This window comes from Bacillus cereus group sp. RP29 (assembly GCF_040459765.1).
Lineage (GTDB): Bacteria > Bacillota > Bacilli > Bacillales > Bacillaceae_G > Bacillus_A > Bacillus_A paranthracis.
The window spans coordinates 4,800,001-5,015,000 of sequence record NZ_JARVHN010000001.1; the positions used below are offsets into that span (position 1 = coordinate 4,800,001).

A 215,000-nucleotide genomic window follows, 5' to 3' on the forward strand; every position below is an offset into this window, starting at 1 on the left:
TGGCTTTTTAGCTGTTATCGCTAGTACAGTCGTTTATTTTTGGATTGGTATGTTATCTACTAAAACTGTACAAATTATTTGTCCAAGCTGCGATAAACCTACAAAAATGCTCGGTCGTGTCGACGCATGTATGCATTGCAACCAACCTTTAACAATGGATCGAAATCTAGAAGGAAAAGAATTTGATGAAAAATATAATAAGAAGAGCTATAAATCATAGGCACATATGAGTACAGTAAGGAAAATGTATCCTTACTGAGCTAAACAGTAAAAGGTGATTTCTTGGTTAAGAAATCACCTTTTGTATTTATTCTTAATTAAATTAGATCTCCACTGAACATTTTAACTCCTTCTGAACCTAACGTAATTCCCATATATAATAAAGAAAGAGGTTGACGTAAAGCCGTCAGCCTCTTTCTTTATTATATATTACGCCTTATGACACTCTGGACAAACGCCATAAATTTCTAAGCGATGACTATTAATAACGAAGCCTGTTGTTTTTGCAGCTTCCTCTTCAAGTTGTTCCAAACCTCCATAAGGAAAATCAACAATTTTACCACATTTTTCACAAATCACATGATAATGTTGACTTGTAACATAATCAAATCTACTTGAAGCGTCTCCATAAGTTAATTCCTTTACAAGCCCAACCTCTTTAAATACACGTAAGTTATTATAGACAGTTGCAACACTCATATTTGGAAACTTACCTTCTAATGCTTTATAAATATCATCCGCTGTTGGGTGCGTCATTGATTCCACAAGGTACTCTAAAATAGCATGACGCTGTGGAGTAATGCGTACACCCGTATTTTTCAGCATTTCTAGCGCTTCTTTTAATTCTTCTTTGACCACCGTCATGCACCCCGATTCTATACGGATTATTATTTTATAATTCTTATAAAGAGTGTACTCCTTTTCTTATAAATCGTCAATATTTCTACTATAAGTATGTGGTTTATTTTTGTATATAGCCCTATTCTTATGTATCTTTCCCTATTTTTTATGCATTTACAATAGAAAAAAAGTGCGACATAATCGCACTTGGAATACTATCATCTGAGGAGGTATGCCCTACACTTCACTTTATGTAAGACAATAAAATATGTATAGACACTCGCCTTACTTCTATATATTTTATCTCCACAATGGATTTACTTTATATAAGAAAGAACATCTTCAATATGTCCCTTCACTTTCACTTTACGCCACTCTTTTACAAGCTCACCGGCTTTATTAATCAGGAATGTAGAGCGCTCAATTCCCATGTACTCTTTCCCAAAGTTCTTTTTCAATTTCCAAACATCGTATAATTCTGCTACTTTATGATCCTCATCTACTAAAAGTGTAAATGGAAGTTCATGCTTCTCAATAAATTTCAAATGTCTATTTGCCGAATCCGGACTCACTCCAAGAATAACCGTGTCCTTCTCTTGAAATAATCCATAAGAATCACGGAAATCACACGCTTCAGTTGTACACCCTGGAGTCATATCTTTCGGATAAAAATATAGAACTACATTTTTCCCACGAAAATCAGCTAAGCGAACTTGTTCCCCGTTACTTCCCTCTAATGTAAATTCTGGAGCCATTTCTCCTACTATAACCATTGTTATCACTCCTATTCTTTTCTTTTACTATAACAAATGCTTCCTTATTTTTCATTGTCTATTACAGACCTCATCACGAAAGCAAACGGTAATGTATATCCAATTAGCGCTTCTCCAATTGCAATCCACCGCCCAATTCCAATTGGAGATATATCACCATATCCAACAGACAATAAAGTAACTGCGCTAAAATATAAACAAATTTCAACGAGTTGAAAAGAGTGAGCGTTTAAGCTTTCTCCATCCTCTTTCAAAACTGCAAAACCCATTTCTTCTAATACAACATAACTTAATCCAAACGCAATTAGTACAGTTGTATAAATCAAAAATAATGTGGCTAGATTATACAGCGAAAAAAAACGCGTTGAATCTGAATAGGAACTCCATAACAATTGGACACTTCTCAAAATAGCAATTGCTACAATTAATAGAATAAATCCCCATAACATGTCCTCCACCTCATTTTATATGTATGAGACAGCCATTGGATTTATCCCTTAGAAACAAACAAGCTTTTATAATTAATTCCCTGCACCACGGTACCTTTTTACCCCTTGATTCCAAAGAGTAATTGCAATCGTAAAACAGATAACACCAACGAGCGGTGTTGCAAATGCATAGCTATTCCACTCTGTTTTTCTTAAAAAGTACGCTGCTGGATACACTCCGACAAACGCAAATGGTAAGACAAACGTTAAAATGAAGCGAATCACACGGTTATAAATATTAACAGGATAGCGGCCATAATTCCCTATGTTATACATTAGCGGCATAATCGAACTTTTCGCGTCCGACCAAAAACCAAGACTTGCAAGGGTAACAAATATTCCTCCGTATACAAGTGCGCCCCCTCCTACCATCAACAAGAATAAGAAGATATCGTACCAGTAAAAAGATAATTGCAACTCCACTGCTGCGTAGCCCATTACAATCATTCCCGTAATTGCTCCAATTAAAGATTCAAGCTCCATTCTTTCTAAAATAATTTGAAATAAACTATGAATCGGTCTCGTTAATATGCGATCCATTTCTCCTTTAATAATGTAACGATCATTAAAGTCCCATATGTTAAAGAAAGCTGAGAAAATGGCAAACGGCACTAAAAAGAAACCATAAATAAAGATGACTTCTTCTCTACTCCAACCTTTTAATGCTTGCGTATGTCCAAACACAACAAGAATAAAGATTAAATTAACAGCCTGTAGTGATAAATCAGAAAGTAATCCAACGATAAAATCGCCCCGATACTCCAATTTTGTTTTTATATATTGACTTGCATATTGCAAAAATAGTTTTATATATATCATCTCATCATCCCCCTTGTACAATTAGACGTTTTCTCGCCGTTCTCCACATGAGTACAATCGGAATAATAAGTACAATGGCCCAAATTACTTGGAATAATAATGCCTCATACAATTTACTTCCTTGTATACCTTCTGAGAAAATCATACTCGGAATATAACTAATAGCCTGAAACGGTAAAAACATCATTGCCTTTTGGGCCCATAACGGATAAAAACTAATTGGTAATAATAGACCTGAAAACAAATCAATAACAACACGTTTTGCATACATAATTCCACTATTATTAAATAAGAAGAATGTGAGCATTCCCGTCATTAAATTAATTTGTGTATTAATAATAAAACTAAATATTAAAGATAAGAAGAAATATAACCACGTTTGAAAGTTCGTTGTAATTTGCAATGAAAATAATAAGGTAACGATGACCATACCCGGAATGGAAAAGAAGGCAAAGCGAAATATTCCTTCACCAAGACCTTGCATCACTTTCATCCCTAAATAGTTATATGGACGTATCAGTTCTACCGCTACACGTCCTTCTTGAATCTCCATCGCAATTTCCCTGTCTATATTATTAAAATAAAAAGCACGTGCCATCCACGCAATTGCGATATACGTAGTCATTTGCGAAATAGATAAACTTTCAATATTCTCTTTTCCGCTATAAATTGCTTGCCATAAAAAATAATACGCACCGATATTAATCGTATAAATTAAAATCCCGCTATAATAATTTGTGCGATACGCAAGCATCATTAAAAAGCGAATTCGAATCATTTCAATGTACTTACCCATGTTTAATACCTTCTTCATAAATGTTACGAATAATTTCCTCTGTAGACACTTCGTTAATTTTTAAATCTTTAATTTGAAAGGCTTGTACCACTTTAGAAATAAGCATTGAAATAATAACTTCTTCATTCGGTATTTTGGCAATCCACGCGTTTTCCTCTTTCGCTTTCGACCAAACGACATGACTATCTGGCATAACCATTGATAAAGCCTGATAGGAAACTGGTGCGACAAACTGAAAATGTATTTCCTTCTCTGCTCCCCACTGCGTACGAAGATTATGTAAAGAACCGTCATACATAATATTTCCTTCATCCAGCATGATAACGCGCTCACATAATGCTTCAATATCAGTAATATCATGGGTTGTTAATAAAATTGTTGTTTTATAACGTTCATTCATTTCTTTTAAAAATTCACGTATTTTCAATTTCACAAGTACATCTAGCCCAATTGTTGGTTCATCTAAAAATAATAACGGTGGATTATGAATTAATGCCGCCGCTAATTCACAGCGCATTCTTTGACCTAAAGATAACTTTCGAACTGGCTTGTCTAACAAAGGACCAATATCTAACGTTTCGATTACGTGCTCCATATGTTCCTTATACTGAGCGTCTGAGACACCGTACACTTTTTTTAATAAACGAAACGATTCTTGCACGGCAATATCCCACCAAAGCTGCGAGCGTTGACCGAAAACAACACCAATTGTTCTTACAAATTCTTCCCTCTGCTTATGTGGGTTCATCCCATTTACTAAAATGTCTCCTGATGTCGGAGTCAAAATTCCCGTAAGCATTTTAATTGTCGTTGATTTACCGGCACCGTTCTCACCGATATATCCAACCATTTCACCTTGTTTCACAGTAAAAGATACATCATTTACTGCTGGTACTATTTTATAATTACGATTTAATAAATCGCGAAATGCACCCTTTAAACCTGGACGACTTGAATAGGCTGTAAATTCTTTACGTAACCCTTGTACCTCAATTACCGATTTCATAACCGGACCCCCTTCCTAAATGTCACAACGAATAGTTTACCCAACTGCCTTCTCTATCACAAACAATACGTCTTTTCGAAAAACATGTTAGAATAATACATAGATTTTTGTAAGGAGATGAATGGTAGTGAAATTCACAAAATCAGAAGCATTACATAAAGAAGCTTTAGAACATATCGTTGGCGGTGTTAATAGTCCTTCTCGTTCTTTTAAAGCAGTTGGTGGCGGCGCTCCTGTTGCTATGGAACGTGGAAAAGGTGCTTATTTCTGGGATGTAGACGGAAATAAATATATCGATTATTTAGCAGCATACGGTCCTATTATTACTGGACATGCTCACCCGCACATTACAAAAGCAATTACAACAGCTGCTGAAAATGGTGTACTTTACGGAACTCCAACAGCGCTAGAAGTAAAATTTGCAAAAATGTTAAAAGAAGCAATGCCTGCATTAGATAAAGTTCGCTTCGTAAACTCTGGTACTGAAGCTGTAATGACAACAATTCGTGTCGCTCGCGCTTACACAGGCCGCACAAAAATTATGAAATTCGCTGGTTGTTACCACGGTCATTCTGATTTAGTACTTGTAGCAGCTGGATCTGGCCCTTCTACACTAGGAACTCCTGACTCAGCGGGTGTACCACAAAGTATCGCTCAAGAAGTTATTACCGTTCCATTTAATAATGTAGAAACTTTAAAAGAAGCATTAGATAAATGGGGACATGAAGTAGCAGCTATTCTTGTAGAACCAATCGTTGGAAACTTCGGTATTGTAGAGCCAAAACCTGGCTTCCTTGAGAAAGTGAATGAACTTGTTCACGAAGCTGGTGCACTAGTAATTTATGATGAAGTTATTACTGCTTTCCGCTTCATGTACGGTGGTGCTCAAGACTTACTTGGCGTAACACCAGACTTAACAGCGCTTGGTAAAGTTATTGGCGGCGGACTTCCAATCGGTGCTTACGGTGGTAAGAAAGAAATTATGGAACAAGTTGCCCCTCTTGGACCTGCATATCAAGCTGGTACAATGGCAGGAAATCCTGCTTCTATGGCATCTGGTATTGCTTGTCTAGAAGTTCTTCAACAAGAAGGGCTTTATGAAAAATTAGATGAACTTGGTGCAATGCTTGAAAAAGGAATTTTAGAGCAGGCTGAAAAACATAATATCGATATTACATTAAACCGCCTAAAAGGCGCTTTAACTGTATACTTCACAACAAATACAATTGAAGATTACGATGCAGCACAAGATACAGACGGAGAAATGTTCGGTAAATTCTTCAAGCTTATGCTGCAAGAAGGAATTAACTTAGCACCTTCTAAATACGAGGCATGGTTCTTAACGACAGAACATACAAAAGAAGATATTGAATATACAATTGAAGCTGTAGGTAGAGCATTTGCTGCTTTAGCAAACAATAAATAATCCCGCCATTAAAAGGAAAAAAGAAAGCACACCTTTCTTTTTTCCTTTTTTCTATTTCATAAATCCCTCATTAATAGTATAATTATTCATAATTATCTGTTTAATTTTATTTTATATCCTTACTATCTTTGTATACAAGGCTGCTCACGCCTCAAATAGTAAGATTATTCAAACTTTCATAAGAGGGGGGATTGACGGATGCTCAATAAAACAAACACATGGACACCGTCTTTATTTCGAGATTACAAAAATGCGGAACACGATGCGTGTGGAATCGTTTCCGTTATGGAGAAACGAAAAATTCCTACAAAAGAAAATATTGACCTTTGCATACAATCGCTCGTCAAAATGAATCATAGAGCTGGTTTCATTAATGGCGAAGGCGATGGAATCGGTATTCACATTGATGTACCAAAATCACTTTGGAATGAAAAATTAAAAAGTAGCGGATATAATCCAACGATCGTGGATCATCCCCACTTTATCGTTGGACATTTTTTTCTAAACAAAAACGAAAATATAGTTAATTTAAAAAATCATATTCGTACACAACTAAATAACGAAAACTTTGCAATTCTTTTCGAAAGTGATGATGTAATCAACTCCGATGCACTCGGTCCACTTGGTAAACAAGAAGAACCTTTATTTTGGCAAGTTGCTCTTATCGCAGAAAATGAAGTTACAAATATTGAGCAAACATTATTTACAGTAACGATAAAAATAGAAGAAAATGAAGCGATTCATGTTGCTTCCTTAAGTCGTGATCACGTTGTATATAAAGTTCTCGGTGCTGGGGATACACTTGTTGCCTATTACAATGATTTACAACACCCACTTATTGCTTCAACTATGACACTAGGACATAATCGCTATTCTACTAATACATTATCTAACTTCTTTCGTGTACAACCATTTAGTATCCTCGGACATAATGGTGAAATTAACACAATTGCAAAATTACGCGATCAAGCTGAAATGATTCACGTTCCACTTACTGCTGGGGGCAGTGACTCCCAAGATTTAAACCGCACCTTAGAAACTCTACTTGTTCAATACAACTACAGTTTATTTGAAGCAATGGATATACTATTCCCGCCAATTATTAATGAAATTAAACTTTATGAACCACATCTACAAGATTTATATACGTATATACGTGAAGCATGGGGCCATTTTGCACAAGGTCCAGCTGGCATTATTTCACGTTATAAAGATGAAGCTGTTTTCAGCGTGGATTCCCTCGGGCTACGACCAGTATGGAAAGTAGAGACAGAAAGCTCTTATATTTTCTCTTCTGAACCTGGAGTTGTATCCCCAACTGAATATGTAGCAGAACCAAAACCACTCGCTCCAGGGGAAAAAGTCGGACTAAAGTGGAATGAACAAGATGAGCTTGTTCTTTATGAATATGACAAATACCAAGCTCAAGTATATGACCGTTTTAAAAAACGAGTGGATACTAAAGATTATCATTTAAACTTATCTACCCCTGAAACGAAAGAAATCCAAGGATTATGTGATTCTATGCAAGTTGATACAAAACAATACGTTGCTTTCGGATGGGATCGTGAACATATTCAGCTTCTTGAACAGATGGCAACAAAAGGTGTTGAACCAATTCGCTCACTTGGGCATGACTCACCACTCGCTGCACTTGATACTGATAGACGAAATATCGCTGACTTCATTAAGGAAAGTGTAGCTGTTGTTACAAATCCAGCAATCGATCGCGATCGAGAAGTTGAACACTTCTCCACCCGAACGATACTTGGCAAACGTCCAAGTTTATTGGCTGATGCTAAACAGCCATTTGTAGTTGAGATGCTTTCCCCAATCATTTTAGAAGGAAGTGTAGCACAATCTATTGTAGAAGAATTACACACAATTACGTACGAGCAACTTATACAACTATTCAATACTCATAGCTCTATCGCTACAATCTCTGCTACATTCAGTCAGGCAGAAACTTTACAATGTGCCTTAAGTCGAATTAGTTCTGAAGCGATAACAGCCGTGAACGATGGAGCTTCCCTATTATTAATAGACGATGCTGACGCTCACCTAAATGGACGATTATGGATTGATCCGCATTTAGTTACCGCGAAAGTACATCAAGTATTAAGCGAAAATAAATTACGCCGAAACTGCTCTCTCGTTATACGTTCTGGTGCCCTTCGCTCCTTACACGATATCGTCACACTGTATGGATTAGGAGCAGATAGTATCAATCCATATTTACTATTTGCAACCGTAAATGATGGGACAAAAACACCAATTACGAATTTATATCATGCACTTAATAAAGGACTGGAAAAAGTCATTTCAACAATTGGAATTCATGAATTGCGTGGTTACGGTCGCCTCTATTCTTCTATCGGGTTACATGAAGAAATCGCAAATATATTGCAAATTACAAATTTCTTAGGTTCAAATGATTTAGCTTTTTCTCTTGAATCACTTGCTGAAGATGCACAAATGCGAGCGAACGATTATAACAATCCTAAAGTTAGAATGCGAAAATCTTTTCATATATTCCCGCGAATTTGGAAAGCAATCGGCGATGTTGCAAAGGGAAACTCTTATGATGATTACCGTGAAAAATTAAGTGAATTAGAAGAAAATAACCCAATCGCAATTAGACATCTTGTTCAAACGAAAGAAACAAAACATGTCGTTCCGGCTGAAGAAGTGTCCATCAGTATTCAAAATCATGATTTACCATTTATTATTAGTTCCATGTCATTCGGTTCTCAAAATGAAATTGCCTTTCGTGCATATGCAGAAGCAGCCGATCAGCTAAATATGATTAGTTTGAACGGTGAAGGCGGCGAAATTAAAGATATGATTGGAAAATATCCACATACACGTGGACAACAAATCGCGTCCGGACGATTTGGCGTAAACGCCGAACTACTCAATTCATCAAACTTAATTGAAATAAAAATTGGGCAAGGTGCCAAGCCTGGTGAAGGTGGACATTTGCCAGGTTCAAAAGTAACAGCCAAAATCGCTGAAGCGCGTAATGCTACAATTGGCTCTGATTTAATTTCACCTTCTAACAATCATGATATTTATTCCATTGAAGATTTAGCTCAAATGATTACAGAAATTAAAACGGCTAATCAACTTGCAAAAGTAGCTGTAAAAGTTCCTGTCGTCCCTAACATTGGAACAATTGCTGTCGGTATCGCTAAAGCTGGTGCTGATTTTATTAACATTAGCGGATTTGATGGTGGTACAGGTGCCGCACGTATTCACGCATTGCAACATGTAGGGCTTCCTGTAGAAATTGGTGTGAAAGCCGCTCACAATGCTTTATTAGAAGCAAATATGAGACATAAAGTAGAAATTTGGGCTGATGGTGGTATTCGAAGTGTGAATGATGCCTTGAAAATTATGCTCCTTGGAGCAAACCGCATTGGATTTGGTACATTATCCATGATTGCAATTGGCTGTACAACTTGCCGCGGATGTCATCTAGATACTTGCCACGTTGGAATCGCAACACAGATTGAATCTGAAGCTCAAGCGAAAGAACACGGATTACGCCGCTTCGTCCCGCGTGAATTAGAAAGCGCCGTGGCTGGATTATTACATTTATTCACTACTTTTGGCGAAGAACTAAAACGATTAACAGGAAATCTCGGCTATACAAATTTACAAGAAATTGTCGGGCGTTCCGATTTATTAGAACAAGTTCGAGGCAAAAATTTATTAAACTTATGTAATTTACTACAAACGATAGAACATCCATCTGGTACAAAAACAGAACACGTACTAGAAAAACAATTTGAAACAATTCATTCTCCTCATTCAAAAGAATTAGTAGGCGTTGGCGTAGAGCAACGCGTTATGGGTGGTCTAGAATCTTGTTATCGCGTTCGTAGTAAATTATATGAAGACACGAAGCTTGAACCACTTACATTAAAGTATACGAATGGCTCGATTCCTGGAAATGGATTAGGTGCTTACAATAGTGAGAACTTATTTATACACGTAAACGGCGGCGCACAAGATGGTATTGGTAAAACCTCCTTTGGTGGTGGTATTTATATAACAAAAGCAAAAGGAAAAGACGGTCTATATTATAACGGTTCTGTCGGAAAAGGTTTTGGATACGGTGCACAAAAAGGGGCGCTATACGTTCAAGGTAACGCTGATGCTCGCGCTGGCATTCGCCTCTCTGGAGCAGACATGATAATTGGCGGACGCATGATAAAGCCACTCCGCGAAAAAGAACAAGGGAATATAGGAGCATACTCTAATATTAAAGGTTTCGCTTTTGAATATATGACAAATGGGCGCGCGCTTGTTTTAGGAGATCCTGGTCCATGGATTTGTGCTGGTATGACTGGCGGTGTTGTTTATTTACGCCATGATTCAAGCTTAGGTTTAACAGAACAGGCCTTAAAAAGAAGAATCGCAAAAGGAGCAAATGTTACATTACAACCACTTAGTAAAAATGGTGTGCAAGATGTGACCGAGTTATTACTAGATTATATCCGTGTATTAAATGAACATGAGCAATACGAGGAAGTTGCTTTATTGACACCGTTATTCGATGATATGCAGCAACAGTTTTTTGAAATCATCCCGAAAAAAGAGCAGGCTGATCCATCTATCTCAACAGAGTGATATGCCTAATTTTCATCTTCAAGAAAAAAATTGACGAAGTACACTTCTCATAGTAATCTATAGTAACAATTTGAAACCTGCTGAAATTCAGCAGGTTTTTTTACTAAAAATTGATGTTTAAAAAGAATTAGGAAAAAGTATAAAATGAATCTTAATTTCTTATTAACGTCACTAAAATATCACTTGCTAACATATTGTAATGAATGTATAGTATCATGTTGTACATTCATTATGACAAGAGAAAGGATCTTATTAAGGGTATGAAACTTGGTGCTCGCATTTTAAAAACGGGTATTGCCATCACATTAGCTTTATTTGCTTGTATTTTACTTAACTTACCGAGTCCAGTATTTGCGGGAATCTCAGCTATCTTCGCTGTTCAACCGTCTGTATACCGTTCGTATTTAACTGCACTTGAACAAATTCAAGCAAACGTCATTGGTGCGGTATTCGCTATCGCATTCGCTACTGCTTTTGGACATAATCCTTTTATTATTGGATTAACATGTATATTAGTAATTGCTCTTACATTGCAATTACGATTAGAAAACACAATATCAATTGCTTTAGTAACAGTTATCGCTATTATGGAGTATCAAGGTGAAGATTTCTTTAGTTTTGCCTTACTTCGATTTGCGACGATTATGGTTGGAATTATTGCGGCTTCACTTGTAAATTTAGTGTTTATGCCGCCAAAATACGAAACAAAGTTATATCATCGCATCGTTGATAATACAGAAGAAATTGTAAAATGGATTCGAATGAATAGCAGGCAAGCTTCTGATTTTACAACATTAAAAACTGATATTGATCGTATGAAAGAAAAAATGATCAAATTAAACCATTACTATTTGCTGTATAAAGAAGAAAGAAGCTATACGAAAAAAGTAAAGTTCGCAAAAATTCGTAAGCTTGTTTTATTCAGACAAATGTTAGCGACGACAAGTCGTGCTTTAAGTACGTTAAAATCATTACATCGTACTGAAAACGAACTGCGCTATATGCCAGAAGAATTCCAGGAATCTATTCAGAACGAACTTGATTCATTAACACATTATCATGAACAAGTTTTATTAAAATTTATTGGTAAAGCAAAAAAACAACAATCTGTTGAAATGCTTGATGAAGTTGAAACAGGTAAACAGGAATTAATTGATATCTTTATGGAATATCAAAACAAGGATGATGAAGAGGCATATAAAACATGGCTACATCTCTTCCCTCTTATTTCTGCTATTATTAACTATAGTGAAGAAGTAGAGCATTTAGATTTACTTGTGGATAGCTTCTACACATACCATAAACCAGAAGCAGAACTCAAAATCGATGATAAAAAAGAAGACGAATAAAAAACAGCTCCTTTTACCCTAAAGGAGCTGTTTCTGTTATATGTTGAAGTTGATATAAATTGTGGTAATATCCTCTTTTTTTCATTAATTCTTCATGAGATCCTGTTTCTTTAATTTCACCATCTTCAATGTAAATAATCGTATCCACATGCGTAATCGTCGCCAATCGATGTGCAATTATGATCGTCGTTCGATCAGCAGCTAACGTTTGAAGCGCCTCTTGAATATATCGTTCATTTTCTAGATCCAAAGCGGAAGTCGCTTCATCTAATATAAGTAACGATGGATTCTTTAAAAACACGCGTGCAATCGCTACACGTTGCCTTTGCCCACCAGATAACTTCACACCGCGTTCCCCGACGACAGTATCATAACCATCAGGTAACTCAATAATAAAATCATGAATTTGCGCAGCTTTGGCAGCTGCAATTACTTCTTCCTCTGTAGCTTTCGGATTCCCATATAAAATATTTGCCCCGATTGTATCGCTAAATAACAAATTATCTTGCAGTACAATTCCAATATGACTACGTAAATTTCTCATATCATACTTTCTAACATCTATCCCATCTACATAAACTGTGCCTGAAGAGACATCATAGAAACGCGGGATTAAACTAGCAAGAGATGACTTCCCTCCCCCACTCGCTCCTACAAGTGCTACCTTCTCTCCTGGCAATATGGTTAACGAAAGGTTATGTAATACCTCTTTTTCATCCGAGTTGTAACGAAAAGATACATTATCAAATATCACTTCACCATTTAATTTTTTCGTTTGTACCGCACCTTGTACATTCACAATATCGTATTTTTCGTCTAACAGTTCAAACACCCGATCCATCGATGCGAAAGACTGTGTTAATGTCGTAGAGGAATTGACAAGGCGGCGAAGTGGACTATACAAACTATCCATATATCCAACAAAGGCAACCATAGTTCCTAAGGTTAACTGCCCCTGAATCACTTCATACGCCGCAAAACCGATCACGAGTAACGGCCCTAAATCTGTTAACGTATTTACTGCCGAAAATGTTCTCGCCGTCCAACTCGTATGTGTTAACGCTTTCGTCAAAAATTCATTATTTCTTTTTTCAAATTGCTTCCCTTCATACTCTTCTAATGCAAAGCTACGTGTCACTTGCATCCCTTGAATACGTTCATGTAAATACCCTTGCATCGTTGCTAACGCTTGTGAACGCTCTTTCGTCAATTTTCGAAGACGCCCGAAAAAATATTTCACTGCCACTACATAAATAGGTAAAATTAATAGCGCAACAAATGTCAATTTTATATTCATAGAAAACATAACAATGATAGCGATAGCAATTGTTGCCGTGTCTAACCAAACATTCATCAAACCAGTAATTACAAAATCCTTCGTTTGTTCTACATCATGAATGACACGCGAAATAATCTCCCCTGTTTTTGTATTCGAATAATAACGTAAACTCAACTTTTGTAAATGACCAAAAATATGTTTTCGCAAATCATATAGTATTGTATTTGCGATACGCTGCGCAAAATATTGACGATAATATTCAATCGGTGGTCTTAACACTGCAAAAATAAAAAAGGCAATCCCAATCGCTGTTACTAGTTGGGACGTCTTATCTTGAAGTGACCCTCCGCCCTGAATGACATCATCAATAATATACTTTAATAACCACGGCATAATGAGCGGGATGCCGAATTTAACTAGACCAATCATAATCGTAATAGCAATAAGCCATCGATATGGTTTAACAAATTGCAAATATCTTTTTATACCTTGCACATAATCCCCCCTCTAATAGGACAAACCTGCGGGGAAATCCCCTGCAGGTTTGTTTTAATTTCTGTACATTAAATATCTCTCATACCACATATCTACAAAGTCTGGTGCGAATGGCCCTTTTCTTTGATGAATCCATTGTGTTAGTTGTGCTACATTTCGTTTTAAAATCGTATCAATTACAGGTGGATATTGCATAATTTGACTATGTTTTTCATATTCATCTTCATCTAAAAGTGTATATGTCATATCTGGATACACTTTAATATCTAAATCATAATCAATATACTTTAACGCTTCAGAATCATATGCAAAAGGTGAGCTTAAATTACAATAATAATATACGCCCTCTTCCCTTAACATTCCAATCACATTAAACCAGTAGTTTGCATGAAAATAACAAATTGCTGGTTCACGAGTAATCCATGTTCGGCCATCTGATTCTGTCACTACTGTACGATCATTTGCGCCGATCACAAGACTTTGTGTCCCTTTTAAAATCGTTGTCTCTTCCCACATTCTATGAATGGAGCCATTATGTTTATAACTATGTATTTGTACTTTTTCTCCTTCTTTGGGAAATCCCATATATGCTCCCTTCCTTCAACTGCAAATGCCCTTTGAACTGCATTCACTTTTTTTCTATTATAACTTTTTTGTCGAAATTTTAAAACTAAAGCGATAAGACTCTATATTTTACACTGAATACGATATCCTTAATCCTATTAAGAAACAAGGATCTTCGCTTAACATTTTATAAAGGAAGAAATGAGAATAAAAAAAGTCCTTCCTCATTTCCATGTACAGAAGGACCTTTCACCTAAAGGCAACAATATATCTTATCCTAAATTTGAAATCATTTTTTCAGTTTCAAAAGATTGAATCACACTATTTGTTTGCTCTTCAAATTTCTCATGTAATAGCTTGAGCGCTAATTCTGTTCTATATATTTCTTGGCGGATAAAATGTAATTCCTTTTTATCGCACGTATCCTTTTCGCTCATTTCAATTTGCTGATACTTCTCTAGGTGAGCTTGTAACTTCAATAACTCATCCATCGTTTCCAATTGCTCTCCTACCAACTTATCAAAATCGTTCATTACTTACCCCCTTTTGGACTTATTTATCATTTATTATTCCTCATTACATATTTCTAATCTTTAACTTCCTTCTCCTTTGACTACATTTGTTGACTTATTAGAAGTTATGTCGTTCGTTTTATTTTCATTCCCATGACCAAAGCACAAAGAAAACACTTCTCTCGAATTAGAGAAGTGTTTTTCTTTCATTACTGATTTGAACTAGAAGATTGTGATTGTTTTGCAGCTGATTGTGCATTTTGTTTTTTCACAGCATGCACGTCTGTTTCAGTTGCAAATTCAGTACCATAACTAGCGTTTGCACTTTGTGCACCAGAAGCTTGTGCTTTCTTCGCTTCTGATTGTGCGTTTGCTTGTTTTACTGCTTGCACATCTGTTTCAGTTGAAAACTCTGTACCATAACTAGCATTTGTACTTTGAATGCTAGCACCAGAAGTTGCCTTGTTATAACCTTGTTGTTTTTTACTCATCTTTCTCACCTCCACAATCAATAATGTAACCAATTCAACTAGAAGCTATCCGTAATTTTCTTTTGAAAAAATTCCGCATATATCTCTTGTTACTCATTCAAACTATAGAAAATGGAGGTGGGAATATGTATGTAGGACGCGATATGACTGAACTAACGATGGTTTCAAAAAGTGAGTGGAAAGAAGATGAATTGGCTTATTTTCATCATTCATTACAACAGATTTTGCCGTATTTAAATGCAGAAGGTCAAAGTATCTACAAAGAAATTGTAATAGAAATTGAATCAAGAGGCGGCTTACAAGAAGGTGATGCTAGTTGGACTCATGGGACAAAAATTTCTTACGATTAAAAAAGTGTTCCCAATCTGGGAACACTTTTTTTGTTTATCCCGCTTTAATGGGCAGTAAGACCCCCACCTCAAAATGCAGCGAAAGCAAAGAAGTGAGGTGGGGGTCGGGCTGCCCATAAAAGTCCGATTGGTGAGGGCTGATAATCAGTGGGGGATGAAGAAAACCCCCACTGATTAAAGTTTCATTTTATTGCATTGTAATTTTCTCAACACAATTCTCATAAATCGTACGATGTGATTTAGAGAAAGGTAACTGCTCAAATGCTTCTTTCGATACAAATTTCAATGTATCTGTTTCAACGATATCACCAGTTACTTTTCCGTAAAATACGAATATATCCCATGTGCGATGTGTAAATGTATGTTGTACATTCATTGCGTATTCATCAATAGAAATCGAGAGCTCAAATTTTTCTTTCATATAATCTGTAAGCTGTTCTTTCTGACTTCGAATCCCTTCGCCAAGTTCAATATTCGGAAACTCCCACATGTTAGCTAATAAACCGGTACTTGGACGTTTATTAATGACGTAACGACCATCTTCAGTTTGAAGTACTCCTGCAACGATCGGTACCATCGTAGGGGCTTTCGCTTTACTTTTTACTGGTAATTCCTTTTGAACACCTTCAGCATATCCCCTGCAATGCTCACGTACAGGACAAAGTAAGCATGCTGGATTTTTAGGAATACAAATCAGTGCTCCTAATTCCATCAAACCTTGATTAAAATAAGATGGATTTTCAGCCGAAATAATTTCACGCACAATCTCTTCAAACACTTTTCTCGTTTTTGGTTTTGCAATGTCATCCCATACTGATAAAATGCGAGATAATACACGCATAACATTTCCGTCAACTGCCGGCTCTGGTATACCATATGCGATACTTAAAATAGCACCTTTTGTATAGGGACCGACTCCCTTTAATTTCTCAATCTTCTTTACATCACTTGGCACAATCCCGCCATATACTTCTTTTACTTCTTTTACGGCTGCATGTAAATTTCGCGCTCTAGAATAATAGCCTAAACCTTCCCATGCTTTTAACACTTCTTCATCATCAGCATTTGCCAAAGCTTCTAGAGTAGGAAACTTCCCCATGAAATTTGCGTAATATGGTTTTACAGCTTCTACCCTAGTTTGCTGCAACATAATTTCCGAAACCCAAACACGGTATGGATCTTTATTTTTACGCCATGGTAAGTCGCGTTGCTCTTTTTCAAACCAACCAATTAAATCATTTTGAAACTGCTCTATGTTAAAATTATTTAATATTTCAAGTGTCAAACTTGGTCCCCCTCATTTTTTTGCATATAAGTACTATTATAAAGATTTTAGGAAAAAATTTAAGTAAGATGACATAGGAAATAGAAGGCAAAGGACTTGAGGTATCGAATAAAAAGAGTTACATTAATAAAAAACGGAGGTGGATTTCTATGGACACAGCCACTCACCTTGTTATGGGCGTTACTCTAGGCAGTTTGGCCACGTTAGATCCAGCCATAGCACAAAGTGATATTGGGCCACAAGCAGTTATGCTTGCTACAATTGCCGGCTCCAATATTCCTGACATCGATACAGTTTTAAAATTGCGTAATAACGCTAAATATATAAGAAATCATCGTGGGATTACTCATTCCATTCCTGCAGTGATTCTTTGGTCTTTCCTTATAAGTGGCATCTCTTTCGCCTTCTTTTCAGACGCTCCATATTTGCATCTACTACTTTGGTCCTTTATTGCCGTCTTTCTTCATGTCTTTGTAGATATTTTTAATGCCTACGGTACACAAGCATTACGGCCCTTCACAAAAAAATGGGTAGCGCTCGGCATCATTAATACATTTGATACCGTCATTTTCTTTATCCATATACTCGCAATTGCTTGTATGCTCGTAGGTTCCCATAAAGGATATACTGCCTTAGCAGCGTATATATTAATGATTGTTTACTACATCGGACGGATTATGATGCATAGAAATATAAGAAGTGTTGTACAAAAACGTTTCAAAAATGTTGAGAAGATAATCATTTCTCCTTCTTATCGATTTTATCATTATCATTTAGCAGTCGTTACAACCGATTATTACTACGTTGCTAGATGGCATCGAGGTAACATTATGATCTATGATAAGTTCGATCGGGTACCGTTCCCAGATAATGCTATTATGCGCGCAGCTAAACAAGATGAAAACATCTCAGCATTTTTATCTTTCTCCCCTGTATATCGCTGGGACATTTTCGATTATGATCATTATTATGAAGTTCGATTCATTGATTTGCGATATCGTAGTAAAGACTATTATCCATTCGTTGCGATCGTTCAACTCGATCATAATTTAAATATTATTAGTTCCTATACAGGATGGATTTTTAGTGAAGAAAAACTTCGAAAAAAACTGGAGTTACTTCCACATTAAAAAAAGCGACTTCAGTCGCTTTTTTTAATGTTTCAAATGATCTTCTTGATTGATTAGATGGCTATATTTCGGATTATTTGTACGCATTTCATGAAGGCGTCCTCCATGATTATTAATCCATGATCGCACAACTTGTTCAGTCATTTCTTCTCCTTGATAACGACCTGATTTCGCATAAGTCGTTTGAAAATCTTCCCACAGTAATTCAACCCAAGCACGCGCTTGTGCATAAGAAAGCTTGTCATTTTTGTCTAATAGTTCTTTCGTTAATGCTTCATAAATATCATTCATGTTCTAATCTCCTTTACCTAATTATCCCTTCATTTCTAAAGGATAGTTTCTTCTATTTTGCACATTCTATAATTGATACTTCTTCAAGAGGTATCAACTGATGATGAGGAGGGCGTTCGCAATGGGTAAACAAGCCGAATTTTGGTCTGAGTCAAAAAACAACAGCAAAATCGACGGTCAACCGAAAGCGAAATCACGCTTCGCTTCGAAGCGACCTAACGGCACAATTAACACGCACCCACAAGAACGTATGCGTGCTGCAAATCAGCAGGAAGAGTAGTAACAAAGTAACTTAACTTCCTACACGAGGTGATAAAGATGAGCTACCGTGATCGCTTAGATAGTCGTTCTGAATTATTTAACCATACGTGGACTCGTCCGAAACATGCAAAAGCGCAAGTTAACGGACAGACGCAACAAACCCAGTCTCTCATTATCTTGGCGAATGAATGTAAAAAACGCCAATTTTAGAATCTCCTATCTCCTGTAACGCCTACCAAAGATGAAAACCAGAGAGATATTCGCTCTCTGGTTTTTATTTTTCTTGTAATAAAGAAATCGGTATTCCTATCTCTTCATTATCATTTTGCTTATGTCCCCAAGCAAATACCCCATTGAAATACGTAATTTCAAATAATATACCAGGTTCTTCTACTAATTCATACGTTTCACCAATATGGAATTTGTTTATGTCAGTCATATAAGCGCGAGCCATTGCTATCTTTCGCATTAATACATCGAACTCATTTACAATTCCAAGTTGCTCAGCTTTTATTGCTTGCTCTTTCAAAACCCCAATTTCTTCCCTTAGCTCATATGGTGTCATTTCACTGTAGCGTTTTGGCATATTCATTTTATTCCCTCATCCCTCTTCACGTTTCATTTGCAAAAATATCTCTATCTCATCAATAGAGAATCCTTTACGATATAACGCTTGTTTCATCTTATTTTCAAACGTCCATCCATCATACTTCTTATATTTCTCATAGTATTTGTTCCCATGATAGTGTAACGCTTCTTGTTGCTTTTCGTCATCTTTTTCGTCTTTCAATTCTTCTAAACAAATTTGAATCACATCTCTAGAATATCCTTTACGAACCAGCATTTCGTCTAACTTTAGCTTCATTTGTAAAAAGGAATGCTTTTGATAAGATTTCTTCTTCTTTTCTATAAGAATTAAAGCATTCTCAATTTGCTTTTCCTTCGGATATTCTTGTAAACTATGCGTAATAATTAAATCCTGAACACCTTTATTTAACAACTCTCTTTTAATAACCGTTGGACCTTTTCGATTCACATTACTTTGCGTTCTCGTATATAAAATAGCATACTCTTTATCATTAATATATCGGTCATGTAATAATTTCGAAACGACCTCAGAGATGATGGCTTGTCCAACTTCTTTTTTTCGTAAAAAATCTTCTATTTCTAGTTTCGTTCTCATTTGATAGGATAAATAGGAGATTGCTTGTAAATATGCTTTTTGTACCTCTTCATTGTACAAAATATTTCCTAACGCTATTTCATCAATTTCTAAGCCCTTTTGTAATCCGTGCTTTATTAAGATTACTTCGTTCACACTAAATCCGTATTCTTCACCTTGACCTTTATCGATATAAATATTAAACCGTTCTTTCGATCGTTTTTGCACTTCTATTTTTGTAATGACAGCCATACTCTCACCTCTCTATTATTTTAACATAGTCGAGGAACGTTTTTGCTTTTCAAGAATATATATAATGAGGAGGAAATAATTGTGAAAATCGCAATTTCTGGTGGTACCGGCTTTATAGGTAAATACCTTTCTACCTTTTTTATTCAAAAAGGATATACTGTTTATATTCTCTCACGAAAAAAAACTGCTGAAACTTCCGATCCTAACCTTCAGTATGTACAATGGACACCAGATTTACAAACCTTCCCCCTCTCTTCTATTGATGTAGTTATTAATCTAGCTGGAGAGTCTATTAATAGTAGATGGACAAAGAAACAAAAGAAAGTCATTTTAAACAGTAGAATTCAAACAACAAAAGGACTCATTAAACAATTGCAAGCACTCCCTACAAAACCACACACATTTATTAACGCAAGTGCAATTGGATACTATGGAACATCTGAAACCGAGTCTTTTACAGAACAGCATGTGACTCCTGGAAATGACTTTTTAGCAAATACAGTATATTCATGGGAACAAGAAGCATCTAAAGCACGTGCTCTCGGAATACGGACAATCTACGCAAGATTCGGAGTCGTATTAGGTCCAGACGGAGGAGCCCTTCCAAAAATGCTACTTCCCTATCAATTCTATATCGGAGGTACAGTTGGATCTGGAAATCAATGGTTATCATGGATTCATATAGACGATGTCGCTTCCATGATTGATTTCATCATACACAAAGAAGAAATTGATGGACCTCTTAACATTACAGCTCCTGATCCTATAAGAATGAAGGAATTTGGAGAAATCATTGCAACTATAATAAAAAAACCTCATTGGTTACCTGTCCCTTCATTTATGCTTCATGCTTTATTAGGCGAGATGAGCATACTTGTACTAGAAGGGCAACATGTATTACCTAGTAAAGCAATTGAGTATGGGTATCAATACACATTTCCGTCAATAGACCATGCATTACAAAATATACTTTCGCATACAATGTAGTACTTCTAAAACACAGTTTTACAGAGGGCCCTTTCAAAACTTTTATTTTCTAGCATCCGGAGCATTATTACACAAATAATCTTTCAGTTACTTTCCCTTACATTCCATTAACATTATAAAGTAACAGAAATGAGGTACCTATGAAAATATTGCTCAAACAAGCCATTGTCTATCCTATTACATCCCAAAAATTTCAAGGGGATGTACTCGTTATAGGAGAAAAAATTGCTGAGGTCAAGCCTTCCATTCAACCTACTCAAGATATGACAGTTATAGACGCACGTGCTCTTCATCTCTTACCTGGATTTATTGATGTCCATACCCATCTTGGTCTCTATGATGAAGGTACTGGTTGGGCTGGCAATGATGCAAATGAAACGTCTGAAGTTTCAACACCCCATATCCGTTCTTTAGACGGAATCCACCCTTTGGATATTGCATTTAAAGATGCGGTACAAAATGGAATTACAACTGTTCACGTTATGCCAGGAAGTCAAAACATTATCGGTGGTACGACTTGTGTAATAAAAACAGCCGGAACTTGTATTGATCATATGATCATTCAAGAACCTGCTGGCTTAAAGATTGCCTTTGGCGAAAATCCTAAAAAAGTCCATAGTAATGGAACAAAAGAGTCCATTACGCGTATGGGAATTATGGGATTACTTCGGGAATCATTTTATGAAGCACAGCACTACGGGCATGAAGCAGATTTTCGAATGCTTCCTATTTTAAAAGCATTACGCCGTGAAATACCCGTACGTATCCACGCTCACCGAGCAGATGATATTAGTTCCGCTCTACGCTTTGCAACAGAGTTCAATCTTGATTTACGTATTGAACATTGTACAGAAGGACACTTTATTGTTGAAGAACTTTCAAAACACAATTTGAAGGTTTCAGTTGGCCCCACGCTTACACGCCGTTCTAAAATCGAACTAAAAAATAAAACATGGGATACTTACCATATATTATCAAAAAATGGAGTGGAAGTTTCCATCACAACAGATCACCCCTATACACCCATTCAATATTTAAATGTTTGTGCTGCTGTCGCAGTAAGGGAAGGATTAGACGAAAAAACTGCACTAGAAGGAATCACTATATTTCCAGCGCGAAATTTACGTTTAGAGGATAGAATTGGAAGCATTGAGGCTGGAAAAGACGCTGATCTTGTGCTCTGGACCCATCATCCTTTCCATTATTTAGCCAAGCCTGTACTAACTATGATTGATGGAAAAATAATTTACAAAAAAAATAAAAAAAACTAGTTTATTTTTTTGACTAGATAAAGTATTATACGATTATAAACTGAATGAAACCATAATCAATTTGTGTCGTGATTATCATTTTCAAATTGATGAATGGGGAAGGCAAATGGTGCGCCACCAGCGTTAGAAACTGGTTCTAGTGGGTTCGATTCCCACCCCGAAATTTTTTAAAGATTGATATAAAAATTTCGAGGGTGGGGTGTTTTTTCGTCATGCTACCCTCGTGTGAGGAGGAGTTAGTATGTTGAAAAAACGCGACTTACACGACAGCCACGTTCTATACGAGTTAATGGTGGATCCAGCTGTCTTCCCTTTTGTGCGTCAAAAGGCTTATTCTTATGAGGAATATTTATTTTTAACGAAACAAACGATTGAAGCTGAAGAGCGTGGGGAATTAATTTCACGCACAATTTTAGATGAATGGGGTAACCCTATCGGAACAATTACTTTATTTGATGTGCAAGAAAAAGCCGGATTCCTTGGAACATGGCTTGGCAAACCTTATCACGGAAAAGGCTACAATAAATTGGCAAAAGATTCATTTTTTAGCGAACTTTTCTACGAGTTAGATATTGAAACGATCTTTATGCGTATTCGCAAAATAAATATTCGTTCTATTAAAGCTGCAGAAAAATTACAATATGTAAACCTAGCAAACGAAACAAGAAAAGCCGTTTATGATGAAATTAACGCAAATGAAGAAGTATATAACTTATATGAAATTCCAAAAGATCAATATACACTTGCTACAATGCGAGATACAACGTTCCAAGATTCTCATCACTTAAAAGAAGCATAATCTAAATTTTCAGAAATAATAATTAACCATTAACATTTTGATATATACGTATATCACCCCATGTCTTTGGAAACGATAAATAGTGACTTTAGGACACGAGGTGATTTGTAATGGATAAAAAGAAACGTGATAAAGCAAAAAACGCATTATCTAGTACACAAGAAGTTCTCTACCAACGAGAATTTCGTAAAGCAGATCGCGCAGCGGGTTATCGCTCGAAAAGTATTTAAAGTGAGAATGAATAATTAGAAGTTCTCCCCCCCTAATTATTCATTCTCATTACATATTTTTTCTACGTGATAGAGTAGGAAAAAGGTTCCTTATAAATAAGGAACCTTTTTTATGTGGATAACGTTATCCACATAATTTATAGAATTGTGAATAAATTAGGCAAACCTTTCACCAGTTTATATATCGTAACGCACATCAAATGTTAGAATTGTGGATATTTTTCTAAAAATTGTGGATAATGTGGATATAGTTGTTAATATTCCGACTTTACTGTTTAATGAAAGCGCACTCTTTATGTGGATAAGTCTTTATCTTCGAAAATAATAAAGAACCCTCTTTAAACATACAAAAGAGGGTTTCATATTAAGTAAATGATTGTGCAAGAGCAGGTGATTTAATAGGTATATGATTCGGTTCTACATGGTTTTCTGCCAAAATTGTATCCACAATATGATCAGCTGGCTCTGGACGATAAATGCTTTTCATCGCTTCTTTCATTTGAAGAAGCCTCATATCATCTTGTAATAACGCCTCTGTTTTTGCAAAAACCTCACTATCATCACGAATGACAACTGCAGCCCCTTTTCTTTCAAAGTACATCGCATTTTCATTTTCTTGTCCTGGAACAGGCTTATATAAAATGACAGGTACTTGCAATGCTGCCGCTTCACTTAACGTAATACCGCCTGGCTTTGTAATCATACAAGAAGTAACACGGAATAGTTCATCAATATTTTCTACATAACCAAATACTTTTAATGCATCAGGATTTTTTTCCTGTAACCCTAACAAATCCTGTTTTAACGCTTCATTTTTCCCACAAACAACAACTACTTGTAAATCAGGTACTGACATAAATGATTGGCATAGTTCTTTTACACTTCCTAATACTCCATGAGCACCTGCTACAATTAGTAAAATCTTTTTATTCTTACATAACTGATATTTATTATATATAATATCTGAATTGATCTTTAACTCAAAACTACTACGAATCGGAATTCCAGTTTCAACAATTTGCTCCGCAGGCACACCAATATCAACCATAACTTCTTTTACGTGATCAGTTGCTACAAAATAACGATCTACTTCCCGATGAATCCATATTTTGTGCACACAGAAATCCGTTAATACGTTATACACAGGAATTGAAATACCTGTTTGCTTTTTTAATTCTGGTACAGCTATAATCGGAAACGTATTAATAACAATATCCGGTTTCTCCGCTTGTAAAAGTAATTTCAAACGTTTTCTTCCAAAATTAGCATACCAAGATGCTATTTTTTTATCATAAATTTTTTCCACGCCATAATAAAACAAGCGGTACAATTCTTTTCCTATTGTATAACTTTTTAAATATAAATATTTTGTAATATCGGTTATAACCGGATGTGATTCTCCGAACAAATCGCATACAATTACATCTTTAATTCCTTTTTGGCGAAATGTTTGTTCTAATGTTTTCGCTACTTGCACATGACCGTTTCCGTAATGTGCAGTTAATATTAAAACCTTGGGGTTTTTTATCAAACAAATCCACTCCTAGCTTATTGTTTCTCCATATTGCATATACGACAATAGGAAAAACATTTTCCTTAAAAATTACATAAACAGACTCTAATATTTCTCTTTCAGCTATGTACCTGTCGTGGATATGCAAAGCATATAAGATTGACCCCTTAATCCTATCTGTGCTCATATCTTTACATTATACTTTCCTATAAGAGCTTTCGCAATAACTTACAAATGTTCTCTATTCCATGATACTCACTCTTTTACTTCTTAATTCTTTTTACTATTTTGATTTCCCTTTACAATTATGTAAATTTCTCCACTTATTCCTTACAAAAATATGGATATTCTATTTTCAGTATACTCTTTTCTCCATATATACTCTAGGTTTTATTGTAAAGAAAGCAAAAAGCCTAACCCAACATTTGGATTAGACTGCTTGTAAAATATGTCTTGCTTCTTCTACATTTTTTTCAGTAGGCGGTTCTACATTTGCGAGTGGATACTTATGCCCAAGTGCCTCCCATTTATATACACCAAGCTTATGGTATGGTAGCACTTCAACTTTCTGAACATTAGACAGACTTTGAATAAAACTAGATAGTTTTTGTAGATCCTCCTCATTATCAGTAATGCCAGGAACTAATACGTGTCGTACCCAAATCGGTTTATTCTTATCCGATAAATAACGAGCAAATTGTAAAATATGTTCATTTGGTTTTCCTGTTAATTTACGATGTTTCTTTGAATCAATATGTTTCAAATCCAATAAAACTAAATCTGTGTACTCCATTAAAATATCTAGCTTATTTTGGAATTCTGGTTCTTCAGAATAACAACCACCCGAAGAGTCAATTGTTGTATGAATTCCAATTTCCTTACACTTCTTAAATAATTCAATTAAGAAATCTAGTTGTAATAATGGTTCCCCACCACTAACTGTTATACCGCCTCCGGAAGCTTCAATAAAAGGAAGGTAACATGTCACATCCTGCATTACTTCTTCGACTGTTATTTCTTTTCCTTTACCGATCTCCCACGTATCAGCATTATGACAATATTGACAACGTAATAAACACCCTTGTGTAAATATGACATAACGAATTCCTGGGCCATCAACAGTACCACAAGACTCTACAGAATGAATTCTTCCTTTTACCATGTTACTTCCTCCTTTATTGAAACAGCCTCCCTCTGCTATTTATAAAATGCAGAGGGACACTTTTTTCATTTACATGCTTTCATGCATTGTACGGTTAATTACATCGATTTGTTGTTCACGAGTTAATTTAATAAAGTTTACAGCGTAACCAGATACGCGAATTGTTAATTGTGGATATTTCTCAGGATGTTCCATTGCATCCATTAATGTTTCACGGTTAAATACGTTAATATTTAAGTGATGTCCTTCTTTTACTGCATAACCATCAAGCATTGATACTAAGTTACGTACTTGTACTTCATCCTCTTTACCAAGTGCTTTTGGAATAATAGAGAATGTATTAGAAATGCCATCTTGTGCATCTTCATATGGTAATTTAGCTACAGATAATAATGAAGCTAACGCACCTTTTGTATCACGTCCATGCATCGGGTTCGCACCTGGTGCAAATGGTTCTCCAGTACGGCGACCATCTGGAGTGTTACCAGTTTTCTTACCGTATACAACGTTAGATGTGATTGTTAAGATTGACATTGTATGAACAGAATTTCTATATGTTTTATGTTTACGAAGTTTATTCATAAATGTTTTCACAAGATTTACAGCAATTTCATCTACACGGTCATCATTGTTACCGTATTTAGGGAAATCTCCTTCAATTTCAAAGTCAACTGCAATTCCGTTTTCATCGCGAATTGGTTTTACTTTTGCGTATTTAATTGCACTTAAAGAGTCTGCTACTACAGATAGACCCGCGATACCTGTTGCCATTGTACGAAGAACATTTGTATCGTGAAGTGCCATTTCAATACGTTCATAGCTATATTTATCGTGCATGTAGTGAATAACATTTAATGTGTTTAAATATAGACCCGCTAACCATTCCATTGTCATATCAAACTTATGCATAACTTCTTCATAATCTAATACTTCAGAAGTAATCGGTGCGTACTCAGGACCAACTTGTGCTTTAGATTTTTCATCTTTACCACCGTTAATCGCATATAGCAATGCTTTTGCTAAGTTTGCACGTGCACCGAAGAATTGCATTTGTTTACCGATTCTCATTGCAGATACACAACAAGCAATCCCGTAGTCATCGCCGTAGTCAGCACGCATAATGTCATCATTTTCATATTGAATTGCTGATGTTTTAATAGACATTTTCGCACAGTAGTTTTTAAAGTTCTGTGGTAATTGTTTAGACCAAAGAACCGTTAAGTTTGGTTCTGGAGCTGGTCCTAAATTATCTAGTGTATGCAAGAAACGGAATGAGTTCTTTGTTACTAATGGACGGCCATCTAATGCCATACCGCCGATAGACTCAGTTACCCAAGTTGGGTCACCAGAGAATAATTCATTATAATCAGGTGTTCTTGCAAATTTCACAAGACGTAATTTCATAATGAAGTGATCCACAATTTCTTGTACGTCTTCTTCTGTTAAAGTACCATTTGCTAAATCTCTTTCAATATAAATATCTAAGAATGTAGAAGTACGTCCAAGACTCATTGCAGCTCCGTTTTGCTCTTTAATTGCTGCAAGATATGCGAAGTATAACCATTGGAATGCTTCTTGAGCAGTTGTTGCTGGCTTAGAAATATCAAAGCCATGAGAAGCAGCCATTTGTTTTAACTCTTGAAGTGCACGTATTTGTTCAGATAACTCTTCGCGTAAACGCATTGTATCTTCACTCATTACACCGCCAGTTAAATTTAAATCTGCTTTCTTCGCTTCAATTAAATGATCTACTCCATATAATGCTACGCGGCGGTAGTCACCGATAATACGTCCACGTCCGTATGCATCTGGAAGACCCGTAATAACACCTGATTTACGAGCAGCTCTCATTTCTGGTGTATAAGCATCAAATACACCTTGGTTATGAGTTTTTCTCCAATCTCTAAAAATACGACTAAGCTCTTTATCCATTTCGTATCCATAAGATTCACAAGCTTGTTCCGCCATACGAATACCACCATACGGTTGTAAAGAACGTTTAAATGGTTTATCAGTTTGGAAACCGACTACTTTTTCAGTCTCTTTATTTAAATATCCTGGTTCATGTGATGTAATAGAAGAAACAATTTTTGTATCCATATCAAGAACGCCACCGTTTTCACGTTCTTTCGTTGTTAAATCCATTACTTGATCCCAAAGTTGTTTCGTTGCTTCAGTTGCTCCCGCTAAGAAAGATTCATCTCCCTCGTAAACGTTTACATTATTTAAAATGAAATCGCGAACATCAATCTCTGCTTTCCATTTTTCACCTTTAAAGTTTTCCCATGCATTTTTAACATTTTCTAATACTTGAGTCATCCTAATCTCCTCCATTTTTGATTAGTACAGGACTAAGATTTTTTATATAACAGCTTACACACTTAGAATACTACTTTTTTACGAAAGTGAACGAAATAGTTGTGACATGTTTGTGAAATGTTGAGCAAACTACTATATACATAGTGTTAACTTCATTTTAAAGTCTTTACAATTAACCCTTTCCTTAATTGTATTTTTTTGGTATTCTTATATACGAGTCCTATTTTGTAATATAAAAACAATACCCATTGTAGAGCTGTAATACTCTTATCTCCTAATCTGTTATAGTTTTTATAACAGAACAAAAAAGTGTACATATGTTGTACACTTTTTTGTTACCTATAAAATATCTCTTTTTCTATTTCCATCATGGAATCCACCACGACTGCCTGTTAATGCAATTAATTGCTCTAACCCTTCTATATGATCACCAATAATTCGAAGTACAGCTGGTGGATGACCTATTTTAGCAAAATGTTCACTGGGTCGAATACGGTTCATCTTATCGACTTCAACACGACTTACACATGCAACTTCAAATCCTGAAAGAATAGCTTTCACTTGAGCTACACACGGTGCCAGTAAAGATCTATATCCAATTTCTTTCAAACACTTACGACTAAATGCATTCGGTACAGCAATAAGAGAGCCTACACCTAGATCTTTTCTATCACAAGCTAAATTTAATGCATATTTAAATGCAGTTACAAGATGAAGCGGTACTCTTAAATCTAAATAATGATTTAGATCATTTAATGCAACATCTGTTCCATCTGCAATAGCTTTCGCAAAAGGATATAACTCACTCGCTGGAATAACAAAATCGCCGTCTATAAATAATACAATTTCTCCTTTTGCGAAATACGTTCCAAGTGAGCGCCCCACATCATTTCCGAGTGCTTCTTTATATACGATTGTCGTTGCTCCCTTTTCTTTTGCAATCGTTGCTGTTTGATCAGACGAACCATTTACAACAACGATAATTTCAAAAGGTTCAATTTTGCGAAGTTCTTCTATAACGTTTCCAATTGTTTTCTCTTCATCTTGTACAGGAATAATGACCGATAATTGCTTTCCCTTATACAAATTCGATGTAACGCCCCATCCTTGATAAAAATCTTCAAAATCTAAAGTATGATAGACACTATCTCTTTTCCTATTTCCATCATAATACCCTCCGCGCTCATCGCTACCTACTATTCGCTCCGCTACAGCTTCTATATGGTCACCTATCATCCGTTTTTCAGAATGAGAAAGACCCGTGCCATACGCAGCATGCTCGGTCGGCCGAAATTTATTTGGTGTAATAACGTCAATTGCACAATGTCGACTAATTCTCCATTTGCTTTGAACAAGACGTAAATGAGCGACAATAGGATTAACAAAACATTCATACCCAATGCTTTGAACAACTTCTTTCGTCAACGCATGAGGTACAGATAATAAAGAGTCAATTTTTAACTCCTCACTCTCTAACATTGCATTTAATATTTGGCGCCACACTGTCACTGAGTGCGGTTTTTGTTTCTTTAAAAATAACGCATCCAAATTATTTAAAACGATGTCGGCCTGATCATGTAAAATTGGATTTAGGAATAATTGTAACTTTGAAGTTTGAATAACAAAATCTCCATCTATAAATAGTAATACATCACCTATCGCGTGTTTTGCGCCAACTGCACGGCCCACATCATTCCCCAGTAGCTCTGTATACTTGATTACTTTACACCCTAAACGATCAGCAACCTCTTCTGTACCATCGTTACAACCGTTTGCTACTACAATAATCTCTACTGGATTTAATCCTTTTGCCGATTGAATAACGTCTGAAATCGTATCCACTTCATTACATACAGGTATAATAATCGATAGTGACTTAGCCATTGTTTTCTTCACGAAACCATTTAATAGTTTCTTTCAACCCTTGTTCCCACGTTACTTTCGCTTGAAATTGAACAAGTTCTCTTAATTTCGTTACATCTGGTCTTCTATTTGGAATTTCTTCAAAGCCATGTGGATATACCTCTTCGAAAGGAACTTGAACAATTTTTGAAGAAGAATTCGTTAATTTTTTTATTACTGCTGCTACTTCTTTTATACTCTTTTCATTCTCAGAACCTATATTAATAATCTCACCATTTACCTTCTCATCCATTGCTCGAATCGTTGCCTCTACCGCATCGCTTACATACGTAAAACAACGTGTCTGCTTTCCATCTCCATATACGAGAATGTCTTCTCCTCGCAGTGCTGCACGGATAAATCTTGGGATTACCCCTGCATACGGACCATCTTTCGCTCTTGGACCATAAATATTAAAATAACGAACAATCGTTACAGGTAAACCTTCTAAAGCGTATCCTAAACATAATGTTTCTTCTAACGTTTTACAAATTGCATAACTCCAACGTATTTTAGAGGTTGCACCGTATAATCGATCTCCTTCTTCAGAAAAGGGCGGCTTTGCCTTACCATATACTTCTGAAGTAGACGCAAAAACTACTTTCTTCTTTCCTTTTAGCGCTGCTTGTAAAATGTTTCTCGTTCCATCAAAATTCGTTTCAATAAGCTCTATGCTCTTTTCCATTGTCGTTTTCACACCTAAAATTGCTGCTAAATGAAACACTACATCATGTTGATTTACTAATTCATAAATAGAATTTTTATCTAAAACACTTATTGGAATAACCCGAATTTCTTTCATTAACTCATCATGATATTTATTTTTCCCTTTATAGAAGTTATCAACGATAGTGACATCATAACCTCTTTTCACCAGCTCTTCAGCTAAATGCGATCCAATAAATCCTGCTCCACCTGTGATTAAACATTTCTTACTCATACACTCACCTTCTTTATAATTCCACGTGTATCTATGACTTGCTTTATCCCTTTAAAAACCTTCCAATCGATATTAGAGTGGTCTGTTAAAATTAAAATACAATCCGCTTGTTTAACGACTTGTTCATCCAAAGAAACAGATTGATACACCTTATCTCCAAATTTTGCAGAAGAAATATATGGATCGTGATACGCTATCTCATATCCTGCTTTTATTAACAATTCAATAATTGGCAACGCTGGCGATTCTCTTAAGTCATTTACATCTTTTTTATATGCAATCCCTACAATTAAAACCGTTGCAGGTGATTGCACCACACCTTTTACTTTCCGGACCACTTTCTCTGGCATTTCCTCATTAATTACATGTGCCGCCTCAATTAATTGACTAATTGCTCCATTCTTTTTTATTCTCCACTGGAAATATAAAGGATCTACCGGAATACAGTGTCCCCCTATCCCTGGTCCTGGCCAATATGGAGTAAACCCAAATGGTTTTGTAGATGCCGCTTCAAGTGCCTCATAAAAATCAATTCCTAAACTTTCACATAGTGTATTTAACTCATTTACTAATGAAATATTGACTAAGCGCTGAATATTTTCAAATAGCTTACACATTTCTGCTACTTTTGGGGAGCTAACTGGAACAACTACATCAAATATAGTGCTATACAAAGCCTGTACTTTTTGTTTACACATTTCTGTTTGTCCACTAATGACTTTTGGAATCGTTTGAACTGAATAGTGACTATTAGCTGGGTCAATTCTCTCAGGAGAATACCCAATATAGAAATCTTCTCCTACCTTTTTTCCTGTTTGAGAAATAATCGGAATAATAACTTCCTCGAGCGTACCTGGATATGTGGAACTTTCGAAAATGAAGGTTTGTCCTTTTTGAAGGTTTTGTTGTATATAATGCGAAGCTGAAATGAGGGCACTTAAGTCCGGTTCTCTTTGTTCATTAATTGGAGTTGGGACAGTGACAATAACATAATCACTATTTTGAAAATCAGCAATACCTTGATCCGGTGTATTGACTATTAATTTTTTTCTAGTCAATAAACTCTGTAACAATTTAGAAGAAACATCTGGAATATAACTTTCTCCCTGTATAATTGATTCTATTTTTCTAGTATCTTTATCTAATCCAAGCACTGTATGTCCTCTCTCTGCAAAATGAACTGCCAAAGGAAGACCAACATATCCTAATCCGATAATGGCAACTGTACTACTAACATTCATCTGTATTCTCTTCTTCCTTTCTCAATTGTTGAATGATATTTCTATTCCGCTCTCCATCTGTAAAACTCCCGCGCTCGTCTGTGGATTGCAATAAATATGCAATCGCCTCAAGTTGATCACCGAAAATACGATCAAATGCTGGAATACGCCCATTTACAAATCCATGTTGCTCTGGGCGTACTCGATTTGTTTTTATGACATCTACAAAGTCTACCGCTGTAATAGAAAATCCCTCCAAAATAGCTTTCATTTGAGCGAGTGGTGGAATGATAAGAGAATCATATCCGATTTTCTCTATTACCTTTTTATGCATAGCATGTGGTACTGCCGTTAATGAGTTATTCCATAAATCTGGTCGTTTCGCTACCAAATTCACAAAATATTTTCCCATGCTAATTGGGTCTGCCGGATGAAACATATCTAATAAACACTGTAAATCATTCAATGCCACATCATTTCCATCTTCGATAGCATGTAAAAATGGAATTAGTTTTTCCCCTGGAATAACAAAATCACCATCGACAAATAAACAAATATCGGCCGTAGCATGCATAGCTCCTATCGCTCGGGCTACATTATGTCCAAGCGCTTCCTCAAATTCAATAACAATGACATTCTCTAGCTTTGCTTGTTTAACTGTCTCAACGTCCGCTCCATTCGCAACAACTATAATTTCATCTATACCTGATTTTTTCACTTCTTGTATAACAGATCTTATAGTCATCTTTTCTTCTGATACTGGGATAATTGCACTATATTTCGCTTTTTTCTTTTGTAATAAAACTGGTTTATACTTTCCTATAAATTCTCTATCCCTCTTTCCTTCCGAAAAGCCGCCACGCTTACCATATATTTCGATTACGTATTGCAAAGCACGTAAATGATCCCCCATAATACGGCTAGTCGCTTTCGGATAAGGAGAACCGGGTGATGTACCAGTATGAACAGGACGCACTTTATTTGTATGAATGACATCGACTGAAGCCATATCGACAATATCTACTCCTCTAGACATCGCCATCGCTTGAAATAGTGCTGGATCCGCTAAATTCCACCAACCAAACTTCTGAATAACTTCCCTACTCATTGCATGCGGAATTGCGATTAAAGATCCAACAACAAGCTCTTTTTTATTCAAATAACGATTCAACATAAATTTTCCAACTGTCGTATAATGCGGTCTCATCTTTAAATAAACGGACCATGTTAAATTATTCACAACAATTTGGTGGCCTTGCTGAATACCTTTTATAAAACGTTGCAGCTCTCTATGATCAATGACGATATCACCATCTAAAAACAAAACAATGTCGCCTTTCGCTTCTCTTGCACCAATTGCCCGTCCAACATCATTACCAAGAGAATATTTATAATAAATGACATGGCAATGATGTTGTAAGGCTATTTCTTTTGTTCCATCTGTCGACCCATTATCTACTACGATAATTTCATATGGTTTCAATTTCTCCACTTCTACTAAGACTTGTGATAAAGTACTCGCTTCATTATGCGCCGGAATAATAACTGATACCCTCATACTTGTACCACGCTTACCCTTCCAAGCGAACATAAGAAATGATAGGAATACGTACAACTACATCTTCCGGTGGTCCATAAGAAGGAGAAGTACGAACACTTACTGCCCCGTCTGTCACAGATAACAAAATACCCGCAACAATTTCGACCGCTGTCACAACTTGCACTAGCTCACCAACATGGTTACGTAATTCTTCAGTAAATAACATATATAAGTCTCCTTTCTTACGCTTCTTTAATTGATATAATACTTGTAAATGGTAATAAAACTTCTGTTCCTATTCCTTCTTGCAGTGTTAAGAAATCATCACCAACTGCTACAATTACACCTGTTAACTGTCCAACTGTCACCGTAATTTCTACATTTTTACCTAAATACTGCTCTGCAATTTCTTTAAAAGGTGATGTATTACATTCTTTTAAAATGTTACAAATAATAGATTGAAATCTACTTGATTCAATAAATTCTTCCGTAGCTTGCTTGGAGTTTCTTTGAATAAACCTCGCGAAGTTTTGCGAAAACAAAAGTCGTTCCACAGCAGGCAATAACTTATTATCTAAAAAATAATCTAATTGTCTATTAAACAATCTCGATAACTTTTTCCAATACTTACCGAATAAACACATACACTTCTCCTCCTATTATTTTTAAATTATAAAAATATATCCATACATCTTAATGTATACAAAGCAGACTCTTTTTGTGATAGGTAAGACATACATTTTTCAACGAAACAATATGTTCTAACAATAAAAAAGATAGATGGCATTCCATCTATCTTTTTTACCTCTTAATTTTTAATTGTAACTATCGCAGAGACACTGTAATAAACCGCTCGTGGTATTTCTGCCCGTTCACTTATAGAAGAAGCTGTAACAAGTGAACCACCGCTTGCCGAGAAATACTTAACAGCTTCTAACGGAATACCATCTTCTTTCACATCAATATGCGTTCCATCTCGCCATTCTATTTTCTGCATTGTTGCTGAAAAGTCCCCAGTCACTTTACCAAATTCCTTACCATCCGATCCTAGAAAGATCCATTCCCACTTTTTTAAACTTAGTACTTGTTTCAACTCTCCTAATTTCTCTCCATCTACATTAGAAAAAATATAAAAGTTGCGTACTCCCATCTTCTTTTGAACACGCAATAATCTTTCTCCCGATTGATTATATAAATAAAATTGTTACTTATGTAGTCCCTTAAAAAGAAAAGAGAGTACAGCTTGCCATACACTTTGAATAACAAAATCATACTCTTCTTTTAAAAATCCTACTGTATTTCCATCTAATCCAAAGTATGTAATTACTTGAAATACTCCTACCTCTTTGCGAACGACAAATTTTTGTTGCTCCAATAATTCAGAGGTCTCTATATTATAATGTTCCTGTTTGAGCATTTTTGATCTTCGTTTTTCTATAAAGCTATATATTAATAATCCAAATGCCGGTAGTACAACACCTATTAATTTCAGATTTTCTTTCTCCGAAGTGAATAGCATCCCTTTTTTATATTCCATCACTAATCCAATTGCGACGATAATCCATACAATAACAGATAAAAAAAAGATGCGCTTTGCATTACGTTCATGATGCTTATGTATACTCATACCCCTCCCCCTTTTCCATTTATTTCATTATCTCATTGCACATACACTTCCTCAATAAAAAAAACTACCCAAAAGGATAGTCTCTTACACTTCAATATTTCGTAACATCGTATAAATGTCATTATTCACTTTACCAAAAGATTTAATGTTGTTTTGAATGTTAGATAATAAAACAACATACACACTACCATTTTTACTAAATCCATTTAAACAGTTCCAGCCTGGCATTACACCGTGATTCGAATAACTTCCCGGGTCTACGTACCATCCAAACCCGTAATCTTTTTTTCCACCTGTAAACATTTGATCGTAGCTTTCTTTTGAAATCAACTTTCCAGAGAAGAGCGCTTCATTAAATAAATATAAATCATGGGCACTTGTATATATATCACCACAACCATAAAGTTGTGACATACTTGGAATATTAGGTGTTGTCATATTGTTATTTACTATTTTATAACCTGTCGATGGAAATCTCGTTTGTTCTAGCTCTCTACCAAAACCAGAATGTTTCATACCAGCAGTAGCAAAAACATGTTGTTTAATATACTCTTCTAACGGTTGTCCGCTTACCTTCTCAGCAATATAGGCAAGTATCGAATAGTTAGAATCGGAATACTTCCATTTCTCTCCTGGACTTCCAATACGCTTTTGCTTTCCTATTCGTTTTATCAATTCTTCATGAGAGATATCCTCTGTTCCCTGCTCGTACTCTGGAATTCCTGATGTATGTGTTAGTAAATGTTTTAACTGAATGCCCTTACCTTGAGGGAAATCTGGAATATACTTCGCAATCGTATCCTCTACATTTAACTTATTTTGATCTTTTAATTGCATAATAGCAGTCGCTACAAAAGCCTTTGAAATAGAACCAATATAAAAAGTTGTCTCTGAATTATTCGGTACTTGTTTCTCTTTATTCGCCATACCGTATCCTTTATTCAAAAGAACCTTTCCGTTCTTCACAATAACCGCTGTCCCGCTAAATCCTGTTTTTTGCAAATATTGATCTAATTGAGCGTTTTCATTAATTTCTTGAGGTGGTCCCTCAGCAGGCTGTTCTGCAGCTTGTGCTTGCTTCACTTGTTCTTCCTGCTCTATTTGTTTTTTTGCTTCTTGCTTCTTTTTTTCTTCTTTCTTTTTTAGCTCTTCTTGTTTCTTCATTTCTGCTGCTGCTTTTAAAGTTTCTTCTTTCTTATTATGCGCAACAATTTTTGTATACATGAAATATACAAGTGAAAATAGTAAGACGAGAATGATTGTTCTTTTTATGTATACAATCGGCCGACGTGATTTCCCATTCGCATTATTTTTTTCGTGATCCATGATTACTTTTTTCCCCTTATTCACCAATAATTTAATCTCTCTACTAAAGATTTATTTTAGTAGATTATGGATAATCCATTCTATGTCATCCCTACTTTATCACGCACTGCACATATTACCAACCTATATGTATAAAAAAGAAAAAGAAAATTTACAAAAGTAAGATTCCCGTTAAATTTTTAACATAAAAAAAGAGGATATCCTCTAAAAACTGATGTTATCAATCTTTTTGGATATCCTCTTATCTAATTATTTATACGTGTTTTTTCATATCATCGGCAACAGATTCAACATTTGTACCTACGATAACTTGGACACTCGTGTTACTTAATTTCATAACACCTTTTGCACCAGCACGTTTTAATGCTGCTTCGTTTACTTGACCAGCATCTTTCACTTGTAAGCGTAGACGTGTCGCACAGTTATCAATAACTGTTAAGTTTTCTTTTCCGCCTAAAGCTAATACGTAAGTTTCACCAATTGAACCTGCAACTGGAGCTTCTTCGCCTTCAGCTACTTCCTCTTCATCTTCACGACCAGGAGTTTTTAGGTCGAACTTCTTAATTAAGAAGTAGAATACTACAAAGTAAATTGCTGCGTAAATTAAACCGATTCCAGCTAATAATACTGGTTTTGTTGCAATACCGAAGTTTAAAGCATAATCAATTGCACCGGCACTAAATGAGAAACCATCGTGAATACCAAGTGATGTTGTAATGAATAAAGAAAGACCTGTTAATACAGCATGAATACCATATAATACTGGTGATAAGAACATGAATGAGAATTCAATTGGTTCTGTAATACCAGTTAAGAATGAAGTTAATGCTAGACCACCTAACATACCTGTAACCATTTTACGTTTTTCTGGTTTAGCAGCCGCAATCATTGCGAAACATGCTGCTGGTAAACCGAACATCATAACTGGGAAGAAACCTGTCATGAACATACCTGCTGTTTTATCACCCGCAAGGAAACGAGCAATATCACCATTCACAACATTACCTGCTGCATTTGTAAAGTCCCCAAATACGAACCAGAAATATGTGTTCATTACGTGGTGTAAACCGATTGGGATTAATAGACGGTTTAATAAACCAAACAATCCTGAACCAATTGCACCTAAATTAACAATTCCGTGAGCTAATGCATCAATGCCATTTTGAATTGTTGGCCAAATTTGTGCAAATAAAATTCCTAGTATTAGCATTACTACCGATGTAACAATCGGAACGAAACGTTTTCCAGCAAAGAACCCTAACCATTCTGGAAGTTTAATTTTATGGAATTTATTATAAAGAAGTCCTGCTATAACACCAACAATAATGCCACCTAAAACTTTCATATCCACTTTAGTCGATAATTCGGCCGCCTTAGATACTTGTGTCATTGTATCTGCAAGCTTAGATGGATCAACATTAGCGCTATTACCTATTAAATCTTGGACTTTGCCTAATTTATCTTGTAATTCAGCAGTAGAATACCCTTTGCTCAGTGCATCAATACTGTTTTTCATAACTAGATAACCAATTGCACCTGCAAGACCTGCTGCACCACTACCATCAACTGAAAGACCGATTGCAATACCAATTGCAAAAATAAGTGCTAAATTATCAAAAACTGCTGCGCCAGCCTGTGCCATAACAGGAATATCAAATACATCTGGTTGCCCTAAACGAAGCAATAATCCTGCTGCTGGTAGTACTGCGATTGGAAGCATTAACGCTTTACCAATACGTTGTAGAAACTGCAACATTTTAATTCCCCCTAATTCAATTTATGAAATCGTTATCATTATAAGTACGCCTTAGAAAACGCTTTCTATTTACATAACCATAATAACATATAGTTGTATAGATGTGTAGTTTTTATTTTTGAATTTTTTATGGATAAATCTCCTATTTCCAAACTGTTATATAAAAGGAAAATTCTCCTTTTTCACTACAGAATACGCGAAACGAAAGACCCACTATAGAACATGCAACTTTCGTTTTATCATTCCACTTTTTCATGTTATTATTTATTTCCGAGCATATCGGGAAAAGTAAACTTAGTTAATTCGAAATAGGAGCGTTGGTACTATGCAGTGCATTGAAACAAACAACTTACAACAGTTGTTAGAACAAGTAAAACCATATACGAAAAAAGGAAAGCTTGCTACTTATATCCCCGAACTAGGAAATGCCAATCCAGATGATTTAGGGATTGCCATTTTTCATAAAGAAACAGAATACATCCATGCTGGCAACTCACAAACACTATTCACTCTTCAAAGTATTTCAAAAGTAATTACACTTGCACTTGCCCTTTTAGATCGTGGTGAAGAATATGTATTTTCTAAAGTTGGAATGGAACCAACCGGTGATCCATTTAATTCTATTATTAAATTAGAAACGACAAGTCCTTCTAAACCACTTAATCCAATGATTAATGCAGGGGCACTAGCCATTACAAGCATGTTAGCAGGAAAAGATAATGAAGAAAAAATGGATCGCATTCTTCATTTCGTACGTGAAATAACAGATAATCCTACTATTAATTATTCTTCTAAAGTTGCCAATTCAGAATTAGAGACAGCTTACTTAAATCGTTCACTTTGTTACTATATGAAACAAAACGGAATTATTGATTGTGATATCGAAGAACTGATGGATTTATACACTCGTCAATGTGCAGTTGAGGTAAACTGTATCGATTTAGCACGTATCGGTTTAATTTTTGCGATGGATGGATATGATCCATATAAGGAAAAACAAATTATCCCTAAGCATATTACAAAGATTTGTAAAACATTTATGGTTACATGCGGTATGTATAACGAGTCTGGTGAATTTGCGATTCGCGTTGGTATCCCCGCAAAAAGTGGTGTAGCTGGTGGCATTTTCGGCTGTGTAAAAGGCGAAATGGGAATTGGTATTTTCGGACCAGCTTTAGATGCAAACGGAAATAGTATCGCTGGTTTTAAAATTCTTGAACTTCTTTCTGCTCAAGAAGGTTGGAGCATTTTTTAATTGAGAGCTATCCTGCTATACTAGCAGGATTTTTTCATTTCATAAAATCCTCAACTTTATCAGCTATCCGTCCCCTTACAAAAACCGTACTGAAAGTTTCTCTATATCATGCATATTTGCTCCTCCCTCCTGAATAATATAGTACAACCTAGCGCTATATGTGGAGGTGTGAAAGATGAAACTAATATTTCAAATGGGAAAACAGCCTGTTCTTGAAAAAACAATTCTTCTTTTTATATTGAGTATTGTAGAAAGCTTGAAGTTAAAAGTTGTTTCACTCGATGAAGCTCACCGATACATATTCAATTTAGAAGTACTTGAACTATTAATGGATCGGAACATCGATGATCAAGTACTTGAACTTATTCATTTCGGAATGGGACTTGAAGACATTCATCATGTGCTTCCTGAAGAACTTGAACATACAATCGAAGAATTAAAGTGGCTTTGTATCCAAGTATTAAGTGAGTACAGTATGCACGAAGAATCGGAACAATTAATTGAAGATATACGTTAAAAAAAAGCACCTATGTAGGTGCTTTTAATGTTTTTTCAAACTATTTTTATACGCTTCAATATTTACTGGTAGCTCTTCCTCTTCCAAAGTATGTTCATTTACATCTTTATGAATGAACGCACCTTTAGGTGGTTGGTGATCATGCCCTTTTTTCTTATGATCAAATGCTTTCCCGCGTCCCATACAAATCCCCCTTTCTTAAAAGAAATCCGTATTAGTATGGAGAAAAGTACGTCGATATATGCAATCCCTTGCTGTATTTCCAAGGAAATACTCGAACCTTGTTTTCTACTCTCCTTACAACAACTGATCTATCCCGATAAGAATTAATAACACGCCCGCAATAACCGTAGCCCATTTCCCTAAGTATTCTGCTAAATATCGTTTTCCTACATACGCAAAACCACTTATGCAAATAAAACTAAACACCCCAGAAATAGTTGCTGTAAGCCAAAGGTTCAAGTTTGTTACTCCAGCATCAAATCCACCTGCAATATTATTAATAGACAACGCAATCCCTAAAACAATTGCTTCTGAAAAACTAATTGTTTTAGAACCATCAAAATCTGCTTTTTCTGGATCACGTAAAATCCCCATAAGTACATTACCATCTTTAGAGCCTACGGTATTTCTTTGCCCCAAGAAAGGCTGGCACAAAATAAACACACCGATTATCCCTAAAACGATTGCTCCAATCAAGTTTGCTGTAAACTCTGAAATAAATAACGCAATCCAGTTCCCAAAAAATCCAGCTAATAAAGTAAATAAAAAACCAAAAAATGCGATGATAAAATTGTTGAACCACGAAATTCTAATTTTACGAATGCCATATGCAATCCCAACACCTGCATTATCTAAATTAGAAGCAATCCCAATTAAAAAAATTGAAAATAGACCTGCCGTACTCATAAATAGCCACCCCTTTTTCTCACTTTTCAATGCATCTTATGAAAATGTTGAGCAACTGTGCCTGTCTGTTTCATATACATGTAATAAATACTCAACATTTTTTCAACAATAAAAAGGAGTGCCTTCGCTATGCCTAAAGAAAATCCAAATGAGCGGCTTAGTAGATTAATAAAAAAACTTTTAAAAGAACGTGCCTTATCTATGCGTCAACTCGGAATGCTTACAAATATTGATCCCGCAACAATCTCAAGAATTATGAATGGTAAACAACCGCCAAAACAAAAACACCTACAAAAATTCGCAGAATGTCTGCAAGTTCCACCCCAATTGTTATTTGATGAAATGTATCCGGATTCTCCTCACATTAATAAAGAAAAGACGGATATGTACACATCTCTTGATACAATTCAGCAAACGCTGCAATCCTCTAACTTATTCGATTTCGACTACACAACAACCCGCGTAAAACAAGAACTTGAAAACTATGAACGATATGCGCAAACAACAGAGGGTGAAAAACGTATTCATGAAAGTTTTGCAAGCAAGTTAGAACAAATTGATAGTGCTGGTCCTTTCATTGAACAATTAACGGATATGTATCAACAATTTTGCAATGAAACGATTCCAAAAGAAGAGCGTGCAGTCCTTGGCGGCGCATTACTGTATTTCATTTTATCGACAGATATTATTCCCGACTATCTCTTTCCAATTGGTTATTTAGATGATGCAATTGCTGTTGAATTAGCGAAAGAGAAATTAATTGAGCTAAAACGAAAGACATAGAAAAATAAAGAACTATTTCAGTTGTTTCTATCCAACTCTGAAATAGTTCACTAAAAAATCGTACAAGTATACATACCTGTACGATTTCAACATACTAATCTATTTTTTTCGTATGACACCATTCGTATATAAATGCTGTTATTACTTTTGTAAATTCAATTAACTGTTCTATTTCTACTTTCTCATTTATTGAATGAGCTTCCTCTAATGTACCTGGTCCGTAAATAACGGCCGGAATATGAAATTCACTAAACCAACCACCATCCGTTACCGTTGCAGACATATCTAAAATTGCATTTTTAGAAAGAATTGATTCGTGTACTGAGCTAAGCGTTTTTACAGCTGCATGTTCACTATCTATTTCTAAAGAAGGAAAAATTTCGCCACGATCCACAATCATTGATTCTCCGCCCCACTTAAATTGTGGTGGATTTTCAGTTAGCCATGGATCGGCAGCTGCCACTTTCCCAATATACTCTTCAATTTCTTTTATTATTTGTTCATGTGTTTCATTCGGATAAAAGTGTACTGTTATCCATAACCGGCACTCATCCGCAATAAATGCTGCATGTCTTCCGCCTTCAATAACAGCTGGATTAATTGTTGTTGTTCCAAATGGATAGCCTTCATATGTTTTCATGACTGCCCAGTGACGCTCTAATTCTTGTAAACTTTGCACAATTTTCATCATTTTTTCAATCGCGCTCGCTCCGAATAAACGACCCCCTGCATGGACCATTTGCCTACGTGTTGCATCATGAAACGTTTGCGGGCTTTTCACAGTAATCCACCCAGTAATTACGCCGCCCTGTCCTTGCATATGTAAATCACTCGTATCTACTACGACTGCAAAATCAGCATCATACCCTCTTTTGCAGCATTGAAGTGTACCCGCTTCTCCCACTTCTTCCCCAATTACGGATTGAAAGATTAGATCTCCAGGTAATTCAATACCAGCTTCTTGTAATAGCTGAATAGCAAATAGTGCCCCAGCCAGTCCCCCTTTCATATCTGCTGCACCACGTCCAACTAACCAACCATCTTTTATAAATGGCTCAAACGGATTCGTTTCCCACGCCTCACCTGCTGATATTTCCGCTACATCCATATGCCCATTAATAATAAGACTTTTATATGTGTCACTTTCTATCCCTTTTTTCACCCCAACAACGTTCGGATCATTCGGATATACATCCCATTTATCAACACTAAAATTTCGTTTTCTTAAAAACTGTGCAACAAATTCTTGCGCCTCATTTGTGTTTCTCGCCGGCGGTGCTGGTGTTTCAAAACGAATTAAGGTTTTTGTAAGCTCTAGTAACTCATCTTTTCGTAAATCAATCTGTTCTAATAGCTGTGAAACTTCTTCATTCATCGCTAATCCCCCTTTGCATACATAGTATGTTTCCAGCTTTATTTTCACAAAAAAAGAGACTGTTTACAATTTTACAGTCTCTAAATTACTCAATATTATAAACTTTCTACTTCTGTTTTATCTATCTTTTCAATATGTTCTACTTTATGTGCCTTATTTCTTGTCGCACGGTAAAACAGTAAGCAAACAATCATAAATGGAATTCCACAATATAACGCCATTCTTTGTTCTGGAATAAAGGCCATACCAACAATTACTGTTACATTTAATACTAATGCAAGCAGTGGTACGAATGGATACAGTGGTGTTTTAAATTTCAAGTCTTTCACATCTCCGCCCTGCTTTATATATGACCTTCTAGCTAATAAGTTAGATAAAGCAATAGATGCCCAAACTAATATCGCTCCGAACCCGGCAATAGAAAGTAGCCATAAATAAACTGTATCTTCCGCATAAATACCTGATAGTAATGAAAGGCAACCTACAATTGTACTTACAATCAATGCATAAATAGGAACACCATTTTTAGATAACTTACCAAAAATCGGACTAATCATTCCTTGATTAGACATAGACCATAGCATACGAGAAGTTGCATATAATCCTGAATTTGCAACGGATAGAACCGCTGTAATAATAACGAAATTGATAATATCGGCTGCATAAGGAATACCAATTTTATCAAATACAACTACAAATGGACTTTCTATTACTCCCGCCTGTTGCCAAGGGAATAATCCTGCAAGAATAAAAATAGATAATACAAAGAACACGAGTATACGCCAAACTGTATTATTAATTGCCTTCGGAATTGTTTTCTCTGGATTTTCACTCTCACCTGCTGCAATACCGACTAGTTCTGTTCCTTGGAAGGAAAAGTTAACAGCAATCATCGTAATTAAAATAGCGGATAATCCATTTGGAAACAATCCACCATAATCAGTAAAACTAGAGAACATTGGTGCTGGTTCATTTCCTTTCATATCTAGAAAACCAAACATCGCTGCCCCGCCCAAAATAATAAATGCAATGATTGTAATGACTTTAATACTTGCAAACCAAAATTCAACTTCTGCAAAACTTCTTGAAGATAACGCGTTAATAGCAAAAAGTAGTACCGCAAACACTACGCACCAAACCCAAGACGGTACATCAGGAAACCAGCGTTTCATTAAAATACTAACTGCAATTAGTTCAATACCTATTGTAGCCGACCAGTTTAGCCACGACATCCATCCGACTACATAACCCGCTGCAGGGGAAATATGCTTTGTAGCATACGTTTGATAAGATCCTGCGTCAGGCATCGCAACAGCTAATTCTCCGAGACAGAGCATCGTTAAATACATAACAAATCCTCCAACAAGATAAGCTACAATCGCTCCTCCAGGTCCAGCTTCATGAATTGTATACCCCGATCCTAAAAAAAGTCCGGTACCAATAACTCCTCCAAGTGCAATCATAAATATGTGTCTGCTTTTCAATTCCCTTTTTAATCCTTGGTTTTGATCCATCATACAAATCCCCCCTTTTCCCTTTGGAAACCCATTTCATGTAAGCGTTTTTATTTTTTTATACGAAAAATAATTATTGAAAAGAGCAAAATACATAGTATTAATCACTACCTGTTATTAAAAGATCATCCCTCACTGTTATTAATAACTTTTGATCAGCGATAGCTTGTCCTTCTACTACTTCTAATGACTCGATATACCCACTGATTCCTACCTTAATTTCTACTTTCTGTTTATCTATTGTTTCAATTAACGCTAATTTCTCCCATTCGTATACGTAAGAACTTTCCATAACAAATAACTTCTCAACTTTCCCGTAACAAGGACTATAACCGTCTTCACTTTATACACTCCTCCTTCTTATTAATTGGTACTGAAACGTTGCATATCCCTCCTTTAGAGATTTCAACTATTCTTTATGCAAAATGCGTACCAATCTTAAATTCCTATTTAAAATGAGGGTTCCTCACAAAAAAATCTTCATAACCGCAAATTTTTTCTACCGTGTAAAAAGTTTTAAAAGGAAAATCGCAAAAAAAATTTTGCGGTTTTATAAGAATTTTAATAAAATTATAAAAAGTCAGTCTTCATAGGGTGAAATGAGGAGAAGATAATCTATGCGTACAGAAGAAATTAATTTGAAACAGATCATTGAAATGAATATGCTATATGAAACTTTGCTCAATGAACTCGATATCGGGATTCATATTATTAATGAGGAAGGTAAAACGATTATCTATAACCGTAAAATGATGGAAATTGAATCAATGGAGCGCTCAGATGTGCTATATAAAAGTCCTTTAGAAGTATTCGCATTTGAGGAAAATAAAAATAGTACTCTTATAGAAGCATTAAAATTAGGAAAAACAAACAAAAATATAAAACAAACTTATTTTAACAATAAAGGGCAAGAAATTACGACGATTAACAATACTTTCCCTATAATAGAAAATGGAAAAATTAAAGGCGCTATTGAAATTTCAAAAGAGATTAGCAATTCTAAACAAACAATGAAAACAAACCTTTCCCGAAAACAAAATAATAAGTTTACCTTTGATCACATAATTGGTGATTCTGAAGCCATTCAATCAATCATTGCGGAAGGAAAAAGGGTAATTCGTACATCCTCCTCTATACTTCTCGTAGGAGAGACAGGCACTGGGAAAGAACTATTTGCACAAAGTATCCATAATGAAAGCCAGCGTTCAGGCAAACCATTTATTTCACAAAACTGTGCCGCTATACCTGATACGTTAATGGAAAGTTTATTATTTGGTACGAACCGAGGTGCATTTACAGGAGCTATCGATAAAGCCGGTTTATTTGAAGAAGCGAACGGAGGAACTTTGTTATTAGATGAGATCAATTCGTTAAGTCCAGCACTTCAAGCGAAGTTACTGCGGGCTATACAAGAAAAAACAATACGAAGAGTCGGAGGCACACAAGAAAAAGAAATTGATGTTCGCATTATAGCAACTATTAATGAAGACCCTCTTGAAGCTATTACACACAATCGATTACGGGAAGACTTATATTACCGATTAAGCGTCGTTACTTTATGCCTCCCGCCGTTACGCGAACGAAAAGAAGATATTCCCGCTCTTGTTCAGCACTTTATCGAAAAGTACAACATTCAATTTGAACTTAGCGTAACAGATATAGATGTACATGTAAGAGAATTCTTGTATGCATATGATTGGCCCGGAAATGTACGAGAATTGGAACATATCATTGAAGGTTCAATGAACTTGGTTGAAGATGAAAATATTATTACAGCGTTTCATCTTCCCACTCGCTTTCGCGAACGAATAAAAAAAGAATTCAATACGCAACCTTTCCTAACTAATAACGATACTGATACACCTAAAACATTAAAACACACAATAGAAGCAATGGAAAAGAACTATATCAATCAAATTCTAAAAGAATATCACGGTAATATCTCACAAGCTGCAAAGTTTTTAGGATTAAGTAGACAAAACTTACAATATCGAATTAAAAAACTGCATTTACACATATAAAATAAGACTTTAATCAGTGGCGGTTTTGTCCATCTTCGACTGATGACTAGCCCTCACCAATTAGTCTTTTATTGCCTATTAAAACGGGATCAATCTGTTTCCAAGTACAAATAAAAAATTGGTAAAATATGATATAATTAACATATAACATACTTGAAAGGAATGATATATATGAGTAGTAATACAAAGTTAAAGTTATTACAATACTTAGCCTTTTTCCCTACCATTGTATGTATGATGTTACTAGTTGATATAAATGCCTATCCTTATGCAAAGCTACTAGCAACACTTAGCGGCTCTTTTGCAGCTATTATGCTTGCTGCTTTTTGGAATTTGAAGATACGTATGAAGAAAGAAAGATCTTCTTAACGCTAAAGCATAAAAAAAATCGAGCCTACACAGCTCGATTTTTTTACTGATTATTAAAACTCAACATTCTCCAAATACAAACCACTTGCCTCAGCAAGGCAATTAATCTGATTACGTTGTTTCGCCTCTAAAATGTGTGGAATCGCCTCTGCATCTAATTGTCCTAATCCAACTTCAATTAATGCTCCAACAATTTTTCGTACCATGTTATGAAGGAATCCGTTACCACTTACTCTAATTTGTACAAATCCTGCCTCTTCCATCACATCAAGTGTATATACTTCTCGCACCATAGACTTTTTCTTTGATTTTGCATTTGAAAAAGCAGTAAAGTCATGTGAACCAACTAAATGTTTCGCAGCTTCTTTCATGCTTTTCACATTTAATTTTTTATTCACATGCATGCTGTATTTACGCATAAATGGGTTCGTATGCTCTTCATTCCAAATTTTATACAGATATGTTTTTGCTTTAGAATTGTAACGAGCATGGAATCGATCATGTACTTCTTCCACATTTGTAATGCTAATATCATTTGGCAAATATTGATTTAAATATTTTTTTACTTTATGTTCCACTAACTTCTCATCACTTTGAAAGTTAGCAACTTGATTCAAAGCATGTACACCAGCGTCTGTTCTACTACAACCGATAATTTCAATTTCTTTTCCGACCATTTCGGAAATGACACTTTCGATTTTTCCTTGAATCGTATTATCGTTATTACCGAGACGTTGCCATCCTTTAAAACGTGCACCATCGTACTGAATCGTTAATTTATAATTGTTCATTTTATTCTCCTTCATAGAAAATATTCCCTCATATCGTGAGGGAATATAAATACACTTTACTTTCTAACAAGCTTCACTACATTTTCTACATGGGCTGTATGCGGGAACATATCAACTGGTTGTACATATTCCACTTCATAGCTCTTCATTAACGCTTGTACATCACGTGCTAATGAAGAAGGGTTACAAGATACGTAAACAACTTGTTTCGGCTTCACTTTTAAAATTGTTTCCAGTAATTTATCATCGCAACCTGTACGAGGTGGATCGACAACAATTACATCTGGACGCCATCCTTCTTTTACCCATTTCGGTAGCCATTGTTCAGCTTTACCTGCTTCATATTTCGTATTTGTAAATCCGTGGCGCTTCGCATTTTTTCTTGCGTCTGCAATTGCTTCTGGAATTACATCCATACCACGTACTTCCGCTGCATCATTTGCAAGCCAAAGTCCGATTGTACCAACACCACAATACGCATCTACAATTTTCTCATTGCCAGTTAAAGCAGCGGCTTTTTTCGCTTCATTGTATAAAACAACCGTTTGTTCTGGATTCAACTGGAAGAATGCACGTGCTGATAATTCAAATGATAAATCACCAAGTGTTTCTTGAATTACTTCTTTTCCAGCTAATTTAAATGTTTTATCACCGAAAATAACAGATGTTTTACGCCAGTTTACATTTTGCATAATTGATTTAACAGCTGGCATCTGTTTTTGTACTTCTGCAATAAATTGTTCTTTATTTGGCAACTCTTCTTTTGTTGTAATAAGTGTAACTTGTACTTCCCCTGTTTGAACTGCAGTACGTGTCACAATTGTACGTACTAAACCTTTTTGTTTTTTCTCATTGTAAATAGAAACATTTAATTTTTCTAAAATACGTCTTACAACTTTTGTCGCTTCATTCGTTGCTTTATGTTGAATCATACAATGAGCAATATCAATTAGCTGATGTGAATTTTGTTTATACAGTCCTGTAATAACCTTTTCGTCTTTACGCCCCACTTGTAGTTGACTCTTATTACGATAATGCCATGGATTTTCCATGCCAAGCGTCGGACGAATTTTCTCTTCCAAACCGTTGTTCATATACTTCTGGAATGCTTGTACAACGATATCACGCTTTTGATTTAATTGTTCTTTATAGTCTAAATGTTGCAATTGGCAACCGCCACACTCTTCATATACCGGACATGGTGCTTTCACACGATGTGGTGAAGCTTTACGAACTTTTTTCACTTTCGCTTCAGCGAAGCCACGCTGAATTTTCGTTGTTTCTGCAACAACTTCTTCTCCTGGTAATGCCCCTGGAATGAAAACAACTTGTCTCTTAAAATAACCAACGCCTTCTCCATTAATCCCAAGACGTTTAATTGTCACAGGGAACGTTTGACCAACTTCCAACTTACTCTCATGTTGCTTTTGTATCATTATTACACCTCTACTCTATACTTTTCCATAAATATAACGCTGCATAACTGCAGTATGGTTCACACTCTTGTTTCACTTTTTCTAAAAATGCATCATCAGGCTTATCATCTAATTGAAATACACCTTGTACTGCACGCTGAATCCCAATATCCGCTTTCGGAAACATGTTTTTCCGTCCAAGCCCAAACATTAAAAAATTTTGCACTGTCCATGTACCAATCCCCCTAATTGGTAACAATTGTGCTGAAATCTCTTCTTCCGCCTTGGTTTCTATACTCGCTAAATTTAATGTACCGCTGGCAATACTTCGACCTAATCCTACTATATATTCAGCCTTTCGCTGACTAAACTTCTGCTCTCTCAATTCCTCTATTGAAATATTTGCTACTATTTCTGGAGTGGGGAAAAAGAATACACCGTTCTTTTCTGTTCCATATCGTTTCACAAACTGTTCTGTTAACACAGTAGCAAATTTCAAATTTATTTGTTGATGAATGATACAGCGAAGAAGACAAGCAAAATAATCAAATTCTAAAATAATTGGAGTATAAGCATATGTTTCAAATAGTGGACGTAATGATGTGTTTAAAAAATGATTTTGTATATCTTGAAACGGTTCATTCCAATGAAAAATGGCCCTCATTCGTTTCATAACTTTCTCTGGATCTCCTGTCTGACTAGAAATCCAAAACTGTGGATTTTGAACAGTACCAATCCCTTGCAGGCGAACAACAATCTGTTCCTCGTCTATACAAAGCGGGACATAAATAACTTTCTCATCTAATTGAATGACGTTAAGAGGATCAAAAGATAAACGTTTTAATACTTCTTCAAAATGATACGGATACTCTAACGTAACATGTTCGCTCCACATACGTTTCCCCATCCTTTTTACACATCATTATAGCATGAGAAAACCGCAAGCATACATGCTTACGGTTGATTGCTTTTTACTAAGTCATCTAGACTTTTAAAATGATACCCTTTCTCGCGCAAATCATCAATGATTTTCGCAAGTGCTTCTGCATTATCTTTTGATATTGCATGAAGTAATAAAATAGATCCTGGATGAATCATCGTCATAACATTATTATGCGCATATTGCCATCCTCTTTGCTCATCCACTTTCCAATCCAAAAATGCAAGTGACCAAAATACATTATAGTAGCCCATTTCTTTCGTAAGAGCTAACGTTCTTTCACTAAATACGCCGCGCGGGGGACGTACATATTTCACTTCTTTTTGTCCGGTTACTTTTTTAATTTCTTCCGTTACACTCGTTAATTCTTGACGAAGTTTCTCATCATTTACCGCTGTGAAATCAGGATGGCTCCACGAATGGTTTCCAATAATGTGTCCTTCATTCTTCATTCTTAACAATAAATCTTTTTGTGTTTTAATATAATGCCCCGTTACAAAGAAAGTTGCTGGTACTTTTTTCTCTTTTAATACGTCTAAGATTTTTCCTGTGTATCCATTCTCATATCCATTATCAAATGTTAAATAAATATCCTTTTTCTTCGTATCCCCTAAATAAAAACCACCATTTTTTTGTAGCAAATCTGTATATAACTTTCCTGCATCTGGTACTGTTTCATTTTTAGGGCGCGGGATTCCCCAGTTATGTGGAGTATTTGTATAAGCTAGTGCCGAAACTGGAACAAGTGCCATCATAATTGAAAAAATGAGACCGATATATAACCATTTATGTTTCATAAATAGTCTCCTTTCCATATATAATCGTACTCGTAGTTTCTGTTGCTACGCATTCTTTCATGCTGAACATGTTTTTCTATATATACCAAAAAAATGCATCTCGAATCGTTCGAGATGCATTTTTGTTTACTTAAATACTGGCTCTTTAAAGCTAGCTAATTTTTCAAGTGATGTTTTATCAACATCTGCATGTAAGCTATTACCGTGAGAATCCATCGTTACAACTGCTTTAAATCCATCGATACGTAAATGCCACATTGCCTCTGGAATACCAAATTGTAAGAAATCAACATCTTTCACTTCTTTAATACATTCAGCATAATATTGCGCTGCACCACCGATTGCGTTTAAATATACACCACCGTGTTCTTCTAAAGCTGCTAATGTTTTCGCACCCATGCCGCCTTTTCCAATGACAGCTCTAATACCGAATTTCTTCATAATATCACCTTGGTACGGTTCTTCACGAATACTTGTCGTTGGACCTGCCGCTTTAATTTGCCAATTGTCATTTTCATCTTTCACAACAACTGGACCACAGTGGTAAATAATTTGTCCATTTAAATCTACTGGACAATCGTTATCCATTAAATGCTTATGAATTGCGTCACGACCTGTATACATCATGCCATTAATTGTTACAACATCACCAACGCGAAGTTCACGAATTTGCTCTTCTGTAATTGGCGCTTGTAATACAATTTCACGCTGCTCCGTTTTTTCTTGTACTTCTTGCTCCAGTGTATCTTCACCTTCTTGATATAACCAATCCATAATTTCACCTGTTTCAGGATGGATTGTTACACCAAGGCGACGGTATGCCCAGCAATTATACGCCACAGATACGTAGAAACTAGCTGGCAGACGGTTATACACGCCAATTTTACAGCCAAGTAAAGTTGTTTCTCCGCCAAATCCCATCGTACCAATGCCAAGCTTATTCGCATTTTCTAATACATATTCTTCAAGTTGTTGTAATTCTGGGATTGGATTGACATCATCTAATGTACGGAATAATTGATTTTTTGCTAATTCGTAACCTGATGTGCGGTCTCCCCCGATACCAACACCAATTACACCTGCACTACATCCTTGACCTTGTGCTTGATATACCGCATGAAGAAGGCATTTACGAATCCCTTCTAAATCGCGGCCAGCTCGTCCAAGTCCTTCTAGTTCACACGGTAAGCTATACTGAATATTTTTATTCTCACAGCCACCCCCCTTTAGGATTAAACGTGCATCAATATAATCTTTTTCCCATTGTTCAAACTTAATAACCGGTGTACCTGGTCCTAAATTATTTCCACTATTGTCTCCAAAAAGAGAATCAACAGAATTTGGACGAAGTTTACCATCTTTTGTCGCCCGCTCAAGCGCATTATAGATAGCTTCCTTCAACTTTAATTGATTCACACCAACTGGTGTATAAATTTTAAACGTTGGCATCCCTGTATCTTGGCAAATTGGCGAGATGTTATCATCAGCCATTTTAATATTATTTGTAATTGTGCCAAGTGCCATCGCAGAACGAGTCCCTGCATTTTCTCGCTCTTTCGCTTGTTGAATCGCACGACGAACATCTTTCGGTAAGTTCGTTGACGTTTCAACAATTAGTTGATACATGCTTTCTTGAAGCTTTTCCATTGTTACTTCCCCCTCAATTGTGAACGCTACCAAAACGTTATGAGCTGAAATTTCCACTATTATGCTCTGCAGCTTTTTATTTGTTTCACGCTATTCAAGCATACATGAAATTTTTCACAACTTGATTATACCTCTTTTTCTATCGTCCTTCTATTATCCGCACAGAAAAAGGCTACCAAATTGGAATTGGCAGCCTTTTTAATATATTATTCGTCTTTTTTAAATTGCTCACATTTTAATTCTAATTCATCTAGCATTGCAAGAAGACGATCTACATCTTCTAATTCTACTTCTTCAGGTTCAATTGTATCAATTACTTCAATGAACATATTTAAACGTTCTTTTAAATATACTAATTGTGTATCTTTATCTTGAATTGCTTTTCCCATGAAGGCACTCTCCTTTTAATTCGAGTTGCTTTTATTATACCGCAAAAATGATTACAATGGGTATGTAATTTCATCAATTTTGTCACGGTTATTCACTATAATGTAAGCCCTCTCTCTTTTTCCTCTAAAAAGTTTCGCTTTATAAAAAGCACATATTCTTCTATTATAGAGGATGGACAAATTGTTATTTCAATAGTCAAAGGAGTATTTCATATGACGATATCACAAAAAATGAAGCCGATTACTCCTTCTTACGATCCATGGGAAGCGTATATGGACCTTGAAGAGTACGGCAAACTACTATTAACAAATGTTGAGTTTACAACGACGACGTTATGCAATATGCGCTGTGAGCATTGCGCTGTTGGTTACACGTTACAGCCGAAAGACCCGAATCCGCTTCCGATGGATCTTTTATTAAAACGATTAGATGAGATTCCTCATTTACGTTCTTTAAGTATTACTGGCGGAGAACCTATGCTTTCAAAAAAATCCGTCGACAACTATGTAACACCACTCTTAAAATACGCCCACGAACGAGGTGTTCGCACTCAAATCAACTCAAACTTAACTATAGATTTAGCACGTTACGAACAAATTATTCCCTATTTAGACGTATTGCATATATCTCATAACTGGGGAACAATTGACGACTTCGTTGAAGGCGGATTTGCAATGATGGAGCGTAAACCTACGTATGAACAGCGTGCAAAATTATTTGAACGTATGATCACAAATAGTAAAGCTCTATCAGATGCAGGTGTACTCGTATCAGCCGAAACGATGTTGAATAAACGAACTCTACCACACATTGAGCATATTCATCGTCAAATCGTTGATGAAATGGGATGTAAACGTCATGAGGTTCACCCAATGTATCCAAGTGACTTCGCGAGTAATCTAGAGATTTTAACAAAAGCTGAAATTCGTGATGCAATTGAGCATTTACTAGAAATTCGCGATGAAAATGTATGGATGTTATTTGGAACTTTACCTTTCTATGCTTGTAGCGATGATGAGCGAGACATTGCCACATTTAAAAAATTACAAAAGAGCAAAAATGTAACTGTTCGTAACGATCCAGATGGCCGTTCTCGTTTAAATGTAAATATTTTTGATGGAAATATTATTGTAACGGACTTTGGTGATGTTCCACTTCTAGGTAACATTCAAACAAATACGTTACAAGAAGCGTATGAAAAATGGAGCGCTTCAAAAACAGCAAAATCATTAAGCTGTCACTGTCCAGCAGTAAAATGTCTTGGACCGAATGTTCTTGTAAAAAACAGCTACTATCCAACCGAAGATTTCTTATCAAAAACGGCAAACATTACATTATAAAAAAACGTCAGCTTATAAGCTGACGTTTTTTATCTTATTGCGAATGAGAAGAAGAAATGAATTTAAAATATAAATGATCATGAATTGGGATAGCGGCTCCAATTCCTTGAGAAGTAATATTTTTTACAACAAGCCTTTTTTGATTTCCTTTTAATACGAGGTATACTTCTCCAAATGTTACTTTTCCTTTTTCATTTACCGCTGGTGTATAAGCGTATAAATATCCAAGTTGACTCGGACTAATATTATACACTCTCTCATGTCCAGTACCATAACCAATAGTCGTTTTAAATGAAAGTGGCAATTGTACTTTTTCAAGTGCTTTGAGAAGCATCATTTTTTTCACATCTGCAGCATCTTTCATATCTGCTGTTAAATCACCTTCAACCGTCTTTTGTGTTTCTTGCTTATAGCGTAGTGGATATAGGCGATCTCCTCCGCGATTATCGTACACATTGCGATTTACTTGTTTATATTCCCAATTAACCGATGTATCAATCGATTCATAATGTAAAGCCCATTGCCCTAAATAAATCTTTGCTCGGTACCCTACCGCAAGCGGCGCATTCGAAATTGTTGTTTCATTAAACATTCGAATTAAGTCCGGATTTTCAATTTTAATATTTGCTGTTTTTAATAATTCTTGAGCAAACTTACTCGGCTGTAAACGCGGTAAATCTTGCGCATCATTTGGAAACGTATTGTCTTTAGAAATATTTAAAACAGATGAAGGCATTTTTGTTTCTACTGTTGTCTTTGCAAAGCCACTGTTAGGAAATAATAAAATAAACGAGACCATAGTTGAAAGACATATGCTGTATACTCGTTTCACCTGTCTGGCTCCTTCCTACATAAAGGTATATATACTACTTCGTTTATTGTTTTCTCTGAGCACAATTGTTATGCCTATTTTTCATAATAAATAAAAACCAATTCCCATAATGACATACGCAGCTAATAAAGTACCGCCTTCAAACCAGTTTGTATCTCCATCATTTGAAATCGCAATCGTTAAGAAAACAGCTGTGATCATAGAAACAAGTTCTGGTATTGTAAATACTAAAGGCATCCTTTGCGTGAAAAACATAGAAAGCAGTACTAATACAGGAGCAACAAACATGGCAATTTGTAATGTAGAACCTATTGCAATCTCAACTGCAATATTTACTTTATTTTTATACGCCATAATAATTGCAGATGCATGTTCTGCTGCATTTCCAACAATCGCAACGATAATAACACCTATAAACAATTCTGACCAACCAAATGATTTTGCAACTGTCTCAAATGTATGCACGAGCGCCTCTGACACATAAGCTACCGCAATTGTTGCTATCGCTAAAATGAGTAATGCTTTCCCTTTCGACCACTCTGGTTCTTCCTCATGAGCGACTTCATCACTTTTCTGCTGATATACACCACGGTGCGTAACTAACTTAAATAGCAATGCAGCAAGGTACATAATAATCATAATAATCGAGACACCTATACTTAACTGATACGTCTTTCCAGCGTCCATCTTCATTGAAAAAATCTCTGGAATAACAAATGCTACTACTACAGCAAAGATTAATAAAGCCGAATTATGCCTTGCATCATATACATTAAAACTTTGTCTCTTATATTTAAGCCCTCCCACAAAGAAGGATAGCCCTCCTACTAATAATAAATTTCCAAGTACAGAACCCGTTAAAGAAGCTAACACAACTTCAATTAATCCTGCCTGAAGGGCAAAAATTGAAATGATTAGTTCAACGGCATTACCGAAAGTAGCATTTAATAATCCACCTATTCTAGGACCAGATACAATTGCCAAACTTTCTGTCGCTCTCCCCATAAAACCCGCTAATGCGATAATCGTAATACAATACACAGCAAACATAATTGTTTGAGGCCAATGAAGTGTTTTCCCAAGTACAGACAGTGGTACACCTATAAGCGCCACTATAAGAAATATTTTATTAAACATGCTTTCCATCCTTCCATCGTATGTATTTCTCCTCGATATTATTATTATTCTTCTCCTAACTTGTCCGATTTCATCACAATTGCGTTTAAAAAATCGGATTGAAGAAAACAGTATGAAAGATATTTAAATTACCTTGTTGAAACAGACAGAATTATAAATTATGAAAAGGGGTTAAAATTATGCACTTAAAAGAAAAAATCGCAACTATTATTCAAGGTCAACGTACCGGTGTATTATCTACAGTACGAAATGAGAAACCTCATAGCGCCTTTATGATGTTTTTCCACGAAGATTTTGTACTGTATGTTGCAACAGATCGACAATCAAAAAAGATAACAGATATTAAAAACAATCCAAATGTACATGTTCTACTTGGTCGTGAAGGAAAAAAATTAGATGAAGATTATATCGAAGTGGAAGGCTTAGCCTCCATCGAGGAAGACTCCACATTAAAAAACAAGTTTTGGAGTAATAGCTTAAAGCGTTGGTTACTCGGTCCTGAAGACCCTAATTATGTACTAATTAAAATCAACCCCGATACAATTTATTACATCGATGGTGCCGGTACGACGGAGCCCGAGTTTTTACGACTATAAAGTGAAACAAGCCCACCTTTATGTGGGCTTGTTTTGTCGAAAAGTTCTTCTGAAAAAAACAATAAAATAGGTGGAACTTTCTAAAGATTCTGTTATATAATAGCAGTAACTTAAATAAACTGTATTAAAACAGATTGAGAGGAGAAATAAAATTGATGAAAAGAGAAGAACGCAAAAACATGATTGAGTTTATCGAAAAGAAAAAAGGGATTGAGCGTGACGAATTATTATTTATGACAGACGATGAAGTAGAACATATTTATAATGTAACGTACTTTTTATATGAGGAAATTGCAGAGTAGTATAATAATCCCCACCTTATGAAAAATATAAGGTGGGGATTATTTCGTTATCTATCCAGCTCTTTGCGAGGCGGTAAAATCCCATTCACTTTATACGTGAGAATGATTTTCATGTATAATAATGTACGATTGGAGGAATTTTACTATGAGTTCATGGCTCTTATTCGCACTATTATCAGCAATTGCTGCTGCCCTTGTGTCTATTTTCGGTAAAATTGGTTTAGATGGAATCGATGCCAATGTTGCTACGACGGTTCGTTCTATTATCATGGCATTATTTATGGTAGGCGTTATTATTATACAAGGTAAATTTCAAAATATTGGCGACGTACTTCTAAATAAAAAAGCACTGCTCTTTATCACATTAAGTGGGGTTGCAGGTGCTTCGTCATGGCTATTTTATTTTCTTGCCCTTAAAACAGGAAAGGTTTCACAAGTAGCTCCTGTCGATAAATTAAGCGTCGTATTTTCTATCATTCTCGCTATGATTATACTCGGCGAAAAATTAAACTTTATGACTGGTATTGGTGTTGTCTTTATTACAGCTGGTGTACTATTTATCGCTTTCAGCTAAAAAACCGCTACTCGCGGTTTTTCTTTTTCTTTATGTAAAACCATACGACACATGTAACAACTACTGAAATGGATAAAATCCATATTCCATAATGATGCAAACTATACTCAACGAAACGCCACTTCTCTCCTAACTTCCAGCCAAGTCCAATAAAAACACTTATCCAAATAAGTGCACCACCGTAAGCGTATAAACAAAAACGCCAAAGTGTTAAATTCGACATCCCAGCAAAATACGCTGTTAAATGACGTACTCCTGGGATAAAATAACCAACTATTAAAAGAAATGGGCCATATTTTTCAAATAAAATATGTGTTTTTTCAATGTGATGTTCTTTAATTCTAATTTTCGGTCCATATTTTTTTAAAACAGGGAGTCCAAGTTTTAAACCTAATATGTAGCTTAATGTAATGCCTAACATCGCACCAGCCATCCCACTTAAAAACGCAGCTGTTCCTGACATAACGCCTTTTGAAACGTTATAACCAACGAAGGTCAATAAAAACTCGTCTGGTATCGGTAATCCAACAATCCCGCCAGCTAAAGCTATAATAATTCCAAAATACCCATAATGTGCGATTAACTCGCCAATATGTTGTTCCATTCGGAAGACACATCCTATACACGATCGTTATTCCACATTGTGCCCTTTCTATCTTTCAGACAAACATGGTATACATATTCACTATACATTGTTTTTATAATGAACTCTACTTCTATCCATTCCTTTAGCAGACAGAAATTGAACTATTAATCAGTGACCTCGCTCATTCTTAGTACACATCAATCACGTGCTAGACTCCCGCCTTCTTTCCTTATATCCATCTCCTCGTATGATTAAGTTAGGTTTTTAGGGACGGGATGTACCTATAAACCCAAGGGTATCTATTTTTATGAGATACTAATATTTGTAGATAGAGTGTTGCCGACCATCTCCCTGAATCTTTGTATTCGTAAAAAAGAGCGGTACCTCTGTCTAATAAGTAGTTTACGAATGAGTTGGATGTTGATGACCATTGGTCATTCTTCGTATCTCTTACGAGGTAGTAGCGCTTATTAGTTCAGGGGAGGAAAGCACTATCTAACACTAATTAATATAGGGGTGTAAGCTATGTTCTATTTAGGTATTGATATCGCTAAACATAAACATTATGCGTCCATTATCGATCAAGCGGGAAAACCTATTACTAAGCCATTTCCTTTTCAGAATCACAAAGAAGGTGGACAAACCCTTTTAAATCAGATCTACCAATACATTGAGTCTCCTACAGAAATACTGATTGGAATGGAAGCCACCGGACATTATTGGTTAGCTGTTTATTCTTTTCTACTGGATCATGGATTTTCAGTCATTGTATTAAACCCCATTCAAACCAATGCCTGGCGAAAAGGAACAGAAATTAGAAAGCGAAAAACAGACGCCATTGATGCCACTATGATTGCCGATATCATTCGATTCGGCCGTTTTGTTGAAACCCCACTTGTGGACGAAAAAATGTTCGCTCTAAAACAAATGAGCCGCTTTCGTAATGCGCTTGTAAGTAATATGAGTGATTTAAAACGAAAAGCTCTTGTCGTATTAGATCAGACTTTCCCAGAGTACCAAAGCATCTTTTCGGATGTTTTTGGTAAAACTTCTTCGCAAATCTTACTTGAATATGCCTCTCCTAGTGACTATGAACAGATATCTATTGATGATTTAACACAAATAATTGAGCAAACCAGTCGTAACCGACTAGGAAAGAAAACAGCTAACAAGCTAATGGAATTAGCCTCTAATTCGTTTGGTGTTACCTTCTGTAAAAACGCTTTTTCCTTCCAACTAAAAATGTTGATGGAGCAAATTCGTTTTATCGAAGATCAAATCAAAGAATGTGAAGACGAAATGTCACAACTTTTAATTGATTTAGATACTCCTATCATGACAGTACCTGGCGTTGGACCAATTTTAGGTGCCACTATACTAAGTGAAATTGGGGATATACACCGCTTTGATAAACCATCTAAACTTGTCGCTTACGCAGGCATTGATGCCTCTGTGTCCCAATCTGGACAATTTGAATCATCAGGTATGTCTATATCTAAGCGTGGCTCTTCTCATTTACGTAGAGCCTTATTCCAAGCCGCTATTACAGCCCATAAACATGACCCTGTCTTGAAAGCTTTTTATGAGAAGAAACGAAAACAAGGAAAGCACTACTATGTTTGTATAGGAGCTGTAGCTAGAAAGTTGTGCTACATTATCTATGCCATCCTAAAAAACAATAAACCGTATGAAATCCCTCAATATTCAAAAGAAGTTTGATACTTTTATTTTTTTTAACATCTCTTAGGGTTATTTGGTGCACCCTTTTTTAAGTTTCCTATTTATAAAATTCCTCTTGACTTCTCATAGTTGGTCTCTTGAAGGACTAATCTTACTATCCACAAATACCATGATTAAAAAATAAAAATTCATATGCTTGTTTTTTTGTTACAATAAAGGAAAGTTACTTTTCGCAACGGTTTAACTCTCAGGAAAAATGATATACCTAGCAAAAACATAGTTTGGTCGATATAATGCAACTTCTACCTATTAAAAGAACATGCACCCTTTACATACAACATCATTTTTCTAAATTATACAGGGGGAACGAACATGACCATTGAAAATCAATTTATCCAAAAGGTTTACTATAAAACATTTTTAACAGAAAAAACTTCTACTCCAGTATCAGAAGTACTCGGTGAAGCATATATAAATGAATCTACAAATGAATTCTCCAACATTTCTAATATTCGCTTTGCTCAAGGTGAATTGTATTACCAAAATAAAGACTTTGAAGCAGCAATATTTAAATGGGAGAAAGTAAATAATGAGCTTGCACTTTGGGCAACCAAGAATATTGCAGATGCTTATTTTGAACTAGGATTCTTACCAAAGGCAGAAGAAATGTATCAATCTATCCAAACGGAAGATACAACTCTTACAATGGAAGTTTCCTTACAACTTCTTTCTCTTTATATCGAACAAGATCGTTTAGGTCTAGCATTTAAGACGATTAGTGAGGCTGTTGCATTTCAACCTGACTATCCAAATATTACTTCAATTGCTCGTTCATTCTATGAAAAACAAGAAGATTGGAATAACGCCATCGAACTTGCCGTTCAAGAAGGAATTCGAACAAAATCATTACACTGGTTCGATACTTTAATTAATTATGTGAATCAAGGATTTACGAAACAAATCAAACCAGAATATTTCTATGAATCTTTAAAAGCTTTATATGCAATTGATCAAGTCCAATTTAAGGAACTTGTTATTGCTCTTTGGAACAGCTATCAAAATGAAAAATCACATCTACCTTGGATTCAAACAATCAATCATTTATTCTTACATATTGAGACAGACAACAATGACGATTGGCATGAAATTGTTGAACGCTATCAAGATACGTACTTTGAATTAATTACTGGTGAACATTTCATGCATGAAATGCAAGGACTTGTACCTGACTTATTAACCAATTGGTTTAGTTTAACGAGAGCAAAAGACGCCCTATTCGTCTCTGCTGCAGTGTTAGCGTGGAATGAAGTTTCACCTACAACTTTAGAGTCATTACTCGTAAAAAGTGCGGGAGCCCTACTCTCTAATTCAACAGCTGAAACAAATGTGAATATGGAAACTGTTTCTCATTTATTCGAAACAATTGCTGTATGGGCTGAAAAAAATGATGTAGATTTAAGTCATCAATTTACGTTACTCGTTCATGAACTATGTGATTTAAATGTTACAAAATTACTAATTTCGGGAACTAGTGACTATGATAAATTATCATTCGTCAATTCAATATTAGGAGAGAACATCTTAACTGAAACTATAACAACTCCTATTCTATTTAAAGATGATAGCCAAACTGAAATAACAGAATTCACTGCGTTAGATGTGCACAATATACCGAACTTTGATGAATTCCATCAAATAATGGCTACACCTGAACAATCAGAACTTGAGAACAAATGTATAGAAATTAAATTACCAAGTAGATTTTTGAGAAAGAATAAATTTGCATTTCTTGTTACACCATCTGTTCGAGGACAAGTGGATAAAAACAGCTCATATTTTGAATACTTACAAGCCGCAGATAGCCTTATTTACGTATTAAATTCTGCTTCATCGTTACATGGTGAAGAACTTGATACATTACTTTATTTACGTGAACAAGTACCAAACTTACAAATTCATTTCGTATTACATACAAATAATGCGGATACGAATGAAAAACTAATGAGTAAGATGAAAGTCCATTTCCCAAATGCGCAGTTCTTCCCATACTCTCCTTCACAAGAGGGGAGCCAACAACTTGGGGACGTGACAGAGTCTATTCTTTCTAATCTAGCAGAACGCGATATAGAACAAGAACGTATCGAAAAACTAATATGGTTTACTCAAAAGACAATCGCATATCTTGTAAATGAACGTGTGGAATTAGAAAATACATTAGTCAAATCAGTACGCTGGAATAAACATATCTCAGTAAAACTAAACGGATTTATTAACAATCTTACTGCTCTTGAAAAAGATAAAATTCGTTCTATTACAGAATCTTATCTTTTAACGAAAGAAGAAATCACAAGAGATATCCATTCTCAAATTCCTGAATTATTACAGAGCTGCTCTGATCTTGTTCAAGAAGATAGTGATTTCAAATTAGTTCATGAAGAATTAAATACTGCGATGAACGAACGAATTCAAAAACATGTACAGCAAGTGCTTCTCCCTAAATTTACTGGGTTTATTCAAGAGTGGATTGAAACAGCACATAATGAATTTATTCAAGCTCAATCTTATTTAGATGAAATGAGTGAAACGTTTAATAAATTATATAAAGAAGAACGAATGAAACTTCCTTGCGATTTCAAATTACTAGATGATTGGCATCGAGATGTTGTACGCATGACCAATAGAATTACAGTATCGAATATCAATATTTTATTACGTTTTACACCGACACAATTTTTCTTAAAGAGTGCAGGAAAACTATTTGGTAACATGCAAAAAAATCAATCTATGCTTGCAAACAAATATAAACAATATATTGAAACGGAAGACTATACGGAAATTGCTCAAACGATTTCAAAACAATTCTTCCTTCAATTTGAAGTATTTGAAGGCGCATTAGAACGAGATATCATGATGTTCTTTAAAGATCCACTTAGCATACTGAAACAAAATGTAGAAGCCGCTCAACTTGAAATACAGGAAGACGAGCAAACATTAGCAACGTTAAGAAGCAACCCAGAAACTTATCACGATCCGTTAGCATTCTTTAAACTGCAACTATTGCAACACAAATTCGTTTTAAGTACGCACAAAAACAATGAAGACGTCTATGAATTTAATGAGTCTCCTACGATTTAACATAAAGTGAAACTTTAATCAGTGGGGGGTCTTCATCCCCCACCTAACTTCCTTGCTTTCGCTGAATTTTGAGGTGGGGGTCTTACTGCCCATTAAAGCGGGATAAAAAACCAAGCAAACTGAAATTTGCTTGGTTTTTTACTTTAATTCATTATTTTCATATGTTCAAATGGATAATAAATTGCCGCTAATTCTCCTAATACATCAGCTTTATCAATGAGTCCTAAACCATTTCTACTATCTCTGCTTATTAAGCGATTATCTCCCATAACAAAAATCTTATTTTTGGGAACTGTAATCGGTCCAAAGTCCTCCGTTAAATTCATAAGTTTTTTTTCAGCTTGTTTTTTATTACTATACAAATACGCTTCCTCTATCACTTCATGATTTACATATAATTGATCATTTCTCACCTCAATAACATCGCCAGGCAAGCCAATAACCCTTTTCACATAAAAATTATCCGTCTTCACAACAATAATATCTTCTCTCCCATAACTTTCAAATTGCTTTGCCAACTTATTCACAATCACCTTATCCCCATCTTGTAACGTTGGCTTCATGGATGCCCCTTTTACAGTCGTAGGAAAAAATACGAAAATTTTCGCCAAAAACACGAGCAAACAAGCAATTGCAATTGTTCCAAAGAATTCGCGCCAACGTTTTTTCTTTTGCATCATTCCACCATCTCATCATCTTTTTACTTTTATTATAAGTACTTCAACTAATAAATTTCTATAAAATTCTGAATTATATAATCATAATATTACAAATTTAAAAATAAAAATATCCAAGAATGTATTATTCTGATATACTATAGCTTGCATTTATTCTATTTTATGTACTTAGGAGGATTTTTTCTATGAAAGTTATGCTTAAAAATGAAAATACCGGTCAAATTAAGCAAGCAAAAATTGGTTTTAGTTGGACTGTATTTTTCTTTGGTTTCTTCCCTGCTATATTCCGTGGAGACTGGAAATGGTTTTTAATTATTTTAATCGCTAGCATGTTTACATTCGGATTCTCTAACCTAGTATTCTGCTTTATTTACAACAAACTTTACATCAATGATTTATTAGCGCAAGGTTATAAAGCCGCTGATGAATACAGCCTTTCTGCTCTACAACAAAAAAATATAGTAGCATAATAGTAACGAAAAAAGATACTCCCCAAATAGTCTATCCACTATTTAGAGAGTATCTTTTTATAATCCCACATATACAATACACATTTGAGCCGCTACATATGTAAGCCAAATCCAAAGTGGTTCATACTTTAATTTGCGTCCTCCAATATCTGTCACACCAATAATAAAATCAGAAATCACAAATAATAAACCACCAAAAGCTGGTATCCACCATATTCCTGTATTCTCATAGTATAAGGCGAATGCAAAGCAAGCCATTCCTCCAACCCACAATCCGTAAATTAGCGCTCCTATCGTAAACAATTTATCTTGTTTATCATTTCGAATAAAGAAGAACCATCCTATAATGAGAAAGAGTCCGTATACGAGTAAACCAATCCAAAAACCATTCCATGAAATACCTGTTTGCAAAAATGCTTTTACATAAAAACAATGTGCAAGAGCGAAAGTAATCATCCCTCCAATTAGCCTGTGACCAATTGGAATTAAACCTGCCATAAATAAATCCCCTACAGTTGATAACGTCATACCTAGTGCAACCCACGTACTATAATCTACTGATGGATCTTGTAACCATATCCAAATTGCACTTGCTGTTAAAGAAAAACTAAGAATAAGACGCACCGCTAAAGGTAACGGCATATTATTTCTTTTCTTTTTTGTCTGTCCTATTGCATAAATTGCACCAATAAAAAAAAGAATGATTTGTGCAATTAACACCATGTAAAGTAGATTCATAATATGTTCTCCTCAATAAATACTTTTGTATCTTTTTTCGTGACACCTAGTCTATTATCCTTTTTCTATAAAAAAAAGAAGAACAGCACTGTTCTTCCATTGTAATCGTTTTCTCGTTATCTATGCTACTTGTTTTTCTTTCTCCATTTTCTGCTTAGCTGGCACCCGATTCACCACAATAATTCCCGCAGCTACACACGCTAAACCGAATAATACAAACGAATGAATTGCTTCGCCTAAAATCATGCTCGATAATAACACACCAAATACAGGTATAAAGAACATGTACATTGATACTTTTCCAACCTTGTTGTACTTCATAATTGTATTCCAAATGCAAAATCCTGCTGCGGATAAGAAAGATAAATAGATAAGCATTAGTATTGCATGTATACTAAATGTAAATGGCATAACTCCAACTTGCACAGCCCCTATACATAATAGTCCGATAGAACCAAAAATCATTTGGTAGGCTGTCATATAGCCAATATCTAATGTTTTACTACCTTCTTTCGCCAATATATTCCCATACGAGTACAACATTGCTGCAATCAGAAGTAATAAACTACCAATTCCGAAATGGAATGACAAACTACCATCACTCGGTACATTTACTAAAATGACACCACAGAAGCCGATAGAAACTCCAATTACTTTTCTCACATTAAGAGCATCATCTTTATATAAAAAATGTGCGAGTAAAATTTGAAAGAATGATGAGGTTCCTGAAATGATAGCTCCTTCAATACCAGAACTATAGCTCATTCCAATATAAAAGCATATATATTGAAGAAATGTTTGAAATAAACCAATTTGTACTAACTGCTTCCCCGTTCCTTTTTTGAAATTCATATCTTTTCCTAACGCTTTAAAGAAGAATAAAAGCATAACCCCAGATAAGAAGAAACGATAACCAGCAAATAATATTTGCTCCCCAACTTCTTGTGGCTGAATTCCAAGTTCAGCATAACTTAATTTAATAAAAGGGAATGCGCTCCCCCATAAAAAAGTCGCTACTATTGCAGCAATAAACACGCCAATCGGATGGGTAAAAAATTTCTCTGTCTTCACTTGTTGTCTTCCTTTCCGATCTTTTTACGAACAATATTCATATATACCAAAGGAACTGTGAAAACACAAGTTTTCAGTTTATACGCAAACAAAAACATATCATCTAACGAAAACATATGCTATACTATAGAATAATTACAACATAATAACTGTTAAAAACAGATTCAACAGAAATGCTGCTATCCATTATGGATGGCAGCTTTCGTCGTTTTATAGGGGTTTCGATTTTGATTATTTTTCTCAATAAGAATTTGGAAGGAGCGAGTAGTAATGAACTCAGAAGTAAAAACATTACAAGTACAAAAGTCTATTTCTCATCCCTCTTTATGGGATACATTAAAGAAACATTATGAACTTATATTTGCAATCGCATCTGGTATTTTCATTTTAGCTGGTTGGTTATTCACAAAGAACGATGTAATGAATGTAGGCATTACTTGCTATATCCTTGCTTATATAGTTGGTGGATATGCAAAAGCAAAAGAAGGTATTGAAGATACAATTGAGGAGAAAGAGCTAAATGTCGAAATGCTTATGCTCTTTGCTGCTATCGGTGCTGCAATTATTGGCTACTGGGCAGAAGGCGCGATTTTAATCTTTATTTTCGCACTAAGCGGTGCAATGGAATCTTATACATTAAGTAAAAGCCAAAAAGAAATTTCAGCGCTTCTTGATCTACAACCTGAAGAAGCATTACGTATTTCAAATGGAACCGAGGAACGTGTTCCTGTTGGACGATTACAAATTAACGACATTATTTTAATTAAGCCAGGTGAGCGCGTTCCTGCTGACGGTACGATTCATAGCGGTGAAACAAATATCGATGAGGCAGCGATTACTGGTGAACCTATTCCAAATGAAAAAAAACATGGTGATGAAGTATTTGCTGGTACTGTAAACTTACGCGGTGCTATCGAAGTTAAAATTACGAAGCCGAGCGATCAAACATTATTCCAAAAGATTATCCGTCTCGTTCAAAGTGCACAAAGTGAAAAATCACCATCACAACTATTCATCGAAAAGTTTGAAGGAACATATGTAAAAGGTGTACTACTCGTTGTTGCGCTTATGATGTTCGTCCCTCATTTCTTACTAGATTGGAGCTGGAATGAAACGTTTTATCGCGCTATGATCTTACTTGTAGTCGCATCTCCTTGTGCACTCGTTGCTGCCATTACACCAGCAACGTTATCTGCTATTTCTAACGGAGCAAGAAATGGAATTCTCTTTAAAGGTGGCATACATTTAGAACGCCTCGCTTCAGTAAAAGCAATTGCTTTTGATAAAACAGGGACATTAACAGAAGGAAAACCTACCGTAACAGATGTATATGTTCGAGAAAATATGACAGAAAAAGAAGTACTTTCAATTACAGCAGCAATTGAAAGTCACTCTACACATCCTTTAGCTGAATCTATTGTGAAGTATGCACAACATGCGTATGACATTACATTAAAAAAACCAGAAAACGTTGAAGATGTAACTGGTTTTGGGCTAAAAGGAACATTCGAAAACAAAGCTTATAAAATAGGTAAAGCTGATTTTATCGGTGAAGAAACAAAGACATTTCATAATGGTATTTCTGCTTCCCTTGAAAAAGAAGGTAAAACTGTCGTTTATATTAGTGACGAGGATGGCATCCTTGGGCTTATCGCTTTAAAAGATACACTTCGCCAAGAAACGATAGCTGCTATTCGCGAATTACAAAGCATCGGTGTCGAAGCAATTATGATTACTGGTGATAATGAAGAAACAGCAAAAGCAATTGCCTCTGAAAGTAATATAAAGGAATATTACGCATCATGCTTACCAGAAACAAAAGTGGAAACGATTAAAAAGCTAAAAAAAAAATACGGGACAGTAGCAATGGTCGGAGATGGTATAAATGATGCCCCTGCACTCGCTACTGCTAGCATTGGTGTAGCGATGGGAGAAGGAACAGACGTAGCTTTAGAAACGGCAGACGTTGTACTTATGAAGAACGAGTTATCTCGACTTTCACAAGCAATTCGTTTATCAAAACGAATGAACCGTATTGTAAAGCAAAACGTAATCTTTTCACTAGCTGTAATTGCAATGCTGATTTGTTCAAACTTCATGCAATTTTTAGCTCTTCCATTCGGTGTTATCGGGCATGAGGGAAGTACGATTCTTGTTATTTTAAATGGCTTACGATTATTAAAAGGAAACAATTAAAACGGGTCCCTCATAAAGGACCCGTTTTTTCTAATGGTAGCTATTATGCCCGTTTGCACTACCACTCGTTTTATGCTTTGGATGCGAACTACTCTTTTGTTTATTGTTATTTTTATTGTTGTGATTCTTTTTATTATTACTCATGAAATATCCCCCCTGTTCCCTATTATTATGGAACAAGAGCTCACTTTTCATTACGGGAATTATTGTCACCCGTCCTATAATAATGGAGTAAACCATTAATTTCACCGCCAAGTAAAATTACCCATCCAGTTAAGTAAAACCATAACATTAAAATAATAATACCACCGAGACCACCATATGTATTGGCGTAATTCGCAAACTTATCTACATAATAAGCAAATGAGTACGATACCACAATCCATCCTACAGTAGCAAATGTTGCTCCTGAAATGACTTCTCTTCTTTTTAATTTTCGATCTGGTGCAAATGTATATAAAAAACTAAACAATGCAAATAACACGAAGAAACTCGCTACTAAACGCGTAATACTCCACACGTAAGAAAAACTATCCGATAAACCAATTGCTTTAAATACAGCTGCCCCAATGACTTGTCCAAACACTGGAACAATTAGTGCAAACACAATCATAAAAATAATCGCTAATGTAAATACAATTGATAACGCCCTCGTTTTAATAAAAGAACGTGTTTCTGTTACATCATACGCACGGTTAAAAGCATTCATCACCGCATTTACACCATTTGAAGCAAACCATAGCATTGATAATAAACCAAATGATAATAAACCACCATTTTGCTCATTTACAACTTTATCCACGTTTACTTCAATCAAAGACATTGCATCTTCAGGTACGTACGGTTCTAATAAGTTGAGCACACTTTCTGTTTGAAGGTCAATGAATCCAAGAAGCGTAATTAAGAAAACAAGCCCAGGAAAAATCGCAAGCAAGAAGAAATAAGCGAGCTGTGCTGCCAAGCCCGCTACATCATCGCGCATCGTTCGGTCATATAAATCTTTACCAAACGAATAAGTACGATTTCTTCTCACCTTTTCTAAAATTTTTCTCATATATGGTTAAACGCTTTTCTTCTCTTCTTTATCTTGCTTCAACTCAATGTACGCTTCAGTTTTTTTTTCCTCTACATTGGAGTCTTTCATAAATAGTTCACGCGCTTCTTTCATACCGCCATCTTCAGCAACTACCGGCTCTTCTTCTGCTTTCAGTTCATCTACTTTTGGAGAAACAGCTTGAATTTCAATCGTTTCTGGCTTCTCTGCTGGCTCAACCTTTTTCTTACTAAAAATTTCTTTCGTTTCTTTTAACGTCTCTACAACAGACGGCGTCAATTTTTTAATTTCTGCTACTTTTGCTTTCACTACATTTAAATCAGCAAGTTCGCGTCCTTTATCTGTAACAGTTTGCACTTTTTCTTTGATTTTTGCATTTTCACCAATTTCAATCATCTTTGTTTTTGCTTTTTCTGCAGTATTTTTTACTTTTTCACGGTTTTCTTTCTTCAACATAGATACAGCTACACCTGCAGCTACACCAATCGCAATGTTTCGAGCAATATTATTTTTCTTTGCCATATTCCTTCACCCTTTCATTTCTTATGTTAGAAAGTATTTCTTTCTAAGCTTCCTCATATTCCTTGTTCTTTTCGAATGAAAGCTAATAGCTTTGCACACCCTTCTGTTACAAGGTCATATACTTCTTGGAAATTCCCTGTATAGTAAGGGTCGGGAACGTCTGTCCAGCCACCGTCTGGAACAAAATCGGACAGCCTACCAATATAGCCTCCAGTTTTACCTAAACTTTTTAAATCTGCTATATTCTTGTTGTCCATGGCAATAATATAATCAAACTTTGTTAAGTCTTCTTTTTCTACTTGCCTTGCTTTAATTCCTTCAAAAGTGACTGCATTTTCTTTTAAAATTTTTTGTGTTCCTTTATGTGGCGGATGGCCAACATGCCAATCTCCAGTTCCTGCAGAATCAATGACAATTTTCTCTTCGAGTCCCTCTTTTACGACAAGATTTCGAAAAATCACTTCTGCCATCGGAGAACGGCAAATGTTCCCAAGACAAACAAACAATACTTGAACCATATTTTTGTTTCTTCCTTTCTTGGTGCATTTCTTTATATATACTTATAGTATAAACAACCAATTAGTGAATATAAAGGAAATCCCTACTAATTTAATAGGATTGAAAAGATTCATTAACGAAAATGATAAAAAATGTTAAGATAGCCTTATGTTATTTTAAAGGGGGACACTTCGGTGGATTTATCCGTAAAGTCAGAAGAAAACGTTGAATATATGGTTGAAGCTATTAAAGAAAAATTACGTATGGTTAATGCTGGAGCGATGAGAGCTGCTAGCTTTAATGAAGAAATGTACGAAGACTTACGTGACATTTATGAGCATGTTATGAAACGTGAAACATTCAGCATTAGTGAAATGCAAGCTATTACAGAAGAATTAGGTACATTAATTAAAAAGTAAAGGAGCCTCGTTTATGAGGCTCTTTTTTACTTCCAACAAATTCATGACAACTCTTCTCTTTCCCTCAATCAACTGTAAAATATTGTACAATAGAAGTAGAACCTCACCTTAGATTTTTTCTCCATACATACTACTCACAAATAATAGCAACACTACCATTGCTAACTGTTTTTACTGGAGGTGCTTACTTATGAGCAATTGGTACAGTAAGACGAAAGATCAAACATTAATCGACCTAGAAACAAACGAACAACACGGTTTAACAGAAGAAATTGTAAATGGACGTTTAAAGCAATACGGTTCTAATGAATTAGCTACAAAACAAAAACGCACTTTATGGCAGCGTATTTTCGCCCAAATTAATGACGTCCTCGTATATGTCCTTATTATTGCTGCCCTTATTTCAGCCTTTGTAGGTGAATGGGCTGATGCAAGTATTATTGCGCTCGTTGTAGTTTTAAATGCTGTTATCGGTGTCGTCCAAGAATCGAAAGCAGAACAAGCTTTAGAGGCATTGAAAAAGATGGCGACACCTAAAGCTATCGTCAAGCGAGATGGTGAACTAAAAGAAATTCCATCTGAGCACGTCGTTCCAGGTGATATCGTTATGCTCGACGCCGGACGATATATCCCATGCGATTTACGCCTGATCGAAACCGCAAATTTAAAAGTTGAAGAATCTGCTCTAACTGGTGAATCTGTCCCTGTTGATAAAGATGCAATCTACCACCCTTCCATGCAAAGTGATGAACAAGTACCACTCGGTGATCAAAAGAATATGGCCTTTATGTCTACTCTTGTTACATATGGACGAGGCGTTGGTGTTGCTGTTGAAACTGGAATGAACTCACAAATTGGTAAGATTGCTACCTTGTTACATGAAGCAGACGATGATATGACACCACTTCAAAAAAGCTTAGCACAAGTCGGAAAGTATTTAGGCTTTGTTGCTGTAGCTATTTGTATCGTGATGTTTCTCATCGGCTTTTTACAAGGACGAGATACACTAGAAATGTTTATGACTGCAATTAGTTTAGCCGTTGCAGCTATTCCAGAAGGTTTGCCAGCTATCGTTTCCATCGTTCTTGCAATTGGTGTGCAGCGTATGATTAAACAAAATGTTATCATTCGGAAACTACCAGCTGTTGAAGCTCTCGGTTCTGTCACAATTATTTGTTCAGATAAAACAGGTACGTTAACACAAAATAAAATGACCGTTACTCACTTTTATAGTGATAACACATACGATCAATTAGAAAATTTAAACGTAAATAATGATGTGCAACGTCTATTGTTAGAAAATATGGTGCTATGTAATGATGCATCTTACAATAATGACTCACAAACGGGAGACCCGACTGAAATTGCTCTTCTCGTTGCCGGGAGCACCTTTAATATGCAAAAAGATCATTTAGAAAAAATACATGAACGTGTAAATGAGCTACCTTTTGATTCAGATCGTAAAATGATGTCAACCGTGCATACATATGATGAAAGCTACTATAGCATGACGAAAGGTGCTATCGATAAACTCTTACCTCGATGTACCCACATATTTAAAAACGGTAAAATCGAGGTTCTAACAGATGCTGATAAAGATCAAATATTAGAAGCCGCTGGGTCAATGTCTCAAGAAGCTTTAAGAGTACTTTCATTCGCATTTAAACAATACAATTCAAACGATGTGGATATAGATCATCTCGAAGAAAATCTCATCTTTATTGGTCTTGTCGGTATGATTGATCCACCGCGAACTGAAGTAAAAGATTCAATTACAGAATGTAAAAAAGCCGGTATTCGCACAGTTATGATTACTGGTGACCATAAAGATACCGCCTTTGCAATTGCTAAAGAACTTGGCATCGCTGAAGAAATATCTGAAATTATGATTGGAACTGAATTAGACAACATTTCAGATACAGAACTAGCAAACAAAATTGATCGCTTACATGTATTCGCTAGAGTCTCTCCAGAACATAAAGTAAAGATCGTAAAAGCATTACGTGCAAAAGGCAATATCGTTTCTATGACTGGTGATGGCGTCAATGACGCTCCATCTTTAAAACAAGCAGATGTTGGCGTAGCGATGGGCATTACAGGAACAGATGTTGCAAAAGGGGCAGCGGATGTCGTATTAACAGATGATAATTTCTCATCTATCGTGAAAGCTGTTGAGGAAGGTAGAAACATTTATCGTAACATAAAAAAATCAATTCTCTTCCTACTCTCTTGTAACTTCGGAGAAATTATCACTTTATTTTTAGCCATTTTACTCGGCTGGGCAACACCACTACGACCTATTCACATTTTGTGGGTGAATTTAATTACAGATACGCTGCCTGCATTATCACTTGGGGTTGATCCTGAAGATCCTGATGTGATGAAAGAAAAACCACGACATGCGAAAGAAAGCTTATTTAGTGGTAGCATTCCTTTCCTTATTTTCAATGGGGTTGTCATTGGCCTTTTGACGCTAATAGCCTTTATCGCCGGAGCAAAGTTCTATACTGGAGATACACATCTATTCCCTCTTTTCCCAGAGCAAATTGATGAGGATGCTCTATTACACGCTCAAACGATGGCATTTGTCGTTCTTAGTTTTTCTCAGCTCGTTCATTCATTTAACTTGCGTTCAAGAACGAAATCGATCTTTTCAATTGGGATTTTTACAAATAAATATTTAGTCTTCTCCCTTCTTATCGGTGTTCTTATGCAAGTTTGTATCATCTCCATTCCGCCCCTTGCAAATATATTCGGTGTGCATGCATTAACGATGCGAGATTGGGGATTTGTTCTCTTATTAAGTATCATTCCGCTTGTTGTGAATGAAATCATTAAATTAGTGAAGAAAAACTAAAAGGCAATGAGGACTATTCCTCATTGCCTTTTCGTTTACCCCACTGATTAAAGTTTCACTTTATCCTTGTAATTCTTTTTTAATGTTCTCTGTTAATGTAGCCATACGTTTGCGGCTTTCTTCACGCTCACGTTTATTTTGTTCTTCAATTTGTTGTGTTTCTTGCATACCTCTTGAAATAATGTTCCAAGTTTCCTCAAGTGTTTCCATCTTAATACTAGAAGAACCTGATAACCTCGCTACTTCCACACTTTGCGTCGCGATATTTTGTGCATTTTTCTTAAGTAATTCATTTGTACGGCGATCCAGTTCAGCCATAGAATCTGCAACAAGCTTTTGACGCTTCGCATTTACCGCTTGAATGATACCATTTTTAAAGATAGGGATCGTTGTAATAAATGCTGTATTTATTTTACCAATTAATTTATTATTACCACGTTGAATCATACGAATTTGTGGTGCTGTAAGTAACGCAACCATACGTGCTTTTTCTAAATCATCAATACGCTGTTCTAAAATTTCAACAGAGTTTTTAAGCGACTCTAATTCAATACCTGCTAATTGATCATTATTACGTACACGCTCTTCATACATCGGAACTAACTCTGTATTTAAACGCTCTAATAACATTTCTCCTGCTACTACGTATTTTTCTAAGTCTAAATAATATTTTAAGTTTTGCTCATATAAACCATCTAACGTACCAATTGATTTTTTCATTTCATCTTGATACTTTGTAATTTCCACATACACTTTATCAATTTCACGGCCCATCGTTTGATATTTGCTAAAGATTTGTTCAATCATTTTATCCGCTTTTTTGAACATACGTGAGAAGAAACCGCTTTTCTCTTCCGCAAAGTCTTTGCTATCGAATCGGTCCATAATTTTACCAAGCTGTTTTAATAATTCACCAGAATCTTCTATCTTTGATAATGACATTGTATGTAAAATTTGATCAGCAAAACGTGAAATTTCCATAGAAGGTTCTTTTCCAAGTTCAATTAATTCTAATTGATCTTTAATATCTACCGCATTATAAATACGTTGTACATCCGCATCTTGTCTAAGTTGCAAGCGAACATCTTGTGCTGTTTGCTCATTTAATTCTGTTTTCGAATCTAGTACGACTGGGTTATTCATATGGTATTCTCCCTTTCCTTATAAAAATGGACGAAATAGTCCTTTTATTGTTTGTGATAAATTTTTATAGGCTGATGAACCATGAAACTCAAGATCGAAATTAACTTCTTCAAGCCAATGTGAATCAAATGCCCCCGCTTCAATATATGGTTCAATATCGTTTCTTCCCGTTGGATTGAAATGGAATACATCTACTCCAATTTGATTTAAAAATAGTAATAAAACAGCATCAGAACGAGTTAACTCTCCACTCTTCTCATTATTAAATATAACAATTTTCGGTACATCTTGTGAATAATCAAATTTCTCAAGCTGTTCTAAAATATTCGGTGGTATTTGAGAAAGTTGCGCGAAAACATATAGCGCTACATCTTGTTTCGTCTCTTTTGCAATTGGTTTACACATTTCGCTTTCACACGTATGGATAATCGCTTCTGCAATACCATGTTGTAATCCTTCTGGCAATCGTTTGTGTGGCCACCAATGACTGTTCATAATTAAATCTGGATGCAATTTTCCCCCACGGTCTAATGCATCTCGATAATGGTATTGGAAATTTGCTTTTTGTTCTTTCGTAAACGGAAATGTATTAATTAATAAACTGTTATCAAATGATGTAACAGCCTTTAATCGTTGAAAATACTCTTTATCATTCTTTGAAACACCTGATATTTTCGCAAATAAAGAAGGGATATAAATGTGTTTATTTTCAACAAAGAATGTCGGGCGTACAAACGCCTTTTCTTTCGTAATTAAAAAGAGTTCATCATATGTTGTTTTTAATGTACGAGCTACAGGCGTATAGGAACGGAATTGCCATGGCTTGTACAGCAGTGAATTATCGTGGTGAAGTACTTGCTCAATTTCTTTTGAAGCTTGATACGCTACTGTTGCCACACGCTCACGGCGGCGATCTGGAAATGGTTCAAGAGCAATACGGCCTGGATGAGACATAATAAATGTCCTTCCCTCTTCATCGACATTCTCAAATCCATCTTTTCCTTCTGGGTGATAATAAAGTACATCGCAGCCGAGCATAATAAGAAAGTATAAGAAATATATACGGCTTTCCTGTGCATCACCGTACCAAACAATACGCGGCATTTGTTTCTTATAGTTAATCGTAGAGAACCACTTCGCTACGTAATTTTCGCTTAATTTAATCATGTCGATTAAGAAACGACGAAAGCCTTCTGTCTTTAAAGATTGATTATGTTGTTTCTCATATAATTTCAATACAGAAATAAATGTCGTATGTATATAATGTTGTAAATCAGGATTATCTACTTTCGGCAAAAGTTGTTTCCCAGATAAGTGTGCCACTAGCCTATTTACTGTTAGACCATTTGGTGCTTCTTGATGTAATCCGAACACTTCTTGAATATGACGAAGTTTTTCCGAATCGATTACTTTATTTAAATTTTGTTCATGTAAAACTTCAATTCCTTTCGCTTCACTATAATCAAATAGTTCATTGAAATATTCATCTACATCATTAGGAACGCCAAGGATTCGACATGCTATATAACTAAATTTCATCTCATTCTCTGTCAGCTCATATTGTGGACGTTTTTCTAAAAGCGTTTCAAATTGCTTTAAATCTGATTCATCTTTTAATGCATATGGTTGAAGTGTAAAACGTGAAAACACAACAGTTCACCTCCAAAAACATTTACTTTTTCTAAGTCTTTCTTCTATTATAAACTATTTCTGTCTATAAAAAATGGGCGCTCGTAAAACGAGCAAACCCATTTCAATTATTTATTGTCTTCTTTAGTAGCTGCAACTTCTTCTTTAGCTTGTCCAGAATTCTTCATGTAGTGAAGTATAAATGTTGCTCCAAATGCTACAACTAAAATAATGAAGAACACTGTATGGCTTATTTCAATATGAATGACAGACAATAACATTTTTGCTGCGATAATTAAGATTAAAATATATGCTGTCGTTTCAAGTTCTGGAATACGCTCTAACAATTTTAAGAATACACCAGCGATACCGCGCATCATTAAAATACCGAGCATTCCACCTAATAATAGAATCCAAACTTCATTTGATACACCAAATGCAGCAAGTACGCTATCTACAGAGAATGCGATATCCATTAATTCAACCATCGCAACTGTTCCCCAGAAGACACCAAACATTCTGAAGAGAACACTGTTTTGGTTCATACCATGAGCTTCCTCTTCTTCTGCATTACCTTTTCGTTTATCAATAAAGTATTTAACTGAAAGCCATGCTAAGTAAAGTGCACCTAACACTTTTACCCATGCTAATTTAATTAAGAACATTCCAATTCCAATTGCGATAAATCGAAATACATAAGCTCCAATAAGTCCATAGAATAATGCTTTTTTACGTTTTTCTTCCGGAAGGTGTTTTACCATTACCGCTAATACAAGTGCGTTATCAGCAGATAACAATCCTTCAAGTACAACAAGTGTACCTATTAATCCCCAAGATACTGGATCCTGCAACACTTTAATCCACATGTCCAAGTCGAAAAATTGAGCATACGTATCAAGGATTCCTTGCAAAATACTCATCTTACCTTTATCCCCTATTCTTTGCTAGATTTATAGAAAGGTCAAAAAAAGGAAACGAATATCGTTTCCTTCCTATGCATCCAAGCCATACGCTCTTACAAGCGCACCTAAGCCACCTTGGAATCCGCTTCCTACTGCATTAAACTTCCACTGTCCATTATGACGGTATAATTCACAAAAGACAACTGCTGTTTCGATGGAGAAATCTTCCCCTAAATCAAAACGAAGAACTTCTTCATTCGTTTCTTCATTCGCTAAACGAACGAACGCATTTCCTACTTGTCCAAAGTTTTGACTACGGCCTTCTGCATCATAAATTGTAACTGTAATAGCAATTTTGTGCACATCTGCTGGAACTTTCTTTAAGTCCACAACAAGTTGTTCATCGTCACCTTCACCTTCACCTGTGCGGTTATCTCCTGTATGTAGAACAGATCCACAAGGAGACTGTAAATTATTATAGAAGATAAAATCAGTTTCCTTTGTACATTTTCCGTTCGCATCTAATAGGAATGCTGATGCATCTAAATCGAAATCTGATCCACCGTCGTAAGATTTAATATCCCAGCCAAGACCAATTACCGCTTTTGTTAAACCAGGACTCGTCTTACCTAAATCAATCTTTTGTCCTTTTTGTAACTGAATAGCCATTTATATTCACCTCTATATTTTAATCTTAAAGAATATATCCATCCGTAAATACATATTTACGGATGGATATATAACTCTATTACTCTACGTCTAAACCAAAGTTATTACATAGAGACGCTAATCCACCTTGGAATCCACTTCCGATTGCATTGAACTTCCAGTCACCTGCATGGCGGTATAGTTCACCTACTACAACAGCTGTTTCAATAGAGAAATCTTCTCCTAAATCGTAACGAATTAACTCTGCATTCTTTTCTTCATCTAAAATACGTACGAAAGAGTTAGAAACTTGACCAAAGTTTTGGCTACGACCTTCTCCATCGTAAATTGTAATTGTGAAACAAATACGTTCGATATGTGCAGGTACATTTTTCAAATCTACTTTGATAGATTCATCATCGCCTTCACCTTCGCCAGTTCGGTTATCTCCTAAATGTTCTACAGCACCATTCGCACCTTTTGGGTTATTATAGAAAACAAAATCTTCTGCTCCTGAAACTTTACCGTTAGCACCTACTAAAAAGATACTAACATCTAAATCAAAATCAGCTTGTCCATCATAACGATTTGTATCCCAACCAAGTCCTACAAGAACTTTTGAAAGACCTGGATTCGTTTTTGTTAAGTCTACCTTTTGTCCTTTTTTCAATGAAATTGATGCCATATACAATTCCTCCTCGGTTTATATTATTGATAACGTGATACAATCTCACTTAAGTTTTTATCTTGTGTTCCTTCTCCAACAGCTGAAAACTTCCATTCACTTCCGTGGCGATACATTTCACCTGCAATTAGAGTCGTTTTGCCAGCATAATTATCCGATAAATTATAGCGTGCGAATTCTTCGCCAGTTTGCGGGTTTTGAATACGAATATATGCATTACGAATCATCCCGAAATCTTGACGACGATTTACACAGTCATAAATATTTACAACGAATACTAAACGATTAATACGGCTCGGAACTTTATGTAATTCTACGAAAATTGTTTCGTCATCACCAGCGCCTTCGCCTGTTAAATTATCTCCTGAATGAATAATACTACCACAAGTAGAAAGCTTGTTTCCGAAGTAAACTAAATCGTTTTTGTTTAAAAAACGATCTTCTTCTAACATAACAACTGATGCATCACAATCTACATTTGGTTTACTTCCAAATAATGAAGACAGAAACCCACCTGATTGCCCAATTGGATCCCAGCCTAAGCCAACCTGTAGTTTTGCTACTTTGGGTTGTCCTTTCGTTAAATCGATCTTTTGACCTTTTTCTAAAATAATAGGCATGCAGTTTCTTCCTTTCTACAAAGCATTTTCCAATACGGAAAATATTGTATTCTCCTCTTATATTGTAGCATTATTTACCTAGTGATAAAAAGGATAAATTCTCAGTTATATGAAAACATTCATATAATTTACTTATGATGATGTAAGAAGTGGTAAATAGCACCAATCATTCCTGCACAATTACCGTTTTGTGCAAGTTCAATCTCACAATTATTATAAATCTCTTTTTGTAAATATTTTTCTACCTCTTCTTTTACTTCTTTTAAGAACTGATTTCCTCTATCAGTAATTCCGCCACCAATAACAATCATTTCTGGATTGAAAATATAAGCAAGGTTACTAATTCCAATCGCTAAATGTTTAAAGAATACCTCAACTGCTTGCGTAACTTCCCTATCTCCTTTATCATACAGTTCGAAAATCGTTTTCCCATTCCAATCACCTTCTCCTTTATATTTTCGGACAAGATGAATTAACCCTGAAATGGAAGCGACCTCTTCAAACGGCTTTCCTTCTATTAACATATTTCCCCATTCACCAGCACTAAACGAATGCCCTCTATATAACTCTCCATCTATAAAAATTGCTCCTCCAATACCAGTTCCAAGGGTGAACATAATAAAATTTCCTTTCTCTCTTCCACTACCATTCCACTTTTCTCCAAACGCTGCACAATTCACATCATTATCAATGGATACAGGAACTTTTAATACCTCTTGCAATCTATTCATAATAGGAATCATACTATAGCCCGGAATATGATCCACACCTCCCGTCACCACCCCTTTATTAACGTCAACAATTCCCGCCGTACTAATACCAATTCCCCAAACCTTATGTTCCCCCATTAATTTTTTTGATAAAAGAATGAGTTTTTGAATGATTTGTTCTCCGCCCAAATGAATTTCTGTTAGAACTGTTTTATGCTTTAGTACTGTTCCTGTTTCTGAAACAATTCCATATTTAATGTGTGTACCACCAATATCAAATGCAATATACTCTTTCATCTGCTGTCACTTCCTCTACTGTAATGTGTGTGAAATTCCCACTACTCTACTATTATAAAGAATTTACACTAACTCTTTTCTCTCTTTAGAAATACACCACCTTTTTCTATATATAGATTTTTTTGTATAAAACTCTTTTTCCTATGAAATATTACAAAGGGATGTATTTTAGATGGAATATTAATTTTTCAGGAGGAAATCAATGACGAAAATTTTTATTTTAGCATCAACTCTTTCTTTATCTTTTTTTAGTGGTTTAAATATTGGTAATGCAGCAACAGAAAACTTCTCTCCAGTAACAAATGCGATTGTACAAAATAACGATCATTTCGCAGAAGGTAACTCAAAAGATAATAATAAACCACCAGGAAACGGTGGTTCTCAGGACGATAGTGGTTCTGGTGGCAATGGTTCTGGCGGCAACGGCCCTGATGGCAATGGTTCTGATGGCAATGGTTCTGGTGGCAATGGTTCTGATGGCAACGGCTCTGGTGGCAATGGCTCTAGCGGTAGCGGTTCTGATGGCAGTGGTTCTGGTGGCAATGGTTCTGGCGGCAACGGCCCTGATGGCAATGGTTCTGGTGGCAATGGTTCTGATGGCAACGGCTCTGGTGGCAATGGCTCTAGCGGTAGCGGTTCTGATGGCAGTGGTTCTGATGGCAGTGGTTCTGGTGGCAACGGCTCTGGTGGCAATGGCTCTAGCGGTAGCGGTTCTGATGGCAGTGGTTCTGGTGGCAATGGTTCCGGCGGTAGCGGTTCTGATGGCAGTGGTTCTGGTGGCAACGGCTCTGGTGGCAATGGTTCCGGCGGTAACGGTTCTGGTGGCAATGGCTCTAGCGGTAACGGTTCTGATGGCAATGGTTCTGGTGGCAATGGTTCCGGCGGTAACGGTTCTGGTGGCAATGGCTCTAGCGGTAGCGGTTCTGATGGCAGTGGTTCTGGTGGCAACGGCTCTGGCGGCAGTGGCTCTGGCGACAACAGCTCTGGCGGCAATGGCTCTGGCGGCAATGGCTCTGGCGACAACGGCTCTGGCGGCAACGGTTCTGGCGGCAATGGCTCTGGTGGCAATGGCTCTAGCGGCAATCGTGGTAAAGGCGATAGCAGTTCTCAAGGGGGAAATGACTCTCATGGAGGTAACCGTGGTAAAGGCGATAGCAGTTCTCAAGGAGGAAATGGCCCTCAAGGTGGCAATAGTTCCAAAGGTGGTAACGTAAAAGATAACGCGAAAAAACAAGGCGATAAGTTACCGAATACTGCAACACATTATCCTGCATCTATTTTAATGGGACTTTCAACATTCCTAATTGGTATGTTACTATTCATTCGCCGTAAAAACGCAAAATAAAAACATATCCTTCCATCTTAAAAATACATGAAACAAATTGTAAAACTAAAAAGGACTTTGGATTGCATTTTATTATGCAGCCTAAAGTCCTTTTCATCCTTCCTATCCAAAAGAGCATTAATACGCTTTTCCCCAATACACCATTTGTTTCGCTTCTTTACCACAACAAATACATTCGTCAGCTAAATGCTCTTGCTCAAAAGGCATACAGCGAGAAGATACTCCGACTTCTTCTTTTAATTTCTCTTCACAAGCTAGTTCCCCGCACCACATCGCCTTAATAAATCCTTGCTTTTCATCAGCTAATTTTTTCATCTCTTCAAACTTCGTCACACTATACGTATTTTCATCACGAAATACTTTTGCTTTATTAAATAAAGAGTTATGAATTTCCTCAAGTAGTGCTGGAATGCGTTCTTCTAATTGATCCATTGATATAAACTCTTTTTCTTTCGTATCTCTTCTTACGAGTACAACTTGATTCTTTTCAATATCTTTAGGACCAACTTCTAATCGAATTGGAATACCTTTCATTTCATACTCATTAAATTTCCAACCTGGTGTTTTATTACTAGCATCTATTTTTACTCGTGCAACCTTTTGAATATGTCCTTGTAACTCTAGCGCTTTCGCCAAAACTCCTTCTTTATGCTGAGCAATCGGTACAATAACAACTTGCACTGGTGCAACTTTAGGAGGCATTACAAGCCCATTATTATCACTATGAACCATAATCAGTCCACCTATCATTCTCGTTGATACGCCCCAAGATGTTTGGTGTACATATTGCCACTTACCGGTACGATCTAAAAATTTAATATCAAATGCTTCAGAGAAATTCGTTCCAAAGTTATGGGATGTTCCTGTTTGAAGTGCTTTCCCATCATGCATTAAGCTTTCAATCGTATAAGTTGCCTTTGCTCCCGCAAATTTTTCTTTTTCTGTTTTTTGTCCTTTAATTACCGGTATCGCTAAATAGTCTTCACAGAAAGAAGCATATAGATTTAAAATATTTAATGTTTCAGCTTGAGATTCTTCTGCTGTTTCATGAATTGTATGACCCTCTTGCCATAAGAATTCCGTTGTGCGAAGAAATGGCCTCGTTGTCTTTTCCCAACGAACTACTGAACACCACTGATTATATAACTTTGGCAAATCATTATAGGATTGCACAATTTTTGAAAAGTGCTCACAGAATAAAGTTTCAGATGTAGGGCGTATACAAAGTCTTTCTGCTAACTTTTCATTCCCGCCATGTGTCACCCATGCTACTTCAGGAGCAAATCCTTCTACATGATCCTTCTCTTTTTGTAATAAGCTCTCTGGGATAAACATTGGCATATACACATTTTCATGACCGGTTGCTTTTAACTTCTCATCCATAACTTTCTGCATATTTTCCCATAAGGCATAGCCGTACGGGCGTAGAATCATACATCCTTTTACACTTGAATAATCAACAAGTTCTGCTTTTTTTACAATATCTGTGTACCACTGTGCAAAGTCCTCTTCCATCTTCGTAATCGCTTGTACTTGTTCTTTTGCCATAGTCAGTCTTCCTCCTTCTAGAAAATACAAAAAAGCCCGCGTCCCTAAATAGGGACCGAGCTTTGCCGGCGTTACCACCCTGATTCATGCACAAAATTGTGCATGCTCTCTTTTTGATAACGGGAAATTCCCGCTGCATATGCAGAACGCAAAGGTAGGTTCCATGTTGTCTTTTTAAGAATCTTTCAGCCTGACGGATTCTCTCTCTGCTAAAAAGGTTGAACATATACTAGTCCTTTTTCATCGTTATAACAAAATAAATTTGTTGAATATCATAATATAAATTTCACTTCAAAACAAGAGTGAATTTTCTTATTTTTATATATTCTTTTCATTTTTTACAGTTTTATACGTAGCTTTTTCGTGATATTTTTAAAAGTTGATGTGCAATCATACCAATAAGTGTACCAAGTAGGACGAAGAAACCAATAAACCCATACCCCATTCCTTCCCATCCACCAATAACCATCATTGTAACAGGAAAGGATGCTAAACAAAGAAGTATTAGACTAAGTGCAAATATAATATCGAACTGCTTGTCTGGAAACCGTTTCTTTAGTAAATACGAAATAGCAAATACAAGGATAATCGTGATTCCGCCAATGATGTAAAATATACCAAATCCATCTAACCAGTCCATACCATTCCCTCCTTCCATAGATTCCCTTATACTTATTATATGTTCAACTTTTCTGAAAATAAATAATAAATTTTATTTAAAAACATATTTTTATTACTAGGTATTAATAGTAGTATATAGTAATAGGTTTTATATAATTAGGAGGATTACTTTATGGATAAAGCATTAACGAATCGTGTCATCATTTTATCATTCGACTGTTTATCAGCTTTAGATTTTCCTATACTACAAAAATTACCTCACTTCCAATCTCTAATCAAAAAGGGTACGGTTGTCGAAAAAGTAGAACCAATTTATCCTTCTGTAACATACCCAAGTCACTCAACAATCGTAACTGGTAATTACCCTAATAAACATGGTGTTGTTAGCAATACGTTACTTCAACCTGGACGTGAATCACCCGATTGGCATTGGTACCGAAAATCAATACAAGGAACAACGTTATATGATGAAGCACATAAAGCAAATTTAACGACAGCTGCCCTTCTATGGCCTGTTACCGGCAGAGCAAATATTGATTACAATTTACCAGAAATCTTTCCAAATAGACCGTGGCAAAATCAAGTTTTAGTTTCATTATTTAGCGGTAGCCCGCTATATCAATTAGATTTAAATCGTCGTTTCGGCCATATACGAAATGGAGTGTCACAACCTGAACTCGATGATTTCGTACTTGCTTCTGCTGTGCATACAATCCAGACGAAAAAGCCTAATGTCATGTTTGTACATTTCACCGATTTAGACACCCAAAGACACTATCACGGCTTTGAATCAAAAGAAACAATAGCCGCAATTCATAGACATGATGAGCGACTAGGGAAAATTATTCAAGCTTTAAAAGACAGTGGACTATACGAAGAGAGCACTATTATCGCTCTTGGTGATCATAGCGCTTTAAGTGAAAACAAAGCCATTCAATTAAATGTACTATTTCATCAAAAAGGGCTTATCTCTATAAATTCAAAAGGAAAATTAGTAGACTGGAATGCTTATTGCCAAAGTTGCGATGGGTCCGCCTATGTATATGTGAAAGACAAAAACGATACCGATACAATTCGAGAAGTACAACTACTCCTTGAAGAACTGCTTCAAAATAAACAAAACGGTATTGAATTTATACTTCATGATGAGGATGCGAAGGAATGCGGTGCAGATGGCAATTGTTTATTTATGTTGGAAGCACGAGAAGGGTATTATTTCACTGAAAACTATACAGGAGATTTTATAAAAGAAATTACTGAAAAAGATGTTACGCCTAGTAAAAAATATACATTTGGTACGCATGGATACTCTCCAACAAAACCTAACTATGAAACAATTTTTATAGCTGCTGGGAAAGGAATAAAAAGCGGCATTACCATACCGTATATGAGACTTATTGATGAAGGCCCAACTATCGCTAGACTACTCGGTTTACACTTAGGTGAAACAGACGGATCAATTGTAGAGGATTTACTCCAATTGTAAAGAACTGTGTATATATGTAAAAGTTATGTAAAATTCATCATTGTTTCTCTTTTTATAATTTTTATTTTTGTACACTGTTAGTAGAACAAATTTGAGGGGGAACATTATATGAAAAAAATGTCCAGACAAGAAAAAAGCTGGATATTATACGATTGGGCGAACTCCGTATATTCGCTCGTCATTACAACCGCATTATTCCCAATTTACTTTAAAGCAGCTGCAAAAGAAGCTGGGTTATCTGGTGCAACTTCAACAGCATATTGGGGATATGCAAACTCGTTCGCAACACTTTTAATTTCTATACTTGCTCCTATTCTCGGCACAGTTGCTGATTATAAAGGATTTAAAAAACGATTTTTCACATTCTTCTTTGGACTCGGTATCGTATTTACAAGTATGCTAGCAGTCGTTCCAACATCTCAGTGGTACTTATTACTAGGATGCTATATGCTCGCATTAGTCGGTTTTGCTGGAGCAAACATTTTTTATGATGCATTTTTAGTAGATGTCACTTCTGAAGATAGAATGGATCGAATTTCTACAAGAGGTTTCGCTTTAGGCTATATTGGGAGTACTATTCCATTTATCGGTTGTATCGCTCTTATCATTCTTGCTCAAAAAGGAACTATCCCTTTATCAGTCGGCATTGCTAGTCAAATTTCATTTGCGATCACAGCTCTTTGGTGGGGATTATTTACAATTCCAATGCTAAAAAACGTAGAACAAACGCACTATATTGAACGTCACCCAAGACCAATTACAATGAGCTTCAAACGCCTTGCTGATACTTTTAAAAATATTAAAGAATATAAAACGGTCTTTATGTTCTTAATTGCTTACTTTTTCTATATTGATGGGGTCGATACAATTATTACTATGTCCACCGCTTACGGAACAGACCTCGGTATTAGTGCAACAAATCTATTAATCATATTATTCGTCACACAAATTGTAGCTTGTCCATTCGCTTTATTGTACGGAAAACTATCGGAGACATTTACCGGTAAAAAAATGCTATATGTCGGTATTATTATTTACATCATTATCTGCATATATGCTTATTTCTTAAAAACGACACTCGATTTCTGGATTTTAGCAATGTTAGTTGCTACTTCTCAGGGCGGGATTCAAGCACTTAGTCGTTCCTATTTTGCAAAACTAGTACCTAAAGAATCTGCAAATGAATTTTTTGGATTTTATAATATATTTGGCAAATTTGCCGCGATTATGGGTCCAGTATTAGTCGGTGTTACAACGCAATTAACAGGAAAAACAAATGCTGGTGTTCTTAGTATTATTGTGTTGTTTATTATCGGTGGATTTTTATTAACTAAGGTCCCTGAAAATAATACATCTGTTACACCACCTAATCCGAAAACTAAAACGCTATAAGAAAAAGATCCTCTTCATGCAAGAAGAGGATCTTTTTTATCTATAACGTCTTACAATTAAAAACTCAACAGCCGGCTTTACAACTATCGCAGCACATAACGCAAACAATAACGGTATGTTATGAAAATCAATCCATCTATTAAACCCTACCGATGCGAAAAACAAGCCAAAAATTAATACAACGAGTACATAATATGTAACATTGGCACTTGTTTTTAATACATGTTTTTCTAAATCATCTTTCTCCTCAGTATCCCCTTCGACGCTATGTGATGCCAAACTTTTAAATAGATAATGTAACGCGATGCTACAAATAAATAGTGCATACCAGTTTACTTGAAGTTCAGTTAACCAATAGTAAAGTGCATACACTAACGTACCTATAGCAACTAATATAGTAACGAAAAGGCTTATCTTTTCTTTCCCCAACAACTACTCCCCCTACTGCTTGTACAAAAATAGTTTATCAACAGTTGTTCCTAATACTTCCGCTAAACGAAAAGCTAACGCTAAGCTTGGATCATATTTATTATTCTCAATTGCATTTATCGTTTGTCTAGAAACCTTACATTTATCAGCTAATGCGCCTTGTGAAATATTATTTTCAGTGCGTAATTCATAGATTTGATTTTTCACACCATTTCTCCTAACCTGTAAAATCGTTTTTACATCATCAGTATATAATTGGCTCATATAGTTGTCAAAAGTTCGCCAAAGAAAAAGTGAGCACTTCTGCTCCCTTACAATAGTTATTTCGACGCTAACGAATTTGTTAGTTCCTCTTTATTAGTGACATCTTCTTTCTTTATTTGCATGCGTAGAACTGGCCCTATTGCTAATAAAATAAGTGCCATTGCTATACAAAACACAATAACTAGTGATGTCATTTCCTTTAATCCTCCAGCTAAAGCAGTACCAATTAGCATAGCTCCCATAAACAGCGGTAAAATCGTCCCATTTACTCTTCCAACCATATTTTCTGATACAAGTTGAATCATAAGCGTACCGACAACGATATTAACACAGGCTAAACAAATACCTGTTCCAAATCTCATGAAACTAGTAATCCAAAATGATGTAGATAGCCCTTCTACTAAAAATGACATCGCTAATATGCCCATACCGAATACGAACATTTTTTTCGGGTTCACTTTTGAAGCGAAAATCGCAGCAACAATACCACCAATTAACATACCTATTCCATCAGCTGCAGCTAAATATTGAACTGCTTCCTTTTCCATTCCAAGGCGTTCTATTACAAGAAACACTTCTAATGGCGTTGTTAATCCAACAGCTAAGCCTATAATGGTGAAAGTAATTGTAATCATACGTAAATTTTTCGTATGAAGAACGTATTTCCACCCTTCTTTTATATCATTTTTTAATGAATCTCTCGCCACTTGCTCTTGTTCAACCCATTTCGGTAAAAATGAAAGAGCGATAGCAGATAACAAAAATAAAATGATTAAGCTATATAGTGACGTAAATAAACCAAGTTGTGTATACACAAGTGATCCTACCACTGGTCCAAAAATCATAAATAATGACTGTAATGTTTGGTTAAATGCAATCGCATTCGCTACCTGTTCTTCCTTTACGTAGCGCTTAAATATACGCGAAGATGATGGCTGAGAGAACTGGCCTACAATCGCTGAAATGAGTGTTGCAAAAAATATAGCCTGCCAATAATCCAGTTTTAACAACAGGACAATTCCTATAATAGACATTACACTTAATACATCTCCAGCGACCATTGTTCTTTTCGGATTCCAGCGATCAGCTAGCGCACCACCGATAAACGAGAAAATAAAAATAGGTGCATATTCCATAACCGATAACAATGAAACGGAAACTGGATCATTATTCGTTCGCTCCATTATGAAATATAGAAGGGCCATATTTCTGATCCAAATTGCAAATTGTTGTAAAATATCAGACGCCATAACGAGCATAAATGCTCGGTTTTTAAATAAAGCGTTCATTTTCATTCCCCTTTCATAAACCGACCGTTCGGTCTAATTTATTTTATAGAAAAGCAACTGACTTATTATTCAGCTGCCATTCCTTTTAACAATACATCTATTGCCTTTTTATAAATACGTTTCAACTCTTTATAATCTAACTCGTAGTAAAGTACTCCAAGCCCTGATAATAATCCATTCACAATATACATAAGATCGCGCGTATTATCTTCACGAAACTCTCCAGACTGTATGCCTGCTTCAATTAGTTTCTCAAACATAACATATGATTCTCTAGTTAAAGCTAATAGTTCATCCAAAATCTCTTTACTTACAACTTGGCTCATAGAGAATTCCTCTATTGCATTTGAAATTGGTTGCTGTATGTCCTCTACATGATATTCCGCGAGACCATATAATTTTTCAGTATTCGTACTATACGACTTCTCTTTTTCATTCCATTTTTCAAGCCAATCATACGTATGCTGTTTTACCACAAATAAAAATAATTCTTCTTTACTTTTAAAGTGATAATAAATACTTCCTTTACTTCGTTCTGTAATTTCACAAATCTCTTCCATAGATGTAGCTGCATAGCCCTTCTGTGAAAACAGACTTTCTGCTTTATATGCAATTTCTTTCTTTATCTCTTCTGCACTTCTTCTCATATTCACACCTCTTTAAACCGACCGTTCAGTCTAATGATAACAAATTAAAAACCTCTATTACAAGAGGCTATATTCCTTATTTAAGAAAACGTACTTTCAAACCACGTTCGAATCATGTGTATGATTCCAATTTTAAATCCTAATTTACCAAGAAATACGCCTCCCGCAGCTAATAAAAATAACATTACTTTCCCCTTGTTTTTCACTTTCGGCTCCCTTTTCATTTCCATTCCCCTTAGTATGTTAAAAGTATTTAATCAAACGTTTGTTTAACTGTTTTTATGCATATGTAAGCCAACTAATTAAACGTTTGTTTAAAAAGAAATACGCCTATATAAGGCGCATTTTCATCAATCACCGCCACCTCCGCCACCATCGCAGCTGCCTCCGCTATCTCCACCAGAAGACCCTCCACAATCATGTGAACCTCCATGCGAGCTATCATTATCAGATCCCGCAAAGAAAAATAATGGTGATGAGTTGTTAGATGAGTTATGAATGTTATTTTGTTTTGTAAGATTTACCTTCTTTTTGTTTGATCGAACTGCTGTTAAGATTGTTACAACTACAACAAATAATAGTATGAAAATAATAAATTCCATATAAAAGCCTCCCTTATTCCTCGAATAATTGAATGGTTCTCTCTAGATTTTCAAGCGAAATGAAGCGCGATTCACGAAGAATCTCTTTTCCATTATGAAATAATAAAATTGTCGGTCCAGTAAATACTGCATATCGCCCTGCAACCTCTTGCATGTCTTGCAGTAATATCTCTATTTTCTCTACGTAATCATAATTCTCTAATACGTAATTTACTTTCCTTAACATGACATCACAAACACCACAATTTTCCGTTTTAATAAACAGAAGTACTAATTGTTGTTCTTCAATATATGTTACTAATTCTTCTATTGTTTCAAAGTTTTTCATCTTATCCCTCTTAACGTAGTTTATGAAATACTTTATCTTGATACATACGAAATGCTGAACTATCTTTAATCTTTCTTTTTTCCATTACTTGCTGAAAACGTAGCGTTTTTGCCGTTAACTCTTCTTTTAATTTTTTTCTCTCTTCTTCATCATAACAGCAAGCAATTAAATCCTCTATTTTTAATATATCTTTTTGCAGTTCCATTTCTGGTGGAATCATGCCCGCGTTTTTTAAAATTTTATAACTCATTCTAAGTTCTGGAGGTACCATTGAAAGGTCTTCTAATTGTAGTGGTTTTCCTTTTCCCGGAATATGATCAAGGTCTCCATTCCGTATTGCTTGTCGAATTTTTTCTTCGGCAATATTCAAAAACACATCCACATTACTCCCTCCCTTACATATTTTTACTATTATTTTACATGAAATTTCATTATCTTGCTACGCTATTACAAATTGACCTCATACAATTTTTTCTCAAATTTAACTCCAAGAAGCCCTTTCCTCTCTAATCGATATTTTATTTTCATGTGTAATCTGTATTAGAGCCATTTCATATTGAGAAAGTCTTTTCGAATTCAATAAAGCGTTTACACCAAATCTTACATTTGCTACGATTTAATCAGCTTCAGCTCCTTGTATAGACTTCGTGATGTCTGATCATTTTTATCTAGATTCATTTTGATTTATTGGCGCATGCCTTTAAATATATCTTTTATTTTGAAAGGAGAAATGGCTATGAAATCAAAAAAATTTACACTGCTATTACTATCCCTACTACTCTTCTTACCTCTTTTTCTCACAAACTTTATTACTCCCAATGTCGCATTAGCAGATTCACAAAAGCAAGGTCAAAAAATTGTTGGGTATTTTCCTTCATGGGGCATTTACGGACGTAATTATCAAGTTGCAGATATTGATGCATCAAAGCTAACTCATTTAAACTATGCTTTCGCTGATATTTGCTGGAATGGAAAACATGGAAACCCTTCTACTCACCCCGATAATCCAAATAAACAAACGTGGAACTGTAAAGAATCTGGTGTACCACTGCAAAATAAAGAAGTCCCTAATGGTACTCTCGTACTCGGTGAACCATGGGCCGATGTCACAAAATCTTATCCTGGCTCAGGTACAACTTGGGAAGATTGTGATAAATACGCACGCTGCGGAAATTTCGGCGAACTGAAACGATTAAAAGCTAAGTATCCTCACTTAAAAACAATTATTTCCGTTGGTGGCTGGACTTGGTCTAACCGCTTTTCTGACATGGCCGCTGATGAAAAAACAAGAAAAGTATTCGCTGAATCTACAGTCGATTTCCTACGCGAATATGGATTTGACGGCGTTGATTTAGATTGGGAATATCCGGGCGTAGAAACGATTCCTGGTGGTAGTTATCGTCCTGAAGATAAGCAAAACTTCACCCTACTCCTTCAAGAAGTTCGAAATGCATTAACGAAAGCTGGTGCAGAAGATGGTAAACAATATTTACTAACAATTGCATCAGGTGCAAGCCAACGTTACGCTGATCATACAGAGCTAAAGAAAATCTCTCAAATACTGGATTGGATTAATATTATGACATATGATTTCCACGGTGGATGGGAAGCTACTTCTAACCATAATGCAGCTCTATACAAAGATCCAAATGACCCAGCAGCGGATACAAATTTTTACGTAGATGGTGCGATAAACATTTATACAAATGAAGGGGTTCCAGCAGATAAACTCGTATTAGGTGTACCATTTTACGGACGCGGGTGGAAAAGTTGTGGAAAAGAAAATAACGGACAATACCAACCTTGTAAACCAGGTAGTGATGGAAAGCTCGCTTCTAAAGGTACTTGGGATGACTATTCTACCGGCGATACAGGTGTGTACGATTATGGTGATTTAGCAGCTAATTATGTTAATAAAAATGGCTTTGTTCGCGGATGGAACGATGTGGCGAAAGTACCTTATTTATATAATGCAACTACAGGTACATTTATTAGCTATGATGACAACGAATCTATGAAATATAAAACAGACTATATAAAGACAAAAGGTTTAAGTGGTGCAATGTTTTGGGAGCTTAGTGGTGACTGTCGCACCAGTCCAAAATATAGTTGTAGTGGACCAAAATTACTTGATACGTTAGTAAAAGAATTACTAGGTGGACCTATTACTCAAAAAGATATTGAGCCACCAACAAACGTAAAAAATATTGCTGTAACAAATAAAAATTCAAACTCAGTTCAATTAAACTGGACGGCATCTACTGATAACGTAGGAGTTACGGAATATGAAATTACTGCTGGAGAAGAGAAGTGGAGTACAACAACAAATAGCATTACAATTAAAAACTTAAAATCTAATACAGAATACACATTTTCAGTAATTGCCAAAGATGCTGCCGGAAATAAGTCACAGCCTACCGCTATTACAGTTAAAACAGATGATGCTAACACAACACCTCCTGGTGGAAATAGCAATGCTACCTTTTCAGTCACTTCAAATTGGGGAAGTGGTTACAACTTCTCGATTGTAATTAAAAATAGTGGAACGACCTCTATTAAAAACTGGAAATTAGAATTTGATTATAACGGCAATTTAACACAAGTTTGGGATTCTAAAATTAGTAGTAAAATAAATAATCATTACGTAATTACGAATGCAGGATGGAATGGTGAAATTCCTCCTGGTGGATCGATTACAATCGGAGGAGCAGGAACAGGCACTCCTGCTGAACTTGTAAATCCATCCATTAGCGAAAACTAAACGTAACTTCCAATAATTATTTCACTAAAGTTTGAATTTAGGTTTGATTCCTCTCTCCTAAATTCAAACTTTTAATTTTATGAAAAATCACAAATTAACATTATAATAACCTATTATAACTATATTTAGTTTACAATATGAAGTTCGTGTGAAGTTCACCTGAATTTTACATGAATTTCCTTTAAGCTCTATTGTCTTCCTATACTAATCACATTATCCTTTACATATAGGAATTATTTTCATTCCATTTCAAACTATCTATATATACATAAAGAAGGATAGTCGCCTATTAGGGAAAGGCATCTAGTATTATTATAAATATAAACATAACAAAAGAAAAAGCACGCTTATAAGCGCACCATAAGAGTGCTTCTTCATACAATTCTCATGTAAGAGTTCTCGAAAATCATGTTAATCACAAAGAAAAGGCATTAGCTTATACAAGCTAATGCCTTTTCTTTATTCATATTGTTCAGCGTTCCATTCTTCTATATTCCACACTTTTGTTATCCATGCTTCATAGAAAGAAGGCTCATGTGATACAAGTAAAACGGTTCCTTTATATCGTTGTAGCGCTTCCTGCAACGCCTTCTTTGTTTCTATATCCAAATGATTAGTTGGTTCATCTAAAATTAAAACATTACTTTTCGTTACGATCAGTTCACATAAACGTACTTTCGTTTGTTCTCCGCCGCTTAATAAACGAATAGGCTTTAATACATGTTCTTCTCGCAATCCACACTTTGCTAATGCTTGGCGCACTTCTTTCTTTGTCATATCTGGTCGCTCTGCCCAAACTTTCTCTAAGGGTGTTGTTTCTGAAGCAAACTCTTCCTGGGCAAAGTACGCAGGATTTACTCGTTCTCCAACAGAAATTGAACCGCTTAGCGGCTTAATTTGACCTAATAATGTTTTTAACATCGTCGTTTTTCCAATTCCATTATGACCAATAATCGCTATCTTTTCTCCTTTTTTCACTTGTAAATTCAACTCTGGACATAAAGGATCACTATAACCTATCCTTAGTTTCTCAGCTTGCAATATACGACTCACCGGCTCCTCATAAACACTGAAATCAAAACGGGATCGAGTTACAGAATGAATCTTTTCAATCCTTTGCATTTTCTCTAATACTTTCTCTCGACTTTTAGCCTGTTTCGCTTTTCGAATTTTATTTTTTTGAATAAATATTTCTAACTGAGAGATTTCTTTTTGTTGTTTCGCATACGCCGATTGTAATTGTTTCTTTTGCACTTGGTAACTTTGCACAAACTTTTCATAGTTTCCTACGTATCGCTTCACTTTTCCTCCTTCTAGATGAAAAATAACATTTGTAATACTGTTCAAAAATAATTCATCATGCGAAATGATTACATAAGCTTTTTCATATAGTCTCAAATATGATTGCAACCATTCTATATGAGCTGTATCTAAATAATTTGTTGGCTCATCTAGTAATAAAACATCAGCTTTTTCTAAAAGAAGCTTCCCAAGTAATAACTTTGTTCGCTGTCCCCCACTTAACTTCGATACATCCTTTTTCAAACCTATTTCAAATAAACCTAAACCGATTGCTACTTCTTCAACTTCTGTATGAATGTGATAGAAATTAGAGCTTTCCAATATAGTTTGTAATTCTCCATACTTTACTAACAGTTTTTCTACTTCTCCTGCTCCATTCATTTCTTCAGCAATTTTTAACATTTCGTATTCAATCGCATACAAATCAGCAAATGCACTTTGCAAGTATCCCTCAATTGTCATCCCTTCTTGTAAATCCATATGCTGCTGCAAGAAACCTACCTTCACATGTGGAAACCATTCAATGTTCCCATCATCATGTATAAGTTCTCCTGTTAAAATCCTTAGCAATGTTGATTTTCCAATTCCATTTTGCCCTACTACCCCAACATGCTCACCCTTCAATATTCGAAAACATGCATTATATAAAATGGTTTTCTCACCATACGAATGACTTAAATTTTCTACCGTTAATATACTCATTATTTTCTCTCCTTTACTTATGATTCATAAGCTAAATAGAGAGAGCAACAGTATAAAGCCTTATTTAATTGTGCATATAAAAAATGGGTAAGGTGAATACACCTTACCCATTACATATTATCGTAAGAAAGGATTAAGGTTCTTTACCTGCTGTCTTCAATTTAGCTTAATCGATAAAAATGGGCAGACTTCTCCCATATCAAGCTAAAACCATTTGAAGAACAGTTGATAAAGTCATTTTATCCTTTCACTCCTTTAACATTTGTTATATTAAGAGTATAAACTACTCTGTTATATTCTATTCTCTACTTTTCTTTTTGTTCCTTCCCCATGTTATCGTTTTCTACATAAATTTCTTTATACATCTTTTCTAATGCATATGGACTTGTAAAGATGAGCGTTAACGATTTCCACATATAAATTCTTCTCTGTAATTCTATTCCGTATCCTTTACTCACCATACTTTTCACTTCTGAAATATGGTCTTCAGCTTGAAATTGTTGTACAGACTTCAATTCACCCGTTTTAAAATCTGTTAAAAGACCTATCACAACTCGTCCGTGTTCCTGTGATCTTTCTTCTAAATCAAACTGAATTGAATGAACAAAACCTAAAACGTGAAAAATTTGAGCATGTAAACCAACAACAGCACGTTGTTCCATTAAATTGTAGCACTCTCGTTTTAGCACCTCTACCATTTCCAAAGAATTTCTATCAACTTTCATTTTGCCGACAAACATAATTTTTACAATATGAGCGACTGCCCCCATACTTTTTAATACACTCTCTAGAATTTCTACCGCGTCTTCTACATAACCATTTGAAACTATGGAATGAATAAATTCATCTAATACCGCTTGAAACTTTTTAATTAAATGTAAATCACGTAACTCCGGAACATCTTTTCTCAATTGATCTCGACCTTGAACCCACTTTAAAATTTCTGTCATTTCTTCTTCTTTTAATTCATGATGTTCCATACCATACTTCATTAATAAAATATGATTTTTTAATACAGCTTTTCTTTCTTCAAGATTATCTGCCGTTAATTCATCCACTATTTTCTCTATAGTTTTCATCTTTCTCCCCCTATATAAAAAAGCCTCTTAACAGTAATTATACAAAAAACTGTTAAAAGGCTTTTTCTATTTTTTCATATAAGGAGCTAATACTCTCAAAATTTCTTCCTTATCTTTCTTTAACTCAAGTGATGTTAACATATCCATCGTTCTCGGCCTAGGTAATTTCACTTGTACCTCACCAACTATTGATGCTGGTCTTTGAGATAAAATAAATACGCGATCCGAAAGCAAGATTGCCTCATCTAAGTCGTGTGTAACCATAACGATTGTTTGCTTCTCTTGGTGCCAAGAGTTTAGAAGCCAGCTATGTACTTCCATTTTTGTAAAAGCATCTAATTTACCAAAAGGCTCATCAAGTAACATAATTGGCTTTTCACATAAATATGTGCGCAGAAAACTAATTCTTTGACGCATCCCTCCAGACAATTCATCTGGATAATGGTCTGCATATTCATCTAGTTCAAACTGCTTTAATGCTTCCATTCCTTCTGTCAGCCTTTGTTTTTTCGGCTTCCCTTCAATTTCTAACGGAAGAACGATATTTTGTAAAGCTGATCGCCACGGTAGTAATAAATCCTGTTGCGGCATATAACTTACAACATCTTGCTCTTGTATTTGCTTATCGTTATACGTTACACTTCCACTTGTTGGATTTTCAACATTTGCGATCATATTTAATAGTGTACTTTTCCCGCAACCACTCGGTCCTACAAAAGAAACAAATTCTCCCTCTCGTATAGAAGCACTAATATTTGCTAATACATTCTTGCCATCGAAAGATTTCACAATATCTTTTATTTGTAATCCACTCATTTTTCACTTGGAAGGAACTCATTTGTAAAGGCATCTTTCACATCAATTTTCTTCTTAATAACTTTGTTATCATATAAGAAATTCATGTAATTCGTCCAAACTTCTTCCTTCTGTACTCCCCACGCTTTTGCATCATCTTGATACTTCGTACTTAACCATTTTTGACTTTCTTGTACTAAATCTTTATTTACATCTGGAACAGCTTTAATTAAAATATCAGCAGCTTCTTTCGGCTCTTTAATTGCAAAATTATAACCCTCTGTCGTTGCACTCATAAACTTTTTCACAAAGTCTTTATCTTGCTTCGTATGTTTTTCACTCGTAATCATAACAGGACTATAGAAATCAAGCGCTGGATCTAAGTCTTTCACCATAATCGTATTTAACTCTTTTCCTTGGCGCTTTGCTTCAATTCCATCCCATCCGTAATAAATCCATTCAAAGTCTGCATCACGACCAATTGATTTAAAGAAATCTGTTTGTCCTAAAATGATTTTTTCAACTTTATTAAAATCGGCTTGGTGCTTATCCATAATTGTCTTTAATGTCGCTTCTTCCGCTGGTCCTCCCCAGCCACCGTAACGTTTCCCTTCAAAATCTTTCGGTGACGTCATATTATCTTTCTTAAGCGATGCAAAAGCTGAAGTGTTATGCTGAATAATCGCACCTACAGATACAACAGGAATACCTTCCACACGAGCCAACGTTACATTTTCTTGTGCGCTTATTGCGAAGTCAGCTTTTCCTGAAGCTATCATTTGCTCCGCCGTCACATTATCACCAGGCTGAATGATTTCTACATCTAAGCCTTGTTTTTTATAATAATCTTTCGCTTGTGCTACATATAAGCCAGTATGATTCGTATTCGGAAACCAATCTAATACGACTTTTACTTTTTGATCTTTACTTGCACTTTCTTCTTTCTTCGCCGGATTACATCCAGCTACACCTACTGCTAATAAGGCAGCCAACATAACTTTTAAACCTTTTTTCATTTTCTGCCGTCCTTTCTATATATCCATGGTGCTGTTATTCTTGCCATAAACTCCACGATAAAATACAGACATAATGTCACCATAACAATAATTGCTGCAACACCAAATACTCGGGCTGTTAAAAAGGATTTCGTAGCCCTTGTAAGCATAACTCCTAATCCTTCACTGGCACCGAGCCATTCTCCAATAATCGCTCCCATTACGCTATATGTAACTGCAATTTTTAAACCGGAGAAAAAGTATGGAAGCACTGCTGGAAACTTTACTTTCTGGTAAACTTGCCATTTCGTTGCCTTCATCGTTTGCAACAACTTCAACATATTTTTATCTACCGTTTGAAAACCTTCTAAAATGCTAAGCGCAATCGGGAAGAAACAAACGAGTATGACTACCATTACTTTCGGTAGCATTCCATATCCAAACCAAATAATAAATAACGGTGCAAGTACAACGATTGGAATCGTTTGCGAAATAACAAGCAACGGATTTATTAAAATACGAAATAAAGGGATAACGTCCATAAGAATTGCAATGCTTGTCCCAATTAAAATCGCAAAGAACAGTCCAATTATAACCTCTTGCAGCGTCTGCATCGTATTCGGTAATAGTAAATCTTTCATTCCAATTAATTCTTGAACAATGGCAGAAGGCTTCGGTAAAATCCACGGTTCAATTTTAAATAATGAAACAGATCCTTCCCATATCGCAATGAGAAGGATAAGCCAAATTGCTGTAATTATTTTAGATTGCTTCTGGTTTTGCATATTCATCACGGTACTTCCAAACTTTTTCATCTATCGTTACACCAGTGCTTGGACGATAATGGATTTTAATAGAAGTAATCACTTCTTCTGCTCCAGCGTCCACACAAGCTTGTTGTGCACGTTTAATGATATCAAGAAGTACATCTAATTCTCCTTCCAGCGTCGTTTCCATTGCCCCTACTTCATAACGAACTCCCGATTGTTGTACAACCTCAATCGCTTTATCAACAACAGAATACACATCTTTGTTCTTTGCTTGTGGTACTACTGAAAACGAAATTGTAACTTGTTGTGACATAATAAAATCCCCCTTATGAAATTAAATTTTAAAACAAGAAAAGGCTTTCCTACTGCGTAGGAAAGCCTTGTATGCAAGTTATTATAGAATAACATATGCTACATCACTTTAAGTAACTCCCTACGCTGGCATTATCCAGATCAGGTTGAGGGTCGATGTTTGCTCACATCCTCTCAGCCAATTGGCTCCCCGGTCCTTAATTCGTTTTCATTGTAGCATGATTTATTTTATTGAACAAACAAAAGCATGTATAATCATTTCATTTAACTTTTGAATTCCCCAATTAACTCTTGTAACTCCTGTGAGAGCCAGCTTAAAGAACTGGCTAATTCAGCAATATCCTGTACAGACATTTCCTGTTCTTTCATGATTTCTTCAACATTACTACTACTATTCGCATACTTATTTGCAATAAGTGATAGTTCATTTACAACACGAACAATATTTTGGCTATTTTGCAATATATTATTTGAATTGCTAGAAACAACTCCAACTTGATTGGTAACAGTTTGTGCTGATTTCGAAATTTTTTCAAAGAAAGCACCACTACTTTCAACAAGTTTCATTCCAGACTCTACTTCTTTTGAGGTTTTTTGCATTAAAACAACAGCTTCTTCCGTTCCTGCTTGTGTTTCTCCTATTAATTTTGCTATATCTTTTGCTGATGCTTCCGTCTGCTCTGCTAATTTACGCACTTCATCAGCAACAACGGCAAATCCCTCTCCAGTTTCCTCAGCACGTGAAGCTTCAATAGTAGCATGTAAAGCTAGCGAATTCGCTTGATTTGAAATACTTGTAATTACAGTTACAATATCACTAATTTCTTTTGATCTTACTTCCAAAGAATAAATGATAGAAGATAAATCTTGTACTGCATTTTGTATTATGTTCATTTGATTCATCGTCTGTTCAATAATACCATTTCCTTTTTCTGAATGATGCTTTGTACCTTCAGACTCTTTCGTCATTTGTTTTGCAATATTAGTTATCTCTTCCATCCTATCTTCCATTTCATATACAATATCTAAATACTTTGGTACTGACGTTCCTTGCAATTGAACGCCAGCCCTTAACTCAACTATAGAACTTACGATTCCTTGGACTGCCATGCTATTTTCTTTCGTACTCACTGACAATTCTTGTGAAGATGAGGAAACCTGTTCTGCTGTCTGCTTCACTTTATCTATAATTCCTTTAAACTTCTCGATGGTATTATTAAAATACGCATTAATAATACCAATATCATCTGGTCTTTCCTCTAATTTAATACTTAAATCACCTTCACCAACTCTGCGTAATCCTTCACGTAAATCCCGCAATGGAGCAAGTGCGTTACGTACGATTAAGAATTGAATAACAGTTGCAATTAAAACAGAAATACAAATAAACATTAAACCTTGTATAATGAATTTTTCCTTTGTAATAGGAACAATAGAAGCATCTACATCGGCTGCAACAATTGCCACAATATTTCCGTCTCCATCTTTAATTGGCTCTAATATCGTTACCCATGATCCTAATAGATCTTCATATACTACTGTCATGTTTGCTTTTTTCGTGCTCATTACCTTATCGTATGCTTTCATCCAAAGATCTGGTTGTTTATAATATTCTCCCGGCCTTACTTCAACAACATTTGCTAAGTCTGTAGACAAGTCGACGATTAGTAACTCACCTTTTTCATTTTTTTTTGCTCCAACAATATACGTTTGTCCAACACTATTCAATTCTTCCGTTGCTTCATCTAATTTCTCTGTTAACTTCTCTCTCTTTTCTCTTTGTGCCACTGGGTCTTTTGTAACATCTCTCACTATTTCTTCGTCTAATTTATGTAATACCGTATCTCCTGTTTCAAAAGAATGCCTTTCAAATATAGACATCATGCTATTTTGAAACATGTTAAAACTTAACGCACCCATAGTACCAACAAGCGTCAAAATAACTAACACAGTTAACAATACATTCTTTTGAAGAAATGATAGCTTGTGCCAATATTTTTTCATTCACATCACCTTTCTTAATTAACTTAATATAAAGGAAAACTATTAAAATAGAAACCTTATCAACAACTGATAAGGTTTCTCATTTGTTTGCAAATAAAAAAAGACCAATGAAAAAGCATTGGTCAAGACCAACCCTATCCGTCCGGTAACTGGCTAGCGTAGCCTTTCGGCCTTAGCTCCTGTAGTTTTGCGTCCTAATGTTTCCATCAGTTTGCCTTTCTCGCTGAACGAGTTGAACGATATGGGAGTTCTATGAGAATTACATTATTCTCTATCAAAGATTACAACATAAAAATTAAAATGTCCACCTATTTAGAGATACAAATGTAAAATTTGGCTGTATTATTTTTTCAAAATAATTTAACAAAGTACGTAAATGTTACATTTCTTGTGTTATATAATAAAAAATGTATATAACACAAGGATTGTTTTGAATATTTATTTTAATTTTCTTTTAAATTAAATTATTCGAATATATCTTAACTAATGAATTTCGGAGGTAGTTTATCATGTTTTGGCTACAATTTCTTACGTTACTACTCTGCATTTTTATTGGCGCACGTCTAGGCGGAGTTGGTCTAGGAGTAATGGGTGGCGTTGGTATGGCAATACTTGTTTTCGTCTTCCACTTACAACCTACAGCTCCTCCTATTGATGTCATGCTTATGATTTTAGCAGTAATTACAGCTGCTGGTGCACTCCAAGCCGCTGGAGGAATGGACTACCTTGTTCATCTGGCCGAGAAAGCATTACGAAAAAATCCAAAACGCATTACATTCTTTGCTCCAATTGTTACTTATCTATTTACACTTTGTGCAGGAACTGGTCACGTTGCTTATTCTGTACTTCCTGTTATCGCAGAAGTCTCTCGCGAATCTGGAATTAGACCGGAACGACCAATGTCAATTGCCGTAATTGCTTCCCAACAAGCAATTACAGCTAGTCCTATATCAGCTGCAACAGTTGCACTTTTAGCAATGTTAGCTGACTATAAAATCACTTTATTAGATATTTTAAAAGTAAGTATCCCTTCTACTTTTATCGCTTGTATGGTAGCTGCATTTGTTGCTAGCAAAATGGGGAAAGAATTAAATGAAGACCCTGAATACTTAAAACGATTAAAAGAAGGAATGATTCCTAAGATTGAAGAGAAAAAAGAATTTGTTGGTGTAAAAGGCGCTAAATTATCAGTTATCCTTTTCCTAGTAGGAACTTTTCTTGTCGTACTTCTCGGTTCATTTGAAGTACTTCGTCCAGGATGGATAGTTGATGGGAAGTTAGCCCGTCTTTCCATGCCAAACACAATTGAAATGGTTATGTTAACGATCGCAGCTCTTATTATTATTTTCTGTAAACCAAATGTAGAAAGCATCGTGTCTGGTAACGTCTTTAAAGCGGGGGCAACAGCAGTTGTTGCTATTTTCGGTATCGCTTGGATGGGAGATACTTTCTTTAACGGAAACTTAAATATGATTCAAGGATCAATTCAGCATCTAGTAACAAGTGCGCCATGGCTATTTGCCATCGCATTATTCATTCTATCTATTTTACTATATAGCCAAGCCGCAACAGTACGTGCTTTAATGCCACTTGGATTATCACTCGGTATTCCACCAGCACTACTGATCGCGATGTTCCCTGCAGTAAATGGATATTTCTTCATTCCAAACTACGGAACAATCGTTGCTGCTATTAACTTTGATCGTACTGGTACAACTGGCATTGGTAAATATGTTTTAAATCATAGCTTTATGATTCCAGGCCTAATCGCAACATTCACTTCTATAGGAATTGGAATGCTCTTAATATCAATTATGTTTTAAAGAAAAAGCACAAACCTACAAATTTACAGGGTTTGTGCTTTTTTAATCAAACGTTTGTTTAAATATTTTTAGCTGTCCATTCTGTTCTTTACTATTTTTGTGAAGTTCCCTTTTCCTACAAACTCCTACTTACTTCCTCTACTAATTTCTTCGTACTTTCATAAGCAGATTCCGCTAAACTAATCGCTGAAATAACTGAAACACCGTCCGCACCTGCTTCTATAACCGAAGCGGTATTTTCAATTGAAATGCCTCCAATTCCGACAATCGGTATTGTAATTCCTTGTTCTCTAAAATGAGCTAAACCTTTCGTTCCTTGCACCGCTTTCGTATCTTTTTTCGTACTCGTTGGGAAAATAGGGCCAACCCCTAAATAGTCCGCTCCATTTTCAATTGCCCAGCGTGCTTCTTCAATTGTATGTGTAGATACACCGATAATTTTATCACCCATTTTTTCACGAACAGAGGTAATTCCTTCATCATCTTGCCCAACATGCACGCCATCTGCAGCTAACTCGAGAGCTAGTTCCACATCATCATTTACAATGAACGGTACACCGTACTCCTTACAAATTGCTTGTAGTTCTTTTGCAAAACAAATGCGTTTCTCTTCCGTTAAAGCGCCTTCCCCCTTTTCACGAAATTGAAAAATTGTTATACCACCTTCAAGTGCATCTCTCAATACTTGCAGTGGATCCTTCGTACAATTGTTACTTCCCATAATAAAATATACTGATAACAACCTAGACATTTCTGACTTTGAAATACGTGACATTTATTTTCCCTCCTTACTATATAACCTCAATTTTCCCATACTTCTCTATATCACCTGAAGTCGTATTCGCTAACTGATTCAAAAATTCAATTTGAAAACTACCAGGTCCTTTTTCCACCGTCTTGGCAGCTGCCAGTTCCGCAGCTACCCCATAAAACGTTAATGCCGCTACCGCTGCCTTTACATAATCCTTTTCTACCGCTACAAATGCTCCTATTACAGAAGTTAGTAAACAACCAGTTCCCGTAACTTTCGTTAAAATAGGATGGCCATTTCGAATAACAATCGTTCGCTGCCCATCTGTAACAACATCTTCTTTCCCAGTAATTACCGTAACTGTATTCAATTCATCCGCTGCCTGCTTTGCAATACTTACGACATTACCATTTCCAGCACCAGCGTCTACCCCTTTAATTTCCCATCTCTCATTAATAACGTTCGCTATTTCAGCTGCATTTCCGCGAATAATCGCTAATTCAATTTCAGCCGGAATATGTCTCGCAACTTCTGTTCGATACGATGTTGCTCCTGCACCAACTGGATCAAACAGTACTGGTACATTGTTCACATTTGCTGATTTACCGGCAAGTAACATCGCTTCTACTTCTTCCGGACGAAGTGTTCCCATATTTAATACTAACGCTCCAGCAATGCTAGCCATTTCTGCCACTTCTTCTTTTGCATACGCCATTACAGGCGATGCCCCTAACGCTAACAAACCGTTAGCGGTAAAATTTGTTACAACAACATTTGTAATATTATGAACGAGCGGATTAGATTCTCTCACCAAATCCACTACTTTACTAATTTCTTTCATATTCATCCTTCTCATCTCCTAACTATAGTGATGGGAGATACACAAAAAGGCACTTTGCGCGTACGCAAAGTGCCTGAACATGTGCTTTTACACTCTCCCTACGCTGGCATTATCCAACAGGTTCAAATGGTCAATGACGGACTAGTCATACTCTCAGTTTGTATCCACAAACTCCCATGTGTTTAGTATTCTTCTACTTCAAAGTCTACTCTTATTCTAGTAAAATAACAAGTTCTTTACTTTTCTATTTAATATAGAAGCAACTAATAAAACAATACGCATAATAACTATCTATTTCTCACAGTCTCATCATGGTGCATATTATGTTCTGTCACGATCATTCACTTTCAAACAGATGTTATCCCATTAAAAAACGTTCAAATCTGGAGCGAAACTGAATCTCGAGAAGATGTATGCTATAGTTAACGTATGGAAATTTGAAAGGATGTTTTAAATATGTCAAAAAGCGTTGTAATCGCTGAAAAGCCTTCCGTTGCACGAGATATTGCACGTGTACTGAAGTGCGATAAAAAGGGAAACGGCTACCTTGAAGGTAGTAAATATATTGTAACTTGGGCTTTAGGTCATCTCGTTACATTAGCAGATCCAGAAAGCTACGATGTGAAATATAAAAAGTGGAATTTAGAAGATTTACCTATGCTACCTGAGCGTTTGAAATTAACTGTTATTAAACAAACAGGGAAACAATTTAATGCTGTAAAAAGTCAGCTTCTTAGAAAAGATGTAAATGAAATTATTGTAGCGACAGACGCTGGGCGTGAAGGAGAATTAGTCGCTCGTTGGATTATTGATAAAGTTCGAATTAACAAACCAATTAAACGTCTATGGATTTCATCTGTTACTGATAAAGCAATTAAAGATGGTTTTGCAAATTTAAAACCAGGTAAAGCATATGACAATTTATACGCTTCAGCAGTTGCACGTTCAGAAGCTGACTGGTATATCGGTCTTAACGCAACTCGAGCTTTAACGACTCGCTTTAATGCCCAACTGAATTGCGGCCGTGTGCAAACACCTACTGTCGCAATGATTGCTAATCGTGAAGATGAAATAAAGAACTTCAAAGCTCAAACTTACTACGGCATCGAGGCTCAAACGACCAATCAGTTAAAACTAACTTGGCAAGATGCAAACGGCAATAGCCGCAGCTTCAATAAAGAAAAAATTGATGGTATTGTAAAAGGTTTAGATAAGCATAATGCTACTGTTTTAGAAATTGATAAAAAACAGAAGAAGTCATTCTCTCCTGGTCTTTACGATTTAACTGAATTGCAACGTGATGCCAATAAAAAGTTCGGTTACTCTGCGAAAGAAACATTGAATATTATGCAGAAATTGTATGAGCAGCATAAAGTGCTAACATATCCTCGTACAGATTCGCGTTACATTTCATCTGATATCGTTGGAACACTTCCAGAACGTCTAAAGGCGTGCGGCGTTGGGGAATATCGTCCTTTAGCACATAAAGTATTACAAAAGCCTATCAAGGCTAATAAATCATTTGTTGATGATAGTAAAGTAAGTGATCATCACGCAATTATTCCGACAGAAGGATACGTTAACTTCTCCGCCTTCACAGATAAAGAACGTAAAATTTATGATTTAGTTGTAAAACGTTTCTTAGCTGTTTTATTCCCGGCATTCGAATACGAACAACTAACGTTACGCACAAAAGTCGGCAATGAAACGTTCATTGCACGCGGAAAAACAATTTTACATGCCGGTTGGAAGGAAGTATATGAAAATCGCTTTGAAGATGATGATGTAACTGATGACGTAAAAGAACAACTTTTACCTCGCATCGAAAAAGGCGATACATTAACTGTAAAGTTGATTATGCAAACATCAGGTCAAACGAAAGCACCTGCACGTTTTAACGAAGCAACTTTACTTTCAGCAATGGAAAATCCTACAAAATATATGGATACGCAAAATAAACAACTTGCTGATACGTTAAAATCAACTGGTGGATTAGGTACTGTAGCAACGCGTGCTGATATTATTGACAAGCTATTCAATTCATTCTTAATTGAAAAACGCGGTAAAGATATTCACATTACTTCAAAAGGCCGTCAGTTACTTGATTTAGTACCAGAAGAATTAAAATCACCTACACTAACTGGTGAGTGGGAACAAAAGCTAGAGGCAATTGCAAAGGGGAAACTGAAAAAAGAAGTATTCATTTCCGAAATGAAGAACTATACGAAAGAAATTGTTTCTGAAATTAAATCGAGTGATAAAAAATATAAACATGACAACATTTCAACGAAGTCTTGTCCAGATTGCGGTAAACCAATGCTAGAGGTAAACGGCAAAAAAGGAAAAATGCTCGTTTGCCAAGACCGTGAATGTGGTCATCGTAAAAATGTATCTCGTACAACAAACGCTCGTTGCCCTCAGTGTAAGAAGAAGTTAGAATTACGTGGTGAAGGTGCAGGGCAAATCTTTGCATGTAAATGTGGCTATCGCGAAAAATTATCCACATTCCAAGAAAGACGTAAAAAAGAATCTGGAAACAAAGCTGATAAACGTGACGTTCAAAAATATATGAAACAACAGAAAAAAGAAGAAGAACCATTAAATAACCCATTTGCAGAAGCATTAAAGAAATTAAAATTCGATTAAACAAAAAGGTTCCTACCTCTATCGGTAGGAACCTTTTTTGTTAGTGAATGATTTTACCTCCTTTTGCATTCTCAACAAATTTTTCACTTGATTTGTTAATTGGTGTTTTTAGTAATAACGCAGCAACAATCATAACTACTACGAAAGCACTTAACACAAGTAAATCTCGCGTTACAATATCCCATAGCATTCCGCCTACTGTTTCACGAATTGCACTAATTGCATATGTGAACGGTAAGAACGGATAAATTGCTTGGAAGAATTTCGGTGTCATTTGAATTGGAAATGTTCCGCCCGACCCTGCTACTTGTAGTACAAGTAAAATAATCGCCATCGATTTCCCAACGTTTCCGAAAATAGAAACGAGTGAGTACACGATACAAACAAATACTCCACCAATAAATAAACTAAATAATACAAACCAGAACTTATCGACTACGTACGTACCGAGTAAGAATATATCTCCCATCGATACGATAAACGCTTGTGAAAGACCTATCGTTAAGAATGTTAATAAACGTCCGAAGTAAATTTCATGGCTCTTATAATTCGCGCCCTCTTCATGTACTTCTACTGTTAATAATGAAACCATTAATAATGCGCCTACCCATAATGCAAGCACTGTATAGAACGGTGACATTGCTGAACCGTAGTTCGGCATCGCAAATAATTTATTCTCTTTTAAATTTACTGGATTTGCGAAATAGTCACTTTGCTTTTCAACATCATTTTTCAATAAGCGTATGATGTCTTTTAAATCCTCTTCAGATTCAAAATCACGAATTTTATCTGCTAATTCTTTAATCTTTTTCTCAGTAGCTGGCATTTCAGCTTTAATGTCTGTTAATTTCTTTTTACCATCTACTAAGCCTTTCGATGAATCTTCTAGTAATTTTTTAACATCTGGAAGCTTTTTGTCTGCATCATTTAAAATTTGAGTTGTATTTTTCGACATCTCTTTTGTACGAGCAATTGCTGTATTGAAATTAGGTACAATTTCCGAATCATACGTCGATAATACATCTGTTAATTGAGCTGATCCGCCCTTCGCAGCGTTGTTAATACTTTCAATTACATCTTTTGTAGGTTTTTGTCCATTGTTAAGAAGTGTAATTCCCTTATTTGTTGCATCTACACCCTTTTGCAGACTACTTTTTGCTTTATTTAATTTCGCAATTCCATTATTAAGGTTTTTATCACTATTTACATCCGCTAAAACCTTATTTGTACTTTCTAGAACAGGAATCATATCATCAATTAAACCGATTCCAGATTGGAATTGACCATTTAAACTATTTAAAGCTACTTTCGTTGAATCTAAACCGTTAATACCTCTATTTTGTACATCTTCTTTCGCCTTTTGTAAATCTGCTTTTGCGCCTTCAAGGCTATTTTTCGCTTTATCATAATCTGCTTTTGCATTATCATAAATTTGATTTGCATCAGCTTTAGCTTGATCGACTGTGCTAACTGCTTTTTTATAATCTGCTACAAACGTTTCATTATAATCTTTTTCCGCTTGATCAATTAATCCATTTGCTGCATCTAATTTTTGATTCGCTACATCTGTTACATCTTTCTTTACTTCTTGTCCTGTACCGATAACATTTACAATATCTTTAATACCGTTGTTTGCATTTTCCATCTTACCTTTAAGGCTAGTTAAGTTATCCACTCGCCCTTTGAAAAATCTTTGACCAAAATCATTAGTCGCTGAGTTTTGAAGTTCAGTAAAGAAATTAATAAGATATGAAATACCATCTGTACCAGTTTGTAATCGATCTGATACCGCATTTAAATCTTTCTTTGCTTGTTCAGGGTCAAATTGGCCATTTTGTAAGCCATTTAAAACACTTTTCCCATAAGCTGTTCCTGCACGCGATGAACTTAAAACATTATTTACTGTTTGATTAATACTTTGCGCTATACTCTTATAACCATCACTATTCAACTTAGATAGATCCGGTCTGGCTGGGAATTCAGGTAATCCATTCATTCCAGACAAGTCAGGAATATTTAACTCTACACCTGGATTCATTAAAAAGTCAGTAAATGCAGCTGCACTATCCATAACGCCTTTTGCTGCTACTAAATCGTTTCTTATCGTCCCTGGAGCATTTTTTAATGTTTGATCTTGTCTTGCAAAGAACTTATCTAAATTCGCTAATGCTTCCTGTCCATCATTTATGACACTCTCTACAACAGGTAAATCTTTCTGCGCCACTTTCACAATATCCTCTGCTCGAGTCGCATCATCTAACGCCTTATCCATAAGTGTATTCATTTCTGGGAACTGCGCTTCTAACTTAAATACAAGATCTTTTACTTTCTCGATACTTGGTAAGTTTGTTTCTAAATCGATTCCAAGGTCATTGAAGATTTTAAAAATCTCACCATTCGCTGTTTTAACAAAGTTTTTACTAATTTCTTCTGTAATACCTGATGCACCTTTTGCTGTAATCTTCGGTGCAATCGCATTTACCTTTTCATTTACATAGTAATCAAGTTCTGGTTTCTGTGGATTTTCATCCAGAACAGTTGCAATCTTTTCAGAGAAGTCTTTTGGGATTGTAATGCTTGCATAGTAATCCCCGCGTTCCACTCCGTAAATTGCTTGTTTTTCATCTACAAATTTCCAGCCAAGATTTTTGTTTTTCTTCAGAGAATCTACAATCTCGTTCCCGATATTGATATCTTTTCCTCTTAAATTAGAGCCTGCATCTTCGTTAGAAACTGCAATGGGAACTTCTTTTGTATTTCCATATGGATCCCAAGAAGCTTTAATGTTAAACCATGCATATAACGATGGTAAAATCATTAACCCTACAACAATAACAATTGCAGCCCAATGTTTTGCTACATTCCGTAAATCTGTCTTATAAATACGCCAAATTTGTTTCATAGAAGTTATCACCTAATTATATATTTTTCCTTCTTTAGAAAATGATACATACATTTTGCAATTATATCACTTTCTACATCGTGGATTAACCGAAAACGAACTATTTTTTCCCATTAACTTTAACTTACTACATTATATAACGAAGTAAGTCAAAGTATGAATACAAAATGACCAAATCGGTTTTACATTCAATAATAACAAATATATAGGAAATGTCATAAAAAATACAAGTATTTTCTCTTGGAAATACTTGTATTCCTCAAAAAAATCCTCACAGCTTTTTATTATCTGTGAGGATTTCTTCTATTATATATCTACTTGCACTTCTACACCGAAATGATCTGAAATTATATTTCGGTTTGTACCATTAAAAATAACTTTTGAAGAACGAACTTTTTCACTTCGGTTACACAATATTAGATCGATTCGTAGATTATGTTTATTTTCATCCCAACCAGCAATTTCCCCTTGGACAGTTGTTCCTTCATCCTTCTCTATTGCTAGTTCATATGTGTCATGCAAACCTTTTTGCATCATATATTCATAGCCCTCACCTTGCAAACGGGCATTATTATTAAAATCACCCATTAAGAAGGAAAATTCATTGCTATCTACATGCTCCATCAAACGATTCACTTGATCTTTAAATGATTCTTCTTCATCATTCCACCAACCGAGGTGGCAAGAGTAAAACGTGATGTTCTTACCATTATAAGCAATTGTTGCACTTACAATTTTGCGTGTTTTCCAATACGTTGTATCCTTATTTTCTGAAATAAAGAACGTATCTTCTTTTACAACATTATGCTTCGTTATAATCGCTAATCCTTCTTCATACACATCATAACCAATATGAGAGAAATCCCAAGTAATATTGTAATCTTTTACATGTAACGCTTTTAACTCTTCTAATAGTAAAAGTCCAAAATTATCTTCTTTCTTGTTACCGCATACATTTTTAGCTCCTATCGACTGACTTACTTCTTGTAATGCGATAACATCGTACTCTTCTTCTTGAATGACTTTAGCAAGATATTTTATCTTTTCTATTTGATTTTCTTCTTGCCAAGAGTGACAGTTTAAAGTTAGCAATTTCATATTATTACGCACCTAACATATCTTGAATGTCTGACTTTAATACGTCAGCTTTCGGGCCATATACCGCTTGTACACCTTTATCTTTTACGATCAGTCCTAAAGCACCATTTTGTTTCCACTGCGCTTCTGGTGCAACAACATCTAAATCTTTTACTGTTACACGTAAACGTGTCATACAAGCATCTACGTCAGCAATATTTTCTTTTCCACCTAATAGATCAATAACTTTTGTTGCTAATGAACCATCTTGTACATTTCCTGTTCCTTCTGATGCCTCATCCTCGTTATCAATATAGTTACCTGCACGTCCTGGTGTTGGTAAGTTGAACTTTTTAATTAAGAAATTGAATAATGTAAAGTTCAGACCGAAGAATACTAATGAAACGATAACGAAATTGATTAAATCTCTAGTTAGTCCTGCATTAACCATCATCGGTGTACGAGTAATTAACTCAATAAATCCGAATGCGTGAACACGTAAGTTAATTAAATCTGCTAATGCGAATGCAAGTCCTGTTGTAATTGCATATACAACATATAATACTGGAGCAATAAACATGAACATGAATTCAATTGGTTCTGTTACACCTGTTAAAAATACTGCTAATGCTGCTGATAAGAACATTGGTTTATATTTTGAACGTTTTTCTTTATCAACATTACGGAACATCGCGAAAGCAATACCCATTAATGCTGCTGTTGAACCGATAACTTGTCCAGCTTTGAAACGAGCTGGTACAACGTTATTTAATAGATCGTTATATGCTTTTGTATCTCCATTTGCTAATAAGTTATTTAAATCTGTAATCCATGCAAGCCATAAAGGATCTTGTCCTGCTACAACTTGTCCAATTTTCGAGCCAGTTAACATCGTATATGTTCCACCTAGCTCAGTATAGTTCATCGGAATTGTTAACATATGGTGTAAACCGAATGGTAATAGTAAACGTTCTAACGTTCCATATACAAATGGTGCAACAATTGGTGCACTATCTTTTGAAGCTGCAATCCAGCGACCAAATTCATTTAATCCACTTTGGATGAATGGCCATAAAAGTGATAATACAATTGCAGTTACTGTAGACCAAACAATTACAACGAATGGTACGAATCGTTTTCCGTTAAAGAATGCTAATGCTTGTGGCAGTTTGTTATAGTTATAATATTTGTTATATAAAGTAGCTCCTAAGAAACCTGTGATAATCCCTACGAAAACTCCCATGTTTAATGCTGGTGCACCAAGTACAGAAGTAAAGTAATCTTTTACAATTAAATCTCCCGCTAATACTGAAGAAACTTTCGCTTTTGAATCCGCTAACATTTCAGCGTTTACGCCAAATATAGCTCCTGTAATTCTGTTGGTTAAGACGAATGCTAATAGCGCTGCAAATGCACCACCTGCACGATCTTTCGCCCAAGATCCCCCAATTGCTACTGCGAATAAGATGTGTAGATTAGTAATAATTGCCCAACCGATGTCTTCCATTACGCGAGCGATTGTATGAACTGCGTTAATATCCCCAGCAGACATTCCAATTAACTTACCGATAGAAATCATTAAACCAGCTGCTGGCATTACAGCTACAACAACTAATAACGCTTTCCCGAACTTTTGCCAAAAATCAAAAGACGTAATTTTCATCTGTTCTTCCTCCCCTTTATTTATAACAACATAATGATTTAAATTATAATTTCTGTTTCCTTTATGAAAACGATTCCTTATGTTACTTCATTTTTATCTTTACGCAACCGTTTTCATAAATCTATTTTAATAAAAGCGTTTTCACTTTGCAATAGAAATTTATTATTTTTCATAAAAAAAGATGCTCTAAGAGCATCCTTTTTTATTATGAAATGCGATAAACCCTTGTTTCATAAGGCTTTAACGTGATTGTAGTTACTTGTTCATGTTCCGCAACTTCATAGTTATTTAAAAGCAAACGTTTGCGTTCTAGTGCAAATGAACCCTCATTATATACAGCTTCCTCTTTTGAGATATTACTAATTACAATAATCTTTTCATCATTTAATGTACGAGTATATGCATAAATTTGCGGATCATCTTCTAAAAGTAAATCGTACGTACCGTAATTGAGTACATCGTGCTCTTTTTTCAAGGCAATCATTTTCTTATAGAAATTGAAAATAGAGTTCTCTTCATTCTTTTGCTTTTCAACATTAATTTCTTTGTAGTTTTGATTCATACTAAACCAAGGTGCACCTGTTGTGAAGCCAGCATTCATCTCATCGTTCCACTGCATAGGTGTACGTGAATTATCACGGCAAGAAGCCCATATAATTTCCATCATATCTTGATGTGATACGCCCTCTGCAATTTTCTCACGATATAAATTTTTAGTTGCAACATCATCGTAATCTTCAACATTTGGTAATTGGACATTTGTCATCCCAATTTCTTGCCCTTGATAAATAAACGGTGTGCCATGCATAAAGAAGTACATTGCGCCTAGAGCCGTTGCACTTTCACGCCAATATTGTTTATCATCCCCCCAAGTTGAAACGATACGTGGTTTATCGTGATTCTCAATATATAAGGCATTCCACCCTTTATTTTCTAACCCTTTTTGCCATTTTGTTAATACCTTTTTCAGTCCTACAACATCAAGGTCTTTCTTCTTTTCAGCATCCCATAAGCTTAAATGTTCGAATTGGAATACCATATTAAACTTACCTTGCTCTTCTCCAACCCAAAGCTCAGCATCTTCAATCTTAACGCCATTCGCTTCACCAACAGTCATAATATCGTACTTAGAAAATGTATTTTCTTTTAACTCTTCTAATAACGGTTGAATACCATCCACATTCATATGTTTATCAAAGGATGGTACATACTTTAGTTCTTTTGGATTTGGCATATCTTTAAAGCCATCTTCTTTTTTAATATGGCTGATCGCATCCACACGGAAACCATCAATTCCTTTATCAAGCCACCAATTAACTGTGTCGTATAACACTTCTCGAACTTCTTTATTCTCCCAGTTTAAATCTGGTTGTTTACGCGAGAATAAGTGTAAATAATATTGTCCTGTTACTTCATCATATTCCCATGCCGAACCATTAAAAATACTTTCCCAGTTGTTTGGTTCCGCACCATCTTTACCATCATGCCAAATATACCAATCACGCTTCGGATTGTCTTTAGATGAACGAGACTCAATAAACCATGGATGTTCATCACTTGTATGATTAATAACTAAATCAATAATAAGCTTCATATCACGTTTATGAACCTCATCTAGTAAAGCATCAAAGTCTTCCATCGTACCAAACTCATCCATAATATCTTGATAATCACTAATGTCATAACCATTATCATCATTAGGTGACTTATACATTGGACAAATCCAAATTACATCTATTCCTAAATCTTTTAAATAATCCAGTTTCGCAATAATACCTTGTAAATCTCCAATACCATCGCTATTTGAATCCATAAAGCTACGTGGATAAATTTGATAAGCAACCGCTTCTTTCCACCATGTCTTATTCATAGTCATTCTCTCCTTTTGCATCCCATCGGAATTTTATGCAAACGTTTTCGTAACACTATCATAACAAAATATGAATAGTTTGCAACTGTTTTCATTGAACTCTATGTAGTTTCTTTATTCTTATGCTTTATTTATTTCTCACAAAGGCAAATCTCATTCTTCTCATCTCCTTGTCCACGCACGTTACATATACTTTTCATATATTAATAAAAAGCCCCGCTTATTTTAGAAAGGAGTGATAAATTGAAACAAACAAAATTAACAGGTCGTATCGTTGTTCCTTCAGACCCTGACTATGACGTAGCCCGAATGAACTTAAATTTAAGTATTCCAAAACTCCCTTGTATTATTGTGTTTTGTCAAAATAAAAATGATGTGTGTAACGCCTTAAAATGGGCACGCGAGCGTCATGTACCATTTCGCTTAAGAAGCGGACGTCATAGCTATGAAAATTTTTCTCTTTTAAATAGAGGACTTATTATTGACGTGAGTGAAATGCATCGTATTACTGTTCATACAGATAAATTAACAGCAACAATTGAAGCTGGTGCAAACCTTGGCACTGTTTATAAAGAGCTTTGGAATTATGGTGTGACAATACCGGCTGGTACAAGCGCAAGCGTTGGAATTGTTGGATTAGCACTTGGCGGTGGCATCGGTATGCTTTCACGCTTATTTGGATTAACATGTGATCAATTAATAGAAGTTGAAATGGTACAAGCATGTGGTAAATTTGGAGCAAAAATCATTCGTGCAAGCGAACATGAAAACCATAACTTGTTTTGGGCATGCCGCGGTGGCGGTGGTGGAAACTTCGGAATTATTACTTCTTTGACTTTTCGCGTACACCCTATAAAAAATGTATTAATCTTCTCCATTACATGGGAATGGGAAGATTTTATTGCTGCCTTTCAAGCTTGGCAAAACTGGGCGCCTTATGTAGACGAACGTCTTACTTCATCAATTGAATTATTCACAAAACAACAAAACAAAATTGAAGCACAAGGTGAGTTTGTTGGCTCTCCCTCTGAACTCCATTCCTTATTATCTCCTCTTCTTGAAACTGGTACCCCCTCTCTCTTTATAGATGAAGTTCCTTATATAAAGGCTGTTGAATTTTTTAACAGTGGTAACATCCCTGAAAACTTCAAGCGCTCCGGTTCCTACGTATATAAACCTATTCCTCTTAAAGGAATTCAAATCATGCAGTATTTTCTTTCACATGCACCAAATAAAGATGCGAGTATTTGGCACCAATCGCTCGTAGGTGCTGTTAAAAATATTCCGCCTACTGAAACAGCTTATTTCCATCGCAAAGCAATTATTGCGCAAGAATACATTACCTCTTGGAAATGTGATGATGAAGAAAATCGAAATATACGCTGGGTTAAAGATTTACGAGAAAGCTTAGATCCTTATACACTAGGTGACTATGTCAATTGGCCCGATATCGACATTAAAAATTGGCAAACTAGTTATTATGGCCCTAACTTTCAAAGATTACGTAAAGTGAAAACCATATATGATCCTTGCAATGTTTTTCGTTTTCAACAAAGTATTCCACCCTTTCATACGTAAAAAAAGGTAGAAAATAAAAAATCATCCAATATGCCGTTACCCTGCAGCATGTTGGATGATTCAAGTTGATTTTCTATATCGTTTCAAATTATTGCCCCTACTCATAAACTTTCAATTACAGATTAATTGTATTTCGCATCATTTTCATGCAATAAATGTAATTTAATATTTGGTACTTTATCTTTTTCAACACCGCTATTATAAGCAACAGGAATTTGAAATTCGAATTGCTTTGTCTCATGTTTTTGTAAATAGACTGGTTTCGGTACTAGATAACTTTTTGAATTCTCGTTTACATTATCATATAAAACAACTTTTAATGCTTGTGAATGATTACGATAATTTTTTAAAGTAACAATACACTTTCGTTCGATATCCTCTCCATTTTTCTCCATTCTACACTGGCTATCTTCTTTTTTATATTCTATTGCTTCTACCCCTGTTTTTCCTGCGTAGTACCATGTTTTATTTAATGTCTGGAGGATGTTATTTAAAATAAACGGCATCATTAAAATCAAAATACTAATGCCTACTACTTTTATCTTATTCATTTTTCTAAATGTACTAGACTCCTTTTTTCCTAGCCATTTTAAAAATAATATAAATGCAATTACATGTAGTATGAAAGAAACAATCAATATATTTGAGACTTTATAATCCATATAAACATACGTATGTATCGGAACCTTATAGACATTGAATAGTTTTTCCCCAATTAATTCATTATCATTTGGAATTTTTAATAATAACAAAACCCCTATACTGTAACAAATAGCTACTAATCGATCATACTCAATACGAAGCATTCTTTCTCCCCTTCACTTTGTTTTTTATTATCGATTTTAGCTATTATTACCATACTATACTATCTTTTCATAGAGGAAAACGTAAAAAATTTACTTATAAATATATAAATAACCTTATTAATATACAGTATGAATTAAAAATCAATATGCAATTTTCACATAGAGATTTCCTCAAAATATGTTGGATTATGTATTGTAATTTTTTTATCTAAAATTGTAACAATACTATCATTTTTTAATTGTTTTAATACGCTACTAACCGTCTCTCGAGACGTACCAGATATTTTCGATATTTCAATGGTTGTAAGTGGGCAAGAAATTACAATCGTTTCGCCACTCTGTTCTCCTAAATCCTGCATTAAATAATTTAATGTTTGAATGACCCGATCTTGTGCATTAGGAATTGTAATATTTTGTACTCGATTTTCGTTTAGCTTTAATATCGATGATAATTGCTGAACAACATACATTAATTGTGTCCTACTAGATTTCACCATATCTTCGAAAATTACTGTCGGAATATAATAGACCTCTACATCTGTCATCGCTTCTGCCGTATAGTTATATCCTCTGTCTGTAAACATACCGCCATAAGGAAAAATAGAATACCTCTTTACATAGTCATCATATAATAAATTCCCACTTTGATTTACCCGCTCTAACTTTACAAATCCATCTAACATGAAGTAAATTCTTTCTCTTGAATCCCCTTCTAAAAATAAAAATTGACCCTTTTTATAAGTTCGCCAATAGACAAACTCCGTCAAACCTTTCAATTTCTTTTCTGTTAAATGAGCAAATAATTCGAACTGCTTTAAATCCTTAACTACGTTCCGTCTATTCATAAAATTCCCTCTCTCTTGCTGTATGTTGGAGCGAAAAATCAAGAAAGCGTATTCAATTTGAATTTTATCATAACTAACTTATATATTCAGATTTCATCATGAAAACTTTATGAACAATACGTATAAAAAATATGAATCAATAAAAAGAATGAAGTTACTAACTTCATTCTTTTTTCAATAATAAGTAGCGTACATAATGATTTAAACATACATGCATACATTTTGTTTTGAAATAATAGTACCGGCTTTTTCTTCTAGTGCTTCATATACTTTTTCTAAAGACGTAATAATTGTTTTTCTTTTTGGATTTGTATTAACAAAATTAATAGCAGCTTCAATTTTTGGAAGCATGCTTCCCGCAGCAAATTGCTGTTCCTCAATGTATTCTTCTAATTGATTCACTGTGACATGCTCTAATTTTTTTTGATTCGGTTGATCATAATTTACATACACATGATCAACTGCAGTTAAAATAACAAGCGTATCGGCATCTACTAATTCTGCTAATTTTTGCGCAGCGAAATCTTTATCGATAACCGCTTCAGTTCCTTTTAGCCCTTCTTCAGAATCAATTACTGGAATTCCACCACCGCCAACAGCTATCACTATATTTCCATCTTCGACCAAAGAATTAATCACTTTATGTTCATGAATACTTACAGGCTTCGGTGATGGAACAACACGTCTCCACCCTCTACCCGCATCTTCTTTAAACACTGCTTTTGTTTCGTCCATTAATCTTCTGGCCTCTTCTTCTGTATAAAAAGGACCAATTGGTTTAGTTGGATTTTTAAATGCCTCATCTTTTTTATCCACAACAACGCGTGTTATAACCGTTGCTACATCTTTTTTTATATTCCGTTTTTTCAATGCCTTTTCAATCGCATTTTCCATCCAATATCCAATCATTCCTTGGCTCATTGCCCCACAAGTATCTAATGGCATTGCAGGTGTCTTTTCCGTTTCTGCAGCTTTTTGCTGCAATAAAATATTCCCCACTTGTGGGCCATTTCCATGTGCAATTACTATATCTACATCATTTTCCATTATTTTCACAAGTTGTTCCGCCGTTTTTTCCAACGCTTCTTGCTGCGCCCCCGCAGTAGCTTTTCCAGACTGTATCGCATTTCCCCCTAGTGCAACTACAATTTTTCTTCGTGCCATATTTCAGCCCTCCAGTTCATTTCGTTTTCACAGAGCTCTATAAAGTAATGCTGCCTGTAATTAATCCATAAACCGCAAAAAATGCTAAAGCACCAATTGCTACGGATGATGCTAATTCCACTCGAGTAAATATTTGCTTCGAACTCTTTTGCTTTTGAACATTGTAAAAAATAAAAATACCTGGCGCATATAAAGTCATTGTTAATAATAGATACTCTAAACCAGCTGCATAAACTAACCAAACGCCATAAATACTTGCTATCAAGCCAATTACTATATTTTTATTTCGATCTACTTCCTCAGAATTTAAGCTATGCTTCAGTTGATAAAATGCTGAAAACGCATATGGAATTAAAATAGCTGAAGATGCTAAAGAGAATGCAAAGTTATACGCCTGATCAGAAACGACGAATGTTAACAAGAACATTTGAATTAAACCATTTGTTATCCATAATGAATTTACTGGAGCCTTATTTTTATTTTCTTTTGCGAACCATTTTGGAAATACTCCATCTTTAGCCGCTAAATATGGAATTTCAGAAGCGAGCAAAGTCCACCCTAACCAAGCACCTAATACAGAGATGACTAAACCTAAATTAATAAAGATAGCACCCCATTTTCCAACAACACTTTCAAATAAATAAGCCATAGCCGGATTTTTCAAACCAGCAATATCTGCTTGTTGCATAAGTCCAAGAGACAATAATGTGATTAAAATGTAAATGATGAGTGTACCAATTAAGCCAATAACCGTTGCTTTCCCTACATCACTTCTATTTTTTGCTCGACTGGATAAAACAACAGCACCTTCTACCCCAATAAATACCCATAAAGTTACAAGCATTGTACTTTTAACTTGGCTGCCAACTGCTCCCCATGAAAAAGAACCAGTTTGCCCCCAAAATCCATCTAAAAACATATCAATATGAAACGCGAAGATTCCTATGACAATAAATACAAATACAGGTACTAATTTTGCGATTGTAGTTACTAAATTCACAAGTGCTGCTGATTGAACTCCACGTAAAATTAACATGTGAACACACCATAATAATACACTTGCACCAACAATGGACGCTACGTTTTGCCCGCCTTCAAAGATCGGGAAGAAATATCCTAATGAAGAAAACAATAATGTGCCGTAAGCTACATTCCCAAGCCAAGCAGATAGCCAGTATCCCCACGCACTATTAAACCCCATAAAATTACCAAACCCTGCTTTTGCATAGCTAAAAATACCACCATCTAAATCTGGCCGTTTTACAGTTAGATTTTGAAAAGATAATCCAAGTGCAATCATCCCAATTCCTGTTATAACCCAGCCAATAATAATGGCTCCAGCACCAGCACCTTTTGCCATATCACTCGCTAAATTAAAGGCTCCACCGCCAATCATAGACCCCACTACAAGAGCCGTTAATGTAAACAACCCTAGTTTCTTATCTTCACCCATTCCACTCACCTCTCTTTAATTGCAATAACAATACAAAAGCAATAGTGAATGATAGTGTCTAAAGGAGGAGAAAGAAGAAAGGAAGACTCCCTTTCTTCTTTACTCCATGTTTCCTAAAGTAGCTGCCATAACCGCTTTAATTGTATGCATTCTATTTTCAGCTTGATCAAATACTTTTGAATGTTTACTGCGGAATACTTCGTCAGTTACCTCCATTTCTTTCAACCCATATTTCTCATAAACTTCTTCACCATACATCGTTTCGACATCATGAAATGCAGGTAAACAATGTAAGAAAATCACGTTTTCATTCCCTGTTTCTTTAATCATTTTCATATTTACTTGATAAGGTTTCAATAACTTGACACGTTCAGCAAATTTTTCTTCTTCCCCCATAGACACCCATACATCTGTATAAATTACATCTGCATTCGCAACTGCTTCTTCCACATTACTTGTTATCATTACCTGTTCATTATATTTTTTTGCTAAATCTATTACTTCTTGTGCAGGCCATAAAGTTTCCGGTGTACAAATACGTACATCCATTCCAACGATTGCGCCACCAACTAGTAAGCTATTAGCAACATTATTTCGTCCATCTCCAACGTAAACGAGCTTCACATTTTTCAGTTTCCCTACATGTTCTCTAATTGTTAATAAATCTGCTAGTGTTTGTGTTGGATGCCACATATCTGTTAATCCATTCCAAACCGGCACACCAGAATTTTGTGCTAAAGATTCTACAGTTTCATGATTAAATCCACGAAACTCAATTCCGTCAAACATACGCCCTAACACTTTTGCTGTATCCTCTACAGATTCTTTTTTCCCAAGCTGAATATCACCTTTCCCTAAATATTCAGGATTTGCCCCTAAATCTGTACATGCTACTGTAAATGCACAACGCGTACGAGTAGAAGTTTTTTCAAATAAGAGCGCTACATTTTTACCTTCTAAATAATGATGCGGGATACCATTTTTCTTTTTCTCTTTTAATTCTGCTGCCAAATCTAGAAAATATAACAATTCTTCTTGTGTAAAATCTTTTTCTGCTAGAAAGCTTCTTCCTTTTAAATTTGGTCTAGTCATTAACATACTTCATCCCTACTCTCTCCGTTATTTATACTAAATATCTTTACGAACAATTGGCATACTCATGCAACGTGGACCCCCACGACCACGAGATAATTCTGAACTTAGCACCTCAATCACTTCTATACCGTGTTCCCGTAATAACGTATTGGATACATAGTTGCGATCATATGTAACAACTACACCTGGCGCGATTGCTAATGTGTTCGAGCCATCATTCCATTGTTCACGAGCAGAAGCAATTACATCTCCTCCTCCACATGGAATAAGAACTAATTCACTTAAGCCTAATACCTCTTTTAATGCTTCCATTAAAGAAGTACGATGTGTAATTTTAAGAGTTTCCTCATCTAATCCTTTTTCTAAAATATAAATATTCATATTCCCTTTTGGCCCTTGAATAGCTGGGTGAATTGTAAACTTGTCATAATCAACCATTGTAAATACTGTATCTAAATGCATAAATGCTCGGCATTTTGGAATTTCTATTGCTAACACTTTCTTAATTTTATTTTGTCGGCTAAAGAGATTTTTTGCTAAACGTTCAATTGCTTTAGCTGAAGTACGAGCAGATACTCCAATCGCAATTGTTTCTTCATTTAAAATTAGCTCGTCGCCACCTTCAATTGGAAATTTATAATCACGATCTAACCAGATTGGTACATTATGTTTTTCAAATCTTGGATGATATTTAATGATGTACTCCATGAATAATGATTCACGTCTACGCGCTGGTTCTCTCATCTTATTTATCGTTAAGCCATCGCCCACGCTAGCTGCTGGATCACGAGTAAAATATAAATTAGGCATTGGATCTAAGTAAAACGGATAGTGATCTTCCATTAATTCATATAAATGTGTCTTCTTACTTGTTTCAATTTCGTTTTTCCGTACACCGCCCATAATTTTTTGAATTAATTCTTCATTTGAAAAGGAAAGTAAATATTCTTTTAAAGTTTGATGTGCAACATTTACGTCGGCCTGTCCTTCTTTTAAAATACGATCAACAAATTCTTCTCGAAGTTTTTTATCTACTAACGCCTCAGCGGCTAGTTTTTCTAAATAAAGAACTTCAACACCCCGATTGCGTAACGTTTGTGCAAAATAATCATGCTCTTTTTGAATAATTGGTAAGTATGGAATATCGTCAAATAATAATTGCTGTAAATAATCTGGTGTTAAGTTTTCCACTTCTTTACCCGGTCGTTTTAATAAAACCGTTTGTAATTCCCCAATTTCTGAAGTAACATGTATCGGATGCTTCATTTGTTGTACCTCCTTTTAAATATGTTTGATGTCTTACAAGTACATAATAAATGCTACACGCTTTCACCTTTGTGAAATCATCCACATTATCATTGTGAAATATTAAACAAGTTATTTTTTTAAAATCATATTAATTTGTATTTTTATAATAATCCATCCCGATTTTTTAATAAAAAATACATATATTACGCATATATGTTGAATATTTAACTTCCGTATTTACACAAAAATCCTGTTTTTAATAAAAATTAAAAACAGGATTTTGCATCTAAAGAATTAAATTTAATCTTTCTTCTAAAATCTCCCTATCTGATTTCGACTGAGAAATTATAAGGCATGTATCATTTCCACATATACATCCTATTTTTTCTTTCCAATCTAACTCATCAAACAAAACACCAATAACATGTGCATTTCCAGGTAATGTTTTAATAACCATTAATTGATCTACACAATCAATTTTCACAACAACCTCTCGTAATTTTTTCTTTAATTTTATATCAGTTTGTAAATGCTCTTCTGAGAAAATTTTATATATCATCAATCCTTCTTGAGAAGGTACCTTCGTTAAGTTTAACTCACGAATATCTCGAGAAACCGTAGCTTGTGTTACTAATACATCTTTTTTTGCTAACAATTCTACTAATCTTTCTTGCTTCTCTATTTCATACTCTTTTACAAATTGTTTAATTAATCGTTGTCTTTTTTCTTTTTTCATAAAAGACACCCCTTTTAATATTATAGCTCGCTATAAATTTCATCCGAAAGGGACAGAAAAGAATGTTGCGGAAACGTTCATAGTTTCTATCTTTTAACTATAGATATTAAATCTAGCTAAAAAAAGAGAAGAACAGTATTCTGTTCTTCTCTTTTACATTGAAAATCGTTTAATTGTTTGTTTCAATTCTGTTGCTTGTTTCTCTAGATCCTTTAATAATTGATCGATTGCTATCATATTTTTAGATTGTTGCAACGTCACACGTGCTACTTCTTGTGAACCAGCTGACGTTTCTTCAGCAATTGCTGCTACGGCCTTTGTTTGTGCTCCTGTTTGATGAATGTGGTTCACTTGTTCATTCATATAACCACTAATTTGCTTCGTTGCATCCGCTACTTCCATAACACTTGATGACATTTCTTTTAAAATTAATTCCGTAGCCTCCCCACGTTTCGCCTCTTCTTTAGCTATTTTCACTTGTTCTGTCATTTTCATTGCAACTTGTTGTACTTCCTCTTGCATATTTCGTAATAACTGCGATATGTTTCTTGCAGAATGATCACTTTCATCAGCAAGTTTTCGTACTTCTTCCGCAACAACCGCAAAGCCTCTTCCATGCTCTCCTGCACGAGCAGCCTCAATAGAAGCGTTTAGTGCTAATAAATTAGTTTGGCTAGCAATCTCACTCACAACAGATACAATATGTTCTACTTGTTTCATTCTTTCCTCTAACTTCTGTACATTTTGCATTGAATCTTCATTTTCTTTCGCCAATGTTTGAATACCTTGAATTAAAGACGTAAAGACACGCGTACTATGCCCTAAAGCTTGAACCATTTCTGAAGACAACTCATCAGACTGTTTCGCTTTCTCTTCTACTTCACTTGCAATAGAAGTTGTTGTATCAACAGCAGAAACAATTGCCTGAATGGATGCCGCTGATTGCTCAGCGCCAGAAGAAATCTCTGCAAGTGTTTCAGAAACACCTTGTGCTTGTTTCGTTGCTTCGCCTGTTTGTTTTCTAATTTGCTGTACTTGATTGTTTGTATACGAAAATGTTGTATCAATATTTTTTACCATGCCCCTTAAGTTCCCTAGCATCATATTAAATGCAACACTTAAAGATTTAATTTCATCATCAGTCTTCGGTAACGGAACATCTTCACGAATGTCTCCTTCAGCCGCTTTTCTCGCCGCCTCCTCTAACTTTCGAAGCGGTTTAATTAAAAATATGGCTGCTCCATATGCTAAAATTCCAGACCATACTACCCCTAATAACATAACGATAATATTATATGCAGTTTGACTTACATAACTTTGAAAATAATCATATATCACATAAATAAAAAATATACTTGTTGAATATGTAATTAAAGCTAAAACTGTAGTGAATAGCATAAGTTGTGTACGTAAGCCAAAGGAAAATGTCTTCCTTTCTTTTTCCATCTCTTCTTTCCCCCTTTGTATAAGTAATATAAGTACTACCTATATATTATTATCCATATTTTCATTATAGAAGGATATAGAGATTTCAAAAAAATTATTATTTCCTTTAATATCAAATTCACGAAAAAAATAAAGGATTCTGACAATTTGTGACTAATAACAGAAATAAGGGGCAACATTTGTAAAATATATTTTTGACTGGGGGTTTTGTATGATTCAGGTTCGAAATCTAGTAAAATCATTTGGCTCACTTGACGTTTTAAAAGGAATTGATTTAGAAGTACAAGAAAAAGAAGTTGTCGTTTTAATTGGTGCCAGTGGTTCCGGTAAAAGTACATTACTTCGCTGTCTTAACTTTTTAGAAATGTACGATGAAGGTGAAATTCACTTACAAGGTGAACGAATTGATCCAAAGCATTCAAATTTAAACAAAGTCCGCGAAAATGTCGGTATGGTTTTTCAGCACTTTAACCTCTTTCCTCATATGACCTCACTAGAAAACATCATAGAAGCACCTATTCATGTAAAAAAATTAGAAGCAGCAAATGCAAAAGAAATCGGAAATCAGCTTCTGCAAAAAGTCGGCCTACAAGATAAAGCAGATGTAACGCCCCATCTCCTATCAGGTGGTCAAAAACAGCGTATTGCTATTGCACGAGCTCTTGCTATGAATCCTAAAATTATGCTATTTGATGAACCTACCTCAGCTTTAGACCCTGAACTTGTTGGAGAAGTATTGCAAGTTATGAAAGAACTTGCTGAAGAAGGAATGACCATGGTTATTGTTACTCATGAAATGAATTTCGCAAGAGATGTAGCTGATCGCGTCATTTTTATGGATGATGGAAAAATTGTAGAAGATGCTCCGCCAGCACAATTCTTTTCAGCTCCATCACATGAACGAGCGAAACAATTTTTACGTAACGTTTTATAATATAACTTCTGTTTCAAACGAAAAGAAATACATTCATACGGTGCACAACTAATCATCTAAATAAAATATTTCAATAACATACTTAAAACCATCCGTATGATCAATATATAGGAGGGGTTTTATGAAAAGAAAACTATTAACCATTGTTGCGAGTATTACATTATGCACATCCTTTATACTAGGAGCCTGTAGTAAGGAAAGTGCTACTACTTCTTCAAATGGTGAAAAAGAATTTCGTTATGCGATGAGTGGCTTATATAAACCTTTTAACTATAAAGAAAATGACGGAAAACTTGTCGGTTTTGATGTAGAACTAGGTGAAGCACTTGCGAAAAAAATGAATATGAAACCAACCCCTATTACAAATCCATGGGAAACGCTAATCCAAGGTCTCAAAGCGAAGAAGTATGATGTAATACTGGGCAGTATGGCAATTACAGAAGAACGCTTAAAAGCTGTTAATTTCTCAAATCCTTATTATCGTTCTGGTGCCCAAATTTTTGTAGCTAAAAAGAATACATCTATCTCTTCTCCAGAAGATTTAAAGGGTAAGAAAATTGGTGTTGTAAAAGCTAGTACCTTTAAAGACCTCGTTGCAAAATATACAGATCAAATTACAGAATACGATAGCGATATTACTGCACTTATGGACTTAGAGCCTGGACGTATCGACGCAGTAATTACAGATCAAATGGTTGGTTTACGCATGATTAAAGAAGGTAAATCAAATATAAAAGAAGCTGGAAAACCACTAAACCTTGATGAAATGGGAATTGCTATTCGTAAAGATGATAAAGAAATGGTCGAGAAAGTAAATAAAGCTTTAGATGAAATTATTAAAGATGGTACGTATGAAAAGATCAGTAAAAAATGGTTTGGGCGTAATATTCTTGGTGAAGAGGAAAAAACGAAGTAATTTAGCCCTTCAAAGTTTCCATAAATCATGCCCCACTTTGTGTGGGGCATTTCATTCTCTACTAAAATCTATACAATATGAGGTGAAACGCATGTTTGAAATTTTTATCTCTACCTATCCCACACTCTTAAAAGCTACTATTGTCACATTACAATTAACACTAACATCCCTATTACTCGGTTCACTAATTGGATTACTATTCGCTTTCTTTCGAATCTCTAACAATAAAGTTTTAAATAGTATTGCTCACGTATATATCGCCATTATTCGTGGTACACCTTTAATTGTTCAAATCGCCATTCTCTATTTTGGGATTACATCCGTTGTTGTTTTTACTCCTTTTTGGGCAGGAGCCATTGCTTTAGCAATCCACAACGGTGCATATATTACTGAAATTTTCCGAGGCTCTATCCAATCTGTCGATCGTGGGCAAATGGAAGCTGCTCGCTCTCTAGGTATGCCGTATCCTTTAGCAATGCGCCGTATTGTATTACCGCAAGCATTTCGTCAATCTATTCCTCCTTTAGGAAATCAATTTATTATTGGATTAAAAGATTCTTCACTTGTTGCTTACGTAGGATTGTCCGAATTATGGGGGTCAGGTTTATCAATCGCTGCAGGGAACTTCCAACAATTAGATACATATATAATCGTTGGTTTATATTATCTCGTGCTCGTTCTCCTATTCACTTACCTTGTTAATCTTTTAGAAAAACGATTACAGCGAAAAGAAACTAACTCCGTCCAATTCCATACAAAGAACAAAAAGGAAGTTTCTTTATAAAAAAAGCAAGCCTGAGATGGCTTGCTTTTTCACTGCAACATATATCTATTTTTATTGATTTACTTTTTTAATACTCTCTTCTTCCTCTATATGTTCCTCACGATATGAAATATTATGAGGATCTAGCCCATTTCCTAAAGAACCATAGAAATGCTCTCTATGCGGATCCACTAATTCACTTCCTTGATAATACACACGTGGTGTATTCCATAGCGCTGCCAAAGCTTTTGTCATCGGCATCTCATGATAGCGTTCCGGCCACATTTCTTTAATTTTCTCTTTTACTAACGGGTAGTATTTAGAGCTCATAGCAGGGAACAAATGATGTTCTGTATGATATGAGAAATTGAAATGTAAAACGTCTACCCAACGCGGCACTGTTACTGATAAACAGTTTGCTAACGGATCATTTACTGGAACAATTGGATTTAAGCGGTGATTTGTTGCGATATATGCCATTACAATAAAGTTAGCAATTAACAATGGAATCACATATGCAAATAACCATTTTCCAGGTCCCATAATAAACAATAAACTAATCCAAACAGTCCAAGGCAAAAGAAGTTGAAGCCATACAGATTTTTGATTGGATGACTTAAACTCTTTTATAAAATGAAAGAACATTCGAGTCGAATGCAATGTAAATTGAATTGTTAGTGACAGAAAACTAAAGAATGAACGTACATGAAGAGGCATGCGATATACCCAGCTCAAAAACTTACTCTTTTTAAGCTTCTCAAGTGTAGGCCATGCATCTGGATCATTCTCTTCATGTTGTGTATGAACGTGATGCGTTGCATTATGCCACTTTCGCCAAAGTTTAGGACCTGTTGATAATGGCATAAATGCAATCGCTCCTAAGAAATCACGAAGCCATGCCTTTCTTACAACAGTTCCATGTAAAATTTCATGCCCTAAAAACCCAAGTGAAGCAAAACATAATCCAAGAACGATCGCAATTCCTAGATTAGCCCACACATTCAATTCAAATACACCAATCGATATTAACCCCGCCAATGCCACAAGTAAATAAGCCAGTCCGCCAAATAAACGAGTAGGAACTGGTTTAAATGCTTTTTTCGGCAAATGTGGTGATACACGTGCTGCATACCACCCAAACGTATGAAGCTCCTTCATCCTTTTGCCCCTTTCTTATGCCGCGCCTTGCGCAACTTACATATATCAATTCTTGCTTCCAGATTGATTTTACTAGGTGATTAAAAAGCATCTAGTATAAGGAAAATATACTCACTCTATCGTCACTTATTTTTCGCTTTTATTATCAATGAAAAACATTTATCTTTTTACTCTCTATCAACCTTTCCACATGATGAATCATATCAATAGAATTTCTACATTGTCAATAACTTTTATGACCTAGTAATAAAAGTTGGTTATATTTTTATAATTATACTTTATTTCAATAAAGAAAAAACACATATTTTATAAGGTTTCATCTATTATACATATACGTACCTTGACATGCTATAGACTCTATCTTATTCAAGAACTCTCTGTGTAAACAACAAATACACTCACTTAAATTTAAGCTTTACACAACTTCTACCTCTCCATACCAACAAGACCTAATAATTATACTGAAATAATTTTATCTTTCTTTTAAATAAAAATAGCCTTCCTCTAAAACAGCACACATGAATTTCATCTCATATGGAAATATTAAAAGGAAAATTGTTCTAAATCAGGAGGTTTCCTTAATGACAAGCGATACATTTCCACAATTCCCATCATCTTATTGGATTGAATCTACTCAACTCCCTGCTTTTCCCCCTTTATCTGAAAATATAAAGACAAAAGTCGCTATTATAGGTGCTGGTATTACAGGTATTACTACTGCCTATTTACTTGCAAAAGAAGGCATCGATGTTGTATTAATTGATTCTGGCCTTATTTTAAACGGGACGACTGGACATACAACAGCGAAGATAACAGCGCAACATGATCTTATTTATGATGAATTAATAAACCATTTCGGTATGGAAAAGGCCGGGCTTTACTATGAATCAAATAATCATGCCCTACAATTTATTAATGAAACTTTGCAAACATATAAAATCGACTGTAATTTCTCAAATGAAGATTCATATTTATATACAACTACTGATAAGGGATTAAGAAATTTATCGAAAGAATATGAAGCTTATCAAAAATTAAATATACCTTGTGACTATGTTCAATCCCTATCGATTCCAATTCCAGTACAATCTGCACTTGTCATGAAAAATCAAGCCCAGTTTCATCCCCTTCTTTATTTGAAAACGCTTTTAGAAAAGTTTGTGGAGATGGGTGGAAAAGTTTATGAACAAACGACTGCTATGGATGTAGAAAAAGGAGATTCTCCACAAGTCATTACAAAGGACGGACATCGCATTACTTGTGAATATGTTGTCTCTTGTTCACACTTTCCTTTTTATGATGCGAATAGCTTTTTCTTTACGCGAATGTACGCAGAACGCTCTTATGCTCTTGCTATTAAAACAAAAACAGATTATCCAGGTGGCATGTATTTAAGTATTGATGACCCAAAACGCTCCTTACGCTACACAACAAGCAATGGGGAAAAATTAATTTTAATTGGCGGAGAAAGTCATAAAACAGGCCAAGGAATAAACACGATGCTTCATTATGAAGCACTGTATTCTTTTGCAGAAGCAACGTTTGGGGTAGATGAGGTTCCTTATAGATGGTCAGCACAAGATTTAATCACGCTAGATAAGGTCCCTTATATCGGACATATTAACGAGAGCAATCCAAATATATTTGTTGCAACTGGATATCGTAAATGGGGGATGACAACTGGAACTGCTGCCGCTCATTTACTGAAGGATTCCATTCTAAAAGTAGACAGTCCATATAAAGAACTATATGCACCTTCACGCTTTCATGCAAATCCAGATATAAAAACGTTCTTCTCCCAAAACATTGATGTTGCGAAACATTTAATTGAAGGAAAGATTGAAACTGCATTACGTAAGCCAGAAGATCTCGAAGTTGGTGAAGGATCTGTCGTACATGTTAACGGGAAACGAGCAGGTGCTTATAAGGACAAAGATGGAAAATTACATATTGTCGATACAACTTGTACACATCTCGGCTGCGAAGTGGAATGGAATAATGGTGATTGTACTTGGGACTGTCCTTGCCACGGTTCCCGTTTTTCAATTGAAGGAGATGTTATTGAAGGTCCGGCAGATCAACCGTTAAAACGAGTTGATAATGAGTAAATAAATAAAGAAGTTCAACAGAATGACTGTTGAACTTCTTTATTTGCTATAAAACTTTTTCATATAAATCCCGACATAAGAAGGGAAATATTAACATCAAATGAAATAATATATTCATCTACAAATCAAAAGGGGTGAACATTATGCAACCTTCAGCTCCACCTCATCTAGAACCTACAAAAACTATCTTTTCGAACTCTATTACAAAGCTTGTTGTTTTTATTTGTTGGCTAGCCATTCTAGCTGACGGCTATGATTTAGGTATTTACGGGGCCGTTCTGCCTAAGCTACTGGAAGACAACAGCTGGGCACTATCACCAGCTCATGCTGGTACAATTGCAAGCTATGCTTTGTTTGGAATGTTTATTGGCGCTATTCTAGTTGGAACTATTACAGATCTAATTGGACGAAAATGGACACTTATATGCTGTTTAGCACTTTTTTCTACTACAATGGGCCTAGCTGCACTTGCTCCTTCTCCTGAATTATTTGGACTATGGCGATTTATCGGAGGAATTGGACTAGGCGGTGTCATTCCTACAGCTTCCGCACTTACTGTTGAATATTCACCCAAAAAGCGACAATCTTTTATTTATGCTCTTATGTTTACTGGCTATCCTTTAGGTATCGTGTTAGGCGCTATTTTGTCCATGTTTATGTTAGAAGACTTCGGATGGAGAATTATGTTTGGCATCGGAATGATTCCACTACTCCTCATTCCTTTCATTATTCGTTATTTACCTGAATCCATTCAATTTTTGTTATCACGTAACCGCCAAGAAGAAGTGGATAAAATTCTTAATCGTTTTCAAATTGAATTCCATGCAAAAGAGAAAACTCATCAACCCCCATCTAATATACGAAAGAAAAATGGATTTCTTACTTTATTCTCAAAAGAATACATAAAAGCAACGCTGCTTTTTTGGATCACTTATATAATGGGGATGTTTTTAATATACGGTTTAAATACTTGGTTACCTCAGATGATGCGACAGGCAGGATATCCTCTTGGATCTAGTTTATCATTTCTACTTATGCTAAATATTACCGCCGCTATCGGTGCATTATTTGCTGGAGCAATCGCAGATCGTATAGGAGCCAAAATTGTTATTAGCATTTCCTATCTTATGGCAGCTGTATGTATTGGACTATTAACAATTAAACCATCTGTTACAATCATTTATCTTTTAATTGGTCTTGCTGGAATTGGATCGGTCGGTATTACTCAAATATTAAATGCATATGTGACACAATACTTCCCATCCCATATCCGAGCTACTTCCTTAGGCTGGGGACTTGGACTTGGCCGAGTTGGCGCAATTACTGGTCCTATTCTTGTCGGTATTATTATGACAATGCAATATGACTTAGTATGGAATTTTTACTTATTCTCATTTGCAGGTCTTCTTGCAGCTATATCTGTTTTCTTTATTCCTACAAAATAAAAAGAGCACAAACTTACTTGTGCTCTTTTTCGTATACCGCAAACAACATATCTCGAAACAATGTATTTAAACTCTCAATATCGATCCCTGATCCCTTTTCAATTCCTTTTACATATTGCTGATAGTAATGAATTTGTTCTTCTAAAAATTGATTCAACACATCAATTTTTAATCCAACATCTAATTCAGTACCTGCCTTTTTCTTTATTAACAACTGTTCAATTTCATCTAATACGCTACGCTCCAATGATAATTCTGTAATTAATCGATCGAATTCTACAGGAGGCAAAGTTGTTTTCTCCTCTAGCCACTTACAAGCCAAAATAGGACGCAATACATAAAAGTACTTTTTTAATTTTACATTCTCACCTTGCAAAAATTCACGATAATTTTTTGAAGCCATATGTAAGTAATGATATATCGTTGCTTTCGGATCGAAGTTCTTTTCACTCATTTGCTGAAGCTGTTCTGGAAAATTAGAGTTTTTCGAATAAAAAATGGGTGATCGAATCCATTCGAGTAAAGCTGGGTTTGACTTTGCAAATAGTTGTAACGCTTTTTTAATATCCCATCCGCTTATATCTAAATCATCACTAATCGGATACTCAATTACATCTCGTTTATCATGAATGGATAAATACCATTCTACCGGGTGCATATAAACGAATCTAACATCATAATCACTATCTTTTGATGGAAATCCCCATGCACGACTCCCTGACTCCACAGCGAATAAAATTTTCACATCATTTTCTTTCTCAATTCGTTCTAACTCCAACTTAATTTTCTCTCTCATTTCATACCCTCTCCATTTTTTGATTATTTCCTTGGAAATTCGACAAATATATTACTAAGTTTACTACATACTAAAATAGCTGTCAGAAAATTTCCGACAGCCTGTCAAAATTCGTTATTTTTTACTTGTTCTTTTCAGTTACACTAACCGCAATTCGTTCAAACTCTTTTTGGATCTCCTCTTTGTATGCATCTACTTTTGAAAAGTCCATAGCAGCAATATAAATTCGTTCTAATTTATCACGAACTGATTTCGCTTTCGCTAAAAAAGACATCGCCTCATTCATTTTTGCTTTATATTGAATAGAGACGTCACGAATTTCCTCCGCATACTTCTCATCCGTCCCTGGTGTTACAATAAGGGCATACATATCTATAATTTCATCACCTTCGCGGCTCGGAAAATATTCATGTGGTGCGGTGCTATCGAAAATCGCAAACCCTAATTCTCTTACGATCACCATATCAAGACTATTTGGATCAAACCCACAATGATATACTTCAACTTCAAATCCTTTTTCTTCTGCTGCCTTAGCTAATTTTTTGAGCATTGTTGATTTTCCAGAACCTGGGCGTCCTTTTATAAAATAACGATGTGGTAATCCTTCTGTTAAATTAGGAACAAAATCAACTGCTCCTTTCGGTGTAGCTGCTCCTAAAAACCGATGTTTCACAAGCGATTGTTTCCCAACTTTATCTGTAAATAATTTCTGAATGAGCTGCTCGGTTAGTTCGTTCGCTTTATTAAAATCAATATTACTAATATATATTTTCTCCCACTCATCATGTATAACTAATGCCTCGTTAAAACGAGCGTAAGCAGCTTGAAAAGCTTTGCTTGCTTCTGAAACAAATCGTTCAATTTCCACTTTCTGCTTTCTTAACTTATCTGAATCCCAAGCAATTCCTAAATTAATATACTCCTCGACAACTCCTGGCATTTTTGGCTCAATAACATGCGGTGATGTTCCATCAACAATTCCTACTTTTAACTTCGGGATAATGACACCATCAACCGATTTATTATCAGAAGAACAGTGTAAAAATTCAATATCATATCCCTTTTCAACCCATTCACGACCTATTACCTTAATTAAAGAAGATTTTCCCGTTCCAGGTCCACCCTTTAAAATAAATAATCTGTTTAGTCCTTTTAAATTCTCTTCATATAAATTATGAAATCCTCTAGCTGTATTTCCACCAGCATAATAATTCAATACATTCCCTGTCACTGCACTCACTCCTTCGCAGCATTCTATTTACATAAGCTACAATATGCGAGCAACTTTATTTGGGTGAATACCTATTTTGTGTTGCACAGAAAAAGGAAATGAATTACAATTTTATTATCACGAAAATTCCGAACTTTAAATTGAATATACCTTTATCAAGAGAGGCAGAGGGACCGGCCCTTTGAAGCCCAGCAACCTCAGTTTATACAAACTGAATAGGTGCTAATTCCTGCAAAATGCATTGCATTTTGAAAGATAAAACGTAACTATTGTGTGCAAAACTCATCTTTCTTGATTATGAAAGGTGAGTTTTTTATATTTCAAAATATATACTTGGAGGTATTTAAAGTGAAAGTAATTGACCTATCCCAAACATTTGAAAACAATATGTCTCAATTTCCTGGAACACCAAAAATCAATTTAGAAGCCATTACAAGCGTTGAAGAAACAGGTTATCAAGTTACAGATTTTCATTCTGTCGTTCATGTTGGTACACATTGTGATGCTCCTGCTCATTTCATTTCAGGCGCAACGACTATTGATCAATTGCCCCTAGACCAATTTGTAGGTGAAGCTGTTCTTATCGACGTAACTCATGTACAAGAACGAAAACTACCTAAAGAAGTATTACACAATGCTGACATAAAAGAAGGTGATATTGTCATTTTTCATTCCAACCTATCTAATAAATGGAATACAGAAGCGTATGAACAAGAAGCCTTTTATCTTTCCGAAGAATTAGCTGAAGAATTAGTTCAATTAAAAGTAAAATCTGTCGGTTTAGATTTCATTTCTCCTGACGAGGTAACGACAGAAACATCGCCAATCCATCACATACTACTTGGGAATAATATTTATTTAATCGAAAACTTAACAAACTTAGATGCCATTAATGCGAAACGTTTCTTTTTCTCAGCGGCACCTTTAAAAATTAAAAATAGCGACGGTGCTTTCGCAAGAGCATTCGCTGTAATTTTTTAAACAAACTATACAAAAAAGCAAAGATCATCATTGACCTTTGCTTCTATTTCTTTTATTTAAACTAAGAAAGAATTGCTCAACGCGAGGACGTAACCAAGCTAAATAATCTTTCTCTTTCTTCTTTGTACAAGCTATTTCTTCCCCATCGACCATTCCGACAAGTTCTAGCTCTAACAGTTGCCTCGTAAATGCTAACATATTTATTTCTTCTTCCGGATACTCTTCTTTTAATTTCTCCTCAATTTCCCCTAATAAAAAACCGTCACGCATCATTGCCAATGCATCAATCCAAAGTGGCGGCATTTCATATTTTTCTCCTGTAATTGTATCTTTTACAATATAATTCTTTTGCTCTTTTCGAAATTGAATCGCGTGTAAGCATACAGTCGAATTTAATGTTAATTCCATCATACCACCTCTTTCATAATATCTGCATAGAAAAAAGGATGCGCGTGCACCCCTTCTTTTTCTAACACTACCGAACCGTTACATGAATAACAAATCTCATGTCGATATTTTCCTCCATTATAAACGAAGTATTTTATAAAAAAAACCCTTCTCGAAACATTTTATAAAATGTTTATATTTACGCAACAAGAACACTTTTCTGAAAAATATTTTCTTCTAACGCATTATGCTATCGGTAAAAAAATCTCCACCTTCATTCCTAGCTCTCCGCTACTTTGAATCGCAATACTTCCTTGCTACTCCTCATGATCAATACAAAAACTCTACATATTATCTCATTAAATGATAAGGAAATTACTTTCAGAGCAATCTGTAATCTTATAACGAGAAAAGGAAGGAGATTTCCCCTTCCTTTTCATCACAATTTATATCCACCTTACTCGATCATGTAGCAATCCATCCGTAAAGTCATTTCCACCAACTACAAAATCATTCATATATAAATTCAAATATTCTCCGTACTTACTTTCTGTATTTAATAATAATTCCTCTACATAATAGGCACCTTGTTTAAAGTTATCGAACAGTAAACTACACAAGCCAGCATAAATGCCACATCCTACTTGGAAGTATGTCGCATTCGTTTTATATTTATGAAAAACTTGACTGCTATTCATCACATTATACATATAGGTCTCGCTATTTTCATAAACGAGTAATACACCGACTAGATCCTCGCCCGCAATCTCTTCTTCGGCTGGATTAAATACTTTACGATTCCAATTCCATAGATCTTCTACCTTATCTAAGTTCTGTCTAATTATATTTGTTGTATACTCGTTAATTCGGTAAAGAAACCCTACTTCCATGTTAAAGTTTTTCCCTAAAATTAAAACTTCCTCATGCGGCATCAAACAACCATAAAATTCTTTCTCTCCCAACTTTACTTTATACTCTGAAGCATATACATCTTCATAAAAGTAAAGAGGACGATGATGACTCATATACATCGGATAACTCCATATCGCTTCATCTAGAAATCGCTCTACTGCCCATGAAGCATACAGTGTATGAGGCTTTATAAGTGCTGTATCATTCAAAAATGACGTATCATGTTCTACTATATAGCATGCTCTTGGCTTTTCATTCGGGCGTTCCTTCATAAGTTCAACAACCATCCATTGAACGACACCTGGATTCATACCTGAGCCTATAATTGCTTTTGTATTTTTAAATTTATCTTTTTCCTTCTCAAATCTCGTATATCTTTCCGTAAGCTGAAAGCCGATTAAACTATCGTCCTGATCTACTGCCTCGTTTTCCAAAGCTGAATTAATATAACAAATTCCAAGTTCATTACAACAGCTTAATACTCTGATCGTATCTGCCCCTGAAACATCAATCACAACGCTCGTACTACTTTCTTTTAAATGTTTTTTAAATGTCACTACATCTTGGAGATCTATTTCGGATAAAAACAATTGATCTTCCAAATTTGGAAACAACTCGTCATAATACGTCCTATCTTTTTGTTTTATATCAACCAAATAAAATGTAACATTCTTTATCACTTCATAAATCGGGTCTTTTTCATTTACTATCGCTTGATTTAAAATCGCTAAAACTGCTTTTGCTGCTCCACCAGCACTACCAAGTAATGTAATCGATAACGAATTTGGAAACTGCTCCACCAACAAAACCCCTTTAATATATTAGTTAAGCAGTTCTCCCTCAAAAAAATAAATTGAATACATCAAAAGATAGCTCGTACATATTCTTTATAATTTAGTACAAAATTTCCTCTTCAACAGTCATACTAACATATTTATATTCAATTCATTTTTCCCCTCATATTCAGATCAAGCTAAACAAATAGGCTCGACCTTTTCTTCTGCATATAAAAGAAAAAGCCAGCCCTTTCAATTAACTTACGGACAATGGACAGATTTTACATGTTGAATATTTACATACATTTTCGCATCACGCGCTTTTAATATTTCAATATGCCCTTCATCAATCTTCGCCATCTTTCCGATTTTATTATATTCCTCACCTAAATCGAACACCATAATTTTTCCAGACATTTTAATAAGTTGTTCTTCAAACGTTCGAGCTAACGTAATATTTAAGGGATTCACGGGGAGTTCATTTTTATTGAGGGCGTAAGGCACTTGATTTTCTTTATACGGAATTAACCATTTCAAGTGTTTTAAAGATATATATACAGTTTTATAAACTGGACTATAAAAAACAATATAATCGTTCATTACACTTGTAACATACCCATGTATTGGAGCATTTCCTGCTACATAAATTTCCGTAAAAATCCCTTTGGAAGTACTTAATACTTTCCTCAAAGAAATTGAAGGTGACTCTCTCTTAATTACAGAATCCACATCTGGTTTTAAGATTTCTTCATCATGTGATCGTAAAAATTTATAATATTGTACATGGTATAAAGATATATATACGTAGTCTTGTCCATTGTAAAGAACAACGATATCATTTCCTACGTCTATTAATACACCTTTAAACCTTTTTTCACCAATTAATTTAACATATATATTTTCTCCAATACTTTTGTTTAACTCATTCATCTATATCCTCCTTCCTATGAATTTCTTCTTTCCTGTCTTTCATTTCTAAAAAAATAATCAGGGCAAAGTTCTGTTTTAATAGTAAGTAATTCCTTTTCATACTATTGAAATAAGAAATTGTTCTTCTCTTTCCCTCATAATGCCCCTCTTATTTATTAAACATTATTCATCTTCATTCTTTTTACATTTAACTACTTGACTCACACTCTTAATATGAGACTTAACTACATAAATCACTTCATCGCAGTTTACTAGTGTAATGCAGCCATGGTGTACCTCACTTAACAAACCTTCCACACATTCTGGACCACCACGATTAATTTTTACCCACTTATACTTCAAGTCTTTTAATATATCTAGAAAAGTATCCTCATCAGAGCAGAAACATGAACTATAGCAATCACCACATTTACTTTCTTTTACTTTCTTAACTAGACTCTTCACATGCTTCAAGTGATAATATACTAATTCACCATGTGGTAATTGTAACGTTAGATAATCTTTGCCTAACGATACAAGCTCACCAACTCGACTTTCTGGTCCGCGAAGGTTTACTTTGACAGTCTCACCAACTAAACATTTAATTTGGTCACAACATAATACATTCTCCAATTTCGTATCCCCCTTTCTTATTATCTTCCTCTACTTGATTGTCTTTGTGCACGAGCACGACCTGAATTATTGCTACTTTCCTTACTATCGTCGCTCTCATCGCTCTCTCCACAAGCTAAAGCATTATAGTTAACACTTTTAATATGCTTTATTGCAATTAAGATAATTTCTTCTTTTACGATTAATGTTACGAAGTCACAAGAAACATCTTGTAAAATGCCTTCCACTTTCTCTGGACCACCGCGATTAATTTTCACCCAGCAATATTTGAAACTTTCAAGCAGTTCTTCAAAGTCTTCTGCACAGGCGCAATCTTCCCACTCGCAATCACTTGATCCACATTCTTTCGCATTTTTTGTGATACTCTTTAGATGTTTAAGTTGATAGTAATAAAGTTCACCTTTTTCATTCTGCAATACGAAGTAGTCCGGACATACTGATATTATTGTTCCTTTTTGAGATTCTGGACCACCCCTGTTTACTCTCACAAAAGATCCAATTAAGTCTTTCAAAAAATCACAATGAAATAAACTCACGAGAAAACCCCTTCCATTAATTTATAAGCTTTTGCACTGATAGTATATGTATCTGTACAGGTTACGTTCTCTATGTTTGTCCTAGCTAGAAAAAAATATGCTTTTAACATGGTAGACTACTACCTATCAAAATTTGAGGAAAGGCTAAGAACTCCTTATGCTTTTAATATCTTTAAACAAAAAAATCCCTTATGAAGATACATTTCTGCATATCTTCATAAGGGATTTCCCATAGTTTAATCTTCGTCTTTAACATCCATATCTTCTGGAATTGGTTCGTTCAATATTTCTTCCACTAATTGCTTATATTTCTCCATTTGTTCTAAATGTGTATTGAATTGTTCTTTATTTAATAAATATTGCTCTCCATCAAATAGTGCACGAATTTTCTTTTGCTGAATTAACTCTTCAATATACGACTTTGGTAAATTCAAATACTCCGCAGCTTCTTCTACTGTTATATACAACTCGTTCATTCCTTTATTATTTTTTCCTATATACTGTATCTTACTTTATTTTTGTAAACAAATAAAAAAGATTTTGTAAATGCAACCTAAAAAGCAGGTAGATGCATTCCATATATTGTATAATAGTATATAGTAAGAATTTTTTAAATATAGAATGGTATTACCCATTTACACAAAGGAGAGTTAACATATGGCTACTCGTCACATCATTACAATGTTAGAAAAAACATTACAAATTGAAACAGAAAACACAATTTCTCATTTAACTGCATCTTTATCTGATCGTATTCTTTCTCAAAGCGTAGCAATACAGGAAAACAATTGTTACCATACAATTGGAGAATGGTACAAAAATCATTTCTTATTCCAACAAGATGATTTCCTTTGGGCTAAATACGTTTTCTATGACGCATATTGTGAGGAAATAAAAAAACAAGGTCATCTTACAAAACGTGTTCGCCAAATATTAGAATCATTAGCTCGAATGCATGGAAAACAGTACATTGCTTCTATATTAAACATGCCATTTCCTAACGAACGAGCTAAAGGAACAGCATAATGTAATACAGTTCTGCGTCAGCAAAACATAGATTCATTATTTTCTAGGGAGATTTATAAATAAAACGTTCATGTCACATGAACTGATGAAACCGGTGTCATTATAATGATTGAAAATATAGTAAACAGGAAAACCCCCATTTACCTCTCTCGTCATTCGAATAGAGAAGTAAATGGGGGTATACTTGTTCCTTTACTATTTCATCATCTGCTTAATCAATTCTCGATTTCTCTTCTTAAATACCTCATTATGCGAAGAAACCATTCCATACTCACTTGCATCTGGCTGAATAAATTGTTTCGCTTTATTCACAGCATTTCCAGCATCTTGGAATGCTCCCGCAATTAAGTGTAATTTTCCTTCATGCTTTAAAATATCCCCAGCAGCATATAATCCGTCTACTGAAGACTCACTATTTGCATTCCCTGCAATATAAAAATTATCTATAATCGCAACGTCTAACTCACTATTTTCTAATAATGTAATGTCACGTTCATATCCATGATTAATAATAACTTCATCAATAGGTAAATGAGAAACTTCACCTGTCTCATGATTCGTTAATTCTACATATTCAATCGCTTCATGACTATCACCAGCAATTAATTTTGTAATCGATGTATGAAAGAAACACTCAGCTGAGCTGTTCAGCAGTTGCTTCACTTGTGCTTCATGACCAGATAATTCTTCTTTTCTATATGTTACATATACTTTTTTCGCGATTGGTTCTAATTCATTTGCCCAATCAACGGCAGAATTTCCTCCGCCGGAAATAATGATCGTTTTATCTTTGAAACGCTTTAAAGACTTCACTGTATAATTTAAATTCGATACTTCAAATCGCTCAGCACCTTCAATTGATAACTTTTGTGGTTTCAATATACCACTTCCAGTTGCCACAATAACTGTTTTTGAAAAGTGTTCTTTTCCATCGTTTGCTTTTAACGTAAAAGTGCCATCTTTATTACGAATAATCGATTCTACTTTTGTATTTAATACAACTTCCGGCTGAAATGTTAACCCTTGTTGTACAAGTTGCTCAATTAATTTATCACCTGTAACTGGTAATAGTCCTCCTACATCCCAAATCATCTTCTCTGGATAAACATGTATTTTTCCACCTAGCTGTGGTTGAAATTCTATTATTTTCGTTTTCATTTCTCTGAGTCCACTATAAAAAGCTGAATAAAGCCCTGCAGGTCCTCCGCCTATCACAGTTACATCAAACAATTCTTCTCGATTCATTCGTGCTCACTCCTCAGCTACTAATCATTGATTATCATTCTCAATAAAATATAACCTGTTTCCGCAAAATTTACAATTAAAATTACTATTGACAATACAACTAGATAAAATTATATTATTTAATGAATCAATAGTGATAATCATTATCAATTTGTTAATAATTAGAAAATTTGAGATTACATCTTCTTTTATTAGTATGGTTAATACTATATTGTGACATCTCACATTCAAAATTTTTAATAAACATTTTGTATTACCACTACTCTTTCAAAAAGATTGCAGTTAAACAAATTATTGTATACACATATCATCTATTTAAAGGAGACAGACGATGAAAAAGTTATTTATTTCACTAACAGTTCTTTTCGTCCTTGTTATGAGCGCTTGTAGCAATGGCTCTACAGACAAAAAGAACGATGCAAAAGGTAGTAAATCAGAAACCATTACATACCAATCTGAAAATGGTAAAGTAGAAGTTCCTGCAAATCCAAAACGCGTTGTTGTTTTATCATCATTCGCTGGTAACGTAATGTCATTAGGTGTAAATCTTGTTGGGGTAGATTCATGGTCTAAACAAAACCCACGTTTTGATAGCAAACTTAAAGACGTTGCTGAAGTATCAGATGAAAATGTTGAAAAAATCGCTGAACTAAATCCAGATTTAATCATCGGTTTATCAAATATTAAAAATGTTGATAAGTTAAAGAAAATCGCTCCTACTGTAACATACACTTACGGAAAAGTTGATTACTTAACACAGCATTTAGAAATTGGTAAGTTATTAAACAAAGAAAAAGAAGCAAAAACTTGGGTTGATGACTTCAAGAAACGTGCACAAGAAGCTGGTAAAGAAATTAAAGCAAAAATCGGTGAAGATGCTACAGTTTCTGTTGTAGAAAACTTCAACAAACAGCTTTATGTATACGGCGAGAACTGGGGCCGCGGAACAGAAATTCTGTACCAAGAAATGAAATTAAAAATGCCTGAAAAAGTAAAAGAAAAAGCATTAAAAGAAGGTTACTACGCATTATCTACTGAGGTATTACCTGAGTTTGCTGGTGATTACTTAATCGTAAGTAAAAACAAAGATACTGATAACTCATTCCAAGAGACAGAATCATATAAAAACATCCCAGCAGTAAAAAATAATCGTGTATACGAAGCAAACATGATGGAATTCTATTTCAACGATCCACTTACATTAGATTTCCAACTAGACTTCTTCAAGAAGAGCTTTCTTGGTAAATAATACAAACATGAGGAATTCTTATTTTAAGAATTCCTCTTCCTTTATTCTATGAAAAGAAAAGATGTGAAACGAATGACAAAAGAACATGACAATACACGTTCTATAGCTTTTACATACAAATTAATTTTAAGCATAATTGCATTCTTTCTTATTTTTATGGTAGCAATGGTATTAGGTGCTGCAGATACTTCAATAAAAGACGTATGGTCAGCACTCACTTCCTCCGCTAAAGGGGATAAAATATCTATCATTCGCGAAATACGTTTGCCCCGTGAAGTTGCCGCTATTTTTGTAGGAGCTGGACTTGCTGTTTCTGGAGCAATTATGCAAGGATTAACAAGAAATCCACTTGCAGATCCTGGATTACTCGGGCTATCTGGTGGAGCAAATGCTGCGCTTGCACTAACACTTGCTTTCAATCCTTCCATCAGCTATCTTTACTTAACATTAGCTTGCTTTATCGGTGCTGCAGTTGGTGCAATTATGGTATTTGGAATTGGTATGGTGAAAAAAGGCGGTCTCTCCCCTCTTCGAATTGTATTAGCTGGTGCTGCCGTTTCAGCATTTCTACTCGCAATTTCAGAAGGAGTCGGCATTTACTTCAAAATTTCACAAGATGTATCACTTTGGACTGCTGGAGGCGTAATTGGAACTACTTGGAGCCAATTGAAAGTTATTATTCCAGTCATTTCAATTAGTATCTTTATCGCTATCTTACTAGCAAAAAAATTGACAGTTCTTAGTTTCAGTGAAGAAGTGGCTATTGGACTCGGTCAAAAAATTATTGTTATTAAAACCATTCTATTTATCATTATTATCTTACTTGCAGGTGCGTCTGTAGCACTTGTCGGAAATATGGCATTTATCGGTTTAATGGTACCTCACATGGTACGCCCAATTGTCGGTCCAGATTACCGATTTGTTATACCGATGTCAGCAATTGCTGGGGCTTCCTTTATGCTACTTGCAGATACAATCGGACGTACCATTAACGCTCCGTACGAAACACCAGTTGCTGCTATTGTCGCAATTGTAGGATTACCATTCTTCCTATTCATTGTACGTAAAGGAGGAAAAATGTTCTCATGATACCATCTATTCTAAGAAAACAACGTCTTATCATACTCGCTTTACTTATACTAACCATTACAACTATTGTAATTGGAATGGGGCTCGGTTCAGCATCTTTATCTTATGATCGACTACTCCCAACGTTAATGGGACAAGGAACTTTTAAAGAGGAGTTCGTTTTATACTCTTTAAGGCTACCTAGAATTATCATTACATTATTAGCTGGTATGGCTCTCGCTTTATCAGGAGCTATTCTGCAAGGAATTACCCGAAATGATTTAGCTGAACCTGGTATTCTCGGAATCAACTCTGGGGCCGGTGTTGCTGTTGCTATTTTCTTTTTATACTTTCCAATAGATGTAGGCTCATTTCTTTACTTACTACCTATCGTTGGATTTATCGGAGCATTTCTAACAGCTGTTCTAATCTACTTGTTTTCATATAGTAAATCAACTGGACTTCAGCCGGTGCGATTAACATTAACCGGTATCGGTTTTGCATTTGCACTATCTGGAATGATGATCGTCCTTATTTCATCCGCAGATCGTATGAAAGTGGACTTTATTTCCAAATGGATTGCCGGTAACATTTGGGGAGATGACTGGATCTTCGTTTTAGCAATGCTTCCCTGGTTAATCGTATTCATTCCGTTCGTTTTCTATAAAGCAAACCGATTAAACATTCTAGCATTAAACGAACCGGTCGCAATTGGCGTTGGAATTGAAATTGAAAAAGAACGCAGATACTTATTAGTAGCAGCCGTTGCGCTTGCAGCTGCTGCAGTTTCCGTAACAGGAGGAATTAGCTTTATCGGACTGATGGCTCCTCACATTGCAAAATCTTTAGTAGGTCCAAGGCATCAAATCTTCATGCCTATCGCCCTTTTAATCGGCGGATGGCTATTACTATTAGCAGACACAATCGGACGAAATATCGTTGAACCTAACGGTATCCCAGCAGGTATTGTTGTCGCTTTAATTGGTGCTCCTTACTTTATGTATTTGTTGCTTAAGAAGGCGTAAAAAACACCCTCAAGATCTTTTCTTGAGGGTGTTTTTATTCTACTGCTGTCCATATCCTTCAAACTTCTTCGCCAAATTCTCCATCTCGTCTTCTGGCAATAGCTTCGGTTCCCCAATGCTTTTCGTTTGATAATAAATTTGCGCACAAAACTCAATTTCTTCCGCAACGGTAAATGCCATTTTTATATGATTTGCACCTGCAATTAAACCGTGGTTCGCAAGTAAAACGGCACGGCGATCAATCATCCCTTCAAAAGCAGCCTCTGCTAATTGCTTCGTACCAAATGTTTCATACGGTGCACAACGAACATTTGGGCCTGCGAAAGCAATTAAATACGATACTGCGGGCAGTTCCCATCCTAATGATGCAATCGTCTTTGCATAAGGAGAATGTGTATGCACAAGCGCATTTATATCTTCACGCTTTCTATAATAAATAAGATGCATATCAAGTTCGCTTGATGGTTTTCTCTCTCCCTCTACTACATCGCCATCTAAGTTTAATATAACTACATCTTCAGGCTTCGTTTCATAATAATCTAAACCACTTGGGCTAATGGCAACAAGACCTTGCTCCCGATTGAAAATACTAATATTACCGCCTGTCCCCTTTGTTAAACCGCTAGAAATCATTTTCTTTCCATACGCTACAATTTCTTCTCTCTCTTTTTGTAATAACATATACATCCCCCTAAGTATGAAGCTTATGATGACTGACTTTGTATCTATCTACTTATTGAAATAGCTTTTTTAAGTTTTCCGTAAACGGTGCTTTTACAATCCCTTTTTCCGTAATAATCGCTGTTACATTTTCATGTGGCGTGACGTCAAATGCTGGATTATATACTTTACTTTCTTTCGGAGCAGAATATTGCCCAAAGCGATTAATCACTTCAGAAGCATCCCTTTCCTCGATCGGAATTTCTTTTCCTGTCGGTGTTTTTAAGTCGATTGTCGGTGTTGGTGCTGCTACATAAAACGGAATGTTGTAGTATTTCGCTAAAATAGATACGCCTAATGTCCCAATTTTATTTGCTATATCACCATTTGCTGCCACACGGTCGCATCCAACGATTACCGCATCAATCTTCCCTTGTGACATGACCATAGCTGCCATATTATCTGTAATGACAGTGACGTCAATTCCCGCTCGCTGCAATTCTAATGCTGTTAACGTTGAACCTTGTAATCTAGGACGTGTCTCATCTGAATAGATTTTCAAGTCCCATCCTTTTTCTTTCGCTAAGTACATTGGAGCTGTCGCAGTACCATACTTAGTCGTCGCTAACGCACCTGCATTACAATGTGTTAATACTCCCATTCCATCATGTAATAATGTTAGTGCATGTTCTCCAATGTGACGATTAATTTCTTCATCTTCTCTATGAATCTCTTTTGCCTCTTCTAGTAATCTATCTTTCAACTGGGCGATTGATAAGTGTGCGTTCTCTATCGCGACTGCCTCCATTCTTTCAAGTGCCCAAAATAAGTTTACTGCTGTCGGTCTTGATGTTGCTAAGTATGCACATACCTTTTTTACTTCCTCTATCAATTCTTCCACCGTATTTTGAGTAACTTCCTTGGCTCCTAAATACACACCGTAAGCTGCTGAAACACCAATCGCCGGCGCTCCTCTTACTTTCATTACTTGAATGGCATCCCACACACTTTCAGCTGTTTTAAAAGATTCATAGACAACTTCATTCGGTAATAATGTTTGATCTAATAAAACTAAAGCATCATCTTTCCACTGAATTGGTATTAATTGCTCTTCCATCATCTTCTCCCCTTACTTCGCGTAGTGCATTGACTGTTCTTTTAACGTTTCTACAAAGCTTGTACCTGTTTTATATTGATTCGCTCGTAAAATAAATTTCTTTGCTACTTGAAGACAAATACGTTCTGCTCTAGCACGTGCTTCCTCATTCTCAATACAAGTAATGTCTTTTACTTTCGCTAGCCCAACAATACGACGAATTAACTCAAGACCTGTCACTGCAGCTGTATCCTCTAATACAGATTGTAAATATACTTCGTTAAAGCCTTCTTCCTTCGCCATAATCTCTGTCACATGAATATCCCAAGCGTCTAAAAACTTCTTCTTAAATAAATCAATTACCTCTATTATTGTCGATTGTAACCAATCCATATACGTATCTTTCTCAGCTCCAGCTGACATCGTTGCATCTGCATTTACCCAAGCAAACATTAAATTCGCCATTACATTCCCAATGTCATAGCCCATTGGTCCATAAAAAGCAAACTCAGGATCAATTACCTTTGTAGAATCATTTTTTACAAAAACAGAACCAGTATGCAAATCACCGTGAATAAGCGCCTGTGCATTCGTCATAAAAGAAAACTTAAGTTTTGCTACTTCTATACGAAGCTCTTTATCACTATAAATATGTTCTCTAATCCACCCTTCATTTAACAGAAATAACTCATTACGCTTATTATGATTTGTAAATGGCTCAGCGTATACGAGTTCTTCTGTAATCTCACATAACTCAGGATTTATATAATTCTTCACAAGTTCCTTCTTCTCTTTATGATTCATTACAACATCCGATGTTAATAAGAGCGTATTTACCAAAAAGGTCGTTAAATCATCCGCAAGCCTCGGAAATATTTCATGATGTATAAGTGCTGTACGTAATATTGTGTGATCCGATAAGTCTTCCATTACGCAACAATTCATCACACTATCAAACAAATACACCTTCGGAACAAGTCCAGGTGCTAACTCTTCCTCTAACTGCAAAACATCCGATTCTATACGAATACGATTCGTCGACAACTTAAACTCATCTGAAATACGTGCTGTATCCCCAGCTTGCTTTACAATGACAGAAATGTTCTTCTGTTCATCCCAAACGCGGAATACATAATTTAAATTACCATCGCCTATTTCTTTACACTGTAACCCCTTTGCATGTTCAAACTTACATAATTTCTCTTTCACATATACAATTACATCGCTAGCTTCCATTAAAAAATACTTCGTGAACTTAGACATGGTTTCCCCTCCACACTAATTGTAAGCGTTTTCTAAAAGCTATAAAAAATAATAGGATTAAATCTTTCATCCTATAATATATGTTCTTCTTTTTGAAATGTATATCTAGGTTTTATTATATCTTGTTAATATCTTGAGTCAATGTTTCTATATCATTGCAATATGCTTCCTAATTATATATTTGAGAGGACAAAAATTGTTCAAAAAGATTCTAGTTCATTTTATTTTATTTATCACACAATTCTTTGTAAAATAGAAATACGCAGTCCCTTTTCAAAAAGACAACTTCTAAGAAATATTTCCTTCCTAAGAATTTATACTTACATCATATCTCTAACATACACACTACTCATTCAAGCACTCATTGAAAATTTATAAACTTAAAATTACCTTTCCATTCCCTGTTATCCTTAATTGAGAATAAATATTAATTAAATTGATATAAAGTTCGTTTATTCGCTTGACAAAATAACCACTTCTATATGATAATTAATATCGAATTAGAATTATTATAGTTAATTAAAAAATATATTTTATGAGCACACTATTTTTTGATGCTCAAAACCAACATTTAGGAGGAATTTTAATATGTTATTAATCGGCACAGAAGTAAAACCGTTTAAAGCTAATGCTTACCATAATGGAGAATTTATCCAAGTTACTGACGAAAGTTTAAAAGGAAAATGGAGTGTAGTTTGTTTCTACCCAGCTGACTTCACATTCGTTTGCCCAACTGAACTTGAAGACTTACAAAACCAATATGCAACTCTTAAAGAGTTAGGCGTTGAAGTATACTCTGTATCTACAGACACTCACTTCACTCACAAAGCATGGCATGATAGCTCAGAAACTATCGGTAAAATCGAGTACATCATGATTGGTGACCCAACTCGCACAATCACTACAAACTTCAACGTTTTAATGGAAGAAGAAGGTCTTGCTGCTCGCGGTACATTCATCATCGATCCAGACGGCGTTATCCAATCTATGGAAATCAATGCTGACGGTATCGGCCGTGACGCAAGCATTCTTGTTAACAAAATTAAAGCAGCTCAATACGTACGTAACAACCCAGGTGAAGTTTGCCCAGCTAAATGGCAAGAGGGTTCTGCTACACTTAAACCAAGCCTTGACCTTGTAGGCAAAATCTAAGGAGTTCGATCAAAATGATACTAGATGCAGATATAAAAACACAACTATCCCAATATCTTCAATTAATGGAGAACGATATTTTACTTAAAGTAAGCGCAGGAGACGATGACGTATCTAAAGATATGTTAGCTCTAGTAGACGAATTAGCTACTATGTCATCTAAGATTACAGTAGAAAAAGTTGAATTAGAGAGAACACCAAGCTTTAGCGTAAACCGCCCTGGTGAAGACACTGGTGTCGTATTCGCTGGTATTCCATTAGGACACGAATTTACTTCATTAGTGTTAGCTTTACTACAAGTAAGTGGACGCGCTCCAAAAGTTGAACAAAAATTAATCGATCAAATTAAAAACATTCAAGGCGAATATCATTTTGAATCTTATATCAGCCTAAGTTGTCATAACTGTCCTGATGTTGTACAAGCTCTTAACGTAATGAGCGTTCTTAACTCTGGTATTACACATACTATGATTGATGGCGCTGCATTCAAAGAGGAAGTAGAAAGCAAAGACATCATGGCAGTACCAACAGTTTTCCTAAACGGCGAATCTTTCGGCAGCGGTCGTATGACACTTGAAGAAATTTTAGCTAAAATGGGTAACGGTCCAGATGCATCAGAGCTTTCTGATAAAGATCCATACGATGTTCTTGTTGTTGGTGGCGGCCCTGCTGGTGCAAGTGCAGCAATTTATGCAGCACGTAAAGGAATCCGCACTGGTATCGTTGCTGAGCGCTTCGGCGGTCAAGTAATGGATACTATGGGCATTGAGAACTTCATCAGCGTAAAACGCACTGAAGGTCCTAAGCTAGTAGCAAGTCTTGAAGAGCACGTTAAAGAATACGACATCGATGTAATGAATCTACAACGTGCGAAACGTTTAGAGAAAAAAGAACTTATTGAAGTGGAACTTGAAAACGGCGCTATTCTGAAAAGTAAGAGCGTAATCGTTTCAACAGGTGCTCGCTGGCGTAATGTTGGCGTACCAGGTGAAGCTGAGTTCAAAAATAAAGGTGTAGCATACTGCCCACACTGTGACGGTCCATTATTCACTGGAAAAGACGTAGCAGTTATCGGTGGAGGTAACTCTGGTATTGAAGCAGCTATCGACTTAGCAGGTATTGTTAAGCACGTAACTGTTCTTGAATTCATGCCAGAATTAAAAGCTGATGCTGTATTACAAGAACGTCTTAACAGCTTACCAAACGTAACTGTTCTGAAAAACGTTCAAACAAAAGAAATTACTGGTACTGATAAAGTAAACGGTATTTCTTACATCGATCGTGAAACTGAAGAAGTTCATCACGTTGAATTACAAGGTGTATTCGTACAAATCGGTCTTGTTCCAAACACAGACTGGTTAGGCGAAACAGTTGAACGCGTTCGCGGTGAAATCGTAACAGACAAGCACGGCGCTACAAACGTACCAGGAGTGTTTGCTGCAGGTGACTGTACAAATAATCCGTACAAACAAATCATCATCTCTATGGGTTCAGGTGCAAACGCAGCTTTAGGTGCATTTGATTACTTAATCCGTAACTAATTATATAGACGTGAGTAAAAAAAGCGGGTGCCTTGGCACCTGCTTTTTTATAATCTTAATGTATAAATTAAAAATCTCTCATTCCCATTCTTCTCATAAGCACCTGGCAATCTAACTTCTTTCTTCAGCTCAAACGCAGTCTGATTTTCTAAGAAGAAAATATAGTCCTCAGAAGGATAATACAAAATAATATCCACTTCTCTCCCCGTTTCTTCTACTGAAAGCAAAATGTTATTTACTACATTCATAAACACTTGTACAGAAAATGGATTAAAGAAATAAAAACGGTTATCGCGTGGATCAATTTCATATTCCTGCGCTAAACAACATTGGAATTGAATTTTCCCCTTACTGTTTCGTGCCTTTCGTGCATAACGATCTCGATTATCCATCGCTTCTTTATAAAACTCTTCATTCATTTCAATTCCAACTGCTGAAGCACCACATTTATGATGCATATAAAAGTTTAATCGCCCTTTTCCGCATCCAAAGTCTACAATTCGGTCGCTACTTCGTATTTCATATTGATTCAATAACTCATCTAATCCGCTATACGGCGTCGGTTCATAACGATGATAATGCATAGACTTGTTAAATCCTTTTTGCTCACCGACTGTTTTTATATGTAAAACTGCATCGTAATATTGTTCGTTCATTCGTTTTCTCCTATTAAGAAATGGTACTTATTATTATACACCATGTACTGGATGCTCATTTTTCATCAAATTAATAGGTACGTGAAATTATATCGACGATTTTCTCAATATATCTATCGTAATTTCAAATATATCAACGATTTTTTCAATATATCGACGTTTCGACAAAGGATATCGACTTAACGACAAATTTCTACAAAAAACAGGAGCTCCCTAGCCCCTGTCTTCTAACACTTTCAATACAGTTTGTTTTAATATTTCTACCCCATCCATAATGCAACTATGATCGAACTTCATATACGGATGGTGTAATCCAGGTTGTAGGTCTGCTCCTAATCCAAGCATGACAGCTTTTAAATGTGGTCTCTTCACTGTGTAGTAATGGAAATCATCGCTTCCTGTCGTATAAAGTGGTCCCGTACATTTATCTTCCCCATACACTTCAAGAATGCCTTTACGCATAAATCGCTCAGCTTCTTCTGAAACTTCAGCTCCTGGCGCGAGATCAATCCACTCATATGAAGTTTTCGATCCCATCGATGTAGCTGATTCTATGACATGCTCTATTTTTTTCTTCAATTCTTCTAATAATGTATTACTCTCCGCTCTGACATCTAAGCTAAAATGCCCGTTACCCGGAATAATATTTAAATTATCACCACCAGCTTGGCACCTCGTCATCTTTACTGAATAGGAACTTTGCGGTGGTAGCCATATGTTTTTCAAACCGATATTAATCATGGAAATAACATCAATCGCATTTATCCCTTGATGTGGGCGTGCTCCATGTGCATCTTCTCCATGAATCGTACCCTCTAAAAATCCTGCTGCTCCGTGACGAATTGATGGGGCAGCTTGTTTCAAAGATAGTTCTTCAATCGGGCGCAAATGAACACCGAATAGGAAATCCGCATCATCCACAGCACCTTTCTCTACCATTTTTAAAGCGCCATTCCCTTTCTCTTCTGCTGGCTGAAAAATAAATCTAACTGTACCACTTTTCCATCTCATATTCTTTAATTGTAAAATAAGTCCCATTACAATCGTCATATGAGCATCGTGACCACACGAATGATTCGCTTTAAATTCTCCATTCACTTCTTGCCAAAGTGCATCCATATCAGCGCGAATCGCAATAACAGGATTTCCGCTTCCAATTTCAGCAATCACCCCTGGGCAATCATCAAATATTTTATATGAAATTCCTTCTTCTTTTAAAAAGTTAGTAATATACGCTGTCGTTTCATACTCTTTCCAACTCACTTCAGGGTTTTCATGTAAATGCTGAAAAATTTCAGTTAAACGCTCTTGTAGTTCTAATGTTTTCAAAGCTACATTCTCCTTCCCAAATTCCAAACCATTCAGGTTAATTATACTTATGAAAAACAGATGTTTTTATGAACATATTGAATTTTGAGAAAAAAGTCAATTGTTTATTTTTAAACACTAAAAAAGCTTACTCTACATCTATATTACAAACTAAACAAACAACTAGAATATTACTTATTTTCTGTCTTTTATGTTGACGCTTACATATATTTTTAGTTATCATAACCTAATAAACGTCTATTTTACGACAATTCTAAAAATACAAACAAACATACATAACAAGGAGGACATTTATGAAAAAAGAAATACCTTTTGGTGTAGCCATGATCCCTATTATCATTACAGTTGCAGTTATGATGGTTACAATTGTTGTATTAAAACAAAGCCCTCACGTCCCACTTATTATCGGTACAACCGTTGCTTCCATCGTCGCTTGGCGTTACGGTTACAAATGGAACGACATTGAAGAAGCAATGTATAAAGGAATTCGCCTCGCATTACCCGCTATCGTTATCATTATTCTAGTAGGTTTAACGATCGGTGCTTGGATTGGTGGTGGAATCGTCGCAACAATGATTTATTACGGTTTAAATCTATTAACACCATCACTATTTTTAGTTTCAATTACAATTATTTGTTCTATTGTTGCATTAGCTATTGGTAGCTCTTGGTCTACAATGGGAACAATTGGTGTTGCAGGAATGGGCATTGGCCTAAGTATGGGAATCCCAGCTCCGATGGTTGCCGGTGCTATCATTTCCGGTTCTTATTTCGGCGATAAAATGTCACCGCTTTCAGACACAACAAACTTAGCCGCAGGATTAACAAATACAGATTTATTCACACATATTCGTCATATGTTATTTACTACAATTCCAGGTTTAATTATTACTCTTATCGTTTACGCTTTCTTAGGAAGAAGCTTCGGTGCTAACAATATCGATGCAAAAAGCATCGAGCAAACATTACAAGTATTGCAACAAAACTTTGTTATCTCACCTTTCCTATTAATCATACCTGTAGTTGTTATGGTATTGGTCGCTAAAAAAGTTCCTGCTATACCAGCTATTCTCGTAGGTATTATTTTAGGATTTTTATCACAAGTCTTTATTCAAGGTGGTTCTGTCTCATCAGCTGTCGCTGCACTCCAAAGTGGATTTGTCATAGACACTGGCAACAAGCTAGTAGACGAGCTATTTAATCGTGGTGGTTTAAGCTCTATGATGAATACCGTCTCTATGACAATTGTCGCTATGACTTTCGGAGGAGTATTAGAACATACAGGTATTCTTCGCTCCATTGTAAATCAAATTTTAAAATTAGCGACATCAGCAAAAGGACTTATCGCTTCAACTATCGCATCTTGCTTTGCAACAAATCTTACTTGCTCTGAACAATATATTTCGATTGTTGTTCCTTCAAGAATGTACGCGAATGCATACACAGAAAAAGGACTACATTCCAAAAACTTATCCAGAGCATTAGAAGATGGAGGAACATTAACTTCTGTTTTCGTACCTTGGAATACATGCGGCGTATTTATACTCGCAACACTTGGCGTAGGTGCATTTGAATATGCTCCTTATGCTATATTGAATTTCATCGTACCTATTATCTCGATCATTTACGGTATAACTGGTCTCACAATTACGAAACTATCTGACATTGAAAAAGCAGAACTACTAAAAAAACAAAACACTCAATTAGAAGCTTAAAGATAACGGTAAATTCAGTTCATATATTGCGCGAGGACGCCCTTGTTGATAAGGCATTTCCTCGCCGCAAATATGAACATACCCATAATCAACTAGTTTCTTTAATAACCTTTCTGTTGATCGCCGAGTCACTTGTAAGTATTCAGAAAGATCTGCTGCTGTAAACTTTAATGACGGATGTGATTGACTAAATTGAATAATTTTTGATAAATTTGCTGGGCTAAGTTTCGTTTCCTTCGCTATTTTCATTAGTTCCGGATTATCATTTTTCAAACTTTGTACTCTCTGTTCTTTCGGGAACGGACCAAATAGTTCTTTATCACTTGTTAGTATATAAAAACAGTGGTCTATTGGATTATTCTTCGCGAAACCTTGGGCGATTTTAGCATTTTGCTCCGCTTCTTTCACAGTTTTTCCGTAACCAAATCCAATAGCTATCGTTCCTTCTATACTCGCAAATAAATTATTCATCGTATTTGTTTTTATAATGGATTCAATATCACCACGAGTCGTATATAAAATGAACGTCATTTCATCAATTGTTTTAAATGAACCACGTAGTTCTTTTGAAATAACATCTAATTGCTCAAGCAAACCATCTCGTAATTCTAAAGAAGAAATAATACAAGCACCAACAGTAGCTGAATGGCTTCTTGCTAACTCAGCTTTTATTTTTGCATCTTTTAGCCCATGTATAATAGATTGCTTCGGATCTATCATACGTTCTGAAGGAATACCTATTTTTTGAAGTTCATCATAGACAGCATGAATGCTAGTTAAAGCTAAATGAGCCTCTCCAGATTGATATTTAGCTACATGAAAATCAATAACTCTATTTATTTCATCTTTACTCCACAGCATATTTTCATAATCAAACACTTGTGGACTTTCTTTTATGCCAATATCATGGAACACATTTATAATGAATGAACGGTCTACTAAATCAATTGAAATTTTATGTGGTTGAACCCCTTGGTGATACATGACAGAAAGAATGGAAGATACGACAGTCGTCTCGTCTTGCTGTAAGTACGTACTTGGAATTCGTAATTGTTCTCTTATTTCTTTTGCCATATAATAAGGTAAAGCACCTGAGAAAAAGATGAAATCACAAGGCTTTAAACGCTTTAATAGTTCAGAAGATTCTGCCGGATGAAGGTAAACATATGGATCAATTTCTATTTCTTCTAGTTTATGAGCAATAGGTAAAAGTGTCTCCATAAACTCTTTTGAACCGACAACTGCAATTTTTATCATCATTTCTCTAACTCCTTATCATTAATTAACGACTATTTAACGTCAACTATATCAAATGTACAAAACCATTGTAAACAGGAAGGGGTCTCTACCTAATGAAAATTACAGCTATTCATCTTTATGCAATTCGTTTACCGCTTCGCGATCCGTTTGTTATTAGTTACGGTTCTTATTCTGATATGCCTTCTATTATTGTCAAAATGGAAACAGACGAAGGCATTATCGGTTACGGTGAAGGCGTCGCTGATGATCACGTTACAGGCGAATCTTGGGAAAGTACTTTCCATACTTTAAAGCATACACTAGCACCTGCTCTTATCGGGAAAAATCCAATGAATATCGAGAAAATACACGATATGATGGACAATACAATTTACGGTGTTCCTACTGCAAAAGCTGCGATTGATATTGCTTGTTTTGATATAATGGGTAAAAAATTAAATCAACCTGTATATCAATTAATTGGTGGACGATACCATGAAGAATTTCCTATCACTCACGTATTAAGTATCGCAGATCCAGAAGAAATGGCTGAAGAAGCTGCTTCCATGATTCAAAAAGGTTACCAATCTTTCAAAATGAAAGTCGGTACAAATGTAAAAGAAGATGTAAAACGAATTGAAGCAGTACGTGAGCGTGTAGGAAATAACATCGCAATTCGTGTTGATGTAAACCAGGGGTGGAAAAATAGTGCAAACACATTAACAGCACTTCGTTCATTAAGTCATGTAAACATCGACTGGATTGAACAGCCTGTCATCGCAGACGATATTGACGCAATGGCTCACATTCGTTCGAAAACAGATCTTCCACTTATGATTGATGAAGGATTAAAGAGCTCTCGTGAAATGCGCCAAATTATTAAATTAGACGCTGCTGATAAAGTAAACATAAAACTAATGAAATGCGGCGGCATATATCCAGCTGTAAAACTTGCTCATCAAGCTGAAATGGCAGGTATTGAATGCCAAGTTGGATCCATGGTCGAATCATCCGTTGCCTCTTCCGCGGGATTCCATGTCGCTTTCTCGAAAAAAATTATTACGAGCGTTGAACTTACAGGTCCATTAAAATTCACGAAGGACATCGGAAACTTACATTACGACGTACCATTTATTCGCTTAAACGAACAGCCAGGACTAGGTATCGAAATAAATGAAGATACACTACGAGAACTCACCGTCTTTCAAGACAGTGTACGCTAAAGGAGGGCTAACGCATGACAGTTCTATACGAGGGCAGATTAAAACAAAATAACGAGCTATTTCACGTTACATTACTATCACTAGAGCACATCGAACAAATTTTATTACTACAAAACGTTGTAGTTGAAGCACTAGAAGATAAAAGTCGTCTACAACCACTCTCCCAAGAAGAATTTCAATACATTCTAGAAGGAAACGGCATGATGATCGGTGCTTTTATCGAAAACGAACTCATCGCATTTCGCGCCCTACTCGTCCCTCCTATCGACGATGAACATTTAGGACTCGATATTGGCATACCAGAAAGGGAACTGCACCGCGTCATCTATCAAGAAATCTCAAACGTTCATCCGAACTGGCGTGGAAATGGTATGCAAAAAATATTAGCGACAGTCATCATGGATGAATTACAAAAAGAAGATAGCAAATACGACTACGTTTGCTGCACCGTTGCCCCTTTTAACATTCCAAGCTTAAAAGATAAGTTCTCACAAGGGATGGAGATTGCTGCGCTGAAGGAGAAGTATGGTGGTAGTATGCGGTATGTTTTTGTGAAGGAATTGCGCGGAGTTAAAGAACGAGATTGGACGGATATTAAGAGCATTCCAATGAACAATGCTGGTGGACAACAGGCGTTGCTTTCGGAGGGGTATCGCGGGTATGAGATGGAGAAGGTGGATGGAGATTTTGTTGTGAAGTTTGGGCGATAATTGCTACGCTAGAAAAAAGACCAACTATGAGAAGTCAAGAGGAATTTTATAAATAGGAAACTTAAAAAAGGGTGCACCAAATAACCCTAAGAGATGTTAAAAAAAATAAAAGTATCAAACTTCTTTTGAATATTGAGGGATTTCATACGGTTTATTGTTTTTTAGGATGGCATAGATAATGTAGCACAACTTTCTAGCTACAGCTCCTATACAAACATAGTAGTGCTTTCCTTGTTTTCGTTTCTTCTCATAAAAAGCTTTCAAGACAGGGTCATGTTTATGGGCTGTAATAGCGGCTTGGAATAAGGCTCTACGTAAATGAGAAGAGCCACGCTTAGATATAGACATACCTGATGATTCAAATTGTCCAGATTGGGACACAGAGGCATCAATGCCTGCGTAAGCGACAAGTTTAGATGGTTTATCAAAGCGGTGTATATCCCCAATTTCACTTAGTATAGTGGCACCTAAAATTGGTCCAACGCCAGGTACTGTCATGATAGGAGTATCTAAATCAATTAAAAGTTGTGACATTTCGTCTTCACATTCTTTGATTTGATCTTCGATAAAACGAATTTGCTCCATCAACATTTTTAGTTGGAAGGAAAAAGCGTTTTTACAGAAGGTAACACCAAACGAATTAGAGGCTAATTCCATTAGCTTGTTAGCTGTTTTCTTTCCTAGTCGGTTACGACTGGTTTGCTCAATTATTTGTGTTAAATCATCAATAGATATCTGTTCATAGTCACTAGGAGAGGCATATTCAAGTAAGATTTGCGAAGAAGTTTTACCAAAAACATCCGAAAAGATGCTTTGGTACTCTGGGAAAGTCTGATCTAATACGACAAGAGCTTTTCGTTTTAAATCACTCATATTACTTACAAGCGCATTACGAAAGCGGCTCATTTGTTTTAGAGCGAACATTTTTTCGTCCACAAGTGGGGTTTCAACAAAACGGCCGAATCGAATGATATCGGCAATCATAGTGGCATCAATGGCGTCTGTTTTTCGCTTTCTAATTTCTGTTCCTTTTCGCCAGGCATTGGTTTGAATGGGGTTTAATACAATGACTGAAAATCCATGATCCAGTAGAAAAGAATAAACAGCTAACCAATAATGTCCGGTGGCTTCCATTCCAATCAGTATTTCTGTAGGAGACTCAATGTATTGGTAGATCTGATTTAAAAGGGTTTGTCCACCTTCTTTGTGATTCTGAAAAGGAAATGGCTTAGTAATAGGTTTTCCCGCTTGATCGATAATGGACGCATAATGTTTATGTTTAGCGATATCAATACCTAAATAGAACATAGCTTACACCCCTATATTAATTAGTGTTAGATAGTGCTTTCCTCCCCTGAACTAATAAGCGCTACTACCTCGTAAGAGATACGAAGAATGACCAATGGTCATCAACATCCAACTCATTCGTAAACTACTTATTAGACAGAGGTACCGCTCTTTTTTACGAATACAAAGATTCAGGGAGATGGTCGGCAACACTCTATCTACAAATATTAGTATCTCATAAAAATAGATACCCTTGGGTTTATAGGTACATCCCGTCCCTAAAAACCTAACTTAATCATACGAGGAGATGTCTGCTGTGACATCTCCTTTTGCTTTCTCTTCCTTGAACATATCGATTGCAACTTCAAATATATCAGCGATTTCCAAAATATATCGGCGCAACTCCAAATATATCAGCGATTTCCAAAATATATCGACTTACCGACAAAGATTGACAATAAGTGCACCACTAAACCGTCATCTTCCAACTAGATAACGCTAACCAATTCTCCATTTCCTTATAATCAGGCATGATCTTCCCGACAAGGCGCCAAAAAGAGCGATCATGATTTAAATGAACCATATGGCACATTTCATGAACAACTACATAATCAATTACTCGCTGTGGTGCCATCGCTAGCTTCCAATTGAATGTTAGCTGTAAATTTGAATCGCAAGTGCCCCACGTACGACTACTATCTGTAATACGAATAGAACGCGGTTTTGTTTTAAAGTTACTTTGATGTGCTTTAATACTCTTCTCTACTAATGACTTACACTGCTTATAGTAAAATCGTTTTAAAGCTTGCTGTATTTTCTCATCTTTAAGATCTTTCACATAAATATGTAGCTTATCTCCTTCAAACACTGCATTGTCTTGCGTAATATTTGTATCTTGAGAAATTTGTATCGGATACGTACTTCCTAAATACAAAAAGCCTTCTCCTTGATCATAATCCTTTTCCTGTGGTCCACGCGCTCGCTCCGCCATTTCCTTACGTGTTGTCTGAATCCAATCCCACTTCTCTTCTAGCAACTGGATTAAATATTCAAAAGGTGTCCCTTTTGGAGCTTGCACCTCAACATTCCCGTAAGAATCCACCAAAAAACGCACCGATTTTTTCTTTTTATAAGTTATATGAAAATTAATTGTTTCGCCTAAATATGTATGTACCATTTCATCACCTAGCATATTATTTTTACAAATAAAAAGGAGTAGGATACAAACGTCCTACTCTACCTATTATATCATTTACCGCTTTAACGGAATCATTATCCTCTATACTTTACAGCTAATCCTTTAATGAAATTCCTTGCGTATCTATCGCCGCACTCTTTGTAATTTTTATGGCCTTTTTTTCTTAATAGAGCGCCTAGTTCTCCCTTAGTCACCGTAACGCCTACGCTATCTAATATATCAAGTACATCCTCACTCGTTAAAGATAGTGCTATTTTCATTTTCTTTAGAAGAAGGTTATTCGCACTTTCTTTGCTTTGTACAGGTGCCGGTTGCCCTGGTTTCGGATCTTGCTTACCTCTTTTTAAAGTAATAAATCCATTTAAAAATGCCTCTAACATCATCATATCGCATGTTTTTACGTACTCATCTTCTTCCACATCAGGGTTTTCAGGTTCGTACTGAGGTGCTCTCTTTATTTTTGTAAGCATATCAACTACGTCTTCTTTCGTTACTTCTATACCACCAAGTTTAAAGATTTCTACCATATCTATATCTTTTATATCTAAAGCATATCTTACTCTTTTTAATATATCGTTATTGCTCATTGCCATTGGGTTTCCTCCTGAAATGTTGATTATTTTTAACTTTTTATTTGTAATACAGTTTACCGTAACTAATCTAAATAAGATTATTTTTTATTATTTTCATAATTAAATTTAACAAAAAAGGTAGTGCCTTCCGATCCTGTTTGAATTTCTATTTTTGCATTATGACGGGTAGCAATGGCATAACATACGCCTAATCCCAATCCAGTTCCATTATCTTTGGTTGTGTAAAATGGAGTCCCCAGTTTCTCTAATACTTCAGGGCTGATACCTTTCCCTTCATCCCGCACTGCAAGCACCACACAATTTTGCCCTTCCTTATAGGTGCTAATGGTTAGAGTTTTCCCTGTACTCATCGCTTCTAAGCCATTACGGTATAGGTTCATTAATAATTGCCGTATCTCATTACGATTTAAAAGTAATGCTGGAACGTCATTTGTATCGACTTGAATATATTTATTTTGATTATGCGTATCTATCTTTATTAAAGGAATAATATCGTGGATAATTGAGTTTAAATCTAACATCTGCAAATCTGATTTCTTTGTATTACCTATTGAGAGAAATTCAGTAATAATAGAATTGGCACGGTCAAGTTCTTCAACCATTAAATTAAAGTAGTTATTATGTTTCTCATAGTTATTCTCTTCTTTTAATAACTGCAAAAATCCTCGTATTGTTGTCATTGGATTTCTAATCTCGTGGCTGATACCTGCTGCCATTTGCCCTATTAACTCTATGTTGGATAACCTTTTCAATTCCTGCTCATATTGTTTTTTTTCTGTTATGTTTTTACAAATACAACAAATACCATCATCATACGGATATGCAATAACTTCATGCCAATATTCATCAGAGGTAGAAAAAAATTCAAAATGAACTGTAGTTCGCTCTGACATTACACGATGAAGCTCCTTATATATAACTGTATCTACGCTACTTGGGAAGACCTCCCATATATTCTTACCTAATACGTCTTTTGCTGTTTTTCTTTGTGGGAAATGTTGATGTTTATTTACATAAGTAAATTCCCATTTATTATTCAAAGTCAAGAATCCATCCGTAATACTTTCAATCACACTTGTGACTTTTTCATTAGCAGCAGCCAGTTCTCTCGTTCGTTCTTCCACCATGCTTTCAAGTTGATCCATATATAACAAGTTTGAAAACGTAGGGGCTGTAGCATCAACGATAGATTTTGCCAGTTGAATTCGGGAATCATCGTAATTATGAGTTTTTTCCTCTTTGCCAACGACGATTACCCCTAATACTTCTCCCATTGAAACCAATGGAATCATCAGTAAACCCTTACTATCTATATGTTTTGTTCGAATAATCTCTTGAATCTTGGCTTCATAGCTTTTCTCCATCCAATCTGCTTCTATCCAATCACAGCCCGAGCTTAACTCCGTTGTCTTAATCGTTGTTTTGTCTAGCGGATCTAAAAGGTGGGCAGCCATGTTTTTACTCTCTAAAATCTGTCCTAAGTAAAAAAAGCATTTATCAGAACTCTCCTGTATTGAGGAACACATTGATAAATCACGGGTAACATTTAGTAACAGCTGCTTCTCGGCAATAAGATTTTCTTTTTGGGTTAAATTTTTTGCGTTTTGAATGGCGACCGCCGCCATGTTTACATAAGCTTCAACACTTTGAATTTCTGAATCTGTTAAGTTCATTGGAACTCCATAATCAAATAAAAAAACAAGACCAAATAACTCTTGCCCAAATGAGATAGGCAGAGCTAATAAAGACTTAATTTTGAACGCATCGACTGGTCTCGGATCCGGTCGATGATCCTTTGAGGTATCAGGAATATAGATGGTTTTTTTAGTTTCAATAACTTCTTTTGCCAGTAAGTCTACTTCAGGGTCAATTACTTGAGTATCGAGCGTTACGCCATTTATGGTCTCTGGTTTTCCTGCAAACCCTCTAAATGTTCCATCTTCTTCAGGTAAATAAATTCCAACAGCGTCACACCTAACAATCTCCTCTGATATCGCCATTGTTACACGCTGCAATACTTCACGTAGTTCTAATTTTGTATTTATTATTTTGGTTATATTCGCGAGCCTAGAATATCTCGTTTGATCACTTAACATTTGCATAGCCTCCAATTATAGGCGTAATAAAGTGCAACTTTAATAAGTGAGGGGTGATTCATCCCCCCACTTATTATCAGCCTGAATCCAACCTAACCTCTTTGCACTAGCAGAATTTTGAGGTGGGAGTTTTACTGCCCGCAAATAGCGGGATAAAATAAACATGCTAATATCAGTGAAAGTCAAGATCAACCTACCATTTTCTCTTGTATTCTTTTCTTACCCTTGTTTTATATAGAATACCTCACTTACTTATGATACGGTTCACCTTACACTAATAAAATTACTACACTCCAGCCCCTCTAACTTTCAACAGTTACACCGTCTCACTACCTTCTACCACATTAACACTCGCCTCAAACTTATCAAGCAACCCACGCACTTCATCAGTCGATTTCGTGCTCATCAATTGATTTCGTAGTTCAGCAGCCCCAGGGAATCCTTTTACATAAATTTTGAAGAAGCGATGTAATCCTGTTATGGAGCGTGGCAGTACTTCTGCATATTGATCTTGAAGATCAAGTTGTAGTCTTAAAAGATCTAGATGTTCTTTACTGCTATGCTCTCTTGGTTCTTTTTCGAAAGCAAATGGATTTTTAAAGATTCCTCGTCCAATCATTACGCCATCAATGCCGTATTTTTCAGCAAGTTCCAGCCCAGTTTTACGGTCAGGAATGTCTCCGTTTATCGTTAGGAGCGTATTTGGTGCAATACGATCACGTAATTTTTTAATCTCCGGAATTAGCTCCCAGTGTGCATCTACTTGGCTCATCTCTTCTCTTGTACGTAAGTGAATAGAAAGGTTTGCAATATCTTGTTTGAAAATGTGCGTTAACCAATCTTCCCACTCGCTTAACTCTTTAAAGCCAAGTCTTGTTTTTACGCTGACAGGTAATCCGCCCGCTTTTGCAGCTTGAATAAGTTCTGCCGCAACGTCTGGACGCAAGATAAGGCCACTACCTTTTCCTCTTGATGCTACGTTTGGCACAGGGCAACCCATATTAATATCAATACCTTTAAATCCTAACTCTGCCATACCAATACTCATTTGACGGAAATATTCAGGATTATCTCCCCAAATATGTGCCACCATTGGCTGTTCATCTTCTGTAAAAATTAAACGACCACGTACGCTTTTCATACCTTCTGGATGACAATAGCTATCTGAGTTTGTGAACTCTGTGAAGAATACATCTGGACGACCAGCTTCACTTACTACGTGACGGAAAACAACGTCTGTCACATCTTCCATTGGTGCAAGTACGAAAAATGGTCGTGGTAAATCACGCCAAAAATTATCTATCATTTCAAATTCAAATCCTCTCACTATGAATACAATTTCAAACTCTCAATAAACCAAAAAGCAGATGGTATAGATTTTCCTATATCAACTGCTTTCCTATTATACCAACTTAAGCCAAGCTACACACTCTACATGAGTCGTATGCGGGAACATATCAACAGGTTGTACTTCCTGCGTTTTATATCCGCCTTCTTCTAGTACTTTTAAGTCACGTGCTAATGTTGCTGGGTTACATGATACGTATACAACGCGTTTTGGTTTCATGTCGATGATTGTGTTTAATAGTGCCTCATCGCAACCTTTACGCGGTGGATCTACGACCATTGTATCAGCGATTACGCCTTCTTTATACCATTTTGGAATGACTACTTCTGCTTCTCCTACACCAAATTCAGCGTTTGTCATATTGTTTAGCGCTGCGTTTCGGTTTGCGTCTTCGATCGCTTCCGGGACGATTTCAACGCCGTACACTTTTTTCGCTTTTTGTGCTAGGAATAAGGAGATTGATCCAATTCCACAATAGGCATCAATTACTGTTTCGTTACCATCTAATTTTGCGTATTCTAACGTTTTATCGTACAGCACTTTCGTTTGTTCTGGGTTTACTTGATAGAATGAACGTGCTGAAATCGCAAATTTAATGTCACCGATAAAGTCATAAATATATTCTGATCCGTACAGTACTGTCGTTTTGTCTCCGAAGATTACGTTTGTACGTTTCGGGTTTACGTTTTGAACAATTGATTTTACTTCTGGGAATTTCGTAGCAATTTCTTCAATGATTGCTTTTTTGTTTGGCAGTTCTGCTGTACGAGTAATGAAGACAAGCATAATCTCCCCTGTTACTTGTCCGTAACGAGCCATTACGTGGCGAAGTGTTCCTTTGTTACGCTCTTCGTTGTACGCTGAAATACCGTGCTTTTCACAAATACGTTTTACTTCTTGGATTAATGTATCGTTTTCTTCCGCCTGAATTAAACATGATTCCATATTAATGATGTCATGCGTTCCTTGACGATAGAAACCAGCTACAAGTCCGCCTTCACGTTCTCCAATTGGCACTTGTGCTTTATTACGGTATACCCACGGGGTTTTCATGCCAAGTACAGGATGAACAGGAACATCACCTAATCCGCCGATGCGCTGCATAACGTCGCGTACTTGTTTTTCTTTCGCTTGTAATTGTCCTTCATATGTTAAATGCTGAAGCTGACAACCGCCGCATTGATTGTACACTGGGCATTCTGCATCTTTACGATATGGGCTCTCTGTATGAAGCTTCATTAAACGACCGAATGCGAAGTTTTTCTTTACTTTAATAATTTTAATTTGTGCTTCTTCACCTGGTAATCCGTTTTTAACGAAAATAGGATAGCCTTTTACTTTCGCAACACCGGCACCATCATGTGTTAAATCTTCAAATACTACATCTATAAACTCGTTTTTTTCAACTGGTGGCGTCATTTTTGTACTCATTTTCCGACCTCTCTTTTTCATAACACTGCGTTACATTTTATCATACTTATATGGTCTATTTCTATTGGAAGAAAAAAAGCTATTGACGATAGTTCTCCATTAATGTTACGCTACTACTAATTTAATACGGACGATGTTACCTCATATATACTCGATAATATGGATCGAGAGTTTCTACCCGGCAACCTTAAATTGCTGGACTATGGGGAAAACTAATGAATATTAGCCCATGTGCAAAAAGGACTCATATTGATTAGCTTTCTCTCATAGATGAAAGTGAATCCATATGGGTCTTTTTTTATTTTTATTTTTCTAAAAGGTCAGACATCTTACGTATGACATAAAACCTCCTTGTTTTATTTTTAGTAATATAACGAGCGTTTTATGTACAAACTTTATACGAACTTCTGAAAGGGGCAACTACATGCAATATGTAATGAGCATTATCGGTATTCTTGTCGTTTTAGGTTTATGTTTTGCTTTGTCAAACAACAAAAGTAAAATCAACTTCCGTGCAATTGCTATTATGATTGGTTTTCAAATTTTAATCGGTTGGTTTATGTTTGGCACAAAGATTGGTCAACAAATCATTATTTTCATTGGTAAAGTTTTCAACAAACTAATTAAACTTGGTACGACAGGTGTCGATTTTCTCTTTAATGGGATTCAAAGAGATTTTGTCTTTTTCTTAAACGTACTATTAATTATCGTATTTTTCTCAGCACTACTTTCTATCTTTAGTTATTTAGGGGTTTTACCATTCATCGTTCGCGTTGTCGGCGGTGCCATTTCAAAAATTACTGGTTTACCACGCGTTGAATCATTCCACGCAGTAAACTCTGTATTCTTTGGTTCAAGTGAAGCGTTAATCGTTATTAAAAATGATTTACAACATTTCAATAAAAACCGTATGTTTATCATTTGTTGTTCTGCAATGAGTTCAGTTTCTGCCTCTGTTACAGCATCATACGTAATGATGTTAGATGCGAAATATGTACTAGCAGCTCTTCCGTTAAACTTATTCTCAAGCTTAATCGTTTGTTCGTTATTAACACCTGTTGATACGAAAAAAGAAGACGAAGTAGTTCAGAAATTTGATCGTACTTTATTCGGGGACAGCTTTATCGGCGCAATGATTAACGGTGCGCTTGACGGTTTAAAAGTAGCTGGTATCGTTGCCGCATTAATGATCGCCTTCATCGGTGTGATGGAAGTTGTAAACTACGTAATTAGTGCCGCTTCAGGTGCAATGGGATATGCTGTTACGTTACAACAAATCTTCGGTTATATACTTGCCCCATTCGCGTTCTTAATGGGTATTCCAACTCAAGATATTATCCCAGCTGGTGGTATTATGGGTACGAAGATTGTATTAAACGAGTTTGTAGCAATACTTGATTTAAAAGGTGTTGCAGCAACATTATCTCCACGTACAGTTGGAATCGTTACAGTATTCTTAATTAGCTTCGCAAGTATTAGCCAAATTGGTGCAATCGTTGGTACAATCCGTGCCCTTTCTGAAAAACAAGGAAGCGTTGTTTCTAAATTTGGTTGGAAAATGCTATTTGCATCAACACTTGCTTCTATTTTATCTGCGACAATCGCTGGATTGTTTATTTAATAAAAAATCACCTTACTCGTTGAAGTAAGGTGATTTTTTTATCTATTGTTACTTTTCTCATTCCATACATTTTCTCCAAATGCTATGATGAACAAGGGTATGTCCCCACCTCTCTTACAGCGGTGGGGATTTTAATGTAAATATGCAACATAATACACAATAGAAGGTGATTTTATGAGAAAATATGCAGCAATCGCTTTATGCACATCTGCCATTCTAGCAGGTTGTAATACTAGCAATGTAAACCAGGAACCTAAAAAAGAGAAAAGGGTTCAAGAAGTTAAGAAACAAACAGAAACTGTGCAAGAACAAGGTAAAATTTCTTATCAGCCCATTACACACGAATCTACAAATACTACTATTCATATAACAGATATAAAAGATACTTTAACTGAAGTACAATATAAAATTTGGCGTACTGCTGATGGAAAGGAACACACTAAATCTTTTTCTTCTAAAGAAAAAGAGAAACAGTTTACACTTCCTTTTGATATAAAAGAATTTGAAGGAAAACGTGGTGAGTTCCAAATTGAAGCAATAGGCATAAAAGAAGATGGGAAAAGCATCCCACTCACAAAAGCTGCTATTACTTTCGAACAAAAGGTTCCCGTTCTTATGTATCATGCAATCGATGATTATCACGGACAAGGCATTAAAGATTTATTCGTCTCACCTGCTAACTTTGAAGCCCAAATGAAATATTTAAAAGACAACGGCTATACATTACTAACTTTTGAACGTTGGGGTGATATTAATAAAGTAAATAAACCTATCTTTGTTACATTTGATGACGGTATGAAAAATAATATGAATGCATTCCATGTTTTACAAAAGCTAAAAGACGATACATTTAAACCAACAGCAACAGAATATATGATTGTTGATAACGTTGATGTAGAAGGATCACTGTCTACTTCTGAAATAAAAGAAATGGTCGATTCCGGCATTTTCTCAGTGCAATCTCATACAGCGACGCATGCAGACTTACCGAAAATTACAAACTATGAAGAGGAATTAAAAGGATCAAAAGAAAAGTTAGAAAAAATAACAGGTAAGCCCGTTATCGCAGTGGCTTATCCATTCGGTCATGTAGATGATAAAGTCGTTGCAGAAACGAAGAAATATTATCAATTTGCGACGACAACAAAACCCGGAAAATTCATTACAAAAGGTGAACCCGATGAATTGTTAAAAATGAAGCGTGTTCGCATACACCATACGACGACCGTAGAACAATTTGCTTCTTCGATTAAATAACGATGAGGGCTCAATATATTTTGAGCTCTCTTTTTACGCTATATTTATATATATTTTTTGAATTTTCTTGTATTATATATAGTAAGAAATCTTTCAAATTAAAGGAGATTATACATATGTCATTTGAACAAACGTTAGAGAAATATGCTGCCCTTGCAGTCAATGTTGGTGTTAATATTCAACCAGGACAAACATTATCAATTAGCGCACCTCTTGAAGCTGTACAATTTGTACGCCTCGTTACAGAAAAAGCATATAAATCTGGTGCAAAACACGTATATGTGGATTGGAATGATGAGACGTTAACACGCTTAAAGTTCGATCTAGCTCCTGAAGAAGCATTCGCTGAGTTCCCATCTTGGAAAGCACACGCTCGTGAAGAATTAGCAAAAGAAGGCGCTGCATTTATGTCTATTTATGCAGAAAACCCTGATTTATTAAAAGGTGTAGAACCAACGCGTATCGCAACAGCTCATAAAGTAGCTGGTGAAGCAATGAAAGTATACCGTGATTACGTACAAGCTGATAAAGTAAGCTGGTGTGTCATTTCTGTTCCTACGAAAGAATGGGCTGCGAAAGTATTCCCTGACGTTGCACCAGAAGAACAAGAAGCAAAACTATGGGATGCTATTTTCAAAGCTACTCGTGCTGATTTAGAAAATCCTGTGGAAGCATGGAAAGAACACGATAAAACATTACATACAAAAGTTGATTACTTAAACGAAAAGCATTATAAAGCTCTTCACTATACAGGTCCTGGAACAGATTTAACGATCGAACTTCCAGAAAAACATGTATGGGCTGGTGCTGGTAGCTTAAATGAAAAGAACGTACCATTTATGGCGAACATTCCAACTGAAGAAGTGTTTACAATGCCACTTAAAACAGGTGTAAATGGCCAAGTATCTAGTACAAAACCGTTAGCATTTGCAGGTAACATTATCGATAACTTCACGTTAACATTTGAAAACGGACGTATCGTAGATTATAAAGCTGAAGTTGGAGAAGAAGCTTTAAAACATTTAGTAGAAACAGATGAAGGTTCTCACTTCTTAGGAGAAGTAGCTTTAGTACCTCATGATTCACCAATTTCAAACACAAATATTTTATTCTACAACACGCTATTTGATGAAAACGCATCTTGCCACCTTGCAATCGGAAATGCTTATGCATTTAACTTAGTTGGCGGAAAAACGATGTCTAAAGAAGAACTTGCTGAAAATGGCGCAAACGCTAGTATTACACACGAAGATTTCATGATTGGATCAGCTGAGCTTGATATCGACGGCATTACAGCTGATGGCAGACATGAACCAATCTTCCGTAAAGGTAATTGGGCGTTTTAATAAAAGCAAAAGGCTATCTTCCACACTGGAAGATAGCCTTTTATGATGCAGATGAAACCTTAAGCCCAATTACTCCTAACACGATGAAAAGAATACAAAATGCTTGGAATAGGCTAATGTGCTCTTTAAAAAAGTACACACTAATAATCGTAATAAGTAACGTCCCAACACCAGACCAAATTGCATAAGCAATACTTAAATGAATCTTTTTTACAACGATGGCGAACACGCTGAAACAAATTCCGTAAAATACAAAAATAAGTACACTTGGAATGAGCTTTGTTAAACCGTTTGATAACTTCATCGCAATTGTTCCAGCTACTTCAAAAATAATTGTTACAAGTAATAATAGCCAATATACCATACTAGAATCTCCTTCTCTGTTACCTTATAGAGATTCTAGTATACTACTTATAGTCCTAATGAAATATATTTAATTTCTAAATATTCCTCGATACCGAAATGACCTCCTTCACGACCAATGCCACTCTCTTTAAAGCCACCGAACGGCGCTTGTGCAACTGATGGGAGGCCATCATTTAAACCGATAATACCATACTCTAGTGCTTCACTAATTTGGAACGCTTGGCTAATGTCTTTCGTGAAAATGTACGCTGCTAAACCGTATGGCGTATTGTTTGCACGTTCAATTACTTCTTCAACCGTTTTAAATTTCGCAACAGGTGCAACTGGTCCAAATGTTTCTTCATTCATACAAAGCATCGTATCATTCGCTAATCCAATTACAGTTGGTTGAATAAAGTGTCCATCTAGCTCTGTAACCTTTTGGCCACCATATAAAACTGTTCCACCTTTTTGAATAGCATCTTCAATATGTTCTTGTACTTTTGAAACTGCATTCTCGTCAATAAGTGGTCCTACAGTCGTTCCGTCACTGAAACCGTCCCCTACTTTTAACTGCCCTACTGCCTTTTGAAACTTCTCTACAAACGCTTCATACACTTCTTCCTGAACAAATACTCGGTTTGTACATATACACGTTTGTCCTGCGTTACGGAATTTCGAACCGATTACTGCCTCTACTGCTTTATCTAAGTCTGCATCATTCATAACAATAAACGGTGCGTGACCGCCTAACTCAAGTGAAACCTTTTTCATCGTTTGTGCCGCACTAGCCATTAACTCTTTCCCAATTTCCGTTGATCCTGTAAAGGACACTTTTCGAACACGCCCATCTTCCATCCACGTATCAGCAATTGCTTTCGCACTGCCTGTTACAATATTTATTACGCCTTTTGGAATGTCTGCTTCATGAGCTAATTCAGCTAATTTTAACGCAGTTAACGGCGTTTGACTTGCAGGTTTTACAACCGCTGTACATCCTGCTGCAAGCGCCGGAGCTACCTTTCTCGTAATCATAGCAGCTGGGAAGTTCCAAGGCGTAATAGCTGCCATAACACCAACTGGTTGCTTCATGACTAAAATACGTTTATTCGGATGAGAAGCAGGAATCATTTCACCATATATGCGTTTTCCTTCTTCTGCATACCATTCAACAAAACTATTTGCATAATTCACTTCACCAAGCGCTTCTGCAAAGGGCTTTCCTTGTTCTTTCGTCATGATCGCTGCAATCTCTTCTTTATTTTCCTCAATAAGTGTGAACCATTTTTTTAATTTCGCTGCACGATCTGCCGCTGTTAACTTAGACCATAATTTAAAAGCTTCATGCGCAGCATCAACAGCTTGCTTTGCCTCTGTTACCCCGCCCTTTGGTACAGTCGCAAATATTTCCTTCGTTGCTGGATTATTTACTTCGATTTGCTCTTGCAATGTAATCCACTCACCATTTATATACATCGCCTTTTTCTCTACATTTACAAACGTCGCTTTTTTATCCAATATTCTCTTCCTCCTCTATAAGTTTCTTTATTTTCCTAGTCGCAGCAGATTGACTTATTTTTAAAAACTCGGCTACTTTATAACTCGATCCATATGTTTTATATGCTTTCAAAATAATATTCCGTTCTACTTCTTCTAACATTTTATAGAGACTTTGACCGGACTGTTCAACCGTTGATTCTTGCATCGCTATTGGTAAATCTTCTATCGTAACGATATCATCGGCAGTTATAACAATTCGCTCAATCACATTTTCAATCTCTCTATTATTTCCCTCCCACGGGTAACCAACAAACATTTGTAATGTGCTAGGCGCTAATTTTACATTTCTACCATATTTCTCATTAAAGTGTTGTAAATAATGATAAATAAGTGGCAAAATGTCTTCTGTTCTTTCCCGTAGTGGTGGGATTACAATGGGAATGACATTCAGACGATAATATAAATCTTTCCGAAATGTTCCTTGTTTCACCATCATACTTAAATCTCTATTTGTTGCCGCTACAATTCTAACGTCCACCTTTTTTAATTCTCTTCCGCCTATAGGGCGAAACGTTTTTTCTTGCAACACTTGCAAAAGCTTTGCTTGAGTTTCAAGCGGCATTTCGCCAATTTCATCTAAGAATAGCGTTCCTTTATGCGCTGATTCTAATAGTCCCTTTTTTCCTTCACGATTCGCACCTGTAAAGGATCCGCCTGAGTATCCAAAAAGCTCTGATTCAATTAAATTTGTCGGCAATGCCGCACAGTTAATTTCATAGAAACTTTCATTCTTCCGGTTACTCACTTCATGTAAATGACGCACCAATCGACTCTTTCCTACTCCTGTCTCACCTAAAACGAGAACCGTACTATCTACCACGGATACTTTCTTGATTGTCTCGACTATTTTTTGCATAGCGATACTTTTAAAAATAAGTCCTTCATGTTCATATGTTTCTCTTAATTCTTTTTTATATGTTTTTAACTGATTATCCATTTCTTCTACCTTTTGACGTAATTGATAGAGTTCTGTAAGATCACGAGAGTAACTAATTACTCTTCTTAAATTGCCCTCTTCATCAAAAACAGGCCTTGTACGAACGTGTAAATACTCTCCTGATTTTGTCGTCTGAACGAGTTCGATTGGCCTCTTTTTTTCAATTACTTCTAACGTTGCTGATGGATAAAAGATACCATCTTTCTGCAATTCTTTTACATGTTTACCTACTAACTCTTTTGCAGCCAATTGATAGTGCCTTTCACATGTACTATTTACACGTACAACGATTCCCTTTTCGTCAGTCACAAAAATTTCGTCAAACGCATATTCAAATACATCTTGTAAATCCATTAACACTCGTTCCTTTTCTGCAACCATCCTAGCCACCCCTAACTTCCAATCCGTCGATTCACTTCACTACCTTTATTATAAAGTGAATTTTCTGCATTTTATATAGAGTCAGCTAGAATGTTTGCTGTTTTATTATTTAACTTTTAAACACGAGCAATATTTGCTTTCTCATAACAGACTTGCAACGATTCTTCAATGATTGTTAATCCTTCTTCCAGTTGCTCATCTGTAATCACTAATGGCATTAGCACACGAATAACATTACCGTATGTTCCTGCTGATAGTAGAAGTAAGCCGCGTTTATTTGCTTCTGCGCATAAATTAGCTGTTAACGTTTTATCAGGTGCTTTCGTCTTACGATCTTGAACGAGCTCAAATGCACACATTGCTCCTAAACCGCGCACATCACCGATGCAATTATATTTATTTTTCATCTCTTCGAATCGGTTCATTACGACTTTTCCTAATTCTATCGCTCTATCATTTAAATTCTCTTTTTCTATTACATCAAGTACTGCTAATGCTGCCGCACATCCTAGCGGGCTTCCTGCATACGTTCCACCAAGTTCTCCTGGTGCAGACTCATTCATAATTTCTTTGCGCCCAATAACACCACTAATCGGTACACCAGCACCCAATGATTTAGATACCGTAATTAAATCCGGAACGACATCATAATGATCAATGGCGAAATATTTTCCTGTACGGCTAAATCCAGTTTGAATTTCATCCGCTACAAATAAGATGCCGTGTTCTGAACAAATATTGCGTACTTCTTGCACAAACTTCTTACTTGGGACGATAAATCCACCTTCCCCTTGAACAGGTTCCATTACAACGGCTGCAATCGTTTCTGGTGCTACTTCTGATACGAAGAAATTCTTAAACTCTTCAATCATAAAGTTATCGTACTGCTCTCCCGTTAATCCTTCTGGGCGGCGATATTCGTACGGGAATGGTGCTTTATAGACTTCAGGTGCAAATGGACCAAATCCAAACTTATATGGTTTTACTTTACTTGTCATCGTCATTGTCATTAATGTGCGTCCATGGAAACCTTTAGAAAATGCAATAATACCAGGTCTTTTTGTATATTTACGAGCGATTTTCACCGCATTCTCAACTGCTTCTGCACCACTATTTAAAAATAGTACTTGCTTATCAAAACTTCCCGGCGCTAATGCCGCAAGCTTTTCTGCTAATTCAATATATGGCTCATACATCATGACATTAAAGCCAGTATGAATGTATTGATCTACTTGTTTATGGAGCGCTTCTTTAACAGCTGGGTGACAATGTCCTACGTTAATTGTTCCTATCGCTCCAGCGAAATCAATGTACTGATTACCATCAACATCAGTAACAAGAGCACCATTTGCAGATTGTACAAACGTTGGGATGCCGTTACTTACTCCTTTTGGTACTATATTTTGGCGGCGTTCTAGTAAAGACGCTGCTTTCGGTCCAGGAATTTGTTCATTTACTTTAGCAAATTTTTTTATATTCATTACGTACCCCATCCTTTTCTTTACATTGTTTTCTCTTTTCATTGCAAAATGTATGCCAATATTCTTTTCTAGTATTCATCTATTTCGCCATAAAAAAATAAGTCTATAAAGACTCATTAAGAGTCTTTATAGACTTATTTTTCTTACACATTAGACTTTCCTTTTTCCCAAACAAACTCACCTGAATGAGAAATAAGGTCCCCAACAGACTGTACTACTAAATCAGCAAGTGGTTCTAATGTTTGACGATCTCCTGTACCAGATAGTACTCCAATTGCATAGCAATCACCGCTATTTTTCGCTAAATATAAATCAGTCGGTGTATCCCCAACGACCGCTACTTCACATGCCTCTAAATGAAACCTCTCACAAAAGGATTCTACAATTCTTTTATCTGGTTTTTGTGCTGGAAATGTATCTGAAGCTACAACATAATCAAAAAAAGACTCTAATTGATACTGTTTTAAAAATAATTCTGTCGGTGCAAAATCATCCGCCGTGACAACACCTAAAATAAATCCTCTATCCTTTAAGCTTTGTAAAATTCTCGGTAAATCTGCCGTCATTTTCATGTAAGAACGATGCTCGTACATAAGGGCAAACAGTTTTTCACTTACCCATTCATGCATTTCCTCTTCTTTAGATGACGTAATATACTTACAAAGCCCCTTTGCCACATCAAGACTTGTTCCTGCCGCTATTGCGCTACGTGGGTGAACAAATACCCCATCCACACCGATTTCTTTTAATAAAGTCGGCTGCATTGATTGTGGCAGTTGGTATAATTTTATACATTCAGCCACAAGTTCTTCAGCCACTTTTATCCAAATTGAATGAAAATCCATTAATGTCCCATCTTTATCAAATAGTATTGCTTTTACTTTCTCCATAACACCCCACCTCTCGTCTCTTATCTCCTCCAGTGTATCAATAAAGTATGGATATAAAATAAACGAATTGTAAAAATACCATGAAAATCAAACTAACTTCCAATTTACAATACAAATCGGATTGTTTGACTATTACGTAACAGAAGCGTAAAATTACTCTCATCTTATTGAAAATTAGCTAATTACTTAACCTCATTAACTATCATGATAGTTTCCTAATTCTTTTTTTAAGTAGGAGATGTTTATATATGGTTGAAGAAATATTTTATAAGAAAACATTAGAAAATCTGTTTTTAGATCCTGTTCAAATTACACTTTGGGATGGAAACACTGTACAGTACGGTGAAGGGAATCCTCAATTTCATATTACATTCCGCAAACCTCTTGCCAAAAAAGAGATAATAAAAGATCCCTCCATCGCATTTGGTGAAGCTTATATGAATGGAGATATTGAAATAGAGGGTAACCTTGAAAAAGCGATTGAGTCTATTTATAAAAACAAAGACAGTTTTTTAGGTAATAACAAATTACAATACTTTACAAGCAGATGGAATTTTTCAAAACGAAAAAATAAAGAAGATATCGCCCATCATTATGATATTGGGAACGATTTTTATAAATTATGGCTAGATGAAACAATGACATACTCTTGTGCATATTTCCAAAATGAAACCGATTCCTTAACAGCTGCTCAACATAATAAAGTAAATCATATTTTAAAAAAGTTAAACCTTCAAAAAGGAGATACTTTGCTAGACATTGGTTGCGGATGGGGTGAACTCATTACAGCTGCCGCAAAACAATATGGTGTGAAAGCAACGGGAGTCACATTAAGTGAAGAACAATATGCAAAAACTCTAGAAAGAATCGAAAAAGAAAATCTCACAGATTTAGTTGAAGTAAATTTACTCGATTATCGTGATATTCACGAGCGAAAGTTTGATAAAATTGTTAGTGTAGGTATGATTGAACATGTCGGGAAAGATCACATTACAGAGTACTTTGAAACGGTCAATGCATTACTCAATGATGGTGGTATTTCCGTTCTTCACTGTATTACTTCTCCTACAGAGGGCGCTACTAATAGTTGGATTGAGAAATATATATTTCCTGGTGGATACGTCCCCGCCGTTAATGAATTAATTACTAACATAACTAATCAGCATTTCTTTATAGTTGATGTTGAAAGTTTGCGCAGACATTACGGTAAAACACTTCAACACTGGGCAGAAAACTTTGAAAATACACTAGATGAAATACGTAAAACAAAAGATGAGCGATTTATTCGTATGTGGCGCTTGTATTTAAATGCTTGTGCAGCTTCGTTTTATACTGGTAACATTGATTTACATCAATTTGTATTTACAAAAGGGATTAGTGATTCCATTCCTTGGACACGTTCATATATGTATAAATAAAAAAGGATGCCTTTACAGGGCATCCTCTTGATGTTCAGGAACAAATAGTTCCAGACAATGATACATATTTTCGAATTCCATCGGTGCATCTCCACCATATTCACCATCTAAATTAATCATTAGTTTATCTGGTGAATGCACTTTAATTCGGTTCGCTTGTGTGTATAGTACTTTTGGATTGTTAATATGTTCACCACGCTGCGCTTGTGTTGCAGCTTTAATTAAGTCGGCAATCGAACCTTTTTTCAGCACTAATAAATCAAATAAGCCATCGTTAATCGATGCATATGGTGCTACCTTTTCAAAGCCACCCACTGAACGAGTATTCGTAATTAAAAACATCGTAATTTCTTCTTGTAGTAATTTTCCATCATACTCAATTTCAACGTATGTTGGATGTAGTGATGGTAGCATTTCGATACCTTTTAAATAATAAGCAAGTTGTCCTAATACAGTCTTTAGCTTACTTGGTACTTCATATGTTAATTCTGTAATACGACCGCCACCAGCGATGTTAATAAAATATGTATCGTTTGCTCTACCAAGGTCTAATGGCACAGTTTTTCCTTCACAAATAATATCCGCTGCCTCTTCAATAGAACGAGGTACACCGATTGCACGTGCAAAGTCATTTGTCGTTCCAACTGGAATAATTCCAAACTTCGGACGGAATTCATGACCAACTAGACCGTTTACGACTTCATTTAACGTGCCGTCACCACCAGCCGCAATAACAACATCAAATTTACGCTCTACAGCTTGCCTCGCCGCCACAGTTGCGTCTCCAGGACCCGTTGTCGCATGACAAGATGCTTCATATCCAGCTTGTTCTAATTTTTGTAATACTTCTGGTAAGCTCTTCTTAAATAGCTCACGCCCAGAAGTAGGATTATAAATAATTCTTGCTCGCTTCATCATTTATTAGCACAGGAAATTTCTTTATGTATCAAAAAAGAACATACCGAACTTCTATTCAGTATTCCCGTGCCTACCTCCTCTCATCTTCCTATCCTTCTTTTATCTCGCTCAAACAGGCAGTAAGAACCCGATTCGTGTAGCCCATCAAAAGTAAATATTCATTTCAATGATTTTGTTTTATTTGACAAAAAATTTATGTCCATCTATTTCCTCACAACAATTTACATATAACGAATAATAATTATCTATTATTTCATGAGATGAAAAAACCTCTATTTCTAGATTTATCATTATTCCCACCTTTTTGCAACTATCATACCATAGTTGCTATACAAACATTTTTCCACTTTTGACAGTTAATCAAACGTTTGTTTAAATAATTTTCTCTCATTTAAACAAACGTTTGATTAACCTAGAAAAACACCCATGTACGGGTGTTTTTCTGCTTAATCTTTAAAAGTTACTACTATTATCGCTTATTAATCTCTTCAAGTAAGATTTTGTTAACAAGCGGTGGATTTGCTTGCCCTTTTGTAGCTTTCATAATTTGACCAACTAAGAAGCCAATTGCACGGTCTTTACCGTTTTTAAAGTCTTCGATAGATTGCTCATTATTATCAAGAATTTCTGTTACAACTTTACGAAGTGTACCCTCGTCAGAAATTTGAACAAGGCCTTTCGCTTTAACGATTTCTTCTGGGTCTCCACCTTTTTCAATTAATTCGTTAAATACTTTCTTCGCAATTTTAGAAGAAATTGTACCTTTTTCAATTAATTGAACCATTTTAGATAAACCAGCAGGCGTTAATGCAACGTCTTTTAATTCTTTTTGTTGTTTGTTTAGGTATGCAAGTACTTCACCCATTAACCAGTTTGATGTTAATTTCGCATCAGCACCGTCTGCAACAGTTGCTTCAAAGAAATCAGACATTTCTTTCGTTAATGTTAATACGTGTGCATCATAAGCTGGTAAGCCTAATTCTGCAACATAGCGAGCTTTACGTGCATCTGGAAGTTCTGGAATAGAAGCACGAACTGCTTCTTTCCACTCATCGTCGATGTAAAGTTCAACTAAGTCCGGCTCTGGGAAGTAACGGTAATCATCAGATCCTTCTTTCACACGCATTAAGATTGTTTTCTTCGTTGCTTCATCATAACGACGTGTTTCTTGTTGGATGATACCACCAGATAATAATTCTTTTTCTTGGCGAGCTTGCTCAAACTCAAGACCTTTTTGTACGTAAGTGAAAGAGTTTAAGTTTTTCAGTTCCGCTTTTGTACCGAACTTCTCTTGTCCAACTGGACGAAGGGAAATGTTCGCATCACAACGCAAGGAACCTTCTTCCATCTTACAATCAGATACGCCAGTGTATTGAATGATTGATTTTAACTTCTCTAAGTATGCATATGCTTCTTCTGGCGTACGCATATCTGGCTCAGATACGATCTCAATTAAAGGCATACCTTGACGGTTGTAGTCTACTAATGAGCCGTCAGCTGTATGCGTTGATTTACCAGCATCTTCTTCTAAATGAAGACGTGTAATACCGATACGTTTCTTTTTACCGTCTACTTCGATTTCAATCCAACCATTTTCACCAATTGGCTTATCAAACTGAGAGATTTGGTAAGCTTTCGGATTATCTGGATAGAAATAGTTTTTACGGTCAAACTTTGTTTCTGTTGCGATTTCACAGTTTAATGCCATTGCAGCTTTCATTGCAAAGTTAACTGCTTCTTTATTTAAAGTAGGAAGTACTCCTGGGTATCCTAAGTCAATTACACTTGTTTGTGTATTTGGTTCCGCTCCGAATTCTGTTGGACTCGCAGAGAAAATTTTCGAATTTGTTTTTAACTCAACGTGAACCTCTAAACCAATAATTGTTTCTAAATTCATCTATGCTCGCCTCCTTACAGACTTGCTTTTTTTGTATGATGGTCTGTTGCTTGCTCAAACGCATGTGCAACGCGGTAAATTGTCGCTTCATCGAAGTGTTTACCAATAATTTGTAAACCAAGTGGCATGTTGTTAGCACCGAATCCACATGGAACAGAAATCGCTGGAACGCCTGCTAAGTTTACTGGGATTGTTAAAATGTCATTTGCATACATTGTCATTGGATCATCAACTTTTTCGCCCACTTTAAATGCCGGAGTTGGCGTTGTTGGTCCAATAATAACATCGTAGTTAGCAAATACATTTTCAAAGTCGTTTTTAATTAATGTACGTACTTGTTGTGCTTTTTTGTAATATGCATCATAGTAACCAGAGCTAAGAGCAAATGTACCAAGCATAATACGACGTTTTACTTCATCACCGAAGCCTTCGCTACGTGTGTTTTTGTAAAGATCCATTAAGTTATTCACATTATCAGAACGAACACCATAACGTACGCCATCAAAGCGTGAAAGGTTAGCTGATGCTTCAGAAGAAGATAATAAGTAATACGTTGCTAGAGCGTATTTAGAGTGTGGAAGAGACACTTCCTCCCAAGTTGCGCCCATACCTTCTAATACTTTTAAAGCAGCTAGTACTGACTCACGAGCTTCTTCGCCAACACCTTCTCCTAAGTATTCTTTCGGTACAGCAATGCGTAAACCTTTAACGTCGCCTGTTAAACCAGCTAAGTAGTTTCCTACTTCAACGTTAGCAGAAGTTGCATCCATACGGTCAAGACCTGAAATAGCTTGTAATAAGTATGCATTGTCTTCTACTGTACGTGTAATCGGTCCGATTTGGTCAAGTGAAGATGCAAATGCTACTAATCCGTAACGAGATACGCGTCCGTAGGTTGGTTTTAAACCTACAACGCCGCAATATGCAGCTGGTTGACGGATAGAACCACCCGTATCAGAACCTAGAGAGAATAATACTTCTCCTGCTGCTACAGCTGCTGCAGAACCACCACTAGATCCGCCTGGAACGTAATCTAAGTTCCATGGATTTTTCGTAGCGTAGAAACCTGAGTTTTCATTTGAAGAACCCATTGCGAACTCGTCCATATTTAATTTACCGATTGTAATTGTGTCAGCAGCTTTTAGCTTTTGCACAACTGTCGCATCATAAATTGGATCGAAGTTTGCTAACATTTTGCTCGCACAAGTTGTACGAAGACCGTTAGTTACAATGTTATCTTTTACACCGATTGGCATACCGAATAATAAACCATTATCTTCAGCACCAATCTTTGCATCTAATTCTTTCGCTTTCGCGCGTGCATTTTCTTCATCTAATGTAAGAAAAGCTTTTACGTTATCTTCAACATCCGCAATACGTTTATAAGATTCTTCTACTAAATCCGTAACGGAAATTTCTTTGTTGTTTAACTTCTTATGTAACTCTGATACTGAATGATCAAATAATGACATCGAAATTCCCCTCCTCTATTCTAATACTGCTGGAACACGGATTTGATTATCTTTGTGATCCGGTGCATTTTTTAATACTTCTTCTACTGGTAAACCTTTTTCTGGTACATCTTCACGCATAACATTTTTCATAGTTAATACATGAGTTGTTGGTTTTACGTTTGTTGTATCTAATTCATTTAACTGTTCTGCAAAAGTAACAATTGCATCTAGTTGTTTTTGAAATTTTTCTGCTTCTTGATCAGTAATTGCAAGACGTGCTAAATGTGCTACGTGCTTTACATTCTCAACGGAAATTCTTGACACGGCTAGGCCACCTCCATAATATATCGTTCAATCTACAATACTATTGATGATACCAAATTTTCAGTACTTCAAGCAAGTCAACACACGGTACTTACACCATTTTTACATAAAAAAAGAAAGGCAAACGCCTTTCTTTACGATTTACTCTTTATCTAACGGTTTATTTTTCGGAAATCTCTCGTTATCTTCTTCATTATCACGAATTGTTTTTTGTAATACAAAACAAGACATCGTTAAAAATAATGTTCCAATTAAATAGTATCCTTTTACACTAAGCGTTTCATCTAGCGTATAAATACCAATTAGCATACCTGAAAGCGCACAAACAAATGAAGTCCATGCTAAAAACGTGAACGCTTGCGTATTACGTCTTCTCATCGTTCTCCCCCTCGTTAGCAGTACATCCATTATAGATAAGTATATTTACCATGATGGATTTTTATGTAAATTCTAGTTTTATATTTATAAATCTATCATAAAAGAATACTATTTTAAAGAAAGTTTTCTGCCTAATCTGAAAAAACAATTAAAATCATTGACAATTATTTCTATTCTACATAAAATAAAAATAAATATTACGAACCTCGAAATATACGGGAGTGGAATTAATTGTTGCAATATGAACATTTTTTAGACTTACTGCTAGATAACGCCAAGAAACTTTTCTATCCTGAAGAATGGGTAAGCCTAGATTTAACACTTTCTAAAACAGAAGTATTTTGTTTACTTTGGATGGAACGAAATACAGATATTACAATGACGAAAATTGCTGATCTTCTTGATATACCAATGAGTACAACGACAGGTGTTGTAAATCGCCTTGTAAAAAAGGGATATATTGAACGCTACCGTGATGAAAATGACCGACGTATTGTATTAATTCGTTTAACAGAAAACGGCGTAATACTCGTTCAAGAAGTAAAACAAAATGCAGCCCATTACTTTAGCCTAGTAACAGAAGCATTATCGGAAGAAGAAAAAGCATTTTTACTACAGATCTTCCAAAAGATTATGAATCACATTGCTACATCACAACAAAAAACAGAAGAAAAAGTTTCTACACCTAAAATGAAAAACATTCCGATTGAATAAAACCCTAGCTGGGTTTTTATTCAATTGTTTATTTCGCCACTCGTAATATTCGATACTCGAAACAAAGGGGATATGAATGATGAGAATTATTTTGTATACAGGTAAAGGCGGCGTAGGAAAAACTAGCATTTCAGCGGCAACTGCACTTCAAAGCGCAAAACAAGGATTAAAAACTTTAGTAATGAGCACAGACCCAGCTCATAGTTTAGGAGATTCATTTGGTATAAAACTATCTTCTGAACCATTAGAAATTCGTGAAAACCTATGGGCACAAGAAATTAATACGATTTATGAAATGGAAAAAGGCTGGGGGAAATTACAGAAATATATTACACTACTCTTCACTTCCAAAGCAGCTGATGATATTACAACAGAAGAGTTAACGATGTTTCCTGGTATGGAAGATTTAATTAGCTTACTTCGTGTACTCGATTATTATAAACAAAACACATATGATGTTATTATCATTGATTGTGCCCCAACAGGAGAAACATTAGCCATGCTCAGTTTTCCAGACATGCTCGGCTGGTGGATGGAAAAACTCTTCCCTATTAAAAGAAAAGTTTTAAAAGTTGTTCGTCCTGTAGCGCAACCACTTCTTGGTGTCCCCCTTCCAACCGATGATATTATGGACGAATTAACAAATACACTTGAACAACTTGGAGAAATGAGAGATATTTTATCAAACCGAGACGTAACAAGTATCCGCATCGTTGTAAATCCCGAAAAAATGGTTATTAAAGAGGCTCAGCGTAGCTTTACGTATTTAAATTTATACGATTATAACGTAGATGCGATTATGATTAACCGCGTCATCCCTAACACTGTCATCGATCCTTATTTTCAAGCTTGGAAAGATACTCAAAAGAAATATAAAACATTAATTCAAAATAGCTTTGATCCGCTTCCTATTTACGAAGCTCCAATGTTTGAACAAGAAGTTGTTGGCTTACCTATGTTAGAACGCGTTGGAGATGCTTTATTTAAAACGGATCATTGTCCTACTGAAGTAAAATTTAACGGTCGCACTCAATATGTAAAAAAAGATGGCGATGAATATATTTTCGTTCTGTCCATTCCCTTCTCTAACAAAAGTGAACTTGCATTAAATCAAAAAGGCGATGAACTTATTATTCGGGCTGGTTCTGCAAAACGAAATATCACCCTGCCAAAAACGTTAACGCACCTTTCTATTCAAGGAGCTAAGTTTGAAGATGATGTACTAAACATTCGGTTTGGAGGTGTAGTGCATGCATGAGGAACTACTACGAAAAATAATTCGCACAAAAATAAAAGTCGGGATGCATATATTAGAAGAGCTACCTACTCCAATCCAGCAACAAACTCAGCAAGTACTAAATATTTTGCAAGAGGAACTATCTTCTTATGCTCCCGAACAACCACAACATAATAGCAATTTAAAAAGTATTGTAATTGAATAATTATATCCTTGTAGAAGGCCTTTTCCTATAGGCTTTCTATCCCTTTATTGGAGCTGATGTAAATTGATAAAAACATTTTCTGCAAGACACTTTACTCCTCTTACAATCTGGCTAATTCCCTTTTTATTTTTCATTCATAACCTTGAAGAATCTTTCCAAATGCCACAATATCTTGCTAATCAATTTTCAATTACTTTTATAACTAGCCAACAATTTTCCATTGCGATTTCTATATTGACTCTCTTTGTTTTACTTATCGTCTTTCTATATCAAATAAACATCTTGTCTTCTATATACTGGATTATTTTTATACAAGGGGCAATTTTCTTCAACTCTGTTCAACATATTATTTTGTTTTTCATTTACCGTTCTTATAGCCCTGGCGTAATATCCGCAGTTTTCATTGCCATCTTTTCTATTTTCTTTTTTTTATCCCAAAAACACTTAATTCATAAAAATAAATTCTTAATTACACTCGCTTTCAGCTTATTTTCTTATCCTATTATAATTTGGATTACCTTACTATTCGCTAGCTACTTTCATTCATAAAAAAGACCAGGAAAACTCCTGGTCCATTACTCTACTTAACAAACATTGGATTCTATGTTATACAGAATTGGAAGGTACAGAATTAGGGTTGTTTTGTTTGTTAAGTAGATTATATGTTGAACGAACTAACAGCGGAGGGGTTCCTTCTGTTAGTCCATTAAACCCAATCATTATTTTACGATTTTTTCAAGCTCATCAAGTGAAAGATCTACTGAAATTGAACCATCATTTGTTTCTTTCTTAATTGCATCTGTTACTTCTTTTGAATGATATAATTCAATTACTTTTTTCAGTGTTGGATCATCTTTATCTTTCGTACGAGCTGCGAAAATATTAATATATGGCTTCGCATTTTCATTCTTTGGATCTTCTAAGAAAATTGGATCCTTCGCTGGATCTAATCCAGCTTGACCAGCAACACCGTTATTAATAACTGAAGCTGCTACATCTTTTAATACACGAGGTGTTTGCTGTGCGATAACCGGTGTAATTTTTAACTTCTTCGGATTTTCAGCAATGCCGCTTGGATCTCCAAATAGACCAAAGTCTTTTTTAAGCTTTAATAACCCAGCTGCATCAAGAAGTTTTAATGCACGTGCTTGGTTCGTTGGATCATTTGGAATCGCAATTTCTGAACCATCTGGAATTTCATTTGCTTTCTTATGTTTTTCAGAGTATAAACCCATTGGTGCAATTTGCGTTGTACCAACAGCTGTAATATCTAGCTTATGCTCCTTTTTAAATTGCTCTAAGAATGCAATATGCTGGAATGAATTTAATTCAATATCTCCATCAGCTAACGCTTTATTTGGCGTTGTGTAATCAGAGAACTCAACCAGTTTAACTTTAATTCCTTCTTTTTCAGCTTTTCCCTTTACAATTTCCCAAGCGTTTCCATCCGTTCCAGTTACACCAATGCGAACTGTTTTCTCTTTTGTTCCTGCATCCGAGCAGCCACTTAACGCCGAAATTCCTACAATTGCTGATAATGCAAATGCTAAAATCTTCTTCATTCTCTTTTCCCCCTCTTCCTTTTATGATCTGCGTAAAAAGACTTTCGCAAAGTAGTTTCCTAAGTTTTGAGCTAACTGTACAAGAATGATAAGTAAAACGACCGTTACGAACATAACTGATGTATCAAAACGTTGATAACCATATGTCATTGCTAAATCACCAAGGCCGCCACCACCGACAAGCCCAGCAACTGCAGAAAATTCAATTAAACCAACTGTCATAAATGTAACACCTAAAATTAATGGTGCTAACGCTTCTGGTACAAGGATTTCAAAAACAATTCTAATTGGTGAAGCACCCATCGCTTGCGCTGCTTCAATTACCCCTTTCGGAACAGAAACAAGATTTGTTTCAACCATTCTAGCGATACCAATTGATGCAACTAACGTCATTGGAAAAATTGCTGCCGCCGTTCCGATTGTCGTTCCGATAACACTTCTTGTTAGCGGGCTTAAAGCTACTAAGAAGATGATGAACGGAACCGGACGAATTGTATTAATGATGATATTAAGAATAGAAAAGACCCATTTATTTTCTAAAAAGTTTCCTTTTCTCGTTACATATAAAAGTAAACCTAGAGGTATACCGAGAATTGTAGCGAATATAAGGGTTACAATTACCATTAAGAGGGTATCCCCCGTCGCATCTAGTATGCGCGGCCAAAATATACTCCAATCAACTCGCATGAGCTTCTACCTCCTTCAGCTGCACTTGCAGTCTTAGATGTTGTAATGCTTTTTGAATTTCCCTCTGTTCACCTTGCAATTCTACAAGAAGATTTCCAAATAGCACATTTTGAAGTTCAATAATATTTCCGTACAGTACATTTACATCGACATTATAGTTTTTTGCGATATATGATAGTACCGGCTGTCCTGTCTCCTCACCAGTAAATGTTAGGCGATAAATCTGACCACCATTTTGAATTTTCGCTAAAACACTTTCCGGTAAATGATCATTAATAACAGAACGTACAAAGTTTTGAGTCGTCGTTGTTTTTGGTTGTGTGAAAACATCAAACAGTTTTCCTTCTTCAATAACTTTTCCTTTTTCCATTACAGCTACACGGTGACAAATTTCTTTCACAACATGCATTTCATGTGTAATAAGAAGAATTGTTAAATTATATTCTCGATTTACTTTCTTTAATAAGTTTAGAATTTCTGTCGTTGTTTCTGGATCTAAAGCTGATGTTGCCTCATCACATATAAGAATATCTGGTGATGTTGCGAGTGCTCTAGCGATACCTACACGCTGCTTTTGTCCGCCTGATAGCTGCTCTGGGTAATTGTTTGCCTTATCTTCTAACCCTACAAACTTCAGCAGTTCATTTACTCTTTCTTTTATCTCATTCTTTGGTACTTTCGCTAACTTTAATGGATAAGCAATATTCCCAAACACTGTTCTTGAATTAAATAAATTAAAGCTTTGAAAAATCATCCCGATTCTTTGTCTTAGCTTCCGTAATTCTTTCGTCGATAATGATGTAATATCTTTATCATCTATCGAAATCGTTCCTGACGTTGGTCTCTCTAACATGTTTACTAGGCGTAATAACGTACTCTTTCCAGCTCCACTAAAACCGATAATGCCAAAAATTTCGCCTTTTTCAACCGATAACGTTACATCCTCCACCGCATGAACAGATTGCCCACCTGATTCATATACTTTACTTACATTGTTAAAAGAAATCATTTTTTCCCCTCCTATATGCTGTAAAAACTTGAAGTAGAGCTTTCGAGGTAAAATAAAAAGTGCTCTCCTTCTTATCAACCATAAAGATAAGAAGGAGAGCACTTATATGTACTCGTTCACATCTTCTCATCTTCCAAGCCTTTTATAAGGCTTGCTGGAGTTAGCACGGTATTATAAAACCCGTTGCTGAGGTATCGTAGGGCCAGTCCCTCCACCTCTCTGGATAAGAATGTATCGATTTAATTGTCGTTTAATTAATTCTCATTATAGAACTCAGAATAATAAGAGTCAATACATTTTTTAGAAAAATATTAATTATTTCTTTATTAAAATTTTCAGATGAAAAATTCAAGAAAAAATAGTAATCTTTAAAGTTATGTAAAATTCTCCTCTTGCATATTTTTTAAAAGGATAATCTTCTCTACTAATTGAATACCATTATTTGAATATGAAATTGGAGGAAGGTAAATATATGAAAACAGCTCTTTTACTCGTTGATATTCAAAATGATTATTTTCCACATGGAAAAATGGAATTGCGTAATCCAGTAGAAGCAAGCGAATATGCTAGTCAGCTATTACAATTCTTTAGAACGAAAAACGAACCTATTTTTCATATCCAACATGTAGCAATAAAAGAGGACGCTACTTTTTTCCTACCCAATACAGAAGGTGTACATATTCATGAAAGCGTACGCCCACTTAAAGAAGAAACCGTTATACTCAAACATTATCCAAATAGTTTTCGCGAAACCGATCTTCTAGAGCAATTACAACGTTTAAATATTGAGCACCTCGTCATATGCGGGATGATGACTCATATGTGTATTGATGCTACCGTACGGGCTGCCTTTGATTTCGGCTTGCAATGTACTGTTATACATGATGCTTGTGCGACAAAAGATCTTTCTTTTAAGAATGCTACGATACCAGCTGTTTATATTCATAATACAATTTTAGCTAGTTTAAATGGCGTATATGCAAATGTAATGAGTACAGAGGAGTTTTTAGCTACAAAAAAACACTCTCTTCAGTGAGCAAAACCGAAAAGAGTGTTTCTTGTCAAACCATAGATTTTCTTTCAAATTGTATTATACAGGAAATCCTTAAAATGAATACAAAAAAATGTGACTAATAAGTCAACTTTTCTCATTGTTTTATTTCTATTTACATGTTTATCCCGATATGAATAGGGTTTAGCTAGTTCTATTTGCCTAATGGTAATATATAGCATTTTAAATTCGAACTAGTTTCCCCTATTATTTATCTGTTTGTTTTTGTTTCTTTTTCAAATACTCCGCACGCAATTTTTCAATTTGCTGCTTTTTATCAAATTTGACAGGCGTCTGTTTTTCATGGAACTTTGCGACAGCTACCTGACCTTTGTAATCCAATTGATATTTTCCCACTTTGTTCACCTACTTTTCTTCTCTTTAAAGAGAATCTATTCAACAAATATAATATACCTTATTTTACTGAAATAAACCTTAATACTTAATCAGTTTTTCTACTGACACCTATCTTACTCCACATATAGAAAGTTTTTCAAAAAAAAAGAGATCTTCGCAGACTGCGAAGATCTCTTCTACTATTTCTTATAAAGTTTCAGAAGTAGTTTTTGCTTGCATGTGAAGCGCTAAGTAGTCAGGACCACCAGCTTTAGAGTCTGTACCAGACATGTTAAAGCCACCGAATGGTTGGTATCCTACGATTGCACCAGTACATCCACGGTTGAAGTATAAGTTACCTACGTGGAAGTCTTCACGTGCTTTTTCAATATGATCACGGTTGTTAGAGATAACTGCTCCTGTTAAACCGTATTCTGTATTGTTTGCAATTGCAAGTGCATGGTCAAAGTCTTTTGCTTTACAGAATGCTACTACTGGTCCGAAGATTTCTTCTTTCATTAGGCGAGCATCTTCTGCAACGTCAGCAACGATTGTTGGTTGGATGAACCAGCCTTTAGAATCGTCTCCTTCGCCACCTGCTAAAATTCTACCTTCTTCTTTACCAATTGCAACATAGCTCATTACTTTATCAAATGCAGCTTGGTCATTAACAGGACCCATGTTTGTACCTAATACAGCTGGGTTAGCAACTGTTAATTCTTTCGTTAATTCAACAGCACGATTTAATACGTGATCGTATACATCTTCGTGGATTACTGCACGAGAACATGCAGAACATTTTTGTCCTGAGAATCCGAATGCTGATGCAACGATAGATTTAGCTGCTAATTCAAGATCTGCTTCTTTATCAACAACGATTGTATCTTTACCGCCCATTTCAGCGATAACGCGTTTTAACCAAATTTGGCCTGGGTTTACTTTCGCTGCACGCTCATAAATACGGATACCTACATCACGAGATCCAGTGAAGCTAATGAAACGTGTACGAGGGTGATCTACTAAGTAGTCACCAACTTCAGAACCATTACCTGGTACGAAGTTTACTACGCCAGCTGGTAAGCCAGCTTCTTCTAATACTTCCATGAATTTCGCTGCTACTACAGGAGTTGTACTAGCTGGTTTTAGTAATACTGTGTTACCAGAAACTAAAGCAGCTGTTGTCATACCTGCCATAATTGCGAATGGGAAATTCCAAGGAGAAATGATAACACCTACTCCTAATGGAATGTAAGAAAAACGATTATATTCAATTGGACGGCTTTCTACTGGAATTCCGTCTTTTAATTTCAACATTTGACGACCATAATATTCCATAAAGTCGATTGCTTCTGCTGTATCAGCATCTGCCTCATTCCATGGTTTACCTGCTTCTTTTACAAGAATAGCAGAGAATTCATGTTTTCTACGACGAACGATCGCTGCAGCACGGAATAAAATGTCTGCACGCATTTCTGGCTTTGATTTTCTCCAAGTTTGGAATGTTTCATCCGCTACTTGCATTGCTTTTTCAGCTAACTCACGGCTTGCTTTTGAAACACGACCAACAAGTTCCTCTTTATTTGCAGGGTTTACAGAAACAATTTTGTCTTCTGTAGTGATTTTTTCTCCCCCAATAATTAATGGATAGTCTTGCCCAAGATAAGATTCTACTTTCTTTAAACCTTCTTCAAACGCTAATTTGTTAGCCTCCACTGAAAAATCTGTAAATGGCTCATGTTTGTATGCTACTACCATTATTTTTAGCCTCCCCTTAGAAAAACGTTTACATTTTACAACATTATTCTACACGATAATTTAGATTTATTCAAATATTCCTAGACTTATATTTTAAAAATTAATTAATTTTTAAAATATAATAAAAAAATAGAGTTATACAAATGTATAACTCTACAAAATATGAGTATATTCCAAAACGTTTTTGCTAATCAATAAAATAGTTACTAACAAAAATAAAGTCCTTACATATCCAACACCTTTTTGAACTGCAAACTTCGATCCAAAATAAGCGCCAAAAATCATCGATAACCCCATAATAATACCGTATTCAAAATGAATTACGTCTAAAAATAAAAAAGTGATTAACGATACGATATTACTAACAAAGTTCAAAAGTTTTCCAGATGCTGCCGCTTGAATAAAATCCAAACCAATTAATAAAAATGCAAAAATTAAAAAGGATCCCGTCCCTGGTCCAAAAAACCCATCGTAAAACCCTATCATTAAAATAACAAAGAAAAATATTAATGTTTTTCTTTTCGTCATCTTCTTATAGGTAGACACACTTCCCCAATCCTTTTTCGCAATAATATAAATAGCAATAAATACCAACATTACAAGCACTAACGGACGTAAAATATCTGGAGGAATAAACTTTACTACTAAAGCACCTGCTACTGCTCCTATAACAGTTAACGGGATTAACTTTCCTACAATTTTAAAATCGACCTTTCCCGATCGAATAAAGTAAATCGCACTCGTAAACGTCCCCATCGTTGCAGCTAATTTATTCGTTGCAATTGCCGAAGCTGGTGGTAAACCAACAAACATAAGTGCCGGAAGCGAAATTAATCCTCCACCGCCAACAACTGAATCAATAAAAGCTGCTAAAAAACCGAATACAATTAATAAAATAATGACTTGAAAACTTAATTCATCCATGCCCTTTACCCCTTACCCCATTATTTATAACATTTTAAATTATAACAAAATTACCCAAGAAAAAAAGCCGTTCCATAAAGGAACGGCCCTTCTACTTAATCTAAAATTTTCACATACGGTTCATCTTGCTTCGCTTCACGTATAATAATCGCTTCTGGACGCTCTACAGATTTAATCGTTACTTGTACTTTCATATAATTCGGGAAGTATTCCATAACAAGCCCGGCTACATATTGTGTAAAGCCAATTATTTCTGCTTTCCCATTAAACTGGACAGGAATATCAAGCTTTATTTCTCTTAATTCATCGTCTCTATACATACCAGTACCGATAACAGCTGTATAGTCACCTTGGAAATAATCGCTTAATTTTGCCTTGAAGTTTGATACTCTAGCCAAGTCCTCACGTTTATTATCTGTTTTCGCTTGTTCAGATGGGAACAAATAATATTTCTCATTAATTTGTTTCCAATCCTCAACCGTTTCACTACCTTTTTCGACATTCGCATAAGAAACAAAGTTACCTGGTACGAGCGAAGACTTTGGAGCCTGACGATAAATCGCAAATGTTATCGGAAGGTTTTTTGTCTCAGGATCTTGTTGATGCATAACTTTCAAGATTTCTGGCACCATTTTTTTCCCTTCAGCTAACATCTTTTCATTCGAAATTGCAGCCTCACGCGGATACCCATGCTCTTCCTCATAATAATGAACCGAATTCATTGCTAATCCAACTACAATGCCACTACGCTCATCTTTTTCGCCTTTGTTCACATAATAATCATGCTCTAAAATATTTGAAATATATATTGGATTTTTTTTATTTTTCACTTCTAATGATTCGGATCCTGTACCTAATGCAGGATTTAACCCTATGTTCGGGAATTTAACCGCATCTTTTTTTAATGTATCTTCTAGTTCCTTTTGTTCTGCATCTGTACGTTTTCTTTTAACAAGCATCTGTATATACTGAGTAGTTAGGGATTTTCCGCCTTTGAAAACATTATCTTTCGTACTAAATGATTCTTTCGCAATACGCATTAATCCTGTTTCAAATTCATCTATATCAAGACGATTACTTACTCCTTGCACAACTAAGCCACGTGCGTTTCCTCCCTCAAATGGAATAGTCGTCTTATAATATTCATCCGAAATAGAGTAATTCGGGACGATTGCTTGCTCTTTTGCTTTCCCCGATTTCTCAACCACTTTTTCATCTTTATCGGCACCTGCACTACACCCACTTACAAGTAGACCAAGGCTTAATACCGCTAATGCTATTTTTTTCATGGTAAGTTTGCACCTCTTACTTATTTAGCTCTTGTAAGAACCTCTCTTCATTCCAAACCTCGACATTATGTTTCTCCGCTTGTGCTAATTTCGAACCTGCCGCTTCACCTGCAACAACTAAATCTGTACTTTTACTAACACTTCCTGTTACTTTTCCACCTAATGCCTCAATCTTTTTCTTCGCTTCACTACGTCCCATAACTTCTAATTTCCCTGTTAAAACGACAGTTTTTCCTGCGAAGTACGACTCAACGTTTTGTAAATCAGCAATTTTCATGCCTTTATATGTCATGTTCACGCCGTATTCTTTAAATTGTTGTAATAACTCTAATACGTCTTCATTATCGAAATACGTTACTACGGATTGAGCCATTTTTTCACCAATTTCATTAATTGCTTTTAGTTCTTCTTCCGTTGCCTTCACAAGCGCATCCATCGTTTCGAAATGCTCTGCAAATGTACGTGCCGCTTTCGCTCCAACATGGCGAATACCAAGACCGAATAATAATCGCTCTAATGAGTTTTCTTTAGAATTCTCAATTGCTTGTACTAAATTCGTTGCTGATTTTTCTCCAAATCGTTCTAGCTGTAATAATTGCTCTTTCGTCAACGAATATAAATCAGCAAATGTACGAATATAATCTGCCTCAAAGAGTTGTGTAATGACACGTTCTCCAAGTCCATCAATATTCATTGCATTTCTTGAAACGAAATGGATTAACCCTTCTCGAATTTGAGCAGGACAAGTTGGATTTATACAACGAAGTGCTACCTCTTCTTCTAAACGAACTAGTTCACTCTCACATGCTGGGCAATGCGTTGGCATATGATATTCTTCTTCCTCACCAGTACGCTTATCGAAAATAACATTCACAACTTCAGGAATAATATCTCCAGCCTTCTTCACAACAACGTAGTCACCAATTCGAATATCTTTTTCACGAATTAAATCTTCGTTATGTAAAGAAGCACGACGAACGATCGTACCAGCCACTCGCACTGGCTCTAGCTCTGCAGTCGGTGTTACAACCCCTGTACGACCAACACTTAATTCAATGCCTGTTAATCTTGTTACAACTTCTTCAGCTGGGAATTTATAAGCAATTGCCCATCTTGGACTCTTTGCTGTAGTGCCTAGACTTTCTTGAAGAGCAACATCATCTACTTTTATAACGATCCCGTCAATCTCATAATCAAGATGCGGACGTTTTTCTTGCCATTCTTCTACATAAGCTATAACTTCTTCAATTGTTTCACATGTGCGTCGATTTGGATTTGTTTTGAATCCAAGTTCACCTAAGAAATCAAGCGATTCACTATGTGATAGGATTGTTTTTTCTTCTACATTCGCAAGACCGTATACAAACATAGATAAGTTACGCTTCGCTGCAATTTTCGGGTCAAGTTGGCGGATTGAACCTGCTGCCGCATTACGCGGATTCGCAAATACATCTTCACCATTTTGCTCTTTTTCTTCATTTAACTTAACGAATGAACGCTTCGGCATATAAGCTTCGCCTCGTACTTCTAACGTTACTTCTTCATTTAAACGAAGCGGGATTGCTTTAATCGTTTTTAAATTTTGAGTAATATCTTCACCTGTTACACCATCACCACGTGTTGCCCCTTGAATGAAGCGTCCTTTTTCATAATGAAGTGAAACTGCAAGTCCGTCAATTTTTAATTCGCATATATATCTTACATTCGCATCATCAATTCCTTGACGTACTCGTCGGTCAAAATCACGTAAATCTCCTTCGTTAAATGCATTTCCCAAACTTAACATCGGTGACTTGTGTGTTACTTTTTCAAATATATCAAGAACCGTTCCCCCAACGCGAACGGAGGGAGAATCTTCACTCATAAACTCTGGGTTCTCTGCTTCTAATTTTATAAGCTCCTGCATATTACGGTCATACTCCGCATCAGAAACAGAAGGATTGTCTAACACGTGATATTGATAGTTAAATGTATTTAACAAATCACGTAGTTCTTCTATACGTTTTTTTGCTATCTCTTTTGACATATCCTCATTCCTTTCCTATTGTTTCGTCACAGGTGCAAATTTTGCTAACAAGCGTTTAACACCAATTGGGCTTGGGAACGCAATATCTAATTCTTTTGCATCACCTTCACCTTTTACACTTACAACTGTACCGATTCCCCATTTTTGGTGGGAAGCTTTATCGCCTACTGCCCAGCCGATTTGTTCGCCGCCTGTCGTCTTAGCTGCAGGACGCGCGAAAGCTGAGCAAGAACGTGTTGTAGTTGTAGTTGTCGTTTTACTGCTACTTGCCACTCTTCCTTTTGCACCAAACGAAGTTTCACGCTTCGGCGCTGTTTCATTTAATGATTCCACTAGTTCTGTCGGGATTTCTGTAATAAATCGAGATGCGGCATTCATACTTGTTCTACCAAATAAAGTACGCATTTGTGCATTAGATAAATACAACTCTTCTTCTGCACGAGTAATACCTACATAAGCAAGACGACGCTCTTCTTGCATTTCATCTTCTTCCATTAGAGAACGAGTATGCGGGAATATTCCTTCCTCTAAACCAACAATAAAGACAACTGGGAATTCTAATCCTTTCGCTGAATGCATCGTCATTAAAATAACTTCCTCACCAGCAGTTGGGTCTTCATCTACACGATCAATATCTGCAACAAGTGCTAAGTCTGTTAAGAATGCAACAAGACTCTTATCTTCGCTTTGAGATTCAAATGTTTGCGTAACAGATAAAAACTCATCTAAGTTCTCTAGACGACCTTCTGCTTCTAACGTACGCTCATTTTTCAACATATCGCGATAACCTGTTTTCTCAATAACTTCTTCTACCAATTCTGTAACAGATAAATACTCTTGCATATTTACCCAGTTGTGTAATAAACCTGCGAATTCCTTTACTGCCTTTGTAACCTTTGCACTTACTCCAACATGCTCAATCTCATCGAATACAGCTGTTAATGAAATTCCATTTTGTACACCGTAATTAATAATTTTGTCGATAGAAGTCGCACCAATTCCACGCTTTGGCACGTTAATAATACGTGCGAAACTAATCTCATCATCTGGATTACCAATTAAGCGTAAATACGCCAAAATGTCTTTAATCTCTTTACGGTCGTAGAACTTCGTACCGCCGACAATTTTGTAAGGAATATTAGATTTCAGGAAAATCTCCTCGACCATACGAGACTGCGCATTTGTACGATATAACACTGCAAAATCAGTATATTTTCGTTTTCCCATTTGAATATCGTCGCGAATTTTTTTCGCCACAAAGTATGCTTCGTCCTTTTCCGTTGCAGCACGATAGTAAGAGATTTTGCTTCCAACTTCATTATCTGTCCATAATTTCTTCGGTTTACGATTCGTATTTCTTTCAATGACAGCATTCGCTGCATTTAAAATATTTTGTGACGAACGATAATTTTGTTCTAACAGAATAACTTGCGCATTCTCATAATCTTTTTCAAATGACAAAATGTTAGAAATGTCCGCACCACGCCAGCGATAAATTGACTGATCTGAGTCACCTACAACACATAAATTTTTAAAACGTGCTGCCAAATGTTTAACAAGAAGGTACTGCGCTTTGTTCGTATCTTGATACTCATCCACGTGAATATACTGGAATTTACGCTGATAAAACTCTAGCACTTCTGGAACACGTTCAAATAGTTGAATCGTCGTCATAATTAAATCATCAAAGTCTAGTGAGTTATTTTTCAAAAGACGTTTTTGATATTCTGTATATACATCGCTCGTTAATTTTTCATATGGATCAGCAATTGTAATTTTCTTTGCATATTTATCCGCAGATAACAATTCATTTTTCGCATTACTAATACCAGCTAAAATAGAGCGCGGTTCAAATTTCTTCGGATCAATATTGCGCTCTTTCATAATTTTTTTGACTACAGTTAACTGATCACCTGAATCTAAAATTGTAAAATTACGATTAATACCAATGCGATCGATATCACGTCGTAAAATACGTACACACATAGAGTGGAACGTAGAAATCCAAATATCTTCAGCTTCTGGTCCGACAAGTGTATCAATACGCTCGCGCATTTCACGAGCGGCTTTATTTGTAAAGGTAATAGCTAGTACATTCCATGGTGCTACTCCTTTTTCACCAAGTAAATACGCAATACGATGTGTTAACACACGTGTTTTACCACTGCCTGCGCCTGCCATTAATAGAAGTGGTCCGTTCGTTGTTTGTACTGCTTTTTGTTGCTGCGGATTTAAACCATTTAATAATCTATCTGTCATACTCATATATGCCTGCACCTACTCTCCTTTTACTGCTTTAACCGTTTTTAACGCTGCTTTTATATCATCATAAATAATATTTCCGACAACTACTGTATCAGCATACTGCGCCATTTCCTTCGCTTGTTCAGCATTAGAAATACCACCGCCATAATATAACTTAGCTTGTTTCAATTCTGCTTTCACATTTTTAACAAGTTCAACATCTCCATACGTACCGCTATATTCTAAATAAAATATCGGTAAACGTAATAGCTTGTCTGCTAAACGCGCGTATGCAATTACATCATCTTCTGTTACATCACACTTTGCCTCTGTAAGCTGGGCTACTTTCGCTTCAGGATTTAAAACACAATATCCTTCCATAAAAATTTCGTCCCAATCCATAATATCCCCAAATTCTTTCAAAGCCTCATGATGAACGCCTGTTACCCATTCCACCTTTCGGCTATTTAAAACGCTTGGGATATAATAAAAATCGAATCCTGGTGTAATTGCTTCCACATCAGAAACCTCTAACACACAAGGAACTGCATATCTACGAATGCTAACTAGCATGTGTAGTACATTATCAATTGTCACCCCATCACTTCCGCCTACAATAACAGCATCTGTTCCAGACTCACAAATCATTTCTAAATGTTCGTCACTTAATTCCTTATTCGGATCAAGCTTAAATACATGTTTCCATCCGGAAATATCGTACATGAAAACACCCTTTCTTTTCTCAAGTTGTATATATTTCTGTTTAAAATAACAGTTTATTTTCATCATTATTGTTTTAACTTCATCTTAAATATTTGTTTAAAACGGAGAATTAAGTTTGGAATTACCTCTTCCATATTTTTTAAACTAGAGGATTTAATTTTGAAGTTCCTTTTATGCATTCTTTCATTATAACAAAAAAAGTTACTTACACACACGCACATTCCAACATCTTTTTCCACGTCAAATGTTGGATTACATATCCGAAAAATCAAAAGGGATACTAATAAAAGAAATAGTATTATCTATTTCAACTTTCATAAAAGGAGTGTTTTTCTAATGAAGCAAAATATCGGTACAATAAATGCCCTAATTCGAATTACACTCGGACTTGTCCTCTTCGGTTGTAGTGCAACGAAACTCGTGCGCAAACCTTGGTGCACTTGGTCTAACATTTTGCTATGGATTGGTGCAATGAAAGTTGCAGAGGGAATTGTTCGTTTCTGCCCTATTGTTGAAATGTGGAAATTCGGAAAATACATGAATATGGGGGCATTTAAAATGCCTAGCATGGATTTTGCTAAAAAGGGACATACTAAAGAAGAAGCGAATCAAACTTCCAATCACGACAAACCACAGTCAAATGGAAGTTATGACGCTTCTGACAAAGAGATTGAGTCAGCGATTGAAGATATAATCCTGGCAAAACCGCTTTGAATCATTTGTCACGATGCAAGATGCTCTCAAAGGGACTTAGCTGCTGCAGTGGGCGGTTAAGTCTTCTTTATTTTACCACGAAACAGAACATACATTCTTATTTTAAGCATTTAAATATACATAATTAATAAAATTCAGAAAATTAGGTGTAAACCCCTTGCTTAAAATGATATAAAAGTGATATCATTTTTATATCAGGGGGCGATCATATGAAAGAAAAACAAGTATTTTACGTTAATGGTTTTCTTGGGATTATTGGAATTTTAATTTTAGCCGCTATCGGTGTATTTTTCCTTGTACAAGAAATTTTCATAGGAGCAGCATTAACTATTATTTTAGCTGCAGTTCTTGCTACAGGTATCGGGATTGTTCAGCCAAATCAAGCAAAAGTCATTACGTTTTTCGGTAATTATTTAGGAACAATTCGTCAAAACGGTTTATTTTTAACGATTCCGTTCGCGTTCCGTCAAACTGTATCGTTACGTGTTGAAAACTTTAATAGTAAAAAATTAAAAGTAAATGATGTCGACGGCAACCCAATTGAAATTGCAGCTGTTATCGTATATAAGGTTGTTGATTCTGCAAAAGCAATGTTCGGCGTTGAACATTATGATCGATTTGTAGAAATTCAAAGCGAAACGGCAATCCGCCACGTTGCAACGAAATATCCTTATGACAATTTTCAAGATGAAACTTGCATTACGTTACGTGGAAACACTGAAGAAATCTCTGAAGAATTAAAACGCGAGTTAGAAGCACGCCTTGAAATTGCTGGCGTAGAAGTATTAGAAACTCGTTTAACACATTTAGCTTACGCAACAGAAATTGCCCATGCAATGCTACAACGTCAACAAGCAAAAGCAGTATTAGCTGCTAGAAAAGAGATTGTTGAAGGTGCTGTGAAGATGGCAAAAGATTCAATCCATATGTTAGATGAAGAAGGCGTACTAGAACTCGATGACGAGCGTAAAGCAAATATGGTGAACAACTTATTAGTTGCCATCGTTTCAGACAAAGGTGCGCAACCAGTTATTAATACAGGAAGCCTATACTAAAAGGTTGTAAATCCTTATGGCTAAAAAGAAAAGCTTTCCATTACGTATTGATCCTGAATTACACGCAGTCATCGAAAAATGGGCGAATGATGAGTTTCGTAGCGTCAATGCACACATCGAATATTTACTTCGAGAAATGGCAAAGCAAAAAGGGAAATTAAAAAAGGATAAAGATGCATAAAAAATCCCGCTGAGGAATCAGCGGGATTTTTTACATATTAATTTCTCGTCATCTCATGCCCAATTGCACGATATCCTATATCACTTCGGTAAAATAGACCATCACTCTCAATTTTACCGATTTCTTTATATACTTTATCTTTTGCTTCTTGTAAACTATTCGCCTTACAAGCAACAAATAGTACACGGCCACCGTTTGTCACAAAGTCACCATGTTTCATTGCTGTACCCGCATGGAAAACAATTACATCTTGCAATGCATCTAACCCTTTAATAATTTCACCTTTTTTATATGCTTCCGGATATCCTTTCGAAGCAAGCACAACACCAATTACCGCTTCCTCTGACCATTGTAACGTTAACTCACTTTCATCTAATACAGCGTTACATACGTCCACTAAATCATTTTCTAAACGGGGTAATACAACTTCAGTTTCAGGATCGCCAAAACGTGCATTAAATTCAATTACCTTTGGACCATCATTTGTTAAAATAAGTCCCGCATATAAAATTCCTGTAAACGATCGATTTTCTTGGATCATCGCTTTAGCAGTTGGATGTAACACCGTTTCAATCGCCTCTTGAACTGCTGACTCCGAAATTTGTGGTACTGGAGAATATGCACCCATTCCGCCAGTATTTGGACCTTTATCACCATCAAAAGCTCGTTTATGATCTTGTGCAATTACCATCGGATGTACAGTTGTTCCATTCACAAATGCCATTAATGAAAATTCTTGTCCATCTAAAAACTCTTCAATAACAACTTTCTTACTCGCTTCCCCGAACTTTACATCTTGCAGCATTTCTTTCACAGCTTGTAATGCCTCTTCAAGTGTCATTGCTACCGTTACACCTTTACCAGCCGCTAAACCGTCTGCCTTAATAACAATTGGTGCACCAACCTTTTCAATGTACTTTACTGCTTCTTCATAGTCTGTAAAAGTTTCGTACGCTGCAGTTGGAATATTATATTTTTTCATAAGCTCTTTTGTAAAAGCTTTACTACCTTCAATAACAGCAGCCGCTTGATTCGGACCAAATACGCGAAGTCCCTCTTCTTTAAAACGATCAACAATTCCATTCATAAGTGGAATTTCTGGTCCAACGAAAGTTAACTCAACATGATTCTCTTTCGCAAATAAAACTAATGCATCAAAATCATTTTCATCAATATCAATTGGTGTTGCAACATCACGCATACCTTCATTACCTGGTGCTACATATACCTTTTCTACTTTTTCAGATTGTGCAAACTTCCAAGCTAAAGCATGCTCACGCCCACCGCGGCCAATTACTAAAACATTCATATTTCATCCCCCAATATTTAAATAAGTACAAACTAGAAGCTATGCTCCTAGTTTGTTTTTTCATATCAATCAAAGTTTAAAAAGGAGGATTAAGAGAACCGAGCAGGTCGAGGCGCATTTGCCAGGAGGACACGGAGTGTAGTTTTCCTACATGAGTACCGCACTGGCATTGCAACGACGACATGCGAAGGTGATCTTAACCGGACTTTTTAAACTTCCTCTATTAGTGTTTGAAATGACGTACGCCAGTGAACACCATAGCAATCCCATATGTATCCGCCACTTTAATAGAATCTTCATCACGGATTGATCCGCCTGGTTGAATGATTGCTGTAATTCCTGCTTTTGCTGCTTCTTCTAATGTATCTGGCATTGGGAAGAAAGCATCAGATGCAAGCGCGCTACCTTGTGCTTTTTCACCAGCTTGTGTAATTGCGATTTTTGCAGAACCTACACGGTTCATCTGTCCCGCACCGACACCAATTGTCATATCATCTTTCGCTAAAACAATTGCATTTGACTTCACATGTTTTACAACTTTCCAAGCTAATTTTAAATCTTTCCATTCTTGCTCTGAAGGTTCACGTTTTGTTGGAATTGAAATTGTACTTTCATCTAATGATAACGTATCTTCCTCTTGAACGAGAAGGCCACCTTGTACAGAAGTTAGTTTTTTGCTCGCGCTTGTCGATTTTTCAATATTTACAGTTAGTAAACGTAAGTTTTTCTTACTTTGCAATACTTCCAAAGCTTCTTTTGAGAAAGAAGGTGCAATAATAATTTCTAAGAAAATTTCATGTAACTTTTCAGCTGTAGCTTTATCAATTTCACGATTCGCTGCAATAATGCCTCCAAAAATGGATACTGGATCCGCTTCATAAGCACGTGTGTATGCTTCATGAATATCCGTACCTACTCCAACACCACATGGATTCATATGTTTTACCGCTACTACTGCTGGTTCTGTAAATTCTTTCACGATGCTAAGCGCTGCGTCTGCATCATTAATATTGTTATACGATAATTCCTTACCGTGTAATTGTTCTGCGTATGCAACAGAAGAAGTTGCTGCGAATGGCGCTTTATAGAAAGTTGCTTTTTGATGTGGGTTCTCGCCATAACGTAAGTCTTGCTTTTTCTCAAATGTCACAGTTAATGTTTCAGGACTTTCTTCACCCATTTGCTCTGTTAAGTAATTAGAAATTAGTGCATCATATGCTGCTGTATGACGGAATACTTTTGCTGCTAGTTTACGTTTTGTTTCCTCTGCTACTTCACCGTTCTCTTTTAATTCAGCTAATACAACATCATAATCTACTGGATCTACAATTACAGATACGAATTTATGATTTTTCGCAGCAGAGCGAATCATTGTCGGGCCACCGATATCAATATTTTCAATTGCATCAGCAAATGTTACATCAGGCTTAGCGATTGTTTCTTTGAATGGGTATAAGTTAACGACAACAAAATCAATTGGCTCTATACCTAACTCATTCATTTGTGCTACATGCGTTTCATTATCACGAACTGCTAATAGACCACCATGAATATTTGGATGTAATGTTTTCACACGACCATCCATAATTTCTGGGAAACCAGTTACTTCAGAAATACCGATTACTTGTAAGCCGTTTTCTTCTAGTAATTTTTTCGTACCACCTGTTGATATAACTTCGATCCCTTGTTCTAGTAAACCTTTAACAAATTCTACTACTCCTGTTTTATCTGAAACACTTACTAATGCACGCTTTTTCATTTACCCTTCACCCCTGGTTGTATGTTAATTAACAGTTGGTTCTTTCGTAGATTGAACAATTTGATTCACTGTATTTACGTATAATTTATGTTCAACTTGTTGAATTTTCTTTTGTAAGCTTTCTCTCGTATCCCCTTCAGAAACAACTACTGCTTCTTGTGCAATAATTGGCCCTGTATCCATACCTGCGTCTACATAATGAATCGTTACTCCAGTTACTTTCACACCTGCTTCTAACGCTTGACCAACAGCATCTTTCCCTGGAAAACTCGGTAATAGTGATGGATGAATATTAATAATCCTTCCGCCGTAAGCTTCTAGTAAAGTTGGTCCAATTAAACGCATATATCCAGCTAAAATAACATAATCAATTTCATACTCTTCTAGCTTCTTTAATATCTCTTTTTCAAACGCTTCTTTTGACTCATATGCTTTCGCTGAAAAAGCGAAACACGGGATATGATGATAATGTGCTCGCCCAACAGCGCGTGCTTCTGGTTTATCACATACTAATAAACTAATTTCTGCATCCAATCTTTTTTCTTCTACTGCATTAACGAGAGATTGAAAGTTAGATCCGCTTCCAGAAGCAAAAACTGCTAATCTACTCATAGCGCTGTGCCTCCATTAAAAGTAACGCCAGCTCCTTGTACAGTGCGTCCAATAATACGAGCAGTTTCTCCTTGCTCTTCAAGAAGACGAACAACATCTTTTGCATCTTCTTCCTTCACCGCTACTACCATACCAATACCCATGTTAAAAATATTGAACATTTCTTTCTCTTCCAGCTTGCCAACTTCTTGAAGTAAACTAAAGATCGGCTGAATTTCCCAAGATCCTAATTCAATTTCTGCACCGATTTCTTCTGGTAACATACGTGGAATATTTTCAATGAATCCGCCACCTGTAATATGTGCCATACCGTATACTTCATATTTCTTCAATAGTTCTAAAGTAGGTTTGACATAAATTTTCGTTGGTTTTAATAATTCTTCACCAAGAGGTAGCTCTAAGCGTCCGTAAATGCGATCTAAAGATAGCTCTCCATCTTCTAGTAATACTTTTCGTACTAAAGAATAACCGTTACTATGAATACCGCTAGATGCCAAGCCAATTAATACGTGACCAGCTTCAATTTTTTCACCTGTTACAATTTTCTTTTTATCAACGATCCCAACTGTAAAACCAGCTAAATCGTATTCTTCTGTAGAATACATTCCTGGCATTTCAGCTGTTTCTCCACCAATTAAAGCACAACCTGCTTGGCGACAGCCCTCTGATATACCTTTGACGATGTTTTCAATTTTACTAGGTTCAGCTTTACCACAAGCAATATAATCAAGGAAGAAAAGCGGCTCTGCTCCTTGGACAACAATATCATTTACACACATTGCTACTGCATCAATACCAATTGTGTCATGTTTATCTGCCATAAAAGCGAGCATCAATTTCGTTCCCACGCCATCTGTTCCAGATACTAATACAGGTTCTTCTAATGCAAATTTTGATAGATCAAACATACCTCCAAAACCGCCTAAACCGCCTAGTACTTCTTTTCTCATTGTTGTTTGTACGTGTTTTTTCATGCGAGATACCGCTTCATATCCAGCTTCAATATCTACTCCTGCTTGCTTATATGCATTCGCCATCGTTATTTACACCTCGTCTTTTAATTTCTCCCTATCCTGTGCGGGCCGTTTTAAGAAAGAAGCTAGCTTCTACATCAAAAGAAGTAGAAGCTTTTTTCTTCTTATTTCATACTTTCTAAAAGCTCTTGCTCATAATCATAAAGAGCTGTTGGATAATCTCCATTGAAGTACGCCATACAAAGGCCACCGTATTTCCCTTCATATGGACGTCCAATTGCATCTACTAATCCATCTTCACTTAAAAATGTTAATGAGTCTGCACCGATCATTTCACGAATTTCTTCTACCGTATGATTTGCTGCAATTAATTCTTTTCTCGTTTGAATATCAATGCCATAGAAACATGGATATTTCAAAGGTGGTGAAGCTATTCTTACGTGAACTTCTGTCGCTCCAGCCTCGCGAAGCATACGAACAATTCGTTTACTCGTTGTTCCTCGTACGATAGAATCATCAATCATAACAACTCGTTTCCCCTCAACCACACCTCTTACTGCTGAAAGCTTCATCTTAACCCCTTGCTCTCGCAGTTCTTGAGAAGGTTGAATAAACGTACGTCCAACGTAACGATTTTTAATTAATCCTAACTCATATGGAATGCCTGTCGCCTCCGCATAACCAATTGCTGCTGAAATGCTAGAGTCTGGTACACCAGTAACAACATCAGCTTCAATAGGAGCTTCTGCCGCCAAACGTTTCCCCATGTTTTTACGTGCTGCATGGACATTAACACCAGCGATATTTGAATCTGGGCGTGCGAAGTAAATGTATTCCATACTGCAAATTGCATGTTCTACATCATTTGTAAAACGATCTACGTGAATTCCATCATCATTAATGATAAGTAATTCACCCGGTTCTACATCACGAATGTATGTTGCACCTACTACATCAAAAGCACATGTTTCTGATGCTACAACGTAAGCATCTCCCATCTTTCCAATTGAAAGGGGACGGAATCCATTTGGATCTAGCGCAACAATCATTTCATTTCCAGTTAGTAAAAGATATGCAAACGCACCTTTCACTTTATTTAAAGCTTCTTTTACACTTTCAATTAACGAATCTTTCGTACTACGTTTAATAAGATGTAAAAGTACTTCTGTATCTGAACTTGTTTGAAAAATACTTCCCTCTGCCTCTAATTCACGACGAAGCATTTTGGCATTAATTAAATTCCCGTTATGAGCTAATGCCATACTATGATCAGAAAAACGGAATAGTAATGGTTGAACGTTAGCCACTTCACTTCCACCAGCCGTCGCGTATCGTACGTGTCCGATTGCTGATTTTCCGTTCAATCCTTCTAGCTCTCCTCTTGAAAACACTTCTGATATTAAGCCTAACCCCTTGTGACCGACGATTTTTTCTCCATTATTTACGACAATGCCTGCGCCTTCTTGTCCACGGTGCTGTAAACTGTGCAATCCGTAGTATGAAACTTGTGCCGCATTTTCATGCCCCCAAATTCCGAAAACGCCACATTCTTCGTTTAACCCCTTTATTTCAGCAAGCATGGGATTGCCCCTTTCCAAGCCTTTCTCATTTCATCTACATTTGCTGTAAGTAATACTTCATTTTCTTCATTATGAATTGTTACTTCATTTGTATTTGTTACTTCTCCAACTTGAATTGCTTCTACCGCTTTTTCGAACGCTTCTTTATTTTCACGTTTTACAGTTATTACGAAGCGGGATTGTGATTCCGCAAATAATGCCGCTGTTGCTTCCCCGTCTAATTTCACAGTAGCACCTAAGCCGTTAGCACCAATTGCACTTTCTGAAATTGCAACTGCTAAACCACCTTCAGCAACGTCATGTGCAGATTGAACAAGGCCAGCTTGAATGGCTGCTAATACTTGTTTTTGACGTTTTAATTCTACGTCTAGATCGATACTTGGTGATTGACCGAAAATTTTGCCGTGAAGCATTTTCTGTAATTCACTTCCACCAAACTCAGCTTTCGTCTCTCCGATAACATAAACTAAATCGCCAGCTTGCTTAAACTCTTGTGTTGTTACATGTTTTAAATCGTGTACAAGTCCAACCATCCCAACTGTCGGTGTTGGGTATACCGCTTCACCACTACGTTCGTTATACATTGATACATTTCCGCCAATAACTGGTGTTTGTAATGTGCGACAAGCTTCACTCATACCATCTACTGATTTCTCAATTTGCCAGAAGATTTCTGGTTTTTCTGGGTTACCGAAGTTTAAGCAATCTGTAATTGCAAGTGGCTCCCCGCCAGAACATACGATATTACGTGCTGCCTCTGCTACTGCAATTTTACCGCCCACTTCTGGATCTAAATAAATGTAGCGAGAGTTACAATCTGTCGTCATTGCTAATCCTTTTTCTGTACCGCGTACACGTACAACTGCTGCATCTGAACCTGGTGTAACAACTGTGCTTGTGCGAACTTGATAATCATATTGATCATAAACCCACTCTTTACTTGCAATCGTCGGTTGTTGTAATAAAGCGAATAACGTTTCTTTATAGTTTTCTACTTTCGGCGTTTCCATTTTCATTTCTTGGAACTCAGCAAAATATGCTGCTTCTTGTGATGGTTTATGGTAAATTGGTGCTTCTTCTGCAAGAGCATCTGCTGGTACTTCAGCTACCATTTCACCTTTATGGAATAAACGAAGCATTTTGTCTTCCGTTACTTTCCCCATCGTAACGGCTGCAAGACCATACTTCTCAAATAAATCTACTATCTCTTGTTCTCTACCTTTTTTCACAACAATTAACATACGCTCTTGTGATTCAGATAGCATCATTTCATATGGTGTCATTCCTGTTTCACGCTGTGGTACATCATCTAAGTACATTTCAATACCCATGCCTGCTTTACTTGCCATTTCTGCAGAAGATGATGTTAAACCAGCCGCACCCATATCTTGAATTCCAACAAGTGCATCAGATTGAATAAGTTCTAAGCAAGCTTCGATAAGAAGTTTCTCCATAAATGGATCTCCTACTTGAACTGCTGGACGCTTCGCTTCTGAGCTTTCAGATAACTCTTCAGATGCGAATGTTGCACCGTGGATACCATCACGACCAGTTGATGCTCCTACGTACATTACTGTATTTCCAGCACCGTGCGCTTGCCCTTTTTTAATGTCCTCGTGGTTAATTAAGCCTACGCACATTGCATTTACAAGTGGATTTCCTTCATAACATGGATCAAACTGTACTTCGCCGCCAACAGTTGGAATACCGATACAGTTACCGTATCCTGCAATTCCTGCTACTACTTCTTCGAATAAGTATTTCACACGTGGTGATTGTAATTCTCCAAATCGAAGTGAGTTTAATAGAGCTACTGGACGTGCTCCCATAGAGAATACGTCACGAATAATACCGCCAACACCTGTTGCTGCTCCTTGATATGGCTCAATAGCAGAAGGGTGGTTATGACTTTCCATTTTAAATACAACCGCTTGATTATCACCGATGTCTACAATGCCAGCACCTTCCCCAGGCCCTTGCAAGACGCGCTCACCTGTTGTTGGGAATTTTCGAAGTACTGGTTTTGAATTTTTATAACTACAATGTTCAGACCACATAACAGAGAATAATCCTGTTTCTGTATAATTTGGCAGACGGCCTAAAATCTTTTCAACCATGGCAAACTCTTCGTCTGTTAGCCCCATTTCCGCATATATGCGCTCTTCTTTAATTTGTGTTGGATTTGGTTCAAGCATTAACGACATATGTTTCCCTCCACTGTTTTAAGATAGATTGAAAGACTTTTAACCCTTCAGCACCGCCAAGTAATTCATCTACAGCACGCTCTGGGTGTGGCATCATACCAAGTACATTTCCTTTTTCGTTTACAATACCAGCAATATCTGAAACGCTTCCGTTCGGGTTTTCTACGTAACGGAATGCGATTTGATTATTCTCTTCTAATTGTTTAAGAGTCTCTTCATCACAATAGTAATTCCCCTCACCATGTGCAATTGGAATATTGATTACTTCATCTTTTTCATATTGTGATGTAAACATCGTTTCATTATTTTCAACACGTAACTGAACTGTTCGACACATAAATTTTAAGTTTTCATTTCTCATTAATGCTCCTGGTAATAATCCTGATTCAACAAGAATCTGGAATCCATTACATACACCTAAAATTGGCTTTCCTTGCTCAGCAGCTTTTTGTACTGCTTTCATTGCATTTGCAAAGCGAGAAATAGCACCGCAGCGTAAGTAGTCACCGTAAGAGAAACCACCTGGTAGTAGAATTGCATCATATTCATCTAAATTCTCTGTATCGTGCCAAACGTAATCTACTTCTTCGCCAAGCTCATCTTTAATTGCATGGAACATATCGACATCACAGTTCGAACCTGGAAATACTATTACGGCAAATTTCACTGTGCGACAACCTCCTCAACTTCATAACGGAAGTCTTCCATTACAACGTTTGCTAATAGTTTTTCACACATTTCCTTTACCTTACTATCTAAGTCAGTTACCGATTTATCAATTATTAGTTCCATGTACTTTCCAATTCGAACATCTTGTACTTCTGTGAATGAAAGGCTATGAAGTGCTCCTTTTACTGCTGTTCCTTGTGGATCTAATACACTTTCTCTTAATGTTACATATACCTTAACTTTATACATGTGAAATTCCCCCTAAACGTTTTAAAATCTCTTCATAAGCATCTGTTAAATTTCCAAGATCACGACGGAATACGTCTTTATCAAACTTCTCATTGCTCGTTTCATCCCATAAACGGCAAGTATCTGGTGAAATTTCATCTGCTAAAATGATTTCTCCTTCATCCGTTACACCAAACTCTAATTTGAAATCTACTAATCTTACACGACAGCTTGCGAAATGATCAATCAACACTTGATTGATTTGTAGAGCCATATCTCGTAATACGCTTACTTGCTCTGGCGATGCAACGTTTAATACACGAATATGATCTTCCGTTACAAGCGGATCTCCTAAATCATCATCTTTGAAGTAAAATTCTACGATTGGTTCTGCAAGTACAGTTCCCTCTTCCATTCCTAATCGTTTTGAAAGACTTCCTGCAATTACATTTCTTGTGACAACTTCTAAAGGAATAATACTCACTTTTTTAACAAGTTGTTCTGTTTCAGATAGCTTCTCAACAAAGTGTGTTTTAATTCCTACTTCTTGTAACTTTCTGAACAATAAAGTTGTAATCTCATTGTTCAAACGACCTTTTCCTGTAATCGTCTCTTTTTTCTCCCCATTGAAAGCAGTCGCACTATCTTTGTACTCTACCCAAACCATATCTGCTGATTCTGTACGATAAATTCTTTTTGCCTTACCTTCATACAGCAATTCTAGCTTTTGCATTTCGCAAGCCCCCTGTAGTTTGAAAAATGTGAATAATGTTTTTATAAAGAATGGCACAGAATGACTCTATTCTGTGCCATATGAAATTTTACGCTTCGTTTAATCCTAGGCGTTCAAAGATTGTATCAACGTGTTGCATATGATGCTCATAGTTGAAGCATTCATTAATTTCTTCTTGTGTTAACTTGCTCGTAATACGCTCATCAGCTTCTACAAGCTCTTTAAATTGTACTTGTGTTTCCCAAGCTTCCATCGCTTTAGGTTGTACGATATCGTAAGCTTCTTCACGCACCATACCTTTATCGATTAATGTAAGCATTACGCGCTGAGAATAAATTAAGCCGTATGTTCTTGTCATATTGCGTTTCATATTCTCTGGGTATACAGTTAAGTTTTTAACGATATTACCAAAGCGATTTAGCATGTAATTTAACGCGATTGTAGCATCTGGTAAAATTACGCGTTCTGCTGAAGAATGAGAAATATCACGCTCATGCCATAATGGAACATTCTCATAAGCTGTCATCATATAACCGCGGATAACACGAGCTAAACCAGTCATATTTTCAGATCCAATTGGATTACGCTTATGCGGCATTGCAGAAGAACCTTTTTGACCTTTTGCGAAAGCTTCTTCAACTTCACGTGTTTCACTCTTTTGTAAACCACGAATCTCAACTGCCATCTTTTCAATAGATGTTGCGATTAATGCAAGTGTTGACATGTAATGAGCATGGCGATCACGTTGCAATGTTTGTGTTGAAATTGGTGCTGCTTCTAATCCTAAGTTTTCACAAACATACTTTTCTACGAATGGATCGATATTTGCATATGTACCAACCGCACCAGATAATTTACCAACACGAACTGTATTAGCAGCTTGTTTGAAACGCTCTACGTTACGTTTCATTTCTTCATACCAAAGACCAAGTTTTAAACCGAATGTTGTTGGTTCTGCATGAACACCGTGTGTTCTTCCCATCATGATTGTGTATTTATGCTCTTTTGCTTTATTAGCTAAAATACTTACGAAGTTTTCTAAGTCTTTTAATATGATTTCATTCGCTTGTTTTAAGATGTAAGATAACGCTGTATCTACTACGTCTGTAGATGTTAAACCGTAATGAATCCATTTACGTTCCTCGCCTAATGCTGGTGTTTCTGATACAGCACGAGTGAATGCAACTACGTCATGACGTGTCTCTTTTTCAATTTCATAAATACGATCAATATCAAATGATGCATGCTCACGAATTTTCTTAACATCTTCTTTCGGAATATCGCCAAGCTCAGCCCATGCTTCACAAGCTAAAATCTCAACTTCTAACCACGCTTTAAATTTGTTCTCTTCCGTCCAAATTGCACCCATTTCTGGGCGTGTATAACGACTAATCATCTTTTTCCCTCCAACAGTTGTTCTTGATGGTCCCAAATATGCAAACTCTTCGCTTTTTCTAGAGCGACTTCAATATTATCATTTAAAATATTAACATGCCCCATTTTCCGCTGTGCTTTTGCTTCTTCTTTTCCATACAAGTGTAAATAGCACCCGGTTAATCTATTCACTTGTCTTAGGACCCCTTCTATATGTTCGCCTAAAATGTTTACCATGACAACTGGTTTTAACAAATTTGTTTCTCCAAGAGGTAAATTACAGATTGCTCGAATATGTTGGCCGAATTGACTCGTTTCACATGCATCCTGTGTATAGTGTCCTGAATTGTGAGGTCTTGGCGCCAATTCATTAATGTAAATCTCACCATCAGCTGTAGCAAACATCTCTACCGCTAGTGTTCCCACAAGTTCTAGTTCATCCGCAAGCACTTTTGCATAAGCAATAGCTTTTTGAGAAAGTTCTTCTGTAATGCGAGCCGGAACGATGGATTCATGCAAAATGTTATTTACATGAATATTTTCCGCTACCGGAAATACTTTCGTTTCACCACTTACACTACGAATGACAATAACTGATACTTCTTTTTCAAAAGGCACCCATTTCTCTAAAATACACTCTGCTGCATTCGCAAGCTCTCGCGCTGTATCAACGTCATCCTCACTTCTTAAAACAACTTGCCCTTTCCCATCATATCCGCCTGTCGTCGTTTTTAAGACGGAAGGATATGATAATTCAGCGATTGCTTCAGTAAGCTGATCTTGATTTTGAACTAATCTATACGTTGCTACTGGTAATCCTGCTTTCTCAATCGCATTCTTTTCTGTAAAACGATTTTGTGTTTTACTTAACAACTGACTGCCTTGCGGTAAGTAAGCATGTTTTTCAAGCCATTGTAAACATCTATAATCAATATTCTCAAATTCATATGTGACAACATCACTGATCTCCGCTAAATGCTGAATTGCTTTTAAATCGTCATATGATGCAACAATTTCAATATCAGCAACTTGTGCACATGGTGAGTTTTTTGTAGGATCTAAAACAGCAATTTTATATCCCATCTCCTTAGCTGCCAATGCCATCATTCTTCCTAGCTGGCCGCCTCCAATAATACCGATTGTTTTTCCAGGTAAAATGATTCTCGTCATACTAGCTCACTACCTTCGCGCACATCTTTTTCAATTGCTTCTCTTCTCAATTCTAATGCATCATATATGTCATCATGGAATGATCCAAGTATTTGTGCAGCAAGTAAACCAGCATTTGTTGAACCAGCCTTACCAATTGCAACAGTTGCAACTGGAACCCCTCCTGGCATTTGGACGATGGATAATAATGAATCTAAGCCGTTTAACGCTTTTGATTGAACTGGCACTCCGATTACAGGAAGATTCGTCTTCGCTGCAACCATTCCTGGTAAATGCGCTGCTCCACCAGCTCCAGCAATAATAACCTTCAATCCACGTTCACGAGCCGTCTCTGCATATTCAAACATATAATCCGGAGTCCGATGAGCGGATACAACTTTTTTCTCATACGGTATATTTAATTCATCTAAAATGTCACAAGCATATTTCATTGTTTCCCAGTCTGACGTGCTTCCCATTATGACTCCAACTAGTGATTTCATATTAGAATCCCCCCGATTCAAATAAAAAAAGCCTGAAATAGAACATTTTCTCTTTTACTATGAGAGAAAGCGCTCTACTCAGGCATACGTATCCCTTGTGAATAGAAAAATACCGAGTGACTTTCCCTCATAGTCTAACGAATAACGGTCGTTAGGTAGAGACTTGCAGGCCATATCCCCGCGATTATATGAGGTCTTATATATTATTCTTTCTATGGCTATATTAACAATATTTTATAAACAATGTCAACAAATAATCGAATGTTTTTTTATTACTAACCAATAACGTTCGTGTTTTAGTTATATTCAAAAGAATAATTGTAACTATATACAAGAAGGATAAGCAATTAGAATATATATTTCTAGAGATCTACCATACACAAAACGGTTTGTATATTAATTCTGTATGCTTTTATATAAAGTGAAACTTTAATCAACCTTCAACAATCGGGCTTTTACGGGCAGTTGATCCCCCACCTAGCTTCTTTGCTTCCGCTGAAATTTGAGGTGGGGGTCTTACTGCCCGTTAATGCGGAATAAAGCATATCGTTTCTATTCCTTTGTATCGCATTCATTACTGTAATGATTGAATAATATATACTTGTAGTAAGAAATAACAGTTACCATCAATAGCCTCATTTTCATTTTTTTCTCTCATTAAGATTACTAAATTTACGAATTATGACATTTGATATATATATAAATAAACACAAAAAAACCTAAGTCGAAACGACTTAGGTTTTTGCTTGGCGACGTCCTACTCTCACAGGGACAAGGTCCCAACTACCATCGGCGCTAGAGAGCTTAACTTCCGTGTTCGGTATGGGAACGGGTGTGACCTCTCTGCCATCATCACCAAACTATGAAGGCATATTCCTTCAAAACTAGATAACATTGCTACATATTATATGGTTAAGTCCTCGATCTATTAGTATTCGTCAGCTCCACATGTCACCATGCTTCCACCTCGAACCTATCAACCTGATCATCTTTCAGGGATCTTACTAGCTTACGCTATGGGAAATCTCATCTTGAGGGGGGCTTCATGCTTAGATGCTTTCAGCACTTATCCCTTCCGCACATAGCTACCCAGCTATGCCCTTGGCAGAACAACTGGTACACCAGCGGTGCGTCCATCCCGGTCCTCTCGTACTAAGGACAGCTCCTCTCAAATTTCCTACGCCCACGACGGATAGGGACCGAACTGTCTCACGACGTTCTGAACCCAGCTCGCGTACCGCTTTAATGGGCGAACAGCCCAACCCTTGGGACCGACTACAGCCCCAGGATGCGATGAGCCGACATCGAGGTGCCAAACCTCCCCGTCGATGTGGACTCTTGGGGGAGATAAGCCTGTTATCCCCGGGGTAGCTTTTATCCGTTGAGCGATGGCCCTTCCATGCGGAACCACCGGATCACTAAGCCCGACTTTCGTCCCTGCTCGACTTGTAGGTCTCGCAGTCAAGCTCCCTTATGCCTTTGCACTCTACGAATGATTTCCAACCATTCTGAGGGAACCTTTGGGCGCCTCCGTTACACTTTAGGAGGCGACCGCCCCAGTCAAACTGCCCACCTGACACTGTCTCCCGGGTCGATAAGACCCGTAGGTTAGAATTTCAATACAGTCAGGGCGGTATCCCACCAGCGCCTCCACCGAAGCTAGCGCTCCGGTTTCAAAGGCTCCCGCCTATCCTGTACAAACTGTACCAAAATTCAATATCAGGCTACAGTAAAGCTCCACGGGGTCTTTCCGTCCTGTCGCGGGTAACCTGCATCTTCACAGGTACTATAATTTCACCGAGTCTCTGGTTGAGACAGTGCCCAAATCGTTACACCTTTCGTGCGGGTCGGAACTTACCCGACAAGGAATTTCGCTACCTTAGGACCGTTATAGTTACGG

The 215,000-nt window shown here is 35.9% G+C and carries 199 protein-coding genes, 2 rRNA genes, 2 pseudogenes, 7 riboswitches and 1 other annotated feature (2 of these 211 only partly in view); of the genes and pseudogenes, 61 read left to right on the top strand and 142 right to left on the bottom strand.

Annotated features, from left to right (window positions below; genetic code table 11):
- Positions 1–220 carry the 3' portion of a YgzB family protein gene (locus QCI47_RS25460; RefSeq protein ID WP_000025063.1) on the top strand. Its footprint begins 137 nt before the window's first position, so only the last 220 of its 357 coding nucleotides appear in the window; the start codon falls outside the window, past its left edge; it ends in the stop codon at positions 218–220.
- A 209-nt stretch (positions 221–429) separates the two neighbouring features.
- Here the strand turns inward: QCI47_RS25460 and perR are convergent, their stop codons facing one another.
- From perR to QCI47_RS25490, 6 genes are all read right to left on the bottom strand, one after another.
- Positions 430–858 carry a peroxide-responsive transcriptional repressor PerR gene (gene perR / locus QCI47_RS25465; RefSeq protein WP_000237831.1) on the bottom strand — a complete coding sequence of 143 codons (429 nt, stop codon included), beginning with the start codon at positions 856–858 and terminating at the stop codon, positions 430–432.
- A gap of 299 nt (positions 859–1,157) precedes the next feature.
- On the bottom strand, positions 1,158–1,613 hold the full coding sequence (gene bcp, locus QCI47_RS25470; RefSeq protein ID WP_000237200.1) for a thioredoxin-dependent thiol peroxidase: 456 nt from the start codon (positions 1,611–1,613) through the stop codon (positions 1,158–1,160).
- Between the two features lie 44 nt (positions 1,614–1,657).
- Positions 1,658–2,062, bottom strand: a complete 405-nt coding sequence (locus QCI47_RS25475) for a potassium channel family protein (RefSeq protein ID WP_000964357.1) — start codon at positions 2,060–2,062, stop codon at positions 1,658–1,660.
- A gap of 72 nt (positions 2,063–2,134) precedes the next feature.
- Positions 2,135–2,920 carry an ABC transporter permease gene (locus QCI47_RS25480; protein ID WP_000639354.1) on the bottom strand — a complete coding sequence of 262 codons (786 nt, stop codon included), beginning with the start codon at positions 2,918–2,920 and terminating at the stop codon, positions 2,135–2,137.
- A gap of 4 nt (positions 2,921–2,924) precedes the next feature.
- Positions 2,925–3,716 (bottom strand): ABC transporter permease, encoded by a 792-nt coding sequence (locus QCI47_RS25485; RefSeq protein ID WP_000521517.1) that lies wholly within the window; start codon positions 3,714–3,716, stop codon positions 2,925–2,927.
- Positions 3,709–4,722 (bottom strand): ABC transporter ATP-binding protein, encoded by a 1,014-nt coding sequence (locus tag QCI47_RS25490; protein ID WP_000843642.1) that lies wholly within the window; start codon positions 4,720–4,722, stop codon positions 3,709–3,711. The genes QCI47_RS25485 and QCI47_RS25490 overlap by 8 nt, the downstream gene beginning before the upstream one ends.
- Before the next feature lie 121 nt (positions 4,723–4,843).
- Here QCI47_RS25490 and hemL point away from each other — a divergent pair, with 121 nt between their 5' ends.
- The 3 genes from hemL (at position 4,844) to QCI47_RS25505 (ending at position 12,132) form a co-directional block, all read left to right on the top strand.
- Positions 4,844–6,148: a glutamate-1-semialdehyde-2,1-aminomutase gene (gene hemL, locus QCI47_RS25495; protein WP_000260535.1), complete on the top strand. Its 1,305-nt coding sequence runs from the start codon at positions 4,844–4,846 to the stop codon at positions 6,146–6,148.
- A gap of 198 nt (positions 6,149–6,346) precedes the next feature.
- Positions 6,347–10,783: a glutamate synthase-related protein gene (locus QCI47_RS25500; RefSeq protein WP_144533266.1), complete on the top strand. Its 4,437-nt coding sequence runs from the start codon at positions 6,347–6,349 to the stop codon at positions 10,781–10,783.
- 260 nt (positions 10,784–11,043) lie between these two features.
- Complete coding sequence (locus QCI47_RS25505) at positions 11,044–12,132, top strand: aromatic acid exporter family protein (protein WP_000765784.1); 1,089 nt, start codon at positions 11,044–11,046, stop codon at positions 12,130–12,132.
- Between the two features lie 13 nt (positions 12,133–12,145).
- Here QCI47_RS25505 and QCI47_RS25510 read toward each other — a convergent pair whose 3' ends face one another.
- From QCI47_RS25510 to QCI47_RS25525, 4 genes are all read right to left on the bottom strand, one after another.
- Entirely contained in the window at positions 12,146–13,906 is a 1,761-nt protein-coding gene (locus QCI47_RS25510) for an ABC transporter ATP-binding protein (RefSeq protein WP_061131238.1), read from the bottom strand.
- A gap of 54 nt (positions 13,907–13,960) precedes the next feature.
- On the bottom strand, positions 13,961–14,491 hold the full coding sequence (gene ntdP, locus QCI47_RS25515) for a nucleoside tri-diphosphate phosphatase (RefSeq protein WP_000506628.1): 531 nt from the start codon (positions 14,489–14,491) through the stop codon (positions 13,961–13,963).
- 251 nt (positions 14,492–14,742) lie between these two features.
- Positions 14,743–15,003: a YgaB family protein gene (locus QCI47_RS25520; protein WP_000997582.1), complete on the bottom strand. Its 261-nt coding sequence runs from the start codon at positions 15,001–15,003 to the stop codon at positions 14,743–14,745.
- 188 nt (positions 15,004–15,191) lie between these two features.
- Complete coding sequence (locus QCI47_RS25525; RefSeq protein ID WP_000039045.1) at positions 15,192–15,473, bottom strand: gamma-type small acid-soluble spore protein; 282 nt, start codon at positions 15,471–15,473, stop codon at positions 15,192–15,194.
- A 125-nt stretch (positions 15,474–15,598) separates the two neighbouring features.
- Here QCI47_RS25525 and QCI47_RS25530 point away from each other — a divergent pair, with 125 nt between their 5' ends.
- Complete coding sequence (locus QCI47_RS25530; protein WP_000289263.1) at positions 15,599–15,823, top strand: hypothetical protein; 225 nt, start codon at positions 15,599–15,601, stop codon at positions 15,821–15,823.
- A gap of 187 nt (positions 15,824–16,010) precedes the next feature.
- On the opposite strand, the gene mutY is transcribed toward QCI47_RS25530, so the two are convergent.
- Positions 16,011–17,108 (bottom strand): A/G-specific adenine glycosylase, encoded by a 1,098-nt coding sequence (gene mutY / locus QCI47_RS25535; protein ID WP_000171405.1) that lies wholly within the window; start codon positions 17,106–17,108, stop codon positions 16,011–16,013.
- Between the two features lie 149 nt (positions 17,109–17,257).
- Between mutY and QCI47_RS25540 the strand changes: the two genes are divergently transcribed.
- Positions 17,258–18,238 (top strand): metal-dependent hydrolase, encoded by a 981-nt coding sequence (locus QCI47_RS25540; protein WP_000379131.1) that lies wholly within the window; start codon positions 17,258–17,260, stop codon positions 18,236–18,238.
- A gap of 24 nt (positions 18,239–18,262) precedes the next feature.
- Here the strand turns inward: QCI47_RS25540 and QCI47_RS25545 are convergent, their stop codons facing one another.
- Positions 18,263–18,529, bottom strand: coding sequence for a YfhJ family protein (locus QCI47_RS25545; RefSeq protein WP_000998157.1), 267 nt, complete (start codon positions 18,527–18,529; stop codon positions 18,263–18,265).
- Positions 18,530–18,650: 121 nt separating this feature from the next.
- Between QCI47_RS25545 and QCI47_RS25550 the strand changes: the two genes are divergently transcribed.
- Together QCI47_RS25550 and QCI47_RS25555 are read left to right on the top strand one after the other, a co-directional pair.
- Positions 18,651–18,809, top strand: coding sequence for a small, acid-soluble spore protein K (locus QCI47_RS25550; RefSeq protein WP_000517891.1), 159 nt, complete (start codon positions 18,651–18,653; stop codon positions 18,807–18,809).
- 38 nt (positions 18,810–18,847) lie between these two features.
- Entirely contained in the window at positions 18,848–19,000 is a 153-nt protein-coding gene (locus QCI47_RS25555) for a YpzG family protein (RefSeq protein ID WP_000122093.1), read from the top strand.
- A gap of 64 nt (positions 19,001–19,064) precedes the next feature.
- Here the strand turns inward: QCI47_RS25555 and QCI47_RS25560 are convergent, their stop codons facing one another.
- On the bottom strand, positions 19,065–19,382 hold the full coding sequence (locus QCI47_RS25560) for a YfhH family protein (RefSeq protein ID WP_001057035.1): 318 nt from the start codon (positions 19,380–19,382) through the stop codon (positions 19,065–19,067).
- A 9-nt stretch (positions 19,383–19,391) separates the two neighbouring features.
- Complete coding sequence (gene recX, locus QCI47_RS25565; RefSeq protein WP_000268520.1) at positions 19,392–20,204, bottom strand: recombination regulator RecX; 813 nt, start codon at positions 20,202–20,204, stop codon at positions 19,392–19,394.
- Positions 20,205–20,285: 81 nt separating this feature from the next.
- Between recX and QCI47_RS25570 the strand changes: the two genes are divergently transcribed.
- The 4 genes from QCI47_RS25570 (at position 20,286) to QCI47_RS25585 (ending at position 23,491) form a co-directional block, all read left to right on the top strand.
- Positions 20,286–21,191 (top strand): TIGR01777 family oxidoreductase, encoded by a 906-nt coding sequence (locus tag QCI47_RS25570; protein WP_000684392.1) that lies wholly within the window; start codon positions 20,286–20,288, stop codon positions 21,189–21,191.
- Positions 21,192–21,331: 140 nt separating this feature from the next.
- The gene (locus QCI47_RS25575) at positions 21,332–22,462 is read left to right on the top strand and encodes an amidohydrolase (protein WP_000698301.1); all 1,131 of its coding nucleotides are present in this window, start codon (positions 21,332–21,334) and stop codon (positions 22,460–22,462) included.
- 241 nt (positions 22,463–22,703) lie between these two features.
- The gene (locus QCI47_RS25580; RefSeq protein ID WP_000914738.1) at positions 22,704–23,261 is read left to right on the top strand and encodes a GNAT family N-acetyltransferase; all 558 of its coding nucleotides are present in this window, start codon (positions 22,704–22,706) and stop codon (positions 23,259–23,261) included.
- Between the two features lie 110 nt (positions 23,262–23,371).
- On the top strand, positions 23,372–23,491 hold the full coding sequence (locus QCI47_RS25585) for a YfhE family protein (RefSeq protein ID WP_000358480.1): 120 nt from the start codon (positions 23,372–23,374) through the stop codon (positions 23,489–23,491).
- A gap of 364 nt (positions 23,492–23,855) precedes the next feature.
- Here the strand turns inward: QCI47_RS25585 and QCI47_RS25590 are convergent, their stop codons facing one another.
- The 13 genes and pseudogenes from QCI47_RS25590 to QCI47_RS25650 all read right to left on the bottom strand — a co-directional run bounded on the left by QCI47_RS25590 (position 23,856) and on the right by QCI47_RS25650 (position 39,052).
- Positions 23,856–25,022 (bottom strand): diglucosyl diacylglycerol synthase, encoded by a 1,167-nt coding sequence (locus QCI47_RS25590; protein WP_000594702.1) that lies wholly within the window; start codon positions 25,020–25,022, stop codon positions 23,856–23,858.
- A 412-nt stretch (positions 25,023–25,434) separates the two neighbouring features.
- Complete coding sequence (pflA, locus tag QCI47_RS25595) at positions 25,435–26,166, bottom strand: pyruvate formate-lyase-activating protein (protein WP_000238472.1); 732 nt, start codon at positions 26,164–26,166, stop codon at positions 25,435–25,437.
- A gap of 69 nt (positions 26,167–26,235) precedes the next feature.
- Entirely contained in the window at positions 26,236–28,485 is a 2,250-nt protein-coding gene (gene pflB, locus QCI47_RS25600; RefSeq protein ID WP_000195487.1) for a formate C-acetyltransferase, read from the bottom strand.
- 339 nt (positions 28,486–28,824) lie between these two features.
- Positions 28,825–30,369 carry a glycosyltransferase family 2 protein gene (locus tag QCI47_RS25605; RefSeq protein ID WP_001129992.1) on the bottom strand — a complete coding sequence of 515 codons (1,545 nt, stop codon included), beginning with the start codon at positions 30,367–30,369 and terminating at the stop codon, positions 28,825–28,827.
- Positions 30,362–31,327 (bottom strand): NAD-dependent epimerase/dehydratase family protein, encoded by a 966-nt coding sequence (locus QCI47_RS25610; protein WP_000037033.1) that lies wholly within the window; start codon positions 31,325–31,327, stop codon positions 30,362–30,364. The genes QCI47_RS25605 and QCI47_RS25610 overlap by 8 nt, the downstream gene beginning before the upstream one ends.
- Positions 31,324–32,568 carry a nucleotide sugar dehydrogenase gene (locus QCI47_RS25615; RefSeq protein WP_353811983.1) on the bottom strand — a complete coding sequence of 415 codons (1,245 nt, stop codon included), beginning with the start codon at positions 32,566–32,568 and terminating at the stop codon, positions 31,324–31,326. Before QCI47_RS25615 ends, QCI47_RS25610 begins: the two co-directional genes overlap by 4 nt.
- Positions 32,558–34,138 (bottom strand): glycosyltransferase family 2 protein, encoded by a 1,581-nt coding sequence (locus QCI47_RS25620; protein ID WP_139339160.1) that lies wholly within the window; start codon positions 34,136–34,138, stop codon positions 32,558–32,560. The genes QCI47_RS25615 and QCI47_RS25620 overlap by 11 nt, the downstream gene beginning before the upstream one ends.
- Positions 34,119–34,313, bottom strand: coding sequence for an LSm family protein (locus QCI47_RS25625; protein ID WP_000899481.1), 195 nt, complete (start codon positions 34,311–34,313; stop codon positions 34,119–34,121). Before QCI47_RS25625 ends, QCI47_RS25620 begins: the two co-directional genes overlap by 20 nt.
- A gap of 16 nt (positions 34,314–34,329) precedes the next feature.
- Positions 34,330–34,731, bottom strand: coding sequence for an LSm family protein (locus tag QCI47_RS25630; RefSeq protein ID WP_000335520.1), 402 nt, complete (start codon positions 34,729–34,731; stop codon positions 34,330–34,332).
- A 164-nt stretch (positions 34,732–34,895) separates the two neighbouring features.
- Positions 34,896–35,714 (bottom strand): annotated as a pseudogene (locus QCI47_RS25635) (sugar ABC transporter ATP-binding protein).
- 84 nt (positions 35,715–35,798) lie between these two features.
- Complete coding sequence (locus QCI47_RS25640) at positions 35,799–37,040, bottom strand: serine hydrolase domain-containing protein (RefSeq protein ID WP_071742198.1); 1,242 nt, start codon at positions 37,038–37,040, stop codon at positions 35,799–35,801.
- A gap of 253 nt (positions 37,041–37,293) precedes the next feature.
- Positions 37,294–38,796 (bottom strand): N-acetylglucosamine-specific PTS transporter subunit IIBC, encoded by a 1,503-nt coding sequence (gene nagE, locus QCI47_RS25645; protein ID WP_000938895.1) that lies wholly within the window; start codon positions 38,794–38,796, stop codon positions 37,294–37,296.
- Between the two features lie 142 nt (positions 38,797–38,938).
- Positions 38,939–39,052 (bottom strand): hypothetical protein, encoded by a 114-nt coding sequence (locus tag QCI47_RS25650; protein ID WP_001992445.1) that lies wholly within the window; start codon positions 39,050–39,052, stop codon positions 38,939–38,941.
- Between the two features lie 69 nt (positions 39,053–39,121).
- Here QCI47_RS25650 and glsA point away from each other — a divergent pair, with 69 nt between their 5' ends.
- Both glsA and QCI47_RS25660 read left to right on the top strand, forming a co-directional pair.
- A complete protein-coding gene (gene glsA / locus QCI47_RS25655; RefSeq protein ID WP_001149849.1) occupies positions 39,122–40,051 on the top strand; it encodes a glutaminase A in 930 nt (309 codons plus the stop codon).
- A 175-nt stretch (positions 40,052–40,226) separates the two neighbouring features.
- On the top strand, positions 40,227–40,568 hold the full coding sequence (locus QCI47_RS25660) for a DUF3969 family protein (RefSeq protein ID WP_000766603.1): 342 nt from the start codon (positions 40,227–40,229) through the stop codon (positions 40,566–40,568).
- A gap of 24 nt (positions 40,569–40,592) precedes the next feature.
- On the opposite strand, the gene QCI47_RS25665 is transcribed toward QCI47_RS25660, so the two are convergent.
- The gene (locus tag QCI47_RS25665; RefSeq protein ID WP_000532409.1) at positions 40,593–40,751 is read right to left on the bottom strand and encodes a hypothetical protein; all 159 of its coding nucleotides are present in this window, start codon (positions 40,749–40,751) and stop codon (positions 40,593–40,595) included.
- 114 nt (positions 40,752–40,865) lie between these two features.
- Positions 40,866–41,477, bottom strand: a complete 612-nt coding sequence (locus QCI47_RS25670; protein WP_000100725.1) for a manganese efflux pump — start codon at positions 41,475–41,477, stop codon at positions 40,866–40,868.
- A 129-nt stretch (positions 41,478–41,606) separates the two neighbouring features.
- Between QCI47_RS25670 and QCI47_RS25675 the strand changes: the two genes are divergently transcribed.
- Positions 41,607–42,260 (top strand): helix-turn-helix domain-containing protein, encoded by a 654-nt coding sequence (locus tag QCI47_RS25675; protein ID WP_001123717.1) that lies wholly within the window; start codon positions 41,607–41,609, stop codon positions 42,258–42,260.
- A 94-nt stretch (positions 42,261–42,354) separates the two neighbouring features.
- Here the strand turns inward: QCI47_RS25675 and QCI47_RS25680 are convergent, their stop codons facing one another.
- The 3 genes from QCI47_RS25680 to QCI47_RS25690 all read right to left on the bottom strand — a co-directional run bounded on the left by QCI47_RS25680 (position 42,355) and on the right by QCI47_RS25690 (position 45,441).
- Positions 42,355–43,635, bottom strand: coding sequence for an acetylornithine deacetylase (locus QCI47_RS25680; protein ID WP_061536350.1), 1,281 nt, complete (start codon positions 43,633–43,635; stop codon positions 42,355–42,357).
- A gap of 95 nt (positions 43,636–43,730) precedes the next feature.
- Positions 43,731–45,152 (bottom strand): amino acid permease, encoded by a 1,422-nt coding sequence (locus tag QCI47_RS25685; RefSeq protein ID WP_309422964.1) that lies wholly within the window; start codon positions 45,150–45,152, stop codon positions 43,731–43,733.
- A 97-nt stretch (positions 45,153–45,249) separates the two neighbouring features.
- Positions 45,250–45,441, bottom strand: a complete 192-nt coding sequence (locus tag QCI47_RS25690; protein WP_483299107.1) for a biotin/lipoyl attachment domain-containing protein — start codon at positions 45,439–45,441, stop codon at positions 45,250–45,252.
- Between the two features lie 325 nt (positions 45,442–45,766).
- Between QCI47_RS25690 and QCI47_RS25695 the strand changes: the two genes are divergently transcribed.
- Both QCI47_RS25695 and QCI47_RS25700 read left to right on the top strand, forming a co-directional pair.
- Positions 45,767–47,170: a sigma-54 interaction domain-containing protein gene (locus QCI47_RS25695; RefSeq protein ID WP_001258438.1), complete on the top strand. Its 1,404-nt coding sequence runs from the start codon at positions 45,767–45,769 to the stop codon at positions 47,168–47,170.
- Positions 47,171–47,341: 171 nt separating this feature from the next.
- Positions 47,342–47,539, top strand: coding sequence for a hypothetical protein (locus QCI47_RS25700; RefSeq protein ID WP_000097847.1), 198 nt, complete (start codon positions 47,342–47,344; stop codon positions 47,537–47,539).
- 53 nt (positions 47,540–47,592) lie between these two features.
- On the opposite strand, the gene truA is transcribed toward QCI47_RS25700, so the two are convergent.
- The 6 genes from truA to QCI47_RS25730 all read right to left on the bottom strand — a co-directional run bounded on the left by truA (position 47,593) and on the right by QCI47_RS25730 (position 53,518).
- On the bottom strand, positions 47,593–48,330 hold the full coding sequence (gene truA, locus QCI47_RS25705) for a tRNA pseudouridine(38-40) synthase TruA (protein WP_001067307.1): 738 nt from the start codon (positions 48,328–48,330) through the stop codon (positions 47,593–47,595).
- Positions 48,331–48,386: 56 nt separating this feature from the next.
- On the bottom strand, positions 48,387–49,766 hold the full coding sequence (gene rlmD, locus QCI47_RS25710) for a 23S rRNA (uracil(1939)-C(5))-methyltransferase RlmD (RefSeq protein ID WP_000615223.1): 1,380 nt from the start codon (positions 49,764–49,766) through the stop codon (positions 48,387–48,389).
- Between the two features lie 10 nt (positions 49,767–49,776).
- Positions 49,777–50,640: a DNA-3-methyladenine glycosylase family protein gene (locus QCI47_RS25715; protein ID WP_000269439.1), complete on the bottom strand. Its 864-nt coding sequence runs from the start codon at positions 50,638–50,640 to the stop codon at positions 49,777–49,779.
- Between the two features lie 59 nt (positions 50,641–50,699).
- A complete protein-coding gene (gene pdaA, locus QCI47_RS25720; protein ID WP_000681213.1) occupies positions 50,700–51,482 on the bottom strand; it encodes a delta-lactam-biosynthetic de-N-acetylase in 783 nt (260 codons plus the stop codon).
- 126 nt (positions 51,483–51,608) lie between these two features.
- Positions 51,609–53,129, bottom strand: a complete 1,521-nt coding sequence (gene fumA / locus QCI47_RS25725) for a class I fumarate hydratase (RefSeq protein WP_000413517.1) — start codon at positions 53,127–53,129, stop codon at positions 51,609–51,611.
- A 206-nt stretch (positions 53,130–53,335) separates the two neighbouring features.
- On the bottom strand, positions 53,336–53,518 hold the full coding sequence (locus QCI47_RS25730) for an SE1561 family protein (RefSeq protein ID WP_000513558.1): 183 nt from the start codon (positions 53,516–53,518) through the stop codon (positions 53,336–53,338).
- A gap of 213 nt (positions 53,519–53,731) precedes the next feature.
- Here QCI47_RS25730 and yfkAB point away from each other — a divergent pair, with 213 nt between their 5' ends.
- Positions 53,732–54,859: a radical SAM/CxCxxxxC motif protein YfkAB gene (gene yfkAB, locus QCI47_RS25735; RefSeq protein ID WP_000156010.1), complete on the top strand. Its 1,128-nt coding sequence runs from the start codon at positions 53,732–53,734 to the stop codon at positions 54,857–54,859.
- A gap of 34 nt (positions 54,860–54,893) precedes the next feature.
- On the opposite strand, the gene QCI47_RS25740 is transcribed toward yfkAB, so the two are convergent.
- Together QCI47_RS25740 and cax are read right to left on the bottom strand one after the other, a co-directional pair.
- Positions 54,894–55,691 carry a YfkD famly protein gene (locus QCI47_RS25740; RefSeq protein WP_001992424.1) on the bottom strand — a complete coding sequence of 266 codons (798 nt, stop codon included), beginning with the start codon at positions 55,689–55,691 and terminating at the stop codon, positions 54,894–54,896.
- A gap of 81 nt (positions 55,692–55,772) precedes the next feature.
- Positions 55,773–56,828 carry a calcium/proton exchanger gene (gene cax, locus QCI47_RS25745; RefSeq protein WP_000482147.1) on the bottom strand — a complete coding sequence of 352 codons (1,056 nt, stop codon included), beginning with the start codon at positions 56,826–56,828 and terminating at the stop codon, positions 55,773–55,775.
- 179 nt (positions 56,829–57,007) lie between these two features.
- Between cax and QCI47_RS25750 the strand changes: the two genes are divergently transcribed.
- The 3 genes from QCI47_RS25750 to QCI47_RS25760 all read left to right on the top strand — a co-directional run bounded on the left by QCI47_RS25750 (position 57,008) and on the right by QCI47_RS25760 (position 58,300).
- Positions 57,008–57,424, top strand: coding sequence for a pyridoxamine 5'-phosphate oxidase family protein (locus QCI47_RS25750; protein WP_000550222.1), 417 nt, complete (start codon positions 57,008–57,010; stop codon positions 57,422–57,424).
- A gap of 155 nt (positions 57,425–57,579) precedes the next feature.
- A complete protein-coding gene (locus QCI47_RS25755) occupies positions 57,580–57,726 on the top strand; it encodes a BH0509 family protein (RefSeq protein ID WP_000817786.1) in 147 nt (48 codons plus the stop codon).
- Positions 57,727–57,871: 145 nt separating this feature from the next.
- Positions 57,872–58,300, top strand: coding sequence for an EamA family transporter (locus QCI47_RS25760; RefSeq protein WP_000100306.1), 429 nt, complete (start codon positions 57,872–57,874; stop codon positions 58,298–58,300).
- Between the two features lie 7 nt (positions 58,301–58,307).
- On the opposite strand, the gene QCI47_RS25765 is transcribed toward QCI47_RS25760, so the two are convergent.
- Positions 58,308–58,904 (bottom strand): DedA family protein, encoded by a 597-nt coding sequence (locus QCI47_RS25765; protein WP_000434856.1) that lies wholly within the window; start codon positions 58,902–58,904, stop codon positions 58,308–58,310.
- Positions 58,905–59,411: 507 nt separating this feature from the next.
- Here QCI47_RS25765 and QCI47_RS25770 point away from each other — a divergent pair.
- Entirely contained in the window at positions 59,412–60,605 is a 1,194-nt protein-coding gene (locus QCI47_RS25770) for an IS110 family RNA-guided transposase (RefSeq protein ID WP_049106919.1), read from the top strand.
- A 333-nt stretch (positions 60,606–60,938) separates the two neighbouring features.
- A complete protein-coding gene (locus QCI47_RS25775) occupies positions 60,939–63,701 on the top strand; it encodes a tetratricopeptide repeat protein (protein ID WP_074542691.1) in 2,763 nt (920 codons plus the stop codon).
- Between the two features lie 143 nt (positions 63,702–63,844).
- Here the strand turns inward: QCI47_RS25775 and lepB are convergent, their stop codons facing one another.
- Positions 63,845–64,381 (bottom strand): signal peptidase I, encoded by a 537-nt coding sequence (lepB, locus tag QCI47_RS25780; RefSeq protein WP_011198531.1) that lies wholly within the window; start codon positions 64,379–64,381, stop codon positions 63,845–63,847.
- A gap of 182 nt (positions 64,382–64,563) precedes the next feature.
- On the opposite strand from lepB, the gene QCI47_RS25785 reads away from it, so the two are divergent.
- Positions 64,564–64,848, top strand: a complete 285-nt coding sequence (locus tag QCI47_RS25785) for a hypothetical protein (protein ID WP_000867040.1) — start codon at positions 64,564–64,566, stop codon at positions 64,846–64,848.
- Between the two features lie 57 nt (positions 64,849–64,905).
- Here QCI47_RS25785 and QCI47_RS25790 read toward each other — a convergent pair whose 3' ends face one another.
- Both QCI47_RS25790 and QCI47_RS25795 read right to left on the bottom strand, forming a co-directional pair.
- Positions 64,906–65,586 (bottom strand): lysoplasmalogenase, encoded by a 681-nt coding sequence (locus tag QCI47_RS25790; RefSeq protein ID WP_061131245.1) that lies wholly within the window; start codon positions 65,584–65,586, stop codon positions 64,906–64,908.
- A gap of 120 nt (positions 65,587–65,706) precedes the next feature.
- On the bottom strand, positions 65,707–66,657 hold the full coding sequence (locus QCI47_RS25795; RefSeq protein ID WP_061131246.1) for a DMT family transporter: 951 nt from the start codon (positions 66,655–66,657) through the stop codon (positions 65,707–65,709).
- Between the two features lie 270 nt (positions 66,658–66,927).
- Here QCI47_RS25795 and QCI47_RS25800 point away from each other — a divergent pair, with 270 nt between their 5' ends.
- Positions 66,928–68,853, top strand: a complete 1,926-nt coding sequence (locus tag QCI47_RS25800) for a heavy metal translocating P-type ATPase (RefSeq protein WP_309422958.1) — start codon at positions 66,928–66,930, stop codon at positions 68,851–68,853.
- Positions 68,854–69,037: 184 nt separating this feature from the next.
- On the opposite strand, the gene QCI47_RS25805 is transcribed toward QCI47_RS25800, so the two are convergent.
- From QCI47_RS25805 to QCI47_RS25815, 3 genes are read right to left on the bottom strand one after another with little or no spacing between them, the layout of a single operon-like run.
- Positions 69,038–69,907 carry a YihY/virulence factor BrkB family protein gene (locus tag QCI47_RS25805; protein ID WP_309422957.1) on the bottom strand — a complete coding sequence of 290 codons (870 nt, stop codon included), beginning with the start codon at positions 69,905–69,907 and terminating at the stop codon, positions 69,038–69,040.
- 6 nt (positions 69,908–69,913) lie between these two features.
- Complete coding sequence (locus QCI47_RS25810; protein WP_001085393.1) at positions 69,914–70,429, bottom strand: DUF4075 domain-containing protein; 516 nt, start codon at positions 70,427–70,429, stop codon at positions 69,914–69,916.
- A 53-nt stretch (positions 70,430–70,482) separates the two neighbouring features.
- Positions 70,483–70,947: a low molecular weight protein-tyrosine-phosphatase gene (locus QCI47_RS25815; RefSeq protein WP_353811984.1), complete on the bottom strand. Its 465-nt coding sequence runs from the start codon at positions 70,945–70,947 to the stop codon at positions 70,483–70,485.
- Between the two features lie 174 nt (positions 70,948–71,121).
- On the opposite strand from QCI47_RS25815, the gene QCI47_RS25820 reads away from it, so the two are divergent.
- Both QCI47_RS25820 and QCI47_RS25825 read left to right on the top strand, forming a co-directional pair.
- The gene (locus QCI47_RS25820) at positions 71,122–71,346 is read left to right on the top strand and encodes a DUF1128 domain-containing protein (RefSeq protein ID WP_000366197.1); all 225 of its coding nucleotides are present in this window, start codon (positions 71,122–71,124) and stop codon (positions 71,344–71,346) included.
- Positions 71,347–71,536: 190 nt separating this feature from the next.
- On the top strand, positions 71,537–74,203 hold the full coding sequence (locus QCI47_RS25825) for a cation-translocating P-type ATPase (RefSeq protein ID WP_086707081.1): 2,667 nt from the start codon (positions 71,537–71,539) through the stop codon (positions 74,201–74,203).
- Between the two features lie 60 nt (positions 74,204–74,263).
- On the opposite strand, the gene QCI47_RS25830 is transcribed toward QCI47_RS25825, so the two are convergent.
- From QCI47_RS25830 to QCI47_RS25860, 7 genes are all read right to left on the bottom strand, one after another.
- Positions 74,264–75,346: a toxic anion resistance protein gene (locus tag QCI47_RS25830; RefSeq protein ID WP_001064413.1), complete on the bottom strand. Its 1,083-nt coding sequence runs from the start codon at positions 75,344–75,346 to the stop codon at positions 74,264–74,266.
- An 18-nt stretch (positions 75,347–75,364) separates the two neighbouring features.
- Entirely contained in the window at positions 75,365–76,996 is a 1,632-nt protein-coding gene (locus tag QCI47_RS25835; RefSeq protein ID WP_000492873.1) for a YceG family protein, read from the bottom strand.
- Between the two features lie 107 nt (positions 76,997–77,103).
- Positions 77,104–77,895 carry a TerC family protein gene (locus QCI47_RS25840; protein ID WP_000025699.1) on the bottom strand — a complete coding sequence of 264 codons (792 nt, stop codon included), beginning with the start codon at positions 77,893–77,895 and terminating at the stop codon, positions 77,104–77,106.
- A gap of 72 nt (positions 77,896–77,967) precedes the next feature.
- The gene (locus QCI47_RS25845; protein WP_001007533.1) at positions 77,968–78,546 is read right to left on the bottom strand and encodes a TerD family protein; all 579 of its coding nucleotides are present in this window, start codon (positions 78,544–78,546) and stop codon (positions 77,968–77,970) included.
- Between the two features lie 79 nt (positions 78,547–78,625).
- On the bottom strand, positions 78,626–79,210 hold the full coding sequence (locus QCI47_RS25850) for a TerD family protein (protein ID WP_000146722.1): 585 nt from the start codon (positions 79,208–79,210) through the stop codon (positions 78,626–78,628).
- 23 nt (positions 79,211–79,233) lie between these two features.
- Positions 79,234–79,830 (bottom strand): TerD family protein, encoded by a 597-nt coding sequence (locus tag QCI47_RS25855; protein ID WP_001121580.1) that lies wholly within the window; start codon positions 79,828–79,830, stop codon positions 79,234–79,236.
- 128 nt (positions 79,831–79,958) lie between these two features.
- The gene (locus tag QCI47_RS25860; protein WP_000666104.1) at positions 79,959–80,837 is read right to left on the bottom strand and encodes an ROK family protein; all 879 of its coding nucleotides are present in this window, start codon (positions 80,835–80,837) and stop codon (positions 79,959–79,961) included.
- 202 nt (positions 80,838–81,039) lie between these two features.
- Here QCI47_RS25860 and QCI47_RS25865 point away from each other — a divergent pair, with 202 nt between their 5' ends.
- Complete coding sequence (locus tag QCI47_RS25865; protein ID WP_353811985.1) at positions 81,040–82,182, top strand: LPXTG cell wall anchor domain-containing protein; 1,143 nt, start codon at positions 81,040–81,042, stop codon at positions 82,180–82,182.
- Between the two features lie 117 nt (positions 82,183–82,299).
- Here the strand turns inward: QCI47_RS25865 and proS are convergent, their stop codons facing one another.
- Positions 82,300–83,730, bottom strand: coding sequence for a proline--tRNA ligase (proS, locus tag QCI47_RS25870; protein ID WP_001040964.1), 1,431 nt, complete (start codon positions 83,728–83,730; stop codon positions 82,300–82,302).
- A gap of 47 nt (positions 83,731–83,777) precedes the next feature.
- Positions 83,778–83,983 (bottom strand) — a binding site (T-box leader).
- A 93-nt stretch (positions 83,984–84,076) separates the two neighbouring features.
- Positions 84,077–84,370, bottom strand: a complete 294-nt coding sequence (locus QCI47_RS25875; protein WP_000383851.1) for a YesK-like family protein — start codon at positions 84,368–84,370, stop codon at positions 84,077–84,079.
- A 153-nt stretch (positions 84,371–84,523) separates the two neighbouring features.
- On the opposite strand from QCI47_RS25875, the gene QCI47_RS25880 reads away from it, so the two are divergent.
- Positions 84,524–85,837, top strand: a complete 1,314-nt coding sequence (locus QCI47_RS25880; RefSeq protein ID WP_000356448.1) for an alkaline phosphatase family protein — start codon at positions 84,524–84,526, stop codon at positions 85,835–85,837.
- Positions 85,838–85,945: 108 nt separating this feature from the next.
- Positions 85,946–87,229: an MFS transporter gene (locus tag QCI47_RS25885; protein ID WP_000738822.1), complete on the top strand. Its 1,284-nt coding sequence runs from the start codon at positions 85,946–85,948 to the stop codon at positions 87,227–87,229.
- A 36-nt stretch (positions 87,230–87,265) separates the two neighbouring features.
- On the opposite strand, the gene QCI47_RS25890 is transcribed toward QCI47_RS25885, so the two are convergent.
- The 8 genes from QCI47_RS25890 to QCI47_RS25925 form a co-directional block, all read right to left on the bottom strand.
- Complete coding sequence (locus QCI47_RS25890) at positions 87,266–87,658, bottom strand: hypothetical protein (protein ID WP_000514010.1); 393 nt, start codon at positions 87,656–87,658, stop codon at positions 87,266–87,268.
- 12 nt (positions 87,659–87,670) lie between these two features.
- The gene (locus tag QCI47_RS25895) at positions 87,671–87,922 is read right to left on the bottom strand and encodes a helix-turn-helix transcriptional regulator (protein WP_001996603.1); all 252 of its coding nucleotides are present in this window, start codon (positions 87,920–87,922) and stop codon (positions 87,671–87,673) included.
- Positions 87,923–87,978: 56 nt separating this feature from the next.
- Complete coding sequence (locus QCI47_RS25900; protein ID WP_046199038.1) at positions 87,979–89,211, bottom strand: MFS transporter; 1,233 nt, start codon at positions 89,209–89,211, stop codon at positions 87,979–87,981.
- A 65-nt stretch (positions 89,212–89,276) separates the two neighbouring features.
- The gene (locus QCI47_RS25905) at positions 89,277–89,858 is read right to left on the bottom strand and encodes a TetR/AcrR family transcriptional regulator (RefSeq protein ID WP_001254445.1); all 582 of its coding nucleotides are present in this window, start codon (positions 89,856–89,858) and stop codon (positions 89,277–89,279) included.
- 80 nt (positions 89,859–89,938) lie between these two features.
- The gene (locus QCI47_RS25910) at positions 89,939–90,082 is read right to left on the bottom strand and encodes a hypothetical protein (RefSeq protein WP_046199037.1); all 144 of its coding nucleotides are present in this window, start codon (positions 90,080–90,082) and stop codon (positions 89,939–89,941) included.
- A 126-nt stretch (positions 90,083–90,208) separates the two neighbouring features.
- Positions 90,209–90,460: a hypothetical protein gene (locus tag QCI47_RS25915; protein ID WP_000394355.1), complete on the bottom strand. Its 252-nt coding sequence runs from the start codon at positions 90,458–90,460 to the stop codon at positions 90,209–90,211.
- 13 nt (positions 90,461–90,473) lie between these two features.
- Positions 90,474–90,788 (bottom strand): thioredoxin family protein, encoded by a 315-nt coding sequence (locus tag QCI47_RS25920; protein ID WP_000787596.1) that lies wholly within the window; start codon positions 90,786–90,788, stop codon positions 90,474–90,476.
- Between the two features lie 10 nt (positions 90,789–90,798).
- Complete coding sequence (locus QCI47_RS25925; protein ID WP_000382354.1) at positions 90,799–91,170, bottom strand: DnaJ family domain-containing protein; 372 nt, start codon at positions 91,168–91,170, stop codon at positions 90,799–90,801.
- Positions 91,171–91,524: 354 nt separating this feature from the next.
- On the opposite strand from QCI47_RS25925, the gene QCI47_RS25930 reads away from it, so the two are divergent.
- A complete protein-coding gene (locus QCI47_RS25930) occupies positions 91,525–93,549 on the top strand; it encodes a glycosyl hydrolase family 18 protein (RefSeq protein WP_069297353.1) in 2,025 nt (674 codons plus the stop codon).
- A 459-nt stretch (positions 93,550–94,008) separates the two neighbouring features.
- On the opposite strand, the gene QCI47_RS25935 is transcribed toward QCI47_RS25930, so the two are convergent.
- The 7 genes from QCI47_RS25935 to QCI47_RS25965 all read right to left on the bottom strand — a co-directional run bounded on the left by QCI47_RS25935 (position 94,009) and on the right by QCI47_RS25965 (position 101,508).
- On the bottom strand, positions 94,009–95,553 hold the full coding sequence (locus QCI47_RS25935) for an ABC-F family ATP-binding cassette domain-containing protein (protein ID WP_000025937.1): 1,545 nt from the start codon (positions 95,551–95,553) through the stop codon (positions 94,009–94,011).
- Between the two features lie 305 nt (positions 95,554–95,858).
- Positions 95,859–96,632: a hypothetical protein gene (locus tag QCI47_RS25940; RefSeq protein WP_000848344.1), complete on the bottom strand. Its 774-nt coding sequence runs from the start codon at positions 96,630–96,632 to the stop codon at positions 95,859–95,861.
- A 66-nt stretch (positions 96,633–96,698) separates the two neighbouring features.
- Positions 96,699–97,448 (bottom strand): ABC transporter ATP-binding protein, encoded by a 750-nt coding sequence (locus tag QCI47_RS25945; protein WP_000016065.1) that lies wholly within the window; start codon positions 97,446–97,448, stop codon positions 96,699–96,701.
- Positions 97,445–98,443, bottom strand: coding sequence for an ABC transporter substrate-binding protein (locus tag QCI47_RS25950; protein ID WP_000715551.1), 999 nt, complete (start codon positions 98,441–98,443; stop codon positions 97,445–97,447). The genes QCI47_RS25945 and QCI47_RS25950 overlap by 4 nt, the downstream gene beginning before the upstream one ends.
- Positions 98,440–99,213 carry an ABC transporter permease gene (locus QCI47_RS25955; protein ID WP_001057149.1) on the bottom strand — a complete coding sequence of 258 codons (774 nt, stop codon included), beginning with the start codon at positions 99,211–99,213 and terminating at the stop codon, positions 98,440–98,442. The genes QCI47_RS25950 and QCI47_RS25955 overlap by 4 nt, the downstream gene beginning before the upstream one ends.
- A complete protein-coding gene (locus QCI47_RS25960) occupies positions 99,185–99,505 on the bottom strand; it encodes an MTH1187 family thiamine-binding protein (RefSeq protein WP_000082897.1) in 321 nt (106 codons plus the stop codon). Before QCI47_RS25960 ends, QCI47_RS25955 begins: the two co-directional genes overlap by 29 nt.
- 100 nt (positions 99,506–99,605) lie before the next feature.
- Positions 99,606–99,707, bottom strand: a riboswitch (TPP riboswitch).
- A gap of 61 nt (positions 99,708–99,768) precedes the next feature.
- Positions 99,769–101,508 (bottom strand): methyl-accepting chemotaxis protein, encoded by a 1,740-nt coding sequence (locus QCI47_RS25965; RefSeq protein WP_353811986.1) that lies wholly within the window; start codon positions 101,506–101,508, stop codon positions 99,769–99,771.
- Positions 101,509–101,649: 141 nt separating this feature from the next.
- Positions 101,650–101,734: riboswitch (cyclic di-GMP riboswitch) on the bottom strand.
- A 283-nt stretch (positions 101,735–102,017) separates the two neighbouring features.
- Between QCI47_RS25965 and QCI47_RS25970 the strand changes: the two genes are divergently transcribed.
- Positions 102,018–103,331, top strand: coding sequence for an anaerobic C4-dicarboxylate transporter family protein (locus QCI47_RS25970; RefSeq protein ID WP_061131257.1), 1,314 nt, complete (start codon positions 102,018–102,020; stop codon positions 103,329–103,331).
- A 115-nt stretch (positions 103,332–103,446) separates the two neighbouring features.
- Here QCI47_RS25970 and thiE read toward each other — a convergent pair whose 3' ends face one another.
- Together thiE and thiM are read right to left on the bottom strand one after the other, a co-directional pair.
- Positions 103,447–104,106 (bottom strand): thiamine phosphate synthase, encoded by a 660-nt coding sequence (gene thiE, locus QCI47_RS25975; protein WP_309422953.1) that lies wholly within the window; start codon positions 104,104–104,106, stop codon positions 103,447–103,449.
- A gap of 16 nt (positions 104,107–104,122) precedes the next feature.
- Positions 104,123–104,929 carry a hydroxyethylthiazole kinase gene (thiM, locus tag QCI47_RS25980; RefSeq protein WP_309422951.1) on the bottom strand — a complete coding sequence of 269 codons (807 nt, stop codon included), beginning with the start codon at positions 104,927–104,929 and terminating at the stop codon, positions 104,123–104,125.
- A 72-nt stretch (positions 104,930–105,001) separates the two neighbouring features.
- Positions 105,002–105,111, bottom strand: a riboswitch (TPP riboswitch).
- Positions 105,112–105,379: 268 nt separating this feature from the next.
- Here thiM and topB point away from each other — a divergent pair.
- Positions 105,380–107,569 carry a DNA topoisomerase III gene (topB, locus tag QCI47_RS25985; protein ID WP_000047311.1) on the top strand — a complete coding sequence of 730 codons (2,190 nt, stop codon included), beginning with the start codon at positions 105,380–105,382 and terminating at the stop codon, positions 107,567–107,569.
- A 40-nt stretch (positions 107,570–107,609) separates the two neighbouring features.
- Here the strand turns inward: topB and QCI47_RS25990 are convergent, their stop codons facing one another.
- From QCI47_RS25990 to QCI47_RS26005, 4 genes are all read right to left on the bottom strand, one after another.
- A complete protein-coding gene (locus QCI47_RS25990) occupies positions 107,610–110,471 on the bottom strand; it encodes a YhgE/Pip family protein (RefSeq protein ID WP_353811987.1) in 2,862 nt (953 codons plus the stop codon).
- Between the two features lie 306 nt (positions 110,472–110,777).
- Positions 110,778–111,569 (bottom strand): endonuclease/exonuclease/phosphatase family protein, encoded by a 792-nt coding sequence (locus QCI47_RS25995; protein ID WP_000771962.1) that lies wholly within the window; start codon positions 111,567–111,569, stop codon positions 110,778–110,780.
- 4 nt (positions 111,570–111,573) lie between these two features.
- The gene (locus tag QCI47_RS26000) at positions 111,574–113,211 is read right to left on the bottom strand and encodes a PTS transporter subunit IIBC (RefSeq protein WP_000705536.1); all 1,638 of its coding nucleotides are present in this window, start codon (positions 113,209–113,211) and stop codon (positions 111,574–111,576) included.
- Between the two features lie 205 nt (positions 113,212–113,416).
- On the bottom strand, positions 113,417–115,081 hold the full coding sequence (locus QCI47_RS26005) for a glycoside hydrolase family 13 protein (protein ID WP_353811988.1): 1,665 nt from the start codon (positions 115,079–115,081) through the stop codon (positions 113,417–113,419).
- Between the two features lie 243 nt (positions 115,082–115,324).
- Here QCI47_RS26005 and QCI47_RS26010 point away from each other — a divergent pair, with 243 nt between their 5' ends.
- On the top strand, positions 115,325–116,659 hold the full coding sequence (locus QCI47_RS26010) for an FAD-binding oxidoreductase (RefSeq protein ID WP_074542706.1): 1,335 nt from the start codon (positions 115,325–115,327) through the stop codon (positions 116,657–116,659).
- A 122-nt stretch (positions 116,660–116,781) separates the two neighbouring features.
- Here the strand turns inward: QCI47_RS26010 and QCI47_RS26015 are convergent, their stop codons facing one another.
- The 9 genes and pseudogenes from QCI47_RS26015 to QCI47_RS30340 form a co-directional block, all read right to left on the bottom strand.
- On the bottom strand, positions 116,782–117,465 hold the full coding sequence (locus QCI47_RS26015; protein WP_074542707.1) for an ABC transporter permease: 684 nt from the start codon (positions 117,463–117,465) through the stop codon (positions 116,782–116,784).
- Between the two features lie 155 nt (positions 117,466–117,620).
- Entirely contained in the window at positions 117,621–118,310 is a 690-nt protein-coding gene (locus tag QCI47_RS26020) for a Crp/Fnr family transcriptional regulator (RefSeq protein ID WP_001081912.1), read from the bottom strand.
- 201 nt (positions 118,311–118,511) lie between these two features.
- Positions 118,512–119,474, bottom strand: coding sequence for a carbamate kinase (gene arcC, locus QCI47_RS26025; RefSeq protein WP_071743004.1), 963 nt, complete (start codon positions 119,472–119,474; stop codon positions 118,512–118,514).
- Between the two features lie 37 nt (positions 119,475–119,511).
- Positions 119,512–120,927 carry an arginine-ornithine antiporter gene (gene arcD / locus QCI47_RS26030; protein WP_309422947.1) on the bottom strand — a complete coding sequence of 472 codons (1,416 nt, stop codon included), beginning with the start codon at positions 120,925–120,927 and terminating at the stop codon, positions 119,512–119,514.
- Between the two features lie 99 nt (positions 120,928–121,026).
- Positions 121,027–122,025 carry an ornithine carbamoyltransferase gene (gene argF, locus QCI47_RS26035; protein WP_002163765.1) on the bottom strand — a complete coding sequence of 333 codons (999 nt, stop codon included), beginning with the start codon at positions 122,023–122,025 and terminating at the stop codon, positions 121,027–121,029.
- Positions 122,026–122,055: 30 nt separating this feature from the next.
- The gene (arcA, locus tag QCI47_RS26040; protein WP_000682336.1) at positions 122,056–123,288 is read right to left on the bottom strand and encodes an arginine deiminase; all 1,233 of its coding nucleotides are present in this window, start codon (positions 123,286–123,288) and stop codon (positions 122,056–122,058) included.
- Between the two features lie 268 nt (positions 123,289–123,556).
- Positions 123,557–124,006 carry an arginine repressor gene (argR, locus tag QCI47_RS26045; RefSeq protein WP_000711840.1) on the bottom strand — a complete coding sequence of 150 codons (450 nt, stop codon included), beginning with the start codon at positions 124,004–124,006 and terminating at the stop codon, positions 123,557–123,559.
- Between the two features lie 153 nt (positions 124,007–124,159).
- Complete coding sequence (locus QCI47_RS26050) at positions 124,160–125,110, bottom strand: methyl-accepting chemotaxis protein (RefSeq protein ID WP_404978333.1); 951 nt, start codon at positions 125,108–125,110, stop codon at positions 124,160–124,162.
- Positions 125,102–125,452 (bottom strand): annotated as a pseudogene (locus QCI47_RS30340) (HAMP domain-containing protein); the annotation flags it as partial. The pseudogene QCI47_RS30340 and the gene QCI47_RS26050, both read right to left, overlap by 9 nt.
- 211 nt (positions 125,453–125,663) lie before the next feature.
- On the opposite strand from QCI47_RS30340, the gene QCI47_RS26055 reads away from it, so the two are divergent.
- The 3 genes from QCI47_RS26055 (at position 125,664) to QCI47_RS26065 (ending at position 128,086) form a co-directional block, all read left to right on the top strand.
- The gene (locus tag QCI47_RS26055) at positions 125,664–126,386 is read left to right on the top strand and encodes an amino acid ABC transporter ATP-binding protein (RefSeq protein WP_000616944.1); all 723 of its coding nucleotides are present in this window, start codon (positions 125,664–125,666) and stop codon (positions 126,384–126,386) included.
- Between the two features lie 121 nt (positions 126,387–126,507).
- Complete coding sequence (locus QCI47_RS26060; RefSeq protein ID WP_000823738.1) at positions 126,508–127,302, top strand: ABC transporter substrate-binding protein; 795 nt, start codon at positions 126,508–126,510, stop codon at positions 127,300–127,302.
- A gap of 91 nt (positions 127,303–127,393) precedes the next feature.
- A complete protein-coding gene (locus tag QCI47_RS26065; protein WP_000461541.1) occupies positions 127,394–128,086 on the top strand; it encodes an amino acid ABC transporter permease in 693 nt (230 codons plus the stop codon).
- A gap of 51 nt (positions 128,087–128,137) precedes the next feature.
- Here QCI47_RS26065 and desB read toward each other — a convergent pair whose 3' ends face one another.
- Entirely contained in the window at positions 128,138–129,223 is a 1,086-nt protein-coding gene (gene desB, locus QCI47_RS26070) for a Delta(10) desaturase DesB (RefSeq protein WP_000661225.1), read from the bottom strand.
- 581 nt (positions 129,224–129,804) lie between these two features.
- Between desB and QCI47_RS26075 the strand changes: the two genes are divergently transcribed.
- Together QCI47_RS26075 and QCI47_RS26080 are read left to right on the top strand one after the other, a co-directional pair.
- Complete coding sequence (locus QCI47_RS26075) at positions 129,805–131,331, top strand: FAD-dependent oxidoreductase (RefSeq protein WP_000199956.1); 1,527 nt, start codon at positions 129,805–129,807, stop codon at positions 131,329–131,331.
- A gap of 143 nt (positions 131,332–131,474) precedes the next feature.
- Positions 131,475–132,776 (top strand): MFS transporter, encoded by a 1,302-nt coding sequence (locus QCI47_RS26080; RefSeq protein WP_001183074.1) that lies wholly within the window; start codon positions 131,475–131,477, stop codon positions 132,774–132,776.
- A 13-nt stretch (positions 132,777–132,789) separates the two neighbouring features.
- Here QCI47_RS26080 and QCI47_RS26085 read toward each other — a convergent pair whose 3' ends face one another.
- Both QCI47_RS26085 and QCI47_RS26090 read right to left on the bottom strand, forming a co-directional pair.
- Positions 132,790–133,572: a nucleotidyltransferase domain-containing protein gene (locus tag QCI47_RS26085; RefSeq protein ID WP_071743008.1), complete on the bottom strand. Its 783-nt coding sequence runs from the start codon at positions 133,570–133,572 to the stop codon at positions 132,790–132,792.
- A gap of 121 nt (positions 133,573–133,693) precedes the next feature.
- Complete coding sequence (locus QCI47_RS26090) at positions 133,694–134,803, bottom strand: PRK06851 family protein (protein ID WP_000147495.1); 1,110 nt, start codon at positions 134,801–134,803, stop codon at positions 133,694–133,696.
- Between the two features lie 149 nt (positions 134,804–134,952).
- A riboswitch (SAM riboswitch) is annotated at positions 134,953–135,065 on the top strand.
- Positions 135,066–135,151: 86 nt separating this feature from the next.
- Between QCI47_RS26090 and QCI47_RS26095 the strand changes: the two genes are divergently transcribed.
- A complete protein-coding gene (locus QCI47_RS26095; RefSeq protein ID WP_000862960.1) occupies positions 135,152–135,784 on the top strand; it encodes a cyclase family protein in 633 nt (210 codons plus the stop codon).
- 27 nt (positions 135,785–135,811) lie between these two features.
- On the opposite strand, the gene QCI47_RS26100 is transcribed toward QCI47_RS26095, so the two are convergent.
- The 6 genes from QCI47_RS26100 to QCI47_RS26125 all read right to left on the bottom strand — a co-directional run bounded on the left by QCI47_RS26100 (position 135,812) and on the right by QCI47_RS26125 (position 140,413).
- Positions 135,812–136,192, bottom strand: a complete 381-nt coding sequence (locus QCI47_RS26100) for a hypothetical protein (RefSeq protein WP_000424100.1) — start codon at positions 136,190–136,192, stop codon at positions 135,812–135,814.
- 425 nt (positions 136,193–136,617) lie between these two features.
- Positions 136,618–137,883 carry a hypothetical protein gene (locus QCI47_RS26105; RefSeq protein ID WP_000434741.1) on the bottom strand — a complete coding sequence of 422 codons (1,266 nt, stop codon included), beginning with the start codon at positions 137,881–137,883 and terminating at the stop codon, positions 136,618–136,620.
- Between the two features lie 237 nt (positions 137,884–138,120).
- On the bottom strand, positions 138,121–138,789 hold the full coding sequence (locus tag QCI47_RS26110) for an LSm family protein (RefSeq protein WP_001004282.1): 669 nt from the start codon (positions 138,787–138,789) through the stop codon (positions 138,121–138,123).
- Positions 138,790–138,951: 162 nt separating this feature from the next.
- Entirely contained in the window at positions 138,952–139,401 is a 450-nt protein-coding gene (locus QCI47_RS26115) for a spore coat protein (RefSeq protein WP_000432501.1), read from the bottom strand.
- 20 nt (positions 139,402–139,421) lie between these two features.
- A complete protein-coding gene (locus QCI47_RS26120; protein ID WP_000051521.1) occupies positions 139,422–139,937 on the bottom strand; it encodes a hypothetical protein in 516 nt (171 codons plus the stop codon).
- Positions 139,938–140,173: 236 nt separating this feature from the next.
- The gene (locus QCI47_RS26125; RefSeq protein WP_001004507.1) at positions 140,174–140,413 is read right to left on the bottom strand and encodes a helix-turn-helix domain-containing protein; all 240 of its coding nucleotides are present in this window, start codon (positions 140,411–140,413) and stop codon (positions 140,174–140,176) included.
- A gap of 181 nt (positions 140,414–140,594) precedes the next feature.
- Here QCI47_RS26125 and QCI47_RS26130 point away from each other — a divergent pair, with 181 nt between their 5' ends.
- Complete coding sequence (locus tag QCI47_RS26130; RefSeq protein ID WP_000235473.1) at positions 140,595–140,963, top strand: hypothetical protein; 369 nt, start codon at positions 140,595–140,597, stop codon at positions 140,961–140,963.
- A gap of 195 nt (positions 140,964–141,158) precedes the next feature.
- Here QCI47_RS26130 and QCI47_RS26135 read toward each other — a convergent pair whose 3' ends face one another.
- On the bottom strand, positions 141,159–142,208 hold the full coding sequence (locus QCI47_RS26135; RefSeq protein WP_001078293.1) for an NAD(P)/FAD-dependent oxidoreductase: 1,050 nt from the start codon (positions 142,206–142,208) through the stop codon (positions 141,159–141,161).
- Positions 142,209–142,539: 331 nt separating this feature from the next.
- Here QCI47_RS26135 and QCI47_RS26140 point away from each other — a divergent pair, with 331 nt between their 5' ends.
- The 3 genes from QCI47_RS26140 to QCI47_RS26150 are packed head-to-tail and all read left to right on the top strand — an operon-like array spanning position 142,540 to position 145,550.
- Positions 142,540–143,457, top strand: a complete 918-nt coding sequence (locus QCI47_RS26140; protein WP_000732578.1) for an iron-hydroxamate ABC transporter substrate-binding protein — start codon at positions 142,540–142,542, stop codon at positions 143,455–143,457.
- 48 nt (positions 143,458–143,505) lie between these two features.
- Positions 143,506–144,546, top strand: coding sequence for a FecCD family ABC transporter permease (locus tag QCI47_RS26145; RefSeq protein ID WP_000823048.1), 1,041 nt, complete (start codon positions 143,506–143,508; stop codon positions 144,544–144,546).
- Positions 144,543–145,550: a FecCD family ABC transporter permease gene (locus QCI47_RS26150; protein ID WP_076875775.1), complete on the top strand. Its 1,008-nt coding sequence runs from the start codon at positions 144,543–144,545 to the stop codon at positions 145,548–145,550. The genes QCI47_RS26145 and QCI47_RS26150 overlap by 4 nt, the downstream gene beginning before the upstream one ends.
- A gap of 39 nt (positions 145,551–145,589) precedes the next feature.
- Here QCI47_RS26150 and QCI47_RS26155 read toward each other — a convergent pair whose 3' ends face one another.
- From QCI47_RS26155 to mtnK, 3 genes are read right to left on the bottom strand one after another with little or no spacing between them, the layout of a single operon-like run.
- Positions 145,590–146,231: an L-fuculose-phosphate aldolase gene (locus QCI47_RS26155; protein ID WP_000926545.1), complete on the bottom strand. Its 642-nt coding sequence runs from the start codon at positions 146,229–146,231 to the stop codon at positions 145,590–145,592.
- Between the two features lie 52 nt (positions 146,232–146,283).
- Positions 146,284–147,327: an S-methyl-5-thioribose-1-phosphate isomerase gene (mtnA, locus tag QCI47_RS26160; protein ID WP_309422944.1), complete on the bottom strand. Its 1,044-nt coding sequence runs from the start codon at positions 147,325–147,327 to the stop codon at positions 146,284–146,286.
- 12 nt (positions 147,328–147,339) lie between these two features.
- Positions 147,340–148,569: an S-methyl-5-thioribose kinase gene (gene mtnK / locus QCI47_RS26165; protein WP_309422942.1), complete on the bottom strand. Its 1,230-nt coding sequence runs from the start codon at positions 148,567–148,569 to the stop codon at positions 147,340–147,342.
- Positions 148,570–149,157: 588 nt separating this feature from the next.
- Here mtnK and ahpC point away from each other — a divergent pair.
- Both ahpC and ahpF read left to right on the top strand, forming a co-directional pair.
- Positions 149,158–149,721 carry an alkyl hydroperoxide reductase subunit C gene (gene ahpC / locus QCI47_RS26170; protein WP_000924422.1) on the top strand — a complete coding sequence of 188 codons (564 nt, stop codon included), beginning with the start codon at positions 149,158–149,160 and terminating at the stop codon, positions 149,719–149,721.
- Between the two features lie 14 nt (positions 149,722–149,735).
- Positions 149,736–151,262 (top strand): alkyl hydroperoxide reductase subunit F, encoded by a 1,527-nt coding sequence (gene ahpF, locus QCI47_RS26175; protein ID WP_000599492.1) that lies wholly within the window; start codon positions 149,736–149,738, stop codon positions 151,260–151,262.
- Between the two features lie 47 nt (positions 151,263–151,309).
- Here the strand turns inward: ahpF and QCI47_RS26180 are convergent, their stop codons facing one another.
- A complete protein-coding gene (locus QCI47_RS26180; protein WP_001005629.1) occupies positions 151,310–151,918 on the bottom strand; it encodes an SAM-dependent methyltransferase in 609 nt (202 codons plus the stop codon).
- Between the two features lie 213 nt (positions 151,919–152,131).
- Positions 152,132–153,247 carry a M20 peptidase aminoacylase family protein gene (locus QCI47_RS26185; protein WP_309422940.1) on the bottom strand — a complete coding sequence of 372 codons (1,116 nt, stop codon included), beginning with the start codon at positions 153,245–153,247 and terminating at the stop codon, positions 152,132–152,134.
- A 293-nt stretch (positions 153,248–153,540) separates the two neighbouring features.
- On the opposite strand from QCI47_RS26185, the gene nhaC reads away from it, so the two are divergent.
- Positions 153,541–154,962: a Na+/H+ antiporter NhaC gene (gene nhaC, locus QCI47_RS26190; protein WP_000711545.1), complete on the top strand. Its 1,422-nt coding sequence runs from the start codon at positions 153,541–153,543 to the stop codon at positions 154,960–154,962.
- On the opposite strand, the gene QCI47_RS26195 is transcribed toward nhaC, so the two are convergent.
- Positions 154,951–156,222 carry a transcriptional regulator gene (locus QCI47_RS26195; protein WP_095842481.1) on the bottom strand — a complete coding sequence of 424 codons (1,272 nt, stop codon included), beginning with the start codon at positions 156,220–156,222 and terminating at the stop codon, positions 154,951–154,953. The two genes, nhaC and QCI47_RS26195, sit on opposite strands and share 12 nt — an antisense overlap.
- Before the next feature lie 92 nt (positions 156,223–156,314).
- Between QCI47_RS26195 and QCI47_RS26200 the strand changes: the two genes are divergently transcribed.
- Both QCI47_RS26200 and QCI47_RS26205 read left to right on the top strand, forming a co-directional pair.
- Positions 156,315–157,424, top strand: a complete 1,110-nt coding sequence (locus QCI47_RS26200) for a mandelate racemase/muconate lactonizing enzyme family protein (protein ID WP_061130630.1) — start codon at positions 156,315–156,317, stop codon at positions 157,422–157,424.
- A gap of 14 nt (positions 157,425–157,438) precedes the next feature.
- Positions 157,439–158,134, top strand: a complete 696-nt coding sequence (locus QCI47_RS26205; protein ID WP_240814439.1) for an N-acetyltransferase — start codon at positions 157,439–157,441, stop codon at positions 158,132–158,134.
- Positions 158,135–158,248: 114 nt separating this feature from the next.
- Here QCI47_RS26205 and QCI47_RS26210 read toward each other — a convergent pair whose 3' ends face one another.
- The 6 genes from QCI47_RS26210 to rlmD (QCI47_RS26235) all read right to left on the bottom strand — a co-directional run bounded on the left by QCI47_RS26210 (position 158,249) and on the right by rlmD (QCI47_RS26235) (position 166,087).
- Positions 158,249–159,442, bottom strand: a complete 1,194-nt coding sequence (locus QCI47_RS26210) for an IS110 family RNA-guided transposase (RefSeq protein WP_049106919.1) — start codon at positions 159,440–159,442, stop codon at positions 158,249–158,251.
- A 448-nt stretch (positions 159,443–159,890) separates the two neighbouring features.
- Entirely contained in the window at positions 159,891–160,598 is a 708-nt protein-coding gene (locus QCI47_RS26215) for a M48 family metallopeptidase (RefSeq protein WP_061130632.1), read from the bottom strand.
- Positions 160,599–160,693: 95 nt separating this feature from the next.
- Positions 160,694–161,212: a YehS family protein gene (locus QCI47_RS26220; protein WP_240814440.1), complete on the bottom strand. Its 519-nt coding sequence runs from the start codon at positions 161,210–161,212 to the stop codon at positions 160,694–160,696.
- Positions 161,213–161,289: 77 nt separating this feature from the next.
- On the bottom strand, positions 161,290–163,308 hold the full coding sequence (locus QCI47_RS26225; RefSeq protein ID WP_214328542.1) for an ATP-binding protein: 2,019 nt from the start codon (positions 163,306–163,308) through the stop codon (positions 161,290–161,292).
- Between the two features lie 316 nt (positions 163,309–163,624).
- The gene (locus QCI47_RS26230; protein ID WP_000566691.1) at positions 163,625–164,614 is read right to left on the bottom strand and encodes a tRNA dihydrouridine synthase; all 990 of its coding nucleotides are present in this window, start codon (positions 164,612–164,614) and stop codon (positions 163,625–163,627) included.
- Between the two features lie 96 nt (positions 164,615–164,710).
- Positions 164,711–166,087 (bottom strand): 23S rRNA (uracil(1939)-C(5))-methyltransferase RlmD, encoded by a 1,377-nt coding sequence (rlmD, locus tag QCI47_RS26235; RefSeq protein ID WP_061130635.1) that lies wholly within the window; start codon positions 166,085–166,087, stop codon positions 164,711–164,713.
- 121 nt (positions 166,088–166,208) lie between these two features.
- Positions 166,209–166,310: riboswitch (purine riboswitch) on the top strand.
- A gap of 201 nt (positions 166,311–166,511) precedes the next feature.
- Here rlmD (QCI47_RS26235) and QCI47_RS26240 point away from each other — a divergent pair.
- From QCI47_RS26240 to QCI47_RS26250, 3 genes are all read left to right on the top strand, one after another.
- A complete protein-coding gene (locus tag QCI47_RS26240; RefSeq protein WP_001200498.1) occupies positions 166,512–167,708 on the top strand; it encodes a NupC/NupG family nucleoside CNT transporter in 1,197 nt (398 codons plus the stop codon).
- Between the two features lie 174 nt (positions 167,709–167,882).
- Entirely contained in the window at positions 167,883–168,965 is a 1,083-nt protein-coding gene (locus tag QCI47_RS26245) for a polysaccharide deacetylase family protein (RefSeq protein WP_071743021.1), read from the top strand.
- 116 nt (positions 168,966–169,081) lie between these two features.
- Positions 169,082–170,311, top strand: a complete 1,230-nt coding sequence (locus tag QCI47_RS26250) for an aminopeptidase (RefSeq protein ID WP_000007360.1) — start codon at positions 169,082–169,084, stop codon at positions 170,309–170,311.
- 40 nt (positions 170,312–170,351) lie between these two features.
- Here QCI47_RS26250 and QCI47_RS26255 read toward each other — a convergent pair whose 3' ends face one another.
- The 5 genes from QCI47_RS26255 to QCI47_RS26275 form a co-directional block, all read right to left on the bottom strand.
- A complete protein-coding gene (locus tag QCI47_RS26255; RefSeq protein WP_000263254.1) occupies positions 170,352–170,675 on the bottom strand; it encodes a DMT family transporter in 324 nt (107 codons plus the stop codon).
- A 47-nt stretch (positions 170,676–170,722) separates the two neighbouring features.
- On the bottom strand, positions 170,723–172,174 hold the full coding sequence (gene gabD / locus QCI47_RS26260) for an NADP-dependent succinate-semialdehyde dehydrogenase (RefSeq protein WP_061130637.1): 1,452 nt from the start codon (positions 172,172–172,174) through the stop codon (positions 170,723–170,725).
- Positions 172,167–173,534, bottom strand: coding sequence for a sigma-54 interaction domain-containing protein (locus QCI47_RS26265; protein WP_000225164.1), 1,368 nt, complete (start codon positions 173,532–173,534; stop codon positions 172,167–172,169). The genes gabD and QCI47_RS26265 overlap by 8 nt, the downstream gene beginning before the upstream one ends.
- A gap of 116 nt (positions 173,535–173,650) precedes the next feature.
- Positions 173,651–175,015 (bottom strand): 4-aminobutyrate--2-oxoglutarate transaminase, encoded by a 1,365-nt coding sequence (gabT, locus tag QCI47_RS26270; protein WP_071743023.1) that lies wholly within the window; start codon positions 175,013–175,015, stop codon positions 173,651–173,653.
- A 143-nt stretch (positions 175,016–175,158) separates the two neighbouring features.
- Positions 175,159–175,905: an HAD family hydrolase gene (locus QCI47_RS26275; RefSeq protein WP_000416637.1), complete on the bottom strand. Its 747-nt coding sequence runs from the start codon at positions 175,903–175,905 to the stop codon at positions 175,159–175,161.
- Between the two features lie 248 nt (positions 175,906–176,153).
- On the opposite strand from QCI47_RS26275, the gene QCI47_RS26280 reads away from it, so the two are divergent.
- Positions 176,154–177,323: a class I SAM-dependent methyltransferase gene (locus QCI47_RS26280; protein WP_309422934.1), complete on the top strand. Its 1,170-nt coding sequence runs from the start codon at positions 176,154–176,156 to the stop codon at positions 177,321–177,323.
- Between the two features lie 12 nt (positions 177,324–177,335).
- Here QCI47_RS26280 and QCI47_RS26285 read toward each other — a convergent pair whose 3' ends face one another.
- The 5 genes from QCI47_RS26285 to QCI47_RS26305 all read right to left on the bottom strand — a co-directional run bounded on the left by QCI47_RS26285 (position 177,336) and on the right by QCI47_RS26305 (position 182,294).
- A complete protein-coding gene (locus QCI47_RS26285; RefSeq protein WP_000977677.1) occupies positions 177,336–178,241 on the bottom strand; it encodes a diacylglycerol kinase in 906 nt (301 codons plus the stop codon).
- A gap of 469 nt (positions 178,242–178,710) precedes the next feature.
- Positions 178,711–180,138: an Asp-tRNA(Asn)/Glu-tRNA(Gln) amidotransferase subunit GatB gene (gene gatB, locus QCI47_RS26290; RefSeq protein WP_001047674.1), complete on the bottom strand. Its 1,428-nt coding sequence runs from the start codon at positions 180,136–180,138 to the stop codon at positions 178,711–178,713.
- A 14-nt stretch (positions 180,139–180,152) separates the two neighbouring features.
- On the bottom strand, positions 180,153–181,610 hold the full coding sequence (gene gatA, locus QCI47_RS26295) for an Asp-tRNA(Asn)/Glu-tRNA(Gln) amidotransferase subunit GatA (protein ID WP_000051445.1): 1,458 nt from the start codon (positions 181,608–181,610) through the stop codon (positions 180,153–180,155).
- Between the two features lie 15 nt (positions 181,611–181,625).
- Positions 181,626–181,916: an Asp-tRNA(Asn)/Glu-tRNA(Gln) amidotransferase subunit GatC gene (gene gatC / locus QCI47_RS26300; RefSeq protein WP_000087000.1), complete on the bottom strand. Its 291-nt coding sequence runs from the start codon at positions 181,914–181,916 to the stop codon at positions 181,626–181,628.
- Positions 181,917–182,057: 141 nt separating this feature from the next.
- Positions 182,058–182,294, bottom strand: a complete 237-nt coding sequence (locus QCI47_RS26305; protein WP_001254393.1) for a YiaA/YiaB family inner membrane protein — start codon at positions 182,292–182,294, stop codon at positions 182,058–182,060.
- 231 nt (positions 182,295–182,525) lie between these two features.
- Here QCI47_RS26305 and QCI47_RS26310 point away from each other — a divergent pair, with 231 nt between their 5' ends.
- The 4 genes from QCI47_RS26310 to QCI47_RS26325 all read left to right on the top strand — a co-directional run bounded on the left by QCI47_RS26310 (position 182,526) and on the right by QCI47_RS26325 (position 184,999).
- Positions 182,526–183,008, top strand: a complete 483-nt coding sequence (locus QCI47_RS26310; RefSeq protein WP_000942473.1) for a MarR family winged helix-turn-helix transcriptional regulator — start codon at positions 182,526–182,528, stop codon at positions 183,006–183,008.
- Positions 183,009–183,084: 76 nt separating this feature from the next.
- Positions 183,085–184,266: an ArsA family ATPase gene (locus QCI47_RS26315; RefSeq protein WP_001992482.1), complete on the top strand. Its 1,182-nt coding sequence runs from the start codon at positions 183,085–183,087 to the stop codon at positions 184,264–184,266.
- The gene (locus QCI47_RS26320; RefSeq protein WP_001992432.1) at positions 184,259–184,450 is read left to right on the top strand and encodes a DUF3926 domain-containing protein; all 192 of its coding nucleotides are present in this window, start codon (positions 184,259–184,261) and stop codon (positions 184,448–184,450) included. Before QCI47_RS26315 ends, QCI47_RS26320 begins: the two co-directional genes overlap by 8 nt.
- 63 nt (positions 184,451–184,513) lie before the next feature.
- Positions 184,514–184,999: an HXXEE domain-containing protein gene (locus tag QCI47_RS26325; RefSeq protein ID WP_076867578.1), complete on the top strand. Its 486-nt coding sequence runs from the start codon at positions 184,514–184,516 to the stop codon at positions 184,997–184,999.
- Positions 185,000–185,169: 170 nt separating this feature from the next.
- On the opposite strand, the gene QCI47_RS26330 is transcribed toward QCI47_RS26325, so the two are convergent.
- From QCI47_RS26330 to QCI47_RS26340, 3 genes are read right to left on the bottom strand one after another with little or no spacing between them, the layout of a single operon-like run.
- Positions 185,170–186,012 carry a MetQ/NlpA family ABC transporter substrate-binding protein gene (locus tag QCI47_RS26330; protein WP_076873995.1) on the bottom strand — a complete coding sequence of 281 codons (843 nt, stop codon included), beginning with the start codon at positions 186,010–186,012 and terminating at the stop codon, positions 185,170–185,172.
- Positions 186,013–186,033: 21 nt separating this feature from the next.
- On the bottom strand, positions 186,034–186,699 hold the full coding sequence (locus QCI47_RS26335; protein ID WP_001983923.1) for a methionine ABC transporter permease: 666 nt from the start codon (positions 186,697–186,699) through the stop codon (positions 186,034–186,036).
- Positions 186,689–187,708 (bottom strand): methionine ABC transporter ATP-binding protein, encoded by a 1,020-nt coding sequence (locus QCI47_RS26340; RefSeq protein WP_001992420.1) that lies wholly within the window; start codon positions 187,706–187,708, stop codon positions 186,689–186,691. Before QCI47_RS26340 ends, QCI47_RS26335 begins: the two co-directional genes overlap by 11 nt.
- A 123-nt stretch (positions 187,709–187,831) precedes the next feature.
- Positions 187,832–187,938, bottom strand: a riboswitch (SAM riboswitch).
- Positions 187,939–188,180: 242 nt separating this feature from the next.
- Between QCI47_RS26340 and QCI47_RS26345 the strand changes: the two genes are divergently transcribed.
- Positions 188,181–188,744: a cysteine hydrolase family protein gene (locus QCI47_RS26345; protein WP_000844901.1), complete on the top strand. Its 564-nt coding sequence runs from the start codon at positions 188,181–188,183 to the stop codon at positions 188,742–188,744.
- A 222-nt stretch (positions 188,745–188,966) separates the two neighbouring features.
- Here QCI47_RS26345 and QCI47_RS26350 read toward each other — a convergent pair whose 3' ends face one another.
- The 7 genes from QCI47_RS26350 to pcrB all read right to left on the bottom strand — a co-directional run bounded on the left by QCI47_RS26350 (position 188,967) and on the right by pcrB (position 198,056).
- Complete coding sequence (locus tag QCI47_RS26350) at positions 188,967–189,125, bottom strand: hypothetical protein (RefSeq protein WP_001045034.1); 159 nt, start codon at positions 189,123–189,125, stop codon at positions 188,967–188,969.
- A 177-nt stretch (positions 189,126–189,302) separates the two neighbouring features.
- Complete coding sequence (gene pruA / locus QCI47_RS26355) at positions 189,303–190,850, bottom strand: L-glutamate gamma-semialdehyde dehydrogenase (RefSeq protein ID WP_000259550.1); 1,548 nt, start codon at positions 190,848–190,850, stop codon at positions 189,303–189,305.
- A gap of 153 nt (positions 190,851–191,003) precedes the next feature.
- Positions 191,004–191,774 carry a TSUP family transporter gene (locus QCI47_RS26360; RefSeq protein ID WP_061130641.1) on the bottom strand — a complete coding sequence of 257 codons (771 nt, stop codon included), beginning with the start codon at positions 191,772–191,774 and terminating at the stop codon, positions 191,004–191,006.
- 95 nt (positions 191,775–191,869) lie between these two features.
- Positions 191,870–193,063 (bottom strand): CamS family sex pheromone protein, encoded by a 1,194-nt coding sequence (locus QCI47_RS26365; RefSeq protein WP_000717039.1) that lies wholly within the window; start codon positions 193,061–193,063, stop codon positions 191,870–191,872.
- Between the two features lie 16 nt (positions 193,064–193,079).
- Entirely contained in the window at positions 193,080–195,089 is a 2,010-nt protein-coding gene (ligA, locus tag QCI47_RS26370; protein WP_000031446.1) for an NAD-dependent DNA ligase LigA, read from the bottom strand.
- Positions 195,090–195,104: 15 nt separating this feature from the next.
- Complete coding sequence (pcrA, locus tag QCI47_RS26375; protein ID WP_353811989.1) at positions 195,105–197,354, bottom strand: DNA helicase PcrA; 2,250 nt, start codon at positions 197,352–197,354, stop codon at positions 195,105–195,107.
- Between the two features lie 12 nt (positions 197,355–197,366).
- On the bottom strand, positions 197,367–198,056 hold the full coding sequence (pcrB, locus tag QCI47_RS26380; RefSeq protein WP_242302600.1) for a heptaprenylglyceryl phosphate synthase: 690 nt from the start codon (positions 198,054–198,056) through the stop codon (positions 197,367–197,369).
- A 336-nt stretch (positions 198,057–198,392) separates the two neighbouring features.
- Here pcrB and QCI47_RS26385 point away from each other — a divergent pair, with 336 nt between their 5' ends.
- The 3 genes from QCI47_RS26385 to QCI47_RS26395 all read left to right on the top strand — a co-directional run bounded on the left by QCI47_RS26385 (position 198,393) and on the right by QCI47_RS26395 (position 200,006).
- A complete protein-coding gene (locus QCI47_RS26385; protein WP_000812349.1) occupies positions 198,393–198,770 on the top strand; it encodes a YgaP family membrane protein in 378 nt (125 codons plus the stop codon).
- 209 nt (positions 198,771–198,979) lie between these two features.
- Positions 198,980–199,825, top strand: a complete 846-nt coding sequence (locus QCI47_RS26390) for an SPFH domain-containing protein (protein ID WP_000660683.1) — start codon at positions 198,980–198,982, stop codon at positions 199,823–199,825.
- A 16-nt stretch (positions 199,826–199,841) separates the two neighbouring features.
- Positions 199,842–200,006, top strand: a complete 165-nt coding sequence (locus tag QCI47_RS26395) for a type II toxin-antitoxin system antitoxin (RefSeq protein WP_001085171.1) — start codon at positions 199,842–199,844, stop codon at positions 200,004–200,006.
- A 37-nt stretch (positions 200,007–200,043) separates the two neighbouring features.
- On the opposite strand, the gene purD is transcribed toward QCI47_RS26395, so the two are convergent.
- The 14 genes from purD to QCI47_RS26465 form a co-directional block, all read right to left on the bottom strand.
- Positions 200,044–201,315, bottom strand: coding sequence for a phosphoribosylamine--glycine ligase (gene purD / locus QCI47_RS26400; protein WP_001101950.1), 1,272 nt, complete (start codon positions 201,313–201,315; stop codon positions 200,044–200,046).
- 223 nt (positions 201,316–201,538) lie between these two features.
- Complete coding sequence (gene purH, locus QCI47_RS26405) at positions 201,539–203,074, bottom strand: bifunctional phosphoribosylaminoimidazolecarboxamide formyltransferase/IMP cyclohydrolase (protein ID WP_000745403.1); 1,536 nt, start codon at positions 203,072–203,074, stop codon at positions 201,539–201,541.
- A gap of 24 nt (positions 203,075–203,098) precedes the next feature.
- On the bottom strand, positions 203,099–203,686 hold the full coding sequence (gene purN, locus QCI47_RS26410; RefSeq protein ID WP_000088580.1) for a phosphoribosylglycinamide formyltransferase: 588 nt from the start codon (positions 203,684–203,686) through the stop codon (positions 203,099–203,101).
- Entirely contained in the window at positions 203,683–204,723 is a 1,041-nt protein-coding gene (gene purM / locus QCI47_RS26415; protein ID WP_353811990.1) for a phosphoribosylformylglycinamidine cyclo-ligase, read from the bottom strand. Before purM ends, purN begins: the two co-directional genes overlap by 4 nt.
- Positions 204,724–204,824: 101 nt before the next feature.
- A complete protein-coding gene (gene purF / locus QCI47_RS26420) occupies positions 204,825–206,240 on the bottom strand; it encodes an amidophosphoribosyltransferase (protein WP_000879021.1) in 1,416 nt (471 codons plus the stop codon).
- Positions 206,225–208,444 carry a phosphoribosylformylglycinamidine synthase II gene (gene purL / locus QCI47_RS26425; RefSeq protein WP_000055583.1) on the bottom strand — a complete coding sequence of 740 codons (2,220 nt, stop codon included), beginning with the start codon at positions 208,442–208,444 and terminating at the stop codon, positions 206,225–206,227. Before purL ends, purF begins: the two co-directional genes overlap by 16 nt.
- Positions 208,428–209,111 carry a phosphoribosylformylglycinamidine synthase subunit PurQ gene (gene purQ / locus QCI47_RS26430; RefSeq protein WP_000666779.1) on the bottom strand — a complete coding sequence of 228 codons (684 nt, stop codon included), beginning with the start codon at positions 209,109–209,111 and terminating at the stop codon, positions 208,428–208,430. Before purQ ends, purL begins: the two co-directional genes overlap by 17 nt.
- Entirely contained in the window at positions 209,108–209,362 is a 255-nt protein-coding gene (gene purS / locus QCI47_RS26435) for a phosphoribosylformylglycinamidine synthase subunit PurS (RefSeq protein WP_309422928.1), read from the bottom strand. The genes purQ and purS overlap by 4 nt, the downstream gene beginning before the upstream one ends.
- On the bottom strand, positions 209,355–210,074 hold the full coding sequence (gene purC, locus QCI47_RS26440; RefSeq protein ID WP_001170542.1) for a phosphoribosylaminoimidazolesuccinocarboxamide synthase: 720 nt from the start codon (positions 210,072–210,074) through the stop codon (positions 209,355–209,357). The genes purS and purC overlap by 8 nt, the downstream gene beginning before the upstream one ends.
- Before the next feature lie 88 nt (positions 210,075–210,162).
- Positions 210,163–211,470 (bottom strand): adenylosuccinate lyase, encoded by a 1,308-nt coding sequence (purB, locus tag QCI47_RS26445; RefSeq protein WP_000625677.1) that lies wholly within the window; start codon positions 211,468–211,470, stop codon positions 210,163–210,165.
- Positions 211,467–212,618 (bottom strand): 5-(carboxyamino)imidazole ribonucleotide synthase, encoded by a 1,152-nt coding sequence (gene purK, locus QCI47_RS26450; protein ID WP_061130644.1) that lies wholly within the window; start codon positions 212,616–212,618, stop codon positions 211,467–211,469. Before purK ends, purB begins: the two co-directional genes overlap by 4 nt.
- Entirely contained in the window at positions 212,615–213,100 is a 486-nt protein-coding gene (purE, locus tag QCI47_RS26455) for a 5-(carboxyamino)imidazole ribonucleotide mutase (protein ID WP_000839371.1), read from the bottom strand. Before purE ends, purK begins: the two co-directional genes overlap by 4 nt.
- A 110-nt stretch (positions 213,101–213,210) precedes the next feature.
- Positions 213,211–213,312: riboswitch (purine riboswitch) on the bottom strand.
- A 532-nt stretch (positions 213,313–213,844) separates the two neighbouring features.
- Positions 213,845–213,960, bottom strand: a 5S ribosomal RNA gene (rrf, locus tag QCI47_RS26460).
- A gap of 48 nt (positions 213,961–214,008) precedes the next feature.
- Positions 214,009–215,000 (bottom strand): 23S ribosomal RNA (locus QCI47_RS26465); it runs 1,930 nt beyond the window's last position.

What these genes read in the sequence shown, in the direction of transcription:
- bcp (WP_000237200.1), bottom strand. Translation starts at nt 1,613, where the DNA reads ATGGTTATAGTAGGAGAAATGGCTCCAGAATTTACATTAGAGGGAAGT.
- QCI47_RS25475 (WP_000964357.1), bottom strand. Translation starts at nt 2,062, where the DNA reads ATGTTATGGGGATTTATTCTATTAATTGTAGCAATTGCTATTTTGAGA.
- QCI47_RS25480 (WP_000639354.1), bottom strand. Translation starts at nt 2,920, where the DNA reads ATGATATATATAAAACTATTTTTGCAATATGCAAGTCAATATATAAAA.
- QCI47_RS25485 (WP_000521517.1), bottom strand. Translation starts at nt 3,716, where the DNA reads ATGGGTAAGTACATTGAAATGATTCGAATTCGCTTTTTAATGATGCTT.
- QCI47_RS25490 (WP_000843642.1), bottom strand. Translation starts at nt 4,722, where the DNA reads ATGAAATCGGTAATTGAGGTACAAGGGTTACGTAAAGAATTTACAGCC.
- hemL (WP_000260535.1), top strand. Translation starts at nt 4,844, where the DNA reads ATGGTAGTGAAATTCACAAAATCAGAAGCATTACATAAAGAAGCTTTA.
- QCI47_RS25500 (WP_144533266.1), top strand. Translation starts at nt 6,347, where the DNA reads ATGCTCAATAAAACAAACACATGGACACCGTCTTTATTTCGAGATTAC.
- QCI47_RS25505 (WP_000765784.1), top strand. Translation starts at nt 11,044, where the DNA reads ATGAAACTTGGTGCTCGCATTTTAAAAACGGGTATTGCCATCACATTA.
- ntdP (WP_000506628.1), bottom strand. Translation starts at nt 14,491, where the DNA reads ATGGGATTTCCCAAAGAAGGAGAAAAAGTACAAATACATAGTTATAAA.
- QCI47_RS25520 (WP_000997582.1), bottom strand. Translation starts at nt 15,003, where the DNA reads ATGAACGATTTTGATAAGTTGGTAGGAGAGCAATTGGAAACGATGGAT.
- QCI47_RS25525 (WP_000039045.1), bottom strand. Translation starts at nt 15,473, where the DNA reads ATGAGTAAAAAACAACAAGGTTATAACAAGGCAACTTCTGGTGCTAGC.
- QCI47_RS25530 (WP_000289263.1), top strand. Translation starts at nt 15,599, where the DNA reads ATGTATGTAGGACGCGATATGACTGAACTAACGATGGTTTCAAAAAGT.
- QCI47_RS25540 (WP_000379131.1), top strand. Translation starts at nt 17,258, where the DNA reads ATGGACACAGCCACTCACCTTGTTATGGGCGTTACTCTAGGCAGTTTG.
- QCI47_RS25545 (WP_000998157.1), bottom strand. Translation starts at nt 18,529, where the DNA reads ATGAATGATATTTATGAAGCATTAACGAAAGAACTATTAGACAAAAAT.
- QCI47_RS25550 (WP_000517891.1), top strand. Translation starts at nt 18,651, where the DNA reads ATGGGTAAACAAGCCGAATTTTGGTCTGAGTCAAAAAACAACAGCAAA.
- QCI47_RS25555 (WP_000122093.1), top strand. Translation starts at nt 18,848, where the DNA reads ATGAGCTACCGTGATCGCTTAGATAGTCGTTCTGAATTATTTAACCAT.
- QCI47_RS25560 (WP_001057035.1), bottom strand. Translation starts at nt 19,382, where the DNA reads ATGAATATGCCAAAACGCTACAGTGAAATGACACCATATGAGCTAAGG.
- recX (WP_000268520.1), bottom strand. Translation starts at nt 20,204, where the DNA reads ATGGCTGTCATTACAAAAATAGAAGTGCAAAAACGATCGAAAGAACGG.
- QCI47_RS25575 (WP_000698301.1), top strand. Translation starts at nt 21,332, where the DNA reads ATGAAAATATTGCTCAAACAAGCCATTGTCTATCCTATTACATCCCAA.
- QCI47_RS25580 (WP_000914738.1), top strand. Translation starts at nt 22,704, where the DNA reads ATGTTGAAAAAACGCGACTTACACGACAGCCACGTTCTATACGAGTTA.
- QCI47_RS25585 (WP_000358480.1), top strand. Translation starts at nt 23,372, where the DNA reads ATGGATAAAAAGAAACGTGATAAAGCAAAAAACGCATTATCTAGTACA.
- pflA (WP_000238472.1), bottom strand. Translation starts at nt 26,166, where the DNA reads ATGGTAAAAGGAAGAATTCATTCTGTAGAGTCTTGTGGTACTGTTGAT.
- pflB (WP_000195487.1), bottom strand. Translation starts at nt 28,485, where the DNA reads ATGACTCAAGTATTAGAAAATGTTAAAAATGCATGGGAAAACTTTAAA.
- QCI47_RS25605 (WP_001129992.1), bottom strand. Translation starts at nt 30,369, where the DNA reads ATGGCTAAGTCACTATCGATTATTATACCTGTATGTAATGAAGTGGAT.
- QCI47_RS25610 (WP_000037033.1), bottom strand. Translation starts at nt 31,327, where the DNA reads ATGAGTAAGAAATGTTTAATCACAGGTGGAGCAGGATTTATTGGATCG.
- QCI47_RS25615 (WP_353811983.1), bottom strand. Translation starts at nt 32,568, where the DNA reads ATGAATGTTAGTAGTACAGTTGCCATTATCGGATTAGGATATGTTGGT.
- QCI47_RS25620 (WP_139339160.1), bottom strand. Translation starts at nt 34,138, where the DNA reads ATGTTCGCTTGGAAGGGTAAGCGTGGTACAAGTATGAGGGTATCAGTT.
- QCI47_RS25625 (WP_000899481.1), bottom strand. Translation starts at nt 34,313, where the DNA reads ATGTTATTTACTGAAGAATTACGTAACCATGTTGGTGAGCTAGTGCAA.
- QCI47_RS25630 (WP_000335520.1), bottom strand. Translation starts at nt 34,731, where the DNA reads ATGTGTTTATTCGGTAAGTATTGGAAAAAGTTATCGAGATTGTTTAAT.
- QCI47_RS25640 (WP_071742198.1), bottom strand. Translation starts at nt 37,040, where the DNA reads ATGGATCACGAAAAAAATAATGCGAATGGGAAATCACGTCGGCCGATT.
- nagE (WP_000938895.1), bottom strand. Translation starts at nt 38,796, where the DNA reads ATGTTGCAGTTTCTACAACGTATTGGTAAAGCGTTAATGCTTCCAATC.
- QCI47_RS25650 (WP_001992445.1), bottom strand. Translation starts at nt 39,052, where the DNA reads ATGAAAAAGTGGAATGATAAAACGAAAGTTGCATGTTCTATAGTGGGT.
- glsA (WP_001149849.1), top strand. Translation starts at nt 39,122, where the DNA reads ATGCAGTGCATTGAAACAAACAACTTACAACAGTTGTTAGAACAAGTA.
- QCI47_RS25660 (WP_000766603.1), top strand. Translation starts at nt 40,227, where the DNA reads ATGAAACTAATATTTCAAATGGGAAAACAGCCTGTTCTTGAAAAAACA.
- QCI47_RS25665 (WP_000532409.1), bottom strand. Translation starts at nt 40,751, where the DNA reads ATGGGACGCGGGAAAGCATTTGATCATAAGAAAAAAGGGCATGATCAC.
- QCI47_RS25670 (WP_000100725.1), bottom strand. Translation starts at nt 41,477, where the DNA reads ATGAGTACGGCAGGTCTATTTTCAATTTTTTTAATTGGGATTGCTTCT.
- QCI47_RS25675 (WP_001123717.1), top strand. Translation starts at nt 41,607, where the DNA reads ATGCCTAAAGAAAATCCAAATGAGCGGCTTAGTAGATTAATAAAAAAA.
- QCI47_RS25680 (WP_061536350.1), bottom strand. Translation starts at nt 43,635, where the DNA reads ATGAATGAAGAAGTTTCACAGCTATTAGAACAGATTGATTTACGAAAA.
- QCI47_RS25685 (WP_309422964.1), bottom strand. Translation starts at nt 45,152, where the DNA reads ATGATGGATCAAAACCAAGGATTAAAAAGGGAATTGAAAAGCAGACAC.
- QCI47_RS25690 (WP_483299107.1), bottom strand. Translation starts at nt 45,441, where the DNA reads ATGGAAAGTTCTTACGTATACGAATGGGAGAAATTAGCGTTAATTGAA.
- QCI47_RS25695 (WP_001258438.1), top strand. Translation starts at nt 45,767, where the DNA reads ATGCGTACAGAAGAAATTAATTTGAAACAGATCATTGAAATGAATATG.
- QCI47_RS25700 (WP_000097847.1), top strand. Translation starts at nt 47,342, where the DNA reads ATGAGTAGTAATACAAAGTTAAAGTTATTACAATACTTAGCCTTTTTC.
- truA (WP_001067307.1), bottom strand. Translation starts at nt 48,330, where the DNA reads ATGAACAATTATAAATTAACGATTCAGTACGATGGTGCACGTTTTAAA.
- rlmD (WP_000615223.1), bottom strand. Translation starts at nt 49,766, where the DNA reads ATGATACAAAAGCAACATGAGAGTAAGTTGGAAGTTGGTCAAACGTTC.
- QCI47_RS25715 (WP_000269439.1), bottom strand. Translation starts at nt 50,640, where the DNA reads ATGTGGAGCGAACATGTTACGTTAGAGTATCCGTATCATTTTGAAGAA.
- pdaA (WP_000681213.1), bottom strand. Translation starts at nt 51,482, where the DNA reads ATGAAACATAAATGGTTATATATCGGTCTCATTTTTTCAATTATGATG.
- fumA (WP_000413517.1), bottom strand. Translation starts at nt 53,129, where the DNA reads ATGGAAAAGCTTCAAGAAAGCATGTATCAACTAATTGTTGAAACGTCA.
- QCI47_RS25730 (WP_000513558.1), bottom strand. Translation starts at nt 53,518, where the DNA reads ATGGGAAAAGCAATTCAAGATAAAGATACACAATTAGTATATTTAAAA.
- yfkAB (WP_000156010.1), top strand. Translation starts at nt 53,732, where the DNA reads ATGACGATATCACAAAAAATGAAGCCGATTACTCCTTCTTACGATCCA.
- cax (WP_000482147.1), bottom strand. Translation starts at nt 56,828, where the DNA reads ATGTTTAATAAAATATTTCTTATAGTGGCGCTTATAGGTGTACCACTG.
- QCI47_RS25750 (WP_000550222.1), top strand. Translation starts at nt 57,008, where the DNA reads ATGCACTTAAAAGAAAAAATCGCAACTATTATTCAAGGTCAACGTACC.
- QCI47_RS25755 (WP_000817786.1), top strand. Translation starts at nt 57,580, where the DNA reads ATGAAAAGAGAAGAACGCAAAAACATGATTGAGTTTATCGAAAAGAAA.
- QCI47_RS25760 (WP_000100306.1), top strand. Translation starts at nt 57,872, where the DNA reads ATGAGTTCATGGCTCTTATTCGCACTATTATCAGCAATTGCTGCTGCC.
- QCI47_RS25765 (WP_000434856.1), bottom strand. Translation starts at nt 58,904, where the DNA reads ATGGAACAACATATTGGCGAGTTAATCGCACATTATGGGTATTTTGGA.
- QCI47_RS25770 (WP_049106919.1), top strand. Translation starts at nt 59,412, where the DNA reads ATGTTCTATTTAGGTATTGATATCGCTAAACATAAACATTATGCGTCC.
- QCI47_RS25775 (WP_074542691.1), top strand. Translation starts at nt 60,939, where the DNA reads ATGACCATTGAAAATCAATTTATCCAAAAGGTTTACTATAAAACATTT.
- lepB (WP_011198531.1), bottom strand. Translation starts at nt 64,381, where the DNA reads ATGATGCAAAAGAAAAAACGTTGGCGCGAATTCTTTGGAACAATTGCA.
- QCI47_RS25785 (WP_000867040.1), top strand. Translation starts at nt 64,564, where the DNA reads ATGAAAGTTATGCTTAAAAATGAAAATACCGGTCAAATTAAGCAAGCA.
- QCI47_RS25790 (WP_061131245.1), bottom strand. Translation starts at nt 65,586, where the DNA reads ATGAATCTACTTTACATGGTGTTAATTGCACAAATCATTCTTTTTTTT.
- QCI47_RS25800 (WP_309422958.1), top strand. Translation starts at nt 66,928, where the DNA reads ATGAACTCAGAAGTAAAAACATTACAAGTACAAAAGTCTATTTCTCAT.
- QCI47_RS25805 (WP_309422957.1), bottom strand. Translation starts at nt 69,907, where the DNA reads ATGAGAAAAATTTTAGAAAAGGTGAGAAGAAATCGTACTTATTCGTTT.
- QCI47_RS25810 (WP_001085393.1), bottom strand. Translation starts at nt 70,429, where the DNA reads ATGGCAAAGAAAAATAATATTGCTCGAAACATTGCGATTGGTGTAGCT.
- QCI47_RS25815 (WP_353811984.1), bottom strand. Translation starts at nt 70,947, where the DNA reads ATGGTTCAAGTATTGTTTGTTTGTCTTGGGAACATTTGCCGTTCTCCG.
- QCI47_RS25825 (WP_086707081.1), top strand. Translation starts at nt 71,537, where the DNA reads ATGAGCAATTGGTACAGTAAGACGAAAGATCAAACATTAATCGACCTA.
- QCI47_RS25830 (WP_001064413.1), bottom strand. Translation starts at nt 75,346, where the DNA reads ATGAATAACCCAGTCGTACTAGATTCGAAAACAGAATTAAATGAGCAA.
- QCI47_RS25840 (WP_000025699.1), bottom strand. Translation starts at nt 77,895, where the DNA reads ATGAGTATTTTGCAAGGAATCCTTGATACGTATGCTCAATTTTTCGAC.
- QCI47_RS25845 (WP_001007533.1), bottom strand. Translation starts at nt 78,546, where the DNA reads ATGGCTATTCAGTTACAAAAAGGACAAAAGATTGATTTAGGTAAGACG.
- QCI47_RS25850 (WP_000146722.1), bottom strand. Translation starts at nt 79,210, where the DNA reads ATGGCATCAATTTCATTGAAAAAAGGACAAAAGGTAGACTTAACAAAA.
- QCI47_RS25855 (WP_001121580.1), bottom strand. Translation starts at nt 79,830, where the DNA reads ATGCCTATTATTTTAGAAAAAGGTCAAAAGATCGATTTAACGAAAGGA.
- QCI47_RS25860 (WP_000666104.1), bottom strand. Translation starts at nt 80,837, where the DNA reads ATGAAAGAGTATATTGCATTTGATATTGGTGGTACACACATTAAATAT.
- QCI47_RS25865 (WP_353811985.1), top strand. Translation starts at nt 81,040, where the DNA reads ATGACGAAAATTTTTATTTTAGCATCAACTCTTTCTTTATCTTTTTTT.
- proS (WP_001040964.1), bottom strand. Translation starts at nt 83,730, where the DNA reads ATGGCAAAAGAACAAGTACAAGCGATTACGAAGATGGAAGAGGACTTT.
- QCI47_RS25875 (WP_000383851.1), bottom strand. Translation starts at nt 84,370, where the DNA reads ATGGACTGGTTAGATGGATTTGGTATATTTTACATCATTGGCGGAATC.
- QCI47_RS25880 (WP_000356448.1), top strand. Translation starts at nt 84,524, where the DNA reads ATGGATAAAGCATTAACGAATCGTGTCATCATTTTATCATTCGACTGT.
- QCI47_RS25885 (WP_000738822.1), top strand. Translation starts at nt 85,946, where the DNA reads ATGAAAAAAATGTCCAGACAAGAAAAAAGCTGGATATTATACGATTGG.
- QCI47_RS25895 (WP_001996603.1), bottom strand. Translation starts at nt 87,922, where the DNA reads ATGAGCCAATTATATACTGATGATGTAAAAACGATTTTACAGGTTAGG.
- QCI47_RS25900 (WP_046199038.1), bottom strand. Translation starts at nt 89,211, where the DNA reads ATGAACGCTTTATTTAAAAACCGAGCATTTATGCTCGTTATGGCGTCT.
- QCI47_RS25905 (WP_001254445.1), bottom strand. Translation starts at nt 89,858, where the DNA reads ATGAGAAGAAGTGCAGAAGAGATAAAGAAAGAAATTGCATATAAAGCA.
- QCI47_RS25910 (WP_046199037.1), bottom strand. Translation starts at nt 90,082, where the DNA reads ATGAAAAGGGAGCCGAAAGTGAAAAACAAGGGGAAAGTAATGTTATTT.
- QCI47_RS25915 (WP_000394355.1), bottom strand. Translation starts at nt 90,460, where the DNA reads ATGGAATTTATTATTTTCATACTATTATTTGTTGTAGTTGTAACAATC.
- QCI47_RS25920 (WP_000787596.1), bottom strand. Translation starts at nt 90,788, where the DNA reads ATGAAAAACTTTGAAACAATAGAAGAATTAGTAACATATATTGAAGAA.
- QCI47_RS25930 (WP_069297353.1), top strand. Translation starts at nt 91,525, where the DNA reads ATGAAATCAAAAAAATTTACACTGCTATTACTATCCCTACTACTCTTC.
- QCI47_RS25935 (WP_000025937.1), bottom strand. Translation starts at nt 95,553, where the DNA reads ATGAGTATATTAACGGTAGAAAATTTAAGTCATTCGTATGGTGAGAAA.
- QCI47_RS25940 (WP_000848344.1), bottom strand. Translation starts at nt 96,632, where the DNA reads ATGAAAACTATAGAGAAAATAGTGGATGAATTAACGGCAGATAATCTT.
- QCI47_RS25945 (WP_000016065.1), bottom strand. Translation starts at nt 97,448, where the DNA reads ATGAGTGGATTACAAATAAAAGATATTGTGAAATCTTTCGATGGCAAG.
- QCI47_RS25950 (WP_000715551.1), bottom strand. Translation starts at nt 98,443, where the DNA reads ATGAAAAAAGGTTTAAAAGTTATGTTGGCTGCCTTATTAGCAGTAGGT.
- QCI47_RS25955 (WP_001057149.1), bottom strand. Translation starts at nt 99,213, where the DNA reads ATGAATATGCAAAACCAGAAGCAATCTAAAATAATTACAGCAATTTGG.
- QCI47_RS25960 (WP_000082897.1), bottom strand. Translation starts at nt 99,505, where the DNA reads ATGTCACAACAAGTTACAATTTCGTTTTCAGTAGTACCACAAGCAAAG.
- QCI47_RS25965 (WP_353811986.1), bottom strand. Translation starts at nt 101,508, where the DNA reads ATGAAAAAATATTGGCACAAGCTATCATTTCTTCAAAAGAATGTATTG.
- QCI47_RS25970 (WP_061131257.1), top strand. Translation starts at nt 102,018, where the DNA reads ATGTTTTGGCTACAATTTCTTACGTTACTACTCTGCATTTTTATTGGC.
- thiE (WP_309422953.1), bottom strand. Translation starts at nt 104,106, where the DNA reads ATGTCACGTATTTCAAAGTCAGAAATGTCTAGGTTGTTATCAGTATAT.
- thiM (WP_309422951.1), bottom strand. Translation starts at nt 104,929, where the DNA reads ATGAATATGAAAGAAATTAGTAAAGTAGTGGATTTGGTGAGAGAATCT.
- topB (WP_000047311.1), top strand. Translation starts at nt 105,380, where the DNA reads ATGTCAAAAAGCGTTGTAATCGCTGAAAAGCCTTCCGTTGCACGAGAT.
- QCI47_RS25990 (WP_353811987.1), bottom strand. Translation starts at nt 110,471, where the DNA reads ATGAAACAAATTTGGCGTATTTATAAGACAGATTTACGGAATGTAGCA.
- QCI47_RS25995 (WP_000771962.1), bottom strand. Translation starts at nt 111,569, where the DNA reads ATGAAATTGCTAACTTTAAACTGTCACTCTTGGCAAGAAGAAAATCAA.
- QCI47_RS26000 (WP_000705536.1), bottom strand. Translation starts at nt 113,211, where the DNA reads ATGAAAATTACGTCTTTTGATTTTTGGCAAAAGTTCGGGAAAGCGTTA.
- QCI47_RS26005 (WP_353811988.1), bottom strand. Translation starts at nt 115,081, where the DNA reads ATGAATAAGACATGGTGGAAAGAAGCGGTTGCTTATCAAATTTATCCA.
- QCI47_RS26015 (WP_074542707.1), bottom strand. Translation starts at nt 117,465, where the DNA reads ATGCTTCGTATTGAGTATGATCGATTAGTAGCTATTTGTTACAGTATA.
- QCI47_RS26020 (WP_001081912.1), bottom strand. Translation starts at nt 118,310, where the DNA reads ATGAATAGACGGAACGTAGTTAAGGATTTAAAGCAGTTCGAATTATTT.
- arcC (WP_071743004.1), bottom strand. Translation starts at nt 119,474, where the DNA reads ATGGCACGAAGAAAAATTGTAGTTGCACTAGGGGGAAATGCGATACAG.
- arcD (WP_309422947.1), bottom strand. Translation starts at nt 120,927, where the DNA reads ATGGGTGAAGATAAGAAACTAGGGTTGTTTACATTAACGGCTCTTGTA.
- argF (WP_002163765.1), bottom strand. Translation starts at nt 122,025, where the DNA reads ATGTTAATGACTAGACCAAATTTAAAAGGAAGAAGCTTTCTAGCAGAA.
- arcA (WP_000682336.1), bottom strand. Translation starts at nt 123,288, where the DNA reads ATGAAGCATCCGATACATGTTACTTCAGAAATTGGGGAATTACAAACG.
- argR (WP_000711840.1), bottom strand. Translation starts at nt 124,006, where the DNA reads ATGAAAAAAGAAAAAAGACAACGATTAATTAAACAATTTGTAAAAGAG.
- QCI47_RS26050 (WP_404978333.1), bottom strand. Translation starts at nt 125,110, where the DNA reads ATGATGCTAGGGAACTTAAGGGGCATGGTAAAAAATATTGATACAACA.
- QCI47_RS26055 (WP_000616944.1), top strand. Translation starts at nt 125,664, where the DNA reads ATGATTCAGGTTCGAAATCTAGTAAAATCATTTGGCTCACTTGACGTT.
- QCI47_RS26060 (WP_000823738.1), top strand. Translation starts at nt 126,508, where the DNA reads ATGAAAAGAAAACTATTAACCATTGTTGCGAGTATTACATTATGCACA.
- QCI47_RS26065 (WP_000461541.1), top strand. Translation starts at nt 127,394, where the DNA reads ATGTTTGAAATTTTTATCTCTACCTATCCCACACTCTTAAAAGCTACT.
- desB (WP_000661225.1), bottom strand. Translation starts at nt 129,223, where the DNA reads ATGAAGGAGCTTCATACGTTTGGGTGGTATGCAGCACGTGTATCACCA.
- QCI47_RS26075 (WP_000199956.1), top strand. Translation starts at nt 129,805, where the DNA reads ATGACAAGCGATACATTTCCACAATTCCCATCATCTTATTGGATTGAA.
- QCI47_RS26080 (WP_001183074.1), top strand. Translation starts at nt 131,475, where the DNA reads ATGCAACCTTCAGCTCCACCTCATCTAGAACCTACAAAAACTATCTTT.
- QCI47_RS26085 (WP_071743008.1), bottom strand. Translation starts at nt 133,572, where the DNA reads ATGAGAGAGAAAATTAAGTTGGAGTTAGAACGAATTGAGAAAGAAAAT.
- QCI47_RS26100 (WP_000424100.1), bottom strand. Translation starts at nt 136,192, where the DNA reads ATGGAATTAACATTAAATTCGACTGTATGCTTACACGCGATTCAATTT.
- QCI47_RS26110 (WP_001004282.1), bottom strand. Translation starts at nt 138,789, where the DNA reads ATGAATGAGTTAAACAAAAGTATTGGAGAAAATATATATGTTAAATTA.
- QCI47_RS26125 (WP_001004507.1), bottom strand. Translation starts at nt 140,413, where the DNA reads ATGAACGAGTTGTATATAACAGTAGAAGAAGCTGCGGAGTATTTGAAT.
- QCI47_RS26130 (WP_000235473.1), top strand. Translation starts at nt 140,595, where the DNA reads ATGGCTACTCGTCACATCATTACAATGTTAGAAAAAACATTACAAATT.
- QCI47_RS26135 (WP_001078293.1), bottom strand. Translation starts at nt 142,208, where the DNA reads ATGAATCGAGAAGAATTGTTTGATGTAACTGTGATAGGCGGAGGACCT.
- QCI47_RS26140 (WP_000732578.1), top strand. Translation starts at nt 142,540, where the DNA reads ATGAAAAAGTTATTTATTTCACTAACAGTTCTTTTCGTCCTTGTTATG.
- QCI47_RS26145 (WP_000823048.1), top strand. Translation starts at nt 143,506, where the DNA reads ATGAAAAGAAAAGATGTGAAACGAATGACAAAAGAACATGACAATACA.
- QCI47_RS26150 (WP_076875775.1), top strand. Translation starts at nt 144,543, where the DNA reads ATGATACCATCTATTCTAAGAAAACAACGTCTTATCATACTCGCTTTA.
- QCI47_RS26155 (WP_000926545.1), bottom strand. Translation starts at nt 146,231, where the DNA reads ATGTTATTACAAAAAGAGAGAGAAGAAATTGTAGCGTATGGAAAGAAA.
- mtnA (WP_309422944.1), bottom strand. Translation starts at nt 147,327, where the DNA reads ATGGAAGAGCAATTAATACCAATTCAGTGGAAAGATGATGCTTTAGTT.
- mtnK (WP_309422942.1), bottom strand. Translation starts at nt 148,569, where the DNA reads ATGTCTAAGTTCACGAAGTATTTTTTAATGGAAGCTAGCGATGTAATT.
- ahpC (WP_000924422.1), top strand. Translation starts at nt 149,158, where the DNA reads ATGTTATTAATCGGCACAGAAGTAAAACCGTTTAAAGCTAATGCTTAC.
- ahpF (WP_000599492.1), top strand. Translation starts at nt 149,736, where the DNA reads ATGATACTAGATGCAGATATAAAAACACAACTATCCCAATATCTTCAA.
- QCI47_RS26180 (WP_001005629.1), bottom strand. Translation starts at nt 151,918, where the DNA reads ATGAACGAACAATATTACGATGCAGTTTTACATATAAAAACAGTCGGT.
- nhaC (WP_000711545.1), top strand. Translation starts at nt 153,541, where the DNA reads ATGAAAAAAGAAATACCTTTTGGTGTAGCCATGATCCCTATTATCATT.
- QCI47_RS26195 (WP_095842481.1), bottom strand. Translation starts at nt 156,222, where the DNA reads ATGATGATAAAAATTGCAGTTGTCGGTTCAAAAGAGTTTATGGAGACA.
- QCI47_RS26200 (WP_061130630.1), top strand. Translation starts at nt 156,315, where the DNA reads ATGAAAATTACAGCTATTCATCTTTATGCAATTCGTTTACCGCTTCGC.
- QCI47_RS26205 (WP_240814439.1), top strand. Translation starts at nt 157,439, where the DNA reads ATGACAGTTCTATACGAGGGCAGATTAAAACAAAATAACGAGCTATTT.
- QCI47_RS26210 (WP_049106919.1), bottom strand. Translation starts at nt 159,442, where the DNA reads ATGTTCTATTTAGGTATTGATATCGCTAAACATAAACATTATGCGTCC.
- QCI47_RS26215 (WP_061130632.1), bottom strand. Translation starts at nt 160,598, where the DNA reads ATGGTACATACATATTTAGGCGAAACAATTAATTTTCATATAACTTAT.
- QCI47_RS26220 (WP_240814440.1), bottom strand. Translation starts at nt 161,212, where the DNA reads ATGGCAATGAGCAATAACGATATATTAAAAAGAGTAAGATATGCTTTA.
- QCI47_RS26225 (WP_214328542.1), bottom strand. Translation starts at nt 163,308, where the DNA reads ATGTTAAGTGATCAAACGAGATATTCTAGGCTCGCGAATATAACCAAA.
- QCI47_RS26230 (WP_000566691.1), bottom strand. Translation starts at nt 164,614, where the DNA reads ATGATAGATAATTTTTGGCGTGATTTACCACGACCATTTTTCGTACTT.
- rlmD (WP_061130635.1), bottom strand. Translation starts at nt 166,087, where the DNA reads ATGAGTACAAAAATGACGCCACCAGTTGAAAAAAACGAGTTTATAGAT.
- QCI47_RS26240 (WP_001200498.1), top strand. Translation starts at nt 166,512, where the DNA reads ATGCAATATGTAATGAGCATTATCGGTATTCTTGTCGTTTTAGGTTTA.
- QCI47_RS26245 (WP_071743021.1), top strand. Translation starts at nt 167,883, where the DNA reads ATGAGAAAATATGCAGCAATCGCTTTATGCACATCTGCCATTCTAGCA.
- QCI47_RS26250 (WP_000007360.1), top strand. Translation starts at nt 169,082, where the DNA reads ATGTCATTTGAACAAACGTTAGAGAAATATGCTGCCCTTGCAGTCAAT.
- QCI47_RS26255 (WP_000263254.1), bottom strand. Translation starts at nt 170,675, where the DNA reads ATGGTATATTGGCTATTATTACTTGTAACAATTATTTTTGAAGTAGCT.
- QCI47_RS26265 (WP_000225164.1), bottom strand. Translation starts at nt 173,534, where the DNA reads ATGGTTGCAGAAAAGGAACGAGTGTTAATGGATTTACAAGATGTATTT.
- gabT (WP_071743023.1), bottom strand. Translation starts at nt 175,015, where the DNA reads ATGAATATAAAAAAATTTGCTAAAGTAAATGAACAAATTCCTGGACCG.
- QCI47_RS26275 (WP_000416637.1), bottom strand. Translation starts at nt 175,905, where the DNA reads ATGGAGAAAGTAAAAGCAATACTATTTGATAAAGATGGGACATTAATG.
- QCI47_RS26280 (WP_309422934.1), top strand. Translation starts at nt 176,154, where the DNA reads ATGGTTGAAGAAATATTTTATAAGAAAACATTAGAAAATCTGTTTTTA.
- QCI47_RS26285 (WP_000977677.1), bottom strand. Translation starts at nt 178,241, where the DNA reads ATGATGAAGCGAGCAAGAATTATTTATAATCCTACTTCTGGGCGTGAG.
- gatB (WP_001047674.1), bottom strand. Translation starts at nt 180,138, where the DNA reads ATGAATTTAGAAACAATTATTGGTTTAGAGGTTCACGTTGAGTTAAAA.
- gatA (WP_000051445.1), bottom strand. Translation starts at nt 181,610, where the DNA reads ATGTCATTATTTGATCATTCAGTATCAGAGTTACATAAGAAGTTAAAC.
- QCI47_RS26305 (WP_001254393.1), bottom strand. Translation starts at nt 182,294, where the DNA reads ATGAGAAGACGTAATACGCAAGCGTTCACGTTTTTAGCATGGACTTCA.
- QCI47_RS26315 (WP_001992482.1), top strand. Translation starts at nt 183,085, where the DNA reads ATGATGAGAATTATTTTGTATACAGGTAAAGGCGGCGTAGGAAAAACT.
- QCI47_RS26320 (WP_001992432.1), top strand. Translation starts at nt 184,259, where the DNA reads ATGCATGAGGAACTACTACGAAAAATAATTCGCACAAAAATAAAAGTC.
- QCI47_RS26330 (WP_076873995.1), bottom strand. Translation starts at nt 186,012, where the DNA reads ATGAAGAAGATTTTAGCATTTGCATTATCAGCAATTGTAGGAATTTCG.
- QCI47_RS26335 (WP_001983923.1), bottom strand. Translation starts at nt 186,699, where the DNA reads ATGCGAGTTGATTGGAGTATATTTTGGCCGCGCATACTAGATGCGACG.
- QCI47_RS26340 (WP_001992420.1), bottom strand. Translation starts at nt 187,708, where the DNA reads ATGATTTCTTTTAACAATGTAAGTAAAGTATATGAATCAGGTGGGCAA.
- QCI47_RS26345 (WP_000844901.1), top strand. Translation starts at nt 188,181, where the DNA reads ATGAAAACAGCTCTTTTACTCGTTGATATTCAAAATGATTATTTTCCA.
- pruA (WP_000259550.1), bottom strand. Translation starts at nt 190,850, where the DNA reads ATGGTAGTAGCATACAAACATGAGCCATTTACAGATTTTTCAGTGGAG.
- QCI47_RS26360 (WP_061130641.1), bottom strand. Translation starts at nt 191,774, where the DNA reads ATGGATGAATTAAGTTTTCAAGTCATTATTTTATTAATTGTATTCGGT.
- QCI47_RS26365 (WP_000717039.1), bottom strand. Translation starts at nt 193,063, where the DNA reads ATGAAAAAAATAGCATTAGCGGTATTAAGCCTTGGTCTACTTGTAAGT.
- ligA (WP_000031446.1), bottom strand. Translation starts at nt 195,089, where the DNA reads ATGTCAAAAGAGATAGCAAAAAAACGTATAGAAGAACTACGTGATTTG.
- pcrA (WP_353811989.1), bottom strand. Translation starts at nt 197,354, where the DNA reads ATGAGTATGACAGATAGATTATTAAATGGTTTAAATCCGCAGCAACAA.
- pcrB (WP_242302600.1), bottom strand. Translation starts at nt 198,056, where the DNA reads ATGTACGATATTTCCGGATGGAAACATGTATTTAAGCTTGATCCGAAT.
- QCI47_RS26385 (WP_000812349.1), top strand. Translation starts at nt 198,393, where the DNA reads ATGAAGCAAAATATCGGTACAATAAATGCCCTAATTCGAATTACACTC.
- QCI47_RS26390 (WP_000660683.1), top strand. Translation starts at nt 198,980, where the DNA reads ATGAAAGAAAAACAAGTATTTTACGTTAATGGTTTTCTTGGGATTATT.
- QCI47_RS26395 (WP_001085171.1), top strand. Translation starts at nt 199,842, where the DNA reads ATGGCTAAAAAGAAAAGCTTTCCATTACGTATTGATCCTGAATTACAC.
- purD (WP_001101950.1), bottom strand. Translation starts at nt 201,315, where the DNA reads ATGAATGTTTTAGTAATTGGCCGCGGTGGGCGTGAGCATGCTTTAGCT.
- purH (WP_000745403.1), bottom strand. Translation starts at nt 203,074, where the DNA reads ATGAAAAAGCGTGCATTAGTAAGTGTTTCAGATAAAACAGGAGTAGTA.
- purN (WP_000088580.1), bottom strand. Translation starts at nt 203,686, where the DNA reads ATGAGTAGATTAGCAGTTTTTGCTTCTGGAAGCGGATCTAACTTTCAA.
- purM (WP_353811990.1), bottom strand. Translation starts at nt 204,723, where the DNA reads ATGGCGAATGCATATAAGCAAGCAGGAGTAGATATTGAAGCTGGATAT.
- purF (WP_000879021.1), bottom strand. Translation starts at nt 206,240, where the DNA reads ATGCTTGCTGAAATAAAGGGGTTAAACGAAGAATGTGGCGTTTTCGGA.
- purL (WP_000055583.1), bottom strand. Translation starts at nt 208,444, where the DNA reads ATGTCGTTAATGCTTGAACCAAATCCAACACAAATTAAAGAAGAGCGC.
- purS (WP_309422928.1), bottom strand. Translation starts at nt 209,362, where the DNA reads ATGTATAAAGTTAAGGTATATGTAACATTAAGAGAAAGTGTATTAGAT.
- purC (WP_001170542.1), bottom strand. Translation starts at nt 210,074, where the DNA reads ATGCAAAAGCTAGAATTGCTGTATGAAGGTAAGGCAAAAAGAATTTAT.
- purB (WP_000625677.1), bottom strand. Translation starts at nt 211,470, where the DNA reads ATGATTAGTCGTTATACACGCCCAGAAATGGGTGCAATTTGGACGGAA.
- purK (WP_061130644.1), bottom strand. Translation starts at nt 212,618, where the DNA reads ATGACGAGAATCATTTTACCTGGAAAAACAATCGGTATTATTGGAGGC.
- purE (WP_000839371.1), bottom strand. Translation starts at nt 213,100, where the DNA reads ATGAAATCACTAGTTGGAGTCATAATGGGAAGCACGTCAGACTGGGAA.